This window comes from Novilysobacter viscosus, assembly GCF_046600715.1.
Lineage (GTDB): Bacteria > Pseudomonadota > Gammaproteobacteria > Xanthomonadales > Xanthomonadaceae > Lysobacter_C > Lysobacter_C viscosus.
On record NZ_JBJMAV010000003.1, the window covers coordinates 62,141 to 288,152 of the forward strand.

207 protein-coding genes, 2 tRNA genes, 1 other RNA gene and 3 pseudogenes (1 of these 213 only partly in view) are annotated in these 226,012 nt (G+C 69.4%); 133 read left to right on the forward strand and 80 right to left on the reverse strand.

Annotated features, from left to right (window positions below; genetic code table 11):
* Positions 1-344: 344 nt before the first annotated feature.
* Entirely contained in the window at positions 345-929 is a 585-nt protein-coding gene (locus ACJQWL_RS06040) for a lipocalin family protein (protein WP_330968963.1), read from the reverse strand.
* 328 nt (positions 930-1,257) lie between these two features.
* Between ACJQWL_RS06040 and ACJQWL_RS06045 the strand changes: the two genes are divergently transcribed.
* Entirely contained in the window at positions 1,258-1,596 is a 339-nt protein-coding gene (locus tag ACJQWL_RS06045) for a hypothetical protein (RefSeq protein WP_330968964.1), read from the forward strand.
* Between the two features lie 211 nt (positions 1,597-1,807).
* Positions 1,808-3,901: a prolyl oligopeptidase family serine peptidase gene (locus ACJQWL_RS06050; protein ID WP_411300810.1), complete on the forward strand. Its 2,094-nt coding sequence runs from the start codon at positions 1,808-1,810 to the stop codon at positions 3,899-3,901.
* Positions 3,902-4,182: 281 nt separating this feature from the next.
* On the opposite strand, the gene ACJQWL_RS06055 is transcribed toward ACJQWL_RS06050, so the two are convergent.
* Genes ACJQWL_RS06055 through ACJQWL_RS06065 form a run of 3 tightly spaced genes read right to left on the reverse strand, consistent with a single transcriptional unit; the run spans position 4,183 to position 6,852 of the window.
* On the reverse strand, positions 4,183-4,869 hold the full coding sequence (locus tag ACJQWL_RS06055; protein WP_330969004.1) for a methyltransferase domain-containing protein: 687 nt from the start codon (positions 4,867-4,869) through the stop codon (positions 4,183-4,185).
* A gap of 20 nt (positions 4,870-4,889) precedes the next feature.
* Complete coding sequence (locus ACJQWL_RS06060; protein WP_330968966.1) at positions 4,890-5,624, reverse strand: SGNH/GDSL hydrolase family protein; 735 nt, start codon at positions 5,622-5,624, stop codon at positions 4,890-4,892.
* A complete protein-coding gene (locus ACJQWL_RS06065; protein WP_330968967.1) occupies positions 5,608-6,852 on the reverse strand; it encodes an aminotransferase class I/II-fold pyridoxal phosphate-dependent enzyme in 1,245 nt (414 codons plus the stop codon). Before ACJQWL_RS06065 ends, ACJQWL_RS06060 begins: the two co-directional genes overlap by 17 nt.
* A 193-nt stretch (positions 6,853-7,045) precedes the next feature.
* Here ACJQWL_RS06065 and rsgA point away from each other — a divergent pair, with 193 nt between their 5' ends.
* The 4 genes from rsgA (at position 7,046) to ACJQWL_RS06085 (ending at position 13,779) form a co-directional block, all read left to right on the forward strand.
* Positions 7,046-8,182, forward strand: coding sequence for a ribosome small subunit-dependent GTPase A (rsgA, locus tag ACJQWL_RS06070; RefSeq protein ID WP_330968968.1), 1,137 nt, complete (start codon positions 7,046-7,048; stop codon positions 8,180-8,182).
* Positions 8,169-9,434 (forward strand): flavohemoglobin expression-modulating QEGLA motif protein, encoded by a 1,266-nt coding sequence (locus ACJQWL_RS06075; RefSeq protein WP_330968969.1) that lies wholly within the window; start codon positions 8,169-8,171, stop codon positions 9,432-9,434. The genes rsgA and ACJQWL_RS06075 overlap by 14 nt, the downstream gene beginning before the upstream one ends.
* 1,059 nt (positions 9,435-10,493) lie before the next feature.
* Entirely contained in the window at positions 10,494-12,776 is a 2,283-nt protein-coding gene (locus ACJQWL_RS06080; protein WP_330968970.1) for an NADP-dependent malic enzyme, read from the forward strand.
* A gap of 19 nt (positions 12,777-12,795) precedes the next feature.
* The gene (locus tag ACJQWL_RS06085) at positions 12,796-13,779 is read left to right on the forward strand and encodes a glycosyltransferase family 2 protein (protein WP_330968971.1); all 984 of its coding nucleotides are present in this window, start codon (positions 12,796-12,798) and stop codon (positions 13,777-13,779) included.
* A 734-nt stretch (positions 13,780-14,513) separates the two neighbouring features.
* Here the strand turns inward: ACJQWL_RS06085 and ACJQWL_RS06090 are convergent.
* Positions 14,514-15,005, reverse strand: coding sequence for an REP-associated tyrosine transposase (locus tag ACJQWL_RS06090; RefSeq protein ID WP_330968972.1), 492 nt, complete (start codon positions 15,003-15,005; stop codon positions 14,514-14,516).
* Positions 15,006-15,509: 504 nt separating this feature from the next.
* Here ACJQWL_RS06090 and aceE point away from each other — a divergent pair.
* The 4 genes from aceE to ACJQWL_RS06110 all read left to right on the forward strand — a co-directional run bounded on the left by aceE (position 15,510) and on the right by ACJQWL_RS06110 (position 23,292).
* On the forward strand, positions 15,510-18,179 hold the full coding sequence (gene aceE, locus ACJQWL_RS06095) for a pyruvate dehydrogenase (acetyl-transferring), homodimeric type (RefSeq protein WP_411300811.1): 2,670 nt from the start codon (positions 15,510-15,512) through the stop codon (positions 18,177-18,179).
* Positions 18,180-18,237: 58 nt separating this feature from the next.
* The gene (locus ACJQWL_RS06100) at positions 18,238-21,612 is read left to right on the forward strand and encodes a hypothetical protein (RefSeq protein WP_330968974.1); all 3,375 of its coding nucleotides are present in this window, start codon (positions 18,238-18,240) and stop codon (positions 21,610-21,612) included.
* Entirely contained in the window at positions 21,605-22,084 is a 480-nt protein-coding gene (locus ACJQWL_RS06105) for a response regulator (protein WP_330968975.1), read from the forward strand. Before ACJQWL_RS06100 ends, ACJQWL_RS06105 begins: the two co-directional genes overlap by 8 nt.
* A gap of 74 nt (positions 22,085-22,158) precedes the next feature.
* Positions 22,159-23,292, forward strand: a complete 1,134-nt coding sequence (locus tag ACJQWL_RS06110) for a phosphorylase family protein (RefSeq protein ID WP_330968976.1) — start codon at positions 22,159-22,161, stop codon at positions 23,290-23,292.
* 118 nt (positions 23,293-23,410) lie between these two features.
* On the opposite strand, the gene ACJQWL_RS06115 is transcribed toward ACJQWL_RS06110, so the two are convergent.
* The 6 genes from ACJQWL_RS06115 to ACJQWL_RS06140 all read right to left on the reverse strand — a co-directional run bounded on the left by ACJQWL_RS06115 (position 23,411) and on the right by ACJQWL_RS06140 (position 28,248).
* The gene (locus ACJQWL_RS06115) at positions 23,411-23,614 is read right to left on the reverse strand and encodes a hypothetical protein (protein ID WP_330968977.1); all 204 of its coding nucleotides are present in this window, start codon (positions 23,612-23,614) and stop codon (positions 23,411-23,413) included.
* Positions 23,615-23,706: 92 nt separating this feature from the next.
* Entirely contained in the window at positions 23,707-24,666 is a 960-nt protein-coding gene (locus ACJQWL_RS06120; protein ID WP_330968978.1) for an HNH endonuclease, read from the reverse strand.
* A gap of 898 nt (positions 24,667-25,564) precedes the next feature.
* Positions 25,565-26,125, reverse strand: a complete 561-nt coding sequence (locus ACJQWL_RS06125) for a hypothetical protein (RefSeq protein WP_330968979.1) — start codon at positions 26,123-26,125, stop codon at positions 25,565-25,567.
* A gap of 204 nt (positions 26,126-26,329) precedes the next feature.
* The gene (locus ACJQWL_RS06130; protein ID WP_330968980.1) at positions 26,330-26,656 is read right to left on the reverse strand and encodes an excalibur calcium-binding domain-containing protein; all 327 of its coding nucleotides are present in this window, start codon (positions 26,654-26,656) and stop codon (positions 26,330-26,332) included.
* Positions 26,657-26,803: 147 nt separating this feature from the next.
* Positions 26,804-27,586 carry a helix-turn-helix transcriptional regulator gene (locus tag ACJQWL_RS06135; RefSeq protein WP_330968981.1) on the reverse strand — a complete coding sequence of 261 codons (783 nt, stop codon included), beginning with the start codon at positions 27,584-27,586 and terminating at the stop codon, positions 26,804-26,806.
* 35 nt (positions 27,587-27,621) lie between these two features.
* Positions 27,622-28,248 carry a glutathione S-transferase family protein gene (locus tag ACJQWL_RS06140; RefSeq protein ID WP_330968982.1) on the reverse strand — a complete coding sequence of 209 codons (627 nt, stop codon included), beginning with the start codon at positions 28,246-28,248 and terminating at the stop codon, positions 27,622-27,624.
* A 223-nt stretch (positions 28,249-28,471) separates the two neighbouring features.
* Here ACJQWL_RS06140 and ACJQWL_RS06145 point away from each other — a divergent pair, with 223 nt between their 5' ends.
* On the forward strand, positions 28,472-28,687 hold the full coding sequence (locus ACJQWL_RS06145; protein ID WP_330968983.1) for an oxidoreductase-like domain-containing protein: 216 nt from the start codon (positions 28,472-28,474) through the stop codon (positions 28,685-28,687).
* A 34-nt stretch (positions 28,688-28,721) separates the two neighbouring features.
* On the opposite strand, the gene ACJQWL_RS06150 is transcribed toward ACJQWL_RS06145, so the two are convergent.
* Positions 28,722-30,671, reverse strand: coding sequence for a transglycosylase domain-containing protein (locus ACJQWL_RS06150; protein WP_330968984.1), 1,950 nt, complete (start codon positions 30,669-30,671; stop codon positions 28,722-28,724).
* A 224-nt stretch (positions 30,672-30,895) separates the two neighbouring features.
* On the opposite strand from ACJQWL_RS06150, the gene ACJQWL_RS06155 reads away from it, so the two are divergent.
* Positions 30,896-31,168 (forward strand): hypothetical protein, encoded by a 273-nt coding sequence (locus ACJQWL_RS06155; protein ID WP_330968985.1) that lies wholly within the window; start codon positions 30,896-30,898, stop codon positions 31,166-31,168.
* A gap of 307 nt (positions 31,169-31,475) precedes the next feature.
* Here ACJQWL_RS06155 and ACJQWL_RS06160 read toward each other — a convergent pair whose 3' ends face one another.
* From ACJQWL_RS06160 to ACJQWL_RS06180, 5 genes are all read right to left on the reverse strand, one after another.
* Positions 31,476-32,378, reverse strand: a complete 903-nt coding sequence (locus tag ACJQWL_RS06160; RefSeq protein WP_330968986.1) for a CPBP family intramembrane glutamic endopeptidase — start codon at positions 32,376-32,378, stop codon at positions 31,476-31,478.
* 62 nt (positions 32,379-32,440) lie between these two features.
* Positions 32,441-32,947 (reverse strand): MarR family winged helix-turn-helix transcriptional regulator, encoded by a 507-nt coding sequence (locus tag ACJQWL_RS06165; RefSeq protein ID WP_330968987.1) that lies wholly within the window; start codon positions 32,945-32,947, stop codon positions 32,441-32,443.
* A gap of 132 nt (positions 32,948-33,079) precedes the next feature.
* Positions 33,080-34,033: an SOS response-associated peptidase family protein gene (locus tag ACJQWL_RS06170; protein ID WP_330968988.1), complete on the reverse strand. Its 954-nt coding sequence runs from the start codon at positions 34,031-34,033 to the stop codon at positions 33,080-33,082.
* Between the two features lie 65 nt (positions 34,034-34,098).
* Positions 34,099-35,382, reverse strand: a complete 1,284-nt coding sequence (locus ACJQWL_RS06175; protein WP_330968989.1) for an XVIPCD domain-containing protein — start codon at positions 35,380-35,382, stop codon at positions 34,099-34,101.
* A 413-nt stretch (positions 35,383-35,795) separates the two neighbouring features.
* Positions 35,796-36,257, reverse strand: coding sequence for a hypothetical protein (locus tag ACJQWL_RS06180; protein ID WP_330968990.1), 462 nt, complete (start codon positions 36,255-36,257; stop codon positions 35,796-35,798).
* A gap of 255 nt (positions 36,258-36,512) precedes the next feature.
* Here ACJQWL_RS06180 and ACJQWL_RS06185 point away from each other — a divergent pair, with 255 nt between their 5' ends.
* From ACJQWL_RS06185 to ACJQWL_RS06195, 3 genes are all read left to right on the forward strand, one after another.
* Entirely contained in the window at positions 36,513-38,375 is a 1,863-nt protein-coding gene (locus tag ACJQWL_RS06185; RefSeq protein WP_330968991.1) for a DUF885 domain-containing protein, read from the forward strand.
* Positions 38,376-38,639: 264 nt separating this feature from the next.
* Positions 38,640-39,089 (forward strand): peptide-methionine (R)-S-oxide reductase MsrB, encoded by a 450-nt coding sequence (gene msrB, locus ACJQWL_RS06190; protein ID WP_330968992.1) that lies wholly within the window; start codon positions 38,640-38,642, stop codon positions 39,087-39,089.
* 111 nt (positions 39,090-39,200) lie between these two features.
* Positions 39,201-41,273: a S9 family peptidase gene (locus tag ACJQWL_RS06195; RefSeq protein WP_411300783.1), complete on the forward strand. Its 2,073-nt coding sequence runs from the start codon at positions 39,201-39,203 to the stop codon at positions 41,271-41,273.
* A gap of 150 nt (positions 41,274-41,423) precedes the next feature.
* On the opposite strand, the gene ACJQWL_RS06200 is transcribed toward ACJQWL_RS06195, so the two are convergent.
* The 4 genes from ACJQWL_RS06200 to ACJQWL_RS06215 all read right to left on the reverse strand — a co-directional run bounded on the left by ACJQWL_RS06200 (position 41,424) and on the right by ACJQWL_RS06215 (position 44,894).
* Positions 41,424-42,029 (reverse strand): flavodoxin family protein, encoded by a 606-nt coding sequence (locus tag ACJQWL_RS06200; RefSeq protein WP_330968993.1) that lies wholly within the window; start codon positions 42,027-42,029, stop codon positions 41,424-41,426.
* 368 nt (positions 42,030-42,397) lie between these two features.
* Positions 42,398-42,790: a hypothetical protein gene (locus ACJQWL_RS06205; protein WP_330968994.1), complete on the reverse strand. Its 393-nt coding sequence runs from the start codon at positions 42,788-42,790 to the stop codon at positions 42,398-42,400.
* 60 nt (positions 42,791-42,850) lie between these two features.
* Positions 42,851-43,618, reverse strand: a complete 768-nt coding sequence (locus tag ACJQWL_RS06210; protein ID WP_330969006.1) for a LytR/AlgR family response regulator transcription factor — start codon at positions 43,616-43,618, stop codon at positions 42,851-42,853.
* Position 43,619: 1 nt separating this feature from the next.
* Complete coding sequence (locus ACJQWL_RS06215) at positions 43,620-44,894, reverse strand: sensor histidine kinase (protein ID WP_330968995.1); 1,275 nt, start codon at positions 44,892-44,894, stop codon at positions 43,620-43,622.
* A gap of 220 nt (positions 44,895-45,114) precedes the next feature.
* Between ACJQWL_RS06215 and ACJQWL_RS06220 the strand changes: the two genes are divergently transcribed.
* Together ACJQWL_RS06220 and ACJQWL_RS06225 are read left to right on the forward strand one after the other, a co-directional pair.
* Positions 45,115-45,759, forward strand: a complete 645-nt coding sequence (locus ACJQWL_RS06220; RefSeq protein ID WP_330968996.1) for a DUF5671 domain-containing protein — start codon at positions 45,115-45,117, stop codon at positions 45,757-45,759.
* Complete coding sequence (locus tag ACJQWL_RS06225) at positions 45,756-46,211, forward strand: PIN domain-containing protein (RefSeq protein ID WP_330968997.1); 456 nt, start codon at positions 45,756-45,758, stop codon at positions 46,209-46,211. Before ACJQWL_RS06220 ends, ACJQWL_RS06225 begins: the two co-directional genes overlap by 4 nt.
* Before the next feature lie 9 nt (positions 46,212-46,220).
* Here ACJQWL_RS06225 and ACJQWL_RS06230 read toward each other — a convergent pair whose 3' ends face one another.
* Entirely contained in the window at positions 46,221-47,063 is an 843-nt protein-coding gene (locus ACJQWL_RS06230; RefSeq protein WP_330968998.1) for a LytTR family DNA-binding domain-containing protein, read from the reverse strand.
* 225 nt (positions 47,064-47,288) lie between these two features.
* Between ACJQWL_RS06230 and ACJQWL_RS06235 the strand changes: the two genes are divergently transcribed.
* Positions 47,289-48,557 carry an acyltransferase family protein gene (locus ACJQWL_RS06235; RefSeq protein ID WP_330968999.1) on the forward strand — a complete coding sequence of 423 codons (1,269 nt, stop codon included), beginning with the start codon at positions 47,289-47,291 and terminating at the stop codon, positions 48,555-48,557.
* A 160-nt stretch (positions 48,558-48,717) separates the two neighbouring features.
* Here the strand turns inward: ACJQWL_RS06235 and ACJQWL_RS06240 are convergent.
* Positions 48,718-49,341, reverse strand: a pseudogene (locus ACJQWL_RS06240) (L,D-transpeptidase family protein); the annotation flags it as partial.
* Between the two features lie 373 nt (positions 49,342-49,714).
* On the opposite strand from ACJQWL_RS06240, the gene ACJQWL_RS06245 reads away from it, so the two are divergent.
* Positions 49,715-50,020, forward strand: coding sequence for an energy transducer TonB (locus tag ACJQWL_RS06245; protein WP_330969000.1), 306 nt, complete (start codon positions 49,715-49,717; stop codon positions 50,018-50,020).
* Between the two features lie 170 nt (positions 50,021-50,190).
* Positions 50,191-50,676: pseudogene (locus ACJQWL_RS06250) on the forward strand (pyridoxamine 5'-phosphate oxidase family protein); the annotation flags it as partial.
* Between the two features lie 459 nt (positions 50,677-51,135).
* Here the strand turns inward: ACJQWL_RS06250 and ACJQWL_RS06255 are convergent.
* On the reverse strand, positions 51,136-51,516 hold the full coding sequence (locus tag ACJQWL_RS06255; protein WP_330969001.1) for a hypothetical protein: 381 nt from the start codon (positions 51,514-51,516) through the stop codon (positions 51,136-51,138).
* A 242-nt stretch (positions 51,517-51,758) separates the two neighbouring features.
* Between ACJQWL_RS06255 and ACJQWL_RS06260 the strand changes: the two genes are divergently transcribed.
* Together ACJQWL_RS06260 and ACJQWL_RS06265 are read left to right on the forward strand one after the other, a co-directional pair.
* Positions 51,759-52,430 carry an SDR family oxidoreductase gene (locus tag ACJQWL_RS06260; protein ID WP_330969002.1) on the forward strand — a complete coding sequence of 224 codons (672 nt, stop codon included), beginning with the start codon at positions 51,759-51,761 and terminating at the stop codon, positions 52,428-52,430.
* A gap of 22 nt (positions 52,431-52,452) precedes the next feature.
* On the forward strand, positions 52,453-52,989 hold the full coding sequence (locus ACJQWL_RS06265) for a DUF6630 family protein (protein WP_330969003.1): 537 nt from the start codon (positions 52,453-52,455) through the stop codon (positions 52,987-52,989).
* Between the two features lie 104 nt (positions 52,990-53,093).
* On the opposite strand, the gene ACJQWL_RS06270 is transcribed toward ACJQWL_RS06265, so the two are convergent.
* Positions 53,094-53,468: a YciI family protein gene (locus tag ACJQWL_RS06270; protein ID WP_330969881.1), complete on the reverse strand. Its 375-nt coding sequence runs from the start codon at positions 53,466-53,468 to the stop codon at positions 53,094-53,096.
* Between the two features lie 148 nt (positions 53,469-53,616).
* On the opposite strand from ACJQWL_RS06270, the gene ACJQWL_RS06275 reads away from it, so the two are divergent.
* The 4 genes from ACJQWL_RS06275 to ACJQWL_RS06290 all read left to right on the forward strand — a co-directional run bounded on the left by ACJQWL_RS06275 (position 53,617) and on the right by ACJQWL_RS06290 (position 56,325).
* Positions 53,617-54,039 carry a YciI family protein gene (locus ACJQWL_RS06275; RefSeq protein WP_330969882.1) on the forward strand — a complete coding sequence of 141 codons (423 nt, stop codon included), beginning with the start codon at positions 53,617-53,619 and terminating at the stop codon, positions 54,037-54,039.
* A gap of 46 nt (positions 54,040-54,085) precedes the next feature.
* Complete coding sequence (locus ACJQWL_RS06280; RefSeq protein ID WP_330969883.1) at positions 54,086-54,496, forward strand: VOC family protein; 411 nt, start codon at positions 54,086-54,088, stop codon at positions 54,494-54,496.
* A gap of 79 nt (positions 54,497-54,575) precedes the next feature.
* The gene (locus ACJQWL_RS06285; protein WP_330969894.1) at positions 54,576-54,962 is read left to right on the forward strand and encodes a VOC family protein; all 387 of its coding nucleotides are present in this window, start codon (positions 54,576-54,578) and stop codon (positions 54,960-54,962) included.
* A gap of 70 nt (positions 54,963-55,032) precedes the next feature.
* Complete coding sequence (locus tag ACJQWL_RS06290) at positions 55,033-56,325, forward strand: RNA polymerase sigma factor (RefSeq protein WP_330969884.1); 1,293 nt, start codon at positions 55,033-55,035, stop codon at positions 56,323-56,325.
* Between the two features lie 357 nt (positions 56,326-56,682).
* Here ACJQWL_RS06290 and ACJQWL_RS06295 read toward each other — a convergent pair whose 3' ends face one another.
* The gene (locus ACJQWL_RS06295; protein WP_330969885.1) at positions 56,683-57,387 is read right to left on the reverse strand and encodes a glycosyltransferase; all 705 of its coding nucleotides are present in this window, start codon (positions 57,385-57,387) and stop codon (positions 56,683-56,685) included.
* Between the two features lie 51 nt (positions 57,388-57,438).
* A complete protein-coding gene (locus tag ACJQWL_RS06300; RefSeq protein WP_330969886.1) occupies positions 57,439-57,741 on the reverse strand; it encodes a hypothetical protein in 303 nt (100 codons plus the stop codon).
* 267 nt (positions 57,742-58,008) lie between these two features.
* On the opposite strand from ACJQWL_RS06300, the gene ACJQWL_RS06305 reads away from it, so the two are divergent.
* Complete coding sequence (locus tag ACJQWL_RS06305; protein ID WP_330969887.1) at positions 58,009-59,073, forward strand: ABC transporter ATP-binding protein; 1,065 nt, start codon at positions 58,009-58,011, stop codon at positions 59,071-59,073.
* Positions 59,074-59,110: 37 nt separating this feature from the next.
* The gene (locus ACJQWL_RS06310) at positions 59,111-59,878 is read left to right on the forward strand and encodes an ABC transporter permease (RefSeq protein WP_330969888.1); all 768 of its coding nucleotides are present in this window, start codon (positions 59,111-59,113) and stop codon (positions 59,876-59,878) included.
* Between the two features lie 24 nt (positions 59,879-59,902).
* On the opposite strand, the gene ACJQWL_RS06315 is transcribed toward ACJQWL_RS06310, so the two are convergent.
* From ACJQWL_RS06315 to ACJQWL_RS06330, 4 genes are all read right to left on the reverse strand, one after another.
* Positions 59,903-60,175: a DUF3297 family protein gene (locus ACJQWL_RS06315; protein ID WP_330969889.1), complete on the reverse strand. Its 273-nt coding sequence runs from the start codon at positions 60,173-60,175 to the stop codon at positions 59,903-59,905.
* A gap of 108 nt (positions 60,176-60,283) precedes the next feature.
* A complete protein-coding gene (locus tag ACJQWL_RS06320) occupies positions 60,284-60,550 on the reverse strand; it encodes a hypothetical protein (protein WP_330969890.1) in 267 nt (88 codons plus the stop codon).
* Positions 60,551-60,628: 78 nt separating this feature from the next.
* Positions 60,629-60,913 (reverse strand): DUF4031 domain-containing protein, encoded by a 285-nt coding sequence (locus tag ACJQWL_RS06325; RefSeq protein ID WP_330969891.1) that lies wholly within the window; start codon positions 60,911-60,913, stop codon positions 60,629-60,631.
* A 4-nt stretch (positions 60,914-60,917) separates the two neighbouring features.
* Complete coding sequence (locus ACJQWL_RS06330; protein WP_330969892.1) at positions 60,918-61,352, reverse strand: VOC family protein; 435 nt, start codon at positions 61,350-61,352, stop codon at positions 60,918-60,920.
* A 113-nt stretch (positions 61,353-61,465) separates the two neighbouring features.
* Here ACJQWL_RS06330 and ACJQWL_RS06335 point away from each other — a divergent pair, with 113 nt between their 5' ends.
* A complete protein-coding gene (locus ACJQWL_RS06335; protein WP_330969893.1) occupies positions 61,466-62,134 on the forward strand; it encodes an exopolysaccharide biosynthesis protein in 669 nt (222 codons plus the stop codon).
* 94 nt (positions 62,135-62,228) lie between these two features.
* Here the strand turns inward: ACJQWL_RS06335 and ACJQWL_RS06340 are convergent, their stop codons facing one another.
* Entirely contained in the window at positions 62,229-62,405 is a 177-nt protein-coding gene (locus tag ACJQWL_RS06340) for a hypothetical protein (RefSeq protein ID WP_411300784.1), read from the reverse strand.
* A 259-nt stretch (positions 62,406-62,664) separates the two neighbouring features.
* Between ACJQWL_RS06340 and ACJQWL_RS06345 the strand changes: the two genes are divergently transcribed.
* The 11 genes from ACJQWL_RS06345 (at position 62,665) to ACJQWL_RS06395 (ending at position 71,370) form a co-directional block, all read left to right on the forward strand.
* On the forward strand, positions 62,665-64,005 hold the full coding sequence (locus ACJQWL_RS06345) for an HD-GYP domain-containing protein (protein ID WP_330969934.1): 1,341 nt from the start codon (positions 62,665-62,667) through the stop codon (positions 64,003-64,005).
* Between the two features lie 200 nt (positions 64,006-64,205).
* On the forward strand, positions 64,206-64,415 hold the full coding sequence (locus tag ACJQWL_RS06350) for a cold-shock protein (RefSeq protein WP_223674519.1): 210 nt from the start codon (positions 64,206-64,208) through the stop codon (positions 64,413-64,415).
* Between the two features lie 291 nt (positions 64,416-64,706).
* Entirely contained in the window at positions 64,707-66,440 is a 1,734-nt protein-coding gene (locus tag ACJQWL_RS06355; protein WP_330969933.1) for a diguanylate cyclase, read from the forward strand.
* Positions 66,441-66,494: 54 nt separating this feature from the next.
* Positions 66,495-67,148 carry a glycerol-3-phosphate acyltransferase gene (locus ACJQWL_RS06360; protein WP_330969932.1) on the forward strand — a complete coding sequence of 218 codons (654 nt, stop codon included), beginning with the start codon at positions 66,495-66,497 and terminating at the stop codon, positions 67,146-67,148.
* Complete coding sequence (gene birA / locus ACJQWL_RS06365; protein WP_330969931.1) at positions 67,148-68,158, forward strand: bifunctional biotin--[acetyl-CoA-carboxylase] ligase/biotin operon repressor BirA; 1,011 nt, start codon at positions 67,148-67,150, stop codon at positions 68,156-68,158. The genes ACJQWL_RS06360 and birA overlap by 1 nt, the downstream gene beginning before the upstream one ends.
* The gene (locus tag ACJQWL_RS06370; RefSeq protein WP_330969930.1) at positions 68,155-68,886 is read left to right on the forward strand and encodes a type III pantothenate kinase; all 732 of its coding nucleotides are present in this window, start codon (positions 68,155-68,157) and stop codon (positions 68,884-68,886) included. The genes birA and ACJQWL_RS06370 overlap by 4 nt, the downstream gene beginning before the upstream one ends.
* 39 nt (positions 68,887-68,925) lie before the next feature.
* Entirely contained in the window at positions 68,926-69,615 is a 690-nt protein-coding gene (locus tag ACJQWL_RS06375; RefSeq protein ID WP_411300785.1) for an SPOR domain-containing protein, read from the forward strand.
* Between the two features lie 12 nt (positions 69,616-69,627).
* A tRNA-Thr gene (locus tag ACJQWL_RS06380) sits at positions 69,628-69,703 on the forward strand.
* A 15-nt stretch (positions 69,704-69,718) separates the two neighbouring features.
* Positions 69,719-70,642 carry an arginase gene (gene rocF, locus ACJQWL_RS06385; protein WP_330969392.1) on the forward strand — a complete coding sequence of 308 codons (924 nt, stop codon included), beginning with the start codon at positions 69,719-69,721 and terminating at the stop codon, positions 70,640-70,642.
* Positions 70,643-70,814: 172 nt separating this feature from the next.
* Positions 70,815-70,967: an entericidin A/B family lipoprotein gene (locus tag ACJQWL_RS06390; RefSeq protein WP_330969393.1), complete on the forward strand. Its 153-nt coding sequence runs from the start codon at positions 70,815-70,817 to the stop codon at positions 70,965-70,967.
* A 202-nt stretch (positions 70,968-71,169) separates the two neighbouring features.
* Complete coding sequence (locus ACJQWL_RS06395; protein WP_330969394.1) at positions 71,170-71,370, forward strand: CsbD family protein; 201 nt, start codon at positions 71,170-71,172, stop codon at positions 71,368-71,370.
* A gap of 110 nt (positions 71,371-71,480) precedes the next feature.
* On the opposite strand, the gene ACJQWL_RS06400 is transcribed toward ACJQWL_RS06395, so the two are convergent.
* Positions 71,481-72,236, reverse strand: a complete 756-nt coding sequence (locus ACJQWL_RS06400) for a hypothetical protein (protein WP_330969395.1) — start codon at positions 72,234-72,236, stop codon at positions 71,481-71,483.
* Between the two features lie 227 nt (positions 72,237-72,463).
* Between ACJQWL_RS06400 and ACJQWL_RS06405 the strand changes: the two genes are divergently transcribed.
* Positions 72,464-73,756, forward strand: a complete 1,293-nt coding sequence (locus tag ACJQWL_RS06405; protein WP_330969396.1) for a tryptophan--tRNA ligase — start codon at positions 72,464-72,466, stop codon at positions 73,754-73,756.
* A gap of 75 nt (positions 73,757-73,831) precedes the next feature.
* Positions 73,832-74,146 carry a hypothetical protein gene (locus tag ACJQWL_RS06410; RefSeq protein ID WP_330969397.1) on the forward strand — a complete coding sequence of 105 codons (315 nt, stop codon included), beginning with the start codon at positions 73,832-73,834 and terminating at the stop codon, positions 74,144-74,146.
* A gap of 105 nt (positions 74,147-74,251) precedes the next feature.
* Here the strand turns inward: ACJQWL_RS06410 and ACJQWL_RS06415 are convergent, their stop codons facing one another.
* The 4 genes from ACJQWL_RS06415 to ACJQWL_RS06430 all read right to left on the reverse strand — a co-directional run bounded on the left by ACJQWL_RS06415 (position 74,252) and on the right by ACJQWL_RS06430 (position 81,233).
* The gene (locus tag ACJQWL_RS06415; protein WP_330969398.1) at positions 74,252-75,679 is read right to left on the reverse strand and encodes a dihydrolipoamide acetyltransferase family protein; all 1,428 of its coding nucleotides are present in this window, start codon (positions 75,677-75,679) and stop codon (positions 74,252-74,254) included.
* Between the two features lie 52 nt (positions 75,680-75,731).
* The gene (locus ACJQWL_RS06420; RefSeq protein WP_330969399.1) at positions 75,732-76,751 is read right to left on the reverse strand and encodes an alpha-ketoacid dehydrogenase subunit beta; all 1,020 of its coding nucleotides are present in this window, start codon (positions 76,749-76,751) and stop codon (positions 75,732-75,734) included.
* Positions 76,748-77,821, reverse strand: a complete 1,074-nt coding sequence (gene pdhA / locus ACJQWL_RS06425) for a pyruvate dehydrogenase (acetyl-transferring) E1 component subunit alpha (protein WP_330969400.1) — start codon at positions 77,819-77,821, stop codon at positions 76,748-76,750. Before pdhA ends, ACJQWL_RS06420 begins: the two co-directional genes overlap by 4 nt.
* A 169-nt stretch (positions 77,822-77,990) precedes the next feature.
* Positions 77,991-81,233, reverse strand: coding sequence for a lamin tail domain-containing protein (locus tag ACJQWL_RS06430; protein ID WP_330969401.1), 3,243 nt, complete (start codon positions 81,231-81,233; stop codon positions 77,991-77,993).
* A gap of 205 nt (positions 81,234-81,438) precedes the next feature.
* Between ACJQWL_RS06430 and ACJQWL_RS06435 the strand changes: the two genes are divergently transcribed.
* From ACJQWL_RS06435 to ACJQWL_RS06445, 3 genes are all read left to right on the forward strand, one after another.
* Positions 81,439-82,320 carry a tryptophan 2,3-dioxygenase gene (locus ACJQWL_RS06435; RefSeq protein WP_330969402.1) on the forward strand — a complete coding sequence of 294 codons (882 nt, stop codon included), beginning with the start codon at positions 81,439-81,441 and terminating at the stop codon, positions 82,318-82,320.
* Positions 82,321-82,423: 103 nt separating this feature from the next.
* A complete protein-coding gene (locus ACJQWL_RS06440; protein WP_330969403.1) occupies positions 82,424-84,016 on the forward strand; it encodes an AbgT family transporter in 1,593 nt (530 codons plus the stop codon).
* A gap of 237 nt (positions 84,017-84,253) precedes the next feature.
* Positions 84,254-85,858, forward strand: coding sequence for a peptide MFS transporter (locus tag ACJQWL_RS06445; RefSeq protein WP_330969404.1), 1,605 nt, complete (start codon positions 84,254-84,256; stop codon positions 85,856-85,858).
* A 117-nt stretch (positions 85,859-85,975) separates the two neighbouring features.
* On the opposite strand, the gene ACJQWL_RS06450 is transcribed toward ACJQWL_RS06445, so the two are convergent.
* Positions 85,976-86,476 carry a MarR family winged helix-turn-helix transcriptional regulator gene (locus ACJQWL_RS06450; RefSeq protein WP_330969405.1) on the reverse strand — a complete coding sequence of 167 codons (501 nt, stop codon included), beginning with the start codon at positions 86,474-86,476 and terminating at the stop codon, positions 85,976-85,978.
* Positions 86,477-86,584: 108 nt separating this feature from the next.
* On the opposite strand from ACJQWL_RS06450, the gene hppD reads away from it, so the two are divergent.
* The 4 genes from hppD (at position 86,585) to ACJQWL_RS06470 (ending at position 90,817) form a co-directional block, all read left to right on the forward strand.
* Positions 86,585-87,691, forward strand: a complete 1,107-nt coding sequence (hppD, locus tag ACJQWL_RS06455) for a 4-hydroxyphenylpyruvate dioxygenase (protein WP_330969406.1) — start codon at positions 86,585-86,587, stop codon at positions 87,689-87,691.
* A gap of 61 nt (positions 87,692-87,752) precedes the next feature.
* Positions 87,753-89,063 (forward strand): homogentisate 1,2-dioxygenase, encoded by a 1,311-nt coding sequence (hmgA, locus tag ACJQWL_RS06460; protein ID WP_330969407.1) that lies wholly within the window; start codon positions 87,753-87,755, stop codon positions 89,061-89,063.
* A gap of 84 nt (positions 89,064-89,147) precedes the next feature.
* Positions 89,148-89,780: a lectin gene (locus ACJQWL_RS06465; protein WP_411300786.1), complete on the forward strand. Its 633-nt coding sequence runs from the start codon at positions 89,148-89,150 to the stop codon at positions 89,778-89,780.
* Between the two features lie 83 nt (positions 89,781-89,863).
* A complete protein-coding gene (locus ACJQWL_RS06470; RefSeq protein ID WP_330969408.1) occupies positions 89,864-90,817 on the forward strand; it encodes a calcium/sodium antiporter in 954 nt (317 codons plus the stop codon).
* A gap of 73 nt (positions 90,818-90,890) precedes the next feature.
* Here ACJQWL_RS06470 and ACJQWL_RS06475 read toward each other — a convergent pair whose 3' ends face one another.
* From ACJQWL_RS06475 to ACJQWL_RS06500, 6 genes are all read right to left on the reverse strand, one after another.
* The gene (locus tag ACJQWL_RS06475; RefSeq protein WP_330969409.1) at positions 90,891-91,286 is read right to left on the reverse strand and encodes a Na+/H+ antiporter subunit G; all 396 of its coding nucleotides are present in this window, start codon (positions 91,284-91,286) and stop codon (positions 90,891-90,893) included.
* Entirely contained in the window at positions 91,283-91,504 is a 222-nt protein-coding gene (locus ACJQWL_RS06480) for a K+/H+ antiporter subunit F (protein WP_330969415.1), read from the reverse strand. Before ACJQWL_RS06480 ends, ACJQWL_RS06475 begins: the two co-directional genes overlap by 4 nt.
* A 44-nt stretch (positions 91,505-91,548) precedes the next feature.
* Positions 91,549-92,034: a Na+/H+ antiporter subunit E gene (locus ACJQWL_RS06485; RefSeq protein ID WP_330969410.1), complete on the reverse strand. Its 486-nt coding sequence runs from the start codon at positions 92,032-92,034 to the stop codon at positions 91,549-91,551.
* Positions 92,031-93,575: a monovalent cation/H+ antiporter subunit D gene (locus ACJQWL_RS06490; RefSeq protein WP_330969411.1), complete on the reverse strand. Its 1,545-nt coding sequence runs from the start codon at positions 93,573-93,575 to the stop codon at positions 92,031-92,033. The genes ACJQWL_RS06485 and ACJQWL_RS06490 overlap by 4 nt, the downstream gene beginning before the upstream one ends.
* Positions 93,575-93,922, reverse strand: coding sequence for a Na+/H+ antiporter subunit C (locus ACJQWL_RS06495; RefSeq protein ID WP_330969412.1), 348 nt, complete (start codon positions 93,920-93,922; stop codon positions 93,575-93,577). The genes ACJQWL_RS06490 and ACJQWL_RS06495 overlap by 1 nt, the downstream gene beginning before the upstream one ends.
* A gap of 175 nt (positions 93,923-94,097) precedes the next feature.
* Entirely contained in the window at positions 94,098-96,899 is a 2,802-nt protein-coding gene (locus ACJQWL_RS06500) for a monovalent cation/H+ antiporter subunit A (RefSeq protein ID WP_330969413.1), read from the reverse strand.
* 275 nt (positions 96,900-97,174) lie between these two features.
* On the opposite strand from ACJQWL_RS06500, the gene ACJQWL_RS06505 reads away from it, so the two are divergent.
* Entirely contained in the window at positions 97,175-98,038 is an 864-nt protein-coding gene (locus ACJQWL_RS06505; RefSeq protein WP_411300787.1) for an NAD-dependent epimerase/dehydratase family protein, read from the forward strand.
* Positions 98,039-98,068: 30 nt separating this feature from the next.
* On the opposite strand, the gene ACJQWL_RS06510 is transcribed toward ACJQWL_RS06505, so the two are convergent.
* From ACJQWL_RS06510 to ACJQWL_RS06520, 3 genes are all read right to left on the reverse strand, one after another.
* A complete protein-coding gene (locus ACJQWL_RS06510) occupies positions 98,069-98,956 on the reverse strand; it encodes a DMT family transporter (protein WP_330968907.1) in 888 nt (295 codons plus the stop codon).
* A gap of 112 nt (positions 98,957-99,068) precedes the next feature.
* On the reverse strand, positions 99,069-99,545 hold the full coding sequence (locus ACJQWL_RS06515; protein WP_330968906.1) for an Mpo1 family 2-hydroxy fatty acid dioxygenase: 477 nt from the start codon (positions 99,543-99,545) through the stop codon (positions 99,069-99,071).
* A 315-nt stretch (positions 99,546-99,860) separates the two neighbouring features.
* Positions 99,861-100,790 carry a phosphoribosylaminoimidazolesuccinocarboxamide synthase gene (locus ACJQWL_RS06520; protein ID WP_330968910.1) on the reverse strand — a complete coding sequence of 310 codons (930 nt, stop codon included), beginning with the start codon at positions 100,788-100,790 and terminating at the stop codon, positions 99,861-99,863.
* A 180-nt stretch (positions 100,791-100,970) separates the two neighbouring features.
* Here ACJQWL_RS06520 and ACJQWL_RS06525 point away from each other — a divergent pair, with 180 nt between their 5' ends.
* The 8 genes and pseudogenes from ACJQWL_RS06525 to ACJQWL_RS06560 all read left to right on the forward strand — a co-directional run bounded on the left by ACJQWL_RS06525 (position 100,971) and on the right by ACJQWL_RS06560 (position 108,388).
* Positions 100,971-101,303 carry a J domain-containing protein gene (locus tag ACJQWL_RS06525; RefSeq protein ID WP_330968905.1) on the forward strand — a complete coding sequence of 111 codons (333 nt, stop codon included), beginning with the start codon at positions 100,971-100,973 and terminating at the stop codon, positions 101,301-101,303.
* Positions 101,304-101,374: 71 nt separating this feature from the next.
* The gene (gene rpe, locus ACJQWL_RS06530) at positions 101,375-102,046 is read left to right on the forward strand and encodes a ribulose-phosphate 3-epimerase (protein WP_330968904.1); all 672 of its coding nucleotides are present in this window, start codon (positions 101,375-101,377) and stop codon (positions 102,044-102,046) included.
* Between the two features lie 229 nt (positions 102,047-102,275).
* Positions 102,276-103,196: pseudogene (yegS, locus tag ACJQWL_RS06535) on the forward strand (lipid kinase YegS); the annotation flags it as partial.
* Positions 103,197-103,449: 253 nt separating this feature from the next.
* On the forward strand, positions 103,450-104,970 hold the full coding sequence (trpE, locus tag ACJQWL_RS06540; protein ID WP_330968903.1) for an anthranilate synthase component I: 1,521 nt from the start codon (positions 103,450-103,452) through the stop codon (positions 104,968-104,970).
* Between the two features lies 1 nt (position 104,971).
* The gene (locus tag ACJQWL_RS06545; protein ID WP_330968902.1) at positions 104,972-105,550 is read left to right on the forward strand and encodes an anthranilate synthase component II; all 579 of its coding nucleotides are present in this window, start codon (positions 104,972-104,974) and stop codon (positions 105,548-105,550) included.
* 210 nt (positions 105,551-105,760) lie between these two features.
* The gene (gene trpD, locus ACJQWL_RS06550; RefSeq protein WP_330968901.1) at positions 105,761-106,795 is read left to right on the forward strand and encodes an anthranilate phosphoribosyltransferase; all 1,035 of its coding nucleotides are present in this window, start codon (positions 105,761-105,763) and stop codon (positions 106,793-106,795) included.
* Positions 106,792-107,583, forward strand: a complete 792-nt coding sequence (gene trpC, locus ACJQWL_RS06555; protein WP_330968900.1) for an indole-3-glycerol phosphate synthase TrpC — start codon at positions 106,792-106,794, stop codon at positions 107,581-107,583. The genes trpD and trpC overlap by 4 nt, the downstream gene beginning before the upstream one ends.
* Before the next feature lie 46 nt (positions 107,584-107,629).
* Positions 107,630-108,388: a haloacid dehalogenase-like hydrolase gene (locus tag ACJQWL_RS06560; protein ID WP_330968899.1), complete on the forward strand. Its 759-nt coding sequence runs from the start codon at positions 107,630-107,632 to the stop codon at positions 108,386-108,388.
* 213 nt (positions 108,389-108,601) lie between these two features.
* On the opposite strand, the gene ACJQWL_RS06565 is transcribed toward ACJQWL_RS06560, so the two are convergent.
* Both ACJQWL_RS06565 and crp read right to left on the reverse strand, forming a co-directional pair.
* The gene (locus ACJQWL_RS06565; RefSeq protein WP_330968898.1) at positions 108,602-109,069 is read right to left on the reverse strand and encodes a GNAT family N-acetyltransferase; all 468 of its coding nucleotides are present in this window, start codon (positions 109,067-109,069) and stop codon (positions 108,602-108,604) included.
* Positions 109,069-109,758: a cAMP-activated global transcriptional regulator CRP gene (crp, locus tag ACJQWL_RS06570; protein ID WP_411300788.1), complete on the reverse strand. Its 690-nt coding sequence runs from the start codon at positions 109,756-109,758 to the stop codon at positions 109,069-109,071. Before crp ends, ACJQWL_RS06565 begins: the two co-directional genes overlap by 1 nt.
* Positions 109,759-109,916: 158 nt before the next feature.
* Here crp and speD point away from each other — a divergent pair, with 158 nt between their 5' ends.
* A complete protein-coding gene (speD, locus tag ACJQWL_RS06575; RefSeq protein WP_330968897.1) occupies positions 109,917-110,708 on the forward strand; it encodes an adenosylmethionine decarboxylase in 792 nt (263 codons plus the stop codon).
* 250 nt (positions 110,709-110,958) lie between these two features.
* On the opposite strand, the gene coq7 is transcribed toward speD, so the two are convergent.
* Together coq7 and ACJQWL_RS06585 are read right to left on the reverse strand one after the other, a co-directional pair.
* Positions 110,959-111,600 (reverse strand): 2-polyprenyl-3-methyl-6-methoxy-1,4-benzoquinone monooxygenase, encoded by a 642-nt coding sequence (gene coq7 / locus ACJQWL_RS06580; protein WP_330968896.1) that lies wholly within the window; start codon positions 111,598-111,600, stop codon positions 110,959-110,961.
* A 23-nt stretch (positions 111,601-111,623) separates the two neighbouring features.
* Positions 111,624-112,835 (reverse strand): (Fe-S)-binding protein, encoded by a 1,212-nt coding sequence (locus ACJQWL_RS06585; RefSeq protein WP_330968895.1) that lies wholly within the window; start codon positions 112,833-112,835, stop codon positions 111,624-111,626.
* Positions 112,836-113,004: 169 nt separating this feature from the next.
* On the opposite strand from ACJQWL_RS06585, the gene rplM reads away from it, so the two are divergent.
* The 5 genes from rplM to maiA all read left to right on the forward strand — a co-directional run bounded on the left by rplM (position 113,005) and on the right by maiA (position 115,856).
* Positions 113,005-113,433 carry a 50S ribosomal protein L13 gene (rplM, locus tag ACJQWL_RS06590; protein ID WP_330968894.1) on the forward strand — a complete coding sequence of 143 codons (429 nt, stop codon included), beginning with the start codon at positions 113,005-113,007 and terminating at the stop codon, positions 113,431-113,433.
* A gap of 10 nt (positions 113,434-113,443) precedes the next feature.
* On the forward strand, positions 113,444-113,836 hold the full coding sequence (gene rpsI, locus ACJQWL_RS06595; RefSeq protein WP_330968893.1) for a 30S ribosomal protein S9: 393 nt from the start codon (positions 113,444-113,446) through the stop codon (positions 113,834-113,836).
* 78 nt (positions 113,837-113,914) lie between these two features.
* Positions 113,915-113,989: transfer RNA gene (locus ACJQWL_RS06600), tRNA-Gln, on the forward strand.
* Between the two features lie 131 nt (positions 113,990-114,120).
* A complete protein-coding gene (locus ACJQWL_RS06605; protein ID WP_330968892.1) occupies positions 114,121-115,107 on the forward strand; it encodes a fumarylacetoacetate hydrolase family protein in 987 nt (328 codons plus the stop codon).
* A gap of 92 nt (positions 115,108-115,199) precedes the next feature.
* A complete protein-coding gene (maiA, locus tag ACJQWL_RS06610; RefSeq protein ID WP_330968891.1) occupies positions 115,200-115,856 on the forward strand; it encodes a maleylacetoacetate isomerase in 657 nt (218 codons plus the stop codon).
* A gap of 94 nt (positions 115,857-115,950) precedes the next feature.
* Here maiA and ACJQWL_RS06615 read toward each other — a convergent pair whose 3' ends face one another.
* Positions 115,951-117,060, reverse strand: a complete 1,110-nt coding sequence (locus ACJQWL_RS06615) for a PilT/PilU family type 4a pilus ATPase (protein ID WP_330968890.1) — start codon at positions 117,058-117,060, stop codon at positions 115,951-115,953.
* Between the two features lie 96 nt (positions 117,061-117,156).
* Between ACJQWL_RS06615 and ACJQWL_RS06620 the strand changes: the two genes are divergently transcribed.
* The 14 genes from ACJQWL_RS06620 to ACJQWL_RS06685 all read left to right on the forward strand — a co-directional run bounded on the left by ACJQWL_RS06620 (position 117,157) and on the right by ACJQWL_RS06685 (position 135,766).
* Entirely contained in the window at positions 117,157-117,534 is a 378-nt protein-coding gene (locus ACJQWL_RS06620) for a DUF4398 domain-containing protein (protein WP_330968889.1), read from the forward strand.
* Positions 117,531-118,469, forward strand: coding sequence for an OmpA family protein (locus ACJQWL_RS06625; RefSeq protein WP_330968888.1), 939 nt, complete (start codon positions 117,531-117,533; stop codon positions 118,467-118,469). Before ACJQWL_RS06620 ends, ACJQWL_RS06625 begins: the two co-directional genes overlap by 4 nt.
* A 353-nt stretch (positions 118,470-118,822) precedes the next feature.
* Complete coding sequence (locus ACJQWL_RS06630) at positions 118,823-119,038, forward strand: HP1242/YdcH family protein (protein WP_330968887.1); 216 nt, start codon at positions 118,823-118,825, stop codon at positions 119,036-119,038.
* Between the two features lie 220 nt (positions 119,039-119,258).
* On the forward strand, positions 119,259-120,635 hold the full coding sequence (locus ACJQWL_RS06635) for a pyridoxal-phosphate dependent enzyme (RefSeq protein WP_330968886.1): 1,377 nt from the start codon (positions 119,259-119,261) through the stop codon (positions 120,633-120,635).
* A complete protein-coding gene (locus tag ACJQWL_RS06640; protein ID WP_330968885.1) occupies positions 120,632-121,990 on the forward strand; it encodes a glycosyltransferase in 1,359 nt (452 codons plus the stop codon). Before ACJQWL_RS06635 ends, ACJQWL_RS06640 begins: the two co-directional genes overlap by 4 nt.
* Before the next feature lie 67 nt (positions 121,991-122,057).
* Entirely contained in the window at positions 122,058-123,248 is a 1,191-nt protein-coding gene (locus ACJQWL_RS06645; protein WP_411300789.1) for a cystathionine gamma-synthase, read from the forward strand.
* On the forward strand, positions 123,245-124,057 hold the full coding sequence (locus ACJQWL_RS06650) for an ABC transporter permease (protein WP_330968883.1): 813 nt from the start codon (positions 123,245-123,247) through the stop codon (positions 124,055-124,057). The genes ACJQWL_RS06645 and ACJQWL_RS06650 overlap by 4 nt, the downstream gene beginning before the upstream one ends.
* A 1-nt stretch (position 124,058) precedes the next feature.
* Entirely contained in the window at positions 124,059-124,838 is a 780-nt protein-coding gene (locus ACJQWL_RS06655) for an ABC transporter ATP-binding protein (protein ID WP_330968882.1), read from the forward strand.
* A complete protein-coding gene (locus ACJQWL_RS06660; RefSeq protein WP_330968881.1) occupies positions 124,835-126,145 on the forward strand; it encodes a glycosyltransferase in 1,311 nt (436 codons plus the stop codon). Before ACJQWL_RS06655 ends, ACJQWL_RS06660 begins: the two co-directional genes overlap by 4 nt.
* Positions 126,142-127,398: a UDP-N-acetyl-D-mannosamine dehydrogenase gene (wecC, locus tag ACJQWL_RS06665; protein WP_330968880.1), complete on the forward strand. Its 1,257-nt coding sequence runs from the start codon at positions 126,142-126,144 to the stop codon at positions 127,396-127,398. The genes ACJQWL_RS06660 and wecC overlap by 4 nt, the downstream gene beginning before the upstream one ends.
* A 22-nt stretch (positions 127,399-127,420) precedes the next feature.
* Positions 127,421-132,679 carry a glycosyltransferase family protein gene (locus ACJQWL_RS06670; protein WP_330968879.1) on the forward strand — a complete coding sequence of 1,753 codons (5,259 nt, stop codon included), beginning with the start codon at positions 127,421-127,423 and terminating at the stop codon, positions 132,677-132,679.
* Entirely contained in the window at positions 132,676-133,815 is a 1,140-nt protein-coding gene (locus tag ACJQWL_RS06675; protein WP_330968878.1) for a hypothetical protein, read from the forward strand. The genes ACJQWL_RS06670 and ACJQWL_RS06675 overlap by 4 nt, the downstream gene beginning before the upstream one ends.
* On the forward strand, positions 133,812-135,236 hold the full coding sequence (locus ACJQWL_RS06680) for an MBOAT family O-acyltransferase (RefSeq protein ID WP_330968877.1): 1,425 nt from the start codon (positions 133,812-133,814) through the stop codon (positions 135,234-135,236). Before ACJQWL_RS06675 ends, ACJQWL_RS06680 begins: the two co-directional genes overlap by 4 nt.
* A gap of 47 nt (positions 135,237-135,283) precedes the next feature.
* Complete coding sequence (locus tag ACJQWL_RS06685; protein ID WP_330968876.1) at positions 135,284-135,766, forward strand: hypothetical protein; 483 nt, start codon at positions 135,284-135,286, stop codon at positions 135,764-135,766.
* Between the two features lie 60 nt (positions 135,767-135,826).
* Here ACJQWL_RS06685 and ACJQWL_RS06690 read toward each other — a convergent pair whose 3' ends face one another.
* The 4 genes from ACJQWL_RS06690 to ACJQWL_RS06705 form a co-directional block, all read right to left on the reverse strand.
* Entirely contained in the window at positions 135,827-136,576 is a 750-nt protein-coding gene (locus ACJQWL_RS06690; RefSeq protein ID WP_330968875.1) for a sulfotransferase family 2 domain-containing protein, read from the reverse strand.
* A 99-nt stretch (positions 136,577-136,675) separates the two neighbouring features.
* Complete coding sequence (wecB, locus tag ACJQWL_RS06695) at positions 136,676-137,821, reverse strand: non-hydrolyzing UDP-N-acetylglucosamine 2-epimerase (RefSeq protein WP_330968874.1); 1,146 nt, start codon at positions 137,819-137,821, stop codon at positions 136,676-136,678.
* Positions 137,822-137,837: 16 nt separating this feature from the next.
* Positions 137,838-138,779, reverse strand: coding sequence for an electron transfer flavoprotein subunit alpha/FixB family protein (locus tag ACJQWL_RS06700; protein ID WP_330968873.1), 942 nt, complete (start codon positions 138,777-138,779; stop codon positions 137,838-137,840).
* A 128-nt stretch (positions 138,780-138,907) separates the two neighbouring features.
* Positions 138,908-139,654, reverse strand: coding sequence for an electron transfer flavoprotein subunit beta/FixA family protein (locus tag ACJQWL_RS06705; protein WP_330968872.1), 747 nt, complete (start codon positions 139,652-139,654; stop codon positions 138,908-138,910).
* Positions 139,655-139,789: 135 nt separating this feature from the next.
* On the opposite strand from ACJQWL_RS06705, the gene ACJQWL_RS06710 reads away from it, so the two are divergent.
* The 9 genes from ACJQWL_RS06710 to ACJQWL_RS06750 all read left to right on the forward strand — a co-directional run bounded on the left by ACJQWL_RS06710 (position 139,790) and on the right by ACJQWL_RS06750 (position 152,959).
* Positions 139,790-141,202, forward strand: a complete 1,413-nt coding sequence (locus tag ACJQWL_RS06710) for a mannose-1-phosphate guanylyltransferase/mannose-6-phosphate isomerase (protein WP_330968871.1) — start codon at positions 139,790-139,792, stop codon at positions 141,200-141,202.
* A 92-nt stretch (positions 141,203-141,294) separates the two neighbouring features.
* A complete protein-coding gene (locus ACJQWL_RS06715; protein WP_330968870.1) occupies positions 141,295-142,035 on the forward strand; it encodes a CoA transferase subunit A in 741 nt (246 codons plus the stop codon).
* Entirely contained in the window at positions 142,035-142,670 is a 636-nt protein-coding gene (locus ACJQWL_RS06720; RefSeq protein ID WP_330968869.1) for a CoA transferase subunit B, read from the forward strand. Before ACJQWL_RS06715 ends, ACJQWL_RS06720 begins: the two co-directional genes overlap by 1 nt.
* Before the next feature lie 153 nt (positions 142,671-142,823).
* Positions 142,824-145,181, forward strand: a complete 2,358-nt coding sequence (locus tag ACJQWL_RS06725; protein ID WP_330968868.1) for a reprolysin-like metallopeptidase — start codon at positions 142,824-142,826, stop codon at positions 145,179-145,181.
* 662 nt (positions 145,182-145,843) lie between these two features.
* Positions 145,844-147,619, forward strand: coding sequence for an SLC13 family permease (locus ACJQWL_RS06730; protein ID WP_330968867.1), 1,776 nt, complete (start codon positions 145,844-145,846; stop codon positions 147,617-147,619).
* A 101-nt stretch (positions 147,620-147,720) separates the two neighbouring features.
* Entirely contained in the window at positions 147,721-148,632 is a 912-nt protein-coding gene (gene cysD / locus ACJQWL_RS06735; protein ID WP_330968866.1) for a sulfate adenylyltransferase subunit CysD, read from the forward strand.
* Positions 148,632-150,527, forward strand: a complete 1,896-nt coding sequence (gene cysN / locus ACJQWL_RS06740; protein ID WP_330968865.1) for a sulfate adenylyltransferase subunit CysN — start codon at positions 148,632-148,634, stop codon at positions 150,525-150,527. The genes cysD and cysN overlap by 1 nt, the downstream gene beginning before the upstream one ends.
* A gap of 10 nt (positions 150,528-150,537) precedes the next feature.
* Positions 150,538-151,698 (forward strand): hypothetical protein, encoded by a 1,161-nt coding sequence (locus ACJQWL_RS06745; RefSeq protein ID WP_411300790.1) that lies wholly within the window; start codon positions 150,538-150,540, stop codon positions 151,696-151,698.
* A 688-nt stretch (positions 151,699-152,386) separates the two neighbouring features.
* Entirely contained in the window at positions 152,387-152,959 is a 573-nt protein-coding gene (locus tag ACJQWL_RS06750; protein WP_411300791.1) for a class I SAM-dependent methyltransferase, read from the forward strand.
* A 34-nt stretch (positions 152,960-152,993) separates the two neighbouring features.
* Here the strand turns inward: ACJQWL_RS06750 and ACJQWL_RS06755 are convergent, their stop codons facing one another.
* The 7 genes from ACJQWL_RS06755 to ACJQWL_RS06785 all read right to left on the reverse strand — a co-directional run bounded on the left by ACJQWL_RS06755 (position 152,994) and on the right by ACJQWL_RS06785 (position 158,352).
* Positions 152,994-153,635, reverse strand: coding sequence for a hypothetical protein (locus ACJQWL_RS06755; RefSeq protein ID WP_330968862.1), 642 nt, complete (start codon positions 153,633-153,635; stop codon positions 152,994-152,996).
* Positions 153,625-154,140 carry a hypothetical protein gene (locus tag ACJQWL_RS06760; RefSeq protein WP_330968861.1) on the reverse strand — a complete coding sequence of 172 codons (516 nt, stop codon included), beginning with the start codon at positions 154,138-154,140 and terminating at the stop codon, positions 153,625-153,627. The genes ACJQWL_RS06755 and ACJQWL_RS06760 overlap by 11 nt, the downstream gene beginning before the upstream one ends.
* Before the next feature lie 276 nt (positions 154,141-154,416).
* Complete coding sequence (locus tag ACJQWL_RS06765; protein WP_330968860.1) at positions 154,417-154,806, reverse strand: hypothetical protein; 390 nt, start codon at positions 154,804-154,806, stop codon at positions 154,417-154,419.
* A gap of 117 nt (positions 154,807-154,923) precedes the next feature.
* Complete coding sequence (locus ACJQWL_RS06770; protein WP_330968859.1) at positions 154,924-155,433, reverse strand: hypothetical protein; 510 nt, start codon at positions 155,431-155,433, stop codon at positions 154,924-154,926.
* 52 nt (positions 155,434-155,485) lie between these two features.
* A complete protein-coding gene (locus ACJQWL_RS06775) occupies positions 155,486-155,998 on the reverse strand; it encodes a hypothetical protein (RefSeq protein ID WP_330968858.1) in 513 nt (170 codons plus the stop codon).
* A gap of 107 nt (positions 155,999-156,105) precedes the next feature.
* Positions 156,106-156,693: a hypothetical protein gene (locus ACJQWL_RS06780; RefSeq protein ID WP_330968857.1), complete on the reverse strand. Its 588-nt coding sequence runs from the start codon at positions 156,691-156,693 to the stop codon at positions 156,106-156,108.
* A 24-nt stretch (positions 156,694-156,717) separates the two neighbouring features.
* On the reverse strand, positions 156,718-158,352 hold the full coding sequence (locus ACJQWL_RS06785; RefSeq protein WP_330968856.1) for an electron transfer flavoprotein-ubiquinone oxidoreductase: 1,635 nt from the start codon (positions 158,350-158,352) through the stop codon (positions 156,718-156,720).
* A 71-nt stretch (positions 158,353-158,423) separates the two neighbouring features.
* Here ACJQWL_RS06785 and ACJQWL_RS06790 point away from each other — a divergent pair, with 71 nt between their 5' ends.
* Entirely contained in the window at positions 158,424-159,020 is a 597-nt protein-coding gene (locus ACJQWL_RS06790; RefSeq protein WP_330968855.1) for an alpha-ketoglutarate-dependent dioxygenase AlkB family protein, read from the forward strand.
* A gap of 67 nt (positions 159,021-159,087) precedes the next feature.
* Here ACJQWL_RS06790 and ACJQWL_RS06795 read toward each other — a convergent pair whose 3' ends face one another.
* Genes ACJQWL_RS06795 through ACJQWL_RS06810 form a run of 4 tightly spaced genes read right to left on the reverse strand, consistent with a single transcriptional unit; the run spans position 159,088 to position 162,695 of the window.
* Complete coding sequence (locus ACJQWL_RS06795) at positions 159,088-159,732, reverse strand: ABC-type transport auxiliary lipoprotein family protein (protein ID WP_411300812.1); 645 nt, start codon at positions 159,730-159,732, stop codon at positions 159,088-159,090.
* Positions 159,733-159,743: 11 nt separating this feature from the next.
* Complete coding sequence (locus ACJQWL_RS06800) at positions 159,744-160,670, reverse strand: MlaD family protein (RefSeq protein WP_411300792.1); 927 nt, start codon at positions 160,668-160,670, stop codon at positions 159,744-159,746.
* A gap of 1 nt (position 160,671) precedes the next feature.
* Positions 160,672-161,472 (reverse strand): ABC transporter ATP-binding protein, encoded by an 801-nt coding sequence (locus ACJQWL_RS06805; protein WP_330968908.1) that lies wholly within the window; start codon positions 161,470-161,472, stop codon positions 160,672-160,674.
* Between the two features lie 38 nt (positions 161,473-161,510).
* Entirely contained in the window at positions 161,511-162,695 is a 1,185-nt protein-coding gene (locus ACJQWL_RS06810) for an MlaE family ABC transporter permease (protein WP_411300793.1), read from the reverse strand.
* 41 nt (positions 162,696-162,736) lie between these two features.
* Between ACJQWL_RS06810 and ACJQWL_RS06815 the strand changes: the two genes are divergently transcribed.
* A complete protein-coding gene (locus ACJQWL_RS06815) occupies positions 162,737-163,996 on the forward strand; it encodes a threonine/serine exporter family protein (protein WP_411300794.1) in 1,260 nt (419 codons plus the stop codon).
* Positions 163,997-164,138: 142 nt separating this feature from the next.
* Here ACJQWL_RS06815 and ACJQWL_RS06820 read toward each other — a convergent pair whose 3' ends face one another.
* The 3 genes from ACJQWL_RS06820 to ACJQWL_RS06830 form a co-directional block, all read right to left on the reverse strand.
* Positions 164,139-164,504, reverse strand: a complete 366-nt coding sequence (locus ACJQWL_RS06820; RefSeq protein WP_330968850.1) for an H-NS histone family protein — start codon at positions 164,502-164,504, stop codon at positions 164,139-164,141.
* Positions 164,505-164,691: 187 nt separating this feature from the next.
* Positions 164,692-166,416 carry a proline--tRNA ligase gene (locus ACJQWL_RS06825; RefSeq protein WP_330968849.1) on the reverse strand — a complete coding sequence of 575 codons (1,725 nt, stop codon included), beginning with the start codon at positions 166,414-166,416 and terminating at the stop codon, positions 164,692-164,694.
* Between the two features lie 115 nt (positions 166,417-166,531).
* Positions 166,532-166,960, reverse strand: a complete 429-nt coding sequence (locus tag ACJQWL_RS06830; RefSeq protein WP_330968848.1) for a DUF4124 domain-containing protein — start codon at positions 166,958-166,960, stop codon at positions 166,532-166,534.
* An 87-nt stretch (positions 166,961-167,047) separates the two neighbouring features.
* Between ACJQWL_RS06830 and pssA the strand changes: the two genes are divergently transcribed.
* Genes pssA through rimI form a run of 3 tightly spaced genes read left to right on the forward strand, consistent with a single transcriptional unit; the run spans position 167,048 to position 168,776 of the window.
* Complete coding sequence (pssA, locus tag ACJQWL_RS06835) at positions 167,048-167,815, forward strand: CDP-diacylglycerol--serine O-phosphatidyltransferase (RefSeq protein ID WP_411300795.1); 768 nt, start codon at positions 167,048-167,050, stop codon at positions 167,813-167,815.
* Entirely contained in the window at positions 167,812-168,303 is a 492-nt protein-coding gene (locus ACJQWL_RS06840) for a hypothetical protein (protein ID WP_411300796.1), read from the forward strand. The genes pssA and ACJQWL_RS06840 overlap by 4 nt, the downstream gene beginning before the upstream one ends.
* A gap of 17 nt (positions 168,304-168,320) precedes the next feature.
* The gene (gene rimI / locus ACJQWL_RS06845) at positions 168,321-168,776 is read left to right on the forward strand and encodes a ribosomal protein S18-alanine N-acetyltransferase (RefSeq protein WP_330969873.1); all 456 of its coding nucleotides are present in this window, start codon (positions 168,321-168,323) and stop codon (positions 168,774-168,776) included.
* A gap of 78 nt (positions 168,777-168,854) precedes the next feature.
* On the opposite strand, the gene ACJQWL_RS06850 is transcribed toward rimI, so the two are convergent.
* The 3 genes from ACJQWL_RS06850 to ACJQWL_RS06860 all read right to left on the reverse strand — a co-directional run bounded on the left by ACJQWL_RS06850 (position 168,855) and on the right by ACJQWL_RS06860 (position 173,773).
* Positions 168,855-171,638, reverse strand: coding sequence for a valine--tRNA ligase (locus tag ACJQWL_RS06850; RefSeq protein ID WP_411300797.1), 2,784 nt, complete (start codon positions 171,636-171,638; stop codon positions 168,855-168,857).
* 92 nt (positions 171,639-171,730) lie between these two features.
* The gene (locus ACJQWL_RS06855; RefSeq protein ID WP_330969867.1) at positions 171,731-172,153 is read right to left on the reverse strand and encodes a DNA polymerase III subunit chi; all 423 of its coding nucleotides are present in this window, start codon (positions 172,151-172,153) and stop codon (positions 171,731-171,733) included.
* 138 nt (positions 172,154-172,291) lie between these two features.
* Complete coding sequence (locus tag ACJQWL_RS06860) at positions 172,292-173,773, reverse strand: leucyl aminopeptidase (protein ID WP_330969868.1); 1,482 nt, start codon at positions 173,771-173,773, stop codon at positions 172,292-172,294.
* 294 nt (positions 173,774-174,067) lie between these two features.
* Here ACJQWL_RS06860 and lptF point away from each other — a divergent pair, with 294 nt between their 5' ends.
* Both lptF and lptG read left to right on the forward strand, forming a co-directional pair.
* Entirely contained in the window at positions 174,068-175,156 is a 1,089-nt protein-coding gene (gene lptF, locus ACJQWL_RS06865; RefSeq protein ID WP_330969869.1) for an LPS export ABC transporter permease LptF, read from the forward strand.
* Complete coding sequence (lptG, locus tag ACJQWL_RS06870) at positions 175,153-176,253, forward strand: LPS export ABC transporter permease LptG (RefSeq protein WP_330969870.1); 1,101 nt, start codon at positions 175,153-175,155, stop codon at positions 176,251-176,253. Before lptF ends, lptG begins: the two co-directional genes overlap by 4 nt.
* Before the next feature lie 16 nt (positions 176,254-176,269).
* Here the strand turns inward: lptG and ACJQWL_RS06875 are convergent, their stop codons facing one another.
* Positions 176,270-176,731: an RDD family protein gene (locus tag ACJQWL_RS06875; RefSeq protein WP_330969871.1), complete on the reverse strand. Its 462-nt coding sequence runs from the start codon at positions 176,729-176,731 to the stop codon at positions 176,270-176,272.
* 30 nt (positions 176,732-176,761) lie between these two features.
* On the opposite strand from ACJQWL_RS06875, the gene xerD reads away from it, so the two are divergent.
* The 16 genes from xerD to ACJQWL_RS06955 all read left to right on the forward strand — a co-directional run bounded on the left by xerD (position 176,762) and on the right by ACJQWL_RS06955 (position 196,068).
* Positions 176,762-177,721, forward strand: coding sequence for a site-specific tyrosine recombinase XerD (gene xerD, locus ACJQWL_RS06880; RefSeq protein WP_330969872.1), 960 nt, complete (start codon positions 176,762-176,764; stop codon positions 177,719-177,721).
* Positions 177,722-178,096: 375 nt separating this feature from the next.
* On the forward strand, positions 178,097-178,939 hold the full coding sequence (locus ACJQWL_RS06885) for a DsbC family protein (RefSeq protein ID WP_330969651.1): 843 nt from the start codon (positions 178,097-178,099) through the stop codon (positions 178,937-178,939).
* A 144-nt stretch (positions 178,940-179,083) separates the two neighbouring features.
* On the forward strand, positions 179,084-183,169 hold the full coding sequence (purL, locus tag ACJQWL_RS06890; protein WP_330969650.1) for a phosphoribosylformylglycinamidine synthase: 4,086 nt from the start codon (positions 179,084-179,086) through the stop codon (positions 183,167-183,169).
* A 117-nt stretch (positions 183,170-183,286) separates the two neighbouring features.
* A complete protein-coding gene (gspE, locus tag ACJQWL_RS06895; protein WP_411300814.1) occupies positions 183,287-184,978 on the forward strand; it encodes a type II secretion system ATPase GspE in 1,692 nt (563 codons plus the stop codon).
* A gap of 122 nt (positions 184,979-185,100) precedes the next feature.
* A complete protein-coding gene (gene xpsF, locus ACJQWL_RS06900) occupies positions 185,101-186,318 on the forward strand; it encodes a type II secretion system protein XpsF (protein WP_330969649.1) in 1,218 nt (405 codons plus the stop codon).
* Between the two features lie 124 nt (positions 186,319-186,442).
* Positions 186,443-186,889, forward strand: a complete 447-nt coding sequence (gspG, locus tag ACJQWL_RS06905; protein WP_330969648.1) for a type II secretion system major pseudopilin GspG — start codon at positions 186,443-186,445, stop codon at positions 186,887-186,889.
* Between the two features lie 21 nt (positions 186,890-186,910).
* On the forward strand, positions 186,911-187,366 hold the full coding sequence (gene xpsH, locus ACJQWL_RS06910) for a type II secretion system protein XpsH (protein WP_330969653.1): 456 nt from the start codon (positions 186,911-186,913) through the stop codon (positions 187,364-187,366).
* Between the two features lie 80 nt (positions 187,367-187,446).
* On the forward strand, positions 187,447-187,869 hold the full coding sequence (xpsI, locus tag ACJQWL_RS06915) for a type II secretion system protein XpsI (RefSeq protein ID WP_330969652.1): 423 nt from the start codon (positions 187,447-187,449) through the stop codon (positions 187,867-187,869).
* The gene (locus ACJQWL_RS06920; RefSeq protein ID WP_330969647.1) at positions 187,866-188,525 is read left to right on the forward strand and encodes a prepilin-type N-terminal cleavage/methylation domain-containing protein; all 660 of its coding nucleotides are present in this window, start codon (positions 187,866-187,868) and stop codon (positions 188,523-188,525) included. The genes xpsI and ACJQWL_RS06920 overlap by 4 nt, the downstream gene beginning before the upstream one ends.
* The gene (locus ACJQWL_RS06925) at positions 188,525-189,427 is read left to right on the forward strand and encodes a type II secretion system minor pseudopilin (protein ID WP_330969646.1); all 903 of its coding nucleotides are present in this window, start codon (positions 188,525-188,527) and stop codon (positions 189,425-189,427) included. Before ACJQWL_RS06920 ends, ACJQWL_RS06925 begins: the two co-directional genes overlap by 1 nt.
* On the forward strand, positions 189,424-190,635 hold the full coding sequence (locus ACJQWL_RS06930) for a PilN domain-containing protein (RefSeq protein WP_330969645.1): 1,212 nt from the start codon (positions 189,424-189,426) through the stop codon (positions 190,633-190,635). Before ACJQWL_RS06925 ends, ACJQWL_RS06930 begins: the two co-directional genes overlap by 4 nt.
* Positions 190,616-191,236 carry a type II secretion system protein GspM gene (gspM, locus tag ACJQWL_RS06935; protein WP_330969644.1) on the forward strand — a complete coding sequence of 207 codons (621 nt, stop codon included), beginning with the start codon at positions 190,616-190,618 and terminating at the stop codon, positions 191,234-191,236. The genes ACJQWL_RS06930 and gspM overlap by 20 nt, the downstream gene beginning before the upstream one ends.
* Positions 191,226-192,053, forward strand: a complete 828-nt coding sequence (locus ACJQWL_RS06940; protein WP_330969643.1) for a type II secretion system protein, XpsN-like — start codon at positions 191,226-191,228, stop codon at positions 192,051-192,053. Before gspM ends, ACJQWL_RS06940 begins: the two co-directional genes overlap by 11 nt.
* A gap of 4 nt (positions 192,054-192,057) precedes the next feature.
* Positions 192,058-194,340: a type II secretion system secretin GspD gene (gene gspD / locus ACJQWL_RS06945; RefSeq protein ID WP_330969642.1), complete on the forward strand. Its 2,283-nt coding sequence runs from the start codon at positions 192,058-192,060 to the stop codon at positions 194,338-194,340.
* Positions 194,341-194,345: 5 nt separating this feature from the next.
* On the forward strand, positions 194,346-195,179 hold the full coding sequence (locus ACJQWL_RS06950; RefSeq protein WP_411300798.1) for a glycosyltransferase family 2 protein: 834 nt from the start codon (positions 194,346-194,348) through the stop codon (positions 195,177-195,179).
* Positions 195,163-196,068: a glycosyltransferase family 2 protein gene (locus ACJQWL_RS06955; RefSeq protein ID WP_411300799.1), complete on the forward strand. Its 906-nt coding sequence runs from the start codon at positions 195,163-195,165 to the stop codon at positions 196,066-196,068. Before ACJQWL_RS06950 ends, ACJQWL_RS06955 begins: the two co-directional genes overlap by 17 nt.
* 9 nt (positions 196,069-196,077) lie before the next feature.
* Here ACJQWL_RS06955 and ACJQWL_RS06960 read toward each other — a convergent pair whose 3' ends face one another.
* The 3 genes from ACJQWL_RS06960 to ettA all read right to left on the reverse strand — a co-directional run bounded on the left by ACJQWL_RS06960 (position 196,078) and on the right by ettA (position 199,304).
* The gene (locus tag ACJQWL_RS06960) at positions 196,078-196,575 is read right to left on the reverse strand and encodes a hypothetical protein (RefSeq protein WP_330968427.1); all 498 of its coding nucleotides are present in this window, start codon (positions 196,573-196,575) and stop codon (positions 196,078-196,080) included.
* A 97-nt stretch (positions 196,576-196,672) separates the two neighbouring features.
* Positions 196,673-197,500: an orotidine-5'-phosphate decarboxylase gene (pyrF, locus tag ACJQWL_RS06965; RefSeq protein WP_330968426.1), complete on the reverse strand. Its 828-nt coding sequence runs from the start codon at positions 197,498-197,500 to the stop codon at positions 196,673-196,675.
* A gap of 142 nt (positions 197,501-197,642) precedes the next feature.
* Entirely contained in the window at positions 197,643-199,304 is a 1,662-nt protein-coding gene (gene ettA / locus ACJQWL_RS06970) for an energy-dependent translational throttle protein EttA (RefSeq protein ID WP_411300800.1), read from the reverse strand.
* A 274-nt stretch (positions 199,305-199,578) separates the two neighbouring features.
* Here ettA and glyA point away from each other — a divergent pair, with 274 nt between their 5' ends.
* The 8 genes from glyA to thiL all read left to right on the forward strand — a co-directional run bounded on the left by glyA (position 199,579) and on the right by thiL (position 206,697).
* Complete coding sequence (glyA, locus tag ACJQWL_RS06975) at positions 199,579-200,847, forward strand: serine hydroxymethyltransferase (protein ID WP_330968424.1); 1,269 nt, start codon at positions 199,579-199,581, stop codon at positions 200,845-200,847.
* A gap of 6 nt (positions 200,848-200,853) precedes the next feature.
* Positions 200,854-201,372 carry a transcriptional regulator NrdR gene (gene nrdR, locus ACJQWL_RS06980; protein ID WP_330968423.1) on the forward strand — a complete coding sequence of 173 codons (519 nt, stop codon included), beginning with the start codon at positions 200,854-200,856 and terminating at the stop codon, positions 201,370-201,372.
* A gap of 129 nt (positions 201,373-201,501) precedes the next feature.
* Positions 201,502-202,617: a bifunctional diaminohydroxyphosphoribosylaminopyrimidine deaminase/5-amino-6-(5-phosphoribosylamino)uracil reductase RibD gene (gene ribD / locus ACJQWL_RS06985; RefSeq protein ID WP_330968422.1), complete on the forward strand. Its 1,116-nt coding sequence runs from the start codon at positions 201,502-201,504 to the stop codon at positions 202,615-202,617.
* A 119-nt stretch (positions 202,618-202,736) separates the two neighbouring features.
* Positions 202,737-203,333 carry a riboflavin synthase gene (locus tag ACJQWL_RS06990; RefSeq protein ID WP_330968421.1) on the forward strand — a complete coding sequence of 199 codons (597 nt, stop codon included), beginning with the start codon at positions 202,737-202,739 and terminating at the stop codon, positions 203,331-203,333.
* A 92-nt stretch (positions 203,334-203,425) separates the two neighbouring features.
* Positions 203,426-204,529, forward strand: a complete 1,104-nt coding sequence (gene ribB, locus ACJQWL_RS06995) for a 3,4-dihydroxy-2-butanone-4-phosphate synthase (protein ID WP_330968420.1) — start codon at positions 203,426-203,428, stop codon at positions 204,527-204,529.
* A 138-nt stretch (positions 204,530-204,667) separates the two neighbouring features.
* Entirely contained in the window at positions 204,668-205,147 is a 480-nt protein-coding gene (gene ribH, locus ACJQWL_RS07000; protein ID WP_330968419.1) for a 6,7-dimethyl-8-ribityllumazine synthase, read from the forward strand.
* On the forward strand, positions 205,144-205,599 hold the full coding sequence (nusB, locus tag ACJQWL_RS07005) for a transcription antitermination factor NusB (protein WP_330968418.1): 456 nt from the start codon (positions 205,144-205,146) through the stop codon (positions 205,597-205,599). The genes ribH and nusB overlap by 4 nt, the downstream gene beginning before the upstream one ends.
* A gap of 138 nt (positions 205,600-205,737) precedes the next feature.
* Entirely contained in the window at positions 205,738-206,697 is a 960-nt protein-coding gene (gene thiL / locus ACJQWL_RS07010; protein WP_330968417.1) for a thiamine-phosphate kinase, read from the forward strand.
* A 122-nt stretch (positions 206,698-206,819) separates the two neighbouring features.
* On the opposite strand, the gene ACJQWL_RS07015 is transcribed toward thiL, so the two are convergent.
* The 3 genes from ACJQWL_RS07015 to ACJQWL_RS07025 are packed head-to-tail and all read right to left on the reverse strand — an operon-like array spanning position 206,820 to position 209,973.
* Entirely contained in the window at positions 206,820-208,214 is a 1,395-nt protein-coding gene (locus tag ACJQWL_RS07015) for an FAD-binding oxidoreductase (RefSeq protein ID WP_330968416.1), read from the reverse strand.
* Positions 208,215-208,217: 3 nt separating this feature from the next.
* Positions 208,218-208,607, reverse strand: coding sequence for a YraN family protein (locus tag ACJQWL_RS07020; RefSeq protein ID WP_330968415.1), 390 nt, complete (start codon positions 208,605-208,607; stop codon positions 208,218-208,220).
* Positions 208,594-209,973, reverse strand: a complete 1,380-nt coding sequence (locus tag ACJQWL_RS07025; protein ID WP_330968414.1) for a penicillin-binding protein activator — start codon at positions 209,971-209,973, stop codon at positions 208,594-208,596. Before ACJQWL_RS07025 ends, ACJQWL_RS07020 begins: the two co-directional genes overlap by 14 nt.
* Positions 209,974-210,060: 87 nt before the next feature.
* Here ACJQWL_RS07025 and rsmI point away from each other — a divergent pair, with 87 nt between their 5' ends.
* The 15 genes from rsmI to ftsA all read left to right on the forward strand — a co-directional run.
* Positions 210,061-210,903, forward strand: a complete 843-nt coding sequence (gene rsmI, locus ACJQWL_RS07030; RefSeq protein WP_330968413.1) for a 16S rRNA (cytidine(1402)-2'-O)-methyltransferase — start codon at positions 210,061-210,063, stop codon at positions 210,901-210,903.
* Positions 210,904-211,443: 540 nt separating this feature from the next.
* Positions 211,444-211,861: RNase P RNA component class A (gene rnpB, locus ACJQWL_RS07035), an RNA gene on the forward strand.
* Between the two features lie 442 nt (positions 211,862-212,303).
* Positions 212,304-212,750, forward strand: a complete 447-nt coding sequence (gene mraZ, locus ACJQWL_RS07040; protein WP_330968412.1) for a division/cell wall cluster transcriptional repressor MraZ — start codon at positions 212,304-212,306, stop codon at positions 212,748-212,750.
* Positions 212,747-213,712 (forward strand): 16S rRNA (cytosine(1402)-N(4))-methyltransferase RsmH, encoded by a 966-nt coding sequence (gene rsmH, locus ACJQWL_RS07045; protein ID WP_330968411.1) that lies wholly within the window; start codon positions 212,747-212,749, stop codon positions 213,710-213,712. The genes mraZ and rsmH overlap by 4 nt, the downstream gene beginning before the upstream one ends.
* Positions 213,709-213,975 (forward strand): cell division protein FtsL, encoded by a 267-nt coding sequence (gene ftsL, locus ACJQWL_RS07050; RefSeq protein ID WP_330968410.1) that lies wholly within the window; start codon positions 213,709-213,711, stop codon positions 213,973-213,975. Before rsmH ends, ftsL begins: the two co-directional genes overlap by 4 nt.
* Before the next feature lie 98 nt (positions 213,976-214,073).
* Positions 214,074-215,891, forward strand: coding sequence for a peptidoglycan D,D-transpeptidase FtsI family protein (locus ACJQWL_RS07055; RefSeq protein ID WP_411300815.1), 1,818 nt, complete (start codon positions 214,074-214,076; stop codon positions 215,889-215,891).
* A gap of 5 nt (positions 215,892-215,896) precedes the next feature.
* Positions 215,897-217,378: a UDP-N-acetylmuramoyl-L-alanyl-D-glutamate--2,6-diaminopimelate ligase gene (locus tag ACJQWL_RS07060; protein ID WP_330968434.1), complete on the forward strand. Its 1,482-nt coding sequence runs from the start codon at positions 215,897-215,899 to the stop codon at positions 217,376-217,378.
* Complete coding sequence (locus ACJQWL_RS07065; RefSeq protein WP_330968409.1) at positions 217,375-218,772, forward strand: UDP-N-acetylmuramoyl-tripeptide--D-alanyl-D-alanine ligase; 1,398 nt, start codon at positions 217,375-217,377, stop codon at positions 218,770-218,772. Before ACJQWL_RS07060 ends, ACJQWL_RS07065 begins: the two co-directional genes overlap by 4 nt.
* Entirely contained in the window at positions 218,762-219,847 is a 1,086-nt protein-coding gene (mraY, locus tag ACJQWL_RS07070) for a phospho-N-acetylmuramoyl-pentapeptide-transferase (RefSeq protein WP_330968408.1), read from the forward strand. Before ACJQWL_RS07065 ends, mraY begins: the two co-directional genes overlap by 11 nt.
* Positions 219,847-221,202: a putative lipid II flippase FtsW gene (gene ftsW / locus ACJQWL_RS07075; RefSeq protein ID WP_330968407.1), complete on the forward strand. Its 1,356-nt coding sequence runs from the start codon at positions 219,847-219,849 to the stop codon at positions 221,200-221,202. The genes mraY and ftsW overlap by 1 nt, the downstream gene beginning before the upstream one ends.
* The gene (gene murG / locus ACJQWL_RS07080) at positions 221,199-222,341 is read left to right on the forward strand and encodes an undecaprenyldiphospho-muramoylpentapeptide beta-N-acetylglucosaminyltransferase (protein ID WP_330968406.1); all 1,143 of its coding nucleotides are present in this window, start codon (positions 221,199-221,201) and stop codon (positions 222,339-222,341) included. The genes ftsW and murG overlap by 4 nt, the downstream gene beginning before the upstream one ends.
* Complete coding sequence (murC, locus tag ACJQWL_RS07085; RefSeq protein ID WP_330968405.1) at positions 222,338-223,798, forward strand: UDP-N-acetylmuramate--L-alanine ligase; 1,461 nt, start codon at positions 222,338-222,340, stop codon at positions 223,796-223,798. Before murG ends, murC begins: the two co-directional genes overlap by 4 nt.
* Positions 223,795-224,787, forward strand: coding sequence for a D-alanine--D-alanine ligase (locus ACJQWL_RS07090; protein WP_330968404.1), 993 nt, complete (start codon positions 223,795-223,797; stop codon positions 224,785-224,787). Before murC ends, ACJQWL_RS07090 begins: the two co-directional genes overlap by 4 nt.
* Positions 224,784-225,524 carry a cell division protein FtsQ/DivIB gene (locus ACJQWL_RS07095; protein ID WP_330968403.1) on the forward strand — a complete coding sequence of 247 codons (741 nt, stop codon included), beginning with the start codon at positions 224,784-224,786 and terminating at the stop codon, positions 225,522-225,524. Before ACJQWL_RS07090 ends, ACJQWL_RS07095 begins: the two co-directional genes overlap by 4 nt.
* Positions 225,521-226,012: the beginning of a cell division protein FtsA gene (gene ftsA / locus ACJQWL_RS07100; protein ID WP_411300801.1), read on the forward strand. 759 nt of this gene lie beyond the right edge of the window; only the first 492 of its 1,251 coding nucleotides appear in the window; the start codon lies at positions 225,521-225,523; its stop codon lies off the right edge, out of view. Before ACJQWL_RS07095 ends, ftsA begins: the two co-directional genes overlap by 4 nt.

The window sequence follows — 226,012 nt, forward strand, 5'->3', positions numbered from 1 at the left end:
ACGCCTTCCACCGGGATGGCTGACGTAGACGCGGCTTGAGGCACGATTGATCCGTCCAAGCCCGTGTAGGAGCGACGTAAGTCGCGATCCAATCTCCACCCGGTCAGGGCGGTCGCGACTTGCGTCGCTGCCGCGGCGCGGTAGACAGCGCCTTCCACCGGGATGGCTGACGTAGACGCGGCTTGAGGCACGATTGATCCGTCCAAGCCCGTGTAGGAGCGACGTAAGTCGCGATCCAATCTCCACCTGGGCAGGGCGGTCGCGACTTACGTCGCTCCTACAACGAGCCTGGCGACACCGCCTGGTGCGGGGAGCGCGCGACGGAAGCCGCTCCAAACCGGCCGCTAAGGCTCCTTCGGATAGGCAAACCCCAGCTTCCCGACCTGCTCGCGCACCTGCGGCACGCGGTAGAGCTTGTCGGTGTCCACGCCGTGCCCGTCCATCCGCTTGACCAGGTCCTTGTACGTCGCCTCGTCCATCACCGGCTCGCGCGCGAACACCCACGCCAGGTCGCGACCCGGGTAGTCGATCAACGCCCAGCCGTAGTCCGGGCCCACTTCCAGGATGCGGAACTTGGTCGGGATGAAGCGGAAGAACCACGTCGTCCATTCGCGGTTGCCGGTGCCGTCCTTGACCGTGGCGCGCGAGTCGAACGTCTGCACCGGCTGGTCGAAGCCGGTGCGGTAGGTGTAGCGCACGTCGATGCCGCCATCGGGCCGCAGGGTGTAGGTGTCGGTACTGGCCACGTGACCCCGCTCGGCGAAGTAGGGCACGTGGGCGATGACGTGCCAGGTGCCCATGAAGCGCGGCAGGTCGATCGGCGCGCGGGCCGCGGTGCCCGGCGCGGTGCCGGTGGCGCAGGCCGCGAGCAGCGACAGGCCGACACCGGCCAGGGCCAGGGTACGGACGGGGCGACGGGGACGGGTCATCAGGGACTCCTGTGTACGCGGGCTGGGAGAAGTACGTGCCCGGGCGGCGGCCGGAGGCAACCCGCGCACCGTGGCAGGCCACCGCGCAGCACCGCGTCAAGACGCGACCCGCGGCCCCCCGCCATCCGCCGTCCGCCCACCCCCTTTGTAGGAGCGACGTGAGTCGCGATCGAACCCTCAACCACTGCGCCGTTCCCGACCCACGTCGCTCCTACAGGAAGGCATCGCGTCCGTCCGCCGATGCAGGGTCGCAGTCGGTGAGATGGGACGGGCGGACAGTGCGGTCATCGCAACCCCACCGCCTTCCACACCCCTGCAGGAGCCTGCCATGCACCGCACCGACCCAGGATTCGATTCGTCCCCCGTCGCGCTGGATCTCCACGCCACGCTGGACGCGGTGCTGCGCCACGTGCTGGCGGTTTCGCTGGTGGTGCTGGCGCTGGTGCCGGCCGCGCGCGGGCACCACGAGGCGCTGGGTTGGCTGCCGATGTGGCTGCTGGGGATGCCTGCGGTGGCGTTGTGGGCGTTGCGCGGGTGTCCGCTGCCGGTCGCCCGGGGTGGTGTCCCGGCGCGTGCGACGGGTGCGGCGTGGACGCGGCGGGTGGGGCCGCAGGCGCGGCGTCGTGGACGGCGGGTGTCGCCGGTGCGGCCGGTCCGGGCGGCGTGACGGGTGTCGAGGCGAAGCAGCAACGCCGGCCGCTGCGATCAAACAGCGGCCCTCAACGCCTGTGCTAGCGTTGCGCGCTGCGCCCTGCGCACCCGTCTGTCACCCGTTACCACCCCCCTTTCACCCCGGAGCACCCTTGCCGATGTCGATGTCCGCGCGTTCCAAGACCCCGCTTGCCCAGGCCTGCCGCACGCTTCTGGTGTCGGCCGGGATGGCGACCGCCGCCGCGTTCGCCGCCCCGGGTGCCCTGCATGCCCATGAGCCCGCCACCATGAATCAGCCCGCCGCGACCGATCCCTATCTCTGGCTGGAGGAGGTCGAAGCCGACGCCGCGCTGGCCTGGGTACGCGAGCAGAACGCGAAGTCCGAAGCCGAACTGGCCGCCACGCCGGCCTTCAAGGCACTGGAGGCCGACATCCTCGCGATCCTCGATTCCGACGCCAAGATCCCGGGCGTGCAGAAGATCGGCGACTACTACTACAACTTCTGGAAGGACAAGAACCACGAGCGCGGCCTCTGGCGCCGCACCACGCTGGCGTCCTACCGCACCGACAGCCCGGAATGGGAAACCGTCATCGACCTGGATGCGCTGAACAAGGCCGAAGGCGAGAACTGGGTCTGGCACGGTGCCAACTGCCTCAAGCCCGATTACGAGCGCTGCCTGGTCGCGCTGTCGCGCGGTGGCGCCGACGCCGACGTGACGCGTGAGTTCGACCTCGCCAGCAAGACCTGGGTCGACGGCGGTTTCTTCCGCGACGAGGCCAAGGGCGGGCTGGGCTGGATCGACCGCGACACGGTGTACGTCTATACCGACTTCGGCGACGGCACCATGACCGAGTCGGGCTACCCGCGCATCGTCAAGCAGTGGAAGCGCGGCACGCCGATCAGCGAAGCGACGGTGGTGTACGAAGGCCAGCCCGGCGACATGTACATCGCCGCCGGCCACGACCACACCCCCGGGTACGAGCGCGACTTCGTGATGCGCACGATCGCCTTCTACAACGACGAGCTGTACCTGCGCGGCGCCGACGGCCAGTTGACCAAGATCGACGCGCCCAACTCGGCCAACAAGTCCGTGCACAAGGACTGGCTGGTGCTGGAGCTGCGCGAGGCCTATGAGGCCGGCGGCCGCACCTATCCGGCAGGCAGCCTGATCGCGACGGACTTCGATGCCTTCATGGCCGGTGGCCGCGACTTCGACGTGCTGTTCGAGCCCACCGACAAGACCTCGCTGGCCGGTTACACGTGGACGGCCAACCACGTGGTGCTCAACGTGCTGGAGGACGTCAAGAACCGCCTCAGCGTGATGACCCCGGGAGAGGACGGCTGGACCCGCAGCGCGTTCACCGGCGCGCCGGCCTTCGGCACGCTGGGCGTGTCGGCGGTCGACAGCGATGAATCCGACGCGGTGTGGCTGACCGCCACCGACTACCTGACCCCGACCACGCTGTCGCTGGCCGAAGTGGGCCAGGCGCCGGAGGTCCTCAAGACCATGCCGACGTTCTTCGATGCCTCCACGCACGAGATCGCCCAGCACTTCGCCACCAGCAAGGACGGCACCAAGGTCCCGTACTTCGTGGTGCAACCCAAGGGCCTGGTGCTGGACGGCAGCACGCCGACCCTGCTGTACGGCTACGGCGGCTTCGAGATCTCGCTGACCCCGGGCTATTCGGGCGGCGTCGGCAAGGGCTGGCTGGAAAAGGGCGGCGTGTACGCGGTGGCCAACATCCGCGGCGGCGGCGAGTACGGCCCGCGCTGGCACCAGGCCGCGCTCAAGGCCAACCGCTACAAGGCCTACGAGGACTTCGCCGCGGTCGCCCGCGACCTGGTCGCGCGCAAGGTCACCTCGCCCGAGCACCTGGGCATCCAGGGCGGCAGCAACGGCGGCCTGCTCACCGGCAACATGCTGACCCAGTACCCGGACCTGTTCGGCGCCGTGGTCGTGCAGGTGCCGCTGCTGGACATGCAGCGCTACCACAAGCTGCTGGCGGGCGCGTCGTGGATGGCCGAGTACGGCAACCCCGACAAGCCGGAGGAATGGGAGTTCATCCGCACCTTCTCGCCGTACCACCTGTTCGACGCGCAGCAGGACTACCCGCCAACGCTGTTCATGACCTCCACGCGCGACGACCGGGTGCACCCCGGCCACGCCCGCAAGATGATGGCCAGGATGCTGGAGGCCGACAAGGACGTGCGCTACTACGAGAACATCGAAGGCGGCCACGGTGGCGCCGCCAACAACGCGCAGGCCGCGCACATGAACGCAATGGCGTACACGTTCCTGTGGAACGAACTGAGCGAGTAAGCCGCATGCGGTGACATCGTGGACGCAACACGACCAGGGGCGCCGCAAGGCGCCCTTGTTTCGTTGCGGCTATTTGCCACTGCGAGGGCAGGCACCCCGGATCCGCAGTGGAGCGCGAAGGATCGGACGAGCCGGCACATGCCCGTACGCCGATCCCCGGGTAGCGGGTACTTCTGTAGGAGCGGCTTAAGCCGCGAACAGCGGGGGCATGCAGGGCGCGTCGCATCCCGATCGCGGCTGAAGCCGCTCCTGCAACGGCGCGTCGTCAACCACCTGGCCGCTCAGCGTCGTTCCGCCACCACCCGCCAGTTGTTGAACGGGGTGTTGCCGTACAGCGGGGTGAATTCCGACACCAGGCCCGCGCCGTCGAAGCGGGCGCGCAGGGCGGCCTCCGACGGGTACTGGCGCGGCGCGGCATTCATCCAGCCGAGCACGCGCGAGAACACGTCGACCGCGCGGGTGATACGGGCACGGCCGCCGCCGTCCTCCAGCCCGGTGCGGATCACCAGCCGCCCGCCCGGCGCCAGCATCGCGACGGCGGCGTCCAGCAGGCGGTCCTGCGCGTGGGGCGGAACGAACTGCAACACGTCCAGGATGGCGACACTGCCGCGGTGGTCGATCGCGCCCCAGCAGAAGTCCGGCGCGGCCAGGTCGATGCAGTCGAAAGCGACATCGGCCAGGCCCCGGCGTTGGACCGCGCTGCGCGCGCGTCGGATCTTGCCGGCGTCGTTGTCGATGCCGCGGTAGGCAAGGTCGATGCCCTCGGCGCGCAGCGCATGCGCCAGCAATCCCAGCCCGCAGCCCAGGTCCAGCACCGGCGCCGTGGTGCCACGCAACGCATCGCACACGCCGGGGTACAGCGGGTCGCTGCCCAGCTTGGAGCGGCTGTAGTAGTAGTCCCAGCGGTTGCCCAGCCAGCGCTCGGGCAGGAACGCATCGGCGATCGCGTTGGCCCGCTCGCGCGCCAACGGGCGCGTCGGGGCGGCCATCAGTGGCCGCCGAGCAATCGCCGCGCGACCGGTAGCGCCTCCCGGGTCCACAGCCCGTACATCTTTTCCGACGGGTGCAGGCCGTCGTCTTCCAGCATCGCCGGGTCGGCGCCGTGCTCGCGGCTGATCCCGGTGATGTCGACGAAGGCCACCCCGTGCTGCGCGCTCAGTTCGGCGGCAATCGCGTTGTAGGCGTCCAGGTCGCTGGCGATCCGCGCCGGGTCGCGCCCCTGGGCGGCGGCGAACGGGGTCACGCCCCAGTCCGGGATCGACAGCACCATGACCCGGCCACTGTCGCCCGCGGCCAGCGCGATCGCCCGCCGCAACAGGTCGTGGAAGTCGCCGCGGTACTCGGCGTGGCTGCGCTCGCGGTACTGGTTGTTGACGCCGATCAGCAGGGTCACGAAGCCGTACCGGCCCAGCGGTTCGGCCGCGTCCATCGCCTGCGACAGCTCGTCGGTGGTCCAGCCGGTGGTGGCGATGATGCGCGGGTCGCCCAGTGCGACGCCCTCGGCCCGCAGCGTCCGCGCCAGCTGAACCGGCCAGCGGCCGTCCGGGTCGACGCCTTCGCCGATGGTGTAGCTGTCGCCCAGGGCCAGGTAGTCCACGGTGTCGTTCTCCGGAGTGGGGCCGCGGACGGTGGAGCCACCGCCCAGGGGGGTGCAGGCCGATGCCAGCAACACGAGCGCCGCCGCCAGGGCCAGCAGGCAGGCGCGGTCAGGCCGTCGCGGCATGGCGCCTCTCCCCCGCGTCGACGCGGCGCTGCAGCACGCGGTCGATGCGCTGGAACACCTCGCGCAGCTGGTCGGGTTCGGGCAGCAGGGTCACCCGGAAATGATCGCGCCAAGGCACGTTGAAGCTCGAGCCCGGCACCACCAGCACGTCTTGAGTTTCCAGCAGTTCCAGCGCGAAGGCGTGGTCGTCGAAGCCCGCCGCCGCCGCGCCGACCACCGACGGAAACGCGTACAGCGCGCCGGCGGGCGCGACCAGCGACAGGTGCGCGCTCTGCGCGACGCTGGCGATGACCGCGCGCCGCGCCTCGTGCAGCCGCCCGCCCGCCATGCACAGCGGCGCGATGGTGTCGTCCCCGTGCAGCGCGGCTTCGATCGCGAACTGCCCCGGCACGTTGGCGCACAGCCGCAGTGCGCCCAGCAGGTCCATGGCGTGGTGGAACTCGCCCGACACCAGCGGATCGCCCGACAGCACCGCCCAGCCCACCCGCCAGCCGCAGGCGCGGTGCACCTTGCTCAGGCCGCCGAACGTCAGGCACGGGACTTCGCCGGCCAGCGGTGCCAGCGGCTGGAACACCGCGCCGTCGTAGAGGATCGAGTCGTAGATCTCGTCGCTCATCAGCAGCAGCCTGTGGCGCGCGGCAATCGCGACGATGCGCTCCAGCAGTTCGCGCGGGTACACCGCACCGGTCGGGTTGTTGGGGTTGATCAGCACGATGGCGCGGGTGCGCGGCGAGACCAGCCTCTCGATCTCGTCGGGGTCGGGCAGGAAGCCGTTCTCCCGCGTGCAGCGGTAGTACACCGGCCGGCCGTCGTTGAGGATCGTCGCCGCCGACCACAGCGGGTAGTCGGGCGAGGGCAGCAGCACCTCGTCACCGGGGTTGAGCAGCGCGCGCAGGCTCAGGTCGATCAGCTCGCTCACCCCGTTGCCGATGAACACCCGCTCGGGCGAGGCGTTGGGCGTGCCCCGCTGCTTGTGGAAGGCGGCGATCGCCTCGCGCGCGGCCGGCAGGCCCTGCTGGTGGGTGTAGGGGTCGGTGTCGGCGATGCGGTCGGCGATGGCCCGCTGCAGGTGCTCGGGCGCACGGAACCCGAACGCACCCGGGTTGCCGATGTTGAGCTTGATCAGCTCGCGCCCCTGCGATTCCAGCTCGCGTGCCCGCCGCGCCAGCTCGCCGCGGATCTCATAACGGACTTCGGACAGGCGTTCGCGGGTCTTCAGGCTGGACATCGGGCAGGGCGGTGGCGGCGGGAGCGGGCAGCCTAGCCGATTCCGCGGGCGCCGTCGGGGCGGTTTCGGCGGCGGGCGCGCGGGTGCCCGTTGTTTCCCCACAACGTGCCGGCGCGCGCAATCCAGCCATCGCCGCGGTCAGGGCGGGGCACGGGGCTAGAATCGGCGCCATGACCCAGACCCGCCCCCGCCTTTGACCTCCACCGCCGCCGACCTCCAGGCCATCGGCTGGCCGCTGCGGCCCGACGGGCGGCCCACCGTGGAGGCCTGGCACGCGCTGATGGACGCGCATCCCGGCACGTGGCCGGCGCGCATCGTCGAGCAGCACCGCAGTGGCTACCAGATCGCTGTGGATGCCAGCGGCGAGACCTATTCGGTCGAATCGCTGCCCGAATGGCAGCGCCCGGCGAACGTCCGCAAGGGCGGGGTCGACCCCGAGCAGCGCCCCGCGGTGGGCGACTGGGTGCTGGTCGAGGGCGCGCTGGCCTCGGGCAAGGTCGCCGCGCTGCTGCCGCGGCGGACGTCGATCAAGCGCGGCGCGGCCGGCGAGCACTACCGCCAGCAGCTGATCGCGGCCAACGTCGACACCGTGTTCGTGGTGTGCGGGCTGGACGCGGACTTCAACCCGCGCCGGATCGAACGCTACCTGTTGCTGGTCCGCGGCGGCGCCGAACCGGTGGTGGTGTTGACCAAGGCCGACCTGGCCCTGGCCGAAGGCGCCGACGCGCTGCCCGGCGCGGTCGCGGCGCTGGCCGAACTGGCGGAGCAGGGCGTGGCGGTGCGCACCGTCAATGCGCGCGACGCCGATTCGGTCGCCACGCTCAATCCCTGGCTGGGGCCGGGCCGCACCGTGGTGCTGGTCGGCTCGTCGGGGGCCGGCAAGTCCACCCTCACCAACAGCCTGCTGGGCATCGAGCGGATGAAGACCGGCGAGGTGCGCGGCAGTGACTCGCGCGGCCGCCACACCACCACCCACCGCGCGCTGATCCCGCTGCCCTCCGGCGCCTGCATGATCGACACCCCGGGCATGCGCGAGCTCAAGCCGACCGGCGAGGAGGACGTGGCCGAGAGCTTCGGCGACGTCGAGGCGCTCGCCGCGCAGTGCCGCTTCCGCGACTGCGTGCATGACCGCGAACCCGGCTGCGCGGTGCAGGCGGCGATCAAGGCCGGCACCCTGGACCCGCAGCGCTACGCCAACTACCGCAAGCTGGGCGACGAAGTGGCCGGCGCCGCCGGCCGGCTGGCGCAGCGCCGCGCCGAGGCGGCCGACGACAAGTCCCAGTCGCGCACCAGCGGCGCCCGCCCCAGCGACCGCCATGGGAAGCGCTGACGCCCCGGACGTCGCCCACCACGCCGCGCTGGATGCGCGCATGGTCGCGGCCGTGCGCGACATCAAGCTGCTCACCCTGACCAGCTGGCCGGCCGAGGTCGAACGGCGCTTCTTGGCCGCGCATGCCGCCGGCAACGCGGTGCTGCCGGTGGTGGAGTACCCGCGCCACGACTTCGCCCCGGTGCGGCGCGAACTCTCGGCCATCGCCGCGGCGGCCGACCCCGGCCACCCGCTGGGCCACTACCTGGTCGAATCCACCGCCAGCTGGGACGAGGCCGCGGCGCTGCTGGAATGCCTGGGCACCACCGCGGTCACCGTGCATTCGGTGCGCCTGTACGGCCGCCCCGACGAACCGCTGCCCGGCAACGGCCCGACCACGCGCGACGCCGCCCGCCACTTCATCTCCATTGCCGACGAACTCGACCACGAGCTGATGGCCCCGGCCGAGCACATCTCGATCTCGGCCATCGCCCTGCAGCTGCAGCTGCAGCGCGACCTGGACAGCTTCTTCGACGGCCGCGTCATCGACGTGGTGCTCGATCCCAACCTGATCGCCAAGGCCGCCGCCGGCGCCACCCGCATCCGCCTGCGCGACGGCGCCGCCTTCAGCGACTACGACCGCGACCAGCTGCTGCAGCACGAAGCGTTCGTGCACTCGCTGACCGCGCTCAACGGCCGCGAGCAGCCGGTGCTGCCCAGCCTGGCGCTGCCGTCGCCGCGGGTCACCGAAACCCAGGAAGGGCTGGCGACCTTCGCCGAGCAGATCACCGGCAGCATCGACATCGGCCGCATGAAGCGCCTGAGCCTGCGCATCGAGGCGGTGGCCATGGCGATGGACGGCGCCGACTTCATCGACGTCTTCAACTATTTCATGGCCGAGGAACAGAGCCCGGTCGACAGCTTCGCCTCCGCGCAGCGCGTGTTCCGCGGCGTGCCGGTCGGCGGCGGCTCGGCCTTCACCAAGGACGCGGTGTACCTGCGCGGGCTGATCGGCGTGCACACCTTCTTCCGCTGGGCGCTGCGCGCGCAGAAGCTGCAGACCTGCCGCTGGCTGTTCGCCGGCAAGATGACCCTGGGCGACGTGCAACGCTTCGAACCGCTGTTCGAGTCCGGCGTGCTGCTGCCCGCGCGCTGGATGCCACCGTGGATCACCCGCGCCAACGGCCTGGCCGGGATGCTCGCGTTCTCCCTGTTCGCCAACCGCATCCGCCTGGACGCGGTCAACGCCGACGACGGCCACCTGACCCTCTGAAGCCCCTGCCGTACCCGTCGCACGCAACGCCGCGTCACTGCAGGAGCGGCTTCAGCCGCCCCCTGCAACCACCCAAATCCCCCAGCCCTTGTAGGAGCGACGTAAGTCGCGATCGCACCCGCACGACCTGGCAGAAATCGCGAAGCACCCGGACCCCCTTCGCGACTCACGTCGCTCCTACAACGGTCGCGGGGCAGCACGATCGCGGCTGAAGCCGCTCCTACAAGGGCGCCCACCCGCCCGCTGGCGTCCAAATCTCCCCACCCTTTGTAGGAGCGACGTAAGTCGCGATCGCACCCGCACGCCCTGGCAGAAATCGCGAAGCACCCGGACCCCGTTCGCGACTCACGTCGCTCCTACAACGGTCCCGGAGCGGCACGATCACCGCTGAAGCCACTCCTACAAGGCCGCCCACCCGCTCGCGCCCGAATCCCCCCAACCTTTGTAGGAGCGACGTAAGTCGCGATCCCACCCGCACGCCCTGGCAGAAATCGCGACGCGCCCGGACCCCCTTCGCGACTCACGTCGCTCCGACAACGGTCGCGGGGCAGCACGATCGCGGCTGCAGCCGCTCCTACAAGGGCGCCAGCCCGCCCGCGCGCCCGAATCCTCCCCACCCTTTGTAGGAGCGACGCAAGTCGCGATCGCACCCGCACGACCTGGCGGAAATCGCGACGCGCCCGGACCCCGTTCGCGACTCACGTCGCTCCTACAACGGTCCCGGAGCGGCACGATCACCCCTGAAGCCGCTCCTACAAGAGCGCCCACCCGCTCGCGCCCGAATCCTCCCCACCCTTTGTAGGAGCGACGTAAGTCGCGATCGCACCCGCACGCCCTGGCGGAAATCGCGAAGCACCCGGACCCCCCTTCGCGACTCACGTCGCTCCTACAAGGGTCCCGGGGGAGCGCTATCGCGGCTGAAGCCGCTCCTTCAGGCGCGGGGACGGGGCGCGGGCGCTGCCTCCGCCACGTGGCGCGAGCACCGCACCGGCTTTCCGGCCGGCTACGACGGCTCCGTTAGAATCGGGAGCCGCCCCCGCCGTGCCGGAACCCCACGCGATGTCCAACACCGACGATTTCAAGCAAGCCGCGCTCGACTACCACCGCATCGCCCCGCGGGGGAAGATCAAGGTCATCGCGACCAAGCCGATGGTGACCCAGCGCGACCTCGCCCTGGCGTACTCGCCGGGCGTGGCCTACGCCTGCGAGGCGATCGTCGCCGACCCCACCAGCGCCTTCGACTACACCGCCCGCGGCAACCTGGTGGCGGTGATCAGCAACGGCACCGCGGTGCTGGGCCTGGGCGACATCGGGCCGTTGGCCGGTAAGCCGGTGATGGAAGGCAAGGGCGTGCTGTTCCAGAAGTTCGCGGGCATCGATGTGTTCGACATCGAAGTCGACGAGAAGGACCCCGACAAGCTGGTCGACATCATCGCCAGCCTGGAGCCGACCTTCGGTGGCATCAACCTGGAGGACATCAAGGCGCCGGAGTGCTTCATCGTCGAGCGCAAGCTGCGCGAGCGGATGAAGATCCCGGTGTTCCACGACGACCAGCACGGTACCGCCATCATCGTCGGCGCCGCGGTGCTCAACGCGCTGGAAATCGTCGGCAAGGACATCGCCCGGGTGAAGCTGGCCACCGCCGGCGCCGGCGCGGCCGGCATCGCCTGCCTGGACATGCTGGTGGCGCTGGGCATGAAGCCCGAGAACATCCTGGCCGTGGACCGCGACGGCGCGCTCTACACCGGCCGCGCCAACCTGGATCCGGACAAGGCCCGCTACGCCCGCGACACCGACAAGCGCACGCTGGCCGACATCGTCGAGGGCGCCGACATCTTCCTCGGCCTGTCCGCCGGCGGCGTGCTCAAGCCCGACATGGTCGCGACCATGGCCGAGCGCCCGATCATCCTGGCGCTGGCCAACCCGTACCCGGAAATCCTGCCCGAGGACGCCCGGGCCGTGCGCCCGGACTGCATCATCGCCACCGGGCGCAGCGACTATCCCAACCAGGTCAACAACGCGCTGTGCTTCCCGTACATCTTCCGCGGCGCGCTGGACGTCGGTGCCACCGGCATCAACGAGGCGATGAAGCTGGCCTGCGTGCGCGCCATCGCGCAACTGGCGCGGATGGAAGCCGGTGACCTGGCCAGCGCCTACGGCAGCGAGATCCCCACCTTCGGCCCGGACTACCTGATCCCGCGCCCGTTCGACCCGCGCCTGCTGGTGATGCTGGCCCCGGCCGTGGCCCGCGCGGCGATGGACTCGGGCATCGCCACGCGTCCCATCACCGACATGGAGACCTACCTGGAGACGCTCGGGCAGTTCATCCACCGCACCGGGCTGCTGATGAAGCCGGTCTACGACCGCGCGCGCGCCGACCGCAAGCGCGTGGTGTATGCCGAGGGCGAAGAGGAAACCGTGCTGCGCGCGGTGCAGACGGTGATCGACGAAGGCATGGCCACGCCGATCCTGATCGGGCGCCCCGACGTCATCCAGACCCGCATCGACCGCCTCGGCCTGCGCATGCGCATCGGGGTCGACGTCGAGCTGACCAACATCAACGACGACCCGCGCTTCAACGACTACTGGCAGCAGTACCACGCACTGACCGAGCGCCGTGGCGTCACCCCGGCCGCGGCCAAGAACCTGCTGCGCTCGCGCCCGACCCTGATCGCCGCGTTGATGGTCGAGCGCGGCGAAGCCGACGCGATGATCTGCGGCGTGGTCGGGCGCTTCCACAAGAAGCTCGGCTACCTGCGCAGCGTGTTCGACTTCGACCCCGGCGTGCACGGCACCGCCGCGATGACCGGGGTGATCAACGACCAGGGCGCGTGGTTCTTCCTCGACACCCACGTCCAGCTTGACCCGTCCGCCGAGCAGATCGCCGAGGCCACGCTGCAGGCCAGCTACCGGCTCAAGCTGTTCGGCGTCGAGCCCAAGGTGGCGCTGCTGTCGCACTCCAACTTCGGCAGCCACGACAACCCCAGCGCGGCCAAGATGCGCCGCGTCCGCGAGATCCTGGCCAAGCGCGTGCCGCGGCTGGAGGTCGACGGCGAGATGATGGCCGACAGCGCCTGGCACGAGAGCGTGCGCAAGCGCATCTTCCCCAACACCACCCTGCGCGGCCGCGCCAACCTGTTCGTCATGCCCAACCTGGACGCGGCCAACATCACCTACAACATGATCCGGGTGATGACCGATGGCGTCGCACTGGGCCCGATCCTGATGGGCCTGGACAAGTCGGCGCACATCCTGACCCCCGACGCGACCCCGCGCCGGGTGATCAACATGACCGCGATCGCCGCCGTCGACGCGCAGATCCGCGCTGCGTTCGGCGGCTGACCGCCGCCACCGCACGCGCATGACCGCGCCGCGCGCCACCGTACTGCTGTTGAACTACAACACCGGTGGCCGCGTGGGCGCGGCGATCGCCGGTGCGCTGGCGCAGACCGTGCCGTGCCGCATCGTGGTGTCCGACGATGCTTCCCCGGATGATTCGTGGGCGAGCATCCAGCACGCGCTCGATACCGACCACGGCCCCCACCAGGTCCGCGCGGTGCGCAACCCCGGCAACCTCGGCCTGGGCGCGCACCTGTCGCTGCGCATGGGCGAGGTCGACACCGACGTGGTCGTGCAGATGGCCGGCGACGACGTGTCCTACCCGCAGCGCGTGGAACGGCTGCTGGCCGCGTTCGACGCCGACCCGCGGGTGATGGTCGCCGGCAGCGGGTACGACAAGGTCGACGACGACGGCAACGACCTCGGCCCGGGCCGTGCCCGCGTGCCCGATGACTTCGACATCCGCCACTTCGCCCGGGCAGGCCGCTTCACCACCCTGCTCGGCGCGTCGATGGCGTGGCGGCGGGAGGTGTTCGACCGCATCGGCCCACTGCACGCGCGCGTCGAGGACAACGCCCTGACCATGCGCGGCGCGCTGCTCGGCCGCGGCGTGCAACTGCCCGACCGCCTGCTGCGCTACACCGTCGGCGCCGGCAACCTCAGCAGCTGGGTGTTCGCCAAGGGCGACGGCAGCCAGAAGGCCTTCCAGCGCCGCTACCGCCGCCTGCTGCGGATGTACCGCGACGTGGCCGACGACCTGGATGGCGCCATCGCCCGGGTGGTGGAGGAGGGTGCCGCGATCGACCCCGCCCACCTGCGCGCCGCTCGCCAGGTCGCCCGCATGTACCGCCTGGAAGCGGACCAGCGTGAAGCGATCCTCGAACGCCCCCGCCACGAGTGGATCGCCCCGCTCTGGCAAGGCCTCGTCCGCCCCGGCCTGCGCCGCAAGAGCGCCGAACGCGCCGTCAAGCTGCTGCTCCCGCGCAAGTGGTTCGGCGGCAAGTGACGTAGCTTTTTGTAGGAGCGACGTAAGTCGCGACCGCGCTGCCTCCGGAAGGTTTCGAATCGCGACTCACGTCGCTCCTACCCCGCCAGGCGACCCCTGCTTCATGTAGGAGCGACGTAAGTCGCGACCGCGCTGCCTCCGGAAGGTTTCGAATCGCGACTCACGTCGCTCCCACCCCGCCAGGCGACCCCTGCTTCATGTAGGAGCGACGTAAGTCGCGACCGCGCAACCTCCGGACGTCTTCGAATCGCGACTCACGTCGCTCCTACCCCGCCAGGCGACCCCTGCTCCTTGTAGGAGCGACGTAAGTCGCGACCGCGCCGCCTCCGGAACGTTTCGAATCGCGACTCACGCCGCTCCTACCCGGCCAGGCGACCCCTGCTCCTTGTAGGAGCGACGTAAGTCGCGACCGCGCAACCTCCGGACGTCTTCGAATCGCGACTCACGTCTCTCCTACCCCGCCAGGCGACCCCTGCTTCCTGTAGGAGCGACGTAAGTCGCGAACGCGCAACCTCCGGACGTCTTCGAATCGCGACTCACGCCGCTCCTACCCCGCCAGGCGACCCCTGCTCCTTGTAGGAGCGACGTAAGTCGCGAACGCGCAACCTCCGGACGTCTTCGAATCGCGACTCACGCCGCTCCTACCCCGCCAGGCGACCCCTGCTTCCTGTAGGAGCGACGTAAGTCGCGAACGCTCAACCCCGGACGTCTTCGAATCGCGACTCACGTCGCTCCTACAACGGCGGCGCGTCGCTATTGACCCAATTCGCACCCCAGAACGGGTAATCGCCGGCACGCTCCACCAGCCCCGCCCGGATCGGATTGCCCACGACGTACCGCGCGGCATTCCTAAGGCCTTCCTCCTGCCGCAGCCCATGGTCGTGGAACCCACGCGCCCATACCCGGCACTGCACGCCCGCCCCGGCACGTACGCGCCGTGCACTGTTCACCTTCAGCCGTTGCACCACCTGGCCGAGGGAATCCCGTGACCCCAGCTCGATCAACCCGTGCCAGTGATCCGGCATCAGCACCCACGCCAGCAGCCGTGCGTCACGCCACAGCCGCCCATCCACCATCGCGGCCGACGCCACGGCACCGGTCCAGAACCGCGCGAACAAGGGCCGCCGCGCCTCCGTCGTGAAGGTCACCAGGTAGACCTGACCGGGCAGCGAGACACGCCCCCGGCGCAGGGCGACATGGCCAGGGCGGTGGATGGCGTTGGACATGCCGCGACGATGCCGCCGGCCGCCGCATGGCCGCAGTCAGACGATGCCCCGCCGGCGCGTGGGGTTCGGTCGCGACTCACGTCGCTCCTACAAAATGAAAGCCCCCCCCTTTGTAGGAGCGACGTAAGTCGCGAACCCGACGTCCGCAAGCGGAAGACCCCCAACCGGCGCAGTCACGCAGAGAAGCCGACACCCTCCCGCTCCACCCAACCGCTGCATACCCGCACCCCCTCTTGTCGGAGCGACGCAAGTCGCGACCCCCATCCCACAACCCAACACCGCCACCCCATGATCGCGACTCACGTCGCTCCTACAGGGGCAACCACCACACGCCCACGTACGTTCCCTGCCTCGTCCCGGCCTCCAAACCGCCGCATCCCACCCCAAAGCCACCCCCAACCCCGCTGCTAGAATCCACCCCTATTTCCCCCATCGACAACGAGGCGCGGCCACGGGGCCGCGAGGCGCATGACCACGACGTACCAGAGCCCGTTCGACGACCTGATGCAGAACGATCCGGACCCCACCGAAACCCAGGAATGGGTCGAGTCGGTCCAGGCCGTCATCGCCCGTGACGGCGCCGAGCGCGCCCACCAGCTGCTGCAGGGCATGGTCGAGGTCACCCGCCGCGCCGGCGCCCACCTGCCGTTCGCGCCGACCACCGAATACATCAACACCATCCCGCCGCACCTGGAGGCCAAGTGCCCCGGCGACCACGCAATGGAATGGCGGATCCGCTCGCTGATCCGCTGGAACGCCATGGCCATGGTGGTGCGCGCCAACCGCAAGCCCGGCGACCTGGGCGGGCACATCGCCAGCTTCGCCTCGGCGGCCACCCTGTACGACGTGGGCTTCAACCACTTCTGGCGCGCGCCCTCCGACGAGCACCCCGGCGACCTCATCGGCATCCAGGGCCACTCGTCCCCCGGCATCTACGCGCGCAGCTTCCTGGAAGGGCGCCTCACCGAGGACCAGCTCGACAACTTCCGCATGGAGGTCGACGGCCGCGGCATCAGCTCCTACCCGCACCCGTGGCTGATGCCCGACTACTGGCAGGTGCCCACCGTGTCGATGGGCCTGGGCCCGATCGCCGCCATCTACCAGGCCCGCAACTGGAAGTACCTGGAAGCGCGCGGGCTGATGCCCAAGACCGACCGCAAGGTGTGGTGCTTCCTGGGCGACGGCGAAACCGACGAGCCCGAATCCCTCGGCGCCATCTCCGTGGCCGGCCGCGAAGGCCTGGACAACCTGATCTTCGTCGTCAACTGCAACCTGCAGCGCCTGGACGGGCCGGTGCGCGGCAACGGCAAGATCATCCAGGAGCTGGAAGGCCAGTTCCGCGGCGCCGGCTGGAACGTCATCAAGACCATCTGGGGCAGCTACTGGGACCCGCTGCTGGCGCGCGACACCACCGGCAAGCTGCGCCAGCTGATGATGGAAACCGTCGACGGCGAATACCAGAACTGCAAGGCTTTCGGCGGCGCCTACACGCGCGAGCACTTCTTCGGCAAGTACCCCGAGACCGCGCAGCTGGTGGCCAACCTGTCGGACGAGGACATCTGGCGCCTCAACCGCGGCGGCCACGACCCGCACAAGGTCTACGCCGCCTACCACGAGGCCAGCACCACCCAGGGCATGCCCACCGTCGTGCTGGCCAAGACGGTCAAGGGCTACGGCATGGGCGCCTCGGGCGAGTCGCTCAACCCCACCCACGGCACCAAGAAGATGGACGACGAGGCGGTGCGCGCCTTCCGCGACCGCTTCCGCATCCCGGTGACCGACGAGCAGCTGGAAGACGGCGCGGTGCCGTTCTACCACCCGGGCAAGGACTCCGAGGAAGTCCAGTACATGCTCGCGCGCCGCGAGGAACTGGGCGGCTTCCTGCCGCAGCGCCGCCGCAAGGCCAGCGAGTCGCTGCAGGTGCCCGCGCTGGACACCTACGAGCGCCTGCTCAAGGCCACCGGCGAGCGCGAGATCAGCACCACCATGGCCTTCGTGCAGATGCTCAACATCACCCTGCGCGACAAGCAGGTGGGCCCGCGCGTGGTCCCCATCGTCGCCGACGAGGCCCGCACCTTCGGCATGGAAGGCCTGTTCCGCCAGCTGGGCATCTACTCGCCCAAGGGCCAGCAGTACAAGCCGGTCGACCGCGACCAGCTGATGTACTACCGCGAGGACGCCGCCGGCCAGGTGCTGGAAGAGGGCATCACCGAGGCCGGTGCGTTCGCCAGCTGGATGGCCGCCGCCACCAGCTACAGCACCAACAACCTGCAGATGCTGCCGTTCTACATCTACTACTCGATGTTCGGCTTCCAGCGCATCGGCGACTCCGCCTGGCAGGCCGCCGACATGCGCGCGCGCGGCTTCCTGCTGGGCGCCACCGCCGGGCGCACCACGCTCAACGGCGAAGGCCTGCAGCACGAGGACGGCCACGGCATGGTGCAGGCCGGCCTCATCCCCAACTGCCGCAGCTACGACCCCACCTTCAGCTACGAAGTGGTGACCATCATCCAGCACGGCATGCAGCGCATGCTGGCCGAGCAGGTGGACGAGTACTACTACGTCACCCTGATGAACGAGAACTACGCCCACCCCGACATGCCCGAAGGCAGCGCCGAGGGGATCATCAAGGGCATGTACCTGCTGAAGGACGCCGGCAAGGCCAAGAAGGGCGAGCTGCGCGTGCAGCTGCTGGGCAGCGGCACCATCCTGCGCGAGGCCATCGCCGCCGCAGACCTCCTCGACAAGGACTTCGGCGTAACCGCCGACATCTGGTCCTGCCCCAGCTTCAACGAGCTGGCCCGCGACGGCGTGGACGCCATCCGCCACAACCGCCTGCACCCCGAGGCCAAGTCACCGCGCAAGCCGTATGTGACCCAGCTGCTGGAAAAGCAGCAGGGCCCGGCAATCGCCGCCACCGACTACATCCGCGTGTATGCCGACCAGATCCGCGAGTTCTTGCCGATGCGCTACACCGTGCTGGGTACCGACGGCTTCGGCCGCTCCGATACCCGAGCCAACCTACGTCGCCACTTCGAGGTGGACCGCCACTACATCGCCCAGGCGGCGATCGAAGCGCTGGCGGCGGAGGGGAAGATGACCGCGAAGGACGTGGCTAGGGCGGTGAAGCAGTACAAGATTGATTCGGAGAAGCCGAATCCAATTGGGGTGTAACAACATTGAAGTGCTACTTAAAGGGCGACTCTGGTCGCCCTTTTCATTGAGGGGACGTATGAGGAGAAAGAAGGCCAATAAGCTAACTCAAGTCGCCCGAAGCTTAGGGGTGCTCGATGCAAGGCATGCGCTCCGAAAAATAGGCGATATTCGCGCGGAACTTCAAGCGCCGGCCTATGTATCGCTGCTTCGCGCGGTGGATATTTCGGCGCCAAAGCATAAGGCGATATTCAACCAGAAACCAACCAGCTTTGCAGACCTAGCATTTCGTGGGCCTATGCAGCCTCTTCGTCTGGAAAACGAACTTGCGTGGGCCGCATCGGTGCTGCCTCGATTAAGGAAGACCCTAGACGATCACTCGGAACTGCAAATCCAGCTCCAGAGCACCTTCGCGGTAGGAGACTTCGAGCACATGGCAGTGCTGATCGATCGTCACATCGAAGTCTGCGGCTGGAGCTACTGGGCCGCTGATCTGAAGTTCGCGGTAACTCAGAAAACCGGGGGGACTCTTGAAGTCAGGAGGCTAGCAGCGCTGCTCCAGAAAGGCGCCACTAATCGTCCAAGCAGCCTGTACGCGACAATACTAATTGATCGAACCGATGAAACACTCACATATGGTCAGTTTTCGGCGAAAGCCGGCCGCTCGTTTCCGAGGTTCGAACCGTTGTGGTTTCGAACATACATAAGATACAGGGCAACGGGCTCCGTAGATAATCCAGAACACGAATTTCCAATTCTGTTATCGACAGAGATCAAGTCTTCTGCAGTCGATTACTTTGAATGCATCATCGATTGCCTTATCACCATCAATGAGGATTCAAAACTTAGCCACTTGTGGGGCGACGGGAGGGCGCTGCTAGAGGCGCTGTCAGATTCTGCCCTCAGTGACCTGCGGATTGTGAAACTGAGGTCAGCGTACGGGATCACCACGTCGCATCCAACTTTGAATGCCCCGAGATCTCCTACTGATCGTCTGGAGGCGGCCACACTCGGTATTCGTATTGATAGTCACGATACCGATAGCTCGCAGTCTGAGAGTGAGATCATTAACCGCCTAATTCGGGTGCAGGAGTCTGACATTCCGAGTAGTGATGAATCAGATGAGCTAATAAAAACAGGGTTAAATTTCAAGAGCCTCCCGCTGGGAGTTAACGTGGCCTATGCTGCTTTTAGAGGAGCGACCGCAGATGTCAATCGGCGCGTATTGGATCTAACCGCAACGCTGGTATCAACTAACGTTTATAGCGTTCATTGCCTCGCGTTTCGAGACGATATAGTCATCGAACATATAGACCACTATTGTGAAGACAGTGGGCTGGACGCTGAGGACAGGCGCATATTGTCCTGGACTAAATCCGTCATCGATAACGGTTATAAGGCGGGCGAAGATCCTCCTAAGTCACTTTTCGTCGCGTGGCTAGCTAAGTATCTTGTAACCCTTCGCCGGTTTGAAGAGGCATACTCGCTTTGCGTGTCTATGGACACATTGGGCGCACCTTGGACAAAATTGTCAGCAAAGTTGAAAATTCGCATAGCAAAAGAGAGCTACGATCTAAATAGTGCCCTTCGGCATGCGGCTGAGATGTTGGTTAAGGACTACCGATACGCTTACGATCTGCCGCTTGATCTAATATTCAGCTCTCAGTCTTGGTCTGATTTTAAGAAGTTTGATCCCGCTTTGATCGGCCTGGTAGCACACTATGCGACTAACCTTTCGAGCGATGGAAATACGCGTTTTATTTGCAGAATGGCTTGCAGATATTTCTTTAAGGCTGGAAGCCGTGAAAGTTTAGATGAGCTATGGAGCTCGCTAGAGTCTGATTTCGAGAGGGCGGTGGTCGTTGCATTTCTTGAAGACGCGTGGACCGAAGAGAACCTTGTGCTCATTGAGGATTTCAGGTCTACGCATGATGTTCGCAGAGAGCGAATGGAGCTGTTTCAGCAGTTGCTGATATGGAACCCTGAAGGGGAGCAGGAATACTCGCGTTACATTAAGCAGCTGACACTTGACGAGACTTTGTGGCGGGGCCTACAGCATCTTGATGAAACGCGCATTTTTGTGAATGAGGCAGCGATCTCGCGTTGGGCAGAGAAGGAGCTGCTTCCAAGTTTTGAGCGCTGGCGGTCCCTGAACGAAGAAGTAGATCCTGCAACATTGGATGATGAGCTCATCCGCAATTACTTGGTTAACCCAAGCGTCGAAAATTTGATAATGGCGCTTCCCCAGGAGGGTGTCACTGAGAGCAATACCATCCTGTTGGATATTATCGACAGGATGTTTAAAAGGTTTATGACAGATCCTGCTAACGGGCTCGAATCCTATCTGAGCCTAAGAATTAGGCACGGCACTCTGCGCGGAACTTTGTTAGGACCGATTGAGGAGGAGGGGCTCCTGATCTCGGGAGATGCCAGTGAAGAGGCATTCCATAGACGGTGGGACCATGTATTGCCCCTGCAGGGGGATGCGCTTGCTGCTGTGTTGGCATCCTTGCGGCGATTCTCTCTAGATGTACAGGAGTCGGTCCGTGCCTTGGTAGACGAGCGCGTGCAGGTCCATTCCTCTGCAAAGCCAGTGGGGACGTTCCCAACGGTAATTGACAGTCCGACCGCTCGGCTAATACCTACTGTGTTCTCTCCAGAGATGTCGTTCTCTGCATTTCTGTCCACTTGCTATATGCTCTTCTGGACAATGATCCAGCCGGCGCGGCAAGCATTGGCAGACCATATTAGTGTGAGCGTTAAATCGGAATTGCAATCGAGCTTCGAACGATTGAGTAGCGAGCTGGGAGAGGATTCGAAGCTTGTAGCCTTGGTAGGTGCGCTACGGGCAGCGGCAACAAACGTTCAAAATCAATGCGACATAGTCTCAGGGTGGTTCACACGAGAATCTGAGTCCGAGGCGCAGTCGTATCCTTTACACGTGGCTATTGAGATTGCGAAGCGCGCAACGAACAATGTTTACCGCAAGTTTGATGGCGAGCTCGTTGTAGATGAGGGTAACGCGGTTGACCTCAATCTATCTGCAAATGGGTTGGCGGTTCTGTACGACTGTCTCTACGTTGTTTTTGAGAATGCGTGGAAGCATTCGGGTCTCGGTGAAGCGCTGGGGCCGATTTCTGTTAGCACCAGCTTTTGTAAGGAAAAAGGGATACTTGAACTCAATATCGAGAATAGACTTTCGCTTGCGCGGGCGGATGATATGAGGGGTGAACGTTTGGCAGAACTGCGCGCCAAGTACTTGAGAGCACTCCCCGTGGAGCTTGTCGCTAGAGAGGGAGGGTCCGGCTTTGCCAAGTTGGCTCGTGCAGTGCAGATGGTTGATCGTGAGCTGTGTCCTCAGCCCCTGGATTTCGGAGTACGAGAAGGCAACTGGTACGTCAAGATCGACATACCACTCTATGAGCGAAACTCACGCTACGATGCCTATGAATAAACTCGCAACACTAATAGTCGAAGACGACGAGCCAAAGCTTCGTGCGATAGTTAAATTCTTCGAAGAAGAGTTTCCGTCGTTTCCCTTATTGCTGGCGCGGTCACTGACCTCTGCGGTGGACGTGGTTATGCGCAATCCTATCGAGTTGGCGGTAATTGACATGTCGTTACCGACTTACGACCTTTCTCATGATTCGGCTGGTGGTGGAACGCCTCAGGGTTTTGGGGGTAGCGACATACTGCGATTCATGCATTCCGAGGTTGGCCGGGTGAATACCATCGTATTGACTCAATATGAGGAGTTTCCTTCTGATGGTGTTGGCGGGTGCCGCTCCCTTGATGACCTTAGAGTCGAGCTGACTCGAGATCTTGGCTCAGACTTCCATGGGATAATTTATTATTCGGGTCTCCATGGCGAGTGGCGCACAAAGCTTAAGGCTTTAATTGACTCATTGCAGGCAGGCACGCGATGAGTCTAACTGTTTTGGTAGTTGATGATTCTGTTTATAAGTGCAAAATAATTGCATCCTTTCTACAGGAAAAGGGTGTGAACGCAGAGGATATCTTCTTCGCATATGACGCGGCATCGGCTCGTCGTGCGCTTCGCGACCGGTACTATGACTTGATGCTGCTGGATGTGCTTCTGCCGGCGCGTGATGGAGCCTCGCCTGCTGGTGACGTCAGTGCGGATTTTCTAAGGGAGATCGTCGAGGATGAGACAAGTCCATCGCCGGGCAGGGTGGTCGCCATCACATCAGAGTTAGGTGCTATAGATGCTTTTGATTCAGAGTTCAGGAATTTGGTCACTCAGATTTTACATGTAGATCCGGGCGTCGACACTTGGAAATACTCGCTGGGATCTTTGGTGTCCCATGTACGATCCGTTGCTTCAGCTCGAATGCAATTTGACTATGACGTATGCATACAGGCGACATTGAGAGCGCCGGAACTTAGCGCCGTACTTGCTCTTCCGGGAATATCTTGGCTTCCAGAGGAACCTCTTTCAAGAGGTCTCTTATTTCGCCGTGGCGAGATGGAGGTAGGAGGTAGAAAGCTTAAGTTGGCGTGCGCTCATGCCACGCAAATGGGGCTGGTGCCCGCTGCTCATCTTGCGTCTCAAATGATTAACTGTTTGCGGCCTCGGGTTCTAATAATGACCGGGATATGCGGCTCGGTTAACGACAGTACGCTTGTGGGCGACATCATCGTTGCCGATAAGAGTTGGGATTGGCAGGCTGGTAAGTGGACAGCTGATGGGTCGCTTTGTATAGCGCCCGACCAGAAGGAGGCGTCAAGTGAACTTGTGGCCTTGGCGAGGGGTGTGGACGAGGTTTCCCGTGAGTGGTACGAGCGCTATGAGAATGCGAAGCCAGCGGCTCGCCCGACTGTGCGCGTCGCCCCCGTAGCATCCGGTAGTGCTGTCGTCGCAGATTCCAATTTTCAAGAGCTGTTTAAAAGGCAGCATAGGAAGGTTGATGGAATCGATATGGAGTGCTATGGCTTCTATCACTCTGCAATAATGGCCGACGAGCCCAATCCTCTTGTTCTTTGTATAAAGGCTGTTTCCGACAAGGCGGATTCTACAAAGAGCGATGACTTCCAGGGGTACTGCAGTCACATGAGTGCGATGGCGGCACAACATGTGTTCCGCAGATATTTTGAAAGTCGTTGGAGAGAGTGACTTGTGTGCGAGCATTAATTGGAGCACCAACAGCCAAAACAGGGGTCAGAGTCGACTTTTAGAAAAACAGGAGTCAGATTCGATTTTTCAAGCTCTGATCCCGGCCGCGGCTGCAGCATCAAGCCGGCACTTTCCGTAGTACCCGCGCCAGTAACGGCCACACGCTCAGCCACACCGCCGCCGACAGCAGTGCGATGCACCCGCCGATCAACGTGGGTAGCAGGGCGCCGAACGTAAACGCCATGCCGAGCACGAACCCGAGCAGGTACTCGATGCGATAGGCGCGTACCGCCAGCGCCGACAGCAGCAGCCCGATCAGCACCGTGCCAAGACAGGGGTCAGAGTCGACTTTTCGAGCGCGGACCGCGGTCGCGGGCACATCAGGCGGGCAATTTCCGCAACACAAGCGCCGTATCAAATCATCTCTAGCGTGATCAGGTCCGAGAGTGGATCTTCCATCTTCTCAAACGTGGTCTCAAACACCGCATTCCTGTGGTACTCGAGATAGGCTTTTTGCTTTTCATCGAAACCGCCGCAGCGGCGGCCGTTTGTCAGGTTCAGCCCGATTCGGCTGGAAACGTTCGCAGGCAGCTGGCCTGACCGGACGAGCGCGCCATCGTTCTCGAACGTGATCCATCCGCGGTCAAAGAGCAGGTCGGCATGCGGCGTGAGGAGCAGACCGTTCGCGCCATCCACTCGCTCACTGCCGTTGGTGCACTTCGACCATGGCTTGATATGGCTTGCCCGGAGGAACCGCAGGTCAGCAACTCCGGTCAACCGGCACTGCTTCTCTACATTGAGCAGTCTGCGCTTGAACAGCGATTGCTTGACCCGAATTTCTCGCACTTGCTGAGAAACCGTCGTAGACAGGTCGATTTGCGCGACTTCGCTGTCTGCGATTGCCTTGTCGAATGGACTGAAGTCGTTCTCGATGGGCTTTAGCTTGAAGACGATCGCCTTGCGGAGCGCGCCGTGCGTATCCGGAACGTCATGTTCCTCGTAGGCGTGGACGAAGCGGAACTCACCTAGGAACCGGTAGGGCTTGCTCTTTCCGAGGCTTTGGAAGATCAGGAGTCGCCGATTCTGTTGCAGGTGCGCCCGGATTGCACGATTGCCGTGGCTGTCCCGCATGTCTCCAGACTGGCCCTCGCCGTAGTAATGGAGGATGTTCTCGCCATCCTCCTCTTCCCAATGGTCACGGTAGCCATGCTGGGAGCCAGCAGCGCCGGTGAAGAGGATCACGAAGGGAGTGCTGGTGGATGGGGCGATGCCGCCTTGTCTCTTTCCGCCAAGTCGGTCGTGGACGTCCCTCTGACGGTTGTAGAGGGCGCCGACTTCGAAGGGCAGGTCTGTGGGCAGCTGCAGCCTAGGCATGCGCTCCAGGATAGCGAGGTGCCTGGGGAAGGGAAGAGCCCGCCGGCTAGGGGAAACGGGCTGGCTCCGCCAAAACAGGGGTCAGAGTCGATTTTTCGAACGCTGATCCTGGCCGCGGCTGCACTAGGCCGGCACTTTCGGCAGCAAGCGCCCCAGTAGCGGCCACACCCCGAACCACACCGCCGCGGACAGCAGTGCGATGCACCCGCCGATCAGCGTCGGCAGCCAGAAACCGGGGTCAGAGTGATCTTTATCGCATCACGCTGAGAAGGTCGACACTGGCCCTGTGTCCGCGCCTGAAGCAAAAGCCTGACCGGAAAAAGGGGTCAGAGAAAATTCGCGTTTGAAACGTAATGTCCTCTAACGGCATGCGGACTTATGGGACAAGTTTGCGCGCGTGGCGGCTCCAGGCAGGGTCCGGAGCCTGGGCAAATGACAAGGGACCGGTTCACTGACAGCAACCGTGAACCGGACCCCGATGTTGGGCAGGACTCCGATGGTGCGGGAGCCATCGCGCGAGCCCCGGCTCAACGCCGGCCGCGTGCGTCCGCGCGCTTCTGGCGAGGGGTGCGAAGGATTCCTCGGTTGGTGCGTCGGTCGTAGCCGCTTGAGTTGCTGCCGGACGAGAACACGGACTTCAGGAGGCCTACGGGGCCTCCGGACTTGGCGAGCGCTCGGGTCACAGCGTATCCAACGGCGAGTTTCATCAGCGAACGGATCATGGACAGGTGTCTCCTCTCATAGCGGCCGGGCGCAGGAATGCGCTCCCGTGCCACGAGTGTCCACCGCGGCGGGTCAACGCTTGGTTCATGCGCGCCGACGGTGTTCATCAAACCGCGGATTGCCAAAACAGGGGTCAGAGTCAATTTTTCGAGCGCTGGCCCCGGCCGCAGCTGCATCAGGCCGGCACTTTCCGCAGCGCCCGCCCCAGCAGGGGCCACAGCCCCAGCCACACCGCCGCCGACAGCAGTGCGATGCACCCGCCGATCAACGTGGGCAGCAGGGCGCCGAACGTAAACGCCATGCCGAGCACGAACCCGAGCAGGTACTCGATGCGATTGACGCGTACCGCCAGCGCCGACAGCAGCAGCCCGACCAGCACCATGCCGGCGATGTCCTCCCGTCCGAACGAGAACGCCACCGACAGGGCCAGCCCCGCCAGCAGCGCGGACAGCAGGCGCAGCGCGAACGGCCGGTGCAGGCGCCACGCGCCTTCCGTCCGCTGGAACGCGCGGCTGGAGGCGATCCACGCCAGCACGGGCAGCACCACGAGGCCCCAGCCGTTCCAGATCGCGGGCATGGTCGGGTCAGCGAGCAGGTGGTGGCTGATGATCCCGCCGTGCAGGTGCTCCCAGCCCAGGTGCGCGGCCTCGGCCAGTGCAATGAGCGCGGTGAAGCCGATCCGAAGCGCGGCAGGCGCGCGCGCGTGGAGCCGATCAGGGGTGGTACGTCCGTGCATGCGACTTCATCCGTCAGGTGCCGCGCGGAGGCACCGCCCGGCCATGCGACCGTTATAGGTCGCCCGCGCCGGGCGCGTACGTGCTGGAAGCAATGGCAGGGGCAGGACGCCAGTGCGGGGCTCAGGGTGGTCTTTATCACCGCACGCAAGAACAGTCGAAGCTGACCTTGGTTTCCTCACGTCGACCCGGCGGCGGATGGGAGCTCACTCACACCCGACGCCGTCGTTATCCCGGTCCAGGTGCGGCCCGTAACCCGGCTCGCCGCGCCGCACGGGTGCTGCGCCGGCGGCGCGGGCTTCGCTGCAGTTGCGGAACGCACCACCGCTACCGCGGGTGAATCCGGCGGCGCGGGCGGGGGCGAGTTGATAGGCGTTGGGGCGTGCGGCCGCGGGCGCGCGGTGGCAGTGGTAGCCGCCGTTCCTGCGGTCGTTGTGGCACCCCTCGGCGTTCAAGCCGCCGCTGTGGGCATGGGCGGGAGGGGCGAGCCCGGCAAGCGCGCCAAACACGGCAAGTCGCAGCAGCGTCATCATCAGGAGGCCCCCAGCATCCGATCGACCCGGCGACGCTACCACCAACCCTGGGCCGAAGAAATCGGGGCCGTCGGGGCCGGATCCGCATGGGCCGCCAGGCCGTGCGCTGCGCGACGGCTTCTCGGCGTCTGTTCTCGAGCCGACCGCTTACGCGTCTTCCCGCCGTTGGTCCGGGCGAACCGATTCCCGCGCCCACCCGCAGTAGCCCTCGACCTCTGCCGCCACCGACGCGTCCTCGCAGGCCTGCGCATCGAACGTGCGCATCAGCGCTTCGAACCCGCGGGCAGGATCGACGGCATAGGTCTCGCCGGTGTGGACGCATTCGCGGATGCGGTCCAGCCGGAACTGGCGGAACGCGCCACGCAGGCGGCACCAGCCGGCCAGCGTCCACGAGCCGCCCCAGAACAGCACGCAGAGCGGTTCGATATCGCGGGTGTTCTCCTGGCCGTCGGCGCGCACGTAGCGCACGCGCAGCAGCTGGCGCTCGGCGATGGCCAGGTGCAGCCGGTCCAGGCTCTCGGAGAAGGCGGCGCCGCGTTCGCCGCGCCCGCCCGGCGCGAGGATGGCGATGCGGCTGGCGCGCGCGTAGACCGGCGGCGGCACCACCGCCTCGATCTTGAGCAGCGCCCGCATCGCTGCCGCGCCCAGCCGCGCGCCGGCAAACGCGCGGGCGAAGCGGATGCCGACGATCAGGGCCTCGAGTTCTTCGGCATTGAACGCGAGCGGGGGCAGGTCAGCGCCCTTGCGCAGCATGTAGCCCACGCCGGGTTCGCCCTCGATGGGGATGCCCGAGTGCTGCAGGTCGGCGACGTCGCGGTAGACGGTGCGCAGCGAGACGCCCAGGTCATCGGCCAGCACCCGCGCGGGGACGGCGCGGCGCCGCCCCCGCAGGGCGTTGACGAGTAAGAACAGCCGATCGGCGCGACGCATGGCCGCAGTCTATCGGGCGGCCTGCGCAGGCGGGCTCAGGCGGCCAGGCGCGCGGCGTGCGCTTCGTCCATTCCAGCCGCGCGCTGGATCGCCGGCACCGCCGCCACGCGCTCCACGTAGTCGCGGAACACCGCGCGGTCGGGCACCAGGCCGAACTGCAGCGTCCACTTCAGCGCGGTACCCCACAGCACGTCGGCGGCGGTGAAGCGCTCGCCCAGCAGCCACGGACCCGTGCCCAGCTGCCCGGCCAGCGCGTCCATCACGTGGTCGTAGCTGCCATAACCGGAGCTGGACGCTTCGCCGGCTTCGCGCTCCAACGAGCGGTCCACTACGGCCGGCTCGAAACAGCTGCCGTAGAACGCCATCCACCGCAGGTACGGCCCGCGCAGCGGATCCTCCAGCCCCGGCGCTAGGCCGCGCTCGGCGTACAGGTCCGCCAGGTACAGCATCACGGCCACCTGCTCGGTGACCACCGCATCGCCATGGCGTATCGCGGGCACCTTGCCCATCGGGTTGACCGCCAGGTATGCCGGATCGCGCTGCGTGCCGGCCTTCAGGTCGAGCATGTGGATGTCGTACTCCGCCCCCAGCGCTTCCAGCAGGGCGAGCGTGCCCGAGGCGCGGGTCTGCGGGGCATAGAAGAACGTGATCTGCCGGTTCATCGGTGACTCCTGTCGTGCCGGCGGCTGCCGGCTGGAAGGCGAGTCTGCGCGGGGGCTGCTGACAGCGTGGTGTCAGCAGGGTGGAGCGGGCGGGCGAGGTCAACGCGACGCCAACCCCACGCACGATGGTGTCGGAGTCGAACGCCGCGTGTCCCGCGGGCGCCGTCCGCATCCGCATCATCCGGCGCTTGAAACCGACGCGGGTGCCGCGGATGCTAGGGACGTGACCCGTCCTCCCGACACACCACCGGTTCCGCCGGAGAAGCCGTTGCCCACCGACTGTTGTGGCAGCGGCTGCGCGGTGTGTGTGAACGATGCCTACCAGGAGGAGCTGGACGCCCACGAGGCGCAGCTCGAGGCCTGGCGCGCGCGCAATGCCGGCGGGGAGGGTCCGGGCGACGGTGGCGCCGCGGGCCCGGAAAAGAACCGTCGCGCTTAGCAGGCGCGGGGGGGCAAGCGGATGTCCCGCAGGCTCAGTTCTTCTTGCCCTTCCCCTTCCCCTTCCCCTTGCCCTTGCCGCGGCCCTTGCCCTTGCCGCCGCCGAACCATCGCTGTCGCAGCGACTGCAAGCGCGAGCGCGGCGCGCTTTCGCGGATGCGGGGCGGGGGTGGGGCACCCAATACGCGGGCGCCGATGGCCGGGGCGGTGAATTGCGCCCACATGCGGGCGGGCAGGCCGCCGCCGGTCACGTCGCGCATCGGGGCGTTGTCGTCGTTGCCGACCCACACGCCCACCGCCAGGTCGCCGGCCAGGCCGATGAACAGCGCATCGCGGTTGTCCTGGGTGGTGCCGGTCTTGCCGAATGCCGGCTGCGACAGCCGCGCGGCGCGGCCGGTGCCCTCGTTGACGGCGCCGTCCAGCAGCTCGAGCAGGGCGACGCGCTCGTGGTCCTTGAGCACCGCTTCGCCGTCGTGGTCCTTGGCGTCGGGGTGCTGCACGCCGTGCGGCTTGACCGGCGCGGTGGGCGAGCCCAGCGCGGCGTAGGCGGCGGTCAGTTCCAGCAGGTTGGTCTCCGACACGCCCAGCGCCAGCATCGGGTCGTTCTTCAGCTCGCTCTGGATGCCCAGGTCGCGCGCGGCCCGCGCCACCGCACGTGGGCCGACCTGCTCGGTCAGGCGCGCGGCCACCACGTTGCTGGACTGGGCGAACGCCTGCCGCAGGGTGAGCTGGCCGGCGTAGCTGTCGTTGTAGTTGCTGGGCGTCCACTCGCCGATGGTCAGCGGCGTGTCGTCCACCACGGTGTCCAGGGTCATCCCGTCGCGCAGCGCGGCCAGGTAGACGAACAGCTTGAAGGTGGAGCCCGGCTGGCGCTGCGCCTGGGTGGCGCGGTTGAATGCGCTCTTGGCGTAGTCGCCGCCGCCGACCATCGCCACCACCTCGCCGTTGGTGCGCATCGCCACCAGCGCGGCCTGGCCGACGCCGTCGCGCGCGCCGCTGCGCAGCGCGTCGCGCACCACGCGTTCGGCCAGCGACTGCAGGCGCGGGTCCAGCGTGGTGGGCACTTCCACTTCGCCGTAGGCCGCCTCGAACAACGCCTTGGCCTGCGGCGACACCCAGTCGGCGAAATAGCTACCCACCGGCAACGACGTGCGGCCTTCGCGCAGGCGGGCCGGACGCGCGGCCTCGGCCTCCTCGGCGGTGATGGCGCCGTTGTCCACCATGGCCTGCAGCACCACCCGGGCGCGCTCGCGTGCGCCGTCCAGGTTGTCGGTGGGGGCCAATGCCGAGGGCGCCTTGATCATGCCGGCCAGCATCGCCGCCTCGCCCAGGTCCAGTTCCTCGGGTTCGCGGTCGAAGTAGTGCCGGGCCGCGGCGCGCAGGCCGTACACGCCATCGCCCAGGTAGATGCTGCTGAGGTAGCGCGAGAGGATTTCGTCCTTGTCCAGCCGCGCCTCCAGCCACAGCGCGATCAACGCCTCCTGCGCCTTGCGACGGAAGGTGCGGTCCGGTTCAAGGAACGAGGTCTTGGCCAGCTGCTGGGTGATGGTGCTGCCGCCCTGCTGGATCTCGCCGGCTTCGGCGTTGTGGCGTGCCGCGCGTGCCACGCCGCGCGGGTCGATGCCGAAGTGGCGGTAGAAGCGCCGGTCCTCGATCGACAGCACCGCGTCGCGCACGTGCGGCGGCAGTTCGCTGGCCACCACCGGCGCTTCCTTCAATGCGCCGCGCCGGGCGAACGGCGTGCCCTCGCTGTCCACCAGCACCAGCGTCGCCTCGGGCAGCGGATCCAGTGCCCGCGAGACCGGCAATGCCCAGCTCAACCACATGAAACCCACCAGCAGCACCGCGCCGACCGCGCCGGCGGCACGCCATGGATGCGCCTTCACCCCCGCCTTCAGGCGTGCCGTGCGGGTTGCGGGTTCGGGGGGCGACGCGGCGCCCGGTGCGGTGCCGGTGAAGTCGGGCGCATCGACAATTTCGTTCATCCGCGGATTTTCCGCGTTGGAGGGTCATCGGTTGCGTGAAGCGCGGACGCGAAGCGGGGTGGCCGGGTGCGCGGTGCCGCCGATTGCGGATGCGATCCGGCGCATATCGCGGCGCGGTCACGGGCCGTTTGCGATGCTCGGGCGGCGTCGGTCGACCTGCGTACGCGCGACGGGTGCGCACCCGCATTCGCGACCGGCGCTCCCCCACACACACTGGAGCCCCCATGACCAATTCCAGCGACAGTTCCGCCGGATCCAGCGCCCGCAGCCAGGGCGTGGCCAGCGGCAAGAAGACCGGCCTGCACCAGCCTTCGGACGACAACCGGATCGAGGACAAGCTCGGCAACGTCGACCTCGAATCCCGCGGCATCAAGGTGCACGACCACCTGCGCAACAAGCGCGGCAAGGGCGTGGCCGGCGAGTACGACGACTCCATCAACCACGACGCCGACGAAGGCTACGTGCAGGACAACGCCGCAGAGCGGCCCAAGGAGTAGCGGCCTTCGGTCAGGCGGCACGATGCCCGGCCGGCATGCCCGCGTGGGCATTGCGATCGCGACTTACGTCGCTCCTACAGGGGATGCGATCGCGACTTGCGTCGCTCCTACGGGGGTGGCGGGAATTCTGCCGCAACCGGGCCGGCGCATGCCGTTGTAGGAGCGACGTAAGTCGCGAACTGCATCCGAACGCTTTGCGATCACAGTCCGGGCGCCGCTCCCGCAGGCAATGCGGGTGCGGCGCTTTTTCGTAAGTGCCTGTTGAACGACGTGTCCGGGCTGCCGCCCACCGCGTGCCGGCAGGCGCTCAGCCGTTAAGCGGCAGCGCCGTCGGGGTGGCGGCGACCGGTGCGACCGGCACTGCATCCGACGCGGGTGCCAGGCCCTTCCACTTCCACAGCAGGCCGATCAGCAGCAGGTCGACCAGGATCCCGAGCACGCTGGCCTCCGGCCCGAACTCGCCACCGGTGAGCCACGTCGCCTGGCCCTGGAACACGGGTTGCAGCCAGCCCGGGTGGTCCATGCCGCTGACGCCGAACCCGAGCACGTAACCCTGCGCCCAGTTCCAGCCCAGGTGGATGCCGATCGGCAACGCCAGGCTGCGGGTGCGCAGGTAGGCCAGGCCCAGCAGGATCGCGGCCAGGCCCAGTTCGATGCTCGCAACCAGCCTGGTCGTGCCGTCCATGCCGGGGTTGTCCCAGTGGCCGAACGCGAACAGCAGCGCGAAGGCGATCTGCGCCACCCACGCCCCGGCGCCTGCCACCAGCCGTTGGAACAGGAAGCCACGGAACAGGTTTTCCTCCAGCAGCGAGACGAACAGGAACACGTACAGCCCGTACCCAAGCGCGGCCAGGCTGCGTTCGGGGTCCGGCTGGAAGCGCACCCCGCCGATGGCCAGGATCAGCCCCGCGGCCAGCAGCAGCGAGCCCATGCCCAACGCCATGCCCAGCGCCGCGTGGCGCCACCACCGGCGGTCCATCTGGAAGCCGACGCTGGCCAGTCGCTCCCGGCGCAGGCGCAGTACCGCCCAGGTCGCCAGCAGCGTCAGCAGGAACGGGACCGGCTCCAGCCATGCCTCGGTCACGCCGAGCTGCGCCAGTGCGGCCTTGAGCGGTGCGTACACCACGCGGGTGGCGGCGATGAAGGCGATGAAGACCAGCATCCACCAGCCGTTGCGCAGCCGGCGGTCGGCGTCAAACAGAATGTTCATGCACGTGTCCTTGTCGGAAACCATGCCCGCGGTCGCGGGCGCATCGATCACGCCGGGGCCGGCTATCGCGGCAGCGTCCGGTCCATTTTCGTCAGCAGGGCCGCCAGCGTGGTGCGCTCGCGCTCGGTGAGCCCGGTCACGGCGTCGGTGGCTTCCTCGAAGCGGGCGACGATGGCCTTGTCGATCAGCCGCACGCCCGCCGCGGTCAGGCCCGCGGAGGTGGAGCGGCGGTCGTGGGGGTTGTCACGCCGGGTGATCAGGCCGTTGCCCTCCAGCCGGTCCAGGCACGCGGTCATCGCCCCGGAGGTGATCAGCACCGAGGCGCGCAGTTCCGTCGGGGTCAGCCGGTACGGCTTGCCCCCGCGGCGCAGCGTGGCCAGCACGTCCAGGTCGGTGTAGTGCAGGCCCAGTGCCTTCAGCGCCACGTTGGCGCGCCCTTCCAGCCGCCGCCCCAGGCTGAGGATGCGGCCGACCACGGCCATCGCCTCGACATCCAGGTCCGGGCGCTCCCGGCGCCAGTCGGCCAGCAGGTCTTCCACCTTGTCCATGTGTCCGTTCGGTTGCTGCATCCCGGGGTCCTCCGTGTGCCAGGCCGGTAATATCCACGCAAAGTATCTTTGCGTCAAGCTATATCGACAGAGGGCGAGGGACGGGCAGCGGGGAACCGGAGCGAGGCGGCGCCCAGGGCCGCTTTCCCGCGGCTAGGCGGCCATCCGGTGCGCGTAGTAGGGGCGCTCGCGGTCGTCGAGGATCGCGTACTGCGCGGCCAGGTTGGCCGGGTCCGGACTGAGCCAGGCCTGCAGGTGTTCGGGTTTGATCGGAATCACGCAGCGGTCGTGTCCGGCGGCCGCGACTTCGGGCGGCGGGTCGTCGGTGATCGCCGCGAACGACAGCAGCTCCTCGCCATCCGGCCCGGTCCAGCGCGACCACAGGCACGCCACCAGCATGTCCTGCGGGGGGTCGGGCCGGAACTCGAGCACCACGCTGGATTCCTTCTCGCCCGGGTCCAGCGACCGGCCCTCGGCGGCGTGGCGCGGCACGTGTTCGTGGAAAGCGGTCAGCACCGCGACCCCGTGGGTGCGGCCGAACTGGCCCTTCCAGAACCCCTCCAGGTTGTCGCGCCGCGCGTTGTAGGTGCCGGGGTACTTGCGGTCGTAGTCGGCGGGCTTGCCGCACGGCCGGCACTGGTAGCGCATCGGCTTGATCACCCGCTGGCCGCGCTCGGCCACCATGACCGGTGCGTAATAGCCCGGGTAGATGCGCGCGTCATCGTCGCCGGGCGCGCGCCTGAGTTCGGCCAGCCGCAGCTGGGCGCGGGTGATCTTGGACGTGGCGATGCGCCGGTCGTCTGCCGCCTTCTTGGTCGGCTTGTCACCCGCCAGTACCCGTTCGGCCTTGGCCAGCCGGGTGCGCTGGGCAAACAACTCCTGCTCCAGCCGCGTGGCCTCCGCCGCGGCGTGTGCGTGGATCAGCGGGTGCAACTCGCTTGCCGCCGGGTCGCCGAGGAAGGCCGCATCCAGCGCCCGCGGCACCTTGGCCTTGCCGTCCTGCTGGCGCAGCCAGTACAGGTGGAAGAAGTCCTGCAGGTCGACCGTCGCGCCATGGCGGCGGACGAACTTCGCGTAGTCGGCGCGGATCTGGGCCGAGTAGCACATGGCAGCGGGGTCATGGCGGCGGGTGGTCAGGGTACGCCCGCTTGGCGGAACGCAATGGGATGGCCTCAGGCGCGGGCCACCTGCGCGGGTTCGCGCTCCGCCGGTGCGGGCATCGCGGGCTGGGGCGATGCCGCTTGCGTGCGGTCGGCCAACCGCTCGAGCGATTGCTCCACCGTGGCGGCGATCGCATCGTGGGTGCGCATGTGGCCCACGCGGCGCGCGGGGTCGCTGGGCTCGCCCTGGATCACGAACACGTTCGCACCCTTGCCCAGCGCATCGGTCTGCGCGCTGAGCACCACGTGGTCGATGCGCGTCAGCCCGCGCGATTGCGCAAGCACCGCCAGGCTGGCGCTCATGCGCTCGCTGGCCTCGTCCGGGGTGCGGCCGAGTTCGCGGTCCAGGCGATGCACGCCGGCACGGGCCTGGTCGAGCAACGGGTGACCGGTGGTCTCCGCGCGCGCACCGGTCTCGCCCCCGGTCGACGTGCTCGGGGTCGGGTCTCCGTCGGCGCCCACGCGGCGTGGATCCACGCCGGGCGGGCGCAGCGGCGGCGCGCCGGGGTCGACGTGCATCAGGGTGCGCGTCTGCTGCGCGGTGTCCTCGAACAGGTCGACGATGCCACCAGCGTGGCGCGTGCGCGACAGGCGGTCGCGCGACACCGCCGACCACTGCCCGTCCACGTGGCGGACACCCTCGCCCTCGAGGTTCCACAGCACCAGGTCGTCGCCGGCGGCGTACAGGCCTGCGGTGGGCGCGTTGCCGCGCTCGGCCTGCGGCCGGCCCCACGCGTAGCTGCCGCCCTCGTCCATGGCCTCGATCAGCCGCGGCGCCTGGTTGGGCTGCAGGAACAAGGTCTTGACCGAGGCGTACTGGTGCGGGAGGTCGGGCCGGGCGGGCACCCGGTCCAGTTGCGTGGGATTGACCATGGGGTCGGCCACGACGGCCGCCCACGCGCCGGCAAGCGGGCTGCGGGGGTCTGCGTTGCGGAGGTCTATGAGGACTTCGGCGGCGTGCGAGGTGTGCACCCGACCGGACTCGACGTAGTCGGTTCGAATGCCATCTTTGCGAAGGTCGTCGACGGTGCGGTTGACCTGCTCAACGGACGTCAACCGCCCGTTGTCCATATCTCGAATAATTCGGGGCGTCCAAGTGCTGCCACTCTGGTTCTGGAGCTTCATGACAACCGCGGCCAACCGGACCTGGTCGTCAGCCGGCGACGTGCGGTAGAGCGTGGTGGTTCGCAGTTGCTGCGCAACGCCCGACAGCAATCGGTCGATCTGTGCAACATCTCGATCATGTACGAACGAAATGCCTTCCTCACTGCGGAGGTAGGCGTTTAGGTGATCCATAGCCTCGGCGTTGGGCGGGCGCCCGTTATCCCTGCTGATAGCCGCGCCAGTACGTGCAAGGTCCGTTGTCAGTTGGCGTTGGCTCGAGTCGGAAAGAATCCGGGATGGCTGATGTTGGCGCGCCCAGGATTGGAAGCTGGAGACAAGCTCCCGGGCGACTTCAGGGTGCTGGCCCAGGTCCGTCTGTAGCGTGCCGATCGAAAAGCCGCTGTTGCCGACAGGCTCCATGACGCCCTTTCGGATGTTGCCGGCAAAGGAGAGCCGGTGGGACACGTCGCGACCCCCGAAACCGCCTTCCGATCCTATGCCGATCGCGAAGTAGGCAATCGCACGGAGCTCGTCGTCGGTAGGGCTGTTTGGGGGTTGCGTCCGGGTTATTGAAGGTGTCATCCGTGACTCCTGTGGAGGGCGAGTCAGTCGATATCTTCTGGACAGGCGACGAAGGGCGCTTCCAGTGGCATCGACTCAGCGCGTTCCAGAGTGATGTAAAGCCGATGCCCGTTGCTCCCCCAGCCGCGGTACCACTGCAGCGCACCGTCGTGCAGCACGAAGTAGTCGGACCATTCGCGGAATGCAGGGCATTCGTCGGGAAGGCCGTCGGGGGCTTCCGTGCAGAAGCGCGCTTCCAGTTTTTGGCCGCTGATGCGGCCTTCCATCAGCCCTGCTTGGCCACGCCCGCGGCGGCCGTCGCCGTCGTCCCACGTGCCCCTTATCCCGTCGCTGTCCTCGACCAATTGCAAATTGGCCATGTGCTGCCAACCGCACTGTTCCGCATAGGACCAGTTCCCCGCGAAAGCGGCAGGCGAAGGGGTGGGGGTGGTGCTGCAGGAAGAAATCAGCGCCGCGCAGGCCAGCGCAATGAGCATCCGTGTCATGCGTGTCATCCGTGATCAAGCAGAGCGGGCTTTATAGCCGAAGGCAGGCCCGGGCGCCAAACCGGGGGGCGGAGGGCGCACGGCTCGAGCATCGACCCCATTTCGGCGACGGTAAGCCGGTGTCGTTTCACCCAAGCGCCTCGGAAAGGCACGCACGGCCGCGCGCCATGCCTTTCGACACTCTGCGCCGGAGGTCCCCCTGCGGCATGATCGACGTTCCCGGGGGCGTGGCTCCCGTCTGATCACGGAGTGCCCATGCGCCGCGTCCTCGTCCTCTCCGCCCTGTCCCTGGCCCTGCTCACCGCGTGCAGTACGGTTCCCCCGACCACGGCCGGTGCGCCCGTCGCCACCCAGGCCCAGGCCACCGCCGCCACCCAGGACGCACGCCTCAATGCGTGGTTCGAGCGCAAGTACGAGGAAGAGCTGCAGTTCAGCCCGATCCAGATGACGTTCCTCGGCCGCAAGGACCGCTATTCCGAGATCGACGATGTATCGCGCGAAGCGGCCGACCGGCAGCTGGCCTGGCGCGAGGCGGCCGTCGCGGAGATGAAATCCAACTTCGACTACGACGCCTTGGGCGACGACGCCCGCATCTCGTGGGACCTGTACGAGTACCAGCTTGAAGCGGCGCGTGCGTCACACGCCTTCATGCAGCACAGCTATCCGTTCGAGCAGATGGGCGGCATGCAGTCGCAGTTGCCGACCTTCCTGATCAACTTCCACAAGGTGGAGGACGAGTCGGACTACACCGCCTACGTCTCGCGCCTGCGTGCGGTACCGCGCCTGTTCGGGCAGCTGATGGACCACGTCCGCCGCTCCGCGGAACAGGGGATCCGGCCGCCCCGCTTCGCGCACGAAGGCGTGATCGACCAGGCCACCAAGGTGGTGACCGGCGCGCCGTTCACCGATGGCGCCGACAGTGCGCTGTGGACCGACGCCCAGGCCAAGGCCGACGCACTGGTCAAGGCCGGCAAGATCGACGCGGCACGCGCCACCGAGCTCAAGGCGCAGGCACGGGCCGCGCTGGTGGATGCGGTCAAGCCGGCGTACGCCGAGGTCATCAACTGGTACACGTCCGACATGGCGAAGGCCGCGGTCAATCCCAGCGGCGTCGGCAGCCGGCACCCCAACGGTGCGGCGTACTACGCCCAGCGCCTCCAGGCCTCGACCACCACCGACCTGAGCCCCGACCAGGTGCACCAGGTCGGCCTGGACGAGGTCGCGCGCCTGCGCGGGGAAATGGAGGCGCTGAAGGAGCGGGTCGGGTTCGACGGCGACCTGCAGGCGTTCTTCAAGTTCGTCGCCACCGACGCGCAGTTCAAGTACCCCAATACCGATGCCGGCCGGCAGGCCTACATCGACGACGCGACCAAGGCGATCGCGACGATCAAGAAGCAGCTGCCCAACTACTTCGGGCTGCTGCCCAAGGCCGACATCGTGGTCAAGCGGGTGGAGCCGTTCCGCGAGGTCGCCGGCGCGGCGCAGCACTACTACCCCAGCACCCCCGACGGCAGCCGCCCGGGCGTGTACTACGCGCACCTCTCGGACATGGACGCGATGCCCAAGACCGAGCTGGAGGTGATCGCCTACCACGAGGGCCTGCCGGGCCACCACATGCAGATCGCCATCGCCCAGGAACTCGAAGGCGTGCCGGAGTTCCGCAAGCAGGCCGGCTTCACCGCATACGCCGAGGGCTGGGGCCTGTACTCGGAGTGGCTGGCGCGCGAGATACCGGGCACCTACACCGACCCGTACTCCGAGTACGGCCGGCTGACCTCCGAGATGTGGCGCGCCATCCGCCTGGTGGTCGACACCGGGCTGCACGCCAAGGGCTGGACCCAGGAGCAGGCCGTGGCCTACATGACCGAGAACAGCTCGATCCCCAAGCAGGCGGTGGAGGCGGAGATCCGCCGCTACATCACCTGGCCGGGCCAGGCGACGGCCTACAAGATCGGCATGATCAAGATCCAGGAGCTGCGCGCCAAGGCCGAGAACGAGCTGGGCGATGACTTCGACATCCGCGGCTTCCACGACGCCATCCTGGGCGGCGGCGCCATGCCCCTGCACCTGCTGGAGCGCCGGATCGACCAGTGGATCGCGGAAGAAAAGCAGGCCTGATGTCCTGAGTAACGCCAACGCCGCCGGTGACGAACCGGCGGCGTTTTCTTTTTTCCCGGTTGTGTCGGGATCAGGCCGTGGGCATCGGGCCTCGGCGCCTCCGTGCCTGCACAGAGAAAATTGCCGATCGCCATAGCCCCTGCTTAACCCGGCTGCCTGCGCTTCGGGACCCAGCGCTGATGTGGCGAAACGCACGGGACCTGCAGCGGATTGAGTTCGACTGCGTCCTCCCCAATCTCCTTGAGTCAGCCGAGGAGAATCGCCATGCCCGACTACCGCAAAGACCCCGACGCCATCGCACGGCTCACGCCGGAGCAGTTCCGCGTCACCCAGCAGGCCGGCACCGAGCGCCCGGGCACGGGCGAGTACCTGGCCAACAAGGCGCCCGGCATCTACGTCGACATCGTTTCCGGGGAGCCGCTGTTCGCTTCCAGCGACAAGTACGAGTCCGGCTGCGGCTGGCCCAGCTTCACCCGGCCGATCGAACCGGCCCATGTCAGCGAACTGAGCGACGCCAGCCTCGGCATGGTCCGCACCGAAGTGCGCTCCACCCAAGGCGACAGCCACCTGGGCCACGTCTTCCCGGACGGGCCGGCCGACCGCGGCGGACTGCGCTACTGCATCAACTCCGCGTCGTTGCGGTTCGTCCCGCGCGAAGAGATGGAAGCGCAGGGATACGGGGCGTACCTGGGCCAGGTGGACGGCGCGCAGTAGCCGCCCCGCGGTGCGCAGCTGTGCAATTCGACACTGGAGGCCCCCCGCGTTCAGTGCTCTACTGCCGTGCCGGCCTCGTCCCGAGGCCGTGACACTGAATTGGGGAGCCTCATGCAACGACTGCACACACCGCTGGCCGCAACGGCCGGCCTGGTCCTGGCCATGTCCATTTCCTCCGCGCTTGCGCAGACGCCGCCGAGCGCCGCGCAACGCATCGCCGACACCGAGCTGATCCCGCGCGAAGCCCTGTTCGGCAACCCCGAACGCGCGCTGGTGATGGTCAGCCCCGACGGCAAGACCCTCAGCTGGATCGCGCCGGTCGACGGCGTGATGAACGTCTGGGTCGCGCCTGCCGACAACCCCGCCGCCGCACGCGCGGTCACCGACGACGCCGCGCGCGGCATCCGCCGCTACTTCTGGTCCTACCTGCCCGACACGCTGCTGTACCTGCGCGACACCGGCGGTGACGAGGACTTCCATCTCTACAGCGTCAACATCGCCACCGGGCAGACGCGCGACCTGACGCCGTTCCCCAAGACCACCGCGCAGGTGGTGGGTGCGAGCCACTCCCAGCCCGGGACGATCCTGGTCGGCATGAACGACCGCGACCCCAAGTGGCACGACCTGTACAAGGTCGACCTGGCCACGGGCGAACGCACGCTGGTGGAGAAGAACGACGACGAGATCGGCGGCTACCTGGCCGATGACAGCTACACCGTGCGCTATGCGACGCGCTCGCGCCCGGATGGCGGCTCGGACGTGCTGCAGCCCGACGGCAAGGGTGGCTGGAAGAAGTATTCCGACATCCCGTTCGAGGATTCGCTGACCACGCAGCCGGCCGGCCTGACCACCGATGGCCAGACCCTGTACATGCTGGATTCGCGCGGGCGCGACACCGCCGCGCTCTATGCCGTGGACGTCGCCAGCGGCGAACGCTCGCTGGTGCTGGAGGACGCGCGCGCCGACGTCGGCAATTCATTGCAGCACCCGCAGACCGGCAAGGTGCAGGCCGTGGGCGTCAACTACCTGCGCGAAGAGTGGCAGGCGATCGATCCGGCGGTCGAAGCCGACCTGGCCCGGCTGGAGGCCATCGGCCCGGGCGAAGTGGGTGTCAACTCCCGCACCCACGATGACCGCACCTGGATCGTGACCTACTCGGCTGCCGAGACGCCGGTCGTCTACTACCGCTATGACCGCGCGGACGGCACGCTGACCAAGCTGTTCTCCGCCCGCCCGGCGCTGGACGGAAAGCCGCTGGTGCCACAGTGGCCGTTGGAGATCACCTCGCGTGACGGCAAGACGCTGGTGAGCTACCTCACCCTGCCAAAGAGCGCCGATGCCGATGGCGATGGCAAAGCCGAGGCGCCGGTGCCGATGGTGCTGTTCGTGCACGGCGGCCCGTGGGCCCGGGACAGCTACGGTTACAGCCCGTATGCGCAGTGGCTGGCCAACCGAGGCTACGCGTCGCTGTCGGTGAACTTCCGTGGCTCCACCGGCTTCGGCAAGGCCTTCACCAATGCCGGCAATGGCGAGTGGGGCAAGAAGATGCACGACGACCTGCTCGACGCGGTCGAGTGGGCGGTCGACAACGGCGTCACCACGTCCGACCAGGTGGCGATCATGGGCGGCAGCTACGGCGGTTACGCGACGCTGGCCGGCCTGACCTTCACCCCCGACGCGTTCGCCTGCGGCGTGGACATCGTCGGCCCGTCCAACCTCAACACCCTGCTGTCGACCGTGCCGCCGTACTGGGCCAGCTTCTACGAGCAGCTGGCCAAGCGCATGGGCGACCCGCGCACCGAGGAAGGGCGCGCTTGGCTGGTCGAGCGCTCGCCGCTGACCCGCGCCGACGCGATCAAGAAGCCGCTGCTGATCGGGCAGGGCGCCAACGACCCGCGCGTGAAGCAGGCCGAGTCCGACCAGATCGTCGAGGCCATGACCGCCAACAACATCCCGGTGACGTACGTGCTGTTCCCCGACGAAGGCCACGGCTTCGCGCGGCCGGAGAACAGCAAGGCGTTCAACGCGGTGACCGAGGGCTTCCTGGCCGAGTGCCTGGGCGGTCGCGCCGAGCCGATCGGCAACGACTTCGCGGGCTCCAGCATCAGTGTCCCGACCGGCGCCGATGGCGTGGCGGGCCTGGCCGAGGCGCTGGAAGGCCACGAGCAGGCGATCAGGAAGTAACCGGCGCGGCGGGGTGGTCCCGCCATCGTTGCGCGCGCCCCCGGTGTGAACCGGGGGCGACCCGCGTGCTGGCACGTACGAAAGGAAAGAGCCCGGCGGCCTGCCGGGCTCTTTTCATTTGGATTGCCCATCGCCCCGGCGTCGTGGCGTTCAGGGCTTGGGGTAGGGCGACTCCTTCAGCAGCCGGGCCAGGTGCGCGGCGTTGCTGGCCGAGGTGCGGATGGTCTGGGCGACCTTGTCCGGCGTGCGCGCCAGGTCCTGGTAGTCGGTGCTGCCCATCGCCTCGCCCACCCAGTAAGGCGGGCTCGCTGCGGGCAGGGTGAAGCCGACGTCGGCCAGCGCCTGGTAGATCTCCGCGCAGCAGTGGTGGGCGCCGTCCTCGTTGCCGACCACCGCCGCGAGCGCGACCTTGCCGAAGGTGGGGTAACGGCCGTCGTCGTCGATCTCGCCCAGTACCGCGTCCAGTCGTTCGAGCACGCGCTTGCAGATGCTGGAGGGTTGGCCCATCCAGATCGGCGTGGCCAGCACGAGGATGTCGGCGTCCATGATGCGCGTGCGCAGTTGCGGCCATTCGTCGCCATCGCCCTCGTCGGCGGTGACGCCGGGCCTGACATTGAAATTGGCGACGCGGTCACTGCCGGTCCGGACATCGTGAGTTGCCAGGGCGCACAGGACCTGGTCGAGCAGCTTCTGGGTGGACGAGGGCGCGTCGCCGGACTTGAGGGTGCAGTTGAGGCCGTAGGCGCGCAGGGACATGGGCGGATCCTTCGGTCGGGGACGATCGACCGTAGGCGCGCAGGCGTCGATGGGACGTGGAGGGGTGCCGGGTCGTGCGGGCGCGTTCCGTCAACCGCCACGCGTCAACCGGTTCCGTGTAGGAGCGACGTAAGTCGCGACCGCGCACCCTCGAGCGGGGACGCATCGCGACTTACGTCGCTCCTACAAGGAACCTTCTTTCCTCGCCGGGGTTTGCGTAGACACAGGAGAGGCTTGAAACCAGGTTGACGCGGCGGCGGCTCCTACACGGGGCGCGGGACACGCGGAGGTCGCGGCGTGCGTCGCGATCGCGTCACATCGCGTCACTTCATGTTGCCCGAGGGGGCAGCCGCGACACCGCGCATCCGTCAGCGCGCCGCCAGCGCCACCGGAACCTCGCAGTCCGGACCGGGTACCTTCGCATCACCACGTACGCAGGGCCGGAAGGCCGGCAGCGCGGCAACGCGCTTGTCGTCGCCGGCGTCCAGCACGAAGCGTTGCAGCGGTTCGCGGCCACAGGCGGGGCGTTGCGTGGGCAGCGCACTGGGCGCGGCTTGGCAGCTGGTGTCGAACAGGGTGTAGTGGCAGCGGCCGCTGGCGCTGTCGATGCATTCGAAGCGGGCGATGCCGGGATTGGCCACCACGCGGCTGTGCAGGCGGTCGATCCCGCCGGCCTGCTCGCGTTGCACGAAGGTGCTGCCGCCCAGGTCGCAGCCGTAGAGGGAAAGCGCGTAGCAGCACAGGGCAATGAGCTTGTTCATGGGGCACCTTGTTCAGTGGTTCGGTGTGGCGTTGTCTGCGGACTTGGACGGCCCGCGGCGTCACATGTGACGGAACAGCGACATGAAGGGGGCGCTGACCGGAAGCGTTTCGCTGCGCGACTTCAGTCGCACGGTGCCGCGTCCGCTGTCGTCGCGGATGACACCGGCCACGGCCTTGAGGTTGACGATGGTGGAGCGGTGGATCTGCTTGAAGCAGGTCGGGTCAAGCACGTTGAGCAACTCGCGGATTGGCGTGCGCAGCAGCGCCTCGCCGTCGGCGGTGACGACCGTCGTGTACTTGTGGTCGGCGCGGAAGTAGGCCACGTCCTCGACCAGGATCAGCCGCGTCTCGCGACCGGCGCTGGCGGTGATCCAGGTCAGCGGCTCGGGCGCGCCCACGGCCGGCGCGGCCCGGCCCAGCCGCTGCACCAGGTCGGCCAGCGTGGAGGCATCCAGCTGGGTGCGCCGCGCCTTGAGTCGCTCCACGGTGGCGGCCAGGCGCGCCGGCTCGATCGGCTTGAGCAGGTAGTCGATCGCGCCGCGCTCGAATGCATCCACCGCGTACTGGTCGTAGGCGGTGACGAACACCACCTGCGTGCCCGGGCTGGCCTGCGCGGTGGCCGCGGCCACGTCCAGGCCGGTCAGGCCGGGCATGCGGATGTCCAGGAACGCCACGTCCGGCTGGTGCTCGGCGATGGCTTCCACCGCGCTGGCCCCGTCCTCGCATTCGGCCAGTACCCGCAATTGCGGCCACGCGGTCTTCAGCGCATCGACCAGGCCCTGTCGCAGCAGCGCCTCGTCCTCGGCGATCACGCAGGTGCAGGCGATGTCATGCACCACGCACCTCCGGGGGGACGGCGGGGCCCACGGTCGAGCCTGCGGCGGGCAGGTCGAGCGTGGCGGCGACGCCGGACGGGAAGTTGGCGACCACCGACAGGGTGGCGTTGCCGCCGTACATCAGGCGCAGGCGCTCGCGCACGTTCTTCAGCCCGATGCCGGTGCCGCTGGTCTTGGCGTTGAAGCCTTCGCCATCGTCGGCCACCGTCACCGCCACGCTGTCGTCGTTGCGCCGCGCGCGCAGCCACACCGTGCCGCCGGTGGTGCGCGGCTCAAGGCCGTGCTTGATTGCATTCTCGACCAGCGTCTGCAGCATCATTGCCGGCATCGGGGTGGCGCGCAGCGACTCGGGGACGTCCACCTGCACCGCCAGTCTGCTGCCCATGCGGATCTTCAGGATCTCCAGGTACGCGACTGCGCGTTCCAGCTCCGCGCCCAGGGTCGACAGGCCTTCGTCGGCGCTGGGCAGCGAGCGGCGCAGGTACTGGATCAGGTGGCCGAGCATCTCGTCGGCGCGCGCCGGGTCGCTGCGGGTCAGCAGCTGCGCGCTGGCCAGGGTGTTGTAGAGGAAGTGCGGTTCGACCTGTGCGTGCAGCAGGTTGAGCTTGGCCACGGTGAGTTCCTTCTCCGTGCGCGTCTGCGCCACCGCGTCCTTCTCGCCGCGACGGTGCTGGGCGATGCGACGGCTGATCGCGCGCGCCACGGCTTCGGCATTCTCGTAGTTGGTGGCGTTGTCGACCAGGAACCAGTCGCTCCACGCCGGGTTCTCCGGCTCGCAGATCAAGGTGACGCTGCCGGCGTCGGCGGTGGGCGTGACCGTGGCCAGGATCTGGTTGCGGCGCTCGCCGAACCAGGCCAGCGGGTTCCAGCGGCCCAGCGGCAGCTCGCCGTAAAGGTTGGGGCGGGCGACCTTCGCGCGCACCTGCAAGCTGTCGCGGGCGCTTTCCACGCTTTCGATGCGCGGCAGCTCGCGGATGGCCGCGTCCACCAGGTCGAAGGCCTCGCCCGCCTCCAGCGGAATCTCGATCTGCCGACGCTGGCGGTTGGACAGTGCATCGCTGTCGACGCGGCCCGCCACCAGCCGCACGCGGCCCAGGTGCGAGACCGCGCCGGTGACCACCAGCGCCATGGTCAGGGTGCCGATGATCGCCACCGGCCACTGCAACCGGCCCAGCAGCGGCAGCTCGTACCAGATGTTGCTGGCGACCAGCAGCGCCACCAGCCAGACGGCACTGATGCGCAGTACGAACAGGAAGGCCTTGAGCACGGGGATGTCCGAAGGTGAGCGGGAGTGCGGCCGAGGATAGCGGCGGCCTCCCGCCTGGGAAGGGGCCGGCCGACGAACCGGGGGATACCGCGACGAAGCGCGGCATTGGGGGGCCGGGCCGGCGGGGAGCGAGCTGTCCGCGGCCCGACCGGCGGTGATCGGACCGGCGCGGGGCCGTACTGGTAGATTCCCGCGCAGACCACGGAACGGAGCACGGCGCATGGCGACATCGACCGAAGAGCTGCAGCGGTTCGTCCGCGAGGCGCTGGCCCAGGGACAGCCGCGCGAGGCGATCGTCGCGGTGCTGGCACAGGCGGGCTGGCCGCCCGAGCACGTCGAGCCGGCGCTGGCCGCGTACGCCGACACGCCGTTCCCGATACCGGTGCCGCGGCCACGGCCCTACCTGTCGCCGCGCGAGGCGTTCCTGTACCTGCTGATGTTCGCCACGCTGTACCTCAGCGCGTGGCACCTGGGCAGCCTGGTGTTCGACCTGATCAACCGCGCGCTGCCGGACCCGGCCGATGGCATGTACGCCTCCGCCGCGTTCGACCACTCGATGCGCTGGTCGGTGGCGACGCTGGTGGTGGCGTTCCCGGTGTTCCTGCTGGTGGCGCGGGTGCTGTCGCGCGACCTGGCCGCGACCCCGGCCAAGCGGCTGTCGGCGGTGCGGCGCTGGTTGACCTACCTGACCCTGTTCCTGGCGGCGGTGGCGCTGGTGGGGGACCTCATCGCGCTGGTCTACCGCCTGCTGGGCGGCGAGCTGTCCCTGCGTTTCATGCTCAAGGTGCTGGTGGTGGGCGTGATTGCAGGCGGCGTATTCGGCTACTACCTGGGCGAGCTGCGCCGCGAGGAGCGCGAAGGATGAGCGCGCCGGGCACGGACGGGGGAACCCGCGGCCGCATGCTGGCCATCGTTGCCAGCGTGGTGGTGGCCGCGGCGGTCATCGCCGGCATCGCCAGCATCGGCCTGCCGGGCGAGCAGCGGCAGGTGCGCCTGGACGAGCGCCGGATCGAGGACCTGCAGCGGATCGTCGAGGCGGTCGAGCTGCACCACCGCGAACACGGCCGCTTGCCCACCGACCTTGCCGCGGCGTCGGCACGGCCGGGCTGGGACCTGGCGCTGATCGATCCGGTCAGCGGCGAGGCCTACGACTACCGGCCGCTGCAGGGCAAGCGCTTCGAGCTGTGCGCGGTATTCGCCAGCGACAGCGGCGAACGCGACGGCAGGGGCGGGAATGCCCCGCTGGAATGGCGCCATGGCGCGGGCCGCCACTGTTTCAACCGTGAAGTGCGGCGTGCCGGGAAGCCGGGCGCCTGAGCGGGCCGCTCAGCCCAGCCGGTCCTTCAGCGCCTGCCGATAGCGCCGACTGACCGGCACCGCGGCGCCCGACAGCAGGTGTGCACGCGCATCGCCGGTGTCGAACGGCTCGATCTCGCGCACCCGGTCCAGGTTGACGATCGCGCTGCGGTGCACCCGGGCGAAGCGCGCGTCCAACCGGCCACCGATGCCGCCCATGGTTTCGCGCAGCGGATACAGGCGCTCGCCCACGTGCAGGGTCACGTAGTTGCCGGCGGCCTCGATCCAGTCGATGTCGTCCACCCGCACCAGGAACTCCCGCCCCAGCTTCTTGACCAGGAACCGGTCGGTGACCGGCTCGGCGGGGGCGTCCTCGCGGCCCTGGGTCAGGAACCCGGCCTCGCCCTGCCAGCGGCGCAGCACGAAGCGGTAGAGATAGACGATGGCGATGAAGCCGCCATAGGTGCGCACGTCCTTGAGGTATTCGTAGCCCAGGTTGGCGCCCCAGTCGCCAAAGCGGTAGTCCGCCCCCATCGCCGCGTAGGCCGCCTCGCGCAGCAGCACCATGCCGACCACGTGCAGCAGCGAGTAGGGCACGGTAAAGGCCAGGTGCGCGGGGACGCTGCGCCCCAGTTGGCCGGCGCGAAGCGGGAAGCGCCGGTCGAACGCCAGCAGCAGCGGCAACAGGGCCAGCCAGGTGGCCGCACTGGACAGCTCCCAGACCCAGGGCTCCCATGCATCGACCGGCTCGCCCAACCGCCCCAGGTCGATCCCCACGGTGATGCTGTTTCCCGCCGCGTTGACCAGCGCCAGCAGCAGCCAGAAGCCGATCTCGAACGTGCGGCGATGGCGGAGGTAGGTCTGCGGGGTCACGCGGGCGGCCGGGAGGGATCGGGCGCCGGTGCGGCGCGCGGGGGAGTGTAGCGCCGCGTCCGCGGAGGCCGTCCCGGTCACGCGGGGGCGGCCGTGCCGCTTGTCACTGCCCGCCGCCACTCGTCCCACCGGCCCCGCCCCGCGTCACTTCGCGCTGTGCGCGGGCCCGGCGTCGGCGCACGGTGCAACCCCCGCGCCACCCTGGTGCGCAACCCGGACCCGGCCATGCACTCCGACCTGCCGACCTGCAACCCGCCCCGCCGCCATGACATCGACGCGCTGCGCGTACTCGCCTTCGTGCTGCTCATCCTCTACCACGTGGGCATGTTCTACGTGGCCGACTGGGGCTGGCATGCCAAGTCCAGCCATGTCGCCGAATGGCTGAAGTGGCCGATGCTGGTGGTCAACCAGTGGCGGATGCCGCTGATCTTCCTGATCTCCGGCCTGGCGGTCCACTTCCTGCTGCGGCGGGTGACCCCGGGGGCGTTCGCGTGGTCCAGGGTGCGTCGCCTGCTGCTGCCGCTGGCGTTCGGCATGGCGGTGGTGGTGCCGCCGCAGGCATACGTGCAGGCGCTGTCCACCGGTGCGTTCGAGGGCAGCTACCTGGATTTCCTGGTCCGGTATTTCACTTTCCAGCCGTGGCCGGTCGATGCCTTCGATGGCTGGGAGGCGGGCATCACCTGGAACCATCTGTGGTACCTGCCCTACCTGCTGGTGTACTCGCTGTTGCTGGCCGCCGCTCTTCCGCTGTTGCGCAGCCGCGTTGGCCGTGCCTTCCAGGGATGGGTCCAGGGGTTGCGGGGCGTGCGCCTGTGGCTGCTGCCCGCCCTCCCGCTGACCCTGGCTACCTGGACGCTGTCGGCCGCCTTCCCCACCACCCACGACCTGCTCAACGACTGGCACACGCACGCCCAGTCGCTGGCGATGTTCATGCTGGGGTACTGGATCGGCACCGATCCGGGCGCATGGGCCGAGCTGCGCCGGCGGCGCTGGACGTGGCTGGGCGCGGCGCTGTCGACCTTCGCGCTGTTCACGGTGCTGCTGTACGCCACCGAGCCCGGCCCGACGGTGGGACGGGCCCTGTACGACTTCGTGCAGCGCCTCAACCAGTGGACCTGGCTGCTGCTGGTGCTGGGCTGGGGCCACCACCTGCTCGACCGTCCGTTCCGGTGGATGCCGTGGGCGAGTGCATCGGTGTACCCCTGGTACGTGTTGCACCAGTCGATCACCGTGGTGGCCGGGTTCTACCTGGCCCGTCTTTCGCTGGGGCCGGTCATCGAGCCGGTGCTCGTGCTGCTGGCTACCGGCGCGGGCTGCGTGCTGTTGACCGATGGCCTGGTCCGCCACTCCGCAGTGCTGCGCTTGCTGATGGGGATGCCGACGCGCCCGACTGCCGGCCCAAGCCAGCCTGCCGGTGTCGCAAAAGAAAACCGGACGGGCGCGGAGGACGCCGGTCCGGTCGAAGCGGGCAATCCGGCGACGGTGCGGTCGTGATCCGGGTGCCCCGTTCTGTATGCCCTGTTCTGGAGCTGGGGAGAGCGGGTGCGTCACACCCCGACGCCGTCGGGGTGGCTCACTCCAGGCTGGCGGTCATGTCGGCCTTGGCGGTCGGTCGGGCAATCCTGTCCATGACGTCCAGCGGCAGGCCACTGACGGCATCAACCGGGGCGGTGGCGTCGGGGTACACCACCGACGGGCCGTGCGAAGCGGCATCGGCCACGACCACGGTCGAACCGTGTTCGGTGATCGAGAACAGCTTGCGGGCGAATTCGTGCGGCAGGCGGATGCAGCCGTGGCTGGCGGGCGTGCCCGGAATGCGCCCGGCGTGCAGCGCGATGCCGTCCCAGGTCAGCCGTTGCATGAACGGCATCGGGGCGTTGTCGTAGAGGTTGGAGTAGTGCTCCTTGCGCTTCTGCAGGATCGGGAACACGCCGGTCGGGGTTTCGTGGCCGGGCTTGCCGCTGCTGATGGTGGACACCGCGATGCGCACGCCGTTGCGGTACACGTGCGCGCGCTGCTCGGGCAGGCTCACCACCACTACCAGCGGTCCGGCGGGCGAGGCCTCGGGATTCCACATGTAGTCGCCGGGCGCCAGCTCGAAGTCCGGCTCGGCCGCGACTACCGGCTGGAGTACCGGCGCCGGCTGCGCCCGGTCGGCGTGCATCCCGGTGGTGGGGGCGACGGCTTCGAAACGGTTGGCGTTGAAGGCGGGGGCCTGCGCGGAGACTGGCAGGGCGATCGCCAATGCCAGCGTCAGGCCCGCCATGCGCGGCAGCAGGGTGCTGCGCGCAACGAGGTGGGAGGAGGGGTTCGGGGCTGGGGTGGCGAGATGTGTGTTCATGGGTCCAGACCCTAGGCATCCGCCGGTGATTGCCGGTTTGACCTAGGTGTCCAGATGTTGAACCGTGGCGATATTTTGGCCACTCACAGGGCCGATTTCTTCACCTGCGGGCGACCTCGCTGGCTACCGCCTGAGCGGATCCAGGCGGCGGGCGGGGGCGGTGGCGGAAGCCGGAACAATGCCTGGAGGCCCCGCCACTACCGTGTTTCCCGGGAGCGGCGCAGGCCATGCGGCCCGGCTAAAGAAGGGTCGCAGAGGGCCGATAACCGGTGATCCACGGTTTTCTCACGTCCTCCAAAGAGTCCATCCCATGCAGCGTTCCATCCTGTCGTTCGCCCTTGCCGCGTTTGCGGTTGCCTTTGTCGCCCCGGTGCAGGCCCTGACCCCGGTCAAGCGCGTGGACCCGGTCTATCCGCCCGAAGCCGCGCGTGCCGGCACCCAGGGTTTCGTCGAGGTCGAGTACACCGTCAACGCCGGCAAGGTCGCCAACGTCTCGGTGCTCAACGCAAAGCCGGCGCGCACCTTCGAGTCCGCCGCGGTGCGCGCGGTCAAGCAGTGGCAGTTCGCCGCCGGCAGCACCGGTCGCGGCAAGGTACGGCTGGACTTCTCGCTCTGACGGTTGCCCGGGAAAGCAGACGCATCGCCCCATGGCGCGCCATCAACGGCGCGCATTCAACGGCGCGCATTTCGTCTGCGCGGTGATGCCGCGGATGCGTTGCATCCTTCACGCGATGCCCTGCGCGCAGCGCTGAAACTCTGCGTCCCCAGCGCAACGCGAGAGGCACCATGGCCCGCCAGACCGTCCGGCAGATCGCCGAACTGCTCGAGAAGATCGACACCGCGATGCTGACCACCGTCGGCCCAGACGGCTTCCTGGTCAGCCGCCCCCTCTCCACCCAGGACAGCGCCTTCGATGGCAAGCGGGTCTGGTTCTTCACCGAGGCCGACAGTCCGAAGGTCGCCGAGATCGAGCGCAACCCCAAGGTCAACCTCGCCTACGCGTCCAAGGACCACAACACGTATATCTCGCTGGCGGGCACCGCATCGGTGAACCGCGACCGGCGCCGCATCGGCCGCTTGTGGAACGACGCGATGAAGGCGTTCTTCCCCAACGGCAAGGACGACCCCAACCTGGTGCTGCTCGAAGTCCAGACCCACAGCATCGAGTACTGGGACGGGCCGGGCAGCCTGATCGGCAAGCTGGTGAGCTTCGTGGTCGCACGCGTGACCCGGGACGAGGAGGTGATGGGCAAGAACCGCCTGGTCGACATGACCGGCAAGCGCAGCACCTCGATGCTGCCGCCCTCGCACAAGGACGCACCCGCCGGTGCCCGCAAGGCCGCCAGGCAGGTGCTGAAGAAGCCCGCGCCGCAGGCCACTGCGACCGCCAGGGCCCCGGCGGCCTCGCGACCGACAGGCAAGGCCGCGAAGACGGCGGGTTCGACCCGCAAGGCTACAAAGGGCGCGTCGGCGGCAAGGGAGTCCGCGGCGACGAAGACGACGACGAAGGCGGCAAGCGGGCGGGCCACCGCCAGGAAGGCTGCGTCACGCAAGCCGGCATCGAAGAAGGTCGCGACCCGGACGCCCGCAACGAAGAAGCCTGCAGCCAAGAAGGCGCCGACCCGCTCCACGGCGGGCGCACGCGCCGAATCGATCCGTCGCGCCCGCACGCGCGGACGCTGAAGAAGCGCGCGGCACCGGCTGCTGGGCCGGCGCCGCCGTCCGCAGGCGTCAGTCCAGCTTGTGCAGCATGTGGCCCGCGCCGTGGCACACGGTGATGTGGCCGTCGGCACCGACCTGGCCGACGGCATGGATGCGGTCACCCACCTGCAATCCCGCGAAGGCGTCCAGGCCTTCCGCGTGGCACAGGTTGAGCCGCGCGGGGATCTCGACCGTCACTGCCCCCGAACCGGTGGCGACCTGCATGGTGGCGTTGCCATCGAAGGTCCAGGGGTCGCGGTCGATCGCCGTGACCTGGCCCTGCGCGGTCGCGGTGCCACCGGCCGTCGCCGATGGGGTGGGGGTCTGGCAGCCGGTCAGGGCGAGGGCCATGCCGGCCAGGGCGGTCACCAGTGGCAGCCGGCGGGCGGTGGAGGTCGCGGTTCGGGTCATGGCAGGGGCTCGAAAGGTGGAGGAACCGCGACGCTAGCGGCGCGCCGGGCAACCCCGCGTGAGCGCCCGGGCACGTCGCGCCCCCGGGACCGGCGGATGCAATGGCAGGGCGGGCGGCGGTCCATGGGGCCTTCTGCACGAATCGCCGGGCACCGCGGCGGCACGCAGGCCGCGGGTCCCGGGTTGATCGACGCACCGACCGTCGCCATGCATGGGGGTCCCACCCTCAACCGGAGTCGCCCATGCAGACCGTCCTGATCACTGGCGCCAACCGCGGCATCGGCCTGTCGCTCGCCCGCCGGTACACCACACGCGGCGACCGCGTCATCGCCGCCTGCAGGCAGTCCAGTGCCGAGCTCGAGGCCACCGGGGCGCAGGTCGAAGCGGGCGTCGACGTCACCGACGCCAAGGCGCTGGAGGCGCTGGCCCAGCGGCTGGGCGACAACCGGATCGACGTGCTGGTGTGCAATGCCGGCATCCTCGGCCGCGAGGCCCTGGACGGGCTGGACGCCGACGCCTTCGAGCGCATGCGCCGCCAGTTCGAGGTCAATGCGCTGGGCCCGCTGCGCACCGTGCACGCCCTGCGGGGCGCGCTTGGCGAAGGCGCGAAGGTGGGCATCGTCACCAGCCGCATGGGTTCGGTGGCCGACAACAGCTCGGGCGGCCGCTATGGCTACCGTGCGTCCAAGGCGGCGGTGAATGCCATCGGCAAGTCGCTGGCGGTCGACCTGGAACCGCGTGGCATCGCGGTGGTACTGCTGCACCCGGGGTACGTGGCCACCGACATGGTCGGCGGCAGTGGCGACATCCAGCCCGACGACGCGGCCGCGCAGCTGGTGCAGCGACTTGATGAGCTCACCCTGGGCACCACCGGCACGTTCCGCCACGCCAACGGCGAGTCGCTGCCGTGGTGACCCCGTGGCGGGGGGCGGATCAATGAGCGCCGACGAATTCGACCCCGACGACAACTTCGCCCACGGCCTGGCGGGCGTGGATGACATCGACGAGGACGCGGCCACCGAGCAGCTGGCCTGGCAGTGGCTGTTGCTGGTCAATCCCGACGACGAGGACGGCGCGCACGAGCAGTTCGCCGCCTGGCAGGAGGCCTGGCTGGCCGCGGGCGGCGACGGCGACGATGCCGACCCGGTGGCCGCGCTGGCAGCGGTTACCGACTGGCGCTCGAGCGTGCAGGTCGACGTGGACGACATCGCCGCGCTGGTCGACGGGCTGGTGCAGCTGGCCGCGCGGGTGGACGTGCGCATCGACTTCGGCAGCGACGAGCCTGCCGATGACGCCGACCCCGAGTCGCTGATGGGCGAGGCGCACGCCGCGCTGCGCCAGCACGGTTTCACCTTGTGGGTGTGGGACGCGGGGTCCGACAAGAGCGCGGCATGGCTGGCCTACCGCCGCGACGACGACGCCGTGCGCACGCTCGCCTCCGCCCTCGGGCTGCCGGTGCGCGCCGGCGCCTGACCCACCGCCGGGTGGCGGCCCCGGCGCGGCCCATCCGGCCGCCCGCACCCGGGACGGCGGGGAACGGCATGCAGTCGGGGCGCCGCCTGTCGGGCAGGCGGGTCTCAGCCGCCCACGCGGGCGCGGACCGCGTCGATGTCGCGGATCGGGCGGACCTCGATGCAGCCGGTGCGCGCCCACGGGAATTCCGAGGCGATCCGGACGGCCTCGTCCAGGCTGTCGGCCTCGAGGATGTTGTAACCGGCCAGCACTTCCTTGGTCTCGGCGAACGGCCCATCCAGCACCTGGGTGCGGCCATCGCGGATCCGCACCGAGCGCGCCTTGCGGGCCGACTCAAGCTGCTGCGAGCCCAGCAGCTTGCCGTCGCGGCGGAGTTCATCGGCATGGTCGAAGCAGGCTTTCATGCGGGTGTCGAACTCCCCCTCGGGCAGTGCCTCGAGCAGGGTGTCGTCGTTGTAGACCAGCATCAGGAATTGCATGGGCGTTCCGCCGGCGCGTAGGGGACGGCCATCATGCCCGCTCCGGGCCATGCGGAAAAATTCCGCTGCCGGTGTCGATTTCCCGGCCCCACGCCCGTCGTACTCCCTGAAGGCGCCACTGCGGCGCCGCAACCCCGGGAGAACCACGATGCGCGTCATGGTGCTGGTCAAGGCGACCGAACGCTCCGAAGCCGGAGAAATGCCGTCCACCGAGCTGCTGGAGGCGATGGGCCGTTTCAACGAAGCGCTGGTCGGTGCCGGCGTGATGCTGGCGGGCGAAGGCCTGCACCCCACCGCGCGCGGCGTACGGGTGCGTTTCGATGGCGCCTCCCGCACGGTCTTCGATGGCCCCTTCGCCGAAACCCGGGAGCTCGTCGCCGGCTACTGGCTGTGGCAGGTGCGCTCGATGGAGGAGGCCATCGAATGGGTCCGCCGCTGTCCCAACCCGCACCAGGGGCCCAGCGAGATCGAGATCCGCCCGGTGTTCGAAGCCGACGACTTCGGCAGCGCCCTCACCCCGGAGTTGCGCCAGCAGGATCAACGCCTGCGCGATGCCACCGGCGCAGCGTGACCCGCGCCCTCCACGCCCCATTCCCGATCCGCCAACGGAGCCTTCCATGCAACTTGTCCCTTACATGATGTTCAACGGCCAGTGCCGCGAAGCGTTCGCCTTTTACGCGAGCACCCTCGGCGCGGACGTCTCTTACTGCTTGACCTACGGCGAGTCGCCCATGTGCGACGAGATGCCGGCCGACAGCCGCGACTGGATCATGCACAGCCAGATCGAAGCCCCGGGCCTCCTGCTGATGGGTGCGGACGGACCGCCGATGGAGACCCCCAGCGGTGCCGGTACCGTCAACAACCTGATGGTCGACACCGAGGACGAGGCCGAACGCGTGTTCGCCGCACTCGCCCAGGGCGGCCAGGTGCAGCAGCCGATGCAGGAGACGTTCTGGGCGCTGCGCTGGGGGATGCTGGTGGACCGCTACGGCAAGCCGTGGATGGTCAACTGCTCGCGTCCGCAGTAGCGCACGGCCGAGGATGTCCCCGACTTCCGCTTCCCCCCTCCCTTTCCATCCTTCGTCTCCCCTGGACCCGCCCATGCAGATGTTCGTCAACCTCCCCGTGCGCGACCTCGACCGATCTGTCGCCTTCTTCACCGCGCTTGGCTTCAGCTTCAACCCGGCGTTCACCAACGAGAACGCCACCTGCATGCTGGTGGGCGAAGACGCCTTCGTGATGCTGCTGGTGGAACCGTTCTTCCGCCAGTTCACCGACAAGCAGCTGTGCGATACGTCGCGCTCGATCGAGGCCCTGGTGGCACTGTCCGCCGACAGCCGCGAGGGCGTGGACGCGCTGCTGCGGCTTGCGCTGGCGGCCGGTGCCCGCGAGCCGCGTCCGGCGCAGGACCACGGCTTCATGTACCAGCGCAGCTTCGAGGACCTGGACGGACATGCCTGGGAGCTCTTCCACATGGCGGGCGAACCGGCGTGAGGCCGGCGGCGGGGCGCGGGCATGAGCGCGGGTTTGCAGCGGGGTGCGGTCGGTGATGTGATCGGCGCCCATGGACGCCACGTGCCCGCCTGCCCGCGCCGCGCAGGACGCCCACCGCACCGTCGAGGCGGTGTGGCGGATCGAGTCGCCCAGGCTGATCGCCCGGCTGGCGCGGATGCTGCGCGACGTCGGCCACGCCGAGGACCTTGCACAGGATGCGCTGGTCGCCGCGCTCGAGCACTGGCCGCGCGAGGGTGTCCCCGACAACCCCGGTGCATGGTTGATGCAGACCGCCAAGCGCCGCGGCATCGACCGCATCCGCCACCGCGAGCTGGTCCACGAGCGGCACGCGCAATTCGGCCAGGCGCTGGAACCCGCGCCGATGCCCGCGCCTGACGACACCGACCGGCTCGACGACGACATCGGCGATGACCTGCTGCGGCTGGTGTTCACCACCTGCCACCCGGTGCTGTCGACCGAAGCGCAGGTGGCGCTCACCCTGCGCATGCTGGGCGGGTTGACCACCGCGGAGATCGCGCGCGCGTTCCTGCAGCCCGAGCCGACGGTGGCGCAGCGCATCGTACGGGCCAAGAAGACCCTGGCGAGCAGGCAGGTCGGGTTCCAGGCGCCTCGCCGCGAGGACCTGGCCGAACGCCTCGCGGCCGTGCTGGGCGTGGTCTACCTGGTGTTCAACGAAGGCTACGCGGCGACGGCCGGCGAGGACTGGATGCGTCCGGCCCTGTGCCAGGACGCGATGCGGCTGGGACGCGTACTGGCCGGGCTGCTGCCGGGCGAGCCGGAAGTGCACGGGCTGGTCGCGCTGATGGAAATACAGGCCTCCCGCATCCCGGCGCGCACGCAGCCCGATGGCACGCCGATCCTGTTGCTGGAGCAGGACCGCGGCCGCTGGGACCGGTTGCTGATCGGTCATGGCCTGGCGGCACTGGCGCGTGCGCATCGACTGGGCGGCGCCGAGGGCAGCTACGTGCTGCAGGCGGACATCGCCGCCTGCCACGCGCGCGCAGCCCGCGCCGGTGACACCGACTGGACCCGGATAGCGGCGCTGTACGCGAGGCTGGGCGAGATCGCGCCATCGCCGGTGATCGAGCTCAACCGCGCGGTCGCGGTGTCGATGGCGGATGGACCCGCCGCTGCGCTGCCGCTGGTGGATGCGCTCGCGGCAGGCGGCGCGCTGGCCGGCTACCACCCGCTGCCGGCCGTGCGCGGCGACCTGCTGTTCCGGCTGGGGCGCCATGCCGAGGCGGAGGTGGCCTTCAACGAGGCGGCTGCGCTCACCCGCAACGCACGCGAGCAGGCGCAGCTGCAGGCGCGGGCGGCCGAATGCGGTGCCAGCGCTTCCTAGCCGGGCGCCCCGGGGCGAATCCTGGTCAGAAGCCGTGGCGAAGGCTGCCACGTCGCCCGACCGACCACCGGTGGGGAGTTGCGAGTGTCAGTGGATCGCTCGCGCACCGGACGCACGCATGGGCCGCCGGCGCGAAGCCGGGCCTGGACCGCAAAGCGGAAAAGGAGGGGACCGAACGCCGCGCGTCACTGCCAGCGACGTGTTCGCGATATCGACGCGGACGCCGCATAGGTGCAGCCGCGGAGCGCGGGCCCAGTCCGCGCTCCGTGGCCGCCCGCACGGTCGAGGTCGGACCGAACGGCTCCTGACGAGGAGGCCGCCGATTCTCCGGATGCGCGTCGCAGCGCATGAGACCGTTCAGTCGCGTCGATCGCCGTACCACAGGCCCAATGCATCCCGGTTGCGCAGCAGCCGCCGCCCGCGCACGGCGAACCGCAGCATCAGCAGCAGGTGCTCACCCAGCGGGTGGCTGCGGAGCTTGCGCGCCGAGGTCCACGCCCGCTCGCGCAGCACCACGAAGCGGCCCCGTGCCGCCAGCGCACGGCTGAGGGCCACGTCCTCGCCGGCGAACCAGCGCTCGTCGAAGCCGCCCACCGCTTCGAATGCCTCGCGCCGGCAGAACACGAAACAACCGGCCGCCGCGTGCATCCGTCGCAGCAGCCAGTTCGAGACCGCCAGGCCCCAGCGAACGTGCCATGCCAGCGGTCCGCGCAGGGCCACGGTCGCACCGCCACCCACCGCCCCGGCTTCCAGTGCGGCCAGCGCGGCGCCCAGCAGGGTGGCATCGATATTGGTGTCGGCATCGACGAAGACCAGTGTGTCCCCCGTTGCCAGGCATGCACCGGCGTTGCGGGTGGCGGCGATGTGGCGATGCTCGACCCGCAGCACGCGCGCGCCGCAGGCCCGGGCGATGTCGCCGGAGCCGTCGCGTGATGCGTCGTCGACCACGATGATCTCGTAACCGCCAGCACCGACGGTGGCGGCCGCGGCCTCGTGCAGCACCCGCAGGGTGCCGGGCAGGCGGGTGGCCTCGTCGTGGGCGGGGACGATCAGCGACAACATCGGTCGATCATGGCACGCAGGCCCCGGCACACCGGACCAGGCACTCCGTCTTCAGCCGCCCGGGTGGGACACGCGGTGCCGGGGTGGGGGGAGGGCGCCGGCGTCGGCCGCCTCGAGCGCCGGGAACTGCCCGGTCATGCGCACCCCGTCGGCCACCCCCCAGCGGATGGCCACGCGCCGAAGGCGCAGCGACGTGGCCTCGCGCAGGGTCGCGGGCGTGTCGCGGAGGATGGCGTCGTGGCGCTCGGCCCAAGCCGCGGCAAAGGCGAACAGCCCGCGGTGGCCGTGCTGCAGGCCCGGCATGTCCTGCTCCAGGCGCGCAATGGCCGCGTCGATTCCGGCGGCGTCTAGCACCGGGACGGGCCCGCCTGGACACCGGCGCGGTGGGGGACATGCGACATGAAGCGGACTCCAGGAGCGATGCCGTGCGACCACACGCCGGGTCGGCGCAGGCTGCAGGCGGCGGTCAAGGACACTGCCCGCGGCGTGATCGCACGGTGAACCGTGCGGCCGCTCGCCGTTCCGGCACCACCCCTTGCAGGATGCTGCATCCGCGCAGCGGGGTTGATCCTCTGGCGCAGTGGGGCATGCTGCAACACCCACGACCACCGCGAGCACGGCATGTCGTCCCCGCCCCGTCCGGTCGCCGCCAATAGCCTCGTCACCGGTCGCGAAGACCCTGCAGGGTCCGTCGCACCGGCCGCCGACGTGGTGCTGGCGATCCGCGACCTGTCGAAAACCTACGCCTCCGGCCACGTCGCGCTGGAGTCGGTCGACCTGACCATCCGTCGCGGTGAGATCTTCGCCCTGCTCGGCCCCAACGGCGCCGGCAAGACCACCCTGATCAGCATCGTCTGCGGCCTGGTCAACGCCAGTGGCGGCACCGTTCGGGTGGACGGCCACGACACCGTGCGCGACTACCGTGCCGCGCGGGCGCGCATCGGGCTGGTGCCGCAGGAGCTGTCCACCGATGCATTCGAAACGGTGTGGGCGACGGTGCGGTTCTCGCGTGGCCTGTTCGGCAAGGCGCCGGACGACGGCCACCTGGAGCGCGTGCTGCGCGAGCTGTCGCTGTGGGACAAGCGCGACAGCAGGATCATGACCCTGTCGGGCGGGATGAAGCGGCGCGTGCTGATCGCCAAGGCGCTCTCGCACGAGCCCTCGGTGCTGTTCCTGGACGAGCCCACCGCCGGCGTCGACGTCGAGCTGCGCCACGACATGTGGCAGATGGTGCGGCGCCTGCGCGAGGCCGGCACCACGGTGATCCTCACCACCCACTACATCGAGGAGGCCGAGCAGATGGCCGACCGCATCGGGGTGATCAACCGCGGCCGGCTGGTCGTGGTCGAGGACACCCGCACCCTGATGCGCAGGCTGGGCAAGAAGCAGCTGGCGCTCACCCTGCAGGCCCCGCTGGCTTCGATACCCGAGGGACTTGCGGGCCTGCCGCTGGAGCTGTCCGATGACGGTGCCACGCTGGTCTACACCTTTGACACCCACGACGAGCGCACCGGCATCGCCGGCCTGCTGCGGCAGCTGGCCGGGCATGGCATCGATTTCAAGGACCTGCACTCCAGCGAGAGTTCGCTGGAGGACATCTTCGTCGGCCTGGTGCGCGATGGCGCGCCGGAACCGGCGGGGGCACCGGCAGGCGCCGCCGCGGCATCGACGCCGGCGCGGACGTGAGCCGGGGCCCTGGGATGACCGACCGGAAGCCGCACTGATGGCACTCAACACCCACGCGATCCGCGCGATCTACCGTTTCGAAATGGCGCGCACCTTCCGCACCCTCGGCGAGTCGATCGCCTCGCCGGTGCTGACCACGTCGCTGTACTTCATCGTCTTCGGCGCGGCGATCGGTTCGCGCATGGGCGACATCGACGGGGTGAGCTACGGCGCCTTCATCATCCCCGGCCTGATCATGCTGTCGCTGCTCAGCGAGAGCATCTCCAACGCGTCCTTCGGCATCTACATGCCCAAGTGGTCCGGGACCATCTACGAACTGCTGTCGGCGCCGGTGTCGTACGTTGAAGTGCTGCTGGGCTATGTGGGCGCGGCGGCAACCAAGTCGCTGGTACTGGGGTTGCTGATCCTGGCGACCGCGCGGCTGTTCGTGCCGTATGAAATCGAGCACCCGCTGTGGATGCTCTGCTTCCTGGTGCTGACCGCGCTGAGCTTCAGCCTGTTCGGTTTCATCATCGGGCTGTGGGCCGACGACTTCCAGAAACTGCAGATCATCCCGTTGATGGTGATCACCCCGCTCACGTTCCTGGGCGGGGCGTTCTACTCCATCCACATGCTGCCGCCGTTCTGGCAGAAGGTGACCCTGTTCAACCCGGTGGTCTACCTGATCAGCGGGATGCGCTGGAGTTTCTACGGCGTGTCCGATGTCAACGTCGCGCTCAGCGCGGCGCTGATCCTGGTCTTCCTGGGCGCGTGCCTGGTCGCGGTGTGGTGGATCTTCCGTACCGGCTGGAAGCTCAAGGCCTGACGCGCCGCGACGGGCGCGCGGGCGTTACTCCGCGGCGTCGCCTGCGGCGGTGTCCAGGAACCAGGCCTCGACCGTGCCCCTGGCCTTCATGGTCATCGGCTGGCCGCGGCGGTCGAGCGACTTGCCGACCGGCAGCCGCACCCAGCCCTCGCTGATGCAGTATTCCTCGACGTTGTGACGTTCGATCCCGTTGAAGCGGATGCCGATGCCGCGTTCGAGCACCACCTCGGCGTAATGCGGGCTGCGCGGGTCGGTGGAGAGGCGGTCGGGCGGGGTGTCTGCGGTGTGCTCGGGCATGGGCCTGGATCGAGGGTCGCGCGCCGGTCGGCGCGGGGGCGCGCAGGATACGCCCCGCACGGGCGCGGGTCGAACCGCTACCTGATCGGGCGACCGCGGGGAGGCGGATCAGTCCCGGTGCGGGAAACCGGGGTTGGCGTCGCCCGGCAGTGCGTCGCGCCATGCGGCGTAGACCGGTTCGGCGGCTTCCAGCCAGTCCAGCCCGGTGCCTGCGGCGTGGGCCGCCTGCCATTGCGATCCAAGCTCGGGCTCGATCACGTTCCAGGTGCGGAAACCATGTCGGTTGCGGGCCTGGATCCCGAACTGGGTCGCCCGCAGTGTCTGGTGGGCCATCAGGGGCAGGGGGCGCAGGCGCGATTCGATGACGGCCGACATGGGTGGGTTCCGGGCTGGGGTCGCGCCATGCTGGGCGCCTGGATGTAAACGGCGGGTGGACGCCGCTGCGGCCACCACCTATGCCCGCTCGCCCCGCCCCTGCGCCTTGGCGTTGGCGATCACCGCCCTGACCAGCTCGCGGTCGGCGTGCCGGGAAATCGCCACCGCCCCCAGCGCGATCGCGCGCTCGCGCATCGGGGCAGGCACGTCGTAATGGGCACCGCTGGTCCGGTTCTGGAACGCGCGTCGTGGCAGGCCCAGGCGGCCGGCAAACGCGTGCAGTTCGGCCAGGGTGTCGGCCATCAGGTGCGCCCAGCGCTGGCCGCGCCACAGGGTCACCGCATCGTCGACGTACACGGGCATGCCGTTAGCGCGCGAACAGCTGCGAGGGGTCGGCGAAGGCCTTGAACTCGAGCGCGTTCCCGGACGGGTCATGGAAGAACATGGTCGACTGCTCACCCGGCCCACCGGCGAAGCGCACGTGCGGCTCGACCACGAAACGAACCCCCGCGCCGCGCAGCCGGGTGGCCAGCGCGGTCCAGTCGTCCATGGGCAGGACCACGCCGAAGTGCGGGACCGGCACGTCATGGCCGTCCACTGCGTTGTGCGCCTGCGGGGTGGACGCCCGGGCCGCGTCGCTGCGGTGGCAGACCAGCTGGTGGCCGTAGAGGTCGAAGTCAACCCACTGCGAGTCGCTGCGGCCTTCCACGCAGCCCAGCAGGCGGCCGTAGAAGTCGCGGGCCGCGGCGAGGTCGTGAACCGGGACTGCAAGGTGGAACGGGGGCAGGGGCGGGCGGGGCATGGCGGCCTGGATGGGTATCGGTGGATCCGGGGGGCCATCCTCGCATCCCGGTCCCGTAGCGGCGCATGCACGCACGGCCGGCATAATGGCCCGCCCCATGACCGGAGCCGGCCTTGCCGACCCCCGACCCCCGCACCGCCGAGGCCCGCAGCCTCGATGACGCGCATGCCTCGCTTGGCGACCAGCTGGGCGCGATCATTGCCGGCCTGCCCCCCGACACGATCAGCCTGGGCGAGTTGCTGGACGTGTTCGGCGACGAGGGCCTGTTGCTGATGACGGTGCTGCTGACCCTGGTGTTCCTGATCCCGGTGTCGATCCCGGGGGTGAGCACGGTGTTCGGCGCGGCCATCCTGCTGGTCGGTATCAGCCGCCTGTTCGGCCGCGAACTGTGGCTGCCGGCGAAACTGCGCACCCGCGGCCTGCCCGCGGACAAGTTGCGCCCGGGCCTGGAGCGGGGCATGCACTGGGTCCGCAGGATGGAACGCATCAGCCGGCCGCACCGCCTGCCGGCGCTGGCCGGTGGTGGGGGCGTCCACCTGTTCAACAACCTCGCCTTCATCCTGGCCGCGCTGCTGCTGATGGCGCCGTTCGGGTTCGTGCCCTTCAGCAATACATTCCCGGCGGTCGCGCTGCTGCTGTATGCGGTGGGGATGATCCAGCGCGACGGCGGCGCCATCCTGCTCGGCCACCTGGCCAACCTGACCACGATCGCCTACTTCGGCGTGTTGATCGGCGGCGGCGGCATGGCCGCGCACCAGTTGTTCCAGCGCTTCTTCGGCTGAGTGGCCTGCGCGGCGCGGCCGCCGCGCTCTCCTGCCCTGCACGGTCGGCGCCAGCCCGGCGCGAACCCCGCCGGGAGCAGACCACATGGACCGCTCAAACGCACCCCACCGGCGAGGCCGACTGGCCGCACTCGCACTCGCGCTGGTGGTCGGCGCGGGCGCAGGCACGGCGCTGGCGCAGGACGCCGTCGCGCCGTCGCGCCGTCGCCTGCAGCGTCTGCAGCGTCTGCAGCGCCAGCGTCGGTGGATACAGACGGCGTGCTGAGCGCACAGGAGCATGCCGCCGCGACCAGCGCCGCCTACCGGAAACTGGACGCCGACGGCGATGGCCGGCTGACCCTGGAGGAGGGCCCGGGCCGGGGCGGCCGCCGCACGCGTCGGGCGCTGCCGCGGCGCCGCCTACGCCGCGCTGACCCGGTGACGGCGCATCGCGTCGCACGTCGCCTTCAGTTTTCCGCGCCGGGGCCGATGCCGGGAGTGAAACGCGGCCGTCCCCCGGTCGCGCGCCCATTGCCCGACCGGAGACCTGCGTGCGCCCCGTGCTGGAGGAAGAACTCATCGTCGGCAGTCCGCTGGCATGGCCGCTTTTCGACCCGGCCGGCAAGCTGCTGGCCGATGCCGGCGTGGTGGTGCTGTGCGAGGCGCAGCGCCTGACGCTGCTGCAGCGGGGCCATGTCGACCCGGCGCTGTGCCTGGTCGAGGACGCGGGCCCCACCGACGAAGCGAGCGCCGCCGCCGAAGCGCCGCCCGCGCCCCTGCCACCGGTGTTCGGCGAGGTGCGCGCGCTCAAGCGACGGCTGGCCGAGGCGCACATGCAACTGCTGGCCGCCGGCACGCCCGATGGTGCGCTGATGGCGCTGGAGCTGGTGACCGAGCTGCAAGCCCTCGTGGACCGGGATGCGGATGCCGCGCTTGCAGCGGTGCAGCTTGACCTGGACGACGGTGGGCCGATCTCGCGCCAGGTCCACGCGGCGATCCTGTGCCAGATGGCCACCCGCGCCCGGGGATGCGAGCCGGCCGAAGTCGATTCGATGATGGCCGCCGCGCTCACCTACGACCTGGCGCTGGGCCCGATCGCCGAGACCCTCAACAGCCAGCAGGGCGAACTCAGCCCCGAGCAGCGGCGGCAGGTCGAGGCCCACCCCGACGAGGCGGTGATGCTGCTCAGGGCCGCCGGGGTCGAGGACCCGTTGTGGCTGGATGCGGTCCAGCACCACCACGAGCGACTGGACGGCAGCGGCTATCCGCACGGATTGCGGGGTGATGACATCGGTGCCGGCGCCCGGCTGCTGGCGGTGGTGGACATCTTCTCGGCGATGGTGCGGCCGCGTGCCTACCGCGAGGCGGTCATCGCACGCAACGCGCTGCGCAACCTGTTCCTGGAACGGGGCACCGCGGTGGACGCCGAACTGCCGGGGTTGCTGGTCAAGGAAATCGGTGTGTTCCCGCCCGGCACCGTGGTGCGTCTGGCCAGCGGCGAGGTGGGCGTGGTCACCCATCGCGGCGGCAATGCCGCGTGCCCGCGGGTGGCACGCCTGGTCAACGCCAACGGGACGTTCGCGGCGGTAGCCCGCTCGCGCGACACCCGCGAAGCCGAGCACGCCATCGTGGAGGCCGTGCCCCAGGCCCGCTACCAGGCCTTCCTGAGCAATTGCGCGAGATTCTGGGCCGATGCCCCGGCGGGCAGGCCGGTGCTGGCCCGTACCGCGGCCCCGCTTCCAGCACATCCGGCGGGGGGAGCGGGGGCCGATGCCGTCTGTGGCCTGCAGCCGGATCCGGGCAGCGACCTGGCGGCCGCCCCGGCACAGGGCGCAGCGCCAGAGTCGGCGCAGGCCTGCGCGCTTGATGGCGAGGCGAAGAGCCCAAGCTGAACAGGCGATCTCACGTAGTGATTGCATTGCAACGCGGCCCGGGCTACCGTTCACCCGCTGTGTTCGTCAAGGGTCACCCGAAACGTGGCCCGATGCCGTAGATCCCTGATCCGCTACATCGTTGCACTCGCTTCCTCCTTGCAACCAGCTCAACGCCGCGTAGGCGGTATTCCAATACATCCGTTACAAGGAGCAAGAAAATGTCGAACCGTGAAACCGGTACCGTCAAGTGGTTCAACGATGCCAAGGGCTTCGGCTTCATCAGCCGTGAGAACGGCGAGGACGTGTTTGTGCACTTCCGTGCCATCCAGTCCAATGGCTTCAAGAGCCTGCAGGAAGGTCAGAAGGTCGAGTTCACCGTGACCCAGGGCCAGAAGGGCCTGCAGGCCGACGCCGTCACCCCGCTGTAAGGGCGACGCGTTGACCTGACGCAGCGGCCCCGCGCCGCCGCGACACCTTCGGAAAACCCGGCTTCGGCCGGGTTTTTCTTTGCCTGCGATCCGGCCACCTGGCCGGTTGCCATCCACGACCCCCTTGCGCCGAGTGTCCGATAGGACGGTCGGTCCCAACCCGCTGGCCCGCCGCGACGGTCGCCCGCGCAACGGATGACACAATCGCCCCCGATGGCCGAGCCCCACGAACCTCGAGCGGATTCCCGAACCGGACCCCTTGGCGAACCCCAGCCGCCTCCCCGCCCGGCGGTGACGCGTGCACATGCACCCCTGCGCGGCCTGCGGTTCTGGCTCGGACTTGGATACGGCGCCATCGTGGTCGGGTTCGCGGTCGCGCTGGCGGTCATGGCCAACCTGGGGGCCACCCGGCAGATGGAGCGCGAAGCGGGCCGGCGCCTGGACGCGCAGGCCCGGCATATGGCCGAGCGCCTGGACGTCGGCGTGCAGGAGCGGCTGGACGACGTTCGCCTGCTGGCGTTGTTGCCGTTGTTGAGGACGGAGCCGGTCGATGCCGGTGCGGTGCGACGGCTGTTCGGCGAGCTGGTACGAAGCGAGCCTGCGTACGCGTGGATCGGTTTCGCCGCGGCAGACGGAACCGTGCGCGTGGCCAGCGGCGGCCTGCTGGAAGGCGGCGATGTGTCGGCGCGGCCGTGGTTCCAGGCCGCGCGCACCGGTCCGCACCTGGGCGACGTGCACGAAGCCGCATTGCTTGCGCGCCTGCTCCCGCGCCGCTCCGATGGCCAGCCCCTGCGCCTGATCGACACCGCCGCCCCGGTGCGCAGCGAGGAAGGCGAGCTTCTGGGCGTGGTGGGTGCGCACCTGTCCTGGCGCTGGGCCGAGCGCCAGCGCGACCTGCTGTTGGGCCCGGCCGCCGATCGAAGCGCCGTCGATATCTTCGTGTTGGACGCGCAGGGTCGCGTGCTGATGGGCCCGGCAGGCCAGGTCGGACGGACCCTGGCCACCGACAGCGCGCGCGCTGTGGCCCAGCGCCCGAATGGTCACGTCGCCGAGACCTGGGACGATGGGGTGCAGTACCTCACCGGCTACGCCCGCACCGGGCGGGACCCGGACGCCCCGACCCTGGGCTGGCACGTACTGGTGCGTGAGACCCGCACCTCCGCCATGGCGGAGCTGCGGGACCTGCGCCACACCCTCACCGCGGTGGTGGGCGTGCTGGCGCTGCTGTCGGTTGCCGGCGCGCTGCTGCTGGCGCGCAAGATCGGCGCGCCGCTGCATGCGCTGGCCGAGGCGGCCACCGTGATGCGCACCGGGCTGGCCGTTGTGAAGCTGCCGCAACTGGGCGGCTACCGCGAGGCGCAGCAGTTGTCGTCGGCGCTGAGCACGCTGTTCGACCAGGTCGGCCGGCGCGAGCACGAACTGCGCGAACTCGCCGACACGCTCGAACGCCGCGTCGAGGAGCGCACCCGCGAGCTGCACAGTGCCAACGACGCGCTCGAGCGCCTGTCGGTCACCGACAGCCTCACCGGGCTCAACAACCGCCGCTACTTCGACAACCAGCTGGCCCACGAAATGCAGCGCGCACGCCAGCAGCTGCAGCCGCTCTCGCTGTTGCTGGTCGACCTGGACCACTTCAAGCGGATCAACGACACCCACGGCCACCCCGCCGGCGACCGCGTGCTGCAACTGGTGGCCGACCTGCTCGACCAGGGGCTGCGCCCGACCGATGCGATCGCACGCATCGGCGGCGAGGAGTTCGCGGTGATCGCCGCCGGTGCCGACCTCGCCCAGGCCACCGCGCTGGGTGAACGCCTGCGGCGCCGGGTGGACGGGGCCAGCCCGCTCGAGATCGGCCGGCTGCAGCTGCCGATCTCGGTCAGCATCGGCGTGGCCAGCATCTGGCTGGCGGAGGGCGATGCCGGTGCCATGGAGTCGGCCGCCGAACGCCTGTACACGCACGCGGACATGGCCCTGTACCGCGCCAAGCGCGGCGGCCGCAACCGGGTGGAGGGCACGGTCGCCTGAGCCCGGCCAACCCCGCCAACACGGGGCTGCGGCGCGCTCACGCATAATCGCGGGATGGCCTGGATCGCCGACATTCGACTGCTGACCTGGCTGCTGGTGCTGGCCGCCTACCTGTTGGGTTCGGTGTCCGGTGCGCGGCTGCTGGGCCACGCGCGCGGGATCAACACCCCCACGCCGGGATCCGTCGACGGCGAGGGCATCCAACCGGCAGCGACCCGTGGGTGGCGCTTCGTCCTGGGCGTGGGCCTGGACGTGGCCAAGGGCGCGCTGGCCGCGTGGCTGGCGCTGCGCTATGCCCCGGTAGGCAGCCCGCTTTCAGTCACCGCGCACGGTTACCTGGCCGCGTTCGCCGCCCTGGCCGGCCACGTCTGGCCGGTCTGGTACCGATTGAGCGGCGGCAAGGGCGCGTCGACGCTGCTGGGCGGGTTGCTGGTGATGTGGCCGCTCGCCGTTGCAGTGCTGGTGCTGGGGTGGATGGCGGTGGCGTTCGCCAGCGGATACCTCGGGCTGGCGACCGTGGTCGCGGCATTGCTGCTGCCGTTGCTGGCATGGACGACCGGCGCGGAGGTGCCGCGGCTGGTGTTCGCCTTCGCGGCGTGCGCGTTGATGGTGTGGGCGCACCGCGGCCACCTCGCCAAGCTGCGGGACGGCACCGAATCACGTTTCGCGCGTGCACGGCTGCTGCACCGCTGGCGGCGGGGCCCCTGATGGACGACCGCGCTGTGCTGCAACGGCTGATCGACGGACCGCTCTCGGGTGACACGCTGGCCCGGGAGGCGGGCCAGACCCGCGCCGCGGTCTGGAAGCGCATCCAGGCGCTGCGCCAGGCGGGGGTGGCCATCGAGGCACGACCCGGCATCGGCTATGCGCTCGCCCAGCCCATGGCACTGCTCGATCCCGCGTTGATCGAGCGGACGCTGGGCGCGGATGCGAGACGCCGGATGGCCTCGCTGGCGGTTGCCTGGACCATCGACTCCACGAACAGTGCGTTGATGGCCGGGCCGGTACCGGCCGACGGCAGCGCATGCGTCCTGCTGGCCGAGCGCCAGACCGCCGGCCGCGGCCGCCGTGGCCGCCACTGGAACTCGCCGCTGGCCGCACACCTCTACCTGTCGCTGGCGCGCAGCTTCGGCGGCGGGCTGTCACGGCTGGGCGGGTTGAGCCTGGTGGCCGGCGTGGCCACGGTGGAAGCCCTGCACGCAATGGACATCGGCCGCGTGCGCCTGAAGTGGCCCAATGACGTCGTGGTGGTGGACGAAGACGGTCGCCTGCGCAAGCTGGGCGGGTTGCTGGTCGAGGGCAGCGGCGAGCACGCCGGCCCGGTGCGCGCGGTGATCGGACTGGGCCTCAACGTGCGGATGCCGGCCGGCGCGGCGGCCTTGATCGACCAGCCGTGGTGCGACCTGGCCGGACTGGATCGCGGCGCGGCGGTCGACCGCAACCGGCTGGCGGCCGCGGTGCTGGAGCATTGGCTGCCGGCACTGGCCGCGTTCGATCGCGACGGACTGGCCCCGTTCCTTGCGCGCTACGCGGCGGTGGATGCCCTGCAGGGACGCGAGGTGGTGGTGCAGGGCGAGCGCGGCCGCATCGAAGGCGTCGCCCGCGGCATCACGGGCGACGGCGGGCTGGAGGTGACGTTGCCCGGGGGCCAGGCGCGGGTCTTCCATGCCGGCGAAGCAAGCTTGCGCCTGGCCGGCGCCAGGGAGGAAGGGGCATGAGCCAGTGGGTGTTCGACCTGGGCAACAGCCGGCTGAAGTGCGCGCCGCTCGGCGCCGACGGCCGGTCCGGGGAGGTCCATGCCCTGGCCCACGACGGCGGCACGTGGCGCGAGGCGCTTGATGCGTTGCTGCCGGCGCACATCGAGGGTGCCTGGGTGGCGAGCGTCGCTGCGCCCGGCTTGACCCGGACCCTGGCCGATGCGTTGGCGTCCCGCGCTGGCCGCGTCGACTTCGTCAGCACGCAGCCCGCCTGCTGCGGCGTGCGCATCGCCTATGCGCAGCCGCAGCGGCTCGGCGTGGACCGGTTCCTGGCGATGATCGGCGCGCGCGCAGCGAGCGGGGGACCGGCGCTGCTGTGCGGGGTCGGGACCGCCCTGACGATCGACCTGATGGACGCCGACGGGCTGCACCTCGGCGGCCGCATCGCACCCTCACCCACGCTCATGCGGGAAGCGCTCACCGCGCGCGTCGCGCACCTGCCCGCCATCGGTGGCACCTATCGTGACTTTGCCGACGACACGCCGGATGCGCTTGCTTCGGGCTGCGAAGGAGCCGCATCCGCGCTGGTGCGCGACAGCCTGGCCCTTGCCCAGGAGCAACTCGGCGAGGTGCCGACCCTGTACCTACACGGCGGCGGCGCGCCGGCGCTGCTGCCGAGGCTGCCGCAGGCCCGCCATGCCCCCGACCTGGTGCTGGCCGGCCTTGCGGCGTGGGCGGCGCAGGCGTGAGCGTTCTGGTTCCGGACGCTCGCGTTCTATAGTCGCCGCATGCTGATCCGCGCCACGATCGTCCTGTTGCTCGCCCTCAACCTGGGTGTCGCCGCGTGGTGGCTGCTGCGCGACGTGCCGCCGCCGCCCGCGCCCCAGCCGCTGCCCGAAGGCGTCCTCCAGCTGCAAAGGGTCGGCGAGCCCGCCACCGACGCCGATACCGCCGCCGCGCCTGCCCGGGTACGTGCCGCGCCGGTGCGGCCCCTGCAGTGCTTCAGCCTGGGCCCGTTCGAGGACACCCGTGCCGCGACGCGGGCCCGGGCACGCCTGCCCGTCGGTGTGCCGGCGCGGGTGCAACTGCGGCGCGAGCCGGTGGACAGCGGCCGCGGCTGGCGCGTGCTGATCCCGCCCCAGCCGAGCCTGGAGGCGGCCCAGGCGCTGGCCGAGCGGATCGGCCAGGCGGGCTACGAGGACTACCTGGTGATGCGCGAGGGCGAGGACGCGAACGCCATCGCGCTGGGACGCTACGGCGGCGAATCCACCGCACGCCGGCGGGTGGCCTCGCTGGAGGCCGCCGGTTTCGACCAGGCCGTCGCGCAACCGCTCGGTGATGCCGCGCAGGTGTGGCTCGACCTGGGCGTGGAGGCCGGCTTCGATGCCGACGCCGCGCAGTCCGCGACCGGCGCCCCGCGCCGCGTGCCACGCGACTGCGCACAGGTCGGCTGGGGTCGCGGCACGCCACCGCGATAGAATGGGCGCTTCGCCGGCTTAGCTCAGTTGGTAGAGCAACCGCCTTGTAAGCGGTAGGTCGTCAGTTCAACTCTGACAGTCGGCACCACGTCAGGAGTCAGCCATGCAGCGCAGCTATCCCCCCGTTTCCCTGATTGGCGCCCCCACCGACATCGGCGCCGGTGACCGCGGTGCGCGGCTGGGGCCGGATGCGCTGCGCATCGCGGGCCTGGGCGAGGCGCTGGAGGCCCGCGGCGTCGAGGTGGTCGACCGCGGCAACCTGGAAGGCCCGCGCAACCCGTGGCAGCCCCCGGTGGAGGGCTACCGCCACCTGGACCAGGTGGTCGCCTGGAACCGCGCGGTCATGGGCGCGATGGCCGACGAACTGCGCCAGCAGCGCCTGCCGGTGCTGCTGGGTGGCGACCATTGCCTGGGTCTAGGGTCGATCACCGCCGTCGCCCGCCACTGCCGCGAGACCGGCCAGAAGCTCCGCGTGTTGTGGCTGGACGCGCATGCCGACTTCAATACCCACCAGGTGACGCCCTCGGGCAACGTGCACGGCATGCCGGTGGCGTGCCTGTGCGGGCTTGGCCCTCGCGAACTCACCCACCTGTCGGGTGAATCACCGGCGATGGATGCCGCCGACATCCGCCAGATCGGAATCCGCTCGGTCGACCAGGGGGAAAAGCGCCTGGTGAAGGAATACGGCATCGACATCTACGACATGCGCTACATCGACGAAGTCGGGATGAAGCGGGTGATGGAGGAGGCGCTGGAAGGCGTTGACGACAACACCCACCTGCACGTCAGCTTCGATGTCGACTTCCTGGACCCCTCGATCGCGCCGGGTGTGGGTACCACCGTCCCGGGCGGGCCGAACTACCGCGAGGCGCAACTGGTGATGGAAATGATCGCCGACACCGGCCGCATGCGCTCGCTGGACATCATGGAGCTCAACCCGGTGATCGACAGCCGCAACGTGACCGCGGAGATTGCCGTGGACCTGGTCGAGAGCCTGTTCGGCAAATCGACGTTGATGCGCGACTGATGCGGCCGCGGGCCTGTCGCAGCGTGCCCCGCGCCTGAACGCGGGCAGTGCGCCACCCCGGCGAACAGGGCCCGATAGACGTGCGCTTCACGCCCCTTCGCGTCTGATTCGCCCCGAGGCGGCCAACGTGGCCGTTCGACGATTCCGACGACGAAACGACGAGGAGATCCACATGAAGCGTTTGATCACCCTGATGCTGGTTGCCATGTTCTCGATGGGCACCCTGACCGCATGCAACACCATGGCCGGCGTTGGCGAGGATGTGCAGAAGGTCGGCGAGAAGGTCGAAGACAAGGCCGAGGACTGCAAGGACGCCCACTGCTGATACGGGCTCCAGCGTAGTTTTCCAGGAAGAGCCGGGCATTGCCCGGCTCTTTTTTTGTGCGCGTTCCGGCCCGTGGGCTGGCCCCATTCATGCTCATCAAGGTTCGTTTAACGGGGTTGCGACCGGGATCCAACACCCGGGATGCGAAGCTTTGCGTGCGGTGCAGGCACACCGCATTCCCCCAGAACGAGGAGCAACGCACATGAACAAGGACATCATTTCCGGCAAGTGGGACCAGGTGAAGGGCAAGGCCCAGGCGAAGTGGGGCGACCTGACGGACGACGATTTCGACACCGCCGAGGGCAACGCCGAGTACCTGTCGGGCCGCCTCCAGGAGCGCTACGGCTGGGCACGCGAGCGTGCCGACAGGGAAGTGCACGACTTCAGCCAGACGCTGAACTGATTCCCCGGGCGGGGCGCGGCGCAGCCGCGCTCACCCGCACCTGCCAGAGCCGCACCACCGGGTGCGCAAAGGAAAAAGCGGGCTCATCGGCCCGCTTTTTCGATGTGATCTCAATTCGACGGGTCGGGAACGAATCCGGTGGGGAAGGCCTGCGGCCGGTCGTGGCGGGGGCCACGCCATTTCCAATGCGGCACGATGCCTCGCGCCATCAGGGCTTCGGGCGCGTCATAGCGCCACTGCAGCAGCTGGGTGGGCTGGCGGGAGGCGCGCACGAAGCGCGCATGGCGGGTCGGCGCGTATTCGCGCTCACCGTGCCCGGTGCCGATGCGCTGCGTGGCCGCGGGTGCGGCGACACTGGACTCCGCGGCGATCGCTCCCCGCCTCGACTCGCGAGCCGCCCCTGCGTCGGCCTGTGGATGCGCGATCGGCGGCGGCGCCGGGTACACAGGCGTGCGACGTGCCTCGGCGAATACCGCAATACCGATCACGCCCACATGGTCGGGCCGCCCGGTGCGTGCGGCGTAGCTGTCGCCCAGGCGGGTGAAGTGGAACCCCGCCACGTCCTGCATCGACTTGCGCCAGCCGTCGATCCGCGTGCTCTGGCCCGGTGCCAGCACGTAGCCGGCTTGCGACGGGTGGGCGGTATCGCCACTGATGGCGTTGACGCCGTCGATGGACAGTACGACCAGCACGCGGCGGTCGCTGGTGTTGGTGAGCTGCACGCCGTAGCGGTGGCCCGGGGTGCCAGCAATCCAGTGTTCCCCGCGGTGGCGGGTGGGCGACAGCCACTGACCGTCATCGCGGTCCAGAACGGCCAGGGAAACCGGCCAGGCGGCGGCGGTGGCCGGGACCAGCAGTGAAGCCATGAGCGCGATGGCGGCTGCGGCGACACGGTGGGAACGGATCCGCGGTGGCGAAGGACGGGGTGACGAGGGACGGGGTGAAGACGGGCGGGGTGCAGGCGACATGGCGGTTCTCCCAGGTTGACGGAACACGCCAACGTGCCAATGCCGCCAGTGGGGTTGCCGGCGCACGGTAAACTGCCCGCCCGTTCATCCGGCGGCCGGCCCGAGCCGGTGCGCAAAGGCCCGCGATGCAGTCCACCCGAGTCCTCACCGGCATCACGACGTCCGGCACGCCCCACCTTGGCAACTACGTTGGCGCCGTTCGCCCGGCGGTGGCGGCCAGCGCCACGCCGGGGGTGGAGAGCTTCTTCTTCCTGGCCGACTACCACGCGCTGATCAAGGTCAGCGAGCCGGCGCGCGTGCAGCGTTCGACGCTGGAGATTGCCGCGACGTGGCTCGCCTGCGGGCTGGAGCCGGACCGGGTGTGGTTCTACCGCCAGTCCGACATCCCCGAGATCCCGGAACTGACCTGGCTGCTGACCTGCGTGGCCGGCAAGGGCCTGCTCAACCGCGCCCACGCCTACAAGGCCGCGGTCGACCGCAACACCGAGACAGGTGATGACCCCGACGCGGGGGTGACCGCCGGGCTGTTCATGTACCCGGTGCTGATGGCCGCCGACATCCTGCTGTTCAACGCCCACAAGGTGCCGGTGGGCCGCGACCAGGTGCAGCACATCGAAATGGCGCGCGATTTCGGCCAGCGCTTCAACCACCTGTACGGCGAGCACTTCACCCTCCCCGAGGCGGTGATCGAGGCGCAGGTCGCCACCTTGCCCGGCCTGGACGGCCGCAAGATGAGCAAGAGCTACGACAACACGATCCCGCTGTTCGCCCCGCGCGAACAGCTGCGCAAGCTGATCTTCTCGATCGTCACCGACTCGCGCGCGCCGGGCGAGCCCAAGGACGCCGACGCCTCCAACGTGTTCCAGCTCTACCAGGCCTTCGCCAGCGGTGCCGAAACCGATGCGATGCGGAGCGCTTTCGCCGGCGGTATCGCGTGGGGCGATGCCAAGCAGGCCCTGTTCGAACGCATCGATGCCGAGGTCTCGCCGCTGCGCGGGAAATACGAAGCGCTGATGGCGCGCCCGGCGGAGATCGAAGCGACGCTGCGCGACGGCGCTGCGCGGCTGCGCGAGCGCCATGCGACCCCGCTGCTGAAGGCGCTGCGCGAGGCGGTGGGGTTGCGGGACCTGTCGGTCGCGGTGTCGCCGGTCGCGACCCCGGATGCCTCCAGGAAGGGCGACGCCGCGCAGCTCAAGGTCTATCGCGAGCGTGACGGCCGCTTCCACGTCAAGCTGGTGGTCGGCAAGGACACCCTGGCCATCAGCCGTGGTGCTGGCAGCCCTGCCGCCGCCAACGCCCAGGTCGACGAGGCGGTGCGCGACGGCGTAGCCGCGCTGGATACCCACTTCGAGCTCCCGGACGGGACCGACGCGGCGCAGGTGGTCGAGGCAATGCGCGCGCTGCGCGCCGGGGCCTGACCCAGGTCCACTGCCTGCCGAACGCCGGCAGCCGCACGCACCCCGATCCGCCATGCAGGAGGACCGCCCGCGACCATGAACCCGCTCGTCGAACTCAACCTTTCGCTGATCCTGTTCCTGCCGTGGTTCGCCATCCTGGGAACGGTGTTCTGGCTGTTCCCCCGGCAGCCGCGCGATGCCGGTCGGCGGCTGTTCGACGCCGCGGCCCTGGCGCTGTCGCTGGCGGCGTTCGTGGCCAGCATCTGGTGGTCGTACCACAATGCCGACCCGGTGCATGGCGCCATGTGGAAGCAGGTGCTCGCCACTGCGCTCGGCTATGGCGTGTTCCTGGCGGCGCTGACGGTGGCATTCGTGCTGCGGGCGCGCTGGTTCCGCGCCAGGCGCCACTAGCCCCCTCCGCATGGCAGTGCGGCGCGACGGATGGTCGCGCCGCAGGCAATCGCGCGTATCGCGGAACCGGCGCCCGGGCTGCGGGCACCGTCCGCCTGGTCGGGCCTAGGACTCGCGGGCGAGGTCGTCGAGCAGCGCCTTGAGGAAACGGGCGGCCTCGCCACCGGTGCATGCACGGTGGTCGAAGGTGAGCGAGATCGGCATGCGCCGGTGCACTTCCACGCCACCCATTACCGCCACCACGTCGTGGCTGAGCTTGCCCGCACCGACGATCGCCACGGTGGGCGGCACCACTACCGGGGTGGCATAGCGGCCGGCGAACATGCCGAAGTTCGACAGGCTGATGGTGTAGCCCGACAGCTCGCTGGCCGGGATGCTGCGCTCCTCGACCTGCGCGCGCAGGCGCTGGATCGAGGAGCGGATGCCCGCCGCATCGAGGATGTCGGCGTTGCGCAGGGCCGGTACGAACAGGCCGTCGTCGGTGTCGACCGCGATGCCGATGTCGACCTGCGGGTGCAGGGTGCGCACCAGCTTGTCGCCGTCGAACCACGCGTTGAGCGCCGGCACTGCCTTGCAGGCGGCGACGATGGCGCGGATCAGGCGCGCGGTGATGTCCTGCTTGCCGATCCAGGCGTGCAGGTCGGCGTCATCGCACAGGGTGGTGGGCACCACCTTGGCGTGCGCATCGGCCATGACCCGCGCCATGTTGCGGCGCACACCCTTGAGCTGTTCGGGCTGGCCGCTCGCCGCGACGCCGGGTGGCTGGGTGCGCATCGGCTTGCCGGCGTGCGACAGCGTGCTGCGCTGGGCCGGGGCGGGTGATGACGGGGGCGCGTGGGAGGCCCGGTCGGCCGCGCGGGGCGCGGCGCCCATCGGGGCGGACCCGTCGGCGGCCGCCTTCTTGACGTCGGCCATGGTGACCACGCCGTCGGCGCCGGTGGCGTCGACCCGCGACACGTCGACCTTGAGCTTGCGCGCCAACGCACGTACCGCCGGCATCGCCTTGACGCCACCGACGCTGCTGGCCTGCTCGCTGCGCACGGTGTCGGACGACTGCATGGCGCCGACCACGGTGCCGCTGTCCTCGCGGGTGGCGCCCTTGGCCGGGGCTTCGCCGTCGTTCCTTATCGCGCCGCCTTCGTCGGAGGCGACGACCCGGTCATCCGGCGCCGGGTCCTGGCTGCCCACGCCCTTGGACGGCTGGCCCTTGGACGCCTGGCCCTTGGAGGCCTGTCCGCCGCCATGATGGTGGCCGGTGTCCTGGCCTTCGGAGCGCTGCGGCAGCGAGGGGTCAATCTCGAACTCGGCCAGCATCGCGCCGGTCTCGACCACGTCGCCCGCCTCGCCGGCCAGTTTCAGCACCTTGCCCGAGACCGGGGAGGGCACCTCGACCACGGCCTTGGCGGTTTCCATCGATACCAGAGCATCGTCCAGCTGGATGGTGTCGCCGACCTTGACGGTCCACTCGACGATGGTGGCGTCGGGCAGGCCTTCGCCCAGGTCGGGCAGGAAGAAACTCTTCTTGTTGCTCATGGCAATCCTTCTGGTGCGGGGACGCGGTGGCGCCCTTGCAATGTCTGTCGTTTCAGCCCGCCGCCATCGCGCGTTTCGCCGCGGCAACGACGCGGTCGACGCTGGGCAGGTACTTCATCTCGAGGCGGAACAGCGGGATGTGGGTGTCGTAGCCGGTGACGCGTTCGACCGGTGCCAGCAGGTCGTACATCGACTCCTCCGCCAGCCGGGCGGCGATCTCGGCACCGAAGCCCGCGGTCTTGGGCGCCTCGTGCACGATCACGCAGCGCCCGGTCCGGGACACCGACTCGGCGATGGTGGCGAAGTCCAGTGGACGCAGGGTGGCGACATCGATCACCTCGGCGCTGATGCCCTCCCCGGCGAGCTGCTCGGCGGCCTCCAGCGTTTCCTTCACCTGTGCGCCCCATGTCACCAGGGTCACGTCGGTGCCGTCGCGCAGCACGTAGCACACGTCCAACGGCAGGGCCTCGCCGTCGTCGGGCACGAGCTCCTTGTACTGGCGGTAGATGCGCTTGGGCTCGAAGAAGATCACCGGGTCCGGCTCGCGGATGGCCGCCAGCAGCAGGCCGTAGGCACGCTGCGGGGAGGACGGCATCACCACCCGCAGCCCGGGCACGTTGGTGAAGATCGATTCGTTCGCCTCGCTGTGGTGCTCCGGCGCACGGATGCCGCCACCCCAGGGAACGCGCAGCACCATCGGGCAATGCAGGCGGCCGCGGGTGCGGTAGCGCATGCGGGCCGCATGGCAGACGATGAAGTCGACCATCGGGTACATGAAGCCGTCGAACTGGGCTTCGGCGATGGGCTTCATGCCCTGGCTGGCCATGCCCACCGTGAGCCCGGCGATGGTGGTCTCGTCCAGCGGGGTGTCGATGACCCGATCGGAACCGAACTGTGCGTGCAACCCCGCGGTGGCGCGGAACACGCCGCCGTTGACGCCGACGTCCTCACCCAGCACCACGACGCTGTCGTCCACGCGCATCTCGTGGGCCATCGCCTGGGTGATCGCCTCGATCAGGGTGATCGGGGCAGGCGCGGCCGGCGTGGCGGCCTTGTTCTTGGCGGCACTCATGCGCGGCCCTCCCGTGCGATCGCCTGTTCGCGCTGCTCGAGCAGGTCGGCGGGCGGATCGGCATACAGATGGTCGAACATCGCTTCAACGGGCTGCACCGGTGTCTCCAGGTAGGCGTTGATCTCGACATCCACGCGCTTGCCGCACTCCTCGATCCAGGCCTTCTCCTGGTCCTCGGACCAGGCGCCGGCATCGGTCAGGTAGGTGCGCAGGCGGGTCATCGGCTCGCGCTCCCAGCCCGCCTTGACCTCGGCGTCGTCGCGGTAGCGGGTGGCGTCGTCGGCGGTGGTGTGGTCGTGCAGGCGATAGGTCATGAACTCGATGACGCTGCCGCCTTCGCCGCTGCGGGCGCGTTCAACCGCGCGGCGCATCCCCTCGAGCACCGCGACCAGGTCGTTGCCGTCCACCTGCAGGCAATGCAGGCCGCCGGCCAGGCCCTTCTGGGCCAGCGTCTCGGCGCCGGTCTGGGCGTGGCGGGGAACTGAAATGGCCCAGCCGTTGTTGATCACGCACAGCACCAGCGGCGACTTGTAGGCGCCGGCCGAGTTCAAGGCGGCATAGAAGTCCGTCTTGGACGAGCCGCCGTCGCCGCAGCAGGCCACCGCGATGCGGTCCTGCTTGCGCAGCTTGAAAGACAGCGCCGCCCCGGCCGCCATCAGGCACTGGGTCGAGATCGGCACGCACCACGGGTAGTCGTGGCGGGGGCCTTCGAAATCATTGCCGCGCTCGTCGCCACCCCAGTACAGCAGCACTTCGCGCGGCAGCACGCCGCGCATGAACTGCGCGCCGTACTCGCGGTAACTGGGGGCGAACACATCCTCGGGCTTCATCGAGGCGCCGATGCCGACGTGGGTGGCCTCATGCCCCAGGCTGGCGGCGTAGGTGCCCAGCTTGCCGGTGCGCTGCAGCTTGATGGCCTTGCTGTCGAACGTGCGCACGAACAGCATCTGCTTGAACAGCGGCACCAGCGCGGACGGGTCGCGGAAGGCTTCGGGGAGCTCGGCGACGGTCTTGCCGTCGGGCCCGATGAATTGCAGGTACTCGATTTCGAACGATGCGGCGATGGTCACGCGGGGAATTCCTCGAACACAGACCGGCCGATGATAACCACAGCGCCGTAGGGCGCCGTTGCGCGACGCGGCAAGCCTTTTCGCCGCGGGTGTGCTGGCCTTGCGGACGCGCAACGAAAAGGGGCGTGGCCTGCGCCACGCCCCCGGTGGAACGTACCCCGTGCTCCGGTCAGCGCCGGCGGGCCGGGGCCAGCAGCGTGGCGTCGTTGTTACCCGGGACCGGGTCGTGGGTAGCGGCCTCGACAGACGCCTGGAACACCCAGTCCGCCCCGCGGCTGGGTGTACCCGGTACCACCAGCGCGAAGGCGAACCAGCGGGTTCCGGCGACCACCGCGGTGTCGGCGGTGCACTCGGCGCGGAAGCTGGCGCCCGCGATGCGCACGCACTGCCAGCCCGGGGGGGCGGCCGCGGCCGCCACGCGCGGGTCGACGTTGGCCTCGATCACCAGCCGGGGCAGCTCGGCCGCATCCGGACCGGCATTGGTCACCGGCACCAGGAACGTGGCGACCGCGCCGCGGCGAAGATGCGCGGCGGACCCGACGATGCGCACCGACAGGTCCGCGGACGTGGCCCGGGCCACGCTGACGCTGTCGCGGTTGTTGCCGTTGGCCGGGTCGCGCGTGGTCGACTGAGTGGCCACCGCCAGGGTCAGAGGGGCATGCCCGGCCGTTTCCGGCATCACCGCCTGCAGCCCGAACGTGGCCTGGCCACCGGCCGCCAGCGACGGATGCGTGCAGGTCAGGGTGGTGGTGGCGTCGTCCTGGACCGGCGCGGCGCAGGCCCAGCCGGCCTCGACGTCCGTCCATTCAGGGGCCAGCAGCGCGTCGAACACGAAAGCCACGCTCGCGAATGCCCCGGCGCCCGGCCCGGCGTTGCTGACGCGTGCCCGGTAGGCAACGTTTCCGCCCGCCCGTGCCGCGGCCACGTCGGCCTCGACGGTCACCGCCAGGTCGGCCGCCGTGAACGCCGGTACGCGTATCGCCAAGCGCACCGGGTCGTGGTCCGACGAACGCACGGCGATGCCGGCGTCGCCGAAGTTGTCCACGCCGAAGTCGGCGTTGATCCGCGCGTGCTCCACCGACAGGCCGGCCACGCCGTTGACGACGGCCTCGTTGACCAGCACGTGGTCCAGGGTCTGCGCGTTGCCGGCGAAGACATAGGAGTAACGCTCGTCGTTGTCGGCGATCAGCTGCGAGCCGTCGACCAGCAGCGAGGTCAGCGGGCTGTCCACGTACGTCAGCACGCGCTCCGGCGCGGCTTCGTCGCCGCGGATGATCCCCATCACGTCGACATAGCCGTCGTTGACCTCGAAGGCGTTGAAGTCGCCGACCAGCACGATGTGCGCCGCCGGATCATTGGCCTGCATCTGCTCGACGAGGCCGGCGAGGTACGCCGCCTGTGCGCCGCGCTTGACCCGCACGCGCTCGCCGCCGGTCGCCCAGCCGCTGCTGCCCGGCGCGACGTTGTCGATGCCGTTGAGCGAACGCAGGTGGTTGTTGATGACCGTGACCGGGTACGCACCGCCGCGGCCGTCGTGCACCACCGCCCGCAGCGCCAGCGGCGGGCGGTCGTTGAGCAGGCTGGTGGTGCCGTTGGGGTTGGCGATGGTCGCGTCCTTGCCGAACTGGGTCACGCCCAGCACCTGCACGCGCGGCTGCCCGTCGCCGGCGTCACGGGTGTTGACCAGGTAGCCCACGTTGATGCCGCCCACGTCGTTGCCCGGTTCCAGGTGCGGCACGTAGGCCGGCGCCAACGGGCAGGTGGCTGACAGGCGGTCGGACAGCAGCTGCAGCACGCGCAGGTTCTCGACCTCGACCACGCCGAGGATGTCGGGCGCCTTCAGGTAGTCGCAGATGGCCGCGGAGGCCTTGGCCAGGCGCTTGTCGAGCGCCTCGGGCGTCAGTGTCACCGCGCCATTGCCGTCGGCCACCTCGTCGAAGAGCCGCAGCAGGTTGAACCCGGCGATGGTCACCTGGTCGTAGTCGGCATCGTTGACCGCCGCCGGCAGGCGGCCGCCGGCCACCGCGGGCGGGGTGGCGACGTCGGGCAGCAGCGCCCAGGTGCCGGCGAAGTAGTCCAGCACACCCACCAGCCCGCTGACGGTGGCCTCCACGTCCACGGACAACGGCACCGCACCGACCTGGCCGCGGCTGCGGACCATCAGTCGCTCGGGGTTGGTATCGAACAGCGGCGGGTTCTTGCCGGCGGGCAGGGTGTCCAGCGACCGGTCCAGGATGCCGATGCCGGCTTCCCGGAAGGGCCGCTCGATACCGGGCAGAACCACGTGGAACACGCCGTCGCTGAAGGCGCGTGCGTCGTTCTCGTCGATGCTGCCGCCCGACGGTGCCACCACCACCGACTCGGCCACCGACACGCGCATGCCCTCCAGCCGCTCCAGCGTCCCGGGCAGGGCCTCCGGGCGAAGTTCGGCGGCGCTCAGCTCGACCGGCGCGGGCAGGGCGACGCCGTTTTCCAGCAGGTCGATGGTCGGCGAGACCAGCTCGGTGATCGCAAGCTGGTTGACGTTGGACGAGGGGATGAACTCCTTGACCGTCGCCGTCACGCGCACCCGGTTGCCCACCGCGGCAGCCGCCGGCGGCGCGCTGCCGGTGAACACGAAGATGCCCTCGGAGGTTGCCGGGTTGCCGTCGTCGTTGGCGCTTTGCAGGAAGAAGCCGTTGTTGAACTTGATGGCGGTGACGACGCCCTCGGTCACCACGCTGCGACCGTCGTAGGGCGAGGCCAGGCCGTCGCCCTGGATCTGCGCGATCGGCAGGGCGATCGGCGGGTCGGGCGGTGCCGGCGGCTGGGCGCCGCTGTTGCGCGGGTCAGGCGTGCCGCGGGTGAAGTCGGCGGCATTGTCGTCGGTGTCGACGCTGCCATCGCCGTTGCGCAGCGCCGCCGTCGTGTTGCTGAGCGTGGCGGTGGCGCCGGCGCCCTCGAAGCAGTTGGCGCTGCCGCCGTATCCGACGAAATCCACCACCGTGGCCGCAGCCAGCGGGCAGGCGCCGGACAGTGCGCCGCCGCTGCTGACCAGTGCCACCTTGCCGTTGGTGCCGGCCATGGCGATGGTGCCGGTGGCGTCCGGGGTGGGCAGGTCGAGCGACCCGCCCGCGCCGTCGGCCTGCTTGACCAGGTAGTAGCCACCCGGCGCGATCGAACCCGACAGCGGCGTGCGCTGCCAGGACGAGCCACCCGATGATGCGTACTGGACGCTCCAGCCGTCGAGCGTGACCGCTGCCGCGCCGGTGTTGCGAAGCTCGATGAAGTCGCTGCGCAGGGTGGCGCCGGAGTTGCCGCCGCCCCCGTACACCTGGCTGACCACCACCTGCGCGCCGGCGGTGCCGGCTGCGCCCAGGCCGGTGCACAGCACCAGCGCCCACGCCGCGATGCGGCCCGTTGTTCGATTCATCCCTGGATCCCCGTTGGTGTGTACTGGCCGCCCCGTTGTGGCGGGCTGGCAAAAGTGTGCACGGATCGTCCGGCATCCGCATGTCAGCCCGATGACCGCGCGCCGGCCGGACGCAGCCGGTGCGCTACCCTTGCCTGCTTCCGGAACCACCGGAACGGCGCGCGGCCCGGTCGGGTGGCTCGCCGCGGTTACCGCAGGGACGGACATGACGGTCGACAAGAACGAGCGCGCGCTGGAATCGGAAATCCACACCGACCTGTCGGGGCGGCTGAGCTACGCCGGTTACCTGCACCTGGACCGGCTGCTGTCGGCGCAGCAGCGGCTGTCGGACCCGCCGCACCACGACGAGATGCTGTTCATCGTCCAGCACCAGGTGTCCGAGCTGTGGATGAAGCTGATGATCCACGAGCTCAAGGCCGCCATCGCGCTGCTGCGCGCCGACGAGCTGGGCGGCTGCCAGAAGATCTTTTCCCGCTGCAAGGCGATCCTGCGCCAGCTCACCGAGATGTGGTCGGTGCTGGAAACGCTGACGCCGTCGGAGTACATGGAATTCCGCGAGATCCTCGGGCCGTCCTCGGGTTTCCAGTCGCTGCAGTACCGCACCATCGAGTTCCTGCTGGGCAACAAGAATGCGTCGATGCTGAAGGTGTTCGCGCACGACGAGGCCGCCCATTCCGGCCTGCGCGAGGTGCTGGAGGCGCCGAGCCTCTACGACGAAGCCTTGCGGCACCTGGCCCGGCGCGGGCATCCGGTGCCGGCGCACCTGGTGGAGCGCGACTGGTCGCGTCCGCACGTGTCCGAGCCGGCGCTGCTGCCGGTGTTCGAGCGCATCTACGAGGACACCGATGCCCACTGGGCCGAGTACCACCTGTGCGAGGACCTGGTCGACCTGGAAACCCAGTTCCAGCTGTGGCGGTTCCGCCACATGCGCACGGTGATGCGGATCATCGGCTTCAAGCGCGGGACCGGGGGGTCCTCGGGCGTGGGCTTCCTCAAGCAGGCCCTGGAGTTGACGTTCTTCCCGGAACTGTTCGAGGTCCGCACCTGCATCGGACCCGGTCCGGGTTACGGCGGCAAGGCACGGTAGCGCCACCACGCGCGACAGCGGCGCGGCACCTGCGCCGCCCCTGGTCGATTGAAGCGCCGCGCTTGCTACGATGCGGCCCACCTCGAACCTGCCAGGACCGCGCATGTCCCAGCCCACGCCGACCCCGACCGCCCCGCCCGCCAAGCGCGGCCTTGTCACGCGATTCCTCGACGGCGTGGAGCGCGTCGGCAACAGGCTGCCGGACCCGGCGGTGCTGTTCCTGATCCTGATGCTGGCCACCTGGGCCCTGTCGGCACTGCTGGCCAACGTCAGCTTCGGCGAGATCGACCCGCGCAGCGGCGAGCCGGTGCAGATCGTCAACCTGCTCAGCGGCGGCAGCCTTACCGCCTTCATGGCGACGATGGTGAAGACCTTCGTCAACTTCGCGCCACTGGGCGTGGTGCTGGTGGCGATGCTCGGCCTGGGCGTGGCCGAGCACACCGGTTTCATCAACGCCGCCCTGCGCGCGATGCTCGCGGTCACCCCGCGCATGCTGCTGACCCCGGCGGTGATCGCGGTCGGCATCCTCAGCCACATCGCGGTGGACGCCGGCTACGTGCTGGTGATCCCGCTGGGCGCGGTCATCTTCTATGCGGCAGGGCGCCACCCGCTGGCCGGCATCGCCGCGGCGTTCGCCGGCGTGTCGGGCGGCTTCTCGGCGACGTTCTTCGTGCCCTCCAGCCTGGACCCGCTGCTGGCCGGGCTGACCCAGGAAGCCGCGCGCCTGCTGGACCCGGCCATCGAGATCAATCCGCTCAACAACTGGTTCTTCACCACCGCCTCCACGTTCCTCATCGTCGCCGTGGGCTGGTTCCTGACCGACCGGGTGATCGAGCCGCGCCTGAAGAACACGCCGGTGGACGGTGACACCAGCCAGATGCCGACGATGGAGCCGCTGGCCCCGCACGAGCGCCGCGGCCTGGTCGCCGCGCTCATCGCAGGCGGCATCGCGGTGGGACTGTTCGCGCTCAGCCTGCTGCCCGAGGGCACGCCGTGGGCCGCCCCGGCCGAGGGCCTGGCGCCGGGGACCAACCCGCTGCTGGCCTTCACCGCGCCGCTGATGCAATCGATCGTGGCGCTGATCTTCATCTTCTTCCTGATCCCCGGCGTGGTGTACGGCTACGTGTCGGGCACCGTGAAGACCCACCGCGACATCATTGCCGGCATGAGCACGGCGATGGCCGGAATGGGCTACTACATCGTCATGGCGTTCTTCGCCGCGCAGTTCATCTATGCCTTCGGCCAGTCCAACCTGGGCGTGCTGATGGCGATCAAGGGTGCCAACGGGCTGCAGGCGCTTGGGCTGCCCATGGCGCTGACGGTGGTCGGCATCGTGCTGCTCTCGGGCATGGTCAACCTGGTGGTGGGGTCGGCGTCGGCCAAGTGGGCGCTGATCGGCGCGATCATGGTGCCGATGCTGATGCAGCTGGGCGTGTCGCCCGACCTGACCCAGGCCGCGTACCGGGTGGGCGATTCATCGACCAACATCATCACCCCGCTGTTGCCGTACTTTCCGCTGATCGTGGTGTTCTGCCAGCGCTACGTGAAGTCGGCCGGCGTGGGCACCCTGCTGGCGCTGATGCTGCCGTTCTCGGTGACCCTGCTGGTGGTGTGGAGCGCGTTCCTGATCGGCTTCTGGGCGCTGGGCATTCCGCTGGGCGTGGGCTCGACCTATACCTACGCGCCCGCGGGCTGACCCGCGCGCCCCGCCCCCGGGCACGCCCCGGGTAGTGGCGGTCGCCTCCGGGCGGCCGCTTGGGTGTCGTCAGCGCGCCGTTTGCTGCATTGCAGCAGTACGCCTGCGGTTTGACTCCAATGGGGCGCTGCGGTTACACCTTGCCGTCGTTTTGCCGACCGGCACCGCGCTGGCGGCGTCGCGACCACCCTCACCGTACCCCCAAGGCCGCGCGCGGCCGCCAGGAGTCCATCCCGCATGAGTTCCACACCCGGTTACACCGCCCCGGAAGGCAAGTCCTTCCTCGGCCACCCGCGCGGCCTGTACATGCTGTTCTTCGCCGAGATGTGGGAGCGCTTCTCCTACTACGGCATGCGCGCGCTGCTGGTGCTGTACCTGACCAAGCACTGGCTGTTCTCCGACGGCGAGGCCTCGATGGTCTACGGCGCGTACACCGCGCTGGTCTACATCACCCCGGTGATCGGCGGTTACCTCGCCGACAAGTACCTGGGCCAGCGCAAGGCGGTGCTGTACGGCGCGGTTCTGCTCACCATCGGCCACTTCCTGATGGGCTTCGAGGGCGACGGCGGCGGCAACAGCCCGGCGCTGAACGCGTTCTGGCTCGCGCTGGCCTTCATCATCGTCGGCTCGGGCTTCCTCAAGGCCAACATCTCGGTGATGGTCGGCCAGCTGTATCCGCGCACCGACGTGCGCCGCGATGGCGCGTACACGATCTTCTACATGGGCATCAACCTCGGCGCGTTCCTGGGGTCGCTGCTGTGCGGTTACCTCGGCGAGACCTACGGCTGGAAGTACGGCTTCGGCGCCGCCGGCGTCGGCATGCTGCTGGGCCTGATCGTGTTCGTGATCGGCAAGCCGTCGCTGCAGGGCCACGGCGAGTCGAGCAATCCCGCGAAGCTGCGTGAGCGCGTGATGGGCCTGCCCTTCGAATGGCTGCTCTACGGCCTGGGCATCGTGATCGTGCTGGTCTGCTGGTGGATGGTGCAGAACCAGGCCATCGTCGGCTGGGCCCTGGGCGTCGCGGGCGCGATCCTGCTGGCCTACGTGATCCGGATCGCGGTGACCCGGCTCGACCGCCACGCGCGTGACCGCGTGTTCGCGGCGATGATCCTGATGATCGGCTCGGTGCTGTTCTGGGCACTGTTCGAGCAGGCCGGCTCCTCGCTGAACCTCTACACCGACCGCTACGTCGATCGCAACATGATGGGCTGGGAAGTGCCCGCCTCGATGTTCCAGTCGATCAACGCCGCCTACATCATCCTGCTGGCGCCGGTGTTCGCCTGGCTGTGGACCACGCTGGGTCGCCGCGGCCTGGAGCCGTCGGCCCCGGCCAAGTTCGGCCTGGCAATGGTGCAGCTGGGCGCGGGCTTCCTGGTGCTGGTGGCCGGCGCGGCCGCGGTGGCCACCGGCAACATGACCCCGGTCATGTTCATCTTCCTGATCTACCTGCTGCACACCACCGGCGAGCTGTGCCTGTCACCGGTCGGGTTGTCGGCGATGAACCGGCTGGCCCCGGCGCACATGGCCAGCCTGATCATGGGTTCGTGGTTCTTCGCCTCGGCCACCGGCAACTTCGTCGCCGGCCTGATCGCGGCGGCCACCGGCTCGGAAGCGGCATCGGGCGAAGGCGCGGCGCAGCAGGTCGTGCTCGACGTGTACAGCCGCATCGGCTGGATCGCGATTGCGGTCGGTATCGGCTTCGTGCTGATCTCCCCGCTGATCAAGCGCCTGATGCACCTGGACACGTTGAAGGATGACGACCACGTGCTGGCGGGCGAGGCCGAGCTGGCCGAGCCGCAGGCCGCCGGCATCAACACCAGCACCGAGCGCAAGGACTACTGACCGTCCCGCGTCCCAAAAAAAAAGAACGGCGGCCTCGGCCGCCGTTTTTTTTTGATCCGGCATCCGCCGCGGCATTCGTGCACCCCGGGTCTCCCGGGCCGGCGCACGCCGGCAGGCTCAGAAGGCCTGTGCTTCGGCCTTCAGTTCCAGCTCGTCCAGCCGGTCGAGCAGCCGGAACAGCAGCTCCCGCTCGCCCGCGTCGAAGCCCTCCAGCAGGCGTGCCTCGAACGCGAGCGCATGCGGGGCCACCTCGTCGTAGATCGCGTAGCCCGCGCGCGACAGCCGCAGCACCGAGCGCCGCCGGTCGTCGCCATGGGTATCGCGCCGCAACTGGCCGGCGTCGACCAGACGGGCCACCGCGCGGCTCACCGCGACCTTGTCCATCGCGGTGCGCTGGGCCACCTCGCCGGCCGACAGGTCCGGGTAGCGACCCAGTACCGCCATCACACGCCATTCGGTCACGCCCAGTCCGAAGCGCTCGGAATACACGCGGGCGATCGCGCTGCTGACGCGGTTGGACAGCACCGAAAGACGGTAGGGCAGGAAGTGCTCCAGCTCGAGCCTGGCATGGGCGGCACCGCCGGGGCCGGTCGCAGGCCTGTCGTCGCAAGGGTTCATGTTGCGCTGTGTCTTGCCTATGGTTTCATGTGAAACTATAACCTCTACGGCTGGCCCCGCGACCCGCGTGCGGCCCGCCCCGGCCACGCGTCACCCAGGAGTCCCCCCATGAGCGCTCAGTCCGCATCCCAAGCCCCCAACCTCGGCATGGAGGTCACCACCTTCGAGAACCCGCTTGGGATCGACGGCTTCGAGTTCGTGGAGTTCGCCGCGCCCGAAGGCCAGCAGGCGCTGTTGCACGACTACTTCCGCAGGATGGGTTTCACCGCGGTCCTGCGCCACAAGAGCCGGCCGATCACCGTGTACCGCCAGGGCGGGGTCAACTTCCTGGTCAACGAAGACCCGGACAGCTTCGCGGCGGACTTCGCCAAGGCGCACGGCCCCAGCGCGTGCGGCTTCGCGATCCGCTTCAAGGAATCTTCCGACACGGTCTGCAAGACGGTGCTGGGCAACGGCGGCGAGGCCATCGACCACAAGCCGCAGAGCAAGGCGATCGATGCGCCGGTGGTCAAGGGCATCGGCGACTGCATGCTGTACCTGGTCGACCGCTATGGCGCCAAGGGCAGCCCGTACGGCGACTTCGAGCCGATCGAAGGCGTCGACCAGAACCCGAAAGGGTTCGGCCTGACGTTCATCGACCACCTGACCCACAACCTGTACTTCGGCAACATGCAGAAGTGGTCGGATTACTACGAGCGGCTGTTCAACTTCCGCGAGATCCGCTACTTCGACATCAAGGGCGCCAAGACCGGCCTGGTGTCCAAGGCGATGACCGCGCCCGACGGCGTGGTGCGCATCCCGCTCAACGAGTCCAACGACCCCAAGAGCCAGATCAACGAGTACCTGGACGCCTACAAGGGCGAGGGCATCCAGCACATCGCGTGCTTCACCGACGACATCTACGAAACGGTGGAGAAGATGCACGCACAGGGCATCGAGTTCCTCGACACCCCCGACACCTATTTCGAAGTGGTCGACCAGCGCATCCCCGACCATGGCGAGGACGTCGCGCGGCTGGCGCGCAACAAGATCCTGATCGACGCCGATGCCGAGACCAAGAAGCGCCTTCTGCTGCAGATCTTCACCCAGAACGCGATCGGCCCGATCTTCTTCGAGATCATCCAGCGCAAGGGCAACGAAGGCTTCGGCGAAGGCAACTTCCAGGCGCTGTTCGAGAGCATCGAGCGCGACCAGATGAAGCGCGGCGTCCTCTGACGCGTGATGTCACCGGAGCCCGCTTCCGGCAGGAGGGCGGGCTCGAATGCAAAGGCACGCCATGACCATCGCAAGCAACGGCTACCAATCGGGCTTCGGCAACGAATTCGCCACCGAGGCGCTCGAAGGCACGCTTCCCATCGGCCGCAACTCGCCGCAGCGCGTCGCCCACGGCCTGTATGCCGAGCAGCTGTCGGGGACCGCCTTCACCGCACCGCGCAGCGAGAACCGGCGCAGCTGGCTCTACCGCATCCGCCCGGCAGCCATGCACGGCGCGTTCGCCCCCTACCGCGCGGCGGTCCGGGACCAGGCGACGTTCCACAACGACTTCGGTGACGGCCCGGTGTCACCCGACCAGCTGCGCTGGGATCCGCTGCCCCTGCCGCAGGCGCCGACCGACTTCCTCGATGGGCTGTTGACGATGGCCGGCAACGGCGGGCCCGCCGCCCAGACCGGGATCGGCGTGCACGTGTACGCCGCCAACCGCGACATGGACGGGCGCTTCTTCTACGACGCCGACGGCGAGCTGCTGATCGTGCCGCAGCAGGGCCGGCTGCACATCGCCACCGAGATGGGCGTGCTTGAGGTCGAGCCGCAGGAGATCGCGGTGATCCCACGCGGCGTGCGTTTCGCTGTTTCGCTGCCCGACGGGCACGCGCGCGGCTACGTTTGCGAGAACTTCGGCGCGCTGCTGCGGCTGCCCGACCTGGGGCCGATCGGCAGTAACGGCCTGGCCAACCCGCGCGACTTCCTGACCCCCAACGCGGCTTTCGAGGACCGCGAGGGCGGGTTCGAACTGGTCGCCAAGTTCCAGGGCCACCTGTGGCGCGCCGACATCGGCCATTCGCCGCTGGACGTGGTCGGCTGGCACGGCAACTACGCGCCCTACAAGTACGATCTGCGCCGCTTCAACGCGATCGGCTCGATCAGCTACGACCACCCCGACCCGAGCATCTTCCTGGTGCTGCACTCGGCCAGCGACACGCCGGGCACCAGCAACATCGATTTCGCGATCTTCCCGCCACGGATCCTGGCGATGCAGGACACCTTCCGCCCGCCCTGGTTCCACCGCAACATCGCCAGCGAGTTCATGGGCCTGGTCCACGGCGCCTACGATGCGAAGGCAGAGGGCTTCGCGCCCGGCGGCTGCTCGCTGCACAACTCGATGACCGGACACGGGCCGGATGCGGCCACCTTCGACAAGGCCAGCAGCGCCGACCTGTCGCAACCGGACGTCATCGGCGACACCATGGCCTTCATGTTCGAGACGCGCGCGGTGATCCGCCCGACCGCGCAGGCGTTCGACGCCCCGCATCGGCAGCGCAACTACCAGGCCTGCTGGGCGGGGCTGCGCAAGCACTTCACGGGCTGAGGTTTCGCACCGACTTCACGGCGCGCGGCTAGGCTGCGGCGGTTCCGTTCCGCCGCATCCGTCCGCCTGCCCCGGAGACCGCGAATGCCCCACGCCCTCCCCCTGGCCCTCGTGCTGGTCCTGTCTCTGGTGGCCTGCACTGGCGAGCGCGGGACCGCCATGCCGGCCGGCACCCCGGCCGTCGCCTCCGACCCGGCCGCGCCGCCGCCCATCGACCAGCCCGATGAGGACATCCCGCCCGCCACCGCGCCGGCGGTGCCCGCGACCGGCCCGGTCGAGGCGCGCATGGACGGCGTCGGGCCCGCACGCCTGGGGATGACCGACGAGGAGGTCCGGGCGGCCTGGGACGGCACGCTGGTGGGCAACCCGGCCGAAGGCGAATCGTGCTTCCACCTCAGTCCCGAGGGCCAGGTCGACATCGCCCACTTCGCGATGATGTTCGGCGACGGGCGGCTGGTGCGCTATTCGGTCGACAGCGACGCCATGGTCGCGCCCGGTGGCGGCCATCGCGGGATGTCGGCGGACGACATCCGCGGGCTGTACCCGGACCGCGTCGAGGCGCGTTCGCACATGTACACCGAAGGCCAGTACCTGCGGGTCACCGGCCACGCCGGCAGCGACACGGTGATCGTGTTCGAGACCGACGCGCAGGGCACCGTGTCCGGGTGGCGGGTCGGCGTGCAGCCGCACGTGGATTACGTGGAAGGCTGCTCGTAGCGGGCGTGGCGCGCTGCGCCAGCCGCTGCGCCTAGAATTGCCGGCGACGCTTCCGTCGCGGGTCAGCACACGGGGAGAGGGGTATGTGGGCATCACTGGGTTGGTTCGCTCTGGGCTTGTTGTTGCTGGCGCTGGGCGGCGATTCGATCGTCAAGGGCGCTTCGGGCCTGGCGCGCCGGTTGGGCGCATCGCCGTTCATTGCCGGGCTGGTGCTGGTCGCGATCGGCACGTCGCTGCCCGAACTGGCGGTCAACCTGCACGCGGTGTGGCGCGGCGACGCGTCCCTGGCACTTGGCAACGCGGTCGGCAGCAACATCGTCAACATCGGCCTGACCCTGGGCGCCGCTGCACTGGCGGCGCCGCTGCTGGTCCGTTGGCGCGCGCTCTCGCCACTGCTGGGTTGCCTGCTGGCCGGTACCGTGGTGGTGGCGCTGCTGGGCCTGGACGGCATGCTGTCGCGGGTCGAGGGCATCGGCCTGATGCTCGCGTTCGCCGCCGTGCTCGCGTTCGCGCTCACGCACAGCCGCAATGAATCACCCGAGTTGAAGGCGGAGATCGAGGCCTACACGGCCACCCGCACCGACTGGGGACTCAACCTGGTCCGCCTGCTGATCGCGGCCGCGCTGCTGTACTACGGGGCGCGCTTCGTCGTCGACGGTGCGCTCGGGCTGGGCCCGGCGCTGGGCATGAGTCCGCTGCTGCTTGGCCTGCTGCCGGTCGCGATCGGCACCGCGTTGCCGGAAGTGGCCGCGGCGATCGCGGCGGCGCGGCGGGGGCAGGGCGACATGGTGGTGGGCCACGTCATCGGCGCCAGCCTGTTCAACCTGCTGGTGGTGGTCGGCGGCATGGCGGCGATCCGGCCGGTATCGGTGCCCGAATCCTTCGTCAGGCTCGAGTGGCCGGCGGCGTTCGTGTTCGCCTTGATGCTGGTGCCGATGCTGCGTGGCGACCTGCGCCTGGGCCGTCGCGAGGGCGGCGTGCTGCTGGCGGCCTTCGTCGGCTGGGCGTTGCTGGAGTGGTGGGTCATCCGCCACTGAGGCCGGTCACCGCGCAATCCACCGGCGGACCGAAGTCCGGCAGGCGACGCCAGGCCGGCGAGCAACCCACGGCCTAGCGGCCTTCGCTTTCGCCGGCGGACCGCGCCGTGCCCGGCTCGGGCACGACCGGGGGCTGCGGTGTATCGGTATCGGGCAGGGCAGGACGCTGCTGCGGATCGAGCGCCAGCGCCGCACGGGCCATCAGGTGCGCGCTGATCGGCGCGGTGATGAACAGGAACACCGTGATCAGGATCTCGCGCAGCCCCAACGCCAGTCCATCCCCGAGCCACGCGTGGTAGCCGATCGATGCCAGCAGGATGCAGCCCACCCCCAGCGTGGTGGCCTTGGTGGGCCCGTGCAGCCGCTTGAGGAAGTCCGACAGCTTGACCAGCCCCAGCGAGCCGACCAGCACGAAGAAGCTGCCGATCGCGAGCAGCGCGGTCAGGGCGATGTCCAGCACCGGGCTCATTCGACGATGTCCCGGCGCAACACGTACTTGCTGAGCATGACCGTCCCCACGAAGCCGAGCATGGCGATGACCAGCGCCGCCTCGAAGAACACCGAGGACTGCAGGTACATCCCGAACAGGATCAGCACGGCGATGGTGTTCACGTACAGGGTGTCCAGCCCCAGGATGCGGTCGGGAACCGTAGGCCCACGCAACAGGCGCCACAGGCTCATCAGCATCGCCAGGCCGACCACGTGCAGTGCCACGAGCACGGCGATGTCGGTCACGGGAATATCTCCTTCAACGGCGCCTCGTAGCGCGCCTTGATCTCCGCCACGGTGGCCCGGGCATCCTTCAGGTTGAACGCGTGCACCAGCAGGTGGCGCTGGTCCTCGGACAGTTCGGCCGACAGCGTGCCGGGGGTCAGGGTGATGATGCTGGCCAGCGCGGTGATGCCGTGGATGTTGCGCAGGTCCAGTGGCAGCCAGAAGAAGCCCGGGGTCAGCACGCGCTCCGGACCGATGATCCGCCGCGCGACCTCGATGTTGGACAGCAGCATGTCCCACAGCACCCGGCGACCCAGCACCAGCACCGCCCACGACCGGCCGAAGCGGGCGCGTTCGGGCTGAAGCATCCCGGCCAACAATGGCAACGCCAACGCCAACACGGCAGCAAGTGCGAGCTGGCCGGGGCTGAAGTCGCCCACCAGCAGCAGCCACAGCACGAACACGGCCACGCTCAGCGGCGGCGAGGGCAGCAGGCGGCTCATGGCGAGGGCTCCCTGAGTTGCGGCACGCGATCACGCGCGGCCTGCATGTAGGCCGCGGGCTCAAGCACTTGCTCGCCCGCGGCCTGTGCGTAGCGAACCACCGGTGCGCCCCACACCGTCAGCCCGACGCCGTAGGCCAGCAGCAGCCCGGCGCCGGCCCACTGGGCGCGCAGAGGTGGCGAAGGGGGGCGTACGCCCTCGGGCCAGGGCTCGGCGCGCCAGAACACCTGGCTGCCGGTGCGGGCCAGTGCCACCAAAGTCAGCAGGCTGGTCAGCAGCACCGTGCCCCACACCCACATCCGCCACCCCTCCGGCACCGCGTCCAGCAGCAGCGCCTTGCCGATGAAGCCCGACAATGGCGGCAGGCCGGCAGCCGAGACCGCGGCGATTACGAACAGCAGCGCCAGCGGGGCGTTGCGGCGGAGCGGGCCGGCATTGTCCAGCGCGTCGCCCGCGCGCCCGCGCTGGCCCCGGACCAGGTCCATCACCAGGAACAGCCCGGCGGTGACGAAGGTGCTGTGCACCAGGTAGTAGAGGCCGGCACCGACGGTCGCAGGCGTGCCCAGCGCGAAGGCCACGAACAACGTCGCCGCCGAGGCGATCACCAGGTAGGCCACCAGCATCCGCAGGGTCGAGGCGGCCAGGGCGCCCAACGTGGCCAGCAGCAGGGTCAGCAGGCCGGTCCACAGCAGCCACGGCCACGCCCAGCCGGCGAGCTCGCCGGGGCCGTCGCCGAACACCAGCGTGTACACGCGCAGCACCGAGTACACGCCGACCTTGGTCATGATCGCGAACAGCGCCGCCACCGCGGCCGGCGCACGCGCGTAGGCGTTGGGCAGCCACAGGTACAGCGGCAGCAGCGCCGCCTTGGCGCAGAACACCACCAGCAGCAGGCCCGACGCCGCGCGCACCAGCGCCATGTCACCGCGGTCCAGCGCGGCCACGCGGGCGCCCATCTCGGCCATGTTGAGCGTGCCCAGCAGCCCGTACAGCAGCCCCAGTGCGACCAGGAACAGGGTCGAGGCGGTGATGTTGAAAACCACGTAGTGCAGGCCCGCGCGCATCCGCGGGCCGCGACCGCCGCTGAGCAGCAGGCCGTAGGAGGCGATCAGCATCACCTCGAAGAACACGAACAGGTTGAACAGGTCGCCGGTCAGGAACGCGCCATTGAGGCCCGCCAGCTGCAGCTGGAACAGGCCGTGGAAATGCCGCGCGCGGCGGTCCCAGCCCGCGCCCGCATAAAGCAGGCTGGCCACCGCCAGCAGGCTCGTGGTCAGCACCAGGCCGGCACTGAGCCGATCGGCCACCAGCGCGATGCCCAGTCGCGCCGGCCAGTCGCCCAGCAGGTAGAAGGTGATGGCGCCGGTGTCGGCCTGGACCACGAGCGCCATCGCCGCCAGCAGCAGCGCGAGCATCCCGGTCCAGCCGATGATCCGTTGCATGAAGATGCCGCGGCGCTCGAACACCAGCGCCACCGAACCGAACAGCAGCGGGAGCAGGATCGGCAACACCGCCAGGTGCACGGACAACGCCTCCGGCATCAGGGCATCCTCTCGCCGCCGGCATCGACGTGGTCATCGCCGTTGTCGGCGCGGCTGCGCATCGCCACCACGATGGTGACGGCCGTCATCGCGAAGGCGATCACGATCGCCGTCAGCACCAGCGCCTGCGGCAGCGGATCGGTGTAGTGCGCCAGCGTGGTGGCGACGCCGGGCCTGATCACCGGTGGCTTGCCCACGACCAGCCGGCCGGCGGAAAAGATCAGCAGGTTGGTCGCATACGACAGCAGGGTCAGCCCCAGGATCATGTCGAAGCTGCGCGAGCGCAGCAGCAGGTACACGCCGGCAGCGGTCAGGGTGCCGATGACGGTGGCCAGTGCGAATTCCACTAGAGGTGCCCTCGTTGCGTGTACGTGCCGGGCGCCGGCCGCCTTCCGGACTGCGCGTTGCGCATTCCGGTTCCCGTGTTCCTCCAGATCCCCGACATCACCGCTGCGCGCTGATGTCGCCCCCTTGACTCAAGGGGGCTGAAAACCGGAATGCGTTGCAGCTCAGTCGCTTGCGTCACGACGCCTCCGAACCGGATGGCAGCGCCACGGCACGTTTGCGGGCCTTCGGTGGCTTGACCGTGCCCATCATCGACAGGATCAGCATCGCGCCGCCGAACACCACCAGGTAGACGCCGATGTCGAAGCCCAGCGCGCTGGTCAACGGCACTTGGCCAATCAGCGGCACTGGCAGTTCGGCGTGGCCGCTGGTCAGGAACGGCAGGCCGAACAGCACCATCGGCGCGAGGCCGGTGAGCAGGGCCACGATCAGCCCCAGGCCGATCCATCGGGTGTAGTCGAAGCCCATGCGCGACTCGACGTAACGGCTGCCCAGCAGCACGTACTGCAGCAACAGCGGGATCGCCAGCACGAGCCCGGCGATGAAGCCGCCGCCGGGCTGGTTGTGCCCGCGCAGGAACAGGTACACCGATACCGCCAGCGCGAACGGGAACAGCAGGTGGCTGAGGTTGGCCGGCATCGGCAGGCGATCGGGCTCGCCCGGGATGACTTCGGTCGCGGCGATGCGCGCGCGCCGCAGCAGGGCGTGCACCACCAGGCCGGCGATGCCGAACACCGCGATCTCGCCCAGCGTGTCGAAGCCGCGGAAGTCCACCAGGATCACGTTGACCACGTTGCTGCCGTACCCCTCCGGCAGAGAACGCGCCAGCAGTTCGCCGGCGATGGTGTCGGCCGGGCGCGTCATCACCGCGTAGGCCAGCCCGCCGATGCCGGTGCCGGCGACCAGCGCGATGGCGGCATCGCGCATGCGCCGGGCGCGCGAGTTGGACCGGGCCGACTCCTGCGGCAGGTAGTTGAGCGCCAGCAGCATCAGCGCCACGGTGACCATTTCCACCAGCAACTGGGTCAGCGCCAGGTCGGGCGCGGACAGGAACACGAACACCACGCTGACCCCGAGCCCCACCGCGCCCACCACGATCAGCGCCAGCAGCCGCTGCCGGTGCAGCGCCACCGTGGCCACGGTGGCGGCCAGCAGCACCACCCAGACGGCCCAGCCGATCGGTGGCAACGGCTGGCTGCCACCGGCCTGCATCGCATCAAGTACCGGGGGCACCGCCGGCACCAGGCCGATCGCGATCACCGCCACCACCACCCACCACAGCGAGCGCTGCAGGCTGCCGTTGGTGACCTTGAAGGTGAAGCGCCGCGCCACCGCCAGCACGGCGCGGGTGTTGACCCGGAACAGCTGCCGGCCGAACGCGCGGCGGGCGATGGCGTGCAGGTCGAACAACCGCCGCAGGCCGAAGTACAGCACCACGCCACCGACGATGCCGCCCAGGCTCATCAGCAGTGGCAGGTTGATGCCATGCCACAGCGCCAGGCTGTAATAGGGCAGTTCGGGGCCGAGCACGCCCCGTGCGGCGGCTTCCAGCACCGGCGCTATGGTCCACGCCGGGATGATCCCCACCGCCAGGCACAGCACGACCAGGATGCCCACCGGCGCGCGCATGAAGCGCGGTGGCTCGTGCACCTCCTGCTCGACCGCACGCGGACCTTCGCCGAAGAAGGTGTCGTGCACGAAGCGCAGGCTGTAGGCCACGCCCAGGATGCCGGCCAGGAACGCGGCCACCGTCACCACGATCCGCATCGCGTCGCTGGGCACCTCCAGCGCCTGGGCGAAGAACATCTCCTTGGACAGGAACCCGTTGAGCAGCGGGATCCCGGCCATCGCCAGGGTCGCGATGATCGCCAAGGCGCTGGTGAAGGGCAGCAGCGTGCGCAGGTTGCCCAGCCGGCGCATGTCGCGGGTGCCGGTCTCGTGGTCGATGATGCCCGCGGCCATGAACAGCGAGGCCTTGAAGGTGGCGTGGTTGAGGATGTGGAACAGCCCGGCGACCACCGCCAGCGGCGTGGACAGGCCGAACAGCAGCGTGATCAGCCCCAGGTGGGAGATGGTCGAGTAGGCCAGCAGCCCCTTGAGGTCGTGCTGGAAGATGGCATTCCACGCGCCCACCAGCAGGGTCGCCGCACCGACGCTGGTGACCACGTAGAAAAACATCTCGGTACCCGCCAGGGCCGGGTGCAGGCGGGCCAGCAGGAACACGCCGGCCTTCACCATCGTGGCCGAGTGCAGGTAGGCCGACACCGGCGTGGGCGCGGCCATCGCGTGCGGCAGCCAGAAGTGGAACGGAAACTGCGCGCTCTTGGTGAAGATGCCGGCCAGCACCAGCCCGAGGATCGCCGGGTAGGTGGGCGCGGCCTTGATCGCCTCGCTCGCGGCGAACACCGCATCCAGCTCGTAGCTGCCCACCACCTGACCGATCAGGATCACGCCACCCAGCAGCGCCAGCCCGCCCGCGCCGGTGATGGTCAGCGCCATGCGCGCGCCTTCGCGCGCCTCGCGGTCATGCGACCAGTAGCCGATCAGCAGGAACGAACTGATCGAGGTGAGCTCCCAGAACACCGCCAGCAGCAGGAGGTTGCCGGCCAGCACCATCCCCAGCATCGCGCCCATGAACAGCAGCAGGTAGCCGAAGAACTTCGGCGCATCCTCGTGGGCGCCCAGGTAGTAGCGCGCGTACAGCACCACCAGCGCGCCGATCGCCAGCACCATCGTGGCGAACATCCACGCCAGGCCGTCCAGCCGCAGCGAGAACGCCAGGCCCAGCGGCTCGATCCACGGATGGCTCACCTGCGGTACCGCGCCCGACATCACCTCCGGCGTCAGCATCGCCAGGATGGCCAGCCCACCCAGCGGCGCCGCGCCTGCCAGCCACGACGTCAGGCGTCGCGAGGCCGTGCGGGCCAGCAGCACCCAGACGGCCAGGAGGAACGGCAGGGCTAGCAGGAGTTCGAGCATCACGCTCCTAGGGCGGGGCGCGGGGCGCGCGCGGGCGGCGGTGGGGCGGAAGGTGTTTCCACGCGCGGCAGCGACGGGCGCGGCGGCGCGGAAAACCACCGGATTCTACCCGATGCCTACGCGCGTCCCGGCGGGCTCGGCGGCTTGCGTATGCTTGCCCGCACCAGCCGATGCGGTCCCATGCCCAGCACGACACTTATTAATGCGCGCGCGCGTCTTCCCGCCCGCGGAGCCTCACCTGCGGTCGCCCCGTTTGCATCGTGGGGACGTACACGATGCGCGCGCTGATCTTCGGCGCCAGCGGCCAGGTCGGCATGCCGGTGCTCTCCCGGCTGCGTGCGGCCGGGTGGTCGATGGACGCGACCTCGCGGGTCGCGCGTGGCGACGTCGACGGCGTGACGTGGCACTGCGGTTCGCTGGACGCACCGCCGCCCACCTTGCCGGCGGCCTGCGAAGCCATCTTCAGCTGCGGGCCGCTGGATGCGTTCGCGCGCTGGTATGCGGCGAACGGAATCGATTGCCCGCGCGTGGTGGCGTTCGGATCGACCAGCGCGAGGGTGAAGCACGGCTCACCGGACCCGGCCGAGCGCGACGTTGCGATGCGGTTGGCGGAGGCGGAGGCCTCGCTGCTGGGGGTGGCACGCGAGCGTGGCGCCGCCGCCACCGTGCTGCGACCCACCCTGGTCTACGGCGCCGGACGCGACGCCACGCTGACCCGCATCGCCGTGCTGGCCCGGCGGCGCGGGGTGTTTCCGCTGCCAAGGGGGGCCCGCGGCCTGCGCCAGCCGGTCCATGTCGAGGACCTGGCCGACGCCGCGGTCGCCTGCCTGCGCGCACCCGCCGCGGCCGGCCGCGCCTTCGACCTGCCGGGGGGCGAGACCCTCGAGTACCGAGAGATGGTGGCGCGCGTGCTTGCGTGCCTGCAGCCGCCGGCGCGCCTGCTGGAACTGCCAGCGCCTTTGTTCGAGCTCGCGCTGAGGGCCGCCGGGGTGCTGGGCTTCGGCGCCGGGCCGGGCGATGCGGCCGTGGCCCGCATGCGCGAGGACCTGGTGTTCGACGCCGGTGCCGCCGTCCGCGAGCTGGGCTACGCCCCGCGGCCGTTCCGCCCCGAAGCGATGATGTTCGACCCGCCCGGCTGACCGGCTGCAGCGAATCGGAAAAGCCGCCTGCTAGAGCACGTCCTGGGGCGGGAGTTCGCGTGACTTGGTGATCGCCCGCAGTGCGATCATCAACACGCCGCCCAGCACCATCGCCCCGCCGACCCACATCGCCGGCCCCGGGCGGTCGCCCCACACCACGATGCCCAGCACCACCGCCAGCACCGGGGTCAGCAACAGCCAGGGCATCAGCAGGGACACCGGGTGGCGCTGCACCAGCACGTAGTACAGGCCGTGCCCCAGCAGCGAGGAGACGAACGCGGCGTACGCAACGCCCAGCCAGCCGACCCAGCTCACCTCGTCCAGCCGCGCCACGCTGCCCGGTTCCATCCACAGGCTCAGGCCGAGCAACGGCAGCACGCTGATCACCGCGGTCCAGCCCTGCTGGCTGAAGACGTCCAGCCCGCGCAGGCGCTTCATCAGCACCGTGCCCAGCGCCAGCGAGGCCGCCGAGACCAGCATCAGTGCCAATGCGTCCGGCCGGCGGAACACCAGCGGGTCCAGGCCCAGCACCAGCACGCCGGCAAAGCTCACCCCGATGGCCAGCCCGGTGCGCCAGCCGAAGCGGTCATCCAGCAGCCACCACGCCAGCAACGCGGTCATCGGCACGTAGCTCTGCATCACGATGGCGGGGGAGGTCAGGTTGCCGGCCAGCTTCAGCGCCAGGAAGCTCAGGCCGAAATGCGCCACGCCCACGCACAGGCACACCGCCACCAGTCGCGGCCACTGGCCCGGCGAGGGTCGCTTCATCACGAACACCAGCGGCAGCGCCAGCAGCGCGAAGCGCAGCGCACTGAACAGGAAGGGCGGGATCTCGCGCAGGGCCAGTGCCGAGGTGAGGAAGTTGAAGGCCCAGGCCACGCAGATCAGCAGGACCAGGGCGATATCGCGTGGCGGCATGGAGCGTGGATCCGGCGAGGGCGGCAACGCCGGACCTTACACGCCCTGCGCCCAGGTTGGGTCGAGGTGTACGGCTGCGATGGAAACGGCTACGCCCGGGGCACGCGGGTTTTCAGTAGCTCCAGCCCAGGCGCCGGTACAGCTTCAACAGCACCCAGGCCGGCCCGATCAACAGGTAGGTCAGGTCGGTGAGGAAACTGGGCTTGCGCCCTTCGATCCTGTGGCCGATGAACTGTGCGATCCACGTCACCACGAACACCACCACCGCCAGGGTCACCAGCGGCATCCGGCCCAGGGTGGCGAACAGCACGTGGGTCAGCAGCCCCAGCAACGCGAACATCGCCGCCATGCCCAGCCCCAGCCGCCGCGAGGCGCGGTAGTAGAAGAGAAAGGCGGCGAACATCGCCAGCCCGGCCCAGAAGCCAGCGCGAAACAGCGTGCCGGGCGCCGGGATGCACCACAGCAGCGCGACCACGCTCCACAGGATCAAAGGCACCGCGAACACGTGGATGGCCTGGTTGGTGGCGTCGCGGTGGTCGCCGGAGTAGCTCGCGAACCAGCGGTCGATCGGGCGGGTGGCGGCGTCCATGGCGGTCTCCGGCAGGCGATGGCGGGAGTATGGCAAGGGCCGGGCGTGCGCGCATGGCCGGCCCGGTGCCGCCCCTGCGCAATTGTTGTAGGAGCGACGTGAGTCGCGACCGCCATCGACCCATGACGTCGCAATCCGGTTGCCGGGTCGCGACTCACGTCGCTCCTACAAAGGCCAGCGACGGGAGATCGCGGCTGAAGCCGCTCCTACAACAGCGGCGTGCGCGCGGCTTCAGCGAGCTTCTTGTAGGAGCGCCTTCAGGCGCGATCCCCAATCGGTTTGCTCTCGGGGGTAGGCGCGGCAGGCGCCCCCGCCTCAATCGATCCGGATGCCGGCCAGCCGCTCCAGCGCCTCGGCGTACTTCGCACGGGTGCGCTCGATCACCTCGGGCGGCAGCCGGGGGCCGGGCGCGGTCTTGTCCCAGGCCAGCGTTTCCAGGTAGTCGCGCACGAACTGCTTGTCGTAGCTCGGCGGGCTGGTGCCGACCTGGTACTCGTCGGCCGGCCAGTAGCGCGATGAGTCGGGGGTCAGCATCTCGTCCATCACGTACAGCCGCCCGTCGACGTCGGTGCCGAATTCGAACTTGGTGTCGGCCAGCAGGATCCCGCGGCCGGCGGCGAAATCGGCCGCGTAGCGGTACAGGCGCAGCGTCGCGTCGCGCACCGCCTCGGCCAGCTCGGCGCCACACAGGCGCACCGCGGTGTCGAAATCGATGTTCTCGTCGTGGTCGCCGACGGCCGCCTTGGTCGAAGGGGTGAAGATCGGCTCGTCCAGCTTCTGCGCCTGCTCCAGGCCATCGGGCAGGGCGATGCCGCTGATGCGTCCGGTGCGCTGGTAGTCCTTCCAGCCGCTGCCGATCACGTAGCCGCGCGCGATGCACTCGATCGGCACCGGCTTGAGCCGGCGCGTCACCACCGCGCGCTTCTCGTACAGCGAAGCATCGACGCCATCGGGCAGCACCGATGCGACGTCGATGCCGGTCAGGTGGTTGGGAACGATGTGGCCGGTCTTGTCGAACCAGAAGTTGCTGATCTGGCAGAGCATCTCGCCCTTGCCCGGGATGGGGTCGGGCAGCACCACGTCGAACGCACTCAGCCGGTCGGTGGCCACCATCAGCAGGCAGTCGCCCGGGCCGGCATCGGCCGGCAGCGTGCCGGCGGGCAGGTCGAACACGTCGCGCACCTTGCCGCGGTGGCGCAGGTGCAGGCCGGGCAGGTCGGATTCCAGCAGGTAGGGTCGATGCATGTTGGTGGACAACGTGGGGTCCCGGATGGCGCAGGTCCCGCCGTGCAGCGCTTCGCGCGCCCGCGCGTCGGGGGCCGGGCAGTGTACGCCGGTCGGCGGCCGGGTGCAGGTACACTCGCGGCGGGCTTCGCGGGCGTCCCGCGCGGGCCGTAACCGCCTCCCGGAGTGCCGATCCCCCTCATGAAACGCTGGTACGGAAAACTGCTGGGACTGCTGGCCGGGGCGGCGCTGTTCCGGGTCAATCCGCTGGTGGGCGCACTGATCGGCCTGCTGGTCGGCCACGCGTTCGACACCGACTGGTTCAAGCTGCGCCGCGACAACCCCTTCGCGCAGCTGGGCCTGACCTCCGAGGCGAGCGATGCGGAGGTCGAACAGGCCTACCGGCGCCTGATCGCCCAGTACCACCCCGACCGCGTGGCCGGCGCCGCCCCCGAACTGCGCGCCCAGGCAGAGACCAAGGCGCGCCAGATCAACGGCGCCTACGACCGCATCAAGGCACTGCGAAAGCGCTGAGCGCGACGCGTGGGTTCCGTCGCCGGTACCTGGGGGGCGACAATGCGCCCCTGCCCCGCACGAGCGCCGCCATGCAACCCACCGTCATCGCCCCGTCCATCCTGTCGGCCAACTTCGCCAAGCTGGGCGAAGAGGTGGACGCCGTCCTGGCCGCTGGCGCGGACTGGGTGCACTTCGACGTGATGGACAACCACTACGTGCCCAACCTCACCATCGGCCCGATGGTGTGCGAGGCGCTGCGCAAGCACGGGGTGACCGCGCCGATCGACGTGCACCTGATGGTCGAGCCGGTCGACCGCATCGTCCCCGACTTCGCCAAGGCGGGGGCATCGATGATCAGCTTCCACCCGGAGGCCAGCGGGCATGTGCACCGCACCGTGCAGCTGATCAAGTCGCACGGCTGCCAGGCCGGTCTGGTGCTGAACCCGGCCACGCCGGTGGACGTGCTGGAGTGGGTGCTGGACGAGCTCGACCTGGTGCTGCTGATGTCGGTCAACCCGGGCTTTGGCGGGCAGTCCTTCATTCCCTCTGCGCTGGACAAGCTGCGCCGCGTGCGCCAGATGATCGACCGCAGCGGCAGGCCGATCCGGTTGGAGATCGACGGGGGGGTCAAGGCCGACAACATCGCCGAGATCGCCGCGGCCGGGGCGGACACGTTCGTCGCGGGGTCCGCGATCTTCAACGGCGGCGACTATGCCGACGTTATCGGGCGGATGAAGGCGGCGGTCGCCGGCGCGCGCTGAACCCCGCCGGATGCAGCAAGGCCGGCGCCGTTGCCGGCACCGGCCTGGAAGATTGGAGGCAATCCCGCCTCCGCCCGTCGTCCCTGAGAATGGACTCCAATGCTCCGCGCACCCGATGACAGGACGATGACCGCCCGGCGTCGTGCACGTGTCCGCGGGATGGGGCGGCTTCACGGCTGCTTTGCGCCACGTTGCTAGCCTGCTGCACCACCCCCGAATGAAGGCCTCCATGTCCACCGCCTACTGGTGCCTGGTCCTCAACGGCAAGTCCGCCGGCGACGACGCGGTGCGCGATGCCGTGCTCGACCTGCGGCGCACCGGCCTGCGCATCGACGTGCGGGTGACGTGGGAGGCCGGCGATGCGGCGCGCCACGTCGCCGAGGCGCTTGCGGCGGGCGTTGACACGGTCATTGCCGCCGGCGGCGACGGCACGTTCAGCGAAGTGGCCACCGCACTGGCGGGCAGCGATACGGATGCCGCAACGCTGCCCTCGCTGGGCCTCATCCCGCTGGGCACCGCCAACGACTTCGCAGTCGCCGCCGAACTGCCGCTGGAACCGGCCGAGGCGCTTGAACTGGTCCGGCGCAGCGCGGCGCAGCCGATCGACCTGTTGTGCGTGGAAGCCGACGGCAGCCACCACTGGTGCGCCAACCTCGCCAGCGGCGGGTTCGGCACGCAGGTGACGGTCGAGACCGACGACGGCCTGAAGAAGATGCTCGGCGGCCTGGCCTACCTGATCACCGGCATCGCCCAGCTCGGGCGGATCGACCCGATCCACGCCCGGGTCACCGGCCCGGACTTCGCCTGGGAGGGCGGCTTCATCGCACTGGGCGCGGGTAACGGGCGCCAGGCCGGCGGGGGCCAGGTGCTGTGCCCGGAGGCGCTGATCGACGACGCGCTGCTGGACCTCACCGTGGTTCCGGAACTGGAGGGAGAGGTGGGCGCCACGGTGGCCGCGCTGTTGACCGAAGGCAAGCAGCGGGCGCTCGACCGGGTAGCGGTGCGCGCGCAGTTGCCCTGGGTGGAGATCGAAGGGGTGGAGCCCTTCGTGCTCAACCTCGACGGCGAGCCGGTGGAGGCAAGTCGGTTCCGCATCGGCTGCGTCGCGGCGCGCCTGCGCATGCACCTGCCGCCCGGTTGCCCGTTGCTGCGCATCCCGGGCAACCCCCTGCCCACGCGCGAGGCCGCGCCCACGCCCGATCCCACCGCGGACATCGACGGCGAGCCCGCCCCGACGCCGGCGGTCCTGTCGGCCTAGGCCTGCAACCGGCCGACGAAGCGGCTAAAGTAGCGCCCCATGAACCTCCGGGCGAACCTCCTTTCCTGCGGTGCCGACACGGGTTGGCGATGGTGGCCGATGCCCGCCGCCGTCCACGCCCCGTCGCCTACCCAGGAAGTGCCGCATGCCGTCGCCCCGCACGTTCACCACCGAGCAGTTCCAGCAGCAGGCCGCTGAAGGCCACACCCGGATCCCCGTCGTCCGCGAGGTCTTTTCCGACCTCGACACCCCGCTCTCGGTCTACCTGAAGCTGGCCGACGGCCCCCATACCTACCTGTTCGAATCGGTGGAGGGCGGCGAGCGCTTCGGCCGCTATTCGATCATCGGCCTGCCGGCGCGGCGCGTTTACGCCTTCGCCGGCCACACCCTGGTGGTCAGCGAACATGGCGAACTGGTCGAGTCGCGCGAGGTCGCCGACCCCTTCGCCGAAGTCGAACGCCTGCGCGCCATGCACTCGGTGCCCAGGATCGAAGGGCTTCCCGGTTTCACCGGCGGGCTGGTGGGCTGGTTCGGCTTCGAGTGCATCGGCTACATCGAACCGCGGCTGGCCGGGCCCGGGCCCGACGGCTCCACGCTGCGCGACGAACTGGGAACGCCCGAGATCCTGCTGATGCTCAGCGAGGAACTGGCGGTGTTCGACAACCTCAAGGGCCGGTTGTACCTGATCGTCCATGCCGACCCGTCCGAGCCGCAGGCATTCGCGCGTGCCAACCGCCGGCTCGACCAGCTGGTACACCGGCTGCGCACGACCGGGGCGACCTACCCCGACACCCTCGATGGCGCCGCGCTGGACGAGTCGCACTTCGTCTCCGGCTTCACCCGCGAAGGCTTCATCGAAGCGGTGGAGAAGTCCAAGGACTACATCCGCGCCGGAGACGTGTTCCAGGTGGTGCTCAGCCAGCGCCTGAGCGTGCCGTTCAAGGCCCGCCCGGTGGACGTGTACCGCGCCCTGCGCGCGCTCAATCCCTCGCCCTACATGTACTTCCTGGACGTGGGCGACATGCAGGTGGTCGGATCCTCGCCGGAGATCCTGGTGCGGCTGGAAGGCATGGGTACCGACGCGCCCACCCTCACCGTGCGCCCGATCGCCGGCACGCGCCCCCGCGGCGAAACGCCCGAGGCCGACGCGGCTCTGGAAGCCGAACTGCTGGCCGATCCCAAGGAGCGCGCCGAGCACCTGATGCTGATCGACCTGGGCCGCAACGACGTGGGCCGGGTCAGCGAGCCGGGCACGGTGCAGGTCGGCGAGCAGTTCGTGATCGAGCGCTACAGCCACGTCATGCACATCGTCAGCGAGGTCACCGGCACCCTGAAGTCGGGCATGAGCTACGCCGACGTACTGCGCGCCACGTTCCCGGCCGGCACCGTCAGCGGCGCGCCCAAGATCCGCGCGCTGGAAGTCATCCGCGAACTGGAGCCCATCAAGCGCAACGTCTACGCCGGCAGCATCGGCTACATCGGCTGGCATGGCGACGCCGACACCGCCATCGCGATCCGCACCGCGGTCATCCAGGACGGCCGCCTGCACGTGCAGGCCGGCGCCGGCATCGTGTACGACTCCGATCCCGGCAAGGAATGGGACGAGACGATGAACAAGGGACGCGCGCTGTTCCGCGCGGTGGCCGAAGCGGCAAGGGGACTGTGACGTGCTGCTGATGATCGACAACTACGACAGTTTCACCTTCAACCTCGTGCAGTACCTGCAGGTGCTGGGCGCGGAGGTCGAGGTGGTTCGCAACGATGCGCTGTCGGTCGCGCAGATCGCCGCGCTTGCGCCCGAGCGCATCGTGATTTCACCGGGGCCGTGTACCCCGAACGAAGCGGGCGTGTCGGTGGAGGTGATTCGCGAACTGGGCGCGACCACGCCGATCCTGGGCGTGTGCCTGGGCCACCAGAGCCTGGGCCAGGCATTCGGTGGCGACGTGGTGCGTGCCAAGTCGATCATGCATGGCAAGACCTCGGCGATCCGCCACGAGGGCCGGGGCGTGTTCGCCGGCCTGCCCGATGCGTACGAGGCGACGCGTTACCACTCGCTGGTGGTCGCGCGCGACACCCTGCCCGGATGCCTGGAGATCACCGCCTGGACAGAGGACGCGGACGGGGGCTTCGATGAAATCATGGGACTGCGCCATCGCGAGTACCCGCTGGAAGGCGTGCAGTTCCACCCCGAATCGATCCTCACCGAGCACGGCCATGCACTGTTGAAGAACTTCCTGGAGCGGTGATCTCACCACCTGCAGGAGAGACGTCGGTCGCGATCACGCCACCCGGTTCGGGCGCGGTCGCCCGATGTGCGGTCGCGACTGACGTCGCTCCTACAGGGGTCCGTGACGGCGATGTCGGATCGCGGCTGAAGCCGCTCCTGCAAGGTCGGCCGGACGTTCCGACCCCCGCCACGCCGTCGCGACCCGCACACCGAGACACCGAGAACCGCCATGCCCATCACCCCGCAAGAAGCGCTGCAGCGACTGATCGAACACCGCGAGATTTTCCACGACGAAATGATGGACCTGATGCGGATGATCATCCGCGGCGAGGTTTCGGCGCCGTTGACCGCGGCGATCCTCACCGGGTTGCGGGTGAAGAAGGAAACCATCGGCGAGATCGCCGGCGCGGCAGCGGTGCTGCGCGAGTTCTCGCGCCCGGTTGAGGTTGCCGACCGCACCCACCTGGTCGACATCGTCGGCACCGGCGGCGATGGCGCGCACACCTTCAACATCTCCACCGCGAGCATGTTCGTGATCGCCGCGGCCGGGGCCAAGGTCGCCAAGCACGGCAACCGCAGCGTGTCCTCCAAATCCGGCAGTGCCGACGTACTGGAAGCGCTGGGGGCGGCCATCGACCTGCAGCCCGGGCAGGTATCCCAGTGCATCGCGCGTACCGGCATCGGCTTCATGTTCGCCCCCGTCCACCACCCGGCGATGAAGGCGGTCGCGCCGATCCGCGCGGAGATGGGCGTGCGCACGCTGTTCAATATCCTCGGGCCGTTGACCAACCCGGCCGATGCGCCGGCCATCCTGATGGGCGTGTTCCACCCGGACCTGGTCGGCATCCAGGTGCGCGTGCTGCAGGAACTGGGCGCACAACGCGCGCTGGTGGTGTGGGGCCGCGACGGCATGGACGAGTTGTCACTGGGCGCGGGCTCGCTGGTGGGCGAGCTGCGCGACGGGGTGGTGCGCGAATACGAAGTGCACCCGGAAGACTTCGGCATCGCCATGGCCGCCAGCCGCAACCTGAAGGTGGCCGACGCGGGCGAATCGCGCACGATGGTGCTGCAGGCGCTGGAGAACGAGGACGGCCTGCCGCGGGAGATCGTGGCCTTCAACTCGGGTGCGGCGCTGTACGTGGCCGGCGTGGCCGACAGCATCGCCGACGGCATCGGCCTGGCGCGCATGGCGATCGCGTCCGGCCGGGCGCGTGAGAAGCTTGACCAGTTCGTTTCGGCCACCCGGGAGCTGGCAGCGGCATGAGCGACATCCTCACCACCATCCTGGCGCGCAAACAGGAGGAGATCGAGCAGCGCAGCCGCGTCAGGTCGCTTTCCGAGTTGCGCACGCGCGTTTCTTCGCAGCCGCCGACCCGAGGTTTCGCCGCGGCCATCGACCGGAAACTGGCGGCGGGCGAGGCCGCCGTCATCGCCGAGGTGAAGAAGGCCAGCCCGTCCAAGGGCGTCATCCGGCCCGATTTCCACCCCGCCGAGATCGCACGCAGCTATGAAGTCGGTGGCGCCGCCTGCCTGTCGGTGCTGACCGACGTCGACTTCTTCCAGGGCAGCAACCTGTACCTGGCCGCGGCGCGTGGCGCTTGCACGTTGCCGGTGATCCGCAAGGACTTCGTCATCGATCCCTACCAGGTTTTCGAGGCGCGGATGATCGGTGCCGACGCGATCCTGCTCATCGTCGCGGCGCTGGAGGACGGCCCGATGATCGAGATGGCCAACCTCGCCAACGAACTGGGCATGGACGTGCTGGTGGAGGTCCACGACATCGATGAGCTGGAGCGCGCGCTGCAGACCGATTGCCAGCTGATCGGGGTGAACAACCGCAACCTGCGCACCTTCGAGGTCTCGCTGGACACCACGCTGGACCTCAAGGGCGCGGTGCCGCCGGATCGCACGCTGGTGACGGAAAGCGGGATCGCCAGCGCGGCGGATGTCGCGAAGATGCGCCAAGCCGGGGTGCACGCATTCCTGGTCGGCGAATCGTTCATGCGCGAGCCCGACCCGGGTGCGGCGCTGGCGCGGATGTTCGGCCGATGACCGTGCCTGCCGCGCGCGCCCGACGCCTGCCAGCCGGGAGCCCGGCATGAGTGAGGCCGGTCCCAGCTACCCGGATACCCGTGACGGTGCGCCGCTGGTGGTGTTCGACTTCGACCACACGCTGTACGACGGCGACTCCGGGGGGCGCCTGTTCAAGTGGTTGATCATGCGCGCGTGGTGGCGCCGGCTGCTGGCGTTGCTCGTCGCGCCGATCGCCGGGCCGATGGTCGCGTTCCTGCCCACGCGCCGTCGCGGGATCTCCGCGTTCGTATGGGTCGGGACGATCGGCTTCCACCGGCGCCGTGACCTCGACGCGCTCATCGACCGCTACGTGGAGATGCACACCGCCCAGATCCGCGAGCGCCTGTTGCCGATCGCGCTGGACGTGTTGCACCGCCACCGGGAAGCCGGCGACCGCGTGGTGATCGCGACCGGCGCGCCACCCGAACTGGCGCGCGCGATCCTCGCCTTCGTCGCCCACGAGGACGTGCCCGTGGTGGGCACCGAGGTCGGCCCGCGGTGGGGCGCGGTCGTGGCCACCCGCCACTGCCACCACGAAATGAAGATGACGATGCTGCGCGAGGCCGGGTACAGCGTGCCGATCGCCACGGCGTACACCGACAGCAGTGCCGACCTGCCCCTGCTCAAGGCCGCCGGGAAACCGGTCGTGGTCAATCCGAAACAGGACAGCGTCGCGATGTTCCGCCAGGCGCTCCCACCCGGCACGCCCATCCTCAACTGGGGCTGCCCGGGTCGGGCGGGTGACCCGGTGGCGATGCCGGCCGCGCCGTCGGGGCGGAAATAGGTACCGGTAGGAGCGGCTTCAGCCGCGATTCCAGCATTTCCGCAGGCGTCGGTCGTAGGAGCGACTTGAGTCGCGACCGCGTCGGCGGGATGGCCGCGCACCATCCGGGTTCAGGTTCGCGACTCACGTCGCTCCTACAGACGCGTTTGCGCCGGGTTGCCGGATCGCGGCTCAAGCCGCCCCTACGAGGCGTGCGACAGCGATGTGGTCGCCTCAGTCGCCCAACAGCTTGACGAATCGCTGCGAATCGCCGCTGTACCCACAGCTGCAGTAGAACGCGCGGGCCTCGGTGCGCTGGGGGCCGCTGGTGACCTCGATGCGTGCCGCGCCGGTGCGGCGGGCCAGCGCCTCGGCCTCGCGCAGCAGGCGGCGGCCGATGCCCTGCCGGTGTTCCCCGGGCTCGACCACCAGCGCGGTGATCCGGGCCAGGTCCGCGCCGTTGGCGAACATGTAGAGGCTGTGCAGCGACACCAGGCCACGCACGTGGCCATCGCGCTCGGCCAGCAGCAGTTGCTGGCGGGAGTCGCCGGTGGCGACCAGGATGCGGTCGGCGGCTTCGCTGCGGGTGCAGGGGTAGCCCAGGGCCTCCAGCAGCGAGGCGACGTCCGCGGCGTCGCCGACGTCGGCCATGCGGACGGTGATCGTGTGCTGGCCCTCGTCCGGGGTGGCCAGCCGACCCATCAGCGGGTCCCGTACAGGACGACGGTCTTGCCGCGCGCGTGCAGCTTGCCGTCGGCTTCCAGCTTCTTGAGGACGCGGCCGGCCATCTCGCGCGAGCACCCCACCAGGCGCGACAGCTCCTGGCGCGAAACGCGCAACTGGGTGCCATCGGGGTGGCTCATGGCCTCCGGCTCCAGCGCCAAGTCGTGCAGGGTGCGGACGATGCGGTCGGTGACGTCGAGGAACGCCAGGCGGCCCGCCTTGCGGCTGGTATCCAGCAGGCGCCGCGAGATCTGCGCGCCGATCGCGTACAGCAGCTTGGGCGCATCCATCGACAGCCGGCCCAGCAGCAGTTCGTAGAAGCGGTCGTGGCCGATCTCGGCCAGCTCGCAGGCCACGCGTGTGCGCAGGATGACCTCGCGCCGGTCGTTCTCGATGAACAGGCCCAGCTCGCCGACGAACTCGCCGGGGCCGAAGTAGCCCAGCACCAGTTCGCGGCCGTCCTCCTCCTCGGCGATGATGCTGACCGAGCCGGACACCACGTAATACAACGTGCTGGCCTGGTCGCCGGGCCGGAACACGTCGGTACGCGACGGGTAGCGGCGGCGGTGGCTGTGGGCAAGGAAGCGCTCGATCACCGAGGCATCCGGCATCAACGGGCTGGCGGCGCGTCGCAGGGCAGTCAAATGGGCAACCGAAGTGGCGGACATGGGCGCTGGGCTGGTGTGATCGGTCGAGCTTAGGCCCAAGCGACGTGCGGGGGCAAATGCTGACGCAAACCGCATGGGCCGGGAGCGGCCTGCGCTTCGCCCTTGCGCCCGTTTGCCCCATAATTGCCGATCCACTGCCAGATGCTGGATCCCCCACCGTGGTCAAACCGCTGCCGCGCCTGAGGTTGCAGGGTTTCAACAACCTCACCAAGGCCCTCTCGTTCAATATCTACGACGTCAGCTTTGCCGCATCCGAGGAGGAACGGCAGCGCTACATCGAGTACATCGACGAGGAATACAACGCCGACCGCCTGACCCAGATCCTGACGGATGTGGCCGACATCATCGGTGCCAACATCCTCAACATCGCCCGCCAGGACTACGACCCGCAGGGCGCGTCGGTGACCATCCTCATTTCAGAGGAGCCGGTGATCGACAAGAAGGACGCCAAGGGGGTGATCTCCGAGGCAGTGGTCGCGCACATGGACAAGTCGCACATCACCGTCCACACGTACCCGGAGACCCATCCCGACAACGGCATCGCGACCTTCCGCGCCGACATCGACGTGGCGACCTGCGGCGTGATCTCGCCGCTGAAGGCGCTGAACTACCTGATCGAGAGCCTGGAATCCGACATCGTGGTGATGGACTACCGCGTGCGCGGGTTCACCCGCGACGTGAAGGGGCGCAAGCACTACATCGACCACAAGATCAATTCGATCCAGGACTACCTGGCCAAGAACATCAAGTCCCGTTACGAGATGCTCGACGTCAACGTCTACCAGGAAAACATCTACCACACCAAGATGCACCTGAAGGACTTCGACCTGGACCGCTACCTGTTCGAAGAGAAGGCGCGCAACCTGTCGTTCAAGGAGCGCATGAAGATCGAAGCGCGGCTCAAGCGCGAGATCGAAGAGCTCTACCACGGGCGCAACCTGGCCGATTGACCTCCGGGTCGGGATCGCGTTTCGGAAAAGGCCGGCATTCCGGCCTTTTTCATGTTGCGGGTTCCCGCCCGTGGGCGGACTCGCAAGCTCTTGTAGGAGCGGCGTCAGCTGCGAAGCGGTCCCTGTAGGAGCGACGTAAGTCGCGATGCGCAGTCGCCGGAGTTGCGCGGTCGCGACTTACGTCGATCCTGCAAAAGCACGGGAGCATCGCGGCTGAAGCCGCTCCTGCTCATGCCCGGAGTGTCCCGCCTCAGATCCGGTACGCCACCGATTTCATCAGCTTGGACGCTGCGGCCATCAACGTCGGCACGGGCATCGGCAGGATGCGTGCACCGGCCTGTTCGGCGGAGTCGGCGTGGCGGGCCTCGTCGACTTTCATCACCTGCAGGATCGCCCGGCTGCGCGCATCGGCGGCCGGCAGCGACTGCAGGTGCTCGTCGATGTGCGCTTCGACCTGGCGCTCGGTCTCCACCACGAAGCCCAGGTTCCAGCCATCGCCGCGCAGGCCGGCGAGCGCGCCGATCGCGTAGCTGCCGGCGTACCAGATCGGATTGAGCAGGCTGGGCCGGCTGTCGAGTTCGCGCAGCCGGTCGGCGCACCACGCGAGGTGGTCTGTTTCCTCCTGTGCGGCGTCCAGCAGGTGTTCGCGCGTGGTGCCATCGCGGGCGACCGCTGCCTGGCCGCAGTACAGCGCCTGGGCGCAGACCTCACCGACGTGGTTGATCCGCATCAGCCCCGCGGCATGCCGGCGCTCGTCCTCGTCAAGGACGATCTCGGCGTGGTCCCCGGCGGGGTTGGGGCGCTGCGCGAGGGGGGCGCCGGCGACGGTGTCGAGGGCGCGCTGCACGTCGGACAGGATGCGGTCGAGCGGGGAGAGCGATCGGGTGGCCATGGTGCAAGTGTAGGCGGGCGGCCTTATCGCGGCGTGGACGCCGCCAGGCGCGAGGCGAGGAACTCCAGCGGGTGCTGCACCGGCAGCTCGCTCTCGCCTGAAAGGTGCAGCCGGCAGCCGATGTTGGCGCTGAGCAGGCGCTCGGCGCCGCTGGCTTCGAACTGCCGCAGCAGCGGCGCCCGGTGGCGGGCGGCGCGCTCGCGGTCGAGCAGCATGTTCAGCCCGGCCGCGCCGCAGCAGCCGGTGCCGGCATCGAGTTCGACCACGTCCAGCCCCGGCACGCCCGCCAGCAGCGAGCGCAGCGCCGGCACTGATCCGACCACGTTGCGCTGGGTGCAGGGCAGGTGCAGGGCGACCCTCATGGGGGTCGGCAGGAAAGCCGGCGGACTTGCGTGGTCGGCCAGCCACTGGATGGCATCGACCGTTTCGGCGTGGCCGTCCAGCGCGGTCGCCAGCGACCCGTGGCACCCGCTGGCCAGGGTCAATACCGTCGCGGTGCCGGCGAACGCATCGAGGTTGCGCCTTGCCAATGTGTCGGCCCGGGGGGTGTCGCCGCCGTGGGCGTGGAGCGCACCGCAGCAGGTCTGCCCCCGGGGCTCCCGAACTGCGGTGCCGGTGGCCGCGCACAGCGCCGCCACGGCGCGGCGAACGGGTTCTTCATAGGACCGCGCGACGCAGCCCAGGAACAGCGCGACGGCAGGCGCATCGGGCGGCAGAATCCCGTCCGGGCCGGAGAGTGGCGCCGGCGGGGTGCTCGGGCGCGGGGGTGGCGGGAGGCCTCGGCGCCAGCCACGTGGCACCCATCGGTAGAACGACAGCAGCGCGGCCAACAGTCGCGGGCGGGCGGCGAGCGCTTCGAACAGCCGCTGCGTCAGTGCGGCGCGGCGCCGTCCCCGCTGCCGGGCCCGCGCAAGCACCAGCAGGGCGCCGTACTCCACGCCGGCCGGACACACTGATTCGCAGGTGCGGCAGGCCAGGCAGTGGTCGAGGTGGGCCTCGCCGGCGGGGGTCGGCGCAACCGTGCCTTGGGCGATGTGGCGTACCCACGCGATCCGCCCGCGGGGCGATTCCGCCTCCAGCCGGTCCACCGCGTAGGTCGGGCAGCTGGGCAGGCACAGCCCGCACTGGACGCAGCGGTCCGCCAGCGCCAGCAACGGGTCGTCAGCCCGGGTGGTGTGGGCGGCGCCGGCGCTGGCGCTGGGGGCCGCAGGCGGGGGCGGGGGCGGGGCTGGCATGGCCGGCGATGCTACACGCCCCGCCGGCGCTGGCAGGGGGGTGGGTTGCGGCAGGCCGGGTGGGCCGGTATCATCCCGCCTCTTCCGTCCCCTGCTTCAACAACGCGAGGCGAAGTTCCGCCGGCCCGTGCCGCGCGCAACCAGCCCGACCAGGTAACCGCATACCGTCATGAAGACTTTCACCGCCAAGAACGAGACCGTCCAGCGTGACTGGTACGTGGTCGATGCCGAAGGCAAGACCCTCGGCCGCCTGTGCGCCGAGCTCGCCCGCCGCCTGCGTGGCAAGCACAAGCCCGTCTACACCCCCCACGTCGACACCGGCGATTACCTCGTGGTGATCAACGCCGAGAAGATCGTGGTCACGGGCAAGAAGCTGACCGACAAGAAGTACCACCGTTTCACGGGGTACATCGGCAACCTGAAGACCGAGACCCTGGGCCAGGCGCTTGAGCGCCATCCCGAGCGCGTCATCGAGACCGGCGTGAAGGGCATGCTGCCCAAGAATCCGCTCGGTCGCGCGATGTACCGCAAGCTCAAGGTCTACAAGGGCTCCGAGCATCCGCATTCCGCCCAGCAGCCGCAGCCGCTGGACTTCTAAGGTACCGATCATGGCAATCCAGCAGAATTACGGCACCGGCCGCCGCAAGTCCTCCACCGCCCGCGTGTACCTGCGCAAGGGCGAGGGCAACATCACCGTCAACCAGCGCCCGATCGACGAGTTCTTCGGTCGCGAGACCGCGCGCATGATCGTGCGCCAGCCGCTCGAGCTGACCCAGTCGACCGACAAGTTCGACGTCAACGTCACCGTCGCCGGCGGCGGCACCACCGGCCAGGCCGGTGCGATCCGCCTGGGCATCGCCCGCGCGCTGGTGGAGTACGACGAGTCGCTGAAGTCCGAGCTGCGCAAGGCCGGCTTCATGACCCGCGACGCCCGCGAAGTCGAGCGCAAGAAGGTCGGCCTGCACAAGGCCCGTCGCGCCACCCAGTTCTCCAAGCGCTAATCGCGCCTGCGGGCCTGTTGAACGGTGTCCGGCCCCTGTGGTGCGGACGCCGGGAAGAGGCGCTAAAATCCGCTCCATAGCCCCGTCGCCAAGCGGTAAGGCACCTGACTCTGACTCAGGCATTCGGAGGTTCGAATCCTTCCGGGGCTGCCAGATCGAAGCGAAGGACCCGCCCACGTGGCGGGTTTTTTGTTGCCCGTGCACGGGCCGGCGGGGCCGGGGAGCGCGGCACGTAAGTTACACTTGAAACCATCGCGCGAAGCGCAGCCACATCGAGGTCCCCCATGAAGCTTGGCTCCCTGAAAGAGGGTGGCCGCGACGGCACCCTGGTCGTCGTGTCCCGCGACCTGTGCCGCGCGGTACGCGCCACGGGCATCGCCGACACCCTGCAGCGCGCGCTGGAGGACTGGTCCAACATCGCGCCGCGGTTGAATGCGCTTTCCGACGCGCTCAATGCCGGTGGCGCCGAGGGTGAATTCGACCTGGATGCAGAGAAGCTGGCCTCTCCGTTGCCGCGCGCCTACGAGTTCGTCGACGGCAGCGCCTACCTGCCCCACGTTGAGCGCGTTCGCCGCGCCCGCGGGGCCGAAGTGCCCGAAAGCTTCTACACCGACCCGCTGATGTACCAGGCGGTCAGCGCCGGCTTCTACGGCCCGCGCGAACCCGTGCGCGTGCCCAGCGAGGAGCACGGCATCGACCTGGAAGCCGAGATCGTCGTCGTCACCGACGATGTCCCGATGGCCCCGAGCCCCGAGCAGGCGGCCGGCCACATCCAGCTGGTCGGCCTGGTCAACGACGTGTCGCTGCGCAACCTGATCCCGGGCGAGCTGGCCAAGGGCTTCGGGTTCCTCCAGTCCAAGCCGCGCTCGGCACTGAGCCCGGTGTTCGTGACGCCGGACGAGCTGGGCGATGCGTGGAAGGGCAACAAGCTGCACCGCCCGCTGCTGACCCACGTCAACGGGGAGTGGTTCGGTGCGCCGGAGGCCGGCGTCGACATGCAGTTCGATTTCGGCCAGCTGGTCGCCCACGCCGCCCGCACCCGTCCCCTGTCGGCGGGGACCATCGTCGGCTCCGGCACGGTCGCCAACCAGGACACTTCGCTTGGAGCCTCGTGCTTTGCCGAGCGTCGCACCGTCGAAACCCTGGAGCACGGCAAGCCGAGCACGCCGTTCATGAAGTTCGGCGACACGGTGCGCATCGAGATGCTGGATGAAGCCGGCGCGTCGATCTTCGGGGCGATCGAGCAGCGCATCGAGCGCGCCGACGCCTGACCGGCGGGGTGCGGGCGCCGGCGGATGGTCCGCTCCTGGCCGCCCGCGCCGTTTATCTTGGACGGCCGCTGCAAGCGGGATTGGGGACTGGCGTGAGCGATCAACTGCAGCTTTATTCGTACTGGCGTTCCAGCGCGGCCTACCGGGTGCGCATCGGGTTGAACCTGAAGGGCCTGCCGTACGAAACGATCCCGGTGCACCTGGTCCGCGACGGCGGCCAGCAGCACACGCCGGAGTTTCGCGAGGCCAACCCGCAAGGGCTGGTGCCGGTGCTCAAGCACGGCAGCAGGGTGATGCGGCAGTCGCTGGCGATCCTTGAGTACCTGGACGAGACGTGGCCGTCGCCGGCGCTGCTGCCACCGCTTAGCCGCGATCGCGAGCGCGTGCGCTCGCTGTCGCTGGCGATCGCCTGCGACATCCACCCGCTCAACAACCTACGGGTGCTGCAGTACTTCGAGAACACCTGGAACGTGCCACAGCCCGAGCGCGAGGACTGGGTGGGCCACTGGATCGGCGAGGGTTTCGCGGCGATCGAGGCCATGCTGGTCGACCACCCCTCGACTGGCCGCTTCTGCGAAGGCGATTTCCCCTCGATCGCTGATTGCTGCCTGGTGCCGCAGGTTTACAACGCCCGGCGTTTCGGCGTGTCGATGGACCGCTACCCGACCATCGCCCGGATCGAAGCCGAGTGCCTGGCGACACCCGAGTTCGACGCCGCCCGGCCCGAACTCCAGCCCGACGCGCCCTAGCCCGTCACGCACCCCGCCCGGTAAAAAAAGGGCCGCGTTGCGGCCCTTTGTTCTTTCCTTGCCGAAGAGGTCGACGGCGCTATGGCCCGGACCGCTACGGCTCGGACTGGAACACGTCCGCATAGGGGTCGTGCTCGCCGGTTCCGCCTTCCGACAGCCGGAACTTGAGCGCCAGGCCGTCGCGCGAGTCGGCGGCCTTCAGGGCTTCCTCCATTTCGATCCGGCCCTCCTTGTAGAGGCGGAACAGGCACTGGTCGAAGGTCTCCATGCCGTCCTCCAGAGACTCCTCCATCGCCTGCTTGATCTCGTGCACCTGCCCACGGCGCATCAGGTCGCGGATGTGGGGGGTGTTGATCAGTACCTCGGAGGCGGGCAGCCGACGCCCGTCCACGCCCACCACCAGTCGCTGGCTGATCACCGCCTTCAGGTTCAGGGCGAGGTTCATCAGCACGTTCTTGTGCGCGGACTCGTTGAAGAAGTTGAGGATGCGTTCCAGCGTCTGGTCGGCGTTGTTGGAGTGCAGCGTGGCCAGGCACAGGTGCCCGGTTTCGGCGAACGCGATTGCCGCCTCCATGGTCGTGGCATCCAGGATCTCGCCGATCAGGATGACGTCCGGGGCCTCGCGCATCGCGTTCTTCAGCGCGTTGTGGAAGGCATGGGTGTCAAGGCCGACCTCGCGCTGGTTGACGATCGACTTCTTGTGCTTGTGCAGGTATTCGATCGGGTCCTCGATGGTGAGGATGTGGCCGGGGATGCTGCTGTTGCGGTGGTCGATCATCGAGGCCAGCGTGGTGGACTTGCCCGACCCGGTGGAGCCCACGATCAGCACCAGCCCGCGCGGGGCCATGATGATGTCCTTGAGCACCTGCGGCAGCTGCAGCTCCTCGATGGTGGGGATCACGCTCTGGATCGAGCGGACCACCATGCCCACCTCGCCGCGCTGCTTGAACACGTTGATGCGGAAGCGGCCGGCACCCTCCACCGCCATAGCCATGTTGAGCTCCAGGTCCCGCTCGAACAGCGGTACCTGGCCCTCGTCCATCAGCGAATAGGCGATCTTCTTGACCATGCCGGGTGGCAGGCCGGTATTGCCCAGGGGGTACAGCTTGCCCTCGACCTTGATGTACACCGGCGCCCCGGTCGTCAGGAACATGTCCGACGCGTTCTTTTCCGTCATCAGCTTCAGGAAATAGCCGATGTCCATGCACAACCCCCTCATTGACGGAGACGTACCGTTGCCAGCGCGCCGCCGGCCTGCCCAGAATGGCGCACGAAACCCCATTCCGATACGGCACCCCTGATGACCACAAGCTTCGCATACTTTCGTTGGACGGCGCTTGCGCTGCTGCTCGTTCTGGCGCTTGCGTCCTGCGCATCGCTGCCGCCACCCACCGCGGAGCTGGGCGCCGCCCGGCAGGCCGTCGTCCGCGCCGAGGGTGCCGACGCCGACCAGTACGCGTCGGCGGAAATCGCCACCGCCCGCGAGGCCCTGTTGCGGGCGCAGTCGGCAATGGCGGGGGGGCGCGAGGATGACGCACGGCGCCTGGCGCTGGCGGCCTCGGCGGATGCCGACCTGGCCTACGTGCTGAGCCGCGATGCCGTGGCCCAGGCCGAACTCGCCCAGCGCCGCGCCGAGGTGGAACAGCTGCAGCGCCGCCTGCAGGGAGGTGGTCGATGAACCGCAGGAACCTCGCGATGAGTCTCGCGGCCTTCGTGGTCGCGTGTTCCGCTCCGGCAATCGCCCAGGACGCCAGCGCGGACCTGGCGCAGCGCCTGACCGTGCTGGAGTCCAACGCCGAACTCGGCAGCATGGCGCCCTACGAGCGGCTGCAGGCCCGGCAGGCGCTGGAGGTGCTGGCGGCGGCGGGCAACCGCGACCGCGACGGCGCCCGCTACGTGGCCGAACGCCGGGTCCGGATCGCCGAGGTGGCGGCCGGCACGGCGGCGGCGCAACGCGAGATCGACCGGCTCGATCGCGAGCGCAGCGAGTTGCTGATCGAAGCCAGTCGCCAGGATGCCGCCCAGGCGCGAGCCGAAGCCGAGCGGCTGCGGATGGAAGCCCGGATCCAGGCCGAGGAGGCCGCCCGCCTGCGCGAGCAGGCCATGTCGAGCGAGGCGGCGATGCAGGACGTGGAGGCCGCGCTGGAAGGCGTGGCCGGCGCCCAGAGCGCCCGGCTGCAGGCTGCGCGGGAGCGCGAAGCCGAGCTTGCCCGCCAGGAGGCGGCGTTGATGGCCGGTGCCGGGCTGCCGCCGGTTACCCGGCGCGGAGGCGTCGAGGTGTATACCCTGGGCGGCGACGCCTTCGGTTCGGGCCAGGCAACGCTCACGGCGGGCGCCGCCAGTAGCGTCCAGGCCCTTGCCGCGTACCTGCAGGGCAGTGGAAATGGGTCCATCCGGGTCGAGGGGCATACGGACAGCCAGGGGCAGCCCGAGGCCAACCGGGCGCTGTCGCAGCGCCGCGCCGATGCGGTCCGCCAGCGCCTGATCGACGCCGGGCTTCCGGCTTCCCGGATCCGCGCGATCGGGCACGGGGACGACGAGCCGGTGGCGGACAATGCCACCGCCGAAGGTCGCGCCCGCAACCGCCGGGTGGAGGTACTGGTCGGGGGCTGAGCCCGGAGGCGGGATTCATGGCCAGGTCACCAAGCTGACTCGGCGAACCGGCGCCCGGCCCGGGCGGGACGGGGTGCCCGGGCAGGTTCCCACCTGTCGGCCGCCCTCCATCTCCGGCTTGTCCCGGGGCAGGGGCAGGAGTAGCGTCGATGGTCCGGGTGGCTTCCGACCGCCCGGCTACGAGTCGAGCCGATGACCCACGCGCCCAGCCACAGGACCTTGCCGACGCCTCCCGGCGTGCGGCCGGCCCGTGCGGCCCCGCCCCCGGGCGTCGCTCCGACTGCTGCTGTGATCTCCCCCGCGACGCCCTGGCCCCGGCCGGGGCGTTTGCATTCGTGCTGAAGGAGGCTTTCATGTTCGAAGAACAACCGCAGCCTGAAATCGACGCGCTGATCAAGGCCAACCCCGAGTTCAAACAGCTCTACCAGCGCCACCAGGTGCTCGACAAGAAGGTGATGGACGCCGAACTGGGCGTGCTTCCCATCGACGACACCCGGCTGGGGCAGATGAAGCGCGAGAAGCTGGCTGCAAAGGACCGCCTGGTCCGGTTGTACGACGCCCAGCACTGAGGCCTGACGTCGTGGCCCGGGCGGGTACCTCGTCGGCCCTCCCGGTCCGCGGCACCGGAGCCGCCGCGGCTGCCATCGAGGCAGTCGCGGCGGCGGACCGGTAGAAGCACGCGCTTCCACCCTGCTGCCGATCCCCGGCCGCCGCCCGGACTTCGAAACGTCCCTCCCTTAGAATCCCCGGGCCTGCCGCGGCGTCCGCGGCGCTGCCGTCGTCCCGCGCATGCCCATCGCTTCCTCTGTGCTCGAACTGATCGGAACCACGCCGATCGTCAAGGCCCGCCACTTCGATACCGGCCCGTGCGAGCTGTACTTCAAGCTCGAATCCCAGAACCCCGGCGGCTCGATCAAGGACCGCATCGGCCTGGAGATGATCAAGGCGGCCGAGGCGCGCGGCGACATCAGGCCGGGCGACACGCTGGTGGAAGGCACCGCCGGCAATACCGGCATCGGCCTGGCCCTGGTCGCGCAGCAGAAGGGCTACAAGCTGGTGCTGGTGGTCCCGGACAAGATGAGCCGGGAGAAGATCTTCAACCTCAAGGCGATGGGCGCGCAGGTCGTGCTGACCCGGTCCGACGTTGCCAAGGGCCACCCGGACTACTACCAGGACATGGCCGAGCGGCTGGCCAGCGAAACGCCGGGCGCCTACTTCATCAACCAGTTCGGCAACCCCGACAACCCGGCCGCGCACCAGAACGGCACGGGGCCGGAGATCCTCGCGCAAATGGCGGAGGTCGGCGGCCTGGATGCGATCGTGTTCGGCTGCGGCAGCTCCGGCACCATGACCGGCCTGTCGCGCCACTTCGCCCAGCACTCGCCGCACACCGAGCTGATCCTGGCCGACCCGGTCGGCTCGATCCTCACCGAGTACATCAACGAGGGCACCCTCAGCGACAAGTCCGCCAGCTGGATGGTGGAAGGCATCGGCGAGGACTTCCTGCCATCGATCTCCGACTTCAGCCGGGTGAAGAAGGCCTACGCCATCCCCGACAAGGAAAGCTTCCTCACCGCGCGCGAACTGCTCGAAAAGGAAGGCATCCTGGGCGGATCCTCGACCGGCACCCTGCTCGCCGCCGCCTTGCGCTATTGCCGCGAGCAGACCGAACCCAAGAAGGTGCTGGTGTTCGTCTGCGACACGGGCAACAAGTACCTGTCGAAGATGTACAACGATTACTGGATGCTCGACAACGGCTTCCTGGATCGCGAGCCCACCGGTGACCTGCGTGACCTGATCGTGCGCCCGTTCTCGCAGCGAGATACGGTGGTCGTGGCCGCGACCGACCTGCTGGTCACCGCCTACCAGCGCATGAAGCTCTACGACGTCAGCCAGCTGCCGGTGATGGACGGCGACCGGCTGGTGGGCATCGTCGACGAATCGGACGTGCTGCTGCATGTCTACGGCGACGAGGAGCGCTTCCGCGACCCGGTATCCACCGCCATGGTCAGCAAGCTCGACAAGGTCGATGTCAGCGCGCCGATCGAGGCGCTGCTGCCGGTGTTCGACCGGGGACACGTGGCCATCGTCAGCGAGGGCGAGCGCTTCCTCGGACTGATCACCCGGATCGACCTGTTGAACTACCTGCGCCGGCGGGCGGAGTGAGTGAAGCCGACGGCAGCGGCGAACCCGCGCGGCGGCTGCGGATACTGCTCGTCGCCTACGAGTTTCCGCCCGGTCCCTCTCCCCAGTCGCTGCGCTGGGGCTACCTGACCCGCCACCTGTGCGAGAGGGGGCACGAGGTCCATGCCATGGTTCCGGACATCTCCGGGGACCATGACCTGCGGTCGCTGGTGGACCCCCGGGTACGCGTGCATCGAATCAACCCGGGGCCCGTTCGCAGCCTTCTGGAAGCGCTGGCACGAAGGCGGCCCCTCCCGGCGATGGTGGATGAGGGAAGCCAGTCCCCGGGGCGAGCAGGTGCTGGCACGCACGCCACCGCCCCCCCCCGGCTCAACTGGAAGGGCAGGAGTCTGGGCGCGGTCCAGGCCGCGCTCGCGTGCGTGATGTTCCCCGACCTGCGCGCGGAGTGGCTCGGTCCGGCGCTGGCAGCGCTCCCGGGCGTGCTGTCGCACGCACGGCCCGACGTGGTGGTCGCATCCCATGAACCGGCAACGAGCCTGCAGGTCGCGCTGGCGGCCCGGGCCCGCGGTTTCGCCCTGGTTGCCGACCTGGGTGATCCCGTGCTCGCCCCCTATACCCCATGGTGGTGGCGAAGGCGGGCGCGCAGGCTTGAAGCGCGCATCATGGCTGCCGCGCGCCACGTACTGGTGACATCCGAGGCGACACGCGCCCTGCTGGACTCCCGCCACGGCGGGCACGTGCCGATTTCGCTGGTCACCCAGGGTTTCGAACGGGGGCCCTCCCCTGTGCAGGCCGCGTCCACCCCCGGGTCTCAAGGCCCCCTGCGGCTGCTGTATGCCGGGCGCTTCTACCCGTTCCGCGACCCGCGGCCACTGGTGGACGCGGTGCTGGCGGTTCCGGGGGTGCAGTTGGATATCGCCTCGGGCAATGTCCCCGACTGGCTGGTGGCGAGCGCCGGGCGCAGCGGCGGTCGGATCCGCTTGCTGGGGCGCGTGCCCCACGGGTACCTGCTGGGCTTGCAGCGAACCGCCCATGTGCTGGTCAACATCGCCAACCGGGATCCGGTCCAGGTCCCGGGCAAGGTGTACGAGTACCTGGGCGCCGACCGCCCGATCCTGCATATCACGGACACCCCCGACGACGCCATTTCGGCATTGCTCGGCGGGCTGCGGCGGGGTTGGTCCCGGCCGGCGCGGGTCGACGCGCTGGCGCGGCAGCTGGAGCGCCTGGTGGTTGCGCACCAGGCCGGGGTGCTTGAAGACGGCCTCGACCTGACGGCCCGAACGGTCGACCCCTGGTCCTGGGCGCAGGCTGCCGGGACGGTCGAGCGGGCACTGCTGGGTGCCGTCGACGAGCCGTTCCCCGGAGCGTCCTGATGATCGGGAGCAAACGCGTGCTTGCTACAATGCCGGGTTAGGTTTTCATGCCGTCACGGCGAGGACAATGATGAAACAGGGTGCTAGCAAGACCTCGAAGCACGGCTTGGGCACGATGGCCATCCACGCCGGCCAGTTTCCGGACCCCAGCACCGGCGCGGTGATGACGCCCATCTACGCGACTTCGACATACGTGCAGTCCAGCCCGGGCGAGCACCAGGGCTTCGAGTACTCGCGCAGCCACAACCCCACCCGTTTCGCCTACGAGCGCTGCGTGGCCGCGCTGGAAGGCGGCAGCCGCGGGTTCGCGTTTGCCTCCGGGCTGGCCGCCACTTCGACGATCCTGGAGATGCTCGACACGGGCAGCCACGTGATCGCGATGGACGACGTGTACGGCGGCACCTACCGGTTGTTCGAGCGCGTGCGCCGCCGCAGTGCCGGCCTGGATTTCAGCTGGATCGACCTGGCGGACCCGGCCGCGTTCGAGGCTGCGATCAAGCCCGAGACCCGGATGGTCTGGATCGAAACACCGACCAACCCGATGCTCAAGCTGGTCGACATCGCCCAGATCGCCGCGATCGCCCGCAAGCGCGGCCTGATCGTGGTGGTCGACAACACCTTCTGCTCGCCAATCCTGCAGCGTCCGCTGGAGCATGGCGCGCACATGGTCATGCACTCGGCCACCAAGTACCTCAACGGACACTCGGACATGGTCGGCGGCATGGCGGTGGTGGGTGATGACGCCGAGCTGGCCGAACAGATGGCCTTCCTGCAGAACTCGATCGGTGGCGTGCAGGGCCCGTTCGACAGCTTCCTCGCCCTGCGCGGCCTGAAGACCCTGCACCTGCGGATGAAGGCCCACGGCGAGAATGCCCAGGCCCTGGCCGAGTGGCTGCAGGGCCACCCGGCCATCGAGAAGGTGATCTACCCCGGTCTGGAGTGGCACCCGCAGCACGAACTGGCCAAGCGCCAGATGGACGGGTTCGGCGGAATGGTCTCCATCGTGCTCAAGGGCGGCGTCGAGGCCGCGAAGCGCTTCTGCGAGCGGACCGAACTGTTCGCGCTGGCCGAGTCGCTCGGAGGCGTCGAGAGCCTGGTCAACCACCCGGCCATCATGACCCATGCATCGGTACCGGCCGAACGCCGCGCCGAGCTCGGGCTGTCCGATGCACTCGTGCGGCTAAGTGTGGGAATCGAGGCGCTTGAGGATCTCCGGGCCGATCTCGACCACGCGCTTGCAGGGCACAGCGGACAATGAGTGACACATCCGGTTCGGTGGAAGGCAACAGTTTCACCACGGACCTGGTCACCAGTATCAAGCACCCCGATTTCTGGGGGTTCTCGTCCTGGCTGGACCTGGTCACCAAGTACAGGCGTTCGGCCCTGGGCCTGGTGTGGATACTCCTGCCGCCGGTCTGCTACGTCTTCGGTATCGGCTACTTCTATTCGCTGTTGTTCGGAAGGGAATCGCTGCCCTTCATGGTCCACCTTGGCATTGGATACGTACTCTGGCGGATGATCACCCAGGTGATCACCGGCGCCTCGACGACGATGGCCACGCACCGTGCCTTCATCATGGATGGGCGCATTCGCTACACCGACTACGTGCTGCGGATATTCGCCAAATCGGCCTTCTATTTCGTGGTCACGGCGGTCATCCTCGTGCCGCTGGTCACCATGGTCTCGCCACCGCTGCTGGGCGTGGCCAGCCTGGCCGTCACGCTGCCGATCTTCATCGTCAACGTGCTCTGGCTGGGGGTTGTCGTCGCGGTGCTTGGGGCCCGGTATCCGGACCTGCACGAGCTGTCGTCCACGGTGTTCATCTTCGGGTTCCTGCTGACGCCCATCATCTGGCAGGCGTCGCTGACTCCCGCCGATACCTGGCGTGGCTTTGTCGCCCGTCTCAACCCGGCCTTCCACCTGATCGAGTTCGTGCGCGCCCCCGTGTTGGGCGAGCCGATCGAAGCGCTTACCTACTGGGTGATCGCGGGGATGACGGTCGGCGGCTGCCTGCTGGCGGCTTACGTGTATCGCCGCTACTCGCGCTACATCGCGGTGTGGCTCTGACATGGCGTTGATCCGTGCGCAGGGCATGACGCTTACCCTGCCGGTCTTCCGGCAGCACTCCCAGCTCTCAGCGGGGTGGATCGGGACCATCGTCAAGGCCGCGCTGAGTCGCCCCCGGCGCGAGTTCGCGACCATCATCAAGGACATCTCGTTCGAGATCCGCGAGGGCGAGCGCGTCGCACTGCTCGGGCTGAACGGTTCGGGCAAGTCGACGCTCCTGCACCTGCTGACGGGTGCCTACCGCCCGACCGAAGGCACCCTGGACATCCGCGGCACCCGCCAGGCCCTCATGAACATCTCGCTGGGGTTCAATGCCGACGCGACGGTCCTGGAGAACATCTACCTGCGGGCCACGGCGATGGGCATGCCGATCGGGACGATCCAGCCCCACATCGGGACCATCCTCGATTTCGCTGGCGTGGCCGACAAGGCGGTCGACCGCCTGAGGACGCTGTCAGCCGGACAGAGGATGCGCCTGGGCTTTGCCATTTCAACCTCGGTACAGCACGACATCATGCTGCTTGACGAATGGATAGGCACGGGCGATGCGGAGTTCCTGAAGAAGGCCAGGGATCGACTGCAGAGCCGCGTGGAAGGCAGCCGGATCGTCGTGGTGGCCTCTCACAACCTCAAGCTGGTGCGAAGGCTGTGCAACAGGGCGATCCTGCTTGAAGCGGGCCAGGTCAGGTCGGTGGGGACGACAACCGAAGTCATCGCCGATTACCGGCGGTTGATGGAGTCGCGCAAAGACGGCGCGGCCGCTTCTGCAAGCGACGGGTGAACATCCTGCTCGCCGCCTATGAGTTCCCGCCGTCGGGTTCTCCGCAAGCAATGCGCTGGAGCGAGCTGTCGCGCCAACTGGCGGCCCTTGGCCACTGTGTCACCGTGCTGACCGCGGTAGGCACCGTAATGTCGCCCGACGCGGTTCGGGAGGGGGACGACGTCGATCCGCCGGGCGTGAAAGTGGTCCGCACCCCCGCCTTGCCCGCCAGCCGCCTGCTTGCTTGGGCGCGGAGAGTGGTCTTGCCAGAGCGGATGCGTGGAGCGGGCCCGGTGATCATCCCCCGCAGTTTCGAAGGCCTCAATTGGAAGGGGCGAATCGTTGCGACGATCGGATGGGCGCAGGCATGGGCGTCCTTCCCGGATCTGCGGGGCAGGTGGAACCTGACGGCGGGGCCGGCGATCGAGTCCTTGCTGCGCACCCTGCGGCCGGACGTCGTGATTACGTCGCACGAGCCCGCCAGCGTGCTGGAGCTCGGGCGTGCCGCGGTACGCGCGGGGATCCCCTGGGTGGCGGACCTCGGCGACCCCGTCGATGCCGACTACCTCCCCGCGCGTTGGCGCAGGCGCGCCCGGCGCCTGGAGCGGGAAGTGTGCAGCCGGTGCAGCCTGGTGTCGGTTACCACGAAGGCGTACGCGCGAAGACTGGAGGTGCAGCATGGCCTGGACCCGGCCCGCAGCATCGTGCTGAGGCAGGGGTTCTCCCCCCGGGCGTCGTCTTCGCGAGAGAGCCGCGGGCTCCCGGGCGAGACCCTGGAGCTCCTGTACACGGGGCAGTTGTACGGCTTTCGCTCCCCGGTCGCGCTGCTCGAAGCCCTGGGGACGGTGGACGGCGTGCGACTCACCCTTCTCTCGCCACAGGCGTCTCTGGCCGGGCCCTTCGCGCAGCGCCTCGGCAGCCGACTGCGCGCGCTGCCCCCGGTTCCCAGGGGCGAGGTCGCGGACTGGCAACGCGGCGCCGACATACTGGTGAACATTGGCAATACAATGCCGCTGCAGGTGCCGGGGAAGCTGTTCGAGTATTTCGGCTCCGGACGGCCGGTTCTCCACATCACTGCGTGCGATTCGGACGAGTCTTCCGACCTGGTCGGGGGGCTGCGCCGTGGCTGGGTAGTGGACAACGATGCCGGTGCCATACGCGGGAAGCTGCTCGAACTGCTGGCGCAATGGCGCCGCGGCAGCCTTCACGCCGGGCTGGACCTGTCCAAAGAATCGGTAGACGAATTTTCGTGGCCAACGATTGGAGCACGGCTCTCCGACGCGCTGGCCGAAGCAGTTGAACATGGACCGAGGCGAATGCAGGCATGACGATGGACCAAAAAGAGATCCGCACCCTGGGAATCGTGGGGCTTGGCTACATCGGCCTCCCCACCGCGGCGATGTTCGCGGCGTCCGGACTGGAGGTCTCGGGCGTAGACATCGACCCTGCGGTACGCGACGCGGTCAATGCAGGCTCGGCGCATATCGAAGAGGGTGACCTGGACGAGCTCGTCGCCACCGTCGTCGCCCAGGGCCGGTTGCGTGCCGTGGCCGCCCCGGAGGCGTGCGACGCTTTCATCATCGCAGTGCCGACCCCGGTCGACCACGACACCCATGAGCCGGACATCAGCTATGTCGAGGCCGCCGCTCGCGGGCTGGCCCCGGTCATTGCCCCGGGCAACCTGGTGATCCTCGAATCCACGTCGCCCGTCGGCACGACCGAGCGCGTACGCGAGATCCTGCGCGAGGCCCGCCCGGATCTTGATTTCGGCGACGGGGACCAGCCCGGCGAAGTGCACCTGGCCTACTGCCCCGAGCGAATCATCCCGGGGAAGATGCTGGAGGAGTTGGCCAGCAACGACCGGATCATCGGGGGCATGTCGCCCGCAGCGTCCGCCGCGGCCACCGCGCTCTACAAGCGTTTCGTCCAGGGTGCCTGCATCGAGAGCGAAGCGCGTACCGCGGAAATGGTCAAGCTGACCGAGAACGCGTTCCGCGATACCAACATCGCCTTCGCCAACGAGCTTTCGATGATCTGCGAGACGCTCGGGATCGACACCTGGGACGTGATCCGGCTGGCCAACCGCCATCCCCGCGTGTCCATCCTGTCTCCCGGCGCGGGCGTCGGCGGCCACTGCATTGCGGTCGATCCGTGGTTCATCGTGTCCAGCGCGCCGGCGCAGGCCCGGCTCATCCGGACGGCTCGGGAGGTCAACACCGCCAAGACCGCGGCCGTGGTCGAAAAGCTCGATGCCATGCTGCGCGGGGACGCCACCTCGGTGCTGGCGTGCTTCGGGCTGAGCTACAAGGCCGATGTCGACGACTTCCGCGAGAGTCCCGCGCTCGATATCGCCAAGGAACTGACGCGGCGGCATCCGGGGCGCGTGCTCGCTGTCGACCCGTACGCCGAGGCGCTGGGCCGCCAGGACGCGGAAGCAGCGGGCCTGCTGCGCTTCGAGGCGCCAGAGGTGGCGCAGGAGAGCGCCGACATCATCGCCATCCTCGTTCCGCACGGACGCTTCCGTGCCATGTCGCTGTCCACGGAGAAGGTGATCGTGGACGTCGTCGGTATCGGTCGCTGAGCGGGACTGGGGAAACAGGTCGATGACCGAAGCACACTTCAAACCCGGTGATCTCCACGCTGTCGCGATGTTCCTGCGGCTGGAGCTGGAGAAACTCTCGCGGCAGGTGAGGACATTCGACGCCGCCGCGCAGGGGGGGCGGCGCCTCCAGCGCGCGACCCTTGCGCGGATGGACGCACTGGCGGGGGAGCTTCAGCAGCTGCTGGAACGGCTGCCGCTTCCCGCGCCGGTCGCCGGCGACGACAAGAGCCTGTTGTTGCTCGCACACCGGCTGGTGGACCAGCTGGTCGCCCTTGAGCATCGGGCTCGGGCGGAGATGGTCGACTCGGTCGCCGCTTTCGACGGGCAGCTGGAACGCGAGAGGGAGGCACGCGACGCGGCGACGCTCGCCCGGGATCATTCCGTGGAGCTGCTGGATGGGGCGCTCGAGCGCCTGCAGCAGAGCGATGCCCGTGGTGCCGAAGCGATAGCGCGGAGCCGTGGCGTAGCCGATGAGCTCAAGGAGCTCCATCGGCGGATCGAGCTCGGTGAGCGCATGTTCGGCACCCCCCAGCAGCATGTGGAGGCGGCACGGAAAAGCGCGGCAGCGATCGAGGGAATTTCCCGCTCGCTCCCGTTCCAGCTGGGGTACCTGGCGACCACTGCCGTACGCAGGCCCTGGAACATCGCGGGCCACCTGCGGGCGTCGGTCCGCCTGGTGCGCGAGGCCATCGATCGGGTGAAGGCGCGAAGGCGCGGCCTGGCCCGCCAGCCCAATGACGTGCTCGGCGTGCCCCTCCCGCTCGAGTGGAAGGCGGCACTGGAAGACGCGCGCAGGCGCGCGTCTCTGCCGGCCCGGGACACCGCAGCGTCCGTGGGCGCGGTCGCCGCGCGATCGCCCGCGCTGCTGCAGGGGGGGCCGGCGAGCGTTCGCGAGGCGCGGGTCGCGATCATCGCCGACGAGTTCACCTGCGCCGACCTCCAGTCCCATTGCCACATGCTTGCGTTGTCACGGAAACGCTGGCGCCAGGACCTGGAGCAATTCAAGCCGCACATCGTGCTGGTGGAGTCTGCCTGGAAGGCGAACCGCGGCGACTGGGCGGGCCACGTGGAGTCGGCCAGTCCAGAGCTTCGCTCCGTGCTGCAGTTCTGCAGGACGCAAGGCATTCCCACGGTGTTCTGGAACAAGGAGGATCCGGTCCACTATGACCACTTCTTCCGCACCGCTTCGCTTTTCGACCACGTCGCCACCACGGACGTGGACTGCATCCAGAGCTATCGCGCCGCCCTGGGACATGACCGGGTATTCCTGCTGCCGTTCGGCGTGGACCCGCTCCGGCGCAACCCCGTAACGTCCGGCGCGCGGCGCAACGCCTGCAGTTTCGCGGGCTCCTGGTACCCGCAGTATCCGCGTCGGAACGAATCGCTGCAGACGCTGTGCGAGGTGGTGGGCGGTTACGTGCCCGTCGACATCTACGACCGCGACAGTGCCGCGGGCAGCGGTTTCCCCGATGGCCTTCGCGAGCTGGTCGCGGGGAGTCTGCCGTTCAATGCCATCGACGTCGCCTACAAGGGCTACCGCTACGGCATCACGCTCAACAGCGCCCCCGATTCGCAGACCATGATCGCCCGGCGCCTGTTCGACCTGATGGCCTCCGGCACGGTCGTGGTGAGCAACTACTCGCGGGCGGTCCGCCTGCTGTTCGGTGACCTGGTCATCTGCGCCGACGATCCCGCCGAACTGCGCCGGCAGTGGGAACACCTGCATGCCAGTCCGGGACGCGTCGAGGCCACGCGCGTGGCCGCGCTGCGCAAGGTGCTGGGGGAGCACACCGTCGAGCACCGGCTGGCCTCCCTGCTGGGCCGCGTCTTCGGCAGGGCCTATGGCGTGGAGTGCCCCAAGGTGGCCGTGGTGGCGGCGGTGCGCTCGCAAGCGCAGCATGACGCGGTAGTCGAAGCCTTCGGGCGGCAAGCCTACGCCGCGCGTGAGCTCCACCTCGTATTCCTGGATGGCTATCGCCCGGGCATTGCGCCGCGGATGCCGGGCGTGGTGGTCCACTCCCTTCGCGAGGCGCGGGACCTGGCCCTGTTCGAGGCCATCAGCGCCAAGCTGGTGGCGTGCTTCTGCGCGGAGGACTACTACGGTCCGGACTACCTGGGCGATCTGGTCAATGCACTGCGTTACACGGGGCGCGCGTGCGTTGGCAAGGACGCCCACTGGCGCTCGGAGGGCGGCGCCCCCGCTGTGGTGGACGGCCAGCGGTTCGAACAGGTCGACCGGTTGCAGCTCCGGCGGGCGCTGATTCCACTGCGCGCGCTGCCGCACGGGTCGCTCGCGGCGCTGGCCACCCAGATCGACAGCGGGGAGTTCGAAGGCGACAGCTGCTTCGCGGTGGATGCGTTCGGCTACTGCGAACGCGGCGCAGGGGCGTCCATCGAGGGCGTTGATGCACGGATGCCCGAGGACTCGGGGCTCCCCTTGCGTGCTATCGAGGACGCCGTGGAGCGCCACGCCTCGCGCGGCGCCAACATGACGGCCGACAACCTGCCGATCCCGGGCCTGGCGGAATTGTTCCCCAAGGCAAACCATGCCCACGGCGCCATCCAGGTGCGCCACGGCGCGGTGGTTTCGATCACCTCGACGCTGGCCGAAGGAAAGTGGAGCTACGTCTACGGGGTCGAGCCACTGCGCGTCTCGTCCATCGCACCCGGGCGCAAGTTGCGCTTCCAGTTGACCGGCCGGGGGCGAATGTCCGCCAAGCTGGTGGTGATCTTCCTGGACGCCGAGGAACAGCGCATCGGCTCGGTCCAGGCGGCATTCAATGCGCCGCAAAGGATCACGATCCCCGATGGATGCGAATGGGTCCGGCTGGGAATCCGCTTTACCGGCCCGGGGCGCCTGGACCTGTCGCGCCTGACGGTCGGTGCCCGCAGGGAACGGTCGCAGGGCCGCATCGTCATCGAGCGCGCCCCCCGCCTGCTGCTGGCCAAGGGCTATCCGAGCCACCAGCGGCTCTACCACTACAGCTTCATCCACCGCCGGGTTAAGTCCTACCGGGCGAACGGTCTTGAACACGCGGTGTTCCGTTGGAGCCCGGGGCAGCTCTCGTTCGAAGAGTTCCAGGGCATTGACGTGATCGCCGGCGGTGGCGAGCACTTGTCGGGACTGGTCCACGACAACGAATTCGAGTCGATCGACGTGCATCCGCTGTACCCGGAAATGTGGGCGCAGCTGGAGGACCTGGTCGGACGGGTACGCATGAACATCTGGGTCCACGGTGCGGAGATCCAGCCGTGGTACCGGCGCGCGTTCAACTATCCGAAGGGGCCGACCCGGGACCGTGCCGTACGCGCCACTGCCAACCGGCTTGCGATGTGGCGCCGCATCTTCCGGATGCGCCATCCGAACGTCCACCTCGTCTTCGTCTCCGAGTACCTCGCCCGGCAGGCGATGGCCGATGTGGGCATCGACCTGGCACCGTGGCAGTACAGCATCATCCACAACTTCATCGACCCGGACGTCTTCGACTACCGCGAGAAGGACGCCAGCCAGCGCACGAAGATCCTTTCGATCCGCCCATACAACTCGCCGGTCTATGCCAATGACCTTGCGGTGCGTGCGGTACTGGATCTTGCAAAGGATCCGATCTTCGAGGAACTGGAGTTCCTGTTCATCGGCGACGGCGAACTGTTCGACGAGACGCTCGAGCCACTTCGCGGGTTCTCCAACGTGGAGATCCGCCGCGGGTTCCTGACCCAGCACCAGATCGCCGAACTGCACAAGGACCATGGCCTGTTCCTGGTCCCCAGCCGGATGGACAGCCAGGGCGTATCACGCGATGAGGCGATGGCGTCGGGCCTGGTGCCTTTGACGAATGCGGTGGCCGCGATTCCGGAGTTCGTGGATGACTCCGTGGGCGTCATGGCGCCGCCGGAGGACTGGCGGATGCTCGCGGAAGGCGTGCGGCGCATGTACCACGACCCGGCCCTGTTCCTGTCGCGCTCCCGTGCGGCCGCCCAGCGAGTACGGGCGCAATCGGGGTATGCCTCGACGATCGTCCGCGAAATCGCCCTGATCGAGCGGGGCGAGGCTGACGCCGCCCACGTCGTCGCAGCCCGCCCGGGGGCAGTGCGCCGCAGGTTCGCCGTTTACGGGGACCTCAACCTCAACATCACCGACGGCTCTGCCGTGTGGGCCGCATCGCTGGTCCAGGTCCTCGCGGGCCTGGAAAATGCCGAAGTGACCTTGTTCCTGAAGGCGCCGGTTACCGCGTTGCACATCATCGAACCGCTGCTGTCGCTGGACAATGTGCGCCTGGTGGAGCCCGACACCGATGATGCGCCCGTACTGGGGGTCGAGTCGGCCCTGGCGGCGATCGAGCAGCACGACAGGGCCAATCGATTCGATGCGATCGTCCTGCGGGGATTCGACCTGTGCTCGGCCGCCACCCGGCACGAGCGGTTGCAGGGACGGCTGTGGGTCTACATCACCGACCTGCCGCAGACGCGCGACGCACTGGACGACCAGTCGCGGGAGCGGATCACGCGGATCATTGCGCATGCCGGCCGCGTCCTCTGCCAGACACCGCAGTTCGAGGCCCACCTGCTGGACTGCTTCCCCGATGCCGCCGGCAGGACGGCCCTGCTGCCTCCCATGATTCCGCCGTCCTCGCTGGCCGAGGATCCCGCACGGGTGGATGGACCGGCGCGGCTGGTCTATGCGGGCAAGTTCGCGCCCCTGTGGGGCATCCGGGAGATGTTCAACGCCTTCGCCCGGTTGCGCGACAACAGCCCCGGCATCGAGCTGCACGTCTTTGGCGACAAGATCCACCACGTGCACGACGACCTTGAGTTCCGCCCGGAGATCGCCGCAAGCCTGGAGTCGACCCCGGGGCTGGTGTGGCACCGCCAGGTAAGCCGCGAACACCTCTATGCGGAGCTGCCCGGCTACGACATCGGCTGGGCCTGGCGCCACGCCGAGCTGGAGGCGGCCACCCATGAGCTGTCCACCAAGGTGCTCGAATACGCCGCGTGTGGGCTCCCCACCATCGTGTACCCCAACGAGGTCAACGTCGGCGTGCTCGGAACGGAATATCCGTTGTACGCCCGGGACGGGGAGGAGGCGGTACGCGTGATCTCAGCCATGCTCCAGCAACCCGGGCGACTGGCGAGCCTGCGAACCGAACTGCGGGCCGTCGCGTCCCGATACACCTTCAAGGCGGTGCGGGAGCAGTACGTTGCCCCGTTGGTCCGCACGCTGGGCACGGAATCCGACGCAGGTGGCGGAGTACCCGACCAATGAACCCGTGGATGCTCGCCGCGGCGGTCGCCGCATTGCTGCTGCTGGCCGCGATCCGCGTCGGTGAAGGCCGCCACCGTCGCATCCTGGTGCCGAGCGTCGTGCTGGGGGGGTTGGCAATGGTCCTCGCGCTGGGCTGGGGCGCCCGTGCGTCGGGTTACTACCCCAGCAGCCGCGCCCTGAGGCTGGCGAAGCAGGTCAGTATCGAGCTGGCCGAGGCGGCGCGCGATCCGGCCGTGCAACGCGTGATCATCATCGAAGGTAGCAGCTATACCGCCCGTGGCCTCGACGGCTCCATGCTGGCCCGGCTGCTGACGCGCGGCAGCGGCACCAAGACCGCCGTCGTGCAGATGAGCCTGGACGGGGCCAACCACTTCGAGCGCTCCTGGCTGCTGGACATTGCGCTCGATCAGCTCACCCGGCCGGAGAGGCAGGCGCTGGAAGCGAAGGAAGTGACGCTGCTGCTGGAGATCCAGCGTGGCTACGACTATTCACCGCTCAATGGATTCGTGCGCAACCTGCGTACGTGGCGTACGTACGCCTACATGACACCCGGGAATTCGCTCGATGGACTGCGCTCGGTCTGGTCGCTTGGAGGGAAGGCGCCCGAGTCGGCCGCCTCGCTCCTGTCGCCAGCTGCCGAGCATGCGGCGGTGAACGCCATGGGCATCGGCCTTGCCCGCAGGGGTGCGCGCTTCGACGATACAAAGCCGGTCCACGGTTACCAGCCGCTCAAACGAAGCAAGCGCGGCTACTCGCACGGTGACGGAATGTCGCAGGTGCTGGAGGCAGCGCAGGCCATGGATGATTCGGTGGCTCCGCCAATGGAGGCCGTGCCCTGGGTCAAGGACCTGCGCGTTCCACGCTACCGGGCGTTGCTGGGCAACCTGCTGGATTCGACCGCGTTCTTCGCGGTGCCAAGCACCGAGGTCGCCGACATCGAGTACGTCCGCGCGTTCTGCGCCGGCGCGACCGACCGCCCTTGCATCGAGTACCGCGACCCGGCCCTGCTCAAGCGGCTGCAGCGCAAGCCCGATTGGAACGATGCACGTCACATGCGCGTGTCGGGCGCGGAGAAGTTCACGCGCTGGTTCGCCCAGCGCTACATGCGCGACGTGATCGCGGAGAAGAACGGATGATTTTCACTTCAGGCATCTTTCTGGTGTTCTTCGTCCTCGTGTACGGGGTCTACTGGGCCCTGCTGCGCGGCCAGCGGGCGCGGGTCCTGTGGTTGCTGGCCGCGAGCCAGGTGTTCTACGGGTGGTGGGACTGGCGTTTCCTGGGCCTGATGTGGTTCGCCATCCTGACCAGCCACGTGGCCGGCCTCGCGATCGAGCGTGGACAACGGCCCCGCCTGGCGATGGGTGTCTCGATAGCCGTGATGCTCGGCATCCTGGCGGTCTTCAAGTACTTCAATTTCTTCGTCGATTCGGCAGCGATCCTGCTCGAAAGCCTGGGCCTGGCGCCTTCCGAGCACGTTCTTTCGATCATCCTTCCCGTCGGCATCAGTTTCTATACCTTCCAGGCGATCAGCTATGTAGTGGACGTGTGGCGACGGGACATCCGCGCGGAGCGGAGCGTCGTGGACACCGCGACCTACATCTCGTTCTTCCCGCAGCTGGTGGCCGGTCCCATCGTGCGTGCAGCGGACTTCCTGCCGCAGCTCCAGACGGCCAAGAGGTTCGACAGCGTCGACTTCCTCGTGGGTGCGAAGCTCTTCCTGATCGGCTTCATCTACAAGGCGATCTTCTCGGACAACATCTCGCCCTTCGTGGACAAGGTGTACGCCGACGTAGCTGCGTTCGACAACCACACGCTGGCCATGGCCACGCTTGGCTTCTACGCACAGATCTACTTCGACTTTGCCGGCTATTCGATCATGGCCATCGGTATCGCACGCATGTTCGGTTACCGGCTCATGCGCAACTTCAACTATCCGTACCTGTCTTCCAGCATCACCGAGTTCTGGCGCCGTTGGCACATTTCGCTGTCCAGTTGGCTTCGGGACTACCTGTACATACCGCTGGGGGGCAACCGGGGCGGGGAGGCAAAGCGCAGCCGCAACCTGATGATCACGATGCTGTTGGGCGGCCTCTGGCATGGTGCCAGCTGGAATTTCGTCGTATGGGGCGGCCTGCACGGCGGCGCGCTGGCCATCCACAAGGAGTTCGGCAAGTTCCGCAACCGGTTCATGCCCTCGGTACTACTCCCGCCGTTGCTCGGGTTCGCCCTGGCGTGGATCGTGACCCAGTTCTTCGTCTACCTGACCTGGATCCCGTTCCGGGCCGCGGACTTCGGCGACACCTCGGAGGTCCTGCGGGGCGTGTTCCAGATGCGGCATGACACCGGCCTCACGCGCGCTGCGATTCCTTATGCGCTCCTGATCGCGCCCATCGCCATCGACACGTTCGTGCTTGGACTGTCGGCTGGCCGGCGCCTCGCGGATCGCCTCCCCGCCTGGAGCAACGCGGTCGCGGCCTGTGTCATGGGCGCAGTGATGGCCGTACTGCTCTTCATGATGCCGCTCGAAGTGAGCAGCTTCATCTATTTCCAGTTCTAGCCCGGTCGCACCACTTTCTTCCTTCCACCCCCATCCAGGAGTCCACCATGTTCCCGATCCGTTATGCAGCCATTGTCCTGATGGCATTCGCTCTCGCCGCATGCGAGCAGAAGCCCGCCGCGAAACCCGCTTCCCAGGCCCCTGAACCCGCAGAGGTGGGCGATACGGCAGCACCGGCGGCAACGGCGGTGTCGGCAGACGAGTTCATGGCCGGGCTGGCCCTGGACTTTCCCCACCAGGTCACCAACCAGCGCCGGGTCCGCCAGAAGGGCGGCGGACGCGCTGACGTGATTGCCATCGACTACACCGAGGGCAGCGTGCGGACGATCGACCGCCAGATGGCGGCGGCATTGCGTGCCGCGGGCTTCGAGCGCGGTGAGCGCACCGTCGTGCCGGGCGGCGTGCGGGTGGCCTACGAGGCCCAGGACGGTCGCCGCGTTTCGACCATGATCCGCAACAAGAAGTACCTCGGCGACCGCGTCGCGGAGACTTCCGCTGGCCAGGTCAGCCTCAGCTACGTTGCCAACTGATTCACCCGGGGTTCCGCCTACGGGCGGAACCCCGTGCCGGGCTCTACAAGAACCGGCAGCTCAATAGGTGGAGATGTCGCGCTCGTATTCGAATGCATCGAAGTCGGCTGCGAAGCGCTCTGCGACAAGCGCCGCCAGTTCGGGCGTATAGAACTCGCGCAGTTTGCCGCCGGCATTGGTTGCCCTCGGTGACTTGTTGACGTCCTTGTTCGCCATCTCCGGACGCAGCTCGCCCCAGATGCGGCTGCTGACGACGGCCATGTCCTGCCAGAGCCGCTCGAACTTGCCGATGAAGTCGAACTCGACGTCCCCATAGAGGATATCGTCGGCCTGGACCCGCCAATGCGAGTTCTGGGTGTTGGAGCCCTGGGCGCAGATCGCCTGGATGAATGACTCGAAGCTGACGTCCTCGGTTGCTTCGCCGCGGCCCTTAAGGAACGCGTTGAGCTGGCGCCGCGGCTTGCTCGACGCGGTGAGGATGCGATCCAGGTAGCACGAGAGCAGCCGCGAGTACGGATTGCGGACGAAGGCGAAGCGGAAGTAGTTGCCGCTGTTGAGCACTTCCCGGAGCAGGTCCGGGGGCAGCTGGTACGGCGACAGCAAGGGCGAGCTGCGTTTGTCGTACAACGTCACGGTCTTCTTGCCGACCGGCGCATATTCGATTTCGAACAGGCTGTTCTTGATCGAACTGTTGGCGACCTTGTCGACCGCGAAGTACACGTAGCGGTTCCGGAGCGAGATATTGGTGTTGTTCTCGAAATCGAACAGCTTCTTGCGGTGCTTGATCAAGGAGGGGTCGTACAAGGCCATTGCGATTTCCGGGCGGAGAATCGGGCAAGTATATAGGGCGCCCGATCGACGGGCCTGCCCGTGGTGCCGGCCAGGACCGGCCGGCGCACCACCTCGAAACTAGAGCGCCGGGGCCGGGGCGGCGAGATGCGAGGTCACCACGGTCGCGATGCGGGCTGCCGCCTGACCGTCACCGTAGGGATTGTGGGCGCGCGCCATCGACTCGTAAGCTGCGGCATCGTCCAGCAGGCGGCCGGCTTCGGACACGATGCGCTCCCGGAGCGTGCCCACCAACCGGACCGTCCCGGCCTCCACCGCCTCGGGCCGCTCGGTCGTCTCGCGCATCACCAGTACCGGCTTGCCCAGCGAAGGCGCTTCCTCCTGGACCCCACCGGAGTCGGTCAGGATCAGGTGCGAGCGCGTCATCAGGTAGACGAATGGCAGGTACTCCTGGGGTTCGATCAGCACCACGCCCTCGCACCCGCCCAGGATCCGGCGGACCGGCTCCTGGACGTTGGGGTTCAGGTGGACCGGATACACCACCTGTACATCGCCACGGTCGGCAAGTTCGGCCAGGGCGGCGCACATCTGCTCGAACCCGCCACCGAAGTTTTCGCGCCGGTGTCCGGTAACAAGGATCAGTCGCTTGGATTGGTCAAGGAAGGGGAACCGCGCGGCAAGCGCCTGCTTCAAGCCGGAGTCGGCGTCGATCTTCGCGGCTACCGACAGCAGTGCATCAATGACCGTGTTGCCGGTGACGTGGACGTGGCCTGCGTCGATGCCTTCCGCCAGCAGGTTGTCGCGCGACCGCGGAGTCGGCGCGAAGTGGAGCTGCGTCAGCGGCGCGGTGAGCCGTCTGTTGGCCTCTTCGGGCCAGGGTGCCTGCATGTCGCCGGTTCGCAGTCCCGCTTCCACGTGTCCTACCGGCACCTTCGCGTAGAACGCGGCGAGGGAGGCGGCCAACGTCGTGCTGGTGTCGCCGTGGACCAGCACCAGGTCCGGGCGGCGCGCCTCGAGCACCCCGCCCATGCCGAGCAGGATCTTGCTGAAGGCACCGGGAAGTGTCTGACCCGGTTCCATGACGTCCAGGTCGTCATCGGGGACGATATCGAACAGGTCGAGCACCTGGTCGAGCATCTGCCGATGCTGCGCCGTGACCGCCACCAGCGTGTCGATGCCGGGCAACGCCTTCAACGCGGACACGACGGGCGCCATCTTTATGGCCTCCGGGCGCGTGCCGAAGACCACCATCACCTTCTTGTTCAAGCCGTGTTCCTCGGGCTCAGGCCAGCGCCTGCTCAAGCTCGGGCAGCACCTTGAACAGGTCGCCCACCAGGCCGATGTCGGCGATCTCGAAGATCGCCGAATCCGGATCCTTGTTGATCGCCACGATGGTGCCGGCGTCCTTGATCCCCGTGAGGTGCTGGATCGCGCCGCTGATGCCGATGGCCATGTACAGCTCGGGCGCGATGATCTTGCCGGTCTGCCCGACCTGCAGTTCGTTGGGGACGTAACCGGCGTCCACCGCCGCGCGCGAGGCACCCACCGCTGCGCCGATCCTGTCGGCGAAGTCGTAGATGATCTTGAAGTTCTCCGCCGAGCCCACGCCGCGGCCGCCGGATACCACCCGGCGCGCACTCTGCAGGTCGGGACGGTCGGTGTCGCCCGCCGCCAGGCCGATGAAGCGGGTGTGGGTCGGCAGTTGGGCATCGACCGAAGCCGCCTCGACCGCCGCGCCGCCACCCTGGCCGGCTTCGGGCCACGACGCGGTGCGCACGGTGGCCACCACGGTGTGGTCGCCTGGCGCCTCCACGGTCACGATGGCGTTGCCGGCATAGATCGGACGCTTGAACGTGTGGCTGCCCTCGACCGCCATCACGTCCGACACCTGCGCCACCCCGAGCAGGGCTGCCACGCAGGGCATCAGGTCCTTGCCGAAGGTGGTGGACGGACCGAACACATGGCTGTAACCCCCGGCGAGCTTGGCGACCTGGGGTGCAAGGACCTGGGCGATGGCGTGTTCATTGGCGGGGTTGGCCACCGCGAGCACGCGGGCCACCCCGTCGAGCTTGGCCGCCTGCGACGCGACGTCGGTCGGGTCGGCGGCAAGCACCACTACGTCGATGGACTCCGGCGACAGCGCCTGCGCGGCACTCACGCACTTGGCGGTGGAGCCGTTGAGCTGGCCGTTGAGGTGCTCGGCGATGATCAGGACCTTGGACATGTTCGGAATCCTTCTACTGGTCGTCCCCGTGCGGGCGGGGAACCGGTGACTCGGGGTGGGCGCCGGAGCGGCGCCGGGTGGCCGCATTCAGCGGCAGGCAACAACAGGCAGCCTTCGCGAAGCGGCGCTCAGAGCAGGCCCTTGGCCTTTAGCGCTGCCACCAATTCGGCGGCGTCCTTCACCATCACGCCCTTGCCGCGCTTGGCCGGGGCCGCGTGCGACAGCGTCTTGAGGGTGTCGCCCACGTCCACGCCGAGCTCCTCGAACGCAATGGTTTCCAGCGGCTTGCTCTTGGCCTTCATGATGTCGGGCAGCTTGATGAAGCGCGGTTCGTTCAGGCGCAGGTCGGTGGTGACGACGGCCGGCAGGTCCACTTCAAGCGTCTCCAGGCCGGCGTCGACTTCGCGGGTCACGGTGGCCTTGCCGTCGGCAACTTCGACCTTGGACGCGAACGTCGCCTGCGGGCGGCCCCACAGCGTGGCGAGCATCTGTCCGGTCTGGCTGGCGTCGTCATCGATCGCCTGCTTGCCCAGGATCACCAGGTCCGGCTGCTCCTTCTCGATCAGCTTCAGGAACGTCCGCGCGGCGGTCAGCGACTGGATCGGCTGGTCGGTCACTACGTGCACCGCGCGATTGGCTCCCATCGCCAGGCCGTTCCTCAGGTGCGCTTGCGCATTCGCCGGGGCGATGGTGGCCACGACCACCTCGGTCGCGATGCCTTTGTCGCGCAGCCGCAACGCTTCTTCCAGGGCGATCTCGTCGAAGGGGTTGGCCGACAGCTTGACGCCGTCGGTGACAACGCCCGAGCCATCGGGCTTGACCTGGATGCGGACGTTGTAGTCCACCACGCGCTTGTAGCCGACGAGGATCTTCATCGTGCGGGATTCCTGTAACCGGTGCGGGGGAGGCCGGCCCCGGGGGCCGGTGACCGGCCATTCTAGCCGAGCACCGCGGGCGCCGCAGGCTGGCGGGTCCCTCGGCTATGCTGGCCACCCCCACGGAGGTGCCCAATGCTGCATCCGGTCGTGCTCAGTGGCGGCAGCGGTACCCGCCTGTGGCCGCTGTCGCGCAAGAACCTGCCCAAGCAGTTCCTGGCGCTGGTTGGCGAGCGCTCGCTCTACCAGGAAACCGTGCTCCGGGCCGCAGCGCTTCCCGACGCGCAGCCGCCCATCACCGTCTGCAGCGACGACCACCGGTTCATGGTCGGCGAGCAGCTGCAGGCCATTGGTGTACGCGGTGGCGGCATCCTGCTCGAGCCGGCGGCGCGCAACACCGCGCCCGCCATCGCGCTGGCCGCACTGCATGCGATGGAACGCGATGCGTCGGCGACCCTGCTGGTCATGCCGGCCGACCACCTGATCGAAGACGAGGCCGCGTTCCGCGAGGCGGTAGCCAAGGCGGCCTCGCTGGCCGCCGACGGCTGGCTGGTGGCGTTCGGAATCGAGCCCGATTACCCGGAAACGGGGTATGGATACGTCCGGCGCGGCGAGGCGCTGGGCACGTCGGGCTTCCGCATCGATCGCTTCGTCGAAAAGCCCGACCTTGCCACTGCCGAAGGCTACCTGGCCGAGGGCGGCTACGCCTGGAACTCGGGCATGTTCCTGTTCCCGGCTGCGCGCTATGTCGAAGAACTGGGCCGCCATGCGCCGGCGATCCTGGACGCGGTGCGCCGTGCCTACGCCGCAGCGACGATCGACCTGGACTTCACCCGTATCGACGAGCCGGCATTCACGGCCAGTCCGAGCGATTCAATCGACTACGCGGTCATGGAAAAGACCGGGCGCGCGGCGGTGGTGCCCGTGAGCTGCGGATGGAGCGACATCGGCTCGTGGTCCTCGCTGTGGTCGGTGGCCGAGCGCGATGCCGATGGCAACCACCACGAAGGCGACGTGATCTCGGTGGACACCACCGGCAGCCTGGTCCGCGCCAGCGCGCGCCGGCTGGTGGCGACGATCGGGGTGGAGGACCTGGTGATCATCGATACCGCCGATGCGACCCTGGTGGCCCGCAAGGATCGGGTCCAGGACGTCAAGGCGGTGGTCGATGCGCTCAGTGCGGCCGGTCGTACCGAACACCTCTCGCACCGGAAGGTCTACCGGCCCTGGGGCAGCTACGACTCGATCGGCGTGGGGCCGCGCTTCCAGGTCAAGCGGATCGTGGTCAAGCCCGGCGCCGCGCTCAGCCTGCAGAAGCATGCGCACCGGGCCGAGCACTGGGTGGTGGTGTCGGGGGTGGCGGAGGTGACCTGCGACGACCGGGTGTTCGACCTGCACGAAAACCAGAGCACCTACATCCCGTTGGGCGCCGTGCACCGATTGCGCAACCGAGGCAGCGAGCCGGTCGAGTTGATCGAGGTGCAGTCGGGCAGTTACCTGGGCGAGGACGACATCGTCCGGCTGGAAGACGCATACGGGCGGTCCTGAAACCGGCCCCGCCGGCATCGGCCGAACGTACGGTTCGGTCCGGTCATCCACTGGCGGTAGACTTGCCGCCCATCCCGCAATGGAGTTGTCCGATGGCCCAGGCCACCGCCGCGCCGGCTGCGCGCGATCCCAGGAACAAGGTCTACCCGAGCGCCGCCGCGGCGCTGGACGGGCTGGTCGCCGACAACCAGACGCTGGCGGTAGGCGGCTTCGGTTTGTGCGGCATACCGGAGGCACTGATCGCCGCGCTGCGTGACTCGGGCGCAAAGGGCCTAACCGCGATCTCCAACAACGCCGGCGTCGACGGCTTCGGCCTGGGGCTGCTGCTGGAAACGCGCCAGATCCGCAGGATGATTTCGTCCTACGTGGGCGAGAACAAGGAGTTCGAGCGGCAGTTCCTGGCCGGCGAGCTGGAACTCGAGTTCAACCCGCAGGGCACGCTTGCCGAGCGCCTGCGCGCCGGCGGCGCCGGCATCCCTGCGTTCTTCACCGCCACCGGCTACGGCACCGTGGTGGCGGAAGGCAAGGAAACGCGGGAGTTCGACGGCACGCACTTCGTGCTGGAAACCGCGCTGACCGCCGACGTGTCGCTGGTCAAGGCGTGGAAGGCCGACAAGGCCGGCAACCTCGTCTTCCGCAAGACCGCGCGCAATTTCAACCCGGCCTGCGCGATGGCCGGCAGGGTGTGCGTGGCGGAGGTCGAGGAGCTGGTGGAGGTGGGCGACATCGACCCGGACCACGTGCATCTGCCCGGCATCTACGTCGACCGCATCGTCCACAACCCGACCCCCGAGAAGCGCATCGAACAGCGCACCGTGCGAGGAGCGAAGTAATGGCCTGGACCCGCGACGAAATGGCACAGCGCGCGGCGCGCGAACTGACCGACGGCGCCTACGTGAACCTGGGGATCGGCCTGCCGACGCTGGTCGCCAACCACATCCCGGATGGCGTGGACGTGTGGCTGCAGAGCGAGAACGGCCTGCTCGGCATCGGCCCGTTCCCGACCGAGGGCGAGGTCGACGCCGACCTGATCAACGCCGGCAAGCAAACGGTGACGGCACGCAAGGGTGCCGCCTACTTCGGCAGCGACGACTCGTTCGCGATGATCCGCGGTGGCCACATCGACCTGGCGATCCTGGGTGCGATGCAGGTGACGGACAAGGGCGACCTGGCCAACTGGATGGTGCCGGGCAAGATGGTGAAGGGCATGGGCGGGGCGATGGACCTGGTCGCCGGGGTGAAGCGCGTGGTGGTGCTGATGGAGCACACCGCCAAGGACGGCAGCCACAAGATCCTGCCCGAGTGCACGCTGCCGCTGACCGGGGTGCGCGTGGTCGACCGGATCATCACCGACCTGGCGGTGTTCGACGTGACGGCCGAAGGACTGGTGCTGGTGGAGATGGCGCCCGACGTGGTCGAGGAGGACCTCGCCGACCAGACGGGCTGCCCCTACAGTCGCGCCACGTAGGCCAACGCTGAACCCGTTGCAACCTGAATGGGTGAATCCAGTCCCGTTGGGGTGCCGTACTGTATAGGGCACGTGAAGGCAACGTAGACTGCGGATGCGGGTCCGGGGGGGCCCGGCGACGTTCGCGTCGCCACCACATACAGGGGGTTGCAGATGAATATCAGGGTTGCATGGGTGCTGGCACTGGCCGTCCTGGCGGGCTGCTCGAGCGAATGGACCGCGGGCCTTGGCCAGCAGCAGGTCGGGGCGACCGATCCGGCGGCGGGTTTCGAGGGGTCCCTGCCACTCGCCGACAATGCCCGCAAGCCGCGGACGGGCGGCTTCGCCGGCGCACCTGACCGGGGTGACCTTCTGCAGTATCCGGCCGAGCCGGTCGTGCGACGCACCGGGGCCTACACCTGGCACTCTGCCGGCCTCAGCGAAGAGCACGCCATGCGCGCCATCGTGGAAGGACGGATGGGCGTCACCGCACCCGACGGCACTCCGATCGCACTCGACTACGTGCGCCATGTGGAACACCCCGACGGCAACTGGAGCTGGATCGGCCGCAACGCGGACGCGCCCGGCCAGGACGCGGTGGTCACGTTTGGTCCGGAAGCGGTCTTCGGCTCGATCCCGCAGGGGGGCGAGCTGCCGCCGCTGCGCCTGACCATGGCCGATGGCTCGGGCTGGGTGGTATCCGCCGATCCGCGGCAACTGTCCCTGATCCGCAACGAAGCCACCCATCCCACCCGGCCCGACTACCTGGTGCCGCCGAAGCTCTCGTCGGCCGGAACGACTGCCGGCGGCATGACCATGGCCGGCGCGCAGGCCCAGTCCGCCACCACCAGCGCGACCACCACGGTCGACGTACTGGTCGGTTACACCCAGGGCTTCGCCAGCGCACGCGGCGGTACCTCGGCCGCGGTCACCCGCGTCCATAACCTGGTGGACATCACCAACCAGGCGTACGTCAACAGCCAGGTCGATGCACGGCTGCGGCTGGTGCATTCGATGCAGGTGACCTATCCGGACACCAATGACAACGGCACCGCGCTCGAGGAGCTGACCGGCTTCCAGGCGCCGTCGACCCGGACCACGCCGGCGCCGGCTTTCAATGGCCTGCGCGCCGCACGCGACCAGTACGGCGCCGACTTGGTTGTGCTCGTGCGCAGGTTCCAGACACCCGAAAACCAGGGCTGCGGCATCGCCTGGTTGATCGGCGGTGGCAGGTCGGGCATCGAGCAGCGCGACGAGTTCTTCGGCTACTCGGTGGTCGGCGACGGCCAGGACGAGGGCACCGACGGCAAGACCTATTTCTGCCGCGAGGAAACGTTCGCCCACGAAGTCGGCCACAACATGGGCTCCCAGCATGACCGGGAAACCGCGACGGATGAAAGCGACGGCTTGAAGTACGGCGTGTTCGATTACTCGTTCGGCCACAAGACCGATGCAGTAGCGGGCAATCTCTATACCGTCATGGCATACGGCGACTCGGGGCAGACTTCGTACCGTGTCTTCTCCAATCCCTCGATCACCTATTGCGGCGGTCGCGCGTGTGGCGTGGCCAACCAGGCCGACAATGCGCGCAGCCTGCGGCAGGTCATCCCGACCCTGGCGTCGTTCCGCGGCACCGTGATCGTGGATGCGCCTACGGTGCTGCCGAAGCTCGATGTCGACGGGAGTGGCAGCACCGACCTGATGTGGTTCAAGCCCGGCTCGGTCGGCATCTGGCTGATGCGCGGCTACACGGTTACCGGACAGGACGTGTATTCCCCGGCCAGCAACCTGATCCCGTACGTCGAAGGCGAGTTCAACGACACAGATGGCCGTGACATCGCCCTGCGCGACAACACCGGCAAGCTGATCTTCTGGCTGGGCGGCCCCACCTACCGGCGTTCGCCGACCGAGTACGCGATGTCCCTCGGCTGGCGGTTGCAGGCGTCGGGGGACCACAACGGCGACGGCATCTCCGACCTGTACTGGCGCAGCGCGGCGGACGGCCGGTTGATGTACTGGCAGATGGGTGCCAACCAGCAGCGCGTGTCGTACCGGGCGTTTGCCCAGTCGCCCGACGCCGACCTGCTGATGTCGGGCGATTTCAATGGCGACGGGCGCAGCGACCTGTTCTTCCGCACCCGGGCGGACGGTGCCTCGGAGATCTGGCTGTCCAGCGGCACCGGCTACACGATCGTGCCGCAGGGTTCGATGTCGAAGTATTGGCGACCGGCCGGTGCGGCCGACTATGACGGCGACGGCGACGATGACCTGGTATGGCGCAGCTCCATCGATCACCGGGTGCTGGTGTGGATCATGGAAGACGGCGTCCGCCAGGACCTGGCCGTGTTCAATTCCGAAAGCGACCGCCAACTGATGATGGTGGGCTACCTCAACGACGACAGGCGGCTGGACCTGGTCTGGCGGCGTGCCGATGGCGCCGTGAGCACCTGGCTCAACACCGGCAGCGGATTCGAGAGCCGGTACGTCGGCGTCCGTGACACTTCGTGGTCGCTTTTCGTCGGCGGCAGGTAGGCCGCCACAGCCCCGCCCCCGGGGGGCGCATAAGGCGGCGTCGGGACCGGCCGGGGAAGTCCGGCCCCGGTCCGGGAGAAGGTACGCAGGACGTCAGACGCCGCGAGAGCAGTTCCGGGGGCGCGGCTCGCCCGCCCGTCCCTTCGTGCGCCTGTCTGGTGAAGCCGCTCGAAGGGCCGGAACCCGGACGCCTGGACACCCGTCGCGCATCCGTTCTGGCAATGAGGTCTCTTGCCCGGCAGTTCGCGGGATGGGTCCGTGGTCCGAACGGGATCCCACCGCGACCGGGCGCTGCCGAGGGTGGCGTGGCTGCCTCGGGGAGTGCAGGACTGCCCAGGGGACTGGCGCCGCTGCAGGCGACATAACGCGATGGTCATCCGGGGCGTCCGGGCATTCGATGGATCGGGTCTTTGCGCCCGCCCTGATCGGATTCTGCGGCGACCGCGCCAGAAGGGTAGCCAATCCGGCCAGCAAGCCGGGCAACATTTGACGCGGGCATCCGCAACCTTCGCCATTCGGCCAGCCAGGTACTTGGACGCACGACAGCCGCGCGCCCAGGGCCTCGCGGCGCCGGGATCCTCTAGACTTGCCGGTTGCCACGCCCAGCCCGCGACCGTTGCCGCGGGGGCGTCGGGCGCGCACGACGCAGAGACGGGAACCCCATGGCGGCACTGGAATGGCAGGGATGGCTGACGATCGGCGTGGTGCTGGCCACGCTGGGCCTGCTCCTGTGGGAGCGCATCGGGCCCCATAGGGTATTGCTCGGCGCGGTGGCGGTGCTGATCGGCAGCGGCGTGCTTGCGCCGGCGCAGGCGCTTGCCGGCTTCTGGAACCGCGGCGTGCTGACGGTGGCCGTGCTGTTCGTACTGGTGGCCGCGTTGCGCACGACCGGTGCGATCCGCTGGATCGGCGACTGGGTGCTGGGCCGGCCGCGCGGCGAATTCCTCGCCCAGGCGCGCACCATGGCCATCAGTGCACCGCTGTCGGCCTTCATCAACAACACGCCGATCGTGGCGATGCTGACATCGGCCGTGGAGCAGTGGAGCCGCCGCAGCCGGGTGCCCCCGTCCAAGCTGCTCATGCCCATGAACTACGCCACCGTGCTGGGCGGGATGTGCACCCTGGTGGGCACCAGCACCAACCTGATCGTCGCCGGCCTGGTGCTGCAGCAGCCCGGGATGCGGCCGTTGGACATGTTCGACCCGCTGGCGGTGGGCGCAGCCGCGGCACTGGCCGGCATGGCGTACCTGTTGACGGTCGGGCGCTGGCTGCTCCCCAACCGCGTCTCGGCAGTCCAGCAGGCCAGCCGGACCGGGGAATTCGCAGTGGAGATGCTGGTCGAGGACGCGGGCCCGGTCGCCGGCCGCAGCATCGAAGAGGCCGGCCTGCGCCACCTGTCGGGCTCATACCTGGTGGAGTTGTGGCGGGGGGGCGTCCCGCGCTTCGCGGTTGCGCCCGAGACGGTGCTCGAGGCGGGCGACCGCCTGGTCTTCGTGGGCGTGACCGACGCGGTGCGCGAGCTGCGGCGGGTCGCGGGCCTGCGCCCGGCCACCGACCAGCTGTTCAAGCTGGAAGGCGATGGCCGCAGGACGCTGGTCGAGCTGGTCCTGTCCCGGTACTCCCCCGCCGTGGGGCACACCCTGGTCCAGTCCAGCTTCCGCAGCGTCTACAACGCGGCGGTGATCGCGGTGTCGAGGCATGGGCGCCGGATGGAGGGCAAGCCCGGCGAAGCGCAGTTGCAGGCCGGCGATACGCTTCTGGTCGAGACCGACCCGGGTTTCCCCCGCCGCCACGGCAGTTCCGCCGACTTCCTGCTGGTCAACGAAGTGGACGGCGCTCCCCACGTGGATCGGCCGCGGGCGCTGGTGTCGCTGGCGCTGGTCGGGGTGATGATCCTGGCCAACACGGTGCTGGGCGTCGACATCCTGTATTCGGCCCTGGCGGCCGCCATCCTGGCGGTGGCGACGGGCTGCGTGGGCGTCGAGGAATTGCGGCGCAGCGTCGACCTGCGGCTGCTGCTGGTCATCGCCTGCTCGTTCGCGCTGGGCGCGGCGATCGATCGCAGCGGGGTGGCGGCCCTGGTGGCGGGCTACCTCAGCGGCTGGGCGTCCGCCGACCCGTTCTGGACGCTGGTGCTGGTGTACGTGGTGGCGGTGCTGTTCACCGAACTGCTGACCAACAATGCCGCGGCGGTGCTCATGTTTCCCATCGGGCTTTCAGCGGCCGGGCAACTGGGGGTGGACCCGATGCCGTTCGTGATGGCGGTGATGATGGGGGCCTCGGCCGGCTTCATGACGCCGATCGGTTACCAGACCAACCTGATGATCTACGGGCCCGGGGGCTACCGTTTCGTCGATTACCTGCGGGTGGGCGGGCCGCTGTCGCTGGTCGTCGGACTGGCCGTGCTGTGGGCGATCCCGGTGTTCTGGCCCTTCTGACCCTTGCCTGGCGCGACCGCCGCCCGGGTGCCTCCGGGTGCCGCGGGCCGCTAGAATGCCCGCTCCCCCGTACGTCGACGCAACAAGGACAGTCCCTGCCAATGCCGGACCCGCACGCTCTCTCCCACCTGGACCGGCTCGAAGCCGAAAGCATCCACATCCTGCGCGAGGTCGCGGCCGAGTTCCGCAACCCGGTGATGATGTACTCGGTCGGCAAGGACAGCTCGGTGCTGTTGCACCTGCTGGTGAAGGCCTTCTATCCCGCCCGGCCGCCGATCCCGCTGCTGCACGTGGACACCGGCTGGAAATTCCGCGAGATGATCGCGTTCCGTGACCGCCGCGCGGCCGAGTGCGGCGTTGAACTGCGCGCCTGGTCCAACCCCGACGGCATCGCCCAGGGCATCGGCCCCGTCACCCACGGCGCCACGGTCCACACCGACGTGATGAAGACCCAGGCACTCAAGCAGGCGCTGGACAAGTGGGGCTTCGATGCGGCGATCGGCGGTGCGCGGCGCGACGAGGAGAAGTCGCGGGCGAAGGAGCGCATCTTCAGCTTCCGCAACGCCCAGCACCGCTGGGATCCGAAGAGCCAGCGCCCGGAGCTCTGGGACCTCTACAACACCCGCATCCACAAGGGCGAATCGGTGCGGGTGTTCCCGATCTCCAACTGGACCGAGCTGGATGTCTGGCTCTACATCTTCCGGGAGAAGATCCCGGTGCCCTCGCTGTATTTCGCCCGCGAGCGTCCCGTGGTCGAACGCGACGGCGCACTGATCATGGTCGACGACGATCGCCTGCCGCTGCTGCCGGGCGAGTCGCCGGTGCTGCGCCAGGTCCGCTTCCGCACGCTGGGCTGCTACCCGCTCACCGGGGCGATCGAGTCCGACGCCGACACGCTGGAAAAGATCATCGCCGAGATGCTGGTCTCGACCACGTCCGAGCGGCAGGGACGGGTCATCGACCAGGACCCGTCCGCGTCGATGGAAAAGAAGAAGCAGGAGGGCTATTTCTGATGAACCAGCCGAGCACGCTCGACGACCCCACTGCCCAGGTCGCCACCTACCTGCAACAACACGAGACCAAGGACCTGCTGCGCTTCATCACCTGCGGCAGCGTCGACGACGGCAAGAGCACGCTGATCGGCCGCCTGTTGCACGACACCAAGCTGCTGCTGGACGACCAGGTCGCAGCGCTGGAAGCCGACAGCCGCCGCCACGGGACGCAGGGCGACGACATCGATTTCGCGCTGCTGGTCGACGGCCTCGCCGCCGAGCGCGAGCAGGGCATCACCATCGACGTCGCCTACCGGTTTTTCGGTACCGACCAGCGCAAGTTCATCGTCGCCGACTGCCCGGGGCACGAGCAGTACACCCGCAACATGGCCACCGGCGCATCGACCGCGGACCTGGCCATCGTGCTGGTGGATGCGCGCAAGGGCCTGCTGACGCAGACCCGCCGGCACAGCTACATCGTCTCCCTGCTGGGCATCCGCCACGTCGTGCTGGCCATCAACAAGATGGACCTGGTGGACTACGACCAGGGCACGTTCGATGCCATCGAGGCCGGCTACCGCGAACTCGCCGGTCAACTGGGCATTCCCCACGTCACCGCCATCCCGCTGTCGGCGCTGCGCGGCGACAACATGCTGGAACCGTCCGCGGCGATGCCGTGGTACGACGGGCCGCAGCTGTTGGGCCATCTCGAGACCGTCGAGGTCGAGCGCGCCGCAACCGGCGAGGCGTTCCGCATGCCGGTGCAGTGGGTGTGCCGGCCCAACCACGAGTTCCGTGGCTTCGCCGGCACCGTGGTGGCGGGCGTGGTCGAACCGGGCATGGACATCGCCGTGCTTCCCTCGGGCCGGCGCTCCAAGGTCGCCCGCGTCGTCACCCAGGACGGCGACCTGGCCCGCGCCACCGCGGGCCAGGCGGTGACGCTGACGCTGGCCGACGAAGTCGATGCCAGCCGCGGCGACGTCATCGCCGCCGCGTCCAGCCCGCCGGAAGTGGCCGACCAGTTCGCCGCGCACCTGCTGTGGATGGACGACCAGCCACTGCTGCCCGGGCGGCCCTACTGGCTGAAGATCGGCAGCCGCACCGTCGGCGCCCAGGTCACCGAGATCAAGCACAAGGTCGACGTCAACACCCAGGACCAGCTCGCGGCCAAGCACCTGGAGCTCAACGAAGTCGCCTACTGCAATCTTTACCTGGACCAGCCGGTCGCGTTCGAGAAGTACGCCGACAACCGCCAGCTGGGTGCCTTCATCCTGATCGACCGGCAGACCAACGCCACCGTCGCGGCAGGCACGCTGGACTTCGCCCTGCGCCGCGCCGGCAACATCCACTGGCAGCACGTGGACGTCGACAAGGCGGCGCGCGCGCGCATCAAGCACCAGACGCCGCGCTGCGTCTGGTTCACCGGCCTGTCGGGCTCGGGCAAGTCCACCATCGCCAACCTGGTGGAGAAGAAGCTGCTCGCCCAGGGCCTGCACACCTACATCCTGGACGGCGACAACGTCCGCCACGGGCTCAACAAGGACCTGGGCTTCACCGACGAGGACCGGGTGGAGAACATCCGCCGCGTGGCCGAGGTGGCCCGGCTGATGGTCGATGCCGGCCTGATCGTGCTGGTCAGCTTCATCTCGCCGTTCCGCGCCGAGCGGCGCATGGCGCGGGAGATGTTCGAGATCGGCGAGTTCGTCGAGGTGTTCGTGGACACGCCACTGGAAGTGGCCGAGCAGCGCGACGTCAAGGGGCTCTATGCGAAGGCGCGCGCAGGCCAGCTGCAGAACTTCACCGGCGTGGATTCGGATTACGAGCCGCCAACCGACCCCGAGCTGAGGCTGGACACGGTCGGGTGCAGTGCCACCGACGCGGCCGCAGCGGTCATCGCGAAGCTCGCCGACGGTTAAGGCCGTTGTCTTGATCGAGGTCGCCGCCGCCGCCCTGCTGGTCCTGCTCGCCACCATCCGACTGGGGCCGCGGGGCCCCACCCCCGACGGTAGCCGGCCCAGCTGCCGGTGGGTGCCGTGGGCGTTCATGCTGGGCCTGGCCGGAGCGGTGGCCGCCCACCATTGGCTGGTGCGTCCACCGGACACCGTGGTCGACGCCGAGTCGACGCGGCTGGTGGAGCATGCGCGGCCGCGCCTGCTGCAGGCCCTGGATGACCCGCGCACGCATTTGCTGGTGGTGGTCAACGGCGCCAGCTTGACCGCCCGCGGCGTGGATGGGCAGGCGCTGGAGTCGCGCCTGCGGCGCGAGACCGGCCTGCAGGTGGCGGTCATCCAGTTGTCCCTGGCCGGCGCCAACCACATCGAGCGCCAGGCCATCGCCCGCTCGCTGGTGAACGGGCTGGACCGCGACGCCCGTCGCCAGCTGTCGTCGATCCCGATGGTCGTGCTCTGGGAGGTCCACCGGGGTTATGACAACGAGCTGCTCGCCATGCTCGAGGAGAACCGCGGCACCGCGCGCGCCTTCGCCTACCTGGACCCCGCGGGCGCGATGACGTGGTTGCGGGCGGCGGCCTCCAGCGAACGCCCGGCCTTGCGCGAGCAGGCGCTCGGACTCGCCCCGGTCGTTGCCTGGCACGCGGGCGTGTCGGTGCTGCGGATCGGCAGCAGCCACTGGTTCACCCCCGCCGCCGCGGTCGAACCGCTCCCGGGCTTCAACCCCGAGACGCGATTGCAGGAGACCGCACGCGTGGTGGGACTGGCGGCCAACGTGGATCGCATGGAAGCGATCGAGTCCCCCGGCGCGCCGCTGTACATCGACTCCCACCTGCTGCCGGACTACGTGGGCAGTTTCGGCAACCCGCGTGCCCAGGTGGTGTTCTTCTCGCCGCCTTCCCGGCATGTGGGCCACCTGGCCTACGTGCAGCAGTTCTGCAGCGACCACCGCCAGCGTGTCTGCATCGGCTTCCGCAACCGGGCGTTGCTGGACCGCCTCGACCACCGTCGTTACTGGGTCGACGGCAGCCACCTCTCGCCCCCGGGCGCGGCGATCTACACCCGGTGGCTGGCCGGCGTGCTCGGGGGCGCGGTGATCCGGCACGACCTGGCGCGGCAACGCGACGACTACGGCTGAGCGGGGCCTGGCCGGTCCAGTGAAATCACGAACCGGGCCGCCAGCCGGTCCGCCTCTGTATCAGGTCAACCCAGCGTTCGGGAAACTCAAACGAAGGGCATGCAAACAAGGAGCCAAATGCATGCAGCAGACGCCCCAGCCGAAGCGGTGTCGTGTGCGTTCCCCACGTCAATGCAGGGTCTTCTGACTCCCGCGACCACGCAACGATAAGCTCCTCCGGGAACTGGAGCGGGCGTGCCTGGCGGTGCTGCAGATGCAGCGCGGTATAGAGACTGACGAGGGCCAGGGACTGATGGTGCCAACGCCAATTTACATTGCGCCGGACGTCCCACGAGAGCATTTCAAAAATGGGACGGAGCGGTGGTCTACACGGATTGGCTTGCACAAGGGCTGTCCGCTGCGATCACTCGCCAAGGAATGGCAACGATGCCTGATGGCGCCAATCGATGATTGATTTGGGGCGCATCTCTAGTGATCTGGAATTTGGAAGCGAGCGCAGGTACGCGTTCTTCGGCATCAAGCCTTGAGCTTATTCGGGCGGCGGTCTCGGTTTTGGCGCCTCTGTAGCCGTGGTGAAATGTGGAGTTAAGGCGATATCCAAGTTGATGCGTGTCAACTACAGGGAGACATTATTTTGGACAAGGCACGTCAGCGCCACCGATTGGTCGGGCCTCCCGGCCTTTGGCAAATGAAGCGACTGTTCCAGATCGAATTCCTCAGGGGGCGTAACTTGGCCCCCGCCGATCACCTGCTGGACTTGGGCTGCGGCACGCTTCGCGGCGGCATCCCGCTGATCGACTACCTCGACGCGGGCGGCTACGTCGGCATAGACGTGCGTGAGGAGGTTATTGTCGAGGCCCGCGCCGAACTGGAATTGCACGGCCTGGGCGATAAGCGGGCCACGCTGCTTGCCACCGATGGCCTGGCGGCGTTGGCGCTGGGTCGCTCGTTCGACGTGGTCTGGGCGTTCTCGGTGCTCATCCACATGGACGACGCGCACCTCGAAGAAGCATTGGAGTTCACCGCGCGCCACCTTGCCCCCGCGGGCGTGCTCTACGCCAACGTCAATGTCGGCGAGCGGGCTCCGGGCGGCTGGCAGGGGTTCCCGGTGATGTGGCGGCCGCTGGCCGCTTACGCCGATGCCGCGCGACGGGCGGGGTTGGAGGTCGAGGATCTGGGAGCCCTGGGCGGGCTGGGCCACGACTCCGGCGTGGCAGCGCAGGATGCGCAGCGGATGCTCGTCTTCCGCCACGCCGGCTGAGCCGGCGCCCGCGGTGGACCCGCGGGCGTGCTCGTCAACGCTGGCCGTACAGCGTGATCCGGGTGCTGCCGGTGGGACCCTTGGAGACGAAGTACTGGCTGCGCGACAACGTCCCCCCCAGGCTGGTGAGGTAGGCCAGTGTCCAGTCCTCGGCGTCGGCGTTGTCGGCGAAGTCGAACTCCATCCGGCACCGCGTGCGACGGCAGTCGATCACCTGCCGGTCCGGTGGCTGCGCCTCTATCGAGAGGATCGCGTCCGAACTGCCGATGCGGCGCAGCGCGGCCTCGGCGGACGCCGACCAGCGCGGATCGACGCTTTCGGCATCGAACTGCGTGGCCAGCGACTGCACCATTTTCCGCTGGGACTGCGCCAGCTCTGCATCCGATTCCACCGACTCCACGGGCGCGGCGGCCAAGGCAGGACGGGGCCGGCCGGACGCGGTCGCTCCGGCCAGCCGGTCCATCTGCACCGCTATCCGCTCGACCCGTTGCTCCAGGGCTGCCAGCCGGTCGGCCGCACCCGCAGCGGCCGGCTGGCCGGTCAGCGCCGACATGGCGCCCCCTCCCGTGCCGCCGGCCATGCGCGCGCCCATCCACCCGGCGAGCAGGGCGATGACCGTGGCGCCGACCAGCAGCGCCACGATCGTCCTGGGCTGGGGACGGGCCTCAGAGGCCATCGCCCGCGTCTACTTCCATCATGCGGATCATGCCCATCTCGACCTTGGGCGGCAGCAGGCAGGAGATGCCGTAGGCGGTGTAGGAGCTGCTCACGCGATCCACGTCATTGAAGTAGATCGTGCCCCCCGAGTTGGCGGAGAGGACCGCGTCACCGGCGACGGACGAGGTCGCAACGCCGCGCCGGCCACCCACCGCCGTGCACTCCACGGTCCGCCCCACGTTGCCCTGGTTGTCGAAATAGATGCTGATGTCGGTGAGGTTGTAGGTGCCGACGAGTTCGGTGTCGAGCGTGCACGAGATGTAGATCGCGGTGGTCTTGTTGTTGAAGATGCCCAGCGGCCGGAACCGCAGGCCGCCGAGTTCCAGCGGCGTGGCCGGCTGGCAGACGCCGGTGGAATGGACGTAATTGACGCGGCTGGTCGCCGCCTCGGCTGCACCCGGTGCCGCCAGGGCGGCGGTTGCCAATACGGTGGCGGTCGCAGCGCCGAGGATGGTCTTGCGCATGATCGTGTTCTCCCTGTTTGAGGCGAGCGCGCCCGGGACAACCCCGGGCAGTCACTTGCCTCTCTTAGAGACGCGACTGAGCGCCGCAACCGGCCACCGGCTTTCAGGCGATGCGTGGTGATATCGGTGCAACGCATCGCGCGCGGGCCGGGCCGCGGGCCCATAGACCGTTCTCGGCGTCTTCCTCCTGCATCCGGATCAGGCCCATCTCGACCGTGGGTGGCAACAGGCAGGAAATGCCGTACGCGGCCAGGGAAATGCGGACCCGATCGACGTTCAGGACAGCATGTACTGCTCCGCTCCGGCAGGCAGGTTCAGACTGCGTGCCATCGAGTTGACCCCCGCGCCGCGCCTGCCGCCGACAACCGTGCACTGCACTAGCTGCGCCGTGGTGCCCTGGTTGTCGAAGTAGATGCTGACATCGGTGGCGTCGTAATCGCCGACGAACTCGGTGCCGAGCGTGCACGAGACGTAGATGGCGCTGTTGAAGATGCCCAGCGGCCGGAACCGCAGGCCACCCAGTTCCAGTGGCGTTGCCGGCTGGCAGACGCCGGTGGCGTGCACGTACCTGATGCGCGTGCCCGCCGCTTCCGCGGCAAGGGGCGTCGCCAGCGTAGCCGCTGCGACCACCGCGGCGGTTCCAATAACCAGGATGTTCCTGCGCATGAGCGTTCCCCCCGTGTTGCCGGGTACCCCCGGAGGATTCCGGGGCGTTGCGCGCATGTCCCTTTGCCACGTTTGCGCAGGCGCACCGCCACCCGGCCAGCCCCGCCGGTTGACTGGCTATTGGGGCAGGTTCGCGCGCGAATCCTGGCGGACCGATATGCGCCCCATCTCGACCCCGCCCGGCAGCAGGCACGACAGGTTGATATGCGAGCCGGCCTCCCGGCGGCGGTGGATCTGGTCGAATACCAGCGGCGCGGAGGCCCCCGCCGGCACCACCACGCTGCCGGTGTAGTTGTTGACTCCCACGGTGCGGCTCCCGCCCTGCGCGGTGCAGGCGATCTCCACCGCGGCCGCGGTGCCGTTGTAGAACGAAATTTCCAGCCGGTCCTTGCCGATTTCGCCCAAGGGGTCGGTATGGAACGAGCAGGAGATGTAAATCGCCTCGGGCTTGTTGTTGAAAATACCCAGCGGACGCTGGCGCAGCCCTCCCAGTTGCAACGGCGTGCTGGGCTGGCACACGGCGGTCGCCGACACGTGGTGCTCCCAGTAATAGTCATGGGCCGATGCGGCGACGCTGGCCAGGGCGAGGGTGGCCGCGACCGCGGCGGCGAACAGTTTGATGGTCATCGCGATGTGCTCCCGGGACATGCGTGTGTGCGGGCAGGCGGGGCCTGGCGGGTCAATACGCGCAGCCGTAATAACAGAACCCGTTGGCGGTGATGGTCCCCATCTCCACGCCCCCGGGCAGCCGGCACGACAGGCTTGCGAAATCGGTGGGGTTGAACCATCCGGCGTATCCCGAAACGGATGCCGAGCTGCCCGCCGGCACCGACACGCTTGTGTTCCTGACGTAGGCGGGGCTGCCCGAATCCCTGGAACCGCTGAGCACTGCGCAGGTCACCGTCACGGGGGTGGCGTTGTAGTTGTAGAACGACGCGCTGACCTGGTAATCGTCCACGAACTCCGAGCGGAGCGCGCACGAAATATCGACCGCGGAACTGCCCGAGTTGAAGATGCCGATGGGTCGGTAGCGAAGGCTCCGGCCCGCGTCGTAGGTGGCTGCCTTGCACATCCCGGTGGCCGATACGGCGCGCTCGCGGGTGTAGTAATAATGCTCTTCGGTCGCTGCGTTTCCGGCCACGGCCATGGCCGGCACGGCGAGAATCGACGCAATCCGGGCTGCGGGGCTCATCGACGATTCTCCTGGCAGGAGCGGCGAAGGTATTCCCAGACATGGGCCATGTAAATGGGGGCGTCATGCCCCTCCCGGGCCGGACTGGGGCCCGCGCGTCGCAGGTGCTACTTGTGGCCGTAGATGGTGACGCGAACGCGGCCACCGGGCAGGTCATCGGTGAAGTACTGCGCCTGCGAGAGGCCGCTGCCGATTCCGGTCAGGTAGGCCACGGTCCAGTCGGTGGCGTCCGCGCCGCTGGCGAACTCGAATTCCAGCCGGCACGTACTGCTGCGGCACTGGATGTGCTGGGCGCTGGGCGGGTCGGCGTCGATGGCCAGGATCGCCTCGGTGCGGCCCACCTGGGTCAGTCGCTGCTCGGTCGCGGGCCCCCAGGCCGGGTCGAGTCGCTCACGGGCATGGGAGGCTTGCAGGTCCGCCCGGGTCGGTCCGGCGGGCGCTGCGGCGCGTGGCCGGAAGCGTGAATCGCCGGCGGGGTGGGTTTGCGCAGGCCGCAGCGGACCCGCCCGGGGCGCTGGAGCCGTCCGCAATGCGTCCACCTCTCGCGCCAGTGCATCCACCCGGGAGGCCAGGGCGGCCAAGGCTTCGCGATCGGGCGGAGGGGCATCGCGATGGGCAAGCCAGGTGGCCGCCGCGAAGGCGATCGCGCTTGCGGCCGCCGCCCACGCCCATGCCGGTTTGATGGTGGAGTCCATGCGGGGCGTGGTCGTCGCGGGCGACTACAGGTTGCGGTAATTCGGCCCCGAGCCACCTTCCGGGGTCACCCAGTCGATGATCTCGTAGGGGTCCTTGATATCGCAGGTCTTGCAGTGCACGCAATTGGCGGCGTTGATCTGCAGGCGCTTGCCGCTGCCGGCGGGGCCGTCCGGGTCGTCGACGATCTCGTAGACGGCGGCGGGGCAGAAGCGGGTGCAGGGGTTGCCGTATTCCTGCGTGCAGCGGGTGACGCAGATGCTGGGGTCGAGCACCCTCAGATGAACCGGTTGGTCCTCGTCGTGCTCGGTGGCGGCGTAGTAGACACCTGCCAGGCGGTCGCGCGGGGGCAGTTCGCGGGGGCCCCAGTGGCGCTCGGGCGAGTCGTACTCCGCCAGTTTTTCCATCGAGCACCAGTCGGCCGAGTTCCTGAGGGTCCAGGGCGAGCGTCCGCCGGTGACCGTCTCCCATGCGGCGTTGGCCAGGCCGAACCACAGCCCGCGCTTGAAGCCGGGCTTGATGTTGCGGACCTTGCGCAGCTCGGCCATCGCGTCGGAGTCGCGCAGCCTGGCGTCGAAGCCGTCGGCCGACAGCGCGCCGGTCGCCAGGTGTTCGGCCGCCAGCATGCCGCTGCGGATCGCCTGGTGGGTGCCCTTGACCTTGGGGACGTTGAGCAGGCCGGCGGTGTCGCCGATCAGCAACGCGCCCGGCATTTCAACCTTCGGCAAGGACTGCCAACCGCCGGTCACGATGGCCCGGGCACCGGCGGATTCGATCGTGCCGCCGTCCAGCAGGGGTTTGACCATCGGGTGGTTCTTCCACTGCTGGAAGGCCTCCCACGGCCGGTAGTTGGGGTCCTCGTAGTCGAGGCCGCTGACAAAACCCAGCGCGATGCGGTTGTTGTCCAGGTGGTACAGGAAGCTGCCGCCATAGGTCGCGTTGTCGGCGGGCCAGCCGAAGCTGTGGACGATCTTCCCCGGTAACGTGCGCCCTTCGGGCACCTGCCAGAGTTCCTTGATGCCGATCGAATAGGCCTGCGGGTCGCTGTCGGCGTCGAGCTTGAACCGCTTGACCAGGCGCTTGGTCAGGTGGCCGCGCGCGCCCTCGGCAAGGACCGTGACCTTGGCGCGGATGTCGATGCCCGCGGTGTACCCGGCCTTGTGGGCCCCGTCGCGCGCCACGCCCATGTCACCGATGCGTACGCCGACGACGGTGCCGGCTTCGTCGTGCAGTGTCTCCGCAGCCGCGAAGCCCGGGTAGATCTCCACCCCCAGCGCCTCGGCCTGCGGGGCAAGCCAGGCGCACATCGCGCCGAGGCTGACGATCACGTTGCCGTGGTTGGCCATGCCCGGGGGCACCGGCAGCTTGCGGCCGCTTTCCTTGCTCAGCAGCCAGAATTCGTCCTCGGTCGCCGGCACGCAGATCGGCGGTGGGTTGTCGCGCCAGTCGGGCAACAGTGCGTCAAGCGGGCCGGTTTCGATCACCGCGCCCGAAAGGATGTGCGCGCCGATGGTGGAGGCCTTCTCGATCACGCAGACCGAGATGTCGGGGTTGAGCTGCTTGAGGCGGATGGCGAAGGAGAGCCCGGCCGGGCCGGCGCCGACGGTGACGACGTCGTACTCCATGACGTCGCGTTCGCTGTCCGGGGGGGTCTCGCTCATGCTGGCAGCTCCGTGTGGCGGCTCGCGGGAAGGGCCCGGATTGTCGCAAATCCACCGTGCTAGCGTGGTGGATGGCCCTGGAAACCCTCCCGCTGCCCGACGCCGACGTGGCCCTGGATCCGGCGTGGATGGCACCGGCGGAGGCAGGTGCGCTGCTGCAGGCGCTGCTTACCCAGGTGCCCTGGGGCGTTCACCGGGTGCGGCTGTTCGGCCGCGAGCACGAATCGCCGCGCCTGAGCTGCTGGATCGGCGATCCCGACGCGCATTACCGCTACTCGGGCACGCGCCACGCCCCGCACCCATGGCCGGCTGCGCTGCTACCGGTGCGTGAGCGACTGGCACGCGAGCTGGGCGTGCCATTCAACAGCGTGCTGGCCAACCGCTACCGCGACGGGCGCGACTGCATGGGCTGGCACCGCGACGACGAGCGCGACCTGGGGCCGGCGCCGGTCATCGCATCGGTCAGCCTCGGCGCCACGCGGCGGTTCGTGCTCAGGCACGTGGACAGGGCGGACGAAAGGGTCGCGCTGGAGCTCGCCAGCGGCAGTCTGCTGGTGATGGGCGAGGGGTCGCAGCGGCACTACCGCCATGCATTGCCCCGCACCGCACGGCCAGTGGGCGAGCGGGTGAACCTGACCTTCCGCTGGGTGAAGGCGGCGGGGAGCTAGGCATCGGAGCTGGAGCAGCACGCGCCACGCGCGCCGCCTGCCTTTCGAGGCGGGACCGCCGGGCTGCTCAGTCGTGCGCGGACACTTCGTGCTGCTGTCCCGTGGACAGGATCCATCCCGCCATTTCGCGGCCCAGCGCCGTCAGCGAGCGGTCGAATGCGACCACCACGTCCGGGATCGCCGTGGTGTCGGCCGGTTCGGCGTGCAGGAAGGTCCGCGCCGCCACCACCTTCTGGTCCTGCGCGTGGAGCAGCTTGGCGTTGACCTCGATGGTGGCCGCCGGCAGCCCGCCCGGCTGCGGGTAGTCGGCCTCGAACCGGCGCAGGTCCAGCACCAGCTTGTAGTCGGCGCTGATGCCGCTGCCCTGGCGCGCGACGGCGGGGATCTTCCCCGAGTCCTCCAGGGCCCGCAGCAGCGTGTCCTGCAGCATGTCGCTGGGCCGCTTGGCCCAGTTGGCGTCCTTGTAGACCTGCAGCTCGTCGGGGCTGGGGCGTACGGCAATGCGCAGGCTGTCGAACATCCCGTCCGCCTCCGGGGCGGTGAGCGAAAGTTGCCAGTCCACCGCCGGCCACGTCGGGTCGGCCTGCACGCGCGGGTCGGGCGCGTAGATGGTGATGCGATCGCGCTTGCCGCCGCCCAGCACGCCGCAACCGGCCAGCAACGCGGCCATTGCGATGACGGCCGCCGACCGGACAAACACTCGGGAAGTCAGGGGCAGGGTGCTCATTCGGGTTCGAACTCCTTGGGTGCGTCGCGGCCCAGCAGGTAGCCGGCAGGGTTGTTGTCCAGGCGGTCGCTGATGCGGCGCAGGTCGCGGACCAGCCCGCGCAGCTCGCCCAGGGTCGGGCCGAGCTGGGCCAGGCCGTCATTGGCGAAGCTGCTGATCGCCGCCCGGTTCTCGTTGAGGATGCCGTTGGCACTGAGCGCGGTGCGGTCCAGGTTGGCCAGGGTGCTGTCCAGCTTGGCGACCAGCCCGGGCAGCTTCTCGACCAGTTCCCGGTCGATGTCCTGCACCGCCTGGTTGGTGGTGGCCAGCGTGGCGTTGAGCTGCTCGCTGGCCTGGCGTGCATTGACGATGATCGACCGCAGGTCCTCGCGCTGGTCGGCGACGGTGCCGGTCATCGTCTCGATGTTCTCCAGCGTGTTGGCCACCCGCTCGACGTTCTCCTCGCTCAGCACCTGGTCCAGCCGCGCGACCAGCCGGTTGGCGGTATCGGCGATGTTCTGCAATGCCGAGGGCTCGGTCAGGATCACCGGGATCTCGCGGTCGTCGACGTCGGCCAGGGGCGGGCTGCCGGGGGTGCCGCCGGTGAGCTGGATGATCGGGCTGCCGGTGATGCCGGTCATCGACATCTTGGCGCGGGTGTCGGCCTTGATCGGTGCATCGGCCTGTACGCGCAGCACTGCGATGACCTGGCGTGGGTCGTCCTTGGCCAGGCTCAGCTGGTCGATGGTGCCCACCGAGATGCCGTTGTACTGGACGTTGCTGCCCTTGGTCAGGCCGGTGACCGGCTCGTCGAAGATGACCGCGTATTCGCGCCAGCTTTTTTCCGACGAGTACTTCGCCGCCCACAGCGCGAACAGCAGCAGGAACAGCGACACGATGATCGTGAAGGCGCCGATCAGCACGTAGTTGGCGCGTGTCTCCATCTCAACCGCCCTGGGCCGCGTGGGCCCGTTTTGCCGCGCGTGAGCGCGGTCCGTGGAAATAGTCCTGCACCCACGGGTGGTCGATCCGTTCGATCTCCTCCCGCGTGGCGCATGCGATCACCTTGCGGTCCGCGATCACCGCGATGCGGTCGCAGATAGCGTAAAGCGTGTCTAGGTCGTGTGTGATCAGGAACACGGTGAGCCCCAGTGCCTCCTGCAACGTGCGTATCAGCCTGTCGAACGCGGCCGCGCCGATCGGATCCAGGCCGGCGGTGGGCTCGTCAAGGAACAGCAGCGGCGGATCCAGCGCCAGCGCCCGCGCCAGGCCCGCGCGCTTGCGCATGCCGCCGGACAGCTCCGAAGGCAGCTTGTCGAGCGCTTCGGCCGGCAGCCCCGACAGCTTCACCTTCAGCAGCGCCAGCTCGTAACGCAGTGAGTCGGGCAGGTCCGGGTGGTGTTCCTTCAGCGGTACCTGGACGTTCTCGCCGACCGTCAACGAGGAGAACAGGGCGCCGTCCTGGAACAGCACGCCGGTGCTGCGCTCGATCTGCCGGCGCAGGGCGGGGTCGTCGCTGCGCGCATCGATGCCGCGCACCTCGATCTCGCCTTCGTTGGGGGTGCGCAGGCCCAGGATCGAACGCATCAGCACCGACTTTCCGCTGCCCGAGCCGCCGACGACGCCGAGGATCTCGCCGGGCATCACGTCCAGGTCGAGGCCTTCATGCACCACCTGCTCGCCGAACCGGTTCACCAGCCCGCGCACGCGCACGATCGGCGTCTCGCCGGCCTCCGGCCCGCGCACGTCCGGGCCGGCCTGGGTTGCAGGGTCGGCGGGTGCGCTCACCAGTCCATCTCCATGAACCAGATCGCGGCGAACGCGTCGATGATGATCACCAGCGATATCGCCTGCACCACGCTGGAGGTGGTGCGCTCGCCTACCGACTGCGCGGTGCCCTTGACCTGCATGCCCTCCAGGCAGCCGATCAGCGAGATCACCAGGGCGAACACCGGTGCCTTCACCATGCCCACCAGGAAGTGCCGCAATTCCATCGTTTCCTGCATCCGTGCCAGGTAGGCCTGCGGCGGGATGTCCAGACCGTAGGCGCCCACCGTGAGGCCGCCCAGCAGGCCGGCGACCATCGCCACGAACGTCAGCAGCGGCAGCATCACCACCAGCGCCACCACTCGCGGGATCACCAGCAGCTCCACCGGGTCCAGCCCGAGCGTGCGGATCGCGTCCACTTCCTCGCGGCTGACCATCGCGCCGATCTGCGCGGTGAAGGCACTGGCGGTACGGCCGGCAAGGAGGATCGCAGTCAGCAGCACGCCGAACTCGCGCAGGAAGGCGATGCTGACCAGTTCGACGACGAAGATCACCGCGCCGAAATCCTTGAGGATGGTCGACCCCAGGAACGCCACCACCGCGCCCACCAGGAAGCACAGCAACGCCACCAGTGGCACCGCGTCCAGCCCGACCTGCTCCATGTGGTGCACGGTGGAGGTCATCCGGAACCGGCGCGGGTCGCGTGCCATGCGCACGAGCTTGGCCAGCACCTCGCCGAAGAAGGCGACCAGTGCCAGCACCTCCTTCCAGTTCTCCACGACCGCCGCACCGAGCCGGCCCAGGGCGGCGGCCAGGCCGAACTCGCGCTTGCGCTTGGGGCGGTCGTCGGCGACGTCCTCGATCGCGGCCACCAGCGCGCGGTGGCGCTCGTCGAACTCGAAATCCTCGAACGGCAGGTCGCGACGTCGCGCGAAGCGGATCAGTTGCAACACGCCGAGGGAGTCGAGCCGCTCGACATGGCGGACGTCCAGCGATCGCACGGACTCCGGGACCCCGGTCAGCGCCTCGCTGATGGCGGCGGCCTGTCGCAGGGTCCAGCGCCCGGAGAGCCGCGCCTGGTCCGGCGTGTCGCCCTCGTGGCTGGCGGTCGGGGTGTGCGCGTCGGGGGCGGTCACGGTCATGGGTCCGGGCGAGGATACACACCGGGGGGTAGGCAGCGTGAGGGCTGGGGCGCTTTGCATCCGGGCACTGCGCGAACCGCCACCTGTCGCACGCCCATGCCATGCTTTCGCCCATGACGCCCGCCCCGCTGAGCAACGCCACCTACGCTGCCCGCATCCACTTCGTGATCGAGCTGGCCGAGCGGCTGCACGCCTACGGCACGACCTCGCAGCGACTGGAAGCGGCGATCACCTCGGTGGCGCACAAGCTCAAGCTGGAGTGCGAGCCGTGGTCGAACCCGACCGGGATGATCCTCACCTTCAGCGACCCGCAGCGTCCGCCCGGCGAGAGCGACACCACGCGGGTGATCCGGTTGCCGCCGGGGGAAAACGACCTGCACCGGCTGGGGGAGACCGACCGCATCGCCGAGGCGGTGCTGGCCGGTGAGCTCAACCTGGCCGAAGCCCACACGGCGATGCAGGTGCTTGACCGGCCGCCGGGGACCCGCGCCAAGGTGCTGCAGGCGGTGGGTTTCGGGCTGGCCGCGGCCGGCGTGGCGGGCCTGTTGCGGCTGCCCTGGCTGGATATCGGCGTCGCTGCGGCCAACGGCCTGCTGATCGGGATGCTGGTGCTGGTTGCCGATTCCCGGCCCCGGTTGAAGGAGGGCGTGGATGCCATCGCCGGGGTGGTTGCCGCGACGGTCACCGTGCTGGTGGCCAGTTTCGTCGCCCCGCTCAATATGAATACGGTGATCATCGCGTCGCTGATCGTGCTGCTGCCCGGCCTGGCGCTGACCAATGCGATGAGCGAATTGACCAGCCAGCACCTGGTGTCGGGCACGGCGCGGTTCGCCGGCGCGGTGACCACGGTCATGAAGCTCACGGTCGGCACCGTGATCGCGCTGTACGCGGCCTCGCTGCTGGGGTTGGAACCGGCAGTGCGCGCGCTGCGCCCGCAACCGGCATGGGTGGAGTGGAGCGCATTGCTGGTGGCGGCCTTCGCATTCGCAGTGCTGTTTCGCGGCGACCGGCGCGATTACCCCAAGGTGATGGCCGCGGCGGCAGGCGGGTATCTGATATCGCGGTATTCCGGCCTGGCCTTCGGCAGTCCCGCGGGAGTATTCCTGGCGGCGCTGGCGATGACCGTGGCCGGCAATGCCTACGCGCGCTGGTGGAAGCGGCCCGGGGCCATTATCCGGGTGCCGGGGATCATCATGCTGGTGCCCGGCAGTACCAGCCTGCGCGGCCTGCTCACGCTGATCCAGCAGCAGGACGTGAATGTCGGCCAGGAGGCATTGCTGGCGGTGGTCAATATCCTGCTGGCGCTGGTCGCGGGCCTGCTGTTCGGCAACCTGATGCTGCCAGCGCGCCGAAACCTTTGACCGCCACGCGGGCGAATTCCCCGGGTCGATGCCGCGGGTAAACCTCTGGGCCGCGACCGGCGAAACTCCCGCCGGCCGGGGGAGGGACGAAACCAAAAACGCCGGCGCGGGGCCGGCGTTCTGCTGGGCAATACCGGACGAGTTACTTGATCTTGAACTCGTCCACGCTGCGACCGGCGCTGGTGTAGGCCGCCAGCCAGCGTGGCTGCTTGCCGCGGCCGGTCCAGGTTTCGTCCGGGTTGGAGGGATTGCGGTATTTCGGCGCAACCTTGCCCAGCGGCTTGCGCGCCTTGCGGGTCTTGCCCGCAGCGGCCTGCGCGCGCGGGGCGCCGGTGCCGGTGCCGAACAGTTCGGCCAGGGTGTAGCCCTCGGACTTGGCCTGGGCGGCCAACTTCTTTTTCACTACCGACGCCGGCTTGCGCTTGGCCAGGGTGGTCTTGCGCTTCTTGGCCTTGGTGATAAGGGACTCGAGTTCCTTGGCCGACAGTGAATTGACGTCGATCGACATGAAAAATCTCCGGATATGGATGAGGGAGGTAAACCGTCCCTGGCGCCGGCCGCCATCATACTGTCCCGCCGCGTCCTGCGTAAATGCGCAGGATGTGACGGGACCGGTTGGGGGCACCCGCCCCGGAGATAATCGGCGGGTAATCGACGCTTTAAATGGGCGGCAATCCCGTGTGCCGCGCTGCGGGCTAACCGGCGGGCGGGCCTGCCAGCAGGTCGAGCAGCGCCGCACGCTCGAGGTTCTCCGACTCGGTGGCATCGCGCCTGCGGTATTCGAACGTCCCCGCTTCCAGTCCCCGGCCCGAAACCACCACGCGATGCGGAATACCGATCAGCTCGATATCTGCGAACATCGCGCCGGGCCGGAGTCCGCGGTCGTCCAGCGCGGTTTCAATGCCGGCGGCATTCAAGTCGCGGTAAAGCGAATCGGCCGCCTCGGCGACGCCGGGGTCGTTCTTGGGGTTGATGACGCAGACCACCGCCTGCCAGGGCGCCATCGCCGCAGGCCAGCGGATGCCGGCGTCGTCGTGGTTCTGCTCGATCGCCGCGGCCACGATGCGTGACACGCCGATGCCGTAACACCCCATCGACGGGGTGGCGGCCTTGCCGGTCTCGTCCAGGACGGTGCACTTCATGGCCTCGGCGTAGGTGCGGCCGAGCTGGAACACGTGCCCGACTTCGATGCCGCGGGCGATGCCAAGCCGGCCGTGGCCGTCGGGGGAAGCGTCCCCGGGCACCACGTTGCGGATGTCGGCCACCGTGGCCGGCTCGGGCAGGTCGCGGCCCCAGTTGACGCCCGCCAGGTGCTGGCCCGGGACGTTGGCACCCACCACGAAGTCGGCCATTGCCGCGACGCTGCGGTCGGCCACCACGCGCACGGGCCGCGCAGGGTTCACCGGACCGAGGAACCCCGGCTGGCTGCCGAGGTGCTCGTCAATCTCGGCTTCCGTGGCCAGCCGGTAGTCAGCCAGTCCGGGCAGCTTGGCCAGCTTGATCTCGTTGAGTGCATGGTCACCGCGCACCAGCGCCAGCACGAACTGCGCCGCGCCGGCCGGGTCACCGCCCATCAGCGCGATCGATTTCACCGTGCGGTCCAGGGCGATGCCCATCAGCGCGGCAACGTCCTCGCAGGTCTTCTGGACCGGGGTATCGACCGTGCGCATCGCCTCGGTGGCAGCCGGGCCCTCGCCCGGCGACACGGCCTCGGCCAGCTCCACGTTGGCGGCATAGTCGGAGCCCTCGCTGAAGGCGATGGCGTCCTCGCCCGAATCGGCCAGCACGTGGAATTCGTGGCTGGCACTGCCGCCGATCGCACCGGTATCGGCGAACACTGCGCGGAAGCCCAGCCCCAGGCGCGTGAAGATACGGGCGTAGGCGTCGTACATCACCCGGTACTGGCGGGCCAGGTCGTCATCAGACAGGTGGAAGGAATAGGCGTCCTTCATCAGGAACTCGCGCGCGCGCATCACCCCGAAACGCGGGCGGATCTCGTCGCGGAACTTGGTCTGGATCTGGTACCAGGTGACCGGCAGTTGCTTGTAGCTGGACAGCTCGTGGCGGGCGAAGTCGGTGATGACCTCTTCATGCGTCGGGCCATAGCAGTACCAGGCCTCCTTGCGGTCCTGGATCTTCAGCAGCTGGCCGCCGAACTTCTCCCAGCGCCCGGTCTCCTCCCACAGCTCGCGCGGTTGCACCGCCGGCATCAGCAGCTCGATCGCACCGGCGGCGTCCATCTCCTCGCGCACGATGCGCTCGACCTTGCGCAGCACCCGCAACCCCAGCGGGCTCCACGTGTACAGGCCGGCGGCGAGCTTGCGGATCATGCCGGCCTTGAGCATCAGCTTGTGGCTGATGACTTCGGCGTCGGCGGGGGTTTCCTTGCTGGTGTGGAGATGGAACTGCGACAGGCGCATCGGCGGGCTTCAAAGGGCGGGCGAAGCGCCCATTCTGCCACGCGGTGCCCAACGCTCCCGGTGCCCGGGAACGCCGGCGATACCTGCGCGGGCGCTCGTCGCGCGCCGCGGCCGGTCAGGCGTCGGGGGTCGCGCCCTGGCTGCAGCTTGCGCGGATGGCAGCCTCGGCGAGATTGCGCTGCGCGGCGCGCTGCTCGGCGCTGAGCGCGGCGTCGGGCTTGCCGTCACCGTCGCTGTCCATGCCGACCGCACCCTCTCCGGCAAGCATCTCGAGATTGGCGCGGGCGATCGCGCACTGGCTGTCGGCGGCGGGCGCCTCGGACACGGCCTTGGCCGGGGCGGGCATGCCCGGGCGATGGCGGATGTCGCGGCTTTCGAAGTTGCCGCCGGCCGGCGGGGCGTCGGCGTAGTGGGTGACGCCCTGGGCGTCCTTCCACTTGTAGACCTCGCCGGAGAGTGCGGGAGCGGCAGCCAGTGCCAGCAGCAGGCCCGCTCCCAGCAGGGAGGCGGTGCAGCGTGCGGAATGGACGGCGGGACGGGCCATGCTCAGCTCCAGGCGGTATCGCGGGCAGTACAAGGAGGTCGATTGCAGCACCCCGGGGGGCTGCAAGCAAGCGCTACACTTCGAAACATGGACCCATCGCACACGATCAGGCCCCGGGGCCGCAGCATTTACCTGCTGCCCAACCTGTTCACGACCGGCGGCCTGTTCGCCGGGTTCTACGCCATCATCGCCGCCACCCAGGGGCGTTTCGACGACGCCTGCATCGCGGTGTTCGTGGCGGCCGTGCTGGACGGGCTGGATGGCCGGGTGGCCCGGCTGACCAACACCCAGAGCGAATTCGGGGTGCAGTACGACTCGCTGGCGGACCTGATCAGCTTCGGACTGGCGCCGGCGCTGGTGATGTACCACTGGGCGCTGGCCTCGACGGCCGCCGACGGGCCCACCGCCGGCAAGGTCGGCTGGGTCGCCGCGTTCCTGTACGCCGCCTGTGCTGCGCTGCGGCTGGCGCGGTTCAACTCCCAGGTCACGCAGGTGGACAAGCGCTGGTTCATCGGGCTGGCCAGTCCTGCCGCTGCCGGACTGGTGGCGAGTTTCGTCTGGCTGTGCCACGAACTGGGCTACACCGGCGAGGAGCTTCGCTACGTCGCGCTGGCGGTGACGGTCGCGGCGGCGCTGCTGATGGTCAGCCGGGTGCGCTATTCCAGCTTCAAGGGGGGCGCGCGCCACGACCGGGTGCCGTTCCTGGCCATCCTGGCGGTGCTGTTGGCGCTGGTGGCGGTCGCCATCGATCCGCCGGCGGTGCTGCTGCTGGCCACCGCCGGCTACGCCGCCAGCGGCCCGGTGGCGTGGCTGGTCCGCAAGCTGCGGCGCAGGCCCGCCGAGCCGGTCGCATGAGCCTGCCGTGGACCGCGCAGCAGTGCGAGTGGCTCCGTGCGATGGGGCACGCGGTGTTCGTGCAGGGCCATGCCGTGCACGAACTCGGCGCGGCCGAGCGCGAGGCAGCCCAACCGGGCTCGGACCGTGTGGGCCAGCGCGATGGACGCCCGCCGCCGGCGCCCCTGCCCGCCGCGCGTCCGCCGAGGGCGGAAGCCGCCACGCCCGCCCCCAGGGGCCCGACGCATCAAGCACCGGAACCGGCACCGGCGCGTGCGCCCGCACCGGAGCAGTCCTCTGCCCGGGTCGCCGCGGCAACGACGCCCTCCGCGGGCCTTCGCACGCTGCACCGTGCGTTGCTGCGCGCGGCCGGACAGCGCACGGCGCGGGCGGCGGAGGGGATGCTGGCCGAGCTGGGCGTGGACACCGCGGCGCTGCGCGGCGATGCCGGGGCCAAGCGCGCCCTGTGGCAACGGCTGCGGACGCGTCGCCGGCAGGGGTCGAAGTGAGCGCACTGGCCAGCGACATGGTGCTGGCCGCCCCGATGTTGCGGCCGATGCGCGAGGCGGACCTGGACGAGGTGCACGCGATCGAGGTGCGCGCCTATCCCTTTCCATGGACCCAGGGGATCTTCCGCGACTGCCTGCGGGCGGACTATCCGGCCTGGGTACTGCACGAGGACGGGCGCATCCTCGGCTACTTCCTGTTGAGCCTGGCGGCGGGCGAAGCGCACGTGCTGAACGTCTGCGTGGCGCCGGAGGCCCAGGGCCGTGGGCTGGGCAGGAAGCTGGTGCGCGCGTTCCTGCACCTGGCGCGGGGACGCGCGGTGCAGCGGGTGTTCCTGGAGGTGCGTCCGTCAAACCGCGGTGCGATCGGCCTCTACCACGAGGAAGGGTTCAACGAGATCGGGCGCCGGCCGCGCTATTACCCCGCCCGCGACGGTCGCGAGGACGCGATCGTCATGGCGATCGAGCTGGTCTGAAGCACCGGCCGGCGGGAGGGCCGGGACGCCCCCACTCCGGCCCCCATTTACGCCGCCCTGCTCGCGGGCGAAGCCCGCTCAGCCCAGCTTCGCGCGCTGCGCGGCCAGCGCCTCGAGCTGGGAGGACCAGTCGGCCAGGCGCTTGCGCTCCTGTTCGACCACGGCGGGCGGCGCGTTCTCCACGAAGGTCCCGCTGGCCAGCTTGCCGCGGCACTTGCCGATCTCGGCCTCGACCTTCTTCAGTTCCTTGTCCAGGCGCGTGCGCTCGGCCTCGAGGTCGACCAGCCCGTCCAGCGGCACCAGCAGGCTCAGTTCGCCGACCACTGCGGTGGCCGCTGCCGGCGCCGTGCCGGCATCGTCCAGCCAGGCGATGGTCTCGAGGCGGTTGAGGAACTGCAGCGAGCCGGCGAAGCGGCCCGCGCGCGCGCGGTCTGCCGCGTCGCCGCCGGCCAGCAGAAGCGTGACCTGGCGCGCCGGGGGCACGTTGAGCTCGCTGCGCACCCGGCGCAGGGCGGTGACCATCGACTTCAGCCACTCCACGTCGTCGGTGGCGGCTGCGAAACCCGACACGTCGATGTCGCCCGCCTGCGGGTAGGCCCGGAGCATGAGGGTGTCCTGGCCGATGCCCAGTCGCGGCGCCACCTGCTGCCACAGCTCCTCGGTGACGAACGGCACCAGCGGGTGCAGCAGCGCGAGCAGGCGCTCGAGCACGTGCAGCAGGGTGTGGCGGGTGCTGGTGGCGGCCGCGGCATCGTTTCCGTTGAGCGCAGGCTTGGCCAGCTCGACAAACCAGTCGCAGAAATCGTTCCAGGCGAATTCGTACAGCGCCTGGCTGAGCAGGTCGAACCGGTAGTCGGCGAAATGCCGGGCGGCCTCGGCGGCGGTGGCGTCCAGGCGGGCGAGGATCCAGCGCTCGGCATCGGTGCACGGCTGCGGGGTGCCCTCGAAACGGGCGCCCTCGGTGTTCATCAACACGAAGCGGCTGGCATTCCACAGCTTGTTGCAGAAGTTCTTGTAGCCCTCCGCGCGGCCCAGGTCGAAGCGGATATCACGGCCGTGCCCGGCCAGCGCGGCGATGGTGAAGCGCAGCGCGTCGGCGCCAAAGGCGGGGATCCCGTCCGGGAATTCCTTGCGGGTGGCCTTGGCGATCTTCTCGGCCATCTTCGGCTGCATCAGCCCGGTGGTGCGCTTGGCCAGCAGGTCCTCCAGGCTGATGCCGTCGATCAGGTCCAGCGGGTCGAGGATGTTGCCCTTGGATTTGGACATCTTCTGGCCATGCGCATCGCGCACCAGCCCGGTGATGTAGACGTCCTTGAAGGGAACCTGGCCGGCGAAATGGTCGCTGGCCATGATCATCCGTGCGACCCAGAAGAAGATGATGTCGAAGCCGGTGACCAGCACCGAGGACGGCACGAAGCGGTCGAAGCCGCGCTCCTGCATCAGTTCCGGGTTCGGCCAGCCCATGGTGCTGAGCGGGAACAGCTGCGCGCTGAACCAGGTCTCCAGCACGTCGCTGTCCTGGGTCAGCGGCGCATCGGCCGGCAGTCCTGACCGCGCGCGCGCGTCGGCCTCGTCGCGGCCGACGTGGATGTTGCCGTCGGCGTCGTACCACGCCGGGATCCGGTGGCCCCACCACAGCTGGCGGCTGATGCACCAGTCCTGGATGTTCTCCATCCAGTGGCGGTAGGTATTGATCCAGTTGGCCGGGACGAACTTCACGTCTCCGTTGGACACCAGCTCCATGCCGCGCGCCGCCAGCCCGTCCATCTTCACGAACCACTGGTCGGTGAGGTAGGGCTCGATCACCTGGCCGGTGCGGTCGCCACGCGGGACCTGCAGCTTGTGCGGCTTGATCTCCACCAGCAGGCCCGCGGCCTCCAGGTCGGCCACCACCGCCTTGCGCGCCTCGTAACGGTCCAGGCCGCGGTACGTCTCCGGCACCTCGTCGTTGGTGGCCGCGTCAGGGGTGAAGATGTTGATCAGCGGCAGCGCGTGGCGCTGGCCGACCTGGTAGTCGTTGAAGTCGTGCGCGGGGGTGACCTTGACCACGCCGGTGCCGAACTCGCGGTCGACGTAGGCGTCGGCGATGATCGGGATCACGCGCCCGGTCAGCGGCAGGGTGACGGTCCGGCCGACCAGGTGCGCGTAGCGCTCGTCCTCGGGGTGCACCATCACCGCGGTGTCGCCCAGCATGGTTTCAGGGCGCGTGGTGGCCACCACCAGCGTCCCGCTGCCGTCGGTCAGCGGGTAGCTGATCGACCACAGGAAGCCGTCCTCCTCCTCGCTGACCACTTCCAGGTCGGAGATCGCCGTCTTCAGCACGGGATCCCAGTTGACCAGTCGCTTGCCGCGGTACACCAGGCCCTGCTCGTGCAGGCGCACAAACGCCTCGATGACGGCGTCGGCGGCCATCGGGTCCATGGTGAAGACGCTGCGGCTCCAGTCACCGGACGTGCCCAGGCGGCGCATCTGCCGCTCGATGGTGTCGCCGGAGTGCTGCTTCCACTCCCATACCTTCTCGATGAAGCCGTCGCGGCCCAGCGAGTCGCGCGTTTCGCCCTTGCCCTCGAGCGCGAGGTTGCGGGCCACCACCATCTCCGTGGCGATGCCGGCATGGTCGGTGCCCATCTGCCACAGGGTGTCGCGGCCGAGCATGCGGTGGTAGCGGACCAGCGCGTCCTGCAGGGTGTGCTGGAACGCGTGGCCCATGTGCAGGGTGCCGGTCACGTTGGGCGGCGGCAGCAGGATGCTGTAGGGCTCGCCCGTGCCACTGGCCCGGAACACGCCACTGTCCTCCCACTCCCGGTACAGGCGGGCTTCGAACTGGGTGGGGTCGTAGCTGGAGGACAGGGTGTCGGTCATGGGGGCAGGCAACTGGGGAGGGGAAACCGGGAAGGGGGAACGGTGGGCGGGCGGCTGGCAGTCCCGTTTCCCCGCGCTCCTTCCCGCCTTTGCTACATGTCGTGTTTGGTCAGGTCCAGGCCGCGCGCCTGGTACTGCTTCCAGCGCTCGCGCAACGGGCCGCGGGCGGATTCGTCCGCCGGGACCACTTCCAGCACCCGTTCGAACGCGCCGTCGACCGGTTCATCGCGCAGGTTGATCACCAGCGGGCGCATCGGCGGGTCGTGCTCGGGTGCGGCGATCAGTACCGAGGCTTCGTCCTCGTCCTCGTCCGCGCCGGTGATCTGGTGCGGAATGAATGCATCCGGGTCGAAGGACCACAGCAGGTCGTCCAGTTGCTCGGCCTGGGCCTGGTCGCGCGCCAGCAGCAACGTCGGCTGCCCGGCGTCACACGCCTTGCGCGCCAGTTCGCACACCAGCAGCAGCGGCTGCTCGCGGAATCGCGGTTTGGTGATCAGGTAGAAGTCGGCGCGCATGGGGGGTGGGGGCGGGGTGGGAATGGGATTGGAGAACGGGGGAACGGGAGCCGGTTTGGCACGGGCCAGCGCGTCAGCGTGCAACCATTCGCCAGTCCCTGTTCCCTATTGTTTGTTCCTGTTTTCCTGCACCTTCTCTCAGCTGCCTGCCCGATCAATCAGCCACTGGCTCAGCAGGCCCACAGGACGGCCGGTGGCCATGCCGCGCTTGCCTTCGTCGCTGGCCGAGCCGGCAATGTCCAGGTGCGCCCAGCGCTGGCCTTCGGTGAAGCGCGAAAGGAAGCAGCCGGCGGTGATCGCACCGGCCCAACGGCCACCGATGTTGTAGACGTCGGCGTAGGTCGAATCCAGCATCGGCTGGTATTCGTCCCACAGCGGCAGGCGCCAGGCGCGGTCGAACACGTGCTCGCCGGCGTCGGTCAGCTCGGTGGCCAGGTCGTCATGCTTGGTCATCAGGCCCGAGGCGTACTTGCCAAGGGCAACCATGCAGGCGCCGGTGAGCGTGGCCACGTCCACCACTGCCGCGGGCTCGAACTTCCGCGACCAGGTCAGCGCATCGCACAGGATCAACCGGCCCTCGGCGTCGGTGTTGCCGACCTCGATGGTGATGCCGGCCATGCTGGTGAGGACGTCGGAGGGGCGGTAGGCGTCGGCGTCGGGCATGTTCTCCACCGCCGGGACCACCACCACCAGGTTGATCGGCAGCTTCATGCCGACCGCCGACACGAACGTGCCCATGACGGTGGCCGCGCCGCACATGTCGAACTTCATCTCCTCCACGCCGCCCTGCACCTTGAGGTTGATGCCGCCGGTGTCGAAGGTGATGCCCTTGCCGACCAGCACGTACGGCTTGGCATCGCCCGCACCGGTGTACTTCATGGCGATCAGCTTGGGCGCGTTGGCCGAGCCGCGGCCCACCGCCAGCAGCGCGCCCATGCCGAGCGCCTCCATCGCGGCCACGTCCAGCACCTCGCACGAGGTGGTTTCGAAGCGGCCGCAGAACTCCTGCGCCTGTGCGGCCAGGTAGGCGGGATTGCACACGTTGGGCGGCAGGTGGCCGAGCTCGCGGGCGAACTGCACGCCGGCGGCGATCGCTTGGCCCTGGGCCAGCGCGGTCTCGGCGTCGCCCTGCACGGTCAGCGTGGCCAGGCCCGTCTCCAGCTTGCTGCGCGACTTCTCGCCCAGGGTGGCGGTGTAGCGGTAGCAGGCGTGGTCGGCGGCGATGACGGCCTGGCGGACCGCCCAGGCGCTGTCGCGGCCTTCGACCGGCACCGCCGCCAGGGTCAGCAGGGCGTGCTCGACCGGACCGGCCTTCAGCGCGCGGGCGGCATCGCCGACCGCCTTGAGGTACTGCGGCACGCCGAACTTGCCGGCCTCGCCCAGCCCCACCACCAGTACGCGCGGCGCGGAAACACCGGGCACGTCGTGCAGCAGCGCGGTCTTGCCGGCCTTGCCACTGGCGTCGCCGCGGCTGACCAGCGCGGCCAGGCGGCCATCGCTGGCCGCGTCCAGCGCCCTGGCGGCGTCGGTGAGGCTGCCGTCGGCGAATGCGCCGACGACGACGCAATCGCAATCGAAGCCGGTGGGGGCGGCGGAGCTGAGCTTGAACTGGAGGGCCATGGAGCGGTTCCCGAAGCGAAAGGAAAAGGGGGATAGGGGCGGCGACCACTGCGGGCCGCGCCCGCCGGGCGGACACGGCCTGCGCGGCATTGGCAGGCCGCGCGGACGGGTCATCCGGCGAACCTGCAAGTCTAAAGCAACGCCCCCCGGGGTGCCCGGGGCACCGCATCGACGCGGCACCGCGTCCAGGGTCAGAGCCCGCTCATGCACATTCAGTACACTGCGCCGTCCCGTACCGTGCCCTGCGCTCCAGGCCCCGCCAGAGCGCGGCTCCAGCCGCCTTCCAGTCCCCCGATGCCCAAGCTCGATCGCTACCTGCTGAGCGAATTCGCCCAGTCCACCTTCGCCACGATCGTGGTGCTGCTGATCGTGTGCGTGGGCGGTGCCTTCACCGACGTGCTCAGCGACATCGCCCGCGGCCGGGTGCCGGCGGGGATGATGCTCGCCCAGCTGGGGCTGGTGCTGCTCAACTGGCTGCCGCTGATCCTGCCGCTGGGGCTGATGCTGGGCCTGATGCTGGCAATGGGGCGGCTGTACCGGGATTCCGAGATGCCGGTGATCGCCTCGATCGGCGTCGGCCCGCGCCGCCTGCTGCGGCCACTGATGCTGCTGGCGCTGCCGATGGCGCTGGTGATCGCTGCCTGCTCGCTGTGGCTGGGCCCGCTGGCCGAGCGGACCTCGCGCGAGATGATCGCCGAGGCCCACCGCAACCTGATCGTCGCCGGCCTGCAGCCGGGCAGTTTCACCGAGATCCCCGGCGGCGGTGGGGTGATCTTCGTCGGCAACATGTCCAACGACGGCAGTCGCTTCCAGCGCGTGTTCGTGTACCGGCAGGAAGGCGAGCGGATGGACATCACCACCTCCAACCACGGCGAGCTCGCGCTGGGCGAGGACGGGCAGCGCTACCTGGTGCTCAATGACGGCTTCCAGGTGGAGGGGCCGCTGGATGCCAAGGCGCTGGACTGGCGGTTGATGCGCTACGCCAGCAACGAGATCCTGATGCCGGTCGGCGAGCGCAACCAGGACCCCAACCACCCCGAAGTCCTGTCCACCCCGGCACTGCTGGGCGACCCGCGACCGCAGGCGCAGGCGCAGCTGCACCGCCGCATCGCGCCGCCATTGCTGGCGCTCGCCTTCGCGCTGATGGCGATCCCGCTGGCACGCAGCACCCCGCGCCAGGCGCGCTACGGGCGCATGGTCATGGGCTTCCTGACCTACCTGATCGGCATGAACCTGATGCTGGTCGGCACCGGCTGGCTGGAGGAGGGGCGCCTGCCACCGGCGGCCGGCCTGTGGTGGCTGGTGCTGCCGCTGCTGGCGGCGGGCATCTGGCTGTACGCCGGGGATGGCCGGATGGGCCGGGTCCGCAGGGTGCTCGCATGATGCCGTTCCCCAGGATCCACGACCTCTACGTCGGCCGTGCCGTGCTGGGCACGCTGCTGCTGACCTGGGGCGTGCTGCTGGGCCTGGACGCGATGCTGGCGCTGGTGTCGGAGCTGGGCGACGTGGGCCAGGGCCGGTACGACGTGGTCGATGCGCTGACCTACGTGGCCTACACGGTGCCCCGGCGCGCGCACTACCTGTTTCCGTATGCGGCGGTGATCGGCTCGCTGATGGCGCTGGGGCAGTTGGCCGCCACGTCCGAGCTGACCGCGCTGCGCGCGATCGGTCTTTCGCGACGCCGGCTGGGCGTGGCGGTGATCGGCGCGGTAGCGGTGTTCACCGCGCTGATGTCCATCAATGGCGAGACCCTGGGCCCGTGGGGCCAGCGCCAGGCCGATGCGCTGAAGGCATCCTCGCGTTCCAACGACATGATCGTGGCGCGCTACTCGGGTGTCTGGGCGCGCGAGGGCAACACCATCCTCAATGCGCGGGGCGGCGAAGAACGCGACGACGGCGAGGACCGCTGGCTGGAGTTGCAGGACGTGCGGCTGTACGAGTTCGCCCCCGATGGCCGGCTGGAGTCGCTGGCGTTGGCCCGCGTTGCCGAGCACCGCCCCGGTGGCTGGCGGCTGCGCAACGTCACCCGCACCTTCTTCGACGCGCGCTCGGTTACCCAGGCCGAGGTCGAGGAGGAGCGTTGGGAATCGCAGCTTGATGCCACCGCGTTGAGCGCCGACATCGACCGCCCGCGTTATCTGTCGGCCCAGGAGCTGCGCGCGGCGGTGGCCTACCGCCAGCGCAACCAGCTCGACGCCAGCGAGTACCAGGAGCATTACTGGGGCCGCTGGTTCTATCCGATCAACGTGCTGGCGCTGTGCCTGGCAGCGATCCCGTTCGCCTTCGGCTCCCTGCGCAGCGGCGGGATGGGCCGGCGGCTGTTCATCGGCATCGTGTTCTCGCTGGGCTTCTGGCTGCTGCAGACGCAGTTCGTGCAGTTGGCCAGCGTGTACAAGTTCGACTACCGCCTCGCCTATGCGCTGCCCACGGCGATCATGTTGATGGTGTCGGCGTTCCTGTTCCGCAGGCGCTCGGGCTGACCCGGACATATCGGGGTCACGGGCGCGGCGGCAGCCTCGCCAGCCGGGTGCCGCTGGCGCGGTCGTGCCACGTGAGGCGGTCGCGGTCGATCCACGCCCACCAGAACCCGGCCCCCGCCAGCAGCAGCGACAGCGTGCCGACCGCATAGCGCACCGCCAGTCCAGGCGTCCCCGCGGCGGCGCCCCCCGCGCCGAGCACCTGCAGCCGCCACGGTCGCATGCCCAGTGTCTGCCCGCCGCGCCGCCAGCTGGCAACCGCGTACGTACCGGTGATGCCCCACAGCGCGAGCAGCTCCAGCCAACCGGCCGGCGTATCGGCGTGCACCGGCTCGCCGCCCCGCAGTTGCAGCCCGATCGCGCCCACCAGGAACCACAGCGCCAGGGCCGGGAACAGGTCGTACAGCAAGGCCAGCAGGCGCCAGCCGACGAGGGGGGGTGCGGGCGGCGCGGATGCGTGCAACGGAGGGTCGGAGGCCATCGCGAAAGGATAGTCGCTAAGCTCGGACCCATGACCGAGCGCCCCCGCACGCCCGCGCACCGCCGGCAACTGGCGATGGCGCAACCGCCCCTGGCGGATGCAGACGACCGCGACATCGCCGGGTTCCTTGATGCGATATGGGCCGAGCACGGCCTGGCCCGCCCGACGCTGGACAGTTACCGGCGCGACCTTGAAGGCGCTGCCCGCTGGCTCCGACCGCGCGGAACGTGGCTGGCCGACGCCGACCGCGCCGCACTCTTCGACTACCTGGCATGGCGCGCGCAGCAGGACTATTCGGCGCGCAGCAATGCACGCCTGCTCTCGGCCCTGCGCGCATTCTTCGGCTGGACGCTGCGCCACGGCCGGCGCCGGGACGACCCGACCGCGCTGCTGCAGCCGCCCAAGCTGCCGCGGTCGCTGCCCAAGGCGCTGCCCGAGAGCGAGATCGAGGCGCTGCTGGCGGCGCCCGACGATTCCACCCCCGACGGCCTGCGAGACCGCGCGATGCTGGAGCTGATGTATGCCTGCGGGCTGCGCGTGAGCGAACTGGTGGGCCTGCCGGCCACCGGGGTCAACCTGCGCCAGGGCGTATTGCGGGTGGTCGGCAAGGGCGGGCGCGAGCGGCTGGTACCGCTGGGCGAGGAGGCCCGCCACTGGCTGGAGCGCTACCTGGCGCATGCACGTCCGGCGCTGGCGGGGACGCGCGCGGCGGCGCCGCTGTTCCTCACCCCGGCGGCCGAAGCGCCGACCCGGCAGCAGTTCTGGCGGGTGGTCAAGCGCCACGCCGCCGTTGCCGGGATCGACCCCCGGCGCATTAGCCCCCATGGCCTGCGGCACAGTTTCGCCACCCACCTGCTCAACCACGGGGCCGACCTGCGCGCGCTGCAGATGCTGCTGGGCCACAGCTCGTTGTCGACCACCCAGATCTACACCCTGGTCGCCCGCGAGCAGCTCAAGCAGCTGCACGCCCGCCACCATCCCAGGGGGTGAGGGGCGGGCGCTTGCGAGCCACCGGCTCGCGCCCGCCCCGAACGCCCGGCGCGCTGCGCCGGGCCGGGGTTGCGAGGTGAGCGCAACGCGCGAGCCCGCAACGATCCGGGGGGCATCGGGGGAGCGGTCGCCAAACTAAGGGCAGGAGCGGCTTCAGCCGCGATGGACCTCCACTGTAGGAGCGACGTGAGTCGCGACCGCGTCCCACAAGTGGGTCGACACACCGACGTTGCCTGCATGCGCGGTTCGCGGCTGAAGCCGCTCCTACAAGGGCCGCGCCCTCGCTCACGCCCCGTTCCGGCTGCCGTATGTGCCGCATGCCACAATCGCCGGCCGATCCACCGTCGCGGCCGCGCCGCAGCCCAGGAAGTCCCGATGAAGCGTTTGCTCCTCCTTGCGTTCAGCGCGATCAGCCTTTCCGCCTGTGCCCAGGCCCCGGATACCCAGGCCCCGGATGCGCAGGCAGGCGCCGAAGCGGCGGCCACGGCGCCCGCACAGAACCCTCCGGCTGGCCCCACCCCCGCCGCGGGCACCCCGGAGGCGCGCGCGCTGGAGGCGATCCGCGCGCTGAACCCGGACATCCCGGTGGAGCGCGTCGCCGCCGCGCCCATGCCCGGCTTCCGTCAAGCCGTGGTCGGCGGCCAGGTGGTGTACGTCAGCGACGACGGGCGCTATCTGTTCCTGCCCGGCAGCGGCGGCGCGCTGTACGACGCGCACGCCAAGCGCAACCTGACCGAGTCCGCGCTGGCGGGCATGCGTCGCGACCTGCTGGCGAAGATCCCGGCCACCGAGCGCATCGTGTTCGCCCCGGCCAACCCGGTGCACACCGTCACCGTGTTCACCGACGTGGAATGCGGCTACTGCCGCAAGCTGCACAGCGAGATGGCCGAGTACAACCGCCAGGGCATCGCCATCGAGTACCTGGCCTTCCCGCGCATGGGACTGGGCAGCGAGGACTACAAGAAGATGGTCTCGGTGTGGTGTGCGGACGACCGCCGCAAGGCGATGACCGACGCCAAGAACGAAAAGCGCGTCCCGCAGCGTGATTGCACCACCACCGTCAACATGCAGTACGACATCGGTCGCCGCGTGGGCCTGACCGGAACCCCGATGATCCTGGCCGAGGACGGCACGCAGATGGGCGGCTACGTGCCGCCTGCGGCGTTGCGCCAGGCGCTGGACGAGCTCAAGGCCGGCGCGGCGCCACCGGCGGGCTGAGGCAGGGCGTCGTCGCACCCGGGTCCGCCGGACGGGCCCCTGCGCCGTACGGCGGGCGGCATCGAGCGCCGCCGCTGCCGGGCACCGGCCTGCACCGCCCCCTCCGCTACAATAGCCGGCCCGTCGACACCCGGTTTCCCGGACATGATCGTCCTCGAGGGCGCCTCCGCCCTGTCCGCGTTCCGCCGCGAACGCCTCCAGTCCCGCCTCGCTGCCCTCCACCCCGACCTGCGACTGCTCGATGCCTGGCCCGTGTACTGGGTCGAGCCCGAGCCCGGCGCCGCGCCCGACGGCGAGGCGCTGCAGCGCATCCTCCAGGCCGGCGCCGCGCATGCCGCCCGGGTCGAAGGCGCTGTGTCGCGCTTGGTTGCGCCCAGGCTGGGCACGCTGTCGCCATGGGCCAGCAAGGCCACCGAGCTGTTGCATGGCGCGCGCCTGGCGGTGAAGCGGGTCGAACGCGGCCTGCGCTTCGACCTGGCCGGCTGGCCGGCCGACCCGGCGGTGCAGGCGGCGGTGGACAAGGTGTTGCACGACCCGATGACCGAGTCGCTGCTGGACGACGCGAGCGCCGGCGCCGCGCTGTTCGCCACGCCCCCGCGCGGGCAGCTGGAACGCATCGCGCTGGCCGACCTGGACGCCGCCAACGCCCGCCTGGGCCTGGCACTGGCCGACGACGAGATCGCCTACCTGCGCGAGCGCTACGCCGCGCTCGACCGGCAGCCGTCGGACGTCGAGCTGATGATGTTCGCGCAGGCCAATTCAGAGCACTGCCGGCACAAGATCTTCAACGCGTCGTGGACCATCGACGGCCGCGACATGCTGTCCCACGGCCGTCCGCAGTCGCTGTTCGGGATGATCAAGCACACCCACCAGCAGACGCCCGAGCACACGTTGTCGGCCTACAGCGACAACGCCGCGGTGGTGGCGGGGTATCCGGGTCGGCGGTTCCGCCCGGATCCGGCCACCGGCGCCTATCGCTCCGAGGCGGAGATCGACTCGGCGTTCTGCATCAAGGTGGAGACCCACAACCATCCGACCGCGATCGCCCCGTTCCCCGGGGCCGCGACCGGCTCGGGCGGCGAGATCCGCGACGAGGGCGCGACCGGGCGCGGCGGCAAGCCGAAGATGGGCCTGTGCGGGTTCTCGGTCTCGCACCTGCGCATCCCCACCCTGCCGCAGCCGTGGGAGGCGCCGCGCACGCTGAACCCGCGGATGGCGCCCGCGCTGGAGATCATGCTCGAGGGCCCGATCGGCGCGGCCGCGTTCAACAACGAATTCGGCCGACCCAACCTGGCCGGCTATTTCCGCAGCTTCGAGCTGGACGAAGGCGCCCATGCGCGCGCCTACGACAAGCCGATCATGCTGGCCGGCGGCCTGGGTGCGATGGATCGTGGCCAGGTCGAGAAACTCGGCATGAAACCCGGCGACGCGGTGGTGGTGCTGGGCGGGCCGGGGATGCTGATCGGCCTGGGCGGCGGCGCGGCAAGTTCGGTGGCCTCCGGCGAGAGCGCCGAAGACCTGGATTTCGCCAGCGTCCAGCGTGACAACCCGGAGATGGAGCGCCGCTGCCAGGAGGTCATCGACCGCTGCGTGGCGCTGGGCGCCGGCAACCCGGTCGCCACCGCGCACGACGTCGGCGCGGGTGGACTGTCGAACGCGATCCCGGAGCTGCTGCACGACTCCGGCCTGGGCGGGGTGATCGACCTGGGCCGCGTGCCCAGCGACGACCCCTCGCTGTCGCCGATGCAGCTGTGGTGCAACGAGTCGCAGGAGCGCTACGTGTTGGGCGTACCGACCGACCGGTTGGAGGAGTTCGCCGCGATCTGCGAGCGCGAGCGCTGCCCGTTCGCCGTGGTCGGCCATGCCACCGCGGCGGAGCGGCTGGTGGTGGGGTACGGCGCGACGGTCGAAAGCGTCCGCGGGGACGGCGATGCCGCTTCGTCCGGCAGCGTGACTGCCGGTCGACCCGGCCCGGCGCAGCACGCCGGGCGTTCGGAGGACCCGCGCGGCGATGCCGCGCCAGTAGGTCATCCCCACCCCATCGACCTGCCGATGGACCTGCTCTTCGGCAAGCCGCCCAAGATGCACCGCGACACCCGGCGCCCGGGCGAAGCGCCGTGGCCGGCGTTGCGCTGGGACGGGCTGGACCTGCACGACGCGGCGTTGCGCGTGCTGGCGCACCCGACGGTGGCGGCCAAGCAGTTCCTCATCACCATCGGCGACCGCAGCGTCGGCGGGCTGACCGCACGCGACCAGATGGTCGGCCCGTGGCAGGTGCCGGTGGCGGACTGCGCCATCACCTTCACCGGTTTCGACGGCTTCACCGGCGAGGCGATGGCGATCGGCGAGCGCACCCCGTTGGCGCTGCTGGATGCCCCCGCCGCCGCACGCATGGCGGTGGGCGAGGCGATCACCAACCTGTGCGCGGCGCCCGTGGAGTCGCTGGACCGCATCAAGCTGTCCGCCAACTGGATGGCCGCGGCCGGCCACGACGGCGAGGACGCGCGCCTGTTCGACGCGGTGCGGGCAGTGGCGATCGAACTGTGCCCGGAGCTGGACCTCAGCATCCCGGTCGGCAAGGACTCGCTGTCCATGCAAGCGCAGTGGCAGGTTGACGGCGAGGCGCACAAGTCGGTCTCGCCGGTGTCGTTGATCGTCAGCGCGTTCGCGCCGGTGGTCGACGTGCGCGCGCAGTTGACCCCGCTGCTCGAGCGCGACGAGGAATCGGAGCTGTGGCTGATCGGCCTGGGCGCGGGCAAGCAGCGGCTGGGGGGCTCGGTGCTGGCCCAGTGCCACCCAGACGCGGTCGCCAGCGAGGGCGCGCTGCCGGCGTTCGCCGGGCAGCCGTCAGACGACGGGAGCGCCACCAGTGGCGTGCCCGACCTGGACCACCCGCAGCGCCTGCGCGACTTCTTCGAGCTGATCCGGGATGCGCGCGAGGCGGGCCTGCTGCGGGCCTACCACGACCGTTCCGACGGCGGCGCGTTCGCCACCCTGTGCGAGATGGCCTTCTGCTCGCGCATGGGCCTGGACATCAGCCTGGATGGCTGGGCGGAGGACCCGTTCCGCACGCTGTTCAACGAGGAACTGGGTGCAGTGGTGCAGGTGAGGGGCGAGGACCGCGCCGCGTTCGCCGACCTGGTGGCCCGGCACGGCCTGATCGACTGCGCGCAGCGGATCGCACGCCCGGTCGCCAGCCGCGCACACGGCCCGGACGCGGCCGCCTCCATCCGCGTGCTGCACGACGGCAACGTGCTGGCGCAATGGCGCTGGGATGCGCTGTTCGATGCCTGGTGGTCGACCACCCACGCGATGCAGCGCATGCGTGACAACCCCGAATGCGCCGACGAGGAGCGCGCCAGTGCGCGCGACTTCAATGCGCCCGGGCTGGTGCCCAGGCTGGCCTTCGACCCGGACGAGGACATCGCCGCGCCCTTCATCGCCGGTACCGTCCACATCGGCGGTGCCCGGCCGAAGGTGGCGATCCTGCGCGAGCAGGGCGTCAACGGGCAGGTCGAGATGGCCGCGGCGTTCGATCGCGCCGGCTTCGAGGCGTTCGACGTGCACATGAGCGACCTGGTCGCCGGCCGCGTCACGCTCGAGGGCTTCGCCGGGCTGGCCGCGTGCGGTGGCTTCAGCTACGGCGACGTGCTGGGTGCGGGCCGTGGATGGGCGACCTCGATCCTTGAACGTCCCGCGCTGCGAGAGGCGTTCGAGGCCTTCTTCGGGCGAGGCGACAGCTTCGCGCTGGGCGTGTGCAACGGCTGCCAGATGCTGAGCCAGCTCAAGCCGATCATTCCCGGCGCGCAGCACTGGCCGCGCTTCCTGCGCAACCGCAGCGAGCAGTTCGAGGCGCGCCTGGGCCTGCTCGAAATCGTCGAGTCGCCTTCGATCTTCCTGCGCGGGATGGCGGGCTCGCGGATCCCGGTCGCGGTGTCCCACGGCGAAGGCCGGGCGGTGTTCGACGGCGCCGGCGACCCGGTCGCCGCGCGCGTCGCCCTGCGCTACGTGGAAGGCGACGGGACGCCCGCCCGGCTCTACCCGTCCAACCCGAACGGCTCCACCGACGGCATCGCCGGCCTGTCCAGCGAAGATGGCCGGGTGACCATCCTCATGCCGCACCCCGAACGCACGCTGCGCACCGCCAACCTGAGCTGGGCGCCGGCGGATTGGGGCGAGGATTCGCCGTGGCTGCGGATGTTCCGCAACGCGCGGGTGCAGGTGGGCTGAGGCGCCGGTCGCCGCGGCGCGGGGCACTGGGCGCGACCTGCTAAAGTCCGGCGGTCACGGGCTTTGGAGGGTGGCGTGGGCGCAACGGTGGATGCAGTGGAGGGCACGGACGGCGGCATCGACGGCACCTCCGTCGAGGACCGGATCGTCCAGGTGCTGGTCGGGAAAGGACGGCTGAAGGAGGCCGACCTGGGCCGTGCACGCCGCCTGCAGGTGGAGACCGGCGGCGGGTTGCTCGCACTGCTGGCGCGCCTGGGGCTGGTCTCGGAACGCGACCACGCCGAGACCGTCTCCGAGGTGACCGGCCTGGCACTGGTGCCCACCCAGGACGCCCCGGACCTGCCGCCCGACGACGTCGCCCTCAGCGTCAAGTTCATGAAGCAGTTCCACGTGTGCCCGCGCCAGGCCGACGCGATGGGCGTGGAACTGTTGATGGCCGATCCGCACGACGGCTACGCGCTGGATGCGGTCCGACTGGCAATCCAGCGCCCGCTGCGGATCAAGGTGGCGCTGCGCTCGGAAATCGACGGCCTCATCGAGCGCTGGTACGGCCAGGGCCGCAGCGCGATGGGTGCGATCGTGGAAACCGCCGAGGGCGAAGGCAGCGACCTGGACGACGTCGAGCACCTGCGCGACCTCGCCTCCGAGGCGCCGGTGATCCGGCTGGTGAACCTGGTGATCCAGCGCGCGGTGGAGATGCGCGCGTCCGACATCCACATCGAGCCCTTCGAGAACCGGCTGAAGGTGCGCTACCGCGTGGACGGCGTGCTGGCCGAGGGCGAAAGCCCGCCGCCCAACCTCACCGCGGCGGTGATCAGCCGCATCAAGATCATGGCCAAGCTCAACATCGCCGAGCGCCGGCTGCCGCAGGACGGGCGGATCATGGTGCGGGTGCAGGGCAAGGAGCTGGACCTGCGCGTGAGCACCGTGCCCACCGCGCACGGCGAGTCGGTGGTGATGCGCCTGCTGGACCGCGAGACGGTGGTGTTCGACTTCAAGCGGCTGGGGTTCACCGACGCGTTCCTGCCGCAGTTCGAGAAGGTGCTGACCCAGCCGCACGGGATCCTGCTGGTCACCGGGCCCACCGGCTCGGGCAAGACCACCACGCTGTACACCGCGCTGAGCCAGCTCAACACCCCCGACGTCAAGATCATCACCGTCGAGGACCCGGTCGAGTACCAGATCGAGGGCATCAACCAGATCCAGGCCAAGCCGCAGATCGGGCTGGACTTCGCCCACGCGCTGCGATCCATCGTCCGCCAGGATCCGGACATCATCATGATCGGCGAGATGCGCGACCTGGAAACCGCGCGCATCGCGATCCAGTCCGCGCTCACCGGTCACCTGGTGCTGAGCACGTTGCACACCAACAACGCCGCCGGCGGCATCACCCGCCTGCTGGACATGGGCGTGGAAGACTACCTGCTGACCTCGACGGTCAACGGCATCCTCGCCCAGCGGCTGGTGCGCCGACTCGAGCCCACGCATGCCGAGCGCTACCCGGCCAGCCCCGAGGAGATCGAGAAGTTCGGCCTGCGACGCCTGCAGCCAGAGGGCGAAATCTGCCTGTATCGCCCGCGCGGCTCGGACATCGCACCCACCGGCTACCAGGGCCGCACCACCATCTTGGAGTTCATGGTGATGGACGACGCGCTGCGCCGGGCGGTGATGCGCCACGCCGGCATGGGCGAGCTGGAGCAGCTCGCGCGCGATGCAGGCATGCGCACGATGTACGAGGACGGCATCGCCAAGGCGCTGGCGGGCCTGACGACGATCGAAGAGGTGCTGCGCGTGACGGAGGAGGGCTGAGTGACGAGGTGGTCCCTGGACCAACCCTTCAGCCGTCATTCCCGCGAAGGCGGGAATGACGGCGTGGATCCGAGCGGTACACCAGTCACAGCGATATCCCCTCGCCGCTAGCTTCCTGACCCATGCCCCTCTACACCTACAAAGCCCTCAACGCCCGCGGCGAGCTGCTCCATGGACAGATGGAAGCGGGCAGCGATGCCGAGGTCGTGCTGCGGCTCCAGGAGCAGGGCCACCTGCCGGTCGAGGCGCGGCCGGCGGCGGAGGGGGGCGGCGAGGCCGGGTGGCGCGCACTGCTCAAGCCACGGCCCTTCTCGGGCGCGCGGCTGGTGCAGTTCACCCAGCAGCTGGCGACGTTGCTGGGCGCCGGGCAGCCGCTGGACCGGGCGCTCACCATCCTGCTCGACCTGCCGGAGGACGAGGCGGCCAAGCGCACCCTGACCGAGGTGCGCGATGCGGTGCGCGGTGGCAGTGCGCTGTCCACGGCGCTGGAGCGCCAGCACGGCACGTTTTCGCGGCTGTACGTGAACATGGTCCGCGCCGGTGAGGCCGGCGGCAGCATGCACGAGACGCTTGGCCGGCTGGCCGATTACCTGGAACGCAGCCGCGCAATGCAGGGCCGGGTCATCAATGCGCTGATCTACCCGGCGATCCTGCTGGTGATGGTGGGGCTGAGCCTGCTGTTCCTGCTGGGCTACGTGGTCCCGCAGTTCGCGCAGATGTACGAGAGCCTGGATGCCGAGCTGCCGATGTTCACCCGGGTGGTGCTGGGGGTGGGCCTGTTCGTACGCGACTGGTGGATCGTGCTGGTGGTGGTGCCGGTGCTGGGGCTGTGGTGGGTCGACCGCAAGCGCCGCGACCCCGCCTTCCGCGAGCGCCTGGACGGCTGGCTGCTGCGTCGGCGCTTCTTCGGCGCGCTGGTGGCCAAGGTCGAGACCGCGCGGCTGGCGCGCACGCTGGGCACCCTGGTGCGCAACGGGGTGCCGCTGATGGCCGCGCTGGGCATAGGCCGCAACGTGATGGGCAACCGGGTGCTGGCTGCCGACGTGGAAGCCGCCGCCGAGGAGGTCAAGAACGGCGTGGCGCTGTCGACCGCCCTGGGGCGCGGCAAGCGTTTCCCGCGGCTGGCGCTGCAGATGATCCAGGTCGGCGAGGAGTCCGGCGCGCTCGACACCATGCTGGTGAAGACCGCCGAGACCTTCGACCACGAAACCCAGCTTGCGCTGGACCGGATGCTGGCCGCGCTGGTGCCGCTGGTGACCGTGGTCCTGGCCGCGGTGGTCGGCGTGGTGGTGCTGGCGGTGCTGACGCCGCTCTACGACCTGACCGGTGCGGTGGGGTAGTGGCCCGGCTGAACCGTTCCAGTTCCCCGACCCCGCCTGAACGCGCCTGCGGCGGCGCGACGGTTCCGGTCAGGGCCCCGGCCGGGTACGGTCGGCTTCTTTCCCGCAACGGATACACGTGACCATGCGCAATGCCGTCTTCCCGAACCGCTCCCTGACCCGCTCGCCCTCGCCCCTGCGGCAAGCCGGCATGAGCCTGATCGAGATCATCATCGTGATCGTCCTGATCGGTGCGGTGCTGACCTTCGTCGGCTCGCGCGTGCTGGGCGGCGCCGACCGCGCCAAGGCCAACCTGGCCAAGTCGCAGGTGACCACGTTGGCGCAGAAGGTCGAATCCTTCCAGATGGACACCGGCCGCTTCCCCGGCGCGCTGGACGAACTGGTGACCGAGCCCGGCGATGCGCCCGGCTGGCTGGGCCCCTACGCCAAGGCCACCGAGCTGCTGGACCCGTGGGGCAACGAGATCGTCTATCGCGCGCCCGGCGAGAGCGGCCCGTTCGACCTGGTGATCCTGGGCAAGGACGGCCAGGTCGGTGGCAGCAGCTATGACGCCGACATCGCCTACGAGTAACGCCGTGGGCCTGCGCCGATGATGCGACGCCGCGCCCGCGGGGTCTCGCTGCTGGAGATGCTGCTGGTGGTCGCGCTGATCGCGGCCACCACGCTGCTGGCGGCCGCGGCGCTGGGCGGCGGCTTCCGGGGCATGCAGTTGCGCTCCACCGCCAAGGAAATCGCCACCCAACTGCGCTTCACCCGTGCGCGGGCCCTGGCCACCGGGCAGCCGCAGCGGTTCGTCATCGACCCGCGCGGCAGGCGCTGGGAAGCGGCCGACAGCCGCGACGGCGAGATCCCCGAGGCGATCGGGGTGAGCTTCTACGGCGCACGCCAGGCCCAGCCCAGTCCCGGCGAGGGTGCGATCGTGTTCTTCGAGGACGGCGGCGCCACCGGTGGCCGGGTGCGGCTCAACATCGGCGAGGCAGCGTGGAACATCGACGTGGCCTGGCTGACCGGCGAGGTGCGCCTGCGGCGTGGCGGGGACGTGCCGTGAAACCGCTGTATGCCACCCTGGCCGCGCATGATCGTTATCGAGCTGCGGTGGCGACCGATGGGCGCCGGTGCCCGTCGCGCATGCAGGCCGGCTACACGCTGATCGAGGTCATCGTTGCCTTCGCGCTGCTGGCGCTGGCGCTCACCCTGCTGCTGGGTACGCTGTCGGGCGCCACCCGCCAGGTGCGCTGGGCCGGTGATGCCGGGCGCGCCGCCCTGCACGCGCAGTCGTTGCTGGCCCAGCAGGGCATCAGCGATCCGATCGAGCCGGGCGAGCGCAGCGGCGAGTTCGACGATGGCCGTTACCGCTGGACCCTCGGCACGGTGCCGTGGACCGACCCGGCGCTCCCGCCCGCGGGGCCGCAGCCGCTCGCCGGCGCCCAGCAGCTGTATCGCCTGCAGTTGGCGGTGGAGTGGGGCGAAGGGGGTCCGCGCGAGCGGCTGGACCTGCATACGCTGCGGCTGGTGCAGGCCGCCGGCGCCAACGTGGGGGCCTCCCCGTGACGGCCCGCCGCCGCATTCCCTCCGGCCCGGTCCGCGGGTTCACCCTGATCGAGGTGCTGCTGGCGACGGTCCTGCTGGCGGCGGGCCTCGGGCTGGCGTTTGCCACCCTGACCGCATCCATGCGCACCGTGCAGCGGGGCGAAGCCATGGCCGAGCGCGGTGAACGCGAGCGCGCCGTGCTCGGATTCCTGCGCAGCCGGCTGACCGGTACCCGGCCGGTGGCGTTCGCCAGCGACCCGATCGACGCCATGCCGGAGCGCTTCGTCGGCAACTCCGGCCAGATGCGTTTCGTCGCCGACCTGCCCGACTACCTGGGCCGGGGCGGGCCCTACCTGCACGAGTTCACCGTGCAGGACGACGGCGACCGCGTGCGCGTGGTGCTGTCGCTGTCGATGGTGCAGGCCGGCGTCACCGTGGAAGAGGACGCACCGGTGCGTCCCGAGGTGCTGGTCGAGGGCCTGCGCTCGGCCACCTTCCGCTTCCGCGCTCTCGACGGCGAGGGCGGGATCGGCCCGTGGCAGGACGACTGGGAAACCCCCGAGCAACTGCCGCTGCTGGTCGAGGTGCGGCTGGTGGACGGCGACGGACGGGCCTGGCCGCCGCTGGTGGTGGCCCTGCCGCAGGCCGGGGTCGGTTTCGGCGCGGTGGCATTCTGATGCGCGCGCAGGGGCCTTCGCGAGCCCGTTCCAGGGGTGCGGCGCTGCTGCTGGTGTTGTGGCTGATCACCCTGCTCACCGCGCTGGTCGGCGGCTTCGCACTGGTCGCGCGGATCGAGGCGCTGCAGGGACGGGTGCTGGCCAGCGGCGCGGCGGCGCAGGCGGCCGCACGCGCCGGCCTTGAATACGCATTGACCCGCGTCGACCATGCCGAGCCCCTGCTGCAGTGGCGGCCCGACGGCTCGCCGCAGGCCTGGCGGTTCGGCGCCGCGGAGGTGGAGGTCACGCTGGTGGACGAGAACGGCCGGGTCGACCTCAACCAGGCCGATGTCGCCCTGCTGGAGGCACTGCTGCGGCGGGTCGGCGTCGAAGCCGCGCCGGCGCAGCGGCTGGCCGGGGCGGTGGTCGACTGGCGCGACCCCGACCCGCTGACCCAGCCGGCCGGGGGCGGCGAGGATAGCGATTACGCGTCGGCGGGGCTTCCGTACGGCGCGAAGGACGCGCCATTCGAAAGCGTGGCCGAGCTGGAGCAGGTGCTGGGGTTCACGCCGGAGATCTACGACCTGGTGCGTGCACACGTCACCGTGTTCAGCGGCCGCGCGCGGCCCGACGCCGCGTTCGCATCGGCCGAAGTGCTCGATGCCATGGGGCTGGACGGTACCCGGGTGGTGGAGGCGCGCCGCCGCGTCGACCCCGTGACCGGACAGCCGCTGGAGGGGCTGCCGGGCGAAACCGGCGCGCTCGTGGGCAGCCGGAGCGGCACGTATAGTATTCGCAGTCGTGCGCGACTTGCCGACGGCCGTGAGTCGGAGCTGAGGGCCGTGGTGCGCGTGGGTGGCAGCGCGGTGCCGGGGATGGCCTACACCGCGCTGCAATGGGAAGAAGGAGCGTCGCCACGATGACACCGTTGAGGAACCGCCTTGGGCCGATCGGCGCCCGGCTCCGGCCGGGTGCGGGCGGCGCGCTGCGCGGCTTCCTCGCCTGGTGGGGGGCGGCCCTCGCCTCCTGGCTGCCGCCCTCGGTCAGGCATGCGCTGGGCATGGAGCGCGGGCGCCTGCTGCTGCACGTCGATGGCGACGAGTTGACCGTGCGGTTGCACCAGGCGGGTGCGGTCACCGACCTGGCGACCGTACCGGGCCTGGTCGGCGTTTCGGCGATGGACCCGATCGACGTGCCCGCCAGCGACCCGCTCGCCTCGCTGCTTGCGCCTCGCGTGGCCGAGTTGCCGCGATGGTTGTTCCTGCCGGCGGCCAGCGCGCTGCGCCGTCGAATGGTGATGCCCGCCGCGGCGGCCGAGCGGCTGCGAGACGTGGTCGGCTTCGAGATCGACCGGCAGACCCCGTTCGCTCCCGCCGATGTCGCCTATGACGCCCGGGTACTGGGCCGCCGCGACTCCGACGGCCAGTTGGACGTCGAGCTGGTCGCGGTGCCGCGCAATGCCATCACCCCGCAGACCCATGCGCTGGGTCCGCTGGCCGCCGGGCTGGCCGGCGTCGATGTCGCCGGCGCCGACGGCGCGCCGCTGGGGGTCAACCTGCTGGCGCCGGCCGACCGGCATCGGCACCGTGATCCGTGGCGCAGTTGGAACCTGGCCCTGGCCGGCCTGGCGCTGGTCGCCTGCGCGCTCATGCTGTGGCAGGTACTGCAGAACCGCCGCGCGGCTGCAGACGCGTTCGAGCGGCAGATCGCCGGGCAGGCCGAGGCCGGCCGCCGTGCGGCCGCCGCGCGCCAGCAACTCAACAGCCTGGTGGCGGGGCAGGCGTTCCTGGACCGCGCACGTGCCGAGCGCCCGGTGGCGGTGGAGGTGATCGACGAGCTCGCCCGCCGGCTGCCCGATGGCACCTACCTGGAGAAACTTTCGATCGAAGGCCAGCGCCTGATGCTGATCGGCCTGAGCAATGAAGCCGCAGCCCTGGTCGGACGCCTGCAGGGCAGCGAGCTGTGGCGCTCTCCCGCCCTGGCCGGCGCGCTGCAGCCCGATCCGGCCAGCGGACGCGACCGCTTCACCCTGACCGCCGAGCTGGCACCGCTCGAGCCAGCCGCAGGGGCCGCGCGCCCCCCCACGAACACTCCCGCGACAGAGAGCACCGATGCCGCCGCGCCCCGCTGAACGCGAGCGCTGGCTGGCGCTCGCCCTGTTGCTGCTGGCGCTCGCGCTGGCCTATGCGGTGGTGGTCCACCCGTGGTGGACGGTGCCGATGCTGGACGCCGAGCGGCGCATCGAGTCGCTGCAGCAGCGTGAACTGCGCCTGCGCATGCAGGTGCAGCAGGCGCCGCAGGTGCAGCAGCGGCTGCTCGAACTGCAAACGCGGCAGGGTCAGGATGCCGGCTTCCTGCCCGAGTCGAACGCCGAGCTGGCGACCGCCGCGCTGGTCCAGCGCCTGGAGACCGTGGTCGCCATGGCCAGCCCCGGCAACCGCAGTTGTGCGATCACCAACCGCTCCCCGTTGCAGGCGGCCAGCCGTGAACCCTTCACCCGGGTCACCGTGCAGGTGCGCATGCGCTGCGGCAATGGCGAGCTGGCAGCGGTGCTGCACGCGCTGGAAGGCGGCGCGCCGCGGGTGTTCGTCGACAACCTGAACGTGCTGGTGCAGCGGATGTATTTCGCCCCGGGTACCGGCGCGCCGCGCGGCGACGGTGGCCTTGAAGTCACCTTCGACCTCTACGGCTACCTGCGCCCGGCGGCGATGGAGGCAACCGGTGCGGATTGAGGACGCGGGTCTCAAGACCGGGTGGCTGGCGGCGGTCGCCGGCTGGGCGGTGGCGGCATGGTTGCTGGCCCTGGCGGGGATGGGTGGCCGGGTCGACCCCCTGCCCGACGACCCCACCCTGCTCAAGCCGCTGCCGGCGTTGCCGGCGGTGCGCGCCGATCGGGTCGAGCCGTTGAACGCGTACGACCAGTTCGCCGGGCGGCCGGTGTTCAGCGCCGACCGCCGTCCGCACCCGTTCTTCCTGCAGGGCGAGGGCGAAGAGGAAACCGACTCGCCGTTCGACTTCGTGCTGACCAGCGTACTCATCACCCCTAGCGTCCAGCTGGCGATCCTGCAGCCGGCCGATGGAAGCCAGCCGGTGCGCGTGCGGCTGGACGAAGCGCCCGACTCGCACCCGGCCTGGCAGCTGGTGGCGCTGGGCGCGCGCAGCGCGGTGTTCGAAGGCCCCGAGGGGCGGCGGGAGCTGCCCCTGCGGGTGTATGACGGGATGGGCGGACAACTGCCGACCCCGGTGTCCAGCCCGGACCCGGACGCGGCGGCAACGGCCTCCGGTCCCGCGCCCGCACCCCCACCGGGCCAGCCGCGAGCGGCAATGCCCGTCGCGACGCCGGAAGCCGACGCTGCCCCACCCGCTGCGGCGAGTCCGCCGGCACGCAGCCAGCGCAACGATGGGGTGCCTGTGCCCCCGGCGGGCCAGGCCGACGCCCCCATGACCGACCAGGCGCAAATGGATGCGATCCGACAACGCATTCAGGCCCGCCGTGAACAATTGCGCCGGCAGAACGCCAACCCGCCGCCGCCCAAGCCCGTAGAGTGAAGCGATGAGCCCACCGATTCCGCCGCGCGCATGCGCCAACCCCGTTCCAGGCCGTTCGCGCCGCGTCTTGCCGACGGCACCGGCCGAGGTGGCCCGGCGCGCGGTCCTGGCCGTGGCCATCACCGCCCTGGTCGCTTCATGCGCCAGCGTGCCGGTACCCACCGTCCGCCGTGACGGCGACCCGGCGGCGATGCGCCGGGCGCAGGCCGGTACCGCGCCCCCGGGCGTGGCCACCGGCGTCGCGGTCGAGCCCATCGAGGCCGACGACGCCGGTCCGCGCCCGCAGATCCGCCGCGGCACCGGCCAGGTGATCAACCGCAGCGCCGCCGCCGCTGCCGCACCTGACGCCGGCATGGGCGGCACCAGCGGCGCGGCGACCTTCAACTTCGAGGGCGAGTCGCTGCACGCGGTGGTCAAGGCCATCCTGGGCGACATGCTGGGCCAGAACTACGTCATCGCACCGGGGGTGCAGGGCACGGTCACCCTGGCCACGCCCAAGCCGGTCAGCCCTGCCAGCGCGCTCAACCTGCTGGAGATGGTGCTGGGCTGGAACAACGCCCGCATGGTCTACAGCGGCGGGCGCTACAACATCGTGCCGGCCGACCAGGCGGTGGCCGGCAACGTCGCCCCGCGCACCGGCCCGGCGTCGACCGCGCGCGGGTTCGAGTCGCGGGTGGTCCCGCTGCGCTACATCTCCGCCGAGGAAATGAAGAAGGTGCTGGAGCCGTATGCGCGGCCCAACGCGATCATCGGCGTGGACAACGCGCGCAACGTGATCAGCATCGCCGGCACCCGCACCGAGCTCGAGAACTACCTGCGCACCATCGAGATCTTCGACGTGGACTGGCTCAGCGGCATGTCGGTGGGCGTGTTCCCGCTGCAGTCGGGCAAGGCCACGCGGGTGGTCGCGGACCTGGAGAAGGTGTTCGGAGAGGAAAGCGAGTCGCCGGTCGCCGGGATGTTCCGTTTCATGCCGCTGGAAGGCGCCAACGCGGTACTGGTGATCACGCCCCAGGCCGACTACCTGGACGACATCCAGCAGTGGCTGGAGCGCATCGACGGTGCGGGCGAGGCCGTGCGGCTGTTCTCCTACGAACTGAGCTACATCAAGGCCAGCGACCTGGCCGACCGGTTGGCCGAGGTGTTCGGGTCCGGTGGCGGTGGACGCAGCGACGGCGGCGGTGGCCCCCCGTCGCTGATGCCGGGCCTGGACCCGGTGCAGCTGCAGGATGGCGAGCGCGGCAGTTCCGCGACCATCGGCGGCAAGGATGGCGGAAGCCTGTCGGGCGGCGGTGGCCTGGGCGACGGCCAGTTGTCGCTTGACCCGCGTGGCAGCGGCAATGCCAGCGTCACCCTCGAGGTGGACGGCGACCGCGTCGGCGTGTCGGCGGTGGAGGAAACCAACACCCTGCTGGTGCGCAGCAGCCCGCAGGCGTGGCGGTCGATCAAGGACGTGGTCGAGCGTCTGGACGTGATGCCGATGCAGGTGCACATCGAGGCGCAGGTGGTGGAGGTGCAGCTCTCCGGTGCGCTCGAGTACGGCGTCAACTGGTTCTTCGAGCGTGCCGTGACCGATGCCGGGCTGCCCAGCGCGGTCGGCCGCGATACGTGGAGCACGCTGGCGGGCAGCGTTCAGTCGGTGGTCGGCGACCCGGCCGGGTTGGCCTGGACGTTCCTGGGCCGCAACGCCGCGGCGATCATCAGCGCGCTGGACCAGGTCACCGACCTGCAGCTGCTGCAGACACCTTCGGTGGTCGTGCGCAACAACGTCGAGGCGACGCTCAACGTCGGCAGCCGCATCCCGATCTCGTCGGTTACGGTCAACCCCGGCCTGGGCGGCGCCGACACCATCAGCCAGGTGCAGTACCTGGACACCGGCACCATCCTGAAGGTCCGTCCGCGCGTGACCAAGGACGGCATGGTGTTCCTGGACATCGTCCAGGAGGTCAGCACGCCGGGCAGCGTCACCGACCAGAACGGCAACGTGCGCATCGACACGCGTCGCCTGAAGACCGAAGCGGCGATCCAGAGCGGCGACACGGTGATGCTGGCGGGCCTGATCAGCGACGGCGTCAGCCGCACCGGCTCGGGCTTCCCCGGGTTGAGCCGCATCCCGGTCATCGGCGGGCTGTTCGGTACGCAGACCTCGCGCACCGAGCGCAACGAGGTGATCGTCCTGATCACCCCCACCGTCGTGCGCAATCCGCAGGAAGCCCGCAACCTCACGGACGAGTACGGTCGCCGGTTCCGCGCGATGGAGCCGCTCAACCGCGCGCCGCGCAACTGAGCCCCGTGCCGGAGCTTCCCATCGTCGTGGTGCCGCTGAGCGCCGACGACGACGCGCTGGACGCCTGCCTGGCCGCGCTGGATGCCGGGACCCCGGCGGGCACCCGCGTCTGGCTGGCCGATGATGCACAGGCAGGGCCGCGCGGGTACGCAGTGGTGGAGCAATGGATGGCGCGAACCGCGCTGAGGGCCGATTACACCCGGCGCCCCCGCGGCGTGGGCGAGGTCGCGCACCTGGACGAGGTGCTCGGTGCGTGTGGCGAGGCCGACGTGGCCGTGGTCGCGGCCGACAGCCGGCCGCTGCCGGGCTGGCTGGAGGCGATGGCCGCATGCCTGGCGGCCGATGGCGCGATCGGATCGGCCACGCCCTGGAGCAATGCCGGCGAAGCCGCGGCGTGGCCACGCATCGGCGAAGTCGCGGCCGCCCCGGCCGAGGCCCCGCGCATGGCCCGGGCCGCGGCGGAGATGCCCGCGTTGCTCCCGGAATTGCCGGCCGCCGTCGGCCACGCGGTGCTGCTGCGCGGCGCCGCGCGGCGCCGCGCAGGTGGCCTGGACACGGTGAGCTACGGGTCGTGGTACGCGGCTCTCATCGACCTGTCGCTGCGGCTGGCGGGGCTGGGCTGGCGCAACGTGCTGTGCGAGCGCGCCTTCGTCGCGCGCGATGCCGAGGGCGCGGCGCTCGATGGCGACATGGAGCGACTGGCGGTGCGCTGGCCGGATTGGCATGCGCGGCTGGCCAGCTTCCTCATGCGCGACCCGCTGCGCGCCAGCCGCGAGCAGCTGCAGCACCTGCTGGAAACGATCGGTCCACCGGAGCCGCAGCGTGACCTCTTCAGCTGAGCCGCCAACCGCGCCGCTGGACGGCATTGCCGCGGTGGTGGTCAGCTACCTCAGCGCGGAGACCATCGACGAATGCCTGTCCCGACTGCGTGCGGCCGACGGCGTGCGCGCGATCCGCGTGGTCGACAACGGTCCGCGCGATCCCGGCCATGACGACGGTACCCTGGCCATCGTCCAGCGCCACGCACTGTCCGACCCGCGCGTGCGTTTCATCGCCAATCCGGACAACCCGGGATTCGGCGTGGCGTGCAACCAGGGAGCCAACGCGGCGCTTGAAGAGGTAACGGGCGTGGGCTGGATCGCATTCGTCAATCCCGACTGCCTGGTCGAGCCCGACTCCCTGGCGAGGATGCGTTCGCTGGCGGCCGCCCACGCGCCCTCCCTGGTGGGCGCGGACCTGGTCGACGAGGCGGGCGTGCGCGATGCCGCCGCACGCCGCCGCGATCCCGATTTCGGCCACATGCTGGCGTCGCTGCTGCGGCCCTCGCGCGCGCATCCACCCGTAGCGCGGGACGACGCACGCGAGCTGCAGCCCGTCGACGCGGTGTCCGGTGCGCTGATGCTGATGCCGCGTGCGTTGTTCGAGTCGATCAAAGGCTTCGACGAGCGCTACCGCCTGCATGCCGAGGACCTCGACCTGTGCCGGCGTGCGCGCCAGGCCGGTGCCTGCGTGGCCGTTGCCAACCACGTGACCGTCGTGCATGTGCGCGGCGTGTCGAGCCGCTCGCGGCCGGTGTTCGTGGAGTGGCACAAGCACCGGGGCCTGTGGCGCTACTTCCGCACCTTCGAGGCCCCCCGGCGCGGTGTCGCCACGCGCCTCGCCGTGTTCATCGCGATCTGGCTGCGCTTCCCGCTGGCGGTGGCGCGAGCGGCGTGGCAGAACCGATGACCGCGGCCCTCAGCGCAGCCGCCACTTGAACTGCAGGCCCAGCGTCGCGGGAATCTTGTCGGCGATGCGGGGCAGCAGGATCACGTTGGCGCCCAGGCGTTCGCCCTCGATCTTGGCCACCAGCCCCGCGGCGGGTGCCACGCCACCCTCGTTGTAGCCCGGGTAGCCGGTCACCGCGCCGATCATGCCGCCGATGCGGACATGCCGGCCGAGCTGCAGCGGCGTGTACCGGTACAGCGCGTACAGCGAGTTGTCGTCGATCGAATTGCGGTAGAAGCCCACGGCCACCGCGTGGCGTGGCTGCCACTGCGCTTCGACGCCGAGGCCGGGGTTGAACTGGTTGAACGACTCGCCCTGCGGAAGGAATTCATCCTCGTCGCCGAAATGCTGCGACGCGAGATTGACGTTGGCCCACCACTGCGGGGGCTCGGCCGCAAGCGAAAACCCGCAGGGCAGCAACAGAAGGGCGGAAAGAAAGCCGGCAAGCGGGCGCTGGGGAGATGACATGGGCAGGCCTCCGGGCGGGTGTCGCCCCAGCCTAGTCGTGGCCCATGCCATGCCCCGGTGAAACACCGGAAGCCACCCAAGGCGCGACCCGGCACCTTCAGCGGTAGCGGTTGACCTCGTCGCGCAGCGTACGCGCCGCCCTGGCCGCGGCGTTGGCGAAATCATTGCCGGCCGAGGCGTACAGCACCGCACGCGAGCTGCTCACGACCAGGCCGGTGCCGTCGGCGGTGCGGGCGTTCTCGACCACGGCCTGCACGTCGCCGCCCTGTGCGCCAACGCCGGGCACGAGGAACGGCATGTCGCCGACGATGGCACGGACCTCGCGCAGCTGCGCCGGCCAGGTCGCGCCAACCACCAGCATGCAGTTGCCGTGGCCGTTCCAGTCGCGCGACACCGTGCGCGCCACCTGCTGGTAGAGCGGACGCCGCGCGCCGTCCTCGCCGGTGACCATCAGGTCCTGCAGGTCGCCTGCGCCGGGGTTGGAGGTGCGGCACAGGATCACCACGCCACGGTCGGCGCGTTCCAGGAACGGCTCCACCGAATCGCGTCCCAGGTAGGGGTTGGCGGTCACGGCGTCGGCGGCGTAACGATCGAACGCCTCGCTGGCGTAATGGCGCGCAGTGCTGCCGATGTCGCCGCGCTTGCTGTCCAGGATTACCGGGACGCCGGGGTGGGCGGCATGGATGTGGGTGATCAACCGCTCCAGCGCACCTTCCGCGCCCAGCGCGGCGAAGTGGGCGATCTGCGGCTTGAACGCGCACGCGTAGGGCGCGGTGGCGTCGACGATGTCGCGGCAGAACGCGAACACCGCGTCGGGGTGGTCGTTGAACCGCTCGGGGAACCGGGACGGCTCCGGGTCCAGGCCGACGCACACGAGGGTGTCGGCATCCGACCAGCGCTGCCTGAGTGACTGCATGAACCCCATCGTCGTTCCTCGCAATTCCGGGACCTGGTAGGAGCGGATCCGGCCGCTCCTACCAGGTCCGAAGATCCTGGCTCCAGATGGGCGGAACGGAGCGGCTCAATGCGAAGTCGCCGTTGCCCTGTCCATCCGTGGCAAGCCGCCTTTACTTCAGCGCCTTGAACCGCAACCGGTGCGGGCCGGCGTCATCGCCCAGGCGGCGCTTCTTGTCTTCCTCGTACTCGCGGTAGTTGCCCTGGAAGAACTCCACGTGGCTGTCGCCTTCGAAGGACAGGATGTGCGTGGCGATGCGGTCCAGGAACCAGCGGTCATGGCTGATCACGAACGTGTTGCCGGGGAACTCCAGCAGGGCGTCTTCCAGCGCACGCAGCGTCTCGATGTCCAGGTCGTTGGACGGTTCGTCCAGCAGCAGCACGTTGCCGCCCTGCAACAGGGTCTTGGCCATGTGCAGGCGGCCGCGCTCGCCGCCCGATAGCGTGCCGACCAGCTTCTGCTGGTCCTGGCCCTTGAAGTTGAAGCGGCCGATGTAGGCGCGCGACTGGATCTCGATGCCGTTGATGTTGAGGATGTCGGCGCCGCCGGACACCTCCTGGAACACGTTGTGGTTGCCCTCGAGCTTGTCGCGGCTCTGGTCCACGTAGGCCAGCTTGACGGTCTGGCCGACGTCGATGGAGCCCGAGTCCGGCGTCTCCTGCCCGGTGATCATCTTGAACAGCGTGGACTTGCCGGCGCCGTTGGGGCCGATGATGCCGACGATCGCGCCGGGCGGCACGGAGAACGACAGGTCGTCGATCAGCATGCGGTCGCCGAAGGTCTTGCTGACGTTCTTGAACTCGATGACCTTCTGGCCCAGCCGCTCGCCCGGCGGGATGAAGATCTCGTTGGTCTCGTTGCGCTTCTGGTAGTCGACCGACTGCAGCTCCTCGATGCGGGCCAGGCGCGCCTTGCCTTTTGAGCGGCCGCCCTTGGCGTTGCTGCGTGCCCACTCCAGTTCCTTGGCGATCGCCTTCTGGCGCGCCTTCTCGCCCGCCTCCTCGCGCTTGAGGCGGTCTTCCTTCTGCATCAGCCACTCGGTGTAGTTGCCCTTCCACGGGATGCCGCGGCCGCGGTCCAGCTCCAGGATCCATTCCGCGGCGTTGTCCAGGAAGTAGCGGTCATGCGTCACCGCCACCACGGTGCCCGTATAGCGGGCCAGGAACTGCTCCAGCCATTCCACCGACTCGGCGTCCAGGTGGTTGGTCGGCTCGTCCAGCAGCAGCATGTCCGGCTTGCTCAGCAGCAGGCGGCACAGGGCGACGCGGCGCTTCTCACCGCCCGACAGCGGGCCGATCTTCGCGTCCCACGGCGGGATGCGCAGCGCGTCGGCAGCCACTTCCAGCTGCTGTTCCAGCATGTGCGCGTCGTTGGTGGCCAGGATCGCTTCCAGGCGCTGCTGCTCGATCGCCAGCTTGTCGAAGTCCGCGCCTTCCTCGGCGTAGGCGGCGTAGACGGCATCCAGCGCGGCCTGGGCCTGCAGCACTTCGCCGACACCCTCCTCGACGGCCTCGCGCACGGTCTTTTCCGGATCCAGCTCCGGCTCCTGGGCCAGGTAGCCGACCTTGATCCCGGCCTGCGGGCGCGCTTCGCCGGAGAAGTCGGTGTCCACGCCGGCCATGATCTTCAGCACCGTGGACTTGCCCGAGCCGTTCAGGCCCAGCAGGCCGATCTTCGCGCCGGGGAAGAACGACAGCGAGATGTCCTTGATGATCTGGCGCTTCGGCGGCACGGTCTTGCTGACGCCGTTCATGGTGTAGATGTATTGGGACATGGGGGCTCCGCAGGCGGACGGCGACGCCCCGGCGGGCGGGGCATCGCGAATGGATCGGGATAGCCGGCCATTATACGGCCGGCCGCCGGCTGCCGGCGCCGACAACGGTCCAGCCGCCGCAGGGCGTGCCGGGTGTGCACGGGGGCGGTCCTTCGCGGCGATGCGGCCCCGGCGAATGCCCGGATCGATGGCAGGCGTGGATTCCGGTCCCGGGCCGCGGCACCGCGTCCGGGCTAAACTCGCAGGCCGCCCCCCACCCAGCCCCGGAGCCCCGATGTTCCCGCGCGATGCACGTATCGAAGGTTACGACCCCGAACTGGCCCAGGCCATCAGCGACGAGCGCCGCCGGCAGGAAGACCACGTCGAGCTGATCGCCAGCGAGAACTACGCCAGCCCGCGCGTGCTCGAGGCCCAGGGCAGCGTGCTGACCAACAAGTACGCCGAAGGCTATCCGGGCAAGCGCTACTACGGCGGCTGCGAGTACGTGGACGTCGCCGAGCAGCTGGCGATCGACCGCGCCAAGGCGCTGTTCGGCGCCGACTACGCCAACGTGCAACCGCATTCGGGCAGCCAGGCCAACCAGGCCGTCTACCTGGCGCTGCTGCAGCCGGGTGACACCATCCTGGGCATGAGCCTGGCGCACGGCGGCCACCTGACCCACGGCGCCAAGGTCAACATCAGCGGCAAGCTGTTCAACGCGGTGCAGTACGGCGTCGACGACCAGGGGCTGATCGATTACGACGAAGTCGAGCGGCTGGCCGTGGAGCACCGGCCGAAGATGGTGGTGGCGGGCTTCTCGGCCTATTCGCAGAAGATCGACTGGGCCCGCTTCCGGGCCATCGCCGACAAGGTCGACGCATTGCTGTTCGTCGACATGGCGCACGTGGCCGGGCTGATCGCGGCGGGCGTGTACCCGAACCCGCTGCCGCACGCGCACGTGGTGACTTCCACCACCCACAAGACCCTGCGCGGACCGCGCGGCGGCATCATCGTGGCCAAGGACCCGTCCGAGGACCTGGTCAAGAAGCTGCAGTCGATCGTGTTCCCCGGCATCCAGGGCGGCCCGCTGATGCACGTCATCGCCGCCAAGGCGGTGGCCTTCAAGGAAGCACTGGAGCCGGGCTTCAAGAGCTACCAGCAGCAGGTGGTTAAAAATGCCCAGGCGATGGCGAATACCATCATCGAGCGGGGCTACAAGATCGTCTCGGGCGGCACCGAGAACCACCTGATGCTCGTCGACATGATCGGCAAGGCGGCTTCTGGAAAGAGCTTGACGGGCAAGGCCGCCGAAGCCGCGCTCGGTCGCGCCCACATCACCGTCAACAAGAACGCGGTGCCCAACGACCCGCAGAAGCCATTTGTCACGTCGGGCCTGCGCCTGGGCACCCCGGCGGTGACCACCCGCGGCTACGTCGAAGCCGACTGCGTGGACCTGGCCAACTGGATCTGCGACGTGCTGGACGCGCCGGAAGACGAGGCGGTGATCGCCCGCGTGCGCGAGGCGGTGACCGCTCAGTGCGCCAGGTATCCGGTGTACGGATAGGCCCCGTTGCACTGCCCCTTCTGCCAGCACACCGACACCCGCGTGATCGATTCGCGCGTGTCCGACGACGGCGCGACGATCCGCCGCCGGCGCGTCTGCGAGGCCTGCGGCGAGCGCTTCTCGACGCTGGAAACCATCGAGCTGAAACTGCCGGCGATCATCAAGTCCGACGGCCGGCGCGAGCCGTTCGACGCGCGCAAGCTGCGCCACGGTTTCGACCGCGCGCTGCAGAAGCGCCCCGTCGCCGAGGAGCAGATCGAGGCGGCAGTGCGCGCAGTGGTGCACCAGTTGCGCATGACCACCGAGCGCGAGCTGGCCTCGTTGCGGGTGGGCGAATTCGTGATGGCCGAACTGCGCAAGCTCGACCACGTCGCCTACGTGCGATTCGCTTCCGTGTACCGGGCGTTCGAGGACGTGGCCGATTTCCGCGAGGAGCTCGACCGCCTCGAGAACGACAGTGCCGCCGAAGGCCAGCTGCCGCTGCTGGACGATGCCGCGCCGCGTGCCAAGGGTCGGCGTCGCTAGCGTTCACGGTCCGCCCGCCGTTGCGCCGGATGCGTCGGATGCGTCGGATTCTTCATCCCGCGGGCGCCGGTCCCCGCCACCTGCCTCTCCTGCTCCAACCCCCATTCCCCATTTCCCCGCACCCAGCCCATGACCGCAGCCGACTTCACCGCCACCGACCACCTGCACATGGCCCACGCGTTGCGGCTTGCCGAGCGCGGTGCCTGGACCACCCGGCCCAACCCGATGGTCGGCTGCGTCCTGTCACACGGAGAGGAAGTGGTAGGCGAGGGTTGGCACGAGCGCGCCGGCGAGCCGCATGCCGAGGTTCGGGCGTTGCAGGCCGCGGGCGGGCGGGCCAAGGGCGCGACGGCCTACGTTACGCTCGAGCCCTGCGCGCACACCGGTCGCACCGGCCCGTGCGCGCAGGCGCTCATCGACGCCGGCGTGGGACGCGTGGTCGCGGCGATGCGTGACCCGTTCCCGCAGGTGGACGGGGCCGGGTTCGATGCCCTACGCGAAGCGGGCATCGAGATAGCCAACGGCCTGATGGAAGCGCAGGCGCGAGCGCTCAACCGGGGCTTCCTGTCGCGCCTGGTGCGCGGCCGGCCGTGGGTCCGGGTGAAGCTCGCCACCAGCCTGGACGGGCGCACTGCGCTCGCCAGCGGCGACTCCAAATGGATCAGCGGCGACGCCGCGCGTGCCGACGTGATGCGCTGGCGGGCGCGTGCCGGCGCGATCATCACCGGTGCCGGCACCGTGTTGGCCGACGACCCGGCCCTCACCGTGCGGCTGCAGGGCGAGGAAGCCGGCCAGGCCTTCGCGCCGCCGCTGCGCGTGGTGCTGGACCCGGGCCTTGCGACCACCGCTCGCGGCAGGATCCGCGAGGGCGATGCCCCCACGTTGTATTTCCACGCCCCCGACGCCAAGCCCACCCGGGGAATGAGCGCGCAGACAGCGGCGGTGGCGGTCAGCGGCGGACGCTTCGACCTGCACGCCGTCCTGCGCGTGCTGGCCGGGCGCGAGATCAACGAAGTGCAGGTGGAAGCCGGTGCAACGTTGGCCGGGGCGTTCATGGAAGCGGGGCTGATCGACGAGTTGCTGCTCTACGTCGCCCCCGTGCTGCTCGGACCCCAGGCGCGGCCGCTGTTCGGCGGTCTGGATATCGACTCGATGACCGACCGCATGCAGTTGAAGATCGTGGACACGCGACAGGTCGGCCAAGACCTGCGCCTGCTGTTGCAGCCGGTGCAGGGCGCGGACTGACCGGGCGAAGACCGCGGCGTCCTTCCTCCGCCTGCCCGCGTGTGGTCGACGCCTGTGCCCGGTCCCCAGCTGGCAGCCACGATTAAACTCCCGTTCCCCCTTCCCGGAGCACCCCGCGCATGTTCACAGGCCTGATCGAAGGCATCGGCCGCCTGTCCTGGCGCGAGCCGCGCGGCGGTGATGCGCGGCTGCGGATCGACGCGGGCACGCTGCCCATCGACGACGTCCAGCTGGGGGAGAGCATCGCGGTCAACGGCGTGTGCCTGACCGTGGTCGATTTCGATGCCGCCGGCTTCGAAGCCGATGCATCGACGGAAACCCTCGGACTGACCACCCTGGGCGCGCTGTCGCCCGGGCGGGCCGTCAACCTGGAGCGTGCCATGCGCCCGACCGACCGCCTCGGCGGCCACATGGTCAGCGGCCATGTCGACGGCGTCGGCCGCGTCGCGTCCGTGCACGAGGACGCCCGCGCCCAACGCTGGCGCTTCGATGCGCCCCCCGCACTGCTGCGCTACATCGCCGGCAAGGGCTCGATCTGCGTGGACGGCGTCAGCCTGACGGTCAACGCGGTGGACGCGGCCGGGTTCGAGGTGGCGCTGGTGCCGCACACGGTGTCGCACACGGCATTCGGCGAAACCCCGGTGGGCGAGGCGGTCAACCTGGAAGTGGACCTGGTCGCACGCTACGTCGAGCGGCTGCTGCAGTCACGCGACTGAGGCGGCCCGGAACGCACCATTTCGGGATGTCGGCAGGGCCCGCGCCGCGCTGGGCGTAAAATGCCGGCCCCTGTCGACCTGCGACCCGCGCCATGCCCTTCAGCCCCATCCCCGAACTTCTCGAGGAGATCCGCGCCGGCCGCATGGTCGTAATCGTCGACGACGAGGACCGCGAGAACGAGGGCGACCTGATCATGGCCGCCGAACTGGTCAAGCCGTCGGACATCAACTTCATGGTGACCCACGCGCGCGGACTGGTCTGCCTGTCGCTGATCCGCGAACGCTGCCGGCAGCTGGGCCTGCCGCCGATGGTTCGCGACAACACCTCCCAGCACCACACCAATTTCACCGTCAGCATCGAAGCCGCCGAGGGCGTCACCACCGGCATCAGCGCCTACGACCGTGCCCACACCATCCGCACCGCGGTGCGGCCCGACGCGGCGCCGTCCGATCTCAACCAGCCCGGCCACATCTTTCCGCTGATGGCCCAGCCCGGCGGCGTGCTCAACCGTGCCGGCCACACCGAGGCCGCCGCCGACCTGGCGCTGCTGGCCGGGCTGGAGCCTGCCGGGGTGCTGGTGGAGATCCTCAACCCCGACGGTTCCATGGCACGGCGTCCGCAACTGGAGGCGTTCGCGGCCGAGCACGGGCTGAAGATCGGCTCGATCGAGGCGCTCATCCGCCACCGCCTGGAGACCGAGCACACGGTGGAGCGGGTGGACGCGCGCGAGATCGACACCGAGCACGGATCGTTCCAGCTGGTGACCTACCGCGACCGACTCAGCCAGGGCCTGCATTTCGCGCTGGTCCGGGGCACGCCCGATGCATCGGATCCAACGCTGGTGCGCGTGCACGTACAGAACCCGCTGGCCGACGCCCTGCACTGGCGCCGCCCCGACTTCGGCCCGGCGGTGGGCGAGGTACTGGCGGCGATTGCCGGCGAGGGACGGGGCGCCCTGGTGCTGCTGGGCGACAACGCCGATGCCGGCGCGCTGCTGGCCCGGATCCAGGCGCCGGTCCAGGCCGACGACGAGCCCGCAGCCGGCCATGCGCTGGCCGAGTGGCGCCGCAACGGCGCCGGTGCACAGATCCTCGCGGACCTGGGACTGCGTCAGCTGCGCGTGCTCGGCACGCCGCGCAAGCAGGTGGGCCTGGCCGGGTATGGGCTGGAAGTCGTGGAGTACGTGGGGCTGTAGCAACCCCGGGTCTTCTCCGGCGAGTGGCGCCTCGCCTGGCCGTCCACGCCCGTTGCACAGGGGTGATCGGCGTGCAGCCGCCGGTCCCGGGGAGCGCGGCCGGCTACACTAGCGCCCCCGCCACGTCCCGACGTCCCCATGCCCCATATCGAAGGCGACCTGCGCCGCCCCGCCGGCGCGCGCTACGCCATCATCGCCAGCCGCTGGAACCCGCGCATCACCGACACCCTGGTGGCCGGCGCGCGCAAGACCTTCGCAGAACACGGCGTGGACGATGCCGCGCTCGACGTGGTCCGGGTCCCGGGCGCGTGGGAGATTCCGGTGGTCGCATCGCGGCTGGCCCGCGCCGGCGGCCATGCCGCGATCGTGGCGCTGGGCTGCGTGGTGCGCGGCGACACCCGGCATTTCGAGCAGGTTGCGGACGGCTGCTCGGAGGCGTTGATGCGCGTCGCGCTGGACTCCGGCGTGCCGGTCGCCAACGGCGTCCTGGCGGTGGACCGGTTCGAGGACGCACAGGCACGCGCCGGCGGCAGTCATGGCAACAAGGGCGAGGAAGCCGCGCTGGTGGTGATCGAGATGAGCCACCTGATGCAGCAGTTCCCCGAGGTGCCCCGATGAACCGCCGGCGTCCCGATGGCGTGGACCCGGTTGCCCGCTCCCGTGCACGCCGCCGCGCGCTGCAGGCCGTTTACGCATGGCAGATGTCGGGCACGGGCGTGCGCGAGGTGATCGCCCAGTTCGCGCACGAGCAGGCCAAGGAAGTGGCCGACCTGGAATATTTCGAGGACCTGGTGCGCGGCGTGGACGCCAACCGGAAGGACCTGGATGCGGCGCTGGCGCCGTTCCTGGACCGGGAGATCGAACAGGTCGACCCGATCGAGCGCGCGGTCCTGCGCCTGGCCGCCTACGAACTGCGCCAGCGGCCCGACGTGCCGTACCGCGTGGTCATCAACGAGGCGATCGAGATCGCCAAGCGCTTCGGCGCCGAGCACGGCCATACCTACGTCAACGGCGTCCTCGACCAGGCGGCCGCGGACTGGCGCGCGGTCGAGTTCGGCGCCGGGCGATAGCGTCGTGTTCCGGCCCGTGTTCGCGGGGAGGGACGGGCGGGGCGGTATGCGGCTGCGGCTGTCCGGGTCCACTTCCGCACCGGGCGCCGGCAAGGCGGGACGGGTGAGCGCCGGTCGGCCACGTCCGCGGGAACGGTCGTGGAATTCGACCTGATCCATCGCATCCACCAGCGCGCCCGCAACCGCGACGACGTGGTGCTGGGCATCGGTGACGACGCCGCCCTGCTGCAGCCGCCGGCCGGCCGCCAGCTGGTGGTGGCCATGGACACACTCAACGCCGGCGTGCATTTCCCGGTCGGAACCATGGCTGCCGACATCGGCTGGAAAGCGCTGGCGGTGAACCTCTCCGACCTGGCCGCGATGGGCGCGGAGCCGGCCTGGTGCACGTTATCGCTGTCGCTCCCGGACGCCGACCCGGCGTGGGTGGACGGCTTCCTCGACGGATTCCTCGACCTGGCTGATCGCCACCGCGTCTCGCTGGTCGGCGGGGACACCACGCGCGGCCCGCTCTCGGTGTGCGTGACCGTGCATGGCTTCATCGAGCCGGGGTCCGCCCTGCGACGCGCGGGCGCGATGGCCGGCGATGACGTCTGGGTCACCGGTACGCTGGGCGATGCCGCCGCCGCGCTGTCGCGCTTGCATGAGGTCCCGCCCGGTGCCGGGCACGACGAGATGGCGCGGCGGCTCGACCGCCCGACACCCCGGGTCGGGTGTGGGCGGGCGCTGGTCGGCCTCGCCCATGCCGCGATCGATATTTCAGACGGGCTGCTGGCGGACGTCGGCCACGTCGCCCGCGCCAGTGGCGTGTCGATCCGGCTGGAGGTGGACGCGTTGCCGGCCTCCGATGCACTGGGCGAGGCCTTCGCCGCCGACACCCGACGCACGTTGCAGGCCAGCGGCGGCGACGACTACGAGCTGTGCTTCACCACGCCGGTCGATGCACGGCACCGGGTGGCGGCACTGTCCGAGACCCTGGGTTTGCGCATCACCCGCATCGGCACAGTCGAAGCGGGCGAGGGCGTACACGCGACCCTTGCCGATGGACGTGCGTGGCAGCCTGCGCGCAACGGCTACGCGCACTTCGAGGTGGGCCGGTAGAGAGCCCCGCCGGCGACGAAGCCGCGACCGCCTTGATGACGGAGTGGCAGGGCTGACGTCCCGCCCATTGCAGGTGGCCTGCCCCCTTGAAGCCCGCCCGGCTGGCGGCGCCACCCAGGCCCTTATGCGGGGGGCAGCAACTTGCCTGGGTTGAGGATCCCATCGGGATCGAACACCGCCTTGACCTGGCGCATCACCGCCAGCGTCGCCGCGTCCACGGCCAGGGGCATGAAGTCGCGCTTGGCCAGGCCGATGCCGTGCTCGCCCGACAGCGTGCCGCCCAGCGAGATCGCCAGTTCGAACACCCGTGCCAATGCCGCCTGCGCGCGTTGCGACTGTGCCGGGTCGGCCGGGTCGAACATCAGGTTGACGTGCAGGTTGCCGTTGCCGGCGTGGCCGAAACAGACGATCGGCAGGTCGAACTCCCGCGCCAGCGCCTGCACGCCATCGACAAGCCCGGGGATGCGCGACACGGGCACCACCACGTCCTCGTTGATCTTGCCCGGCGCGAGCGTGCGCAACGCCGGCGACAGCGCCTTGCGCGCAGCCCACAGGCCGGCGCGGGCGGCCTCGTCGGCGGCATCGTCCAGCGACACCAGCCCGTCCCCGGTGGCGGCGTGCATCAGCGCCCGGATGTCGCGGGGCAGCTGCGTGGGGTCGCCATCGGCCTCGATCATCAGCAGTGCGCCGGCATCGGCGGGCAGGTCCGCGCCACCCACGTCGCGGGCCAGGCGCACCGCCTGCGCATCCATGAATTCCAGCATCGACGGCGTCACCGGCTGCGCCATCAGCCGTGCCACCGCCTGCGCCGCGCTGGACACGTCGCGATAGATCGCGCGCAGCGCGTGCCGGGCGGGCGCTGTCGGGGTCAATCTCAAGGTGGCTTCCACCACCAGCGCCAGCGTGCCTTCGCTGCCGACCAGCAGGCGATGCAGGTCCAGGCCGGTCGAGCCCTTGGTGGTCGCGGTACCGCTGGTGATCAGTTCGCCCGCGCCGGTCACCGCGGTCAGCGCCAGCACGTTGTCCCGGCTGGCGCCGTACTTCACCGCGCGAGGGCCGCCTGCGTTGCAGGCGAGGTTGCCACCGACCGTGCTGAACGCCGCGCTGGTGGGATCGGGCGGCCAGAACAGCCCGTGGGCCGCGAGCGCGACCTGCAGGTCGCCATTGAGCACGCCCGGCTCGACCACGGCGCAGCGGTCACCGGGGCGGATGTCGAGGATCCGGTCCATGCGCTCGAACGACACCACCACGCCACCGGCGACCGGTACCGCCGCGCCCGTGGTGTTGGTGCCGCGGCCGCGTGCCACCACCGGCACCCGGTGGCGGCGACAGGCGCGCACCAGTGCCAGCACCTGCGTACGGTCGCGCGGCAGGGCCACGGCGTCGGGCATGGCCTCCCGCCTGGAGTTGTCATAGCCGTAGCCGATCCGCTCGCCCGGATCGGTGCGAAAACCGTCCCCCAGCAGGTCGGCCAATTCGCGCAGCAAGGGGTCGGGCAGTCCAGGTGCGTCGCGCATGGCTCAGCAGTCGTCGGCGCGGAAGGCGTCGCGCAGCCAGTTCAGGCGGGGCGCGGAGGGATCGCCCGCCGCCTCGACCACATCGAAACGGCACGCGGCATCGGCGTAGCGGGCATTCGCCTGCAGAAACGCCTGCGCGGCGCGGACCAGCCGCCGCCGCTTTTCGCGGGTCACCGACACCGCCCCGCCGCCGAACGCGCCGCCCCGCCGGTGGCGCACCTCGACGAACACCAGGGTATTGGCGGGCGCCGTCGCGTCCCACATCACCAGGTCCAGTTCGCCGAAGCGGTACCCCACGTTGCGTGCGATTTCCCGCAGCCCGGCCTGCGTCAGGTGCGCGCAGGCCGCGGCCTCGACCGCCGCGCCGGTGTCCCGGGGATCAGCGCTCGGCACCGGCCAGCGGCACCTGCCGGCCACCGATGAACGTGGACCAGGCGGGGGTCCGCTGCACGTGGCCGAAGCCGTCGATGCGCAGGGTGCCGGTGGCGCCTTCGACCCGGCCGTCTGCGGCCAGCGCGAGGTGCTCGAGGTAGGCGGTCAACAGCCAGGCATCGAAGCCGAAGGCGAACAGGCGTGCCCCGCCGCCTTTGGCCGTCGGTAGCGTGGCCGCCGCGCGGTCCAGGCTGGGCAGGCCGCGGACGCTGCGGTTGTTCCAGGCGATGGTGGGAAAGGCGATCCCGTCCAGCACGCTGTCCCTGGCTGGATCACCGGTGCCGGACAGCAGTTGCGACGTCGCCACCCGGGGCTTCCCGGCCAGGCCCGCCATTGCCAGCTTCGGCACCACGCCGTGCGCATCCTCGCCGCGCACGGCCAGGAACACCGCGTCGACGCCACCCTCCTTCTGCGCGAACAGCGCGAAGTCCTCGGTTCGCGCGCCCACCACGTCGGTGACCACGCCTCCGCCTTCGGCCAACCGCTCGCGCATCGCGGCGATCGCGCGCTGCTGGGTGTCGGATTCACCGCCCACCGCCAGCACGCGCCGTGCGCCGCGCTCCAGCAGGTAGTCGGCGGCCGCGGCGCCTTCGTCCTCCGGCGACAGCGCGAAGCTGGCGTTGCCCGGCGGCGGCGCGACGGAGCCGCGGTTGAGCGCGAGCACCGGCACCTGCAGCGTGCCGCGCCCGAACAGCGCGTCGACCTCGTCGCGGCCCAGCGGCCCGAGCACGAAGTCATGGCCTTCGGCGACGGCGCGGTCGTATGCCGACAGCGTGCCACCCGCGGTGCCGTGGGTATCGATGAATTCGATCTCGGGACGCCGGCGCCGCTCGCCGTAGTAGCCGGCCAGCAAGCCGTCGCGGACGGGCGAGGCAGCGGTGGCGAGATCGCCCGAGAGCGGCAGCAGCACGGCCAGCCGGACCGGCGGGCGATAGCCGTCGCTGTCGGCGGGCGGCCGGTTGCCTGCATCGAACTGCCACTGCGGGCGGTCGAACGGACGCGGCAGCGGCAATCCGCGGCGCAGCAGGGCGCGGCCGACATAGTTGTAGAAGGGGTCGCCATCGGCCAGTGCCGCCGCTTCCCGCGCCAGCGTCGCGTCGTCCAGTTGCGACAGCAGCGCGCCGATGCGCGTCTCGGCCTGGCTACGGGCGGGCCCGGAAAGGAATGTGGCTTCGCGCGCCAGTTGCGCGGCCTGGGCGATCGCCGGGTCCTGCACGACGGGCGGCGGCGCAGGCGCGCGCGTGGGGACCGCGCCGCAGCCGGCCAGCAGGCTGACCATCATCGCGGCCAGTAGCAGGCGCACGGTGGGAGAGGTGGCGCGTCTCATCAAAGGGCTCATCGGCAACCGTTCGCCGCGGGACGGCGTTCTGCGTGAAAGGGTTACGATTCTACCCATCCCCCATGTGGAAACACGATGCAGACTGGTGCACCGCCCAAGGCCGGCACGTTGCATGTCGTCGCCACGCCGATCGGCCATCTGGGCGACCTGTCCGCCCGCGCGCTGGAAACCCTGGGTCGCGTCGATGCCATTTGCGCGGAAGACACCCGGCACACCCGGCAACTGCTGGGCCACTTCGGCGTGGAACGCCCGTTGCTGGCCCTGCACGAGCACAACGAGGATGCGCAGGCGGCGTCGCTGGTGGAGCGGCTGCGCTCAGGCCAGTCGCTGGCACTGGTGTCGGATGCGGGAACGCCGCTGGTCAGCGACCCGGGATACCGGCTGGTGCGTGCGGCCCGCGCGGCTGGAATCCGGGTCTCGCCGGTGCCGGGGCCGTGCGCGGCCATCGCCGCGCTGAGCGTGGCGGGACTACCGTCGGACCGCTTCGCCTTCGAGGGTTTCCTGCCTGCCAAGGGTGGCGCACGCCGCGACCGGCTGGCGCGGCTGGCACCGGAGCCGCGCACGCTGCTGTTCTACGAATCGGGGCACCGGATCGGCGATTCGCTGGCCGACATGGCGGCCGCGTTCGGTCCCGCGCGCCCGGCGGTACTGGCGCGCGAGCTGACCAAGCTGTTCGAGACGGTGCTGGGCGAAACCCTTGCCGAGCTGGTCCAACAGGTCCGCGACGACCCCAACCAGCGCCGGGGGGAATTCGTGGTGGTGGTGCAGGGTGCCGGCGAGGACGCTGACGGTCGCATTGCGGAGGGCCGGCGCGTCTACGCGGCGCTGGCCGCGCACTTGCCCCCCTCCACGGCCGCGAAGGTGGCCGCGGAACTCACCGGTGCGCCACGCAAGGCGCTGTACGGAGCTTCAGGTTGACGCCCCGCCCGTAGGCGGGGCGCGCCCTGCTGTTCGTTAAGTCCGGCAGCCGATGCTCGTACTTGCAGTGCCCAGCAGTTGCCCAGTATCGCGATTTATGAAGTTCACGAAGACGGTGCCCGAATCGACTCCGGGCCTGCAGTACACGGAACAGAAGCGGCCCGCGCCACAGTTGTCCAAGATCACGCCCGAGTCGCCATACCACTGATGACTTCGCCTGCCCACGTAGTCGGTGTGCGCTTCGCAACTTTTAAAGGCGTTGTAGTGTCCTTGCTCGCACTGGACGTAGAAGTCGACTGACTGGGCAGTGGCGGCAGGTGCAGGCGAATGGACCATGCCAATCGATAGGGCGATGAGCAGACCCGCAATTTTCGCCGATAGCTTCCATTTCATTCCTTTTACTCTCCATGAGTTGTACATCCTTGGCCCCTGCTCGCGGTTGTCAATCTTGTGCTTGAGCAGCGGGAGCCGAATTGCCGGCTCATCCCGAGCATATACGGTGCCCCGCCGCATGGAAAAGATGGCAATATCCGCCCCGGCGGAGTCGGCCAGGCAGCCGCGTCATGCGCAAGCATGCCGAGGAAAGTCCGGGCTCCACAGGGCACGGTGCCAGGTAACGCCTGGGCGGCGCGAGCCGACGGAAAGTGCAACAGAGAGCAGACCGCCGAACGACCCTGCCGCTGTGGGGGTGCTTGTCGGACGAAAGTCCGGCCAAGTGCCACCGCACCGCCGAAAGGCGGAGGCAGGGTGCGTGGCAAGGGTGAAACGGTGCGGTAAGAGCGCACCGCGAGTCTGGCAACAGACCGGCACGGCAAACCCCACCGGGAGCAAGACCAAATAGGGAGGCAATGCCGCGGCCCGCGGTGCCTCCGGGTAGGTTGCTTGAGCGTCGCGGTGACGCGGCGCCTAGAGGAATGGCTGCCCACGACAGAACCCGGCTTATCGGCCGGCTCCGCCCCTTTTTCTTCGGCTTCGCCGGCTGCACGTCCGTCCGCGACCGCTGGCGTGCCCGCCTGGCGCCGATCTCCACCTCCCAAAGCCCGCAATCCGCGCGAGCCGGCTGCCCCGGCGTACGCGTGCTGCGCTGCGGCAGCGAATCCGGGCCGATCCCGTGAATGCCTTGTGATGGCGCCAAAACCTGTGGATATCTCAAAATATGAGACGAAACAACGGTTAGTGGATAAGTCTTGAACCGGACTCTGAAGTTCGCCGCAAGTCATTGACGCGCCTAGTGAAAATCGCACCCCAAACTTGTTGACAACCCTGTGGACCGTGCCTAAGGTGGGCTTCCGAGGGGAAACCGGGAATTTTGTGGTTTTCCGTGGCCGGATTCGCCCTTCCCGGGTGTTTCCAACGACAGGTAGACCCGCCCGGCAGAGGCGGGCTGCCACAGGTGCTCAATGTTCCAGGGCGAGACCGCGATCACGATCGACGACAAGGGCCGGCTGGCGGTGCCCACCGCCCACCGCGATGCCGTTGCGCGCGACTGCGGGAACCGCCTGGTGATCACCTACAACCCCTTCGAGTCCGGCTGCCTGTACCTGTACCCGCAGCAGGTCTGGGAGCGGGTGCGCGACCAGGTCAACAAGTTGCCCAAGGCCAAGAAGACCAGCCGGGTGATGCAGCTGAAGCTGGTCGGTGCGGCCACGTTCGTGGAGCCCGACGGCAACGGACGCATCACCGTGCCGGCCAGCCATCGCGCGGCGGTGGGCATCGAGAAGAAGGCGGTGCTGCTGGGCATGGGCGAGAAATTCGAGTTGTGGAGCGAGCAGGCGCACCACGCGCAGATCCGTCAGACCATCTCTGACGAGGATCTGAGCGAGGACCTGCTCGACCTGCAGCTATGACGGGTGGTGGCGTGGACCGCGCCTCGGCGCCCTCCGGCCACCTTCCCGTGATGTTCTCGCAGGCGCTGGACGGCCTGCGCGTGGACGGGAATGGAACCTACCTGGATGGCACCTTCGGCCGCGGCGGGCACGCCCGTGGCGTGCTCGAGCGACTGGGCCCCGCAGGCCGGCTGCTGCTGATGGACAAGGACCCCGAGGCGATCGCCGTGGCCGAACGCGAGTTCGGCACCGATCCGCGCGTGGCCATCCGCCGCGGCAGCTTCGCCGACCTTGCGGACTGGGACGCGACCTCGGGCGGGCTCGACGGCGTGCTCCTCGACCTGGGCGTGTCCTCCCCGCAGCTGGACGTTGCCGAGCGCGGCTTCAGCTTCGGCAAGGACGGTCCGCTGGACATGCGCATGGACCCCGACGCCGGGGCAAGCGCCGCCCAGTGGCTCGCCGGCGCGACCGAGCAGGAAATCGCCGACGTGCTGTGGACCTACGGCGAGGAACGCATGAGCCGGCGCATCGCCCGGGCCATCGTCGCCCGACGTGCCGAAGAGCCCTTCACCCGCACCGCGCAGCTGGCGGCACAGATCGCGCAGGTCATGCCGCGCGGCGAGCACAAGACCCATCCGGCGACACGCAGCTTCCAGGCCATCCGCATCTTCATCAATCGCGAGCTGTCCGACCTGGAAGCCGGGCTGGACGCCGCGCTGGAACGGCTCAGGCCCGGTGGTCGGTTGGCCGTGATCAGCTTCCACTCGCTGGAGGACCGCATCGTCAAGCAATTCATCGCCGGCCACGCCAAGGCGCCGCCCGCCAACCGGCGCCTGCCGCAGGCCGAGGTGTTCGTGCCGGCGCTGCGCACGATCGGTTCGGCGATGAAAGCCCAGGCCGACGAGACCGGCGGGAATCCGCGGTCGCGAAGTGCCGTGCTGCGGATCGCCGAGCGCCTCCACGGCGACGGAGGGGCCGCATGAGCCTGCGCCTGGTGCTGACGGTGCTGGTCGCCGCCAACGTGGTCACCGCGTTGGCGGTCGTGCACGCGCGCCATCGCCATCGCCAGCTGTTCGTCGAGCTGACCGCGCTGGAGCGGGCGCGCGACGAGCTCAACATCGATTTCGGCCGGCTCCAGCTGGAGCAGGCCACGTGGGCCGAGAGCAACCGCATCGACCAGGTTGCGCGCGACCGCCTTGGCATGCGGTTCCCGGAAGCCGATGAAACCGTGGTGGTGCGCCCGTGAGCCGCCGACCCGGCCGTCCGCCGCAGCGCAACGATGGCGCCACCCCATGGCAGCGGTTGAAGACCCGTCTCGCGGCGCGCCCGGGGGGCCGCACGCGCATGCGCTACAACGTGCGCAGCCGGGTGCTGCTGGTCGGCGGCGCGCTCGCGCTGTGCTCGGTGGCGCTGGTGGCGCGTGCGTTCCACCTGCAGGTGGTCGACAACGAGTTCTACCGCAAGCAGGGCGACGAGCGGATCCTGCGCGAGATCGCGATCCCCACCTCGCGCGGCATGATCACCGACCGCAACGGCGAGCCGCTGGCGGTCTCCACGCCGGTGGAGTCGGTGTGGGGCAATCCGCAGGAGCTGCTGGCCAACCCCGAGCGCATCCCCGAGCTGGCCGAGGCGCTGGACGTCCCCGTCGATTACCTGACGCGCAAGATCAGCCAGCGCGGCAGCAAGGAGTTCATGTACCTCAAGCGCCGGATCAGTCCGGCCGCGGCCAGGAAGATCCTTGCCCACGCGATCCCCGGCGTGTTCTCGCAGCGCGAATTCCGCCGCTTCTACCCGCAGGCCGAGGCACTGGCCCACGTGCTGGGCTTCACCAACATCGACGATCGCGGCCAGGAAGGGCTGGAGCTCGCCTTCGACGACTGGTTGCGCGGCAAGCCCGGCGCAAAGCGGGTGATCCGCGACAGCCGCGGGCGCTTCGTCGAGGACGTGGAGTTGATCCGCGCGGCCGAAGCCGGCCACGACCTGACCCTCACCATCGACCGTCGCATCCAGTACCTGGCGTTCCGCGAGCTGCGCAGCACGCTGTTGCGCACGGGTGCGAGCGCGGGCTCGGCAGTGGTGTTGGACGTCGACACCGGCGAGATCCTGGCCATGGTCAACCTGCCGACCTACAACCCCAACGCGGTCGACCCGCGCAACGCCGACGCCCGCCGCAACCGAGCGGTGACCGACGTGGTCGAGCCGGGCTCGACGATGAAGCCGATCACGGTGGCCGCGGCGCTCAGCGCAGGCGTGGTCACGCCCGACACCCAGGTGGACGTCTCGCCTGGCCACATGGCGCTGGGCCGCTACACCATCCGCGACTTCCGCAACTACGGCGTGCAGACCGTCACCGGCCTGATCACCAAGAGCTCCAACCTGGGTGCGGTCAAGCTGGCCAACAAGCTCGACGACGACTATTTCTACCGGTTCGTGCGCGGTTTCGGCTACGGCCAGAAGCCCGGCAGCGGCTTCCCCGGCGAGTCGTCCGGCGTGCTGCCACCGCCCGATCGCTGGTTCGGCTCGACCAAGGCGACGATGTCCTACGGCTACGGATTGTCGGCCACGCCGCTGCAGATCGCCGCGGCCTACGCCGCGATCGGCAACGGCGGCAAGCTGGTCACCCCGACCTTCGTCAAGGGCGAGCGCCACGAGGCGCGCGAGGTGCTGTCCCCGCACGTCGCCGCGCAGGTCATGCAGATGATGCAGACCGTCACCGAAGAAGGTGGCACCGCGACCCAGGCCGCGATCCTGGGCTACCACGTCGCCGGCAAGACCGGTACGGCGCGCAAGTTCAACGACACCGGCGGCTATTCCCGGCGTTACGTTTCGTTCTTCGCGGGGGTGGTGCCGGTGGAGAACCCGCGCTTCTCGATGGTGGTGGTGGTCGACGACCCCGATGCCAGCAAGGGCTACTACGGCGGCCTGGTGTCGGCGCCGGTGTTCAAGAGCGTGATGGACGGCGCGCTGCGCCTGATGGACGTCCCTCCCGACGATATCGACACGTGGCTGGCGGCCCAGGCCGAGGCCGATGCCAAGCGCCGCGAGGCCGCGACCGATGCCGTCGGGACCGCGCCGGTGGTGCCGGCCGTGCCGGTCGAATTTCCCGCCGAGCGCGCCGCCGCCACTTTGTCAGCCGCAACCCGACCCGGGGCGGCGCCATGAGTGCGATGCCGCTGGTGAAATTACTGCCGGACGTCACCGGCATTCCGTCCGGCCTGATGGTCGGCGGGCTGGCGCAGGACACGCGCGAGTTGCGCCCGGGCGACGCTTTCTTCGCGGTCGAGGGCGAGGGCGGCGGCGCCCACGGCCTGGCGTTCGTGGAGCAGGCGCGCGCCGCCGGCGCCGTCGCGGTCCTGTTCGAGCCGCCGGCGCCCGATGGCATGACCGCACCGGCCGATGCCATTGCCGTGCCGGGCCTTCGCGCACGCATGGGCGGGATCGCGCACCGTTTCCACGGCGAGGTGACGCAGGCGATCGATGTCGTTGGCGTCACCGGCACCAACGGCAAGACGTCGACCGTCCAGTTGCTGGCGCAAGCGTGGGCGCTGCAGGGTCGCAACGCGGGCAGCATCGGCACCCTCGGCGCCGGGCTGCATGGCCAGCTGGTCGCCACCGGATTCACCACGCCGCTGGTACTGCGCCTGCACGCGTTGCTGGCGGGCATGCACCGCGACGGCGCGCAGGCGATCGCGATGGAAGTCAGCTCTCACGCGCTCGACCAGGGGCGCGTGGATGGCGTGCACTTCGACGTCGCGGTGTTCACCAACCTCACCCGTGACCACCTGGACTACCACGGGGACATGGAGCGCTACGCCGCAAGCAAGGCGCGGCTGTTCGCATGGCCGGGCCTGCGTGCGGCGGCGATCAACCTCGATGACGCGTTCGGCCGGCGACTGCATGCCGCGCTGCCGCAGGGCGTGCGCCGCATCGGCCTCAGTTCGCGTGGCCAGGCGGGGGCGTCGGTGCGAGCCGGGGACATCGTGCTGGACAACCGCGGCATCGCCTTCGACCTGCACGTGGACGGCCACGCCGGCCCGGTGCGTTCATCGCTGCTGGGACGCTTCAACGTCGACAACCTGCTGGCGGTCGCCGGCGCGCTCCACGCGCTGGAAGTCGACGCAGCCACCATCGCCGCCACCCTGGGCCGGCTGCAGCCCGTCGCCGGGCGCATGAACCGGCTCGGGGGAGACCGGGGTCCCGCCGGCCAGCGCCGGCCGCTGGTGGTCATCGACTACGCGCATACGCCCGACGCGCTGGAACAGGCGCTGGCATCGCTGCGTGCACACGCACAGGCGCGGCTGGTGTGCGTGTTCGGCTGCGGGGGCGAGCGTGATCGCGGCAAGCGGCCGCAGATGGCCGCCATTGCCGAGTCGCAGGCCGATACCGTCATCGTCACTGACGACAACCCGCGCAACGAGGATGGCGATGCGATCGTTGCCGGGATCCTCGAGGGCTTCCGCAACCCGGGTCGCGTGCTGGTACGGCGCGACCGCGACGCGGCCATTGCGCTGGCGATCGCCCAGGCCGGTCCGGACGACATCGTGCTGGTGGCCGGCAAGGGCCACGAGCCATACCAGGAAGTGGCCGGGGTGCAGCACCCGTTCGACGACACCGAGGTCGCGCGCCGGCACCTGGAGGCGCGACCATGACGCCCATCCTGCTCAGTCGGATCGCACAGGCGACCGGCGGACGCCTGGTCGGCGACGACCGCAGCGTGTCCAGCGTGGCAACCGACACCCGGGCCCTGGCCGAGGGCGGGGATGCGATCTTCGTCGCGCTGGCGGGCGAGCGTTTCGACGGCCATGACCACGTCGGAGCCGCTGCCCGCGCGGGCATTGCGGCCGCGCTGGTTTCGCGCGAGCTGCCAATCGCCGTCTCGCAGGTGGTGGTTGCCGACACCCGGCGCGCGCTGGCCGACTGGGCGGCCGTGGTGCAGCGCGACCGCGCCACTCGCGTGGTCGCCATCACCGGCAGCAATGGCAAGACCAGCGTCAAGGCGCTGGCCCTGTCCGTACTGCGGCAGGTGGCCGATACCTATGCCAACCCCGGCAATCGAAACAACGAGATCGGCGTGCCGCTTGCGGTGCTGGACGCTCCGGAGGGCGCGGCGTTCGCCATCTATGAGATGGGCGCGGGACAACCCGGCGACATCGCCTACCTGGCCGCGATCGCGCGCCCGCACATTGGCCTGGTGAACAACATCGCGCCCGCGCACCTGGAGCGCATGGGCAGCCTGCTGGGCGTGGCCGACACCAAGGCCGCGATCTACAATGCGCTGCCACCCGATGGCGTGGCGGTGATCAATGCCGACGACGCGTTCGGCCCGTTCTTCGCCGAGCGCGCGCATGGACGGCGGCTGCTGCGATTCGGCCTGGAAGCCAGCGCCGACGTCACCGCCCGCGACATCCAGCTGGACGAGGACGGCAGCCGTTTCATGCTGGTCACCCCGCTGGGCGAAGCCGAGGCACGGATCGCGCTTCCCGGCCGCCACAACGTGCTCAATGCATTGGCCGCCGCGACGATCGGCCTGGCCGCCGGCGCGGACATGGCGCAGGTGGTCGCGGGGCTGGCCCAGGCGCAGCCGGTGCAGGGCCGCCTGGTCGCACACCGCTGGGGCGCGCACGCGACCATCGTGGACGACAGCTACAACGCCAATCCCGGCTCGGTCGCCGCCGCCATCGACACCCTGGCCGCTGGCCCGGCCGAGGGTTGGCTGGTGCTGGGTGACATGCGCGAGCTGGGCGACGACGCCGCCGGCATGCACGCCGAGGTCGGGCGCCGCGCCCGCAGCGCCGGAATCCAGAGGCTGTTCGCGCTGGGCCCGCTGAGCACCACCGCGGCGGGCACGTTCGGCGACGGCGGCAGCGTCCACGCCGACCACGCGGCACTGGCCGGCGCGTTGCGCGATGCCCTGCAGGCACACGCGCCGACGCCCGTCCGGGTGCTGGTGAAGGGTTCGCGTGGCAGCGCGATGGAACGGGTCGTCGCGGCGCTGCTGTCGGATGCGCCGTGCAATGAAAAGGGGGACGCGGATGCTGCTTGAACTCTCGCGGTGGCTGCAGCAGCTGGAAAGCGTTTTCGGGCTGTTCGGCTACCTGACTCTGCGCGGCATCCTCGCCGCACTGACGGCGCTGGCCCTGTCGCTGTGGTGGGGGCCGTCGGTGATCCGCCGGCTCGGCCAGCTCAAGGGCGGGCAACCGATCCGCACCGACGGCCCGCAGTCGCACTTCTCCAAGGCCGGCACCCCGACCATGGGCGGCGCGCTGATCCTGATCACCGTGCTGGCCTCGGTGCTGCTGTGGGCAGACCTGCGCAACCGCTACGTGTGGCTGGTGCTCGGGGTAATGGTGGCCTTCGGCGCCATCGGCTGGTGGGACGACTGGATCAAGATCGTCCGCCGCGATCCCAACGGCATGCGCTCGCGCACCAAGTACCTGCTGCAGTCGATCTTCGGCCTGGCCGCCGGCGTGTTCCTGTACATGACCGCGGACGCCCCCGCGGCCACCACCTTCTACATCCCGCTGTTCAAGGCGGTCGCGCTGCCGCTGGTGGCTTTCAGCTTCGTGGCGATCGCCTACTTCTGGATCGTCGGCTTCTCCAACGCGGTCAACCTGACCGATGGCCTGGACGGGCTGGCGATCATGCCGACCGTGCTGGTGGCCTGCGCGCTGGGCGTGTTCGCCTACGCATCGGGCAATGCGGTGTTCTCCGAATACCTGCAGATCCCGGCGGTGCCCGGGGCGGGCGAGCTGGTGATCATCTGCGCGGCCATCGCCGGGGCCGGGCTGGGCTTCCTGTGGTTCAACACCTATCCGGCGATGGTGTTCATGGGCGACATCGGCGCGCTGGCGCTGGGCGCCGTGCTGGGCTGCATCGCGGTGATCGTCCGGCAGGAGCTGGTGCTGGTGATCATGGGCGGCATCTTCGTGATCGAGACCCTGTCGGTGATGGCGCAGGTGGCCTCGTTCAAGCTGTTCGGCAAGCGCATTTTCCGGATGGCGCCGATCCACCACCATTTCGAGCTCAAGGGCTGGCCGGAGCCGCGCGTGATCGTGCGCTTCTGGATCATCTCGGTGATCCTCGTGCTGGTCGGCCTGGCCACGCTGAAGGTGCGTTGATGACCGACCGCGCCGCCACCGCCATGCCCCGCCACGCCGCAGGCCAGGCCACGCGCCTGGATGCCATCACCGGTCGTTTCGACCCGTGGCTGCTGGCCCTGGCGTGCGCATTGGGCTGCATCGGCGTGGTGATGGTGGGCTCCAGTTCCATCGCCATCGGCGAGGGCCTGGACGTCGGCCCGTTCTACTTCCTGACCAAGCACGTGGTGTTCCTGGCCGGCGGGGTCGCGCTGGCGTGGTGGATGTCGCGCACCGAACTCAGGTCGCTGGAGCAGCGCGGCCCGCTGCTGCTGCTGCTGTGCATCGCCTCGCTGCTGCTGGTGTTCATCCCCGGCATCGGCCACAGCGTCAACGGCGCCCAGCGCTGGATCAAGGTGCCGGGCATCTCGACCTTCCAGATGGTCGAGGCGGTCAAGCTGATGTACATCGTCTGGCTGGCCAGCTACCTGAAGCGCTACAGCGAGGAAGTCAGCGCGACCTGGCCGGCGATGCTCAAGCCGATCGGCGTGGCCATCGTGCTGGTGGTGCTGCTGGCACTGCAGCCGGACTTCGGCTCGCTCTCGCTGATCCTGGCCATCACCGGCGGGATGCTGGTGCTGGGCGGGGTCAACATGCCGCGGATGTTCGGGCCGGTGCTGGTCGGGCTGCCACTGCTGGCGGTGGTGGCGATCGCCGAGCCCTACCGCGTGCGCCGCCTGACCTCGTTCATGGACCCGTGGGCGGACCCGTTCGACAGCGGCTACCAGCTGACCAACGCACTGATGGCGGTGGGGCGCGGCGAGTGGTTCGGCGTCGGCCTGGGCAGCTCCATCCAGAAGCTGCAATACCTGCCGGAGGCGCACACCGACTTCATCATGGCGGTGATCGCCGAGGAGCTGGGCTTCGTCGGCGTGTGCCTGGTGGTGGCGCTGTTCGCGGCCCTGGTCGGGCGCGCGTTCTGGATCGGCCTGCAGTGCGCGCAGATGCGCCGGCACTTCTCGGCGTACTGCGCCTTCGGCATCGCGCTGTGGATCGGCCTGCAGAGCTTCGTCTCGATCGGCGTCAACCTCGGGCTGCTGCCCACCAAGGGGCTGACCCTGCCGCTCATTTCATATGGCGGTTCAAGCACGCTGATGAGTTGCGTCGCGCTGGGGCTGCTGCTGCGCGTGTCCTATGAGCTCGATCGTGCCCAGCGCCAGGTGGCGCGACTGCGGGGCGAGGCAGCGCAACCTTCGGTTGGTGTGCCGGCGACGGCCTCCCCGCTGCCCGGTGCCGCGCCCCAGGGTCCGCCCGTGCTCGCGCGCGCCACCGATACCGCGCGCGGCACCAGCCGCCTGCGCCAGCGCATCGAGCCGACGCTGGGGAGGGCGGGATGAACCTCGCCACCCCCCAGGCCGTCGCCGCGACGGCTACCGACACCGCGCTGCGTCCGGTGATGATCCTGGCTGGCGGCACCGGCGGGCACATCTTCCCCGGCCTGGCCGTGGCCAAGGCGCTACGCGAGCGGGGCGTCCCCGTTGTGTGGCTGGGTGCGGACGGTGGCATGGAAACCCGGCTGGTGCCGCAGCACGGCATCGAGATCGAGACCATCGCCGTGCGCGGCATCCGCGGCAAGGGCGCCGCCACGCTGCTGGCCGCCCCGTTCAAGGTCTGGCGGGCGGTGGCCCAGGCGCGAGCGGTACTGCGCGAGCGCAAGCCCGCAGCGGTGATCAGCTTCGGTGGCTTCGCTGCCGGGCCGGGCGGCCTGGCCGCGCGACTGGCGCGGGTGCCCCTGCTGGTGCACGAACAGAACCGCGCGCCGGGCATGACCAACCGGGTGCTCGTGCGCATGGCCGAAGAGGTGATGACCGGCTTCCCCGATACGTTCCCCGACCGCGCCGAATCGGTGGTCGGCAACCCGGTGCGCGACGAGATCGCCGCCGTGCCCGGGCCGGACCAGCGGTTCCAGGGTCGCAACGGCCCCCTGCGGTTGCTGGTGCTGGGCGGCAGCCAGGGCGCGCGCGCGCTCAACGATGCCGTACCCGACGCCCTGCGCCGCCTGCGTGGTGCCATCGCCTTCGAGGTCCGGCACCAGAGCGGAGAGGCGATGCAGGAAGCAACCACGCAGGCCTATGCCCAGGCCGGCATCGCCGCTTCGGTCGAGCCGTTCATCGCCGACATGGCCGGGGCCTACGCATGGGCCGACGTGGTGGTCTGCCGCGCCGGCGCGCTGACCCTGGCCGAGCTGTGCGCGGTGGGCGTGGGCAGCATCCTGGTGCCGTTCCCTCAGGCGGTGGACGACCACCAGGCCAAGAACGCGCAGTACCTGTTCGATCGCGGCGCCGCCCAGGTGCTGCCGCAGGGCGAGACGCTGGGCGAGCGGCTGTCGGCCACCCTGGAAATTCTCTCAGAGCGGGTCGACCTGCTGCGCATGGCGCAGTCGGCGCGTGCGCTCGCCCAACCCGACGCCGCACGGAAGGTCGCCGCCATCACCCTCGATACGATCCAGCGCCACGCACGCGGGGGCCGCGCATGAGCGTGACCGTCCGCCGCCGCCTGCAGCACACCGGCGATCTCGCCAAGGCCTTTCCCCGCATCCATTTCATCGGCGTCGGCGGCGTCGGCATGAGCGGCATCGCCGAAGTGATGTGCACGCTGGGCTACAAGGTGTCCGGCTCGGACACGGCCGACAACGCGGTGACCCGCCGGCTGGTCGCGCAGGGCGTGACCGTGAACCGTGGCCATGCCGCCGCCAACGTGCTGGGCACCGATTGCGTGGTCGTGTCCAGTGCGATCAAGGCCGACAACCCCGAAGTGCTGGAAGCGCACGCGCAGCGCATCCCCGTGGTGCCGCGTGCCGAGATGCTGGCCGAGCTGATGCGCTTCAAGCGTGGCATCGCCATCGCCGGCACCCACGGCAAGACCACGACGACTTCGTTGACCGCAAGCGTGCTGGGCGAAGGCGACATCGACCCCACCTTCGTCATCGGTGGCCAGCTGCTGGCCGCCGGCTCCAATGCCAAGCTCGGCGGCGGACAGTGGCTGGTGGCGGAAGCCGACGAAAGCGACGGCAGCTTCCTGCGCCTGACCCCGCAGATCGCGGTGGTCACCAACATCGACGCCGACCACCTGGAAAACTACGGAGGCGACTTCGCCAACGTGCAGGCGGCGTTCGACGAATTCCTGCACCGGCTGCCCTTCTACGGCCTGGCCATCCTGTGCATCGACGACCCCGACGTGGCCGCGCTTGCGCTGAAGACGCCGCGCCACGTCATGACCTACGGCTTCGACCCGGATGCCGACGTCAGGGCCGAGGACGTGGTCCAGCAGGGCGCGCGGATGCGTTTCGACCTGTGCCTGCCCGACGGCACCCGCACCCCGGTGATGCTGGCGTTGCCCGGCCGGCATAACGTGCAGAACGCACTCGCGGCGGCCGCGGTGGGCTGGCAGCTTGGCGTCGAGCCTTCGGCGATCAAGCGCGCGCTGGAGAGCTTCGCCGGCATCGGCCGCCGCTTCAACCTGCTGGCGCAGGTGCCGACCCCGGATGGCGGGCTGGTCACCGTGGTCGACGACTACGGGCACCACCCCAAGGAGCTGGCGGCGGTGTTCGAAGCCGCGCGCGGCGGCTGGCCCGATAAGCGCCTGGTCGTGGCGTTCCAGCCGCACCGCTACAGCCGTACCCGCGACCTGTTCGACGAGTTCGCCGCAGTGCTGTCGGGCGTGGACGTGCTGGTGCTCACCGAGGTCTACCCGGCCGGCGAGGCACCCATCGCGGGCGCCGACTCAAAGGCATTGGCGCGCGCGATCCGCGTGCGCGGCCGGATCGATCCGGTGGTGGTGCCGGCGGCGACGGACCTGGCATCGGTGCTTCCCGACGTGCTCCAGGACGGCGACCTGCTGATGATGATGGGCGCCGGCGACATCGGCCACGCCGCGCAGCAGCTGGTGGTCACCGGCTTCAGGCCGGCCGACCCCGGGGAGGACGCGGCATGACGCTGCAGCTCGCCGCGCCGCGCCTCACCGATCCTGCAGGCTTCGGCCGGGTCGCGGTGCTGATGGGCGGCACCAGTGCCGAGCGCGAGGTGTCGCTGGACTCCGGCCGCAACGTGCTGGAGGCGCTGCGCTCGCGCGGCGTGGATGCGTTCGGGGTCGACGGTATCCCGGCGCTGGTCGACGCCATCCGGGCCGGCCGTGATGCCGACGCAGCCAGGGTCGACCGCGTCTTCAACATCCTCCACGGCAACAAGGGCGGCGGGGAGGACGGTGTGCTGCAGGGCCTGCTGGAGGCGCTGGGCGTGCCGTTCACCGGCTCGCGGGTGCTGGGCAGCGCATTGAGCATGGACAAGATCCGCACCAAGCAGGTGTGGCTGGCAGAAGGCCTGTCGACTCCCGGCTACGTGCGCCTGGCCGGCTCCAACCGGGACGCCCGGTCCGATGTGAAGTCCGCCGCGCGCGCGCTGGGCTTGCCGGTGATCGTCAAGCCGTCATGCGAAGGCTCCAGCGTGGGCGTTTCGCGCGTGCTGGACGAAGCGGCGCTGGACGAGGCGGTCGCGCTCGCCGCGCGCTATCCGGGCGAGATGCTGGTCGAGCAGATGGTGCAGGGCGACGAGCTGACCGTGGCAGTTCTCGCCAGTGGCGATGGCCACGTGGCCCTGCCGTCGATCCGCATCGTGCCCAAGGGCGAGTGGTACGACTACAACGCCAAGTACGTCGCCGAAGACACGCAGTACCTGTGCCCCGGCCTGGACGGCGAGGACGAGCGCGCGATCGGCGAGCTGGCACTGGCGGCCTTCGTCGCCGCCGGCTGCCAGGGCTGGGGGCGCGTGGACGTGATGCGCGACCGGGCCACGGGGCGCCTGTTCCTGCTCGAGGTGAACACCGCGCCGGGCATGACCAGCCACTCGCTGGTGCCCAAGGCCGCGGGCCAGGTCGGGATCGACTTCCCCGAGCTGTGCTGGCGCGTGCTGGAGACATCGCTGTGAGCGCGCTGTTGCGCCTGCTTGGCTGGTTGCTGGCGGTCGCGCTGGTGGTGGCACCGGTGGTGGCCGTGGTCAATGGCTGGGTCGGCAGCGAGCAATGGCCGCTGCAACGGATGCGCGCCACCGGCACGTTCGAACGCGTCGACGACGCGCGCCTGCGCGAGGCGCTGCTGCCGTACGCACGCCAGGGCTTCTTCGCCGTCGACCTGGACCGTGCGCAGTCGGCCGTGGCGGCGCTGCCCTGGGTGGAGACGGCCAAGGTGCGCAAGCGCTGGCCCGACGTGCTCGAGGTGACCGTCACCGAACACCGTCCGTTCGCGCGCTGGGGCGATGACCAACTGCTCTCCGAACATGGACGGCTGTTCCCCGTGAGCGGAATCGAAGTCCCGGCGGGGCTGCCCAGGCTGTCCGGCCCCGACGCACGGGTGCACGACGTGGTCGAGCTCTACAACGAATCCCGCGACCTGATCGCCGGCGCCGGACTGCAGGTGCGCGAGGTGGCACTCGACGCGCGCGGCAGCTGGACGCTCGAGCTGGACGGCGGCACCGAACTGGTGGTCGGCCGCGCCGAGGCGCACGCACGCATCGCCCGTTTCGTCCGCCTGGTACCGCAACTGCTCGCCCAACCGACCCAGCGCCTGGCGCGGGCCGACCTCCGATACACCAATGGATTCGCACTCACCTGGGCCCCGATGCCCACGGACGGGGACGCGCCATCGCAGCAACAGGACCAGACATGAATCGCAAGGGCGACAAATCGCTGATCGTCGGGCTCGACATCGGCACCTCCAAGGTGGTGGCGCTGGTGGGCGAGTACACGCCGGCCAACGGCGGGCCGGCCCAGCCGATCGAGGTCATCGGCATCGGCAGCCACGAATCGCGCGGCCTGCGTCGCGGCGTGGTGGTGGACATCGAATCGACCGTGCAGTCGATCCAGCGCGCCATCGAGGAAGCCGAGCTGATGGCCGGCTGCGAGATCCGCTCGGTGTACGCATCGATCTCCGGCAGCCACGTGCAATGCCGCAACTCGCAGGGCATCGCGCCGATCCGCGACGGCGAGGTCACCTTCGGCGACCTCGACCGCGTGCTGGAGGCGGCCAAGGCCGTCGCCATCCCGGCCGACCAGAAGATCCTGCATGCGATCCCGCGCGACTACGTGCTGGACGACTCGCAGGAGGGTATCCGCAACCCGGTCGGCATGACCGGTGTACGGCTCGAGGTGCATGCG

Excerpts from the sequence above, each read along its gene's own strand:
- ACJQWL_RS06040 (WP_330968963.1), bottom strand. The coding sequence starts at position 929 with ATGACCCGTCCCCGTCGCCCCGTCCGTACCCTGGCCCTGGCCGGTGTC.
- ACJQWL_RS06045 (WP_330968964.1), top strand. The coding sequence starts at position 1,258 with ATGCACCGCACCGACCCAGGATTCGATTCGTCCCCCGTCGCGCTGGAT.
- ACJQWL_RS06050 (WP_411300810.1), top strand. The coding sequence starts at position 1,808 with ATGGCGACCGCCGCCGCGTTCGCCGCCCCGGGTGCCCTGCATGCCCAT.
- ACJQWL_RS06060 (WP_330968966.1), bottom strand. The coding sequence starts at position 5,624 with ATGCCGCGACGGCCTGACCGCGCCTGCCTGCTGGCCCTGGCGGCGGCG.
- ACJQWL_RS06065 (WP_330968967.1), bottom strand. The coding sequence starts at position 6,852 with ATGTCCAGCCTGAAGACCCGCGAACGCCTGTCCGAAGTCCGTTATGAG.
- ACJQWL_RS06075 (WP_330968969.1), top strand. The coding sequence starts at position 8,169 with ATGGGAAGCGCTGACGCCCCGGACGTCGCCCACCACGCCGCGCTGGAT.
- ACJQWL_RS06080 (WP_330968970.1), top strand. The coding sequence starts at position 10,494 with ATGTCCAACACCGACGATTTCAAGCAAGCCGCGCTCGACTACCACCGC.
- ACJQWL_RS06085 (WP_330968971.1), top strand. The coding sequence starts at position 12,796 with ATGACCGCGCCGCGCGCCACCGTACTGCTGTTGAACTACAACACCGGT.
- ACJQWL_RS06090 (WP_330968972.1), bottom strand. The coding sequence starts at position 15,005 with ATGTCCAACGCCATCCACCGCCCTGGCCATGTCGCCCTGCGCCGGGGG.
- aceE (WP_411300811.1), top strand. The coding sequence starts at position 15,510 with ATGCAGAACGATCCGGACCCCACCGAAACCCAGGAATGGGTCGAGTCG.
- ACJQWL_RS06100 (WP_330968974.1), top strand. The coding sequence starts at position 18,238 with ATGAGGAGAAAGAAGGCCAATAAGCTAACTCAAGTCGCCCGAAGCTTA.
- ACJQWL_RS06105 (WP_330968975.1), top strand. The coding sequence starts at position 21,605 with ATGAATAAACTCGCAACACTAATAGTCGAAGACGACGAGCCAAAGCTT.
- ACJQWL_RS06120 (WP_330968978.1), bottom strand. The coding sequence starts at position 24,666 with ATGCCTAGGCTGCAGCTGCCCACAGACCTGCCCTTCGAAGTCGGCGCC.
- ACJQWL_RS06125 (WP_330968979.1), bottom strand. The coding sequence starts at position 26,125 with ATGCACGGACGTACCACCCCTGATCGGCTCCACGCGCGCGCGCCTGCC.
- ACJQWL_RS06130 (WP_330968980.1), bottom strand. The coding sequence starts at position 26,656 with ATGATGACGCTGCTGCGACTTGCCGTGTTTGGCGCGCTTGCCGGGCTC.
- ACJQWL_RS06135 (WP_330968981.1), bottom strand. The coding sequence starts at position 27,586 with ATGCGTCGCGCCGATCGGCTGTTCTTACTCGTCAACGCCCTGCGGGGG.
- ACJQWL_RS06140 (WP_330968982.1), bottom strand. The coding sequence starts at position 28,248 with ATGAACCGGCAGATCACGTTCTTCTATGCCCCGCAGACCCGCGCCTCG.
- ACJQWL_RS06150 (WP_330968984.1), bottom strand. The coding sequence starts at position 30,671 with ATGAACGAAATTGTCGATGCGCCCGACTTCACCGGCACCGCACCGGGC.
- ACJQWL_RS06155 (WP_330968985.1), top strand. The coding sequence starts at position 30,896 with ATGACCAATTCCAGCGACAGTTCCGCCGGATCCAGCGCCCGCAGCCAG.
- ACJQWL_RS06160 (WP_330968986.1), bottom strand. The coding sequence starts at position 32,378 with ATGAACATTCTGTTTGACGCCGACCGCCGGCTGCGCAACGGCTGGTGG.
- ACJQWL_RS06165 (WP_330968987.1), bottom strand. The coding sequence starts at position 32,947 with ATGCAGCAACCGAACGGACACATGGACAAGGTGGAAGACCTGCTGGCC.
- ACJQWL_RS06170 (WP_330968988.1), bottom strand. The coding sequence starts at position 34,033 with ATGTGCTACTCGGCCCAGATCCGCGCCGACTACGCGAAGTTCGTCCGC.
- ACJQWL_RS06175 (WP_330968989.1), bottom strand. The coding sequence starts at position 35,382 with ATGGATCACCTAAACGCCTACCTCCGCAGTGAGGAAGGCATTTCGTTC.
- ACJQWL_RS06180 (WP_330968990.1), bottom strand. The coding sequence starts at position 36,257 with ATGACACGGATGCTCATTGCGCTGGCCTGCGCGGCGCTGATTTCTTCC.
- ACJQWL_RS06185 (WP_330968991.1), top strand. The coding sequence starts at position 36,513 with ATGCGCCGCGTCCTCGTCCTCTCCGCCCTGTCCCTGGCCCTGCTCACC.
- msrB (WP_330968992.1), top strand. The coding sequence starts at position 38,640 with ATGCCCGACTACCGCAAAGACCCCGACGCCATCGCACGGCTCACGCCG.
- ACJQWL_RS06195 (WP_411300783.1), top strand. The coding sequence starts at position 39,201 with ATGCAACGACTGCACACACCGCTGGCCGCAACGGCCGGCCTGGTCCTG.
- ACJQWL_RS06200 (WP_330968993.1), bottom strand. The coding sequence starts at position 42,029 with ATGTCCCTGCGCGCCTACGGCCTCAACTGCACCCTCAAGTCCGGCGAC.
- ACJQWL_RS06205 (WP_330968994.1), bottom strand. The coding sequence starts at position 42,790 with ATGAACAAGCTCATTGCCCTGTGCTGCTACGCGCTTTCCCTCTACGGC.
- ACJQWL_RS06220 (WP_330968996.1), top strand. The coding sequence starts at position 45,115 with ATGGCGACATCGACCGAAGAGCTGCAGCGGTTCGTCCGCGAGGCGCTG.
- ACJQWL_RS06225 (WP_330968997.1), top strand. The coding sequence starts at position 45,756 with ATGAGCGCGCCGGGCACGGACGGGGGAACCCGCGGCCGCATGCTGGCC.
- ACJQWL_RS06235 (WP_330968999.1), top strand. The coding sequence starts at position 47,289 with ATGCACTCCGACCTGCCGACCTGCAACCCGCCCCGCCGCCATGACATC.
- ACJQWL_RS06245 (WP_330969000.1), top strand. The coding sequence starts at position 49,715 with ATGCAGCGTTCCATCCTGTCGTTCGCCCTTGCCGCGTTTGCGGTTGCC.
- ACJQWL_RS06255 (WP_330969001.1), bottom strand. The coding sequence starts at position 51,516 with ATGACCCGAACCGCGACCTCCACCGCCCGCCGGCTGCCACTGGTGACC.
- ACJQWL_RS06260 (WP_330969002.1), top strand. The coding sequence starts at position 51,759 with ATGCAGACCGTCCTGATCACTGGCGCCAACCGCGGCATCGGCCTGTCG.
- ACJQWL_RS06265 (WP_330969003.1), top strand. The coding sequence starts at position 52,453 with ATGAGCGCCGACGAATTCGACCCCGACGACAACTTCGCCCACGGCCTG.
- ACJQWL_RS06270 (WP_330969881.1), bottom strand. The coding sequence starts at position 53,468 with ATGCAATTCCTGATGCTGGTCTACAACGACGACACCCTGCTCGAGGCA.
- ACJQWL_RS06275 (WP_330969882.1), top strand. The coding sequence starts at position 53,617 with ATGCGCGTCATGGTGCTGGTCAAGGCGACCGAACGCTCCGAAGCCGGA.
- ACJQWL_RS06280 (WP_330969883.1), top strand. The coding sequence starts at position 54,086 with ATGCAACTTGTCCCTTACATGATGTTCAACGGCCAGTGCCGCGAAGCG.
- ACJQWL_RS06285 (WP_330969894.1), top strand. The coding sequence starts at position 54,576 with ATGTTCGTCAACCTCCCCGTGCGCGACCTCGACCGATCTGTCGCCTTC.
- ACJQWL_RS06290 (WP_330969884.1), top strand. The coding sequence starts at position 55,033 with ATGGACGCCACGTGCCCGCCTGCCCGCGCCGCGCAGGACGCCCACCGC.
- ACJQWL_RS06295 (WP_330969885.1), bottom strand. The coding sequence starts at position 57,387 with ATGTTGTCGCTGATCGTCCCCGCCCACGACGAGGCCACCCGCCTGCCC.
- ACJQWL_RS06305 (WP_330969887.1), top strand. The coding sequence starts at position 58,009 with ATGTCGTCCCCGCCCCGTCCGGTCGCCGCCAATAGCCTCGTCACCGGT.
- ACJQWL_RS06310 (WP_330969888.1), top strand. The coding sequence starts at position 59,111 with ATGGCACTCAACACCCACGCGATCCGCGCGATCTACCGTTTCGAAATG.
- ACJQWL_RS06315 (WP_330969889.1), bottom strand. The coding sequence starts at position 60,175 with ATGCCCGAGCACACCGCAGACACCCCGCCCGACCGCCTCTCCACCGAC.
- ACJQWL_RS06320 (WP_330969890.1), bottom strand. The coding sequence starts at position 60,550 with ATGTCGGCCGTCATCGAATCGCGCCTGCGCCCCCTGCCCCTGATGGCC.
- ACJQWL_RS06325 (WP_330969891.1), bottom strand. The coding sequence starts at position 60,913 with ATGCCCGTGTACGTCGACGATGCGGTGACCCTGTGGCGCGGCCAGCGC.
- ACJQWL_RS06330 (WP_330969892.1), bottom strand. The coding sequence starts at position 61,352 with ATGCCCCGCCCGCCCCTGCCCCCGTTCCACCTTGCAGTCCCGGTTCAC.
- ACJQWL_RS06350 (WP_223674519.1), top strand. The coding sequence starts at position 64,206 with ATGTCGAACCGTGAAACCGGTACCGTCAAGTGGTTCAACGATGCCAAG.
- ACJQWL_RS06360 (WP_330969932.1), top strand. The coding sequence starts at position 66,495 with ATGGCCTGGATCGCCGACATTCGACTGCTGACCTGGCTGCTGGTGCTG.
- birA (WP_330969931.1), top strand. The coding sequence starts at position 67,148 with ATGGACGACCGCGCTGTGCTGCAACGGCTGATCGACGGACCGCTCTCG.
- ACJQWL_RS06370 (WP_330969930.1), top strand. The coding sequence starts at position 68,155 with ATGAGCCAGTGGGTGTTCGACCTGGGCAACAGCCGGCTGAAGTGCGCG.
- ACJQWL_RS06375 (WP_411300785.1), top strand. The coding sequence starts at position 68,926 with ATGCTGATCCGCGCCACGATCGTCCTGTTGCTCGCCCTCAACCTGGGT.
- rocF (WP_330969392.1), top strand. The coding sequence starts at position 69,719 with ATGCAGCGCAGCTATCCCCCCGTTTCCCTGATTGGCGCCCCCACCGAC.
- ACJQWL_RS06390 (WP_330969393.1), top strand. The coding sequence starts at position 70,815 with ATGAAGCGTTTGATCACCCTGATGCTGGTTGCCATGTTCTCGATGGGC.
- ACJQWL_RS06395 (WP_330969394.1), top strand. The coding sequence starts at position 71,170 with ATGAACAAGGACATCATTTCCGGCAAGTGGGACCAGGTGAAGGGCAAG.
- ACJQWL_RS06400 (WP_330969395.1), bottom strand. The coding sequence starts at position 72,236 with ATGGCTTCACTGCTGGTCCCGGCCACCGCCGCCGCCTGGCCGGTTTCC.
- ACJQWL_RS06405 (WP_330969396.1), top strand. The coding sequence starts at position 72,464 with ATGCAGTCCACCCGAGTCCTCACCGGCATCACGACGTCCGGCACGCCC.
- ACJQWL_RS06410 (WP_330969397.1), top strand. The coding sequence starts at position 73,832 with ATGAACCCGCTCGTCGAACTCAACCTTTCGCTGATCCTGTTCCTGCCG.
- ACJQWL_RS06415 (WP_330969398.1), bottom strand. The coding sequence starts at position 75,679 with ATGAGCAACAAGAAGAGTTTCTTCCTGCCCGACCTGGGCGAAGGCCTG.
- ACJQWL_RS06420 (WP_330969399.1), bottom strand. The coding sequence starts at position 76,751 with ATGAGTGCCGCCAAGAACAAGGCCGCCACGCCGGCCGCGCCTGCCCCG.
- ACJQWL_RS06430 (WP_330969401.1), bottom strand. The coding sequence starts at position 81,233 with ATGAATCGAACAACGGGCCGCATCGCGGCGTGGGCGCTGGTGCTGTGC.
- ACJQWL_RS06435 (WP_330969402.1), top strand. The coding sequence starts at position 81,439 with ATGACGGTCGACAAGAACGAGCGCGCGCTGGAATCGGAAATCCACACC.
- ACJQWL_RS06440 (WP_330969403.1), top strand. The coding sequence starts at position 82,424 with ATGTCCCAGCCCACGCCGACCCCGACCGCCCCGCCCGCCAAGCGCGGC.
- ACJQWL_RS06445 (WP_330969404.1), top strand. The coding sequence starts at position 84,254 with ATGAGTTCCACACCCGGTTACACCGCCCCGGAAGGCAAGTCCTTCCTC.
- ACJQWL_RS06450 (WP_330969405.1), bottom strand. The coding sequence starts at position 86,476 with ATGAACCCTTGCGACGACAGGCCTGCGACCGGCCCCGGCGGTGCCGCC.
- hppD (WP_330969406.1), top strand. The coding sequence starts at position 86,585 with ATGAGCGCTCAGTCCGCATCCCAAGCCCCCAACCTCGGCATGGAGGTC.
- hmgA (WP_330969407.1), top strand. The coding sequence starts at position 87,753 with ATGACCATCGCAAGCAACGGCTACCAATCGGGCTTCGGCAACGAATTC.
- ACJQWL_RS06465 (WP_411300786.1), top strand. The coding sequence starts at position 89,148 with ATGCCCCACGCCCTCCCCCTGGCCCTCGTGCTGGTCCTGTCTCTGGTG.
- ACJQWL_RS06470 (WP_330969408.1), top strand. The coding sequence starts at position 89,864 with ATGTGGGCATCACTGGGTTGGTTCGCTCTGGGCTTGTTGTTGCTGGCG.
- ACJQWL_RS06475 (WP_330969409.1), bottom strand. The coding sequence starts at position 91,286 with ATGAGCCCGGTGCTGGACATCGCCCTGACCGCGCTGCTCGCGATCGGC.
- ACJQWL_RS06480 (WP_330969415.1), bottom strand. The coding sequence starts at position 91,504 with ATGCTGATGAGCCTGTGGCGCCTGTTGCGTGGGCCTACGGTTCCCGAC.
- ACJQWL_RS06485 (WP_330969410.1), bottom strand. The coding sequence starts at position 92,034 with ATGAGCCGCCTGCTGCCCTCGCCGCCGCTGAGCGTGGCCGTGTTCGTG.
- ACJQWL_RS06490 (WP_330969411.1), bottom strand. The coding sequence starts at position 93,575 with ATGCCGGAGGCGTTGTCCGTGCACCTGGCGGTGTTGCCGATCCTGCTC.
- ACJQWL_RS06500 (WP_330969413.1), bottom strand. The coding sequence starts at position 96,899 with ATGCTCGAACTCCTGCTAGCCCTGCCGTTCCTCCTGGCCGTCTGGGTG.
- ACJQWL_RS06505 (WP_411300787.1), top strand. The coding sequence starts at position 97,175 with ATGCGCGCGCTGATCTTCGGCGCCAGCGGCCAGGTCGGCATGCCGGTG.
- ACJQWL_RS06510 (WP_330968907.1), bottom strand. The coding sequence starts at position 98,956 with ATGCCGCCACGCGATATCGCCCTGGTCCTGCTGATCTGCGTGGCCTGG.
- ACJQWL_RS06515 (WP_330968906.1), bottom strand. The coding sequence starts at position 99,545 with ATGGACGCCGCCACCCGCCCGATCGACCGCTGGTTCGCGAGCTACTCC.
- ACJQWL_RS06520 (WP_330968910.1), bottom strand. The coding sequence starts at position 100,790 with ATGCATCGACCCTACCTGCTGGAATCCGACCTGCCCGGCCTGCACCTG.
- ACJQWL_RS06525 (WP_330968905.1), top strand. The coding sequence starts at position 100,971 with ATGAAACGCTGGTACGGAAAACTGCTGGGACTGCTGGCCGGGGCGGCG.
- rpe (WP_330968904.1), top strand. The coding sequence starts at position 101,375 with ATGCAACCCACCGTCATCGCCCCGTCCATCCTGTCGGCCAACTTCGCC.
- trpE (WP_330968903.1), top strand. The coding sequence starts at position 103,450 with ATGCCGTCGCCCCGCACGTTCACCACCGAGCAGTTCCAGCAGCAGGCC.
- trpD (WP_330968901.1), top strand. The coding sequence starts at position 105,761 with ATGCCCATCACCCCGCAAGAAGCGCTGCAGCGACTGATCGAACACCGC.
- trpC (WP_330968900.1), top strand. The coding sequence starts at position 106,792 with ATGAGCGACATCCTCACCACCATCCTGGCGCGCAAACAGGAGGAGATC.
- ACJQWL_RS06560 (WP_330968899.1), top strand. The coding sequence starts at position 107,630 with ATGAGTGAGGCCGGTCCCAGCTACCCGGATACCCGTGACGGTGCGCCG.
- ACJQWL_RS06565 (WP_330968898.1), bottom strand. The coding sequence starts at position 109,069 with ATGGGTCGGCTGGCCACCCCGGACGAGGGCCAGCACACGATCACCGTC.
- crp (WP_411300788.1), bottom strand. The coding sequence starts at position 109,758 with ATGTCCGCCACTTCGGTTGCCCATTTGACTGCCCTGCGACGCGCCGCC.
- coq7 (WP_330968896.1), bottom strand. The coding sequence starts at position 111,600 with ATGGCCACCCGATCGCTCTCCCCGCTCGACCGCATCCTGTCCGACGTG.
- ACJQWL_RS06585 (WP_330968895.1), bottom strand. The coding sequence starts at position 112,835 with ATGCCAGCCCCGCCCCCGCCCCCGCCTGCGGCCCCCAGCGCCAGCGCC.
- rplM (WP_330968894.1), top strand. The coding sequence starts at position 113,005 with ATGAAGACTTTCACCGCCAAGAACGAGACCGTCCAGCGTGACTGGTAC.
- rpsI (WP_330968893.1), top strand. The coding sequence starts at position 113,444 with ATGGCAATCCAGCAGAATTACGGCACCGGCCGCCGCAAGTCCTCCACC.
- ACJQWL_RS06605 (WP_330968892.1), top strand. The coding sequence starts at position 114,121 with ATGAAGCTTGGCTCCCTGAAAGAGGGTGGCCGCGACGGCACCCTGGTC.
- ACJQWL_RS06615 (WP_330968890.1), bottom strand. The coding sequence starts at position 117,060 with ATGGACATCGGCTATTTCCTGAAGCTGATGACGGAAAAGAACGCGTCG.
- ACJQWL_RS06620 (WP_330968889.1), top strand. The coding sequence starts at position 117,157 with ATGACCACAAGCTTCGCATACTTTCGTTGGACGGCGCTTGCGCTGCTG.
- ACJQWL_RS06625 (WP_330968888.1), top strand. The coding sequence starts at position 117,531 with ATGAACCGCAGGAACCTCGCGATGAGTCTCGCGGCCTTCGTGGTCGCG.
- ACJQWL_RS06630 (WP_330968887.1), top strand. The coding sequence starts at position 118,823 with ATGTTCGAAGAACAACCGCAGCCTGAAATCGACGCGCTGATCAAGGCC.
- ACJQWL_RS06635 (WP_330968886.1), top strand. The coding sequence starts at position 119,259 with ATGCCCATCGCTTCCTCTGTGCTCGAACTGATCGGAACCACGCCGATC.
- ACJQWL_RS06645 (WP_411300789.1), top strand. The coding sequence starts at position 122,058 with ATGATGAAACAGGGTGCTAGCAAGACCTCGAAGCACGGCTTGGGCACG.
- ACJQWL_RS06650 (WP_330968883.1), top strand. The coding sequence starts at position 123,245 with ATGAGTGACACATCCGGTTCGGTGGAAGGCAACAGTTTCACCACGGAC.
- ACJQWL_RS06655 (WP_330968882.1), top strand. The coding sequence starts at position 124,059 with ATGGCGTTGATCCGTGCGCAGGGCATGACGCTTACCCTGCCGGTCTTC.
- wecC (WP_330968880.1), top strand. The coding sequence starts at position 126,142 with ATGACGATGGACCAAAAAGAGATCCGCACCCTGGGAATCGTGGGGCTT.
- ACJQWL_RS06670 (WP_330968879.1), top strand. The coding sequence starts at position 127,421 with ATGACCGAAGCACACTTCAAACCCGGTGATCTCCACGCTGTCGCGATG.
- ACJQWL_RS06675 (WP_330968878.1), top strand. The coding sequence starts at position 132,676 with ATGAACCCGTGGATGCTCGCCGCGGCGGTCGCCGCATTGCTGCTGCTG.
- ACJQWL_RS06680 (WP_330968877.1), top strand. The coding sequence starts at position 133,812 with ATGATTTTCACTTCAGGCATCTTTCTGGTGTTCTTCGTCCTCGTGTAC.
- ACJQWL_RS06685 (WP_330968876.1), top strand. The coding sequence starts at position 135,284 with ATGTTCCCGATCCGTTATGCAGCCATTGTCCTGATGGCATTCGCTCTC.
- ACJQWL_RS06690 (WP_330968875.1), bottom strand. The coding sequence starts at position 136,576 with ATGGCCTTGTACGACCCCTCCTTGATCAAGCACCGCAAGAAGCTGTTC.
- ACJQWL_RS06700 (WP_330968873.1), bottom strand. The coding sequence starts at position 138,779 with ATGTCCAAGGTCCTGATCATCGCCGAGCACCTCAACGGCCAGCTCAAC.
- ACJQWL_RS06705 (WP_330968872.1), bottom strand. The coding sequence starts at position 139,654 with ATGAAGATCCTCGTCGGCTACAAGCGCGTGGTGGACTACAACGTCCGC.
- ACJQWL_RS06710 (WP_330968871.1), top strand. The coding sequence starts at position 139,790 with ATGCTGCATCCGGTCGTGCTCAGTGGCGGCAGCGGTACCCGCCTGTGG.
- ACJQWL_RS06715 (WP_330968870.1), top strand. The coding sequence starts at position 141,295 with ATGGCCCAGGCCACCGCCGCGCCGGCTGCGCGCGATCCCAGGAACAAG.
- ACJQWL_RS06720 (WP_330968869.1), top strand. The coding sequence starts at position 142,035 with ATGGCCTGGACCCGCGACGAAATGGCACAGCGCGCGGCGCGCGAACTG.
- ACJQWL_RS06725 (WP_330968868.1), top strand. The coding sequence starts at position 142,824 with ATGAATATCAGGGTTGCATGGGTGCTGGCACTGGCCGTCCTGGCGGGC.
- ACJQWL_RS06730 (WP_330968867.1), top strand. The coding sequence starts at position 145,844 with ATGGCGGCACTGGAATGGCAGGGATGGCTGACGATCGGCGTGGTGCTG.
- cysD (WP_330968866.1), top strand. The coding sequence starts at position 147,721 with ATGCCGGACCCGCACGCTCTCTCCCACCTGGACCGGCTCGAAGCCGAA.
- cysN (WP_330968865.1), top strand. The coding sequence starts at position 148,632 with ATGAACCAGCCGAGCACGCTCGACGACCCCACTGCCCAGGTCGCCACC.
- ACJQWL_RS06750 (WP_411300791.1), top strand. The coding sequence starts at position 152,387 with ATGAAGCGACTGTTCCAGATCGAATTCCTCAGGGGGCGTAACTTGGCC.
- ACJQWL_RS06755 (WP_330968862.1), bottom strand. The coding sequence starts at position 153,635 with ATGGCCTCTGAGGCCCGTCCCCAGCCCAGGACGATCGTGGCGCTGCTG.
- ACJQWL_RS06760 (WP_330968861.1), bottom strand. The coding sequence starts at position 154,140 with ATGCGCAAGACCATCCTCGGCGCTGCGACCGCCACCGTATTGGCAACC.
- ACJQWL_RS06765 (WP_330968860.1), bottom strand. The coding sequence starts at position 154,806 with ATGCGCAGGAACATCCTGGTTATTGGAACCGCCGCGGTGGTCGCAGCG.
- ACJQWL_RS06770 (WP_330968859.1), bottom strand. The coding sequence starts at position 155,433 with ATGACCATCAAACTGTTCGCCGCCGCGGTCGCGGCCACCCTCGCCCTG.
- ACJQWL_RS06775 (WP_330968858.1), bottom strand. The coding sequence starts at position 155,998 with ATGAGCCCCGCAGCCCGGATTGCGTCGATTCTCGCCGTGCCGGCCATG.
- ACJQWL_RS06780 (WP_330968857.1), bottom strand. The coding sequence starts at position 156,693 with ATGGACTCCACCATCAAACCGGCATGGGCGTGGGCGGCGGCCGCAAGC.
- ACJQWL_RS06785 (WP_330968856.1), bottom strand. The coding sequence starts at position 158,352 with ATGAGCGAGACCCCCCCGGACAGCGAACGCGACGTCATGGAGTACGAC.
- ACJQWL_RS06790 (WP_330968855.1), top strand. The coding sequence starts at position 158,424 with ATGGCCCTGGAAACCCTCCCGCTGCCCGACGCCGACGTGGCCCTGGAT.
- ACJQWL_RS06800 (WP_411300792.1), bottom strand. The coding sequence starts at position 160,670 with ATGGAGACACGCGCCAACTACGTGCTGATCGGCGCCTTCACGATCATC.
- ACJQWL_RS06810 (WP_411300793.1), bottom strand. The coding sequence starts at position 162,695 with ATGCAAAGCGCCCCAGCCCTCACGCTGCCTACCCCCCGGTGTGTATCC.
- ACJQWL_RS06815 (WP_411300794.1), top strand. The coding sequence starts at position 162,737 with ATGCTTTCGCCCATGACGCCCGCCCCGCTGAGCAACGCCACCTACGCT.
- ACJQWL_RS06820 (WP_330968850.1), bottom strand. The coding sequence starts at position 164,504 with ATGTCGATCGACGTCAATTCACTGTCGGCCAAGGAACTCGAGTCCCTT.
- ACJQWL_RS06825 (WP_330968849.1), bottom strand. The coding sequence starts at position 166,416 with ATGCGCCTGTCGCAGTTCCATCTCCACACCAGCAAGGAAACCCCCGCC.
- ACJQWL_RS06830 (WP_330968848.1), bottom strand. The coding sequence starts at position 166,960 with ATGGCCCGTCCCGCCGTCCATTCCGCACGCTGCACCGCCTCCCTGCTG.
- pssA (WP_411300795.1), top strand. The coding sequence starts at position 167,048 with ATGGACCCATCGCACACGATCAGGCCCCGGGGCCGCAGCATTTACCTG.
- ACJQWL_RS06840 (WP_411300796.1), top strand. The coding sequence starts at position 167,812 with ATGAGCCTGCCGTGGACCGCGCAGCAGTGCGAGTGGCTCCGTGCGATG.
- rimI (WP_330969873.1), top strand. The coding sequence starts at position 168,321 with ATGGTGCTGGCCGCCCCGATGTTGCGGCCGATGCGCGAGGCGGACCTG.
- ACJQWL_RS06850 (WP_411300797.1), bottom strand. The coding sequence starts at position 171,638 with ATGACCGACACCCTGTCCTCCAGCTACGACCCCACCCAGTTCGAAGCC.
- ACJQWL_RS06855 (WP_330969867.1), bottom strand. The coding sequence starts at position 172,153 with ATGCGCGCCGACTTCTACCTGATCACCAAACCGCGATTCCGCGAGCAG.
- ACJQWL_RS06860 (WP_330969868.1), bottom strand. The coding sequence starts at position 173,773 with ATGGCCCTCCAGTTCAAGCTCAGCTCCGCCGCCCCCACCGGCTTCGAT.
- lptF (WP_330969869.1), top strand. The coding sequence starts at position 174,068 with ATGCCCAAGCTCGATCGCTACCTGCTGAGCGAATTCGCCCAGTCCACC.
- lptG (WP_330969870.1), top strand. The coding sequence starts at position 175,153 with ATGATGCCGTTCCCCAGGATCCACGACCTCTACGTCGGCCGTGCCGTG.
- ACJQWL_RS06875 (WP_330969871.1), bottom strand. The coding sequence starts at position 176,731 with ATGGCCTCCGACCCTCCGTTGCACGCATCCGCGCCGCCCGCACCCCCC.
- xerD (WP_330969872.1), top strand. The coding sequence starts at position 176,762 with ATGACCGAGCGCCCCCGCACGCCCGCGCACCGCCGGCAACTGGCGATG.
- ACJQWL_RS06885 (WP_330969651.1), top strand. The coding sequence starts at position 178,097 with ATGAAGCGTTTGCTCCTCCTTGCGTTCAGCGCGATCAGCCTTTCCGCC.
- purL (WP_330969650.1), top strand. The coding sequence starts at position 179,084 with ATGATCGTCCTCGAGGGCGCCTCCGCCCTGTCCGCGTTCCGCCGCGAA.
- xpsF (WP_330969649.1), top strand. The coding sequence starts at position 185,101 with ATGCCCCTCTACACCTACAAAGCCCTCAACGCCCGCGGCGAGCTGCTC.
- gspG (WP_330969648.1), top strand. The coding sequence starts at position 186,443 with ATGCGCAATGCCGTCTTCCCGAACCGCTCCCTGACCCGCTCGCCCTCG.
- xpsH (WP_330969653.1), top strand. The coding sequence starts at position 186,911 with ATGCGACGCCGCGCCCGCGGGGTCTCGCTGCTGGAGATGCTGCTGGTG.
- xpsI (WP_330969652.1), top strand. The coding sequence starts at position 187,447 with ATGCAGGCCGGCTACACGCTGATCGAGGTCATCGTTGCCTTCGCGCTG.
- ACJQWL_RS06925 (WP_330969646.1), top strand. The coding sequence starts at position 188,525 with ATGCGCGCGCAGGGGCCTTCGCGAGCCCGTTCCAGGGGTGCGGCGCTG.
- ACJQWL_RS06930 (WP_330969645.1), top strand. The coding sequence starts at position 189,424 with ATGACACCGTTGAGGAACCGCCTTGGGCCGATCGGCGCCCGGCTCCGG.
- gspM (WP_330969644.1), top strand. The coding sequence starts at position 190,616 with ATGCCGCCGCGCCCCGCTGAACGCGAGCGCTGGCTGGCGCTCGCCCTG.
- gspD (WP_330969642.1), top strand. The coding sequence starts at position 192,058 with ATGAGCCCACCGATTCCGCCGCGCGCATGCGCCAACCCCGTTCCAGGC.
- ACJQWL_RS06960 (WP_330968427.1), bottom strand. The coding sequence starts at position 196,575 with ATGTCATCTCCCCAGCGCCCGCTTGCCGGCTTTCTTTCCGCCCTTCTG.
- pyrF (WP_330968426.1), bottom strand. The coding sequence starts at position 197,500 with ATGGGGTTCATGCAGTCACTCAGGCAGCGCTGGTCGGATGCCGACACC.
- ettA (WP_411300800.1), bottom strand. The coding sequence starts at position 199,304 with ATGTCCCAATACATCTACACCATGAACGGCGTCAGCAAGACCGTGCCG.
- glyA (WP_330968424.1), top strand. The coding sequence starts at position 199,579 with ATGTTCCCGCGCGATGCACGTATCGAAGGTTACGACCCCGAACTGGCC.
- ribD (WP_330968422.1), top strand. The coding sequence starts at position 201,502 with ATGACCGCAGCCGACTTCACCGCCACCGACCACCTGCACATGGCCCAC.
- ACJQWL_RS06990 (WP_330968421.1), top strand. The coding sequence starts at position 202,737 with ATGTTCACAGGCCTGATCGAAGGCATCGGCCGCCTGTCCTGGCGCGAG.
- ribB (WP_330968420.1), top strand. The coding sequence starts at position 203,426 with ATGCCCTTCAGCCCCATCCCCGAACTTCTCGAGGAGATCCGCGCCGGC.
- ribH (WP_330968419.1), top strand. The coding sequence starts at position 204,668 with ATGCCCCATATCGAAGGCGACCTGCGCCGCCCCGCCGGCGCGCGCTAC.
- nusB (WP_330968418.1), top strand. The coding sequence starts at position 205,144 with ATGAACCGCCGGCGTCCCGATGGCGTGGACCCGGTTGCCCGCTCCCGT.
- ACJQWL_RS07015 (WP_330968416.1), bottom strand. The coding sequence starts at position 208,214 with ATGCGCGACGCACCTGGACTGCCCGACCCCTTGCTGCGCGAATTGGCC.
- ACJQWL_RS07025 (WP_330968414.1), bottom strand. The coding sequence starts at position 209,973 with ATGAGACGCGCCACCTCTCCCACCGTGCGCCTGCTACTGGCCGCGATG.
- rsmI (WP_330968413.1), top strand. The coding sequence starts at position 210,061 with ATGCAGACTGGTGCACCGCCCAAGGCCGGCACGTTGCATGTCGTCGCC.
- mraZ (WP_330968412.1), top strand. The coding sequence starts at position 212,304 with ATGTTCCAGGGCGAGACCGCGATCACGATCGACGACAAGGGCCGGCTG.
- rsmH (WP_330968411.1), top strand. The coding sequence starts at position 212,747 with ATGACGGGTGGTGGCGTGGACCGCGCCTCGGCGCCCTCCGGCCACCTT.
- ftsL (WP_330968410.1), top strand. The coding sequence starts at position 213,709 with ATGAGCCTGCGCCTGGTGCTGACGGTGCTGGTCGCCGCCAACGTGGTC.
- ACJQWL_RS07055 (WP_411300815.1), top strand. The coding sequence starts at position 214,074 with ATGCGCTACAACGTGCGCAGCCGGGTGCTGCTGGTCGGCGGCGCGCTC.
- ACJQWL_RS07060 (WP_330968434.1), top strand. The coding sequence starts at position 215,897 with ATGCCGCTGGTGAAATTACTGCCGGACGTCACCGGCATTCCGTCCGGC.
- ACJQWL_RS07065 (WP_330968409.1), top strand. The coding sequence starts at position 217,375 with ATGACGCCCATCCTGCTCAGTCGGATCGCACAGGCGACCGGCGGACGC.
- mraY (WP_330968408.1), top strand. The coding sequence starts at position 218,762 with ATGCTGCTTGAACTCTCGCGGTGGCTGCAGCAGCTGGAAAGCGTTTTC.
- ftsW (WP_330968407.1), top strand. The coding sequence starts at position 219,847 with ATGACCGACCGCGCCGCCACCGCCATGCCCCGCCACGCCGCAGGCCAG.
- murG (WP_330968406.1), top strand. The coding sequence starts at position 221,199 with ATGAACCTCGCCACCCCCCAGGCCGTCGCCGCGACGGCTACCGACACC.
- murC (WP_330968405.1), top strand. The coding sequence starts at position 222,338 with ATGAGCGTGACCGTCCGCCGCCGCCTGCAGCACACCGGCGATCTCGCC.
- ACJQWL_RS07090 (WP_330968404.1), top strand. The coding sequence starts at position 223,795 with ATGACGCTGCAGCTCGCCGCGCCGCGCCTCACCGATCCTGCAGGCTTC.